Genomic DNA, 224,369 nt, shown 5'->3' with positions numbered 1-224,369 from the left:
CGTCCCGACCACGACTCCGGTCGCGCCGCCACGCCCGCTCACCGCAGGCGTCCGTCAGCCCCTGCAGATTTCGGGGATGCGCCCGGTCACCGCCACCACGACGCCGCCGGCGATGCGCTGGTCGATCGGTGCCCCTGCAGCCGACGGCAAGATCCTGCGCCCGCCGGCCAATGTCGACGTCACATCCTCGATCGCGAAGGTCGCCGAGCCGGCCGAAGTCCCGGCCGCGCCGGTCGCCGTCGCCGCGGCTCCCGCCGAGAAGGCTCACGAGGCCGGCGTGACCGCCATCGCAAAGGCCGTGGACAAGACGGTCGAAAAGGCGCCCGAGCCCGTCCGCACGGCCGAGGCTCGCCCTGCCGCGGCGACCGGCAAATGGCTGATTCAGCTCGGCGCCACGGACGACGAGGCGAAGGCTCGCGAGATCCTGGTCCGCGCTCGCGCCAAGGCCGCCGGACCGCTGGCCGAGGTCACCGCCGTGACCGAGAAGGTCGAGAAGGGCGGAGCCACGCTGTTTCGGGCCCGCTTCGCCGGCTTCGACGATTCCAAGGATGCCCAGAACGCCTGCGCCCGGCTGAAGCGCGACGGCTTCGCCTGCTTCGCCACCCGCGGTTGACGGACAAGGACAAGGAAAAGGAACGCTGGCATGTCGTACTCAACCTCCTCCCTCTTCCCGGCTGGCTCCTCACTTCAGAAGGACGTCCTTGGCCTGGTTGACGCGAGCGGCAAGACCGCTGGTGCCCCCGGCATCCGGGTGGATGCGCTTCATCAGGGCGCGATGGGCTTCGCGGATCGCCTCCTCGCCCGACCCCGGCTGAAGCCCCAGGATCTCGTAGGCCTCCTGATGCGACATCGCGCCCGTGCCCGGCGCGCGGCCCTGCCCCGCGTCGCGGTGACGATCAGCGTCTTCACGCCAGCCGGGCGACCGGCGGTCGAGATAAGCCTCTAGCAGCCGGGCGCCCTCGGGATCCTGCGCCAGGCAGTCGCCCATCAGCAGGCCGATCTCGGCCAGCGACAGATCGTCGAGGCTGCGGCCGGCGAAGCGCCCGGCGCTGACCGTCCCGGTCATGCCGCCGCTGTCATGATCGAGTTCCATCGCCAGAAGCGGCGAGGCGACCCGCGAACGCGCTCCCGGCGTCTCGGTGGACGACGCCTCCCAGGGAAAGCGGATGCCGCCGGGCCCGGTCGCGCTCCAGCCGAGCAGCCAGGCGCCGATGCCGCCGACGAAGATCGCCATGTCGAGCCGGCCGCGCATCATCAGCAGAGCGGCGATGCCGAGCGACAGCAAGCCGCCGCCGCCCTTGACCGCCTTGGCCAGCATTCGCGGATTGGTGCTCGCGAAGAGCTTCGACAGCCACCAGATCAGCAGGACGGCGCCGATCCCGTAAAGCAGCGTCACCGGCGTCCTCCTTCCATCGATCCCAGGAGCCCGCGCACGGCCGGGCTGCCGGCGGCGAGCTTCAGCATCGCCTCGCGCCCGCCCGCCGCATAGGCCGCGGCCCCCCGCAGGAGATCGAGCAGCGAATCGGGCGCGGCGGCGTCGAAGCGGGCATGGGCACCGCCGGTCAGCCGCGCCAGGGTGGCGAAGGCCGCGCTCGCGGCGGGGTCGTGCCCCTCCTGGAACAGGAAGCCGCGGATGCCGCGCAGGCCGAGCTCGCCCGCAAGCCCGGCGAGCGCATCGACCTCCTCCTCCATCGCATCGCCGACGAAGACGAAGGCCCGGATCGGGACGCTGCGCGCCTCGTCGCGGACATGCTTCAGGACGCGGGCGATCTGCGTCTGGCCGCCCTGGCAGGCGATGCCCGACATCAGCCCGTTCAGCCGGCGTGGCTCACCGACCCAGCCCGAGGCGCGGCATTCGGCCAGCCCGCGGAAATAGACCAGTTGCACGGCGAGCCCGCCGCTCGTCGCCGCGACCTCGAACATCTTCGCCTGCAGCGAGCAGGCGAGGTCCCAGGTCGGCTGGCGGCTCATCGTGGCGTCGAGCGCGAAGACGAGCCGTCCCGCCTGGCCCGTCGCCAGCGGCGCGAGCTGCTTCGCCGCGCCGAGGAAGCGGTCGATCTCGCCGGGCGCCGAACGGCCCGCCGCCACGTTCGCGCCCGCCCGCTTCTCCAACGCCTTGTCGCTCTTGTCCGTCATGGCCCTGATATTGGCGGTTTACCGGACATTTGCTACCCGTCCCCCGGCGACAGTTCACCCGCTGCACAGCCCATTGACGAAAGAGGCGCCATGACCGGGATCGCGATCTTCGAGACCGTCTCCGCGATGCGGCAGGCCGTGGCCGGCTGGCATGCCACCGGCGAGACGGTCGGCCTCGTGCCGACGATGGGCGCGCTGCATGAAGGCCATATCGCGCTCGTCCGGGAAGCGCAGCGGCGGGCGAAGCGCGTCATCGTCACGATCTTCGTCAATCCGACGCAGTTCGCCCCGCATGAGGACTTCAAGAAATATCCGCGCACCTTCGACGACGACTGCGCCAAACTGGTCGCCGCCGGCGCCGATGCGGTGTTCTTTCCCGCCGTCGAGGCGATGTACCCGCCCGGATTCGCCACCCGCGTGCTGCTGCTCGGCCCGGCCGCCGTCGGCCTCGACGACCGCTTCCGGCCGACACATTTCGAGGGCGTCGCGACAATCTGCTGCAAGCTCTTCACCCAGTCGCGCGCCGATCTCGCGGTCTTCGGCGAAAAGGACTACCAGCAGCTCAAGGTCGTCACCCGCATGGCGGCCGATCTTGACCTCGGCATCGAGATCGTGCCGCTGCCGACCTTCCGCGAGGCGGACGGCCTCGCCATGTCCTCGCGCAACCGCTACCTCTCGCCGCAGGACCGCGCGCTCGCGCCCTTGCTGCACACGGTGATGCAGGCGCTGGCCGTCCGCATCCGCAACCGCGAGGACCTCTTCCGCGCCGTCGGCGAGGCCCAGACCGAGATCATCTCGGCCGGCTTCGAACTCGATTATCTCGAGGCCCGCCATGCCGACACGCTGGCCCCGGTGACCTCGCTCGCCGACGGGCCGATCCGGATTCTGGTCGCGGCGCGGCTCGGCGCGACGCGGCTGATCGACAACATCGCCGTGTGAAGTAGGCAGCGGCGCGGGCCTGAGCCATCAGGCGCTGTTTCATCCGATCCTCTTCACGAGCCGCAGCATGGCGGTTATCCCTGACGGAGGCTCGCCTGGACGCAGGCTCGCCTTGGACTGGCTCGACACGGAGTTCGTGATGCGGATCTGGATGATGGCCCTGGGCCTGCTGCTGGCGGTCGCGACCCCGGTACGGGCCGAGCAGTCCCTGATCGTGCTCGACGCCTCGGGCTCGATGTGGGGCCGGATCGACGGCAAGCCCAAGCTCGAGATCGCCCGCGAGGCGCTGAAAACCGTCCTGAGCGGGATGGCGCCTGACAAAGAGATCGGCCTGCTCGCCTATGGCCACCGCGAAAAGGGCAATTGCTCCGACATCGAGCTGGTGGTGCCGCCGGGCCGGAACAAGGCAGGAGCCATCAATGAGACGGCTGCCAAACTGCGCTTCCTAGGCAAGACGCCGCTGACCGAAGCCGTCCGGCAGGCCGCCGTCGCACTGCGCTACACGGAGGAAAAGGCGACCGTCATCCTGATCACCGACGGGATCGAGACCTGCCAGGCCGACCCCTGTGCGCTGGGAGCCGAACTCGCCAAGGCGGGCGTCGGCTTCACCGCGCATGTCGTGGGCTTCGACCTGTCGCGCGAGGACGGCCGCAAGGTCGCCTGCCTCGCCGAGCAGACCGGGGGCCGCTACATCGCGGCCGGCAACGCCGCGCAGCTGCAGGATGCGCTGAAGACCACCGTCGGCGGCACGGTCCGCCCCGCCGCGGCGCAGGCGGTCAAACGGCCGGCGGCGACGGTCCGGACCAGCGCGAAGCCGAGCATTGGCCAGAGCTTCGCCGCGGACTGGACCGGCCCAGGCGGCGCTAGCGACTATCTCGACATCGTCCCGGCCGGGAGCAAGGGCTTCGATGCCGAGCTGTCTTATGTCTATGTCGAGGCCGGCAAGGCCGCCACCCTGCGCGCCCCCGGCCGGCCCGGGAGCTACGAGCTGCGCTATGTCTGGTCGGGCCCCGACGGCCGGCATGCGCTCGCGTCGGCGCGCCTCGAGGTGGCCGATGCCCCCTATGCGCTCGAGGCCCCCGCCAGCGTCGCGGCCGGCACGGGCTTCGACGTGTCCTGGAAGGGTCCCGGCCAGCCGGGCGACTATGTCGACCTCGTCCGCCGCGGACATACGGCCGCCGATGGGGAGATCGCCTATGCCTATCTCGACAGCGGCAATCCCGTCCGTCTGAAGGCTCCCGGCGAGGCCGGCTCCTACCAGCTGCGCTACATCCTCGCCGCGCCGGACGGGCGCAAGGCGCTGGTCGCCATCCCGCTGGAGGTCACGCCCTCCGTGGCGACGCTCGCCTTCCCACCCGATGCGGTCGCCGGCTCGACGATCTCGGTCCATTGGCGCGGTCCCGGCGCCGCGGGAGACTATGTCGACCTGGTGCGGCAGGGGCATCGCGACACCTCCGGCGAGCTCGCCTATGCCTATGTCGAACAATCCGAGGATCAGGAAACCGTGGCACTGCGGGCGCCCGGCGCGCCCGGCGCCTACCGCATCCGCTATGTCCTCGCGGCGGCCGGAGGGCACAAGATCCTGGCCGAGGTGCCGCTGACAGTCCGGGCCGCCACGGCCAGCCTCGAGGCCCCCGCGAGTGTTCGGCGCGGCGAAGACTTTGCCGTGTCCTGGCAGGGTCCCAATGGCGAGGGCGATTATGTCGATCTCGTCCCGGCCGGCTCCCGCGAGACTAGCGGCGAACTCGCCTATGTCTATACCGAAAGGGGTTCGGACGGCCGGCTTGCAGCGCCCGACAAGCCGGGGCGCTACGACATCCGCTACATCCTGAAGGCAGGCGACGGCGTCAGCGTGCTGGCGAGGCGGAGCATCGAGGTCCGCTGAGCGGCCAGGGTCCACCCCCGTCCTGATCTGCACGGCATCGCCGGGATCGAGCGGCGCCTAGAGCAGCCCCAGCTCCGCCAGTTCCCGCCGCAGCGCCTCCGGCATCGCACCGAGATCGCCGCTGCGGCCATCGATGTCGCGCGGCGCGTCCTTGGCGGCGAGGTAGCGCCAGCCCTGGAACGGCCGGCACGGGCGTGGCTCCAGCGGCACGACGACCGGCTCCAGCACGAGATGGCAGCGGCCGATGCCGTCGCCATCGGTGAAGGGCCGCACCGCCAGCAGCTTCTGCCGCGCGCTGATCTGGCCCTTGATCACCCAGTAGAGCGAGCCGCCATCGAGCAGTTCGTCGAGGCGCTTGGGCACCATGCGGGTGGTGTGGATCTGCTCGGCCGTCCGGCCCAGCCGCCGCTCCAGCGTCAGCCGCTCCTCGATCCAGTCCTCGAGATCGCCGATCGAGTCGGCGCCGACGCAGAGTTTGAGGAGATGGAGAGCCATGGCCGGCAATCTAGTCCGGCCGCCGCAACCGGACCAGCGCAAGCGGCGTTGCTCTCCACAGCTGCGCTGGGCCAGACTGCCGACGCGACCTCGGGCCGCAGGGCACACGGAACTGAACGGAGCATGTCATGCGTGGGTTGTCGGACAAGGCCTTTCTCGTCACCGGCTCCTCGAACGGAATCGGTCGCGCCATGGCGGAGCGGCTCATCGCCGAGGGCGCCAAGGTCCTGGTTCACGGCCTTGACCAGGCAGAGGTCGACGCCACCTGCCGCGAACTGGGACCGGCCACGCGAGGCGCCTCGGGCGACCTCGCCGATCCCGCGACGGCGCAGGCGCTCGTCGATGCGACCATGGCGGCCTTTGGCCGCATCGACGGCCTCGTCAACAATGCCGGCATCTATCCGCGCGGCGTGATCGGCGAGACCACGGCCGCGTTCTTCGACCACATGTTCGCCGTCAACACGCGTGCCCCGCTGCTTTGCGCCGAGGCGGCGATCCGCGCCTTCCGCGCGCAGGGCTCGGCCGGCACGATCGTCACCGTCGGCTCGCTCAACGCCTGGTGCGGGCTTTCCAACCTGACCGTCTATTCGATGTCCAAGGGCGCGCTGATGACGATGACGCGCAACCTCGCCGACGCGCTGGGGCCCGAGCGCATCCGGGTCAACCAGCTCAATGTCGGCTGGACCTTCACCGCCAATGAGGACGCGACCCAGCAGCGCGAGGGCCGCAAGCCCGGTTGGGAGAACGAGGTCCCGCTAAGGCAGGCGCCGAGCGGCCGCATCATGCAGCCCGACGAGATCGCGGCGCATACGGCCTTCTGGCTGTCGGAGGAGAGCGCACCGGTCTCCGGCCAGATCTACGAGGTCGAGCAGTTCCCGGTCGTCGGGCGGCTGGGGTAGCGCAGGAACAGCGCCATGCTCGGGCTTGACCCGAGGATCTCTGGGACGAGATTCTCGGGTCTGTGCTTCGCACCGCCCGAGAATGACGCCACCTCTCAATCCCCGAGCACCACGACCTTCGCGCCTTCCGCCACCTGCGCGCCCGGCGCGGCGCCGATCTCGCTGACCGTGCCGTCGCGCGGGGCGGTCAGGACATGCTCCATCTTCATCGCCTCGACGATGGCGAGCCGCTGGCCCTTCACAACCGCGTCGCCAGCGGCGACGAACAGCGCGATCAGCTTGCCGTGCATCGGCGCCTTGATGACACCGCCCGAACCCGCCGCCGCATCGAGATCGACGCTGAACGGATCGAACAGGGACACGGCCGTCTGCCGGCCGCGATGCAGCGCCAGCCAGGTGCCGCGCTCGCCCTCGGCCAAGGAGATTTCGTGTTCGCCCTCGCCCATCTCATGCCCGGGCAGGCTGACGCGGGCGCCGTCCTCATGCCACTCGATCTGCGCCTCGACCCGCTCGCCATCGACCAGCAGCGGCAGCCCGAGCGCCGGCCGTGGCATCAGCGAGAAGGCATCCGCCACGAGCCAGGGCGAGCGCGCCTCGCCATCGGCCCGCTCGGCCGCCTGCATCACCACCGTGACCTCCCGCTCCTCCTCGAGCTGGAGCGCCGCCGCCGCGACCGCCGCCGCATCGAGCGGCTGCGGCTCGGCCCCGAGCGCCGACATGTTGCGCTCGATGAAGCCGGTGTCGAAGGGCCCCTCGCGGAAGCCGGGAGCCTCCGTCAGCGCCTTGAGGAAGGCAAGATTGGTCCGCGGCCCGGCGACGACGGTGTCGGCCAGCGCAGCCCCCAGCCGGTCCAGCGCCTCACTCCGCGTCGCGCCATGGGCGATGACCTTGGCGATCATCGGATCATAGAACGGCGTCACCGTGTCGCCGGCCTCGACGCCGGTGTCGATGCGGATGCCCTCGGCCTCCGGGAACTGCAGCGCCCAGAGCTTGCCGGTGGACGGCAGGAAGCCCTTCTCCGGATCCTCGGCATAAAGCCGCGCCTCGACGGCATGGCCTGTCGCGGTGACATCCGCCTGGGAGAAGCCGAGCGGCTCGCCGGCGGCGACCTTCAATTGCAGTTCGACCAGATCGAGCCCCGTGATCGCTTCCGTCACCGGGTGCTCGACCTGCAGCCGGGTGTTCATTTCCATGAAATAGAAGCGGTCGGCGCGCAGGCCCTCGCGCCCGTCGGCGATGAACTCGACCGTGCCAGCCCCGACATAGCCGACCGCTTTCGCCGCTTCGGTGGCGGCCTTGCCCATGGCCGCGCGGACCTCGTCGGTCATGCCCGGCGCCGGCGCCTCCTCGATCACCTTCTGGTGGCGGCGCTGGAGCGAGCAGTCGCGCTCGAAGAGGTGGACGACGTTGCCATGGCTGTCTCCGAAGACCTGGATTTCGACATGGCGCGGCGAGAGCACATATTTCTCAACCAGCACGCGCCCGTCGCCGAAGGCGCTCTGGCCCTCGCGCTGGGCGCTTGTCAGCGCGTCCGCGAAATCCTCCGGGCGCTCAACCTTCTTCATGCCCTTGCCGCCGCCACCGGCGACCGCCTTGATCAGCACGGGATAGCCGATCCGCTGCGCCTCCATGGCCAGGAAGTCGACGCCCTGCTCGGCGCCGTGATAGCCCGGCACCACCGGCACATTGGCCTTCTCGACCAGCGCCTTGGCGGCATCCTTCAATCCCATGGCGCGGATCGCGGAGGCCGGGGGCCCGACGAAGACGATGCCGGCCTGTGCGCAGGCCTCGGCGAAGTCAGCATTCTCGGAAAGAAAACCGTAGCCCGGATGGATGCAGGCCGCGCCCACCTTCTTGGCGACGGCGAGGATCGTGCCTGCGTCGAGATAGCTCTCGCGGGCCGGTGCCGGGCCGATCCGGTAGGCCTCGTCGGCCATCTGCACGAAGAGCGCCTCCGCATCGGCGTCGGAGTAAACCGCAATGGTGCGCAGACCCAGGCGCCTGGCCGTGCGAATGACGCGGCAGGCGATCTCGCCGCGATTGGCGATCAGGATGGAGGGCAGCTTCTCGGCGATCGACATCGGCAACGTCCCGGACGGCATGGCGCGGCAGCGTGCCGCCTTTATAGCCCGGCTGCCGGGGCTGTCGCCGCCTTGTTCTGCACAGGCGCCTCGGCAGGCTTCGGGCGGAGCGACCGCCAGATCGCCCAGCTCGCCTGGAAGCATAAGCCCGCGACGAAGAGGTCGAACAGATATTCCGGCCAGCGCACGGGGGCGACGCGGGCCGCGAGCCCGAGCAGGGCGAAGCCCGTCGTCGAAATCACGTCGTTGCGCGAGGACAGCCAGGTCGCCTTGATCACCGGGTTGGCCTCGCCCCGGAAACGCCACAGCACCGCGACGATCAGCACGGCGATGACCACCGCGCTGCCGGCGGAGAAGCCGAGCGCCCAGACCTCGATCGGCCGCGGCGTCATGATCTTGGCGGCGAGGTCGTAGAGCGTGTGCAGGCCGGCCAGCGCCATGACTGCGCCGATCGCCATGGCCGCCAGCCGCTCGGCCCGGGCATCGCGGCCGAAGACGATGGCGGCGATGCCGTAGAGCGCGACATCGTAGACCCAGTCGACGCCGTCTTTGAACAGCTGGGCATTGCCGACCGCCAGCGCCCAGGCGACGACGCCGGTGGCGAAGACGAGGATGCCGAGCGCGATGCCCCAGATGGTCAGGGTATAGGCGCGTGCGGTTTTGGCCTCGACCGGGAGATGCTCACTCATGCGTCAAAAAACCACCGCGTCATCCTGGACAAGCCGCGGCACGCGGCGCAGCTCCGGGATCCATCATAGAGCGCTGAGCCCTACGATGGATCCCGGGACTTCGCTGCGCGAAGCCCAGGATGACGATGCGGATTCGGCAACCGGGTGCAAACGGCCTGCCCTCTCACCCGCGCCCGACGAAGGGCGCGGTCGTCGCCATCACCGTGACGAAGAGCACATTCGCTTCCGGCGGCAGGCTCGCCATGTGCAGGACGGTCGTGGCGACATTGTCGACGTCCATGACGGCCTCGACCTTGATCGAGCCATCCGCCTGCGGCACGCCCGTGGTCATCTTGCGGGCCATCTCGGTCAGCGCGTTGCCGATGTCGACCTGGCCGACGGCGATGCCGTATTTTCGCCCGTCGAGCGAGGCGGTCTTGGTCAGGCCGGTGATGGCGTGCTTGGTCGCGGTGTAGGCGACCGAGTTCGGCCGCGGCGCATGGGCCGAGATCGAGCCGTTGTTGATGATGCGGCCGCCCTGGGGCACCTGGTCGCGCATCGCCTTGAAAGCCTCCTGCGTGCACAGGAAGGGGCCGGTCAGGTTGGTGTCGACGACCTTCTGCCAGTCCTCCAGCGAGAGGTCTTCCAGCATGATGCCGCCCGGCGCGTTGACACCGGCATTGTTGAACAGCACATCGACGCGGCCGAAGGCGGCGGTCGTCTTGGCGAAGAGCGCCTGAACCGAGGCCTTGTCGGTGACATCGGTCGGCACCGCCAGCGCCCGCTCCGACGCGACGCCCGACAGCGCGATCGTTTCCTCGAGCGCATCGGCCCGGCGACCGGCCAGCACGGTGCGGTAGCCGTCCTTCAGGAAGGCGAGCGCCACCGCCCGCCCGACGCCCGATCCGGCTCCGGTGATGATGGCGACCTTGTCATGGGCGGGCGTGCTGGCGGCGGGCATGGCGAATCCTCTGGTTTCTTGCCGGTTCAACCGTTTCAAATCCGGTGACCGCCAGCATAGCAGCGTGCTGCATACAGGGAACTGCGATTCGCGCAGGCGCCTTGCGCGGCCAGGGCGCGGGGGTCGCTCCGGCCTATCCCGCGATCGCCTGCTTGGGGTCGATCCAGGGGCAGTTCACGGCGGTCTGCGGCTGCTCGACGGGGCGGCCGACGAGATAGCCCTGGAAGGAATCGATGCCGAGCGACAAAAGCGCCGCCGCTTGCGCCTCGGTTTCCACCCCCTCGGCCACAATCTGCAGGTCGAAGCGCCTGGCGATCAGCGCGGCGCCCTCGATCACCGAGCGCGAGCGGCCGTCGATGTCGGCGATGAAGGACTTGTCGATCTTGATCTGCCGCATCGGGAAATCGCGCAGCCGCGCCAGCGACGAATAGCCCGTGCCGAAATCATCGACGGCGAGGCAGATCCCGAGCGCGTCGAGCTGTGTCAGCACCGCGAGGATCTGCGCGTCGTCGGCGGGCAGGAACACCGATTCGGTGACCTCGAGATGCAGCCATTTGGCCGCGAGCTGATGGCGATCGAGCGCATGGCGGACGATGTCGACGAATTCGGGCTGCGAGAGCTGCCGCACCGAGCAATTGACCGCGACGGCGGCGCGAACGCCGCCCCCCTGCCAGCGCGCCGCCGCGGCACAGGCCCGGTCCAGGACCCAGGCCCCGAGCATCGCGATCTGGTTGCTCTCCTCCGCGATCGGGATGAACTCGTCGGGCGCCAGGGTGCCCAGCGTCGGGTGGTTCCAGCGCAGCAGCGCCTCGAACCCATGCAGGTCTCCGGTCGCGGCCGCGACGATGGGCTGGAAGGCCAGCCAGAACTGATCCTGCTTCAGCCCCGGCGCGATGTCGTCGGCGATGCGCTCGCGGCGCTGCAGGGCGACCGCGAGCGAGTGATCGTAGCGCAGCGGCGAGGCGCAGTTCTGCCGCTTGGCCTCGGCCGCCGCGAGATCGGCCGCCCAGATCAGCTCCTCGAGGCTTTGCCCGTCGGCCGGGCGACTGGCGACGCCGATGCTGGCACCGACGTCGAGCGTCTGCCCGTAGAAGACGAAAGCCGTGCGGAACAGGCTCTCCAGCCCGTCGACGACCGGGACCTCGCCGAGCGAAGCCGGCATCACCACCACGAGTTCGTCACCGCCCCAGCGCGCGATCATCGCCTCCTTGGGCAGACGGGTCAGGAGGCGCGTCGCGACCTCCCGCAGCACATAGTCGCCCGCCTCGTGGCCGAGCGTGTCGTTGATCCGCTTGAAGCGGTTCAGATCGAGGAAATAGGCCCGCATGGGCTCGCCGGCGGCGATCCGCTCGAACTGTTCGGTCAGGCCGCGGCGGTTGAGGAGGCCCGTGAGCAGATCGTGAGAGGCCTGGTGCTCAAGCGTCTCGGTGCGCTCGCGCACCTTGTTCTCCAGCGTCTGGTTGGCGTCCAGGATCTCCGCCATCAGCTCGTTGTTGCGCTGCCCGAGCTGGACCGACTGCAGCAGCAGCACGCGATTGGCGCGATGCCCGACGATCATCACGCCCGCGAAGATCAGCCCGAGGACGCCGATCACCGATTCCTGCCCCGGCAGCGTCATCAGGCGCACGGATCCGGGAACCATCAGGAGGGCGATGTAGAGTGGCCCGATCCGGCCGAAGGGCGCCAGGATGCCGACGGCACCGGCCGCCATGCCGGCGAAGACGATACTGGCACTGTAGCGGACCAGCGGGTCCGGCGTGGTGAGCAGCAGCCAGGCCAGGACGGCCCAGCAGCCTGCCGAGGCCAGCATACCGAGCCCTGCGGTCAGGATCTGGCGTTGCGGCGGGATCGTGTCCCGCGGCGCGGTCCCCACCATGTGATGGATGGCGATCCGCACGAGCGACACGGCCGCCACGAAGGCGAGCCACCACCACACCCACGAGATGCCGGCGGACCACGCCAGCAGGGTCACCGCCAGCGCCGCCGCGAAATTGACGAACAGCGCCGGCAGATAGTTGCGGCGCACGATCGGGAGAAGCGCGGCGGCGACCTGACCCGACGGTTGCGAGGGCGCGGGAGGATACGAAGTCAACCGGCTCGTCCAGTCTGAGAGACTCACACGTGTAAGTCACTCATACACGACAATCGGCCTCCAAACGCAAACATCGCGCACAGAATGGTCCGGAGGCTGCGATCCTACTGCGCCGGGGTCCAGTTCACGGTCTTGCAGAGCACGCCGATGATGCAGCCGCGCGTCGAGAGACCGTCGGGCTTGACCGTCAGCGTCATCGCAAAGCGGCGGTTGCGCTTGGGATCGAAGGCTTCGCCCTTCAGGCTGTCGGCACCCTCGGGCTTCAGCGTCAGCACCAGCCGGTCGCCGACCTCCTCGCCGCCGCTCGTGTCCTTGATCCAGACATTGGTCGCGCAGATGTTGCTGCCGCAGGGCGCGATGCGCACGCGCGCATTGCCGTCGTCGCGCAACCAGACGCCGCTCGGATCGGCACTGTTGGCCAGCGCCGGCAGCACCGGGGCGATCGACAGGCCAAGGGCGATCAGCATCGTCTTCCGCATCATGGCGTCCTCTCCAATCGTTTCGGTCCCTGAATACGCGGCAGGAGCGCCGCCGGTTTCACGATCACGCGCAATGTGATCCCGCCGGCATCTGGGGGCGTAACCGTCACACAGCAACTCGGAGAGCCACCTTGAAAACCCTCCTGACGGCCTATGCAGCCGCCGCCCTCGCCTTTCTCGCGGTCGATGCGGTCTGGCTCTCGACCATGGCCGATCTGATGTACCGCCCGCTGCTGGGCGATCTTCTGGCCCCGAGCTTCCGGCTCGCGCCCGCCATCCTGTTTTATGTGATCTACATCGCCGGCATCGTCTTCTTCGCGATCCGCCCCGCTTTGGCGACCGGCCGGCTGGCGACGGCGGCGCTGCACGGCGCAGCGCTGGGTTTCGTCGCCTACGGCACCTATGACCTGACCAATCATGCGACGCTGCGTGACTGGCCGGCGATCATCACCGTCGCCGACATGATCTGGGGCACGGTGCTGACGGCGAGCGCCTCAGTCGCGGGCTTTGCCGCTGCCCGGCGCTTTGGCTGAGGCGGCGGTCTCCGCTTCCGCCAGAAGGGTCGAGAAGGAGAGCGCGGTGAAGGCGGTCAGCCCTCCCGCGCTCATCATGTTGAGGCGCAGCAGGGCGGCGTATTGCGCTTCGCTGTAGCGATGGAATGGCGCACCGTAAGCGCCGTGCAGAACGAAATAGGCGAGGAAACACACCCCCACCAGCGGGAAGGCAGCGATCCAGCGCTCATGCGGCCGGAAGATCAGCAGCGCCAGGACCGCACACGGCACGAGGAAGATTTCGACACCCGAGGCGACGCCGAAGACCTTGGCCGAGAGCAGCGTGTTGGCAATCCCGGCGATCGGCAGCATCGCCCGCCCGATCAGCGTGTTCCAGCGCGACAATGCCGGCACCGCCAGGAAGAACGGCGTCGACAGGAAGGTCCAGGCGGTCGGGCCGATCTCGGGCCCGACCGTCCAGTAGACATAGAGCGGATAGAAGGGCTGGTTGGAGGCGACCAGCAGGGCGAAGAAATTCGCCGTGGCGACGCGCGGATCGGGATGATGCGCATAGGCCTTGAGCGCGGCCATGACGTCCTGGAACCGGGCGATGAGGGACATGTTCTGCAGCTTCGTGCGAGGGGCGATGCCGCATCTACGCCCCCCGCGGCGGCTTGGGTCACAGCCTCGGGCGTTGCCTACATCCGGAAGACGCCGAACTTCGTCTCCGGCACCGGCGCGTTGAGGCAGGCCGAGAAGGCCAGCGCCAGCACGCGGCGCGTCTCGGAGGGCAGGATGATGCCGTCGTCCCAGAGCCGCGCCGTCGCATAATAGGGCGAGCCCTCGGCCTCGATCTTGTCGCGGATCGGCTTCTTGAACGCCTCCTCCTCCTCGGCGCTCCAGCTCTTGACGTCCGCCTCGATATTGTCGCGGCGTACCGTCGCCAGCACGCTGGAGGCCTGCTCGTGCCCCATCACCGAGACGCGGGAATTGGGCCAGGAGAACAGGAAGCGCGGCGAATAGGCCCGCCCGCACATGCCGTAATTGCCCGCGCCGAACGAGCCGCCGACCAGCACGGTGATCTTGGGCACCCGTGCCGAGGCGACCGCCGTGACGAGCTTGGCCCCGTCCTTGGCGATGCCGCGGGTCTCGACATCGCGGCCGACCATGAAGCCCGTGATGTTCTGCAGGAACAGCAGCGGGATGCGCCGCTGGCAGCACAGCTCGATGAAATGCGCGCCCTTCAGCGCGCTCTCCGAGAACAGGATGCCGTTGTTGCCGATGATGCCGACGGGGATGCCATGGATGCGGGCGAAGCCGGTGACCAGCGTCGTGCCGTAGAGCTTCTTGAACTCGTCGAATTCCGAGCCATCGACGAGCCGGGCGATGACCTCGCGCATGTCGTACTGCTTCTTGAGATCGGTCGGCACGACGGCCTCGAGCTCGGCGGGATCGTAGAGCGGCTCGACGGCCTCCGCGATGTCGATGTCGGGCCGCTTCACGCTGTTGAGGTTGCCGGCGATGCGCCGCGCGATGGCGAGCGCATGAGTGTCGTCGCCGGCATAATGGTCGGCGACGCCCGAGAGTCGCGCATGGACGTCGGCGCCGCCGAGATCCTCGGCGCTCACCACCTCGCCGGTGGCCGCCTTCACCAGCGGCGGGCCGCCCAGGAAGATCGTGCCCTGCTGCTTGACGATCACCGTTTCGTCCGACATCGCCGGCACATAGGCGCCGCCCGCGGTGCAGGAGCCCATCACCACGGCAATCTGGGGGATCCCCTCCGCCGAGAGCGTCGCCTGGTTGTAGAAGATTCGGCCGAAATGCTCGCGGTCGGGAAAGACCTCGGTCTGGTGCGGCAGGTTCGCTCCCCCTGAATCGACCAGATAGAGGCAGGGCAGCCGGTTCTCGCGCGCGATTTCCTGCGCCCGCAGATGCTTTTTCACCGTCATCGGGTAGTAGGTGCCGCCCTTGATGGTGGCGTCGTTGCACACGACCATCACCTCGCGCCCGGCGACGCGGCCGATGCCGGCGATCATGCCGGCGCCATGCACGTCGCCCTCATACATGCCGAAGGCGGCGAGCGAGCCGATCTCGAGGAAGGGCGAGCCGGGGTCGAGCAGGCGCAGCACGCGCTCCCGCGGCAACAGCTTGCCGCGCGCGACATGGCGCTCGCGCGAGCGCTCGTTGCCCCCGAGCGCCGCGGTGGCGCGCCGCTCCATCAACTCGCCCCGCAGGCCGGACCAGGCTTCGGCATTGGCCCGCGCATCGGCCGAAGCCAGATCGACCTTGCTCTCGATGACCGGCACGGCGCGCTCTCCCAGGCGAAGACATCCTCGCCGGGTTATGGCGCGGACCGCCGCAAACGCCAACCGCCGGGATGCTCACAGGGGATGGTCGGAATCCCCCATGCCCGGCAGCGCCCTAGTCGGCGCTGCGGTTGATCGAGCCCGTCACCGTCGGACCGGCGACGGCGCCGATCGCGCCGCCGGCCACCGCGCCGATCGGACCCAGAACGATGGCGCCCGCGCCCGCCCCTGCGGCGGCGCCGGCAATACGCTTGTCGGTGGTGGTGCAGGCCGCAAGGCTGGCCGCGAGCGCAGCCGCGAGCATGAATCGCGTCATGGCCGTCCGTCTCCTTCGTCCGTTTCCGAAGGGGCAGGATCGCCGGGGATGGTCAACGCGGGGTAAACGCCCCCGGGCGCCACCAGCGGCCTCAGACCGTCGGCCCGAAAATCCGCTCGAACGACGCCCGCAGCGAAACGTCGACATCGTCCATCGTCACGGGGAGCCCGAGATCGACCAGCGAGGTGACGCCGTGCCGGGTGACGCCGCAGGGCACGATCCCGTCGAAATGGCCGAGCTGCGGCTCGACATTGAGCGAGATGCCGTGGAACGAGACCCAGCGGCGCACGCGGATGCCGATGGCGGCGATCTTGTCCTCGGCATCGGCCGCCTTCTCGGGCCGCCGCACCCAGACGCCGACGCGGTCCTCCCGACGCTCGCCCCGGACGTTGAAGGCGTCGAGCGTGGCGATCAGCCAGGCCTCGAGCGCCGCGACGAAGCGCCGGAGATCCGGCTCGCGCCGCTTCAGGTCGAGCATGACATAGGCCACGCGCTGGCCGGGGCCGTGATAGGTGTACTGACCACCGCGCCCGCTGCGATGCACCGGGAATCGCTCCGGCGCGATCAGGTCCTCGTCCTTGGCCGAGGTACCCGCCGTGTAGAGCGGCGGGTGCTCCACGAGCCAGACCCGCTCGGGGGCGAGACCGTCGGCGATCAGCGCGGCGCGATGCTCCATCTCGGCCACGGCCTCGTCATAGCCGACGAGCCCCTCCGCCACGAGCCATTCGACCGGCGGCGAGCCGGCGGCGGGCCAGAACATTTCGGGGAGCGCCTCGCGCGTCTTCACTGCGCATTAACCCTGTTGCGACCAACTTCGGAAGGAAGCGGCGGCGAGCCTCATGCTCCCTGCCGGAGCAACAGGCAAGTTTGGTTGTTCGTATTCTGAAGTAGGGTTCCGGAGGCACGACTTGAAGGCCGATCTCGATCTCGTCCCCGTCGAACTGACGGTCGTGCTGGGTTCCGCGCGGATGCCGATCTACAAGCTGCTGCGGATGGGCCGCGGCGCCATCATCGAGCTCAACGCCAGTGAGACCGACGAGGTCCAGATCCTCGCCAACAACCATCCCTTCGCCAAGGGCATCGTCGTGGTCAGCGGCCAGAAGATCTCCGTCGAGATCACCCAGATGCTGAAGCGCCCGACGGTCTACACGCTCCAGACCGTGGCGGCGGCCTGATCGCCTTTTCCTGCGCATGGCCCTTGTGGCGACGGATTCGATTTGCTAGACCCGCGCCGCTCCGGAGTTCACCGCCACGGCGGGACGCTTCGACGCCGCGGTCATGGCGGAATTGGTAGACGCACTACCTTGAGGTGGTAGCGGGGAGACCCGTGGAGGTTCGAGTCCTCTTGACCGCACCAGATTGGGGCCCAGGCCCGGCGAACGGCGATCCGCGAGGATCGCCGTTCGCGTTTCGGGTCCCGCTCGCCCTTTTCGCCGCAATCGCGCCCTGTTGCATTGCAACGACGCCGGGCCGCTGACACAAGGACGGCAGGCGCCGCGCCGAGTCCGGTTGGGCCGAACCTGTTTCCCGCAGCACGGAGCGCCCCATGACGGACACCGAGAACGCTGCCGTCGAATCGCCCGAGCGCCCGATCCGCGACGAGGACGGCGCGATCGATTCCCGCCTCGTCGAGCAGGTCTCGCAGGCGCTGCTGCTCTCCGACCTGACGACGCTGCGTGCCGTCGTCGCCGACATGCACGAGGCCGATCTCGGCGCGCTGCTCGAGGCGCTCGACGCCGAGGAGCGGACGCGGCTGATCTCGCTGCTCGGCCGCGACTTCGACTTCACCGCGCTGACCGAGGTCGACGATGCGGTCCGCGAGGAAATCCTCGAGACGCTTTCGGCCGAAACGGTCGCAGAAGGCGTGCGCGACCTCGACACCGACGACGCGGTCTACATCCTCGAGGACCTCGACGAGGCCGACAAGCAGGAGGTGCTCGACCGGCTCACCCCGGCCGAGCGCATCGTCCTGCAGCAGGGCCTCGATTATCCCGAAGGCAGCGCCGGCCGGCGCATGCAGAGCGAGATCCTCGCCGTTCCCGCCTTCTGGACGGTCGGCCAGACGATCGACCATCTGCGCCAGACCGAGGATCTGCCCGAGCGCTTCTTCGAGATTCTCGTCGCGGACCCGGCGCATCACTTCGTCGGCTCGGTGCCGCTCGACCGGCTGCTGCGGACGCGGCGCCCGGTCGAAATCGCGACCCTGGTCGAGGAAGACAGCCGGGTGGTCAAGGCGACCGACGACATCGAGGACGTGGCGCGCCTGTTCCAGCGCTACAACCTGATCGCCGTTCCGGTCATCGACGAGGCCTCGCGGCTGGTCGGCGTCATCACCGTCGACGACATCGTCGACGTGATCGAGGAGGCGGCCGACGACGACGTCAAGCAGCTCGGCGGCGTCAACGCCGACGAGGAACTCTCGGACCCGGTGCGCCAGATCGCGCGCAGCCGCTTCAGCTGGCTTTTCGTCAACCTCTTCACATCCTTCCTCGCGGCGGCGGTGATGAGCCTGTTCGAGGCACAGCTCTCCCAGGTCGTGGCGCTCGCCATCCTGGCGCCGGTGGTTGCGAGCCAGGGCGGCAATGCCGCGACGCAGACGATGACGGTCGCCGTGCGCGCGCTGGCGACGCAGCAGCTCGGCGGCTGGAACCTGCGCCGCTTCTTCACCCGCGAGATGATCGTCGGGCTGATCAACGGCGTCGGCTTCGCGCTGATCACCGGCCTCGTCGCGGCGCTCTGGTTCGGCAGCCAGGGGCTCGGCGTCGTCATCGCCATCGCCATGGTGGTCAACCTGCTGGCGGCGGCCATGGCCGGGGTCCTGATCCCCGTCCTGCTCAACCGCTACGCGATCGACCCCGCCGTCGCCTCCGGAACTTTCGTCACGACGGTGACCGATGTGGTCGGCTTCTTCTCGTTCCTGGGCATCGCGGCGATCTGGCTCGCCCATGCCTGAGCGCGACCCGGATCGTTAGCGTAAACGGCCCGTCAAGCTTTCTCCTCAATCTTGCGGCACATGGATCCTCGCCGCATGACCCCATTCAAGCCCGCATTCCTCCTCGCCACCGCCGCGCTGGTCGTGCTCGGCGGCTGCGTCGCCATGGAGGGGCATTATCCGGCCAAGGGCGATGCGCGCCCCCATCCGGGCGTCGCGGCAGCCCATCGCTACCCGATCCACGGCATCGACATCTCGCGCTGGCAGGGCGACATCGACTGGACGGCCGTGAAGGGCGCCGGTACCCGCTTCGTCTTCATGAAAGCGACGGAAGGCGGCGACCACATCGACCCCGCCTTCCAGCGCAACTGGGAGGGCGCGCGCCGCGCCGGCATTCCCCGCGGCGCCTACCACTTCGTCTACTGGTGCCGCCCGGCGCATGAGCAGGCGCTCTGGTTCAAGCAGCACATCCCCAACGATCCCGACGCGCTGCCGCCTGTGCTCGACGTCGAATGGAACGGGCATTCGAGAAGCTGCCCGAAGAAGATCGACCGCAACCTGGCGCTGGAGAAGATCCAGCTGATGCTGACCGAGCTCGAGCAGCTCACCGGCAAGAAGCCGATCATCTACACCGACATCACCTTCCACAAGGACGTGCTGGAAGGCCAGTTCGACGACTATCCCTACTGGATCCGCTCGACCGCGGCCCTGCCCGAGACGCGCTACGTCAACCGGCCCTGGGAGTTCTGGCAGTTCACCACGACGGGCCGCGTCCCCGGCATCAAGGGCGACGTCGACCGCAACGCCTTCTTCGGCAACGAGGACGAATTCGTCGGCTGGCGGACCGGCGCGTACGACATCGGCACGCGCCAGTGGAAGCGGCAGCGCCCGGTCCCGCCGCAGCCGAGCCCGGGCCCCGAGCGGCCACCCGCGCCCTCGCCCGCCATCGCCGCGATCCCGGGTGCCGTCTCGCCCGTCTCCTCGGCCTTCGAGCCGGTCGACGACGGAGTCGCCGACGACGAGTGACCTGCCGCGCCCCTCGCCGGTTAACCAAAGCTGAAACAAGCGCAGCGCATTCGATCCAGTTCTAACCGGCCCTTAACCACGGCCTCGCCATCTCGGAGGGCGAGCCAGGAGAAGGAGCAGCCGGTGCGATCGACGATGTGGAAGCGGGTGGCCCTCCCGGCCGTCCTTGCCGGCCTGTTCGCCGTCCTCACCGGGCCCGCCGAGGCTCTCTATCCCAAGAAGGGCGATGCCTCCCCGCATCACGGCGTCCGCGACGCCCGCCGCCAGTCGATCCAGGGCATCGACGTCTCGCGCTGGCAGGGCGAGATCGACTGGGAGAAGGTCAAGGACGCCGGCACCCGCTTCGTCTTCATGAAGGCGACCGAAGGCGGCGACCATCTCGATCCGAACTTCCGGCGGAACTGGGCCGGCGCCAGGAAGGCCGGCATCGCGCGCAGCGCCTATCACTTCGTCTGGTGGTGCCGCCCGGCCCGCGAGCAAGTGCGCTGGTTCAAGCGCCACATTCCGCGCGATCCCGACGCCCTGCCCCCCGTCCTCGACGTCGAGTGGCAGCACGGCTCGCAATGCAATCGCAAGGTCTCACGCGATGACGCGCTGGACAAGATCCGCATCATGCTCGCCGCCCTGCACGAGCACACCGGCAAGAAGCCGATCATCTACACCGACATCAACTTCCACGAGGACATCCTCGAGGGCGAGTTCAACGACTACCCCTATTGGCTGCGCTCGACGGCGGCGCCGCTGAAGCATCGCTACAAGCGCGAGCAATGGGAGTTCTGGCAGTTCACCACCACGGGCCGCGTCCCTGGCATCACCGGCGACGTCGACCGCAACGCCTTCTTCGGCAGCGAGCGCGAATTCGCCGCCTGGCGCGAAGGCCGCTTCGACATCGGGACGCGGCGCTGGCGCGGCGGAGAGCCGAAGGTCGCCGGCCGCAAGCCGCCCGCGGCCGCGGCCGGCTCGCGCGCCCCGCAGGCCGCCGGTGGTACGCCGCTGCGACTGCCACCCGCCCGCATCCCGCAGCGCACGGCCAGCGTCGACTGATCCGGCAACCCGGCGTCGCACCGTCATCGAACCGTCATCGAGCGGGCGCAGGCCTCGTGCTGTCCCTCGCACGCAATGTCCCGTTTCGATCATGAGCCTCAACGCCGCCCGCCCCGACGCGCAGTCCAGCCTCGGCATCATCTGGGCCTACCGCTTCGATCCCGAGGGCGTGCCGACCCTGATCGAGCGGAGCTCCGTCCCGGAGGTGACCCCGGACACCGGCTTCGTCTGGATCCATCTCGATCTCGTCCACAGCCGCGCCAAGGACTGGATCACCCAGCAGCCCTGGCTGCCGGCGGCAGCCGAGGACATGTTCGTCTCGCCCGAGAGTCATCAGCGGCTGGACCACTCCTCCGGTCTCGTATGGGGCGTCTCCCACGACCTCGTCCGCGACGTCGCCGCCGATTCCGACATGGTCGGGCCGCTCTACTGGATCGTCGGCGAGCGCCTGCTGCTGACCGGCCGGCGCGAAGCCCTGCAGTCGATCCGCCTCGCCGCCGACGCGCTCAGCCGCGGTGAGACCGTGGAGAGCCCGGTTCTGCTCTTCGAACTGATCATCGAATACATCATCGACGACGTCGCCCGGGCGGTGGTGCGGCTGATGGACGAGACCGACGATGTCGAGGACCATGTTCTGGCGGATCGCTTCGACGACGCGCCCGCCCGCGTCGGTGCGGTCCGGCGCATGGCGGTGCGCCTGCACCGCCAGCTCGGCGGCCTGCACCTGCTGTTCCGCCGCTTCTCGGAGACCAATTCGGGACGCAAATCGCCCGACGAGGTCAAGGCCGCCGCCGCGCGCCTGCTCCAGCGCATCGACGGGCTGCACCACGACGTCCAGTCGGTGCAGGACCGCGCCCGCCTGCTGCAGGACGAGATGTCCGCCCGCACGGCCAGCCAGACCAACCGCCAGCTCTACGTCCTGTCGATCCTGACGGCGCTGTTCATGCCGGCGACCTTCATCACCGGCCTGTTCGGCATCAATGTGAAGGGCCTGCCCTGGATGGAGAACGATCTCGGCGCGCTCTTCGTGGCGCTGACCTGCCTGTCCGCCGCCGGGCTCACGCTGATCCTGCTGCGCCGCCGGGGGGTGATCGGCGGCTGACGGGCACCCACGCCCCCCGCATCGATGCCCAACCCGCTACGCGCGCCCGCGCGCTGACTTGGGCGCCAGCCGCGCTATAAGTCGGGAAACGCCGGGCGCCGTCGCCGCGCCGGCCCCTCGGGAGGTCCACCATGCTCGCCAATGCGCCCCGCCCCTTCAATTTCGACCTCGGCGAGACCGCCGACGCTATCCGCGACACCGTCCACGCCTTCGCGCAGGAGAAGATCGCCCCACGCGCCCAGGAGATCGACCAGACGAACCAGTTCCCGCGCGATCTCTGGCCGCAGATGGGCGCGCTCGGCCTGCACGGCATCACGGTGAAGGAGGAGGATGGCGGCGCGGGGCTGGGCTATCTCGAGCATGTCGTGGCGATCGAGGAGGTCTCGCGCGCCTCGGCCTCGGTCGGCTTGTCCTACGGTGCCCACAGCAATCTCTGCGTCAACCAGATCGCCCGCAACGGCAACGCCGCGCAGAAGGCGAAATACCTGCCCAAGCTGATCTCGGGCGAGCATGTCGGGGCGCTCGCCATGTCCGAGCCCGGCGCCGGCTCCGACGTCGTCTCGATGAAGACCAGGGCGGTGAAGCAAGGCGACCGCTACGTCATCACCGGCAACAAGATGTGGATCACCAACGGGCCGATCGCCGAGACGCTGGTGGTCTACGCCAAGACCGATCCCGAGGCCGGATCGAAGGGCATCACCGCCTTCCTGATCGAGAAGGGCATGAAGGGCTTCTCGACCCATCAGAAGCTCGACAAGCTCGGCATGCGCGGCTCCGACACCTGCGAACTCGTCTTCGAGGATTGCGAGGTGCCCGAGGAGAACGTGCTGGGCAGCGTCGGGCGTGGCGTCAACGTGCTGATGTCGGGGCTCGACTATGAGCGTGTCGTGCTGGCGGCCGGGCCGCTCGGCATCATGCAGGCGGCGCTCGACGTGGTCATGCCCTATGTCCATGAGCGCAAGCAGTTCGGCCAGGCCATCGGCGAGTTCCAGCTCGTCCAGGGCAAGATCGCCGACATGTATGTGATGATGAACGCCTGCAAGGCTTATGTGTATTCCGTCGCCAAGGCCTGCGACCGCGGCGAGACGACCCGCGAGGACGCCGCCGGCGCCATCCTGATCGCGGCCGAGAAGGCGACCCAGATCGCGCTCGACGCCATCCAGCTGCTCGGCGGCAATGGCTACATCAACGACTACCCGACCGGGCGCCTGCTGCGTGACGCCAAGCTCTACGAGATCGGCGCCGGCACGAGCGAGATTCGGCGGATGCTGATCGGGCGGGAGCTGTTCCAGAAGACGAAGTAGGGACGAAGCCGCGAGGAAGGCGAAAGGCGCGGGGAACCCCTCTCCTGTAAGGAGAGGGGCAGGGGTGAGGTGTCGGCCCCTGGACACCGCTGCCGTAACCTCACCGCGGCCTGCCCCGCGCCTGACTGGTCCTACGGCCTACACCTCACCCTGCCCTCTCCTTACAGGAGAGGGTTCCGCGTCGCGGTTCCGGAGCGCGTCTGAATGCCCCTCTACTTCGCATACGGCCTCAACATGGACCCTGCCGGCATGGCGCAGCGCTGCCCGCGCTCGAAGCCGCTCGGGCTGGCCCGCCTGCCGCGCCACCGCTTCCTCGTGACCACGGATGGCTACGCGTCCGTCGTCCGCGACCCGCGCGAGGAGGTGCATGGCGTGCTCTGGGATTGCGCGCTCGGCGACATCCGCACGCTCGACAAGTTCGAGGACCTCGCCAGCGGGCTCTATGTCAAGATCAGCCAGCCGGTGATCGTGCCCGGCGGGGCCAAGCGCGCTCTGGTCTATATCGGCCGCTCGGGCGATCCCGGCCGGCCCAAGCCGGGCTATATGGAAACCGTCATCGCCGCGGCGAAACACTGGGCCTTGCCAGAGAGTTATGTAGCCGGCTTGAATCGCTTTCTGAGCAAGCCGAATCTGGATGTGAAGACGCTGGTTCCGGATGCGAGCGAACTGCCGCCGGGCCCGGTCGCTGGTGTCAGGCCGCGCGCGCTGGCGCCGAAATAGAGCCTCGCCCTATTTCCACAGCAGCGCCGCGAGCCGGACCGCGATCACCAGCAGGAAGCCGGCGATGATCGTCCCGACGATGCGGTGACGCTTCGCCCGGTCGGGAAACTGCCGGTTGAACAGGCGGCCCAGCGGCTTGCGGAACAGGAAGGCGACGACCAGCAGGACGACGACGACATTGACCGGGCTCACGGGGTCGCCTTCGCAGCCGGATCGCCGGGCTCGGCGGCGTCGAAGGGCGCGCCGGCCTTCTTCCAGGCGCCGAAGCCGCCCGCGACATGCGCCACGGGCTTCAGCCCCATCTCCTGAGCCGCCTTGGCCGCCAGCGCCGAGCGCCAGCCGCCGGCGCAGAAGAAGACGAAGCGCTTGTCCTGCTGGAAGACCGGCTTGGCATAGGGGCTCTCGGGATCGATCCAGAACTCGAGCATGCCGCGCGGGCAGTGGAAGGCGCCGGGCATCCGCCCTTCCCGCTCCAGTTCGCGCGGATCGCGCAGATCGACGAAGACGACGTCGTCGCGCCCGAGCAGCGCCTGTGCGTCGGCAACGCCCAGCGTCTCGATCACGGCCTCGGCTTCCGCCAGCAGCGCCTTGTAGCCCTTGGTGATGGTCTGCGGCACGGCCGGCCTCCCTCTCGAACGGGCGGCACCGTGGCCATTGCCGCCGCCGGCGTCAATCGCGCCTTGCCGCGCCAGCGCCCGCGCCGCACTGTGCGCGCCGGAGATGGCCATGATCGGATTCGGAACCCTCGACATCATCGGTGCCGCCTTCTTCGCGGCGGCGTGGATCGGCTACCATTTCGCCGTGGAGATGGGCCCGCATGCCGGCAAGAGCCTGAACATGCGGATGAACCTGCGCCGCGCCCGCTGGATTCGCGAATCGATGGGGCGCGACAACCGCATCGTCGACACGCAGATCATGAACGGCCTGCAGAACGGCACGGCCTTCTTCGCCTCGACCTCGCTGATCGCAATCGGCGGCACGCTGACCCTGCTGCAATCGACCGACCGCGTCGTCGCGCTGTTCTCGGACCTGCCCTTCGGCGGGGTGCCGACGCGCGCCGTCTGGGAGCTGAAGGTCATCGGGCTCGCCCTGATCTTCGGCTACGCCTTCTTCAAGTTCGCGTGGAGCTACCGGCTGTTCAACTACTGCGTCATCCTGCTGGGCTCGCTGCCTCCGGCCAAGAACCATGATCCGGAGGATGCGCAGCGCGCCGTCCACGAGACGATCGAGATGAACATCGCCGGTGGGCGCCACTTCAACCGCGGCCAGCGCGCCTTCTTCTTCGCGCTCGCCTATATGGGCTGGTTCCTCGGGCCCACGACCTTCATCCTCTTCACCGGCGCCGTGCTGATCGCGATGTACCGGCGCCAATTCGCCTCCGATGCCGCCCGCGTCTTCCGCTATCCCGATATGACGCAGGCCAAGTCCGAGCCATGAAGAAACCCGAACCATGACGAAACCCGACGAGAGCGAGCTGGAAGCCACGCTGCTGGCGCTGACGGCGCAGCGCGGCGAAGGCCGCACGATCTGCCCCTCGGAAGCCGCGCGCGCGCTCGGCGGCGACCATCCCGACGGCTGGGGCCCGCTGATGCAGCCGATCCGCCGCACCGCGGTGCGGCTGATGAAGGAGGGCAAGCTCGTCATCACCCGCAAGGGCCGCCCGGTCGATCCCGACGATTTCCGCGGCGTCTACCGGCTTCGGCTCCCGGAGGGCGAGTAGCCCCTCACGGCCCCGGAAACAGCGCGTCGGTATAGCCGGCAAGGCGATAGGCGACGAGCCCGACCCACTCCTTGAAGCCGTCATCGGCGATCATCAGCCCGCGCGGCGCGCGCCCCGAGACGCGCACGAATTCTGAGGCCTGCTCCTCGGTCAGGTAGTCGACCGGAAAGGCCTCCACCGCGAAGCCCGCCTTTCTGAACACGCCCATCGAGCGCGGCATGTGCCAGGCCGAGGTCACCAAGAGCCAGCGCTCGCCGGGCTTCGGATCGACCAGCTGCCTGGTGAAGAGCGCATTCTCTCTTGTGTTGCGGGACTTGTCCTCGAGCAGGATCCGCTCGCGCGGCAGGCCGAGCCCCTCGAACAGCACGCTCGCGCCGTCCGATTCGGTCTTGGTCACCGGCGAGATCAGATTGGCGGCGCCGCCGGTGAAGACGATCTTCGCCTGCGGATGCAGGCGCGCGAGCTCGACCGCCTTGGTCATCCGCGCCGCGGCGCTGGTCAGCACCACGTCGCCGCGGGCGACGCCGATCGCCCCGCCCAGGATGATGATCCCTGTGACGGGCCCCTTCTCGGCCGGCTGCTGCGGGAAGCGGTTCTCCAGCGGCCACATCACCAGCCGCGGCAGCGGGCTGAATGCCATCAGCGCCAGAAAGCACAGCGACACCACGCCGAGCCAGCGCGCCGCCCTCGCGAAGCGGGTGAAGGCGAGCAGCGCCGCCAGCAGCGCCAGCAGAATGGAGAGGTTCACCGGCGACAGGACGAACCAGACCACCTTGGAGAGAACGAAGAACATGGGCGGCCTTCGGGCTGCGGCGTTGACGTGCTTCTAGCCGGCGAAAGCTGACGGCGCGTGAACGCCGCTCAGCGGATGATCTGCGGCGGCTGGGAGGGGCGGCGCGCCGGCGCCTGCGGACGGGAGGCGCGCTCCAGTTCCAGCACCCGGGCCGCCACCTCGCGCAGCTCGCAGCCGGCCTGCCGACCGGGCTGGAGGGCCTCGCGCTGGGTCGCGGCATAGAAGGCGCATTTCTGCGCGACATAGCCTTCCCAGGACATCTGCAGCGCTACGAGGCGGCTGCGCTGGCCGGCATCGAGCGGCCGCCCGCTCTGCTGCACGGCCAGGACCAGCTTCTCGCGCCAGACCGCTTCCTCGCGCCGGGCACAGCCGGCCTCCGCCGCCCGCCGGTCGCCCGTTGCCGTAACGACGCAAGCCACAGCGATGGAGCCGATGCAGGCGGGCGCGGCCCCGCTATTGGTCCGCAGGCAGGAGGCGAGCCGGGCCCGGTCGGCCGCCAGCGTGGGGCCGGTCTGGGCGGCGGCGGGCGCGGCCGCGCAGAGGATGAGGCCGAGGGCGAGACCAATCGAGCGCATGGCGGCCATTGTGCCCGCGACCGCGCCGCGATCAAGCCACCCGCCGGTCACCTTCATGCGACCGGCAGCACGAGCGCCGGCGCGGCCGCCGGGCGCGCGGCCAGTATCTTGTACCAGCGCTCGACCTGCGGCCGCGCGATCCGCTCGACCGGCATGTTCAGCCAGCGATGTGCCCCGCAGCCGACGACGATATCGGCCATGCCGAAGCGCTCGCCGCCGAGGAAGCTGCGGTCCGTGAGATGCTGGTCGAGGATCGACATCAGCGCCTCGGCCTTGGCGACGCCGGCCGCGACCGTTTCGGGAGCGGTGTATTCGGGCACCTTGCGCACCAGCCCCCACAGCACCGGCATCAGCGCCGGCTGCAGGGCGGACTGCATCCAGTCGAGCCAGCGATCGGCATCGGCCCGGCGCGCCGGGTCCTCCTCCCAGATCCAGCCCGCGCCGTAGCGCGCGGCGAGATAGCGCACGATGCTGTTGGACTCCCAGATGCAGACGTCGCCGTCTTCCAGCACCGGGATCTGGGCATTGGGGTTCTTCGCCAGGAACATCGGCTCGCGCAGCCCGCCGAACGGCCCGCCGCAATCGATCCGCTCGAAGCTCTGCCCGACCTCGCCGGCCGCCCAGACGACCTTCTGGACATTGATGGAGCTGATCCGCCCCCAGATCGTCAGCATGTCAGATGGTCTCCGTCTCGCGTGTGGCCGCAGCTTGCTCACACAGCGTCATTCCGGACAAGCCGCGCCAGCGGCGCTGCTCCGGCATCCACCGGCGGGCTTGTCTGGGACGGCAGCGCTCTGCGACGGATTCCGGGTCTTCGCTGCGCTCGCCCGGAATGACGGCGCCGGAGCGCACGGACGCGAGCGTCGCTGCGACCCGCCTCAGGCGAATTCCATGATCACCGCGTCGACCGCCAGCGAATCGCCCTCCTTCGCCAGGATCTTGGCGACGGTGGCGTCCTTCTCGGCGCGCAGCACATTCTCCATCTTCATGGCCTCGACCATGCACAGCGCCTCGCCGGCCTTGACCTCCTGGCCCACAGTGACCGAGATCGCCTTGACCACGCCCGGCATCGGGCAGAGCAGCACCTTGCCGGTATCGGCCGCGACCTTCACCGGCATCAGCGCGGCGAGTTCCGCCTCGCGCGGCGTGCGCACCACGGCATCCGCATAGGCGCCGGCATGGCCGAGCGCGAAACCGTTCGCAATCGGGCGGATCTGCGCGGCGATGGCGATGCCGTCGAGCGTTCCCTGCCAGACCGGCTGACCCGGCCGCCACTCGCTCGCGACCGTGACGCTGCGGGCACCGAAATCGATGACGACCGCCCCGCCCTGCTCGCCGACCTGCCCCTCGAAGCGCTCAGCCCCGATCAGCACGACGCGCGTCCGGTCGAAGGCGACGCGGCGCCAGCCCTCCATCTGCGCGCTGACCGCGCGCTTGCGCTGGTTGAGCTTGTGGTCGCAGGCGATCGCGATCGCCGCCAGGCGCAGCGCGATCTCGCCCTCGGGCGCCGGCAGGGAAAAGCCCTCGGGAAACTCCTCGGCGATGAAGCCGGTCGAGAGATTGCCGGCGATCCAGCGCGGATGGTGCATCAGCGCCGAGACGAAGGGGATGTTGTGACGGATGCCGTCGATGGCGAAGGCATCGAGCGCGCGCCCCTGCGCCGCGATCGCTGCCTCGCGCGTCGGCGCATGGGTGACGAGCTTGGCGATCATCGGGTCGTAATAGATCGAGATCTCGCCGCCCTCGTAGACGCCGGTGTCGTTGCGCACGACCGCGTCGCCGTCGGGCCCCTCGACCGGCGGGCGATAGGTCACCAGCCGTCCCGTCGAGGGCAGGAAGTTGCGCGTCGGATCCTCGGCATAGACGCGGCTCTCGACTGCCCAGCCGTTCAGCTTCACCTCGGCCTGGCTGAGCCGCAGCTTCTCGCCATAGGCGACGCGGATCATCTCCTCGACGAGGTCGATCCCGGTGATCATCTCCGTCACCGGGTGCTCGACCTGAAGCCGGGTGTTCATCTCGAGGAAGAAGAAGGACCTGTCCTGGCCGGCGACGAACTCGACCGTGCCGGCGGAATCGTAGTTCACCGCCTTGGCGAGCGCGACCGCTTGCTCGCCCATCTTGCGGCGCGTCGCCTCGTCCAGCAGCGGCGACGGCGCCTCCTCGACGACCTTCTGGTTGCGCCGCTGGATCGAGCATTCGCGCTCGCCGAGATAGATGACGTTGCCGTGCTTGTCGCCCAGCACCTGGATCTCGATATGGCGGGGATCGACGATGAACTTCTCGACGAAGACGCGGTCGTCGCCGAAGGAGGACGCGGCTTCCGACTTGGCGCGGGCGAAGCCCTCCGCCACCTCTCCGGCCGAATGGGCGATGCGCATGCCCTTGCCGCCGCCGCCGGCGGACGCCTTGATCATCACGGGATAGCCGATCTCGTCGGCAATGGTGACGGCATGCTCGGGGCTCTCGATGATGCCGAGAAAGCCCGGCACCGTCGAAACATTCGCCGCGGCCGCCGCCTTCTTGGATTCGATCTTGTCGCCCATCGCCGCGATCGCGCCGGGATTGGGGCCGATGAAGACGAGGCCGTTATCCTTCAACGCCTGAGCGAAGGCCTCGCGCTCGGACAGGAAACCATAGCCGGGATGGACGGCTTCAGCACCGGTCTGCTTGCAGGCCGCGATGATCTTCTCGATCACGAGATAGGACTGGGCGGCGGGGGCCGAGCCGATATGCACGGCCTCGTCGGCGATCTCGACATGAAGCGCGTCGCGGTCCGCATCCGAATAGACCGCGACCGTCTTGATGCCCATGCGCCGCGCCGTCTTGATGACTCGGCAGGCGATCTCGCCGCGGTTCGCGATCAGGATCTTCGAGAACATGCGTGGCGCCTCCCCCGGCCGTCGACGAGTCCAGGGCATGCCGGGGTCCGATGCTCCGAACCGGTTTCCTGCAGCATGCCCTCGCGCCCAGTTAGAGCATGTCCGGCAAAACCGGCTACCGGTTTTTCGCACAGCCCCGAAGCACGAAACCCGGACCGGTGAGCCATGCGGCACGCCGATCCGGGTCTCGGATGTAGGGGACACCGCCCCCGCCGTCCACCAATGCGAAAGTCGGTGTCGGGCGGGTGTGAAGCGACGGGCTCAGCTCGCCAGCAGCACGCGCTCGGGCCAGGCCGGCATCGCCTTGGCATGGCCCTTGTCGAGGGCGAAGCCGATCAGGGCCTCGTCGCAGCGCTCGGCCTCGCGCACGATCTCGAAGGCGATGCGCCGGGCGGTGGCGGTCGGACCCTCGCCGGCCGAGAGCGTCGTCACCAGCCAATGCGCCTTGTCGCGGTCGATCACGCCGGTCGGGCGGTTCTGCCAGACGGCGAAGTCGACGACGACCGCGATCAGAACGTCCCCGAAGGCCTCGCAGCGCTGGGGCACCGCCCGATCCAGCGCCACGAGGACATCGATGACGTCGCGGGTCAGGATGCAGTCCGCCAAGATGTCACGCTGAAGAACAGCGACGTCCTCGTCAGTGATCGTCAGACGATCCATCACCTGGTCGACGAATTCGCGAAGCTCATGACCCATCATTGTTCGACCCCTGTCCGGCGTTGTTTTTTGCCGGTCCGTTCCTGTTGTAGGAACACCATGGATCGATACCCGCCAGCAGGTGGTTAACAGCCAAACCTGAACGTGCGTTCAGGTTAAACGGCTCTGAGCGGATGTGGTTGCGGGGATGTTACTGGACGGTGGCGCATCCGGCACTGACGGCCATGTAGAGCCGTCAGTCTCGGGCGAGGCGAAGCGCAGATCCGGGACTCTCGCGGTGGGAACGCGGGTTTCCGAGGTGCTCGGGTCAAGCCCGAGCATGGCGGCCTAAGTCAGACCGGCTCACCGACAGCCGCGGCTTCTGGAAGCCCCAGCACGCCCGGCAGGTCGGTCGAGCGGTCGAGCACATGCCGCGCGCCGAGCGCGACCAGCGTCGCCACCGGCTGGAAGCCCCAGGACACCGCAACGGGGATCACGCCGGCCGCCACAGCCATCTCGATGTCGAACGAGGCGTCGCCGACCATCGCAGTGCGCGAGGGCTGCGCACCGGTCTCCTGCATCGCCCGCAGGATCATGCCCGGATGCGGCTTGGAGGGCGCATCATCGGCGGTCTGGATCGTGGCGAAAAGGCCCTGCCAGCCATGCCGCTCGACGATGTACTCGGCGCCGCGCCGGGATTTGCCGGTGGCGATGCCGAGCTGGACGCCCGGCATCCCCGCCAGCGCGGCCAGCGTCTCGGAGACCCCGGGGAAGAGCGGCTCGTCGAGCGCGGCATCGGCCTGCGCCTGCAGCCGCATCGCCCCGAACACCTCCTTGTAGGTCGCCGCCAGCGCCGCATCGGGGGCGTGCAGCCCGCCCAGCCGCATCAGCGCGATGTCGAGCGTCAGCCCGACCACGCCGAGCCCCGCCTCGCGGCCGGGATGGGCGAGCCCGTGCCGCGCGAAGGTCTCGTGCTGCGCGGCGAGCAGGATCGCCTCGGAGTTGATCAGAGTGCCGTCGAGGTCGAAGAGGATGAGGTCCATGGCGGCGCTGTAGCCCGGATCGCGCGCGCGATCCACCGGCGCCGACGCCGCCCTGCCCCGCAGCGACCGCTCAGGAACGCGCCTCGCGCGCGCAGGCATCCACCGCCTTGCGCAGCTCGTCGCCGTCGAGCCCCTTGCCGCGCGCATCCTTGCGGCATTCGGCGCGCTGGGCGAGGTCCGGGCGCTTCTCGTTGAAGCAGGCGACGAGCGCGGCGGTGCGCGTCGAGCCGGTCAACCCGCGCGCATCGACATCCGTCTTGCAGGCCGCCCGCGCCGCCACCGCGGTCGGCTTGCCGTCGCGGGTGACGCCGTCGCGCGCATAGAGCTGCACGCCGGGAAACTTCGCCTGGATGCAGTCGCGCATCGCCGCGCGCAGATCCTCGCCCGACAGCGCGACATGTTCGGCGAGACAATCCTGCCGCGCCCTGGCGCGCTCGGCGCGTGGCACCGGCTCGTCGGCGGGGGCGGCCGCGACGCGGGCCGGCGCGGGAGCCGGGCTCTGCGCCAGCGCAGGAACGGACAGGGATACGGAAGCGGTGAAAGCGAGGCCAGCCAGCAGGAACGCGCAACGGATCATCGGAGCACCAGCGTCGGAGGGATGGGAACAAAAAGAAAACACATTTCGTTTTGTTCCGCAATCGTTCTCTTTCGCCCTGCAGCGCTCACTCGTCCGGCGCGTCCACGATCGGGTCGTAGGGCGCGTCGTCGAAGCCGAGCAGGTTCCAGGACTGGCGCATATGCGGGGGCAGCGGCGCGCTGACGTCGATCGTGCCCTTGCCGCGCGGATGCGGCACGACGATGCGCCGCGCCAGCAGATGCAGCTTGTTCTGAATGCCGCCGGGCAGCTCCCAGTTCTGGATGTTGAAATATTTCGGGTCGCCCACGATCGGGTGGCCGATATGGGCGGCATGCGCGCGCAGCTGGTGCGTGCGCCCGGTCACCGGCTTGAGCGAGAGCCAGCCGAGCTTCTGCGCCGCGGTCTCGACCACGGCGTAATAGGTGACGGCATGCATCGCGCCGTCCTCGCCATGCTTGGCCACGGCCATGCGCTGGTCGCCGTCATAGGCCTCCTCGCGGGCGAGATAGGTCGAGATCCGGCCCTGGCGCACGCGCGGCACGCCCGCCACCAGCGCCCAGTAGACCTTGCGGGCCGAGCGCGAGCGGAAGGTCTTGGCCAGGGTCGCCGCCGCGAAGCGCGACTTGGCGATGACGAGGCAGCCCGCCGTGTCCTTGTCGAGCCGGTGGACCAGGCGCGGCTTCTGCCCGCTCTTGTCGGTCAGCACGTCGAGCATCTGGTCGACATGGCGTGTCGTGCCCGAGCCGCCCTGAACGGCGAGCCCCGCCGGCTTGTTGAGGACGATCACGTCCTCGTCCTCGTAGAGCGTGATCGAGCGCAAGAACTCCAGCGTGTCGCCATCGGCCTTGGCCGAGCGCGGGCGGCTCTCCTGCGGCTCGAGCTTGAGTGGCGGGATCCGGACCGTCTGCCCCTCCTCCAGCCGGTCCTTGCTGTCGGCGCGCTTGCCGTTGACGCGCAACTCGCCCTTCCGGACGATGCGCTGGATGTGGCTGAACGAGAGCTGCGGGAAACGGCTTTCGAGGAAGCGGTCGATCCGCATCTCGTTCTCGTCGGCGGTGACCATGAGCTGCTGCACGCCGGTGGCGAGCACCTGCGCCGTCTCCGCCTTCACCTCGGCGCGCGTCGGCGTGTCGCTCACCGGCGCGCGGCGGGCGGCGGCGGGCTTGCCGGCCGGCCGCGGGGCGGTCGGTGCGGCAGGCTGCCGCGGCCCGGCCGCGCGGGGCGCGGGATGATGCGGCTTGGGGTTGCGCGTCGGCGTGGTGTTGACCTCCGCCTCCTCGCGCTCGGGCCGGGCGCGGGCCGAGGCCTGCGCCGAGCGGCGGGCGTCATGGCTCGGGCGCTTGGCCTTGGCCCCGAGCCCGCGGGGGGCGCCTGACGCCGGCGGCCGTCCGCCGCGCCTGGGACCCACCCCCGCGCCCTTGCCGCCGCCTGCTTTGCCGCCACCCGCTTTGCCACCGGTTCTCATGACAGGCTCCGGACGAGTGCGAGGCCGGCGAGCAGAGCCGCCAGCGAGAGGATGACGGAGCCGAGCACATAGGCCACTGCCAGCCCGGTCTCGCCGCGCTCCCAGAGCAGCACGGCGTCGAGCGAGAAGGCCGAGAAGGTGGTGAAGCCGCCGAGGATGCCGGTCGTCAGGAACAGCCTGGCATGCTGCGACCAGCCGGCCTGCGTCCTGAAAGCGAGCCAGCCCGCGATCAGCCCCATCAGCGCCGAGCCGAGGATGTTGATCAGCAGGGTGCCGCCGGGAAAGCCGGTGCCGAACCAGCGCGGCGAGACGAGGTTGATGCCGTGCCGCATCACGCCGCCGAGGCCGGCGCCGAAAAAGACGAGGAGCGTGGAGGTCATCGCCCTGCAATAGCCAGCGCATCGCCTGCGCACAAACGAAATCGGGCTCTTGCCGGGTGGCCGCCAAGCTGAAAGGTGTAGCGGCGGCGTCTTGACGCTGGGGCCGGGGGGGCGACGTAACGACATGCGCGAGGGGGCCGGGGCAACGGCTTGTGGCGGCGGCTTCGCGGCTGGACGCAGGGGGCGCGCCTTCCTGCTGGCGCTTGCCGTCTCCTGTATCGCGCTCGCGGCCGCGCAGGCCGCCCCGCCCCGCCCGCTCCCGGCCAGCGCCCCGCAATTCGCCCGCAGCTGCATCATCAAGCCGCCCGACATCGCCCCGCTCTTCCCAGCCGCCGAGGAGGCCAGCGCCGCTGCCGCGCCGGACGCCGAGGACGACACCGATGACGACGCGGACGACGATGACGACGACGATGACGCGGACGACGATGCTGACGATGACGACGACGTCCCCGGCCTGATCCTGCCGGGCTCGAGCACCTGCCTCGCCGTCTCCGGCAGCGTCACCGCCGGGCTGCAATATGACAGCTACCGCATTCCCCGCGCCGGCAATGCGGCCCCCCCGCCCGCCTATTCCTGGCCGACCAGCACCTCGCTGCGGATCGAGACCGCCCATGACCTCGCCTCGGGCCTGCGCATCGGCTCGGCCGTCGAGATGTCAATGCGGCCGGGCACCGACCAGCCCGACAGCATGACGCTCGACGAGGCCATCGTCACGGTCGGGACGATGACCTTCGGCCTGACCGGCACGTTCTTCAGCTTCTGGACCGGCGACGAATTCGCCTTCAGCGCCCGGCTGCCGGGCCGCAATGTCGGGCTGATCGGCTGGCAGCGCGACCTGACCGAACGCTGGAACCTCGCGCTCTCGGTCGAGGACCCGACGCTGGCGACGACCGCGACCATCCCCGTGGTCAAGGGCCGCGTGCCCGACGGCGTCGCGCGCCTGACCTACACCCAGGGCGGGCTGACGCTGCACATGGCCGGCGCGCTGCGCGACGTGCCGGGCTCGGTGCCCAAGCTCGGCCGCGCCGGCATCATCGGCGCGACCTATGAGCTGCCGATCCTGGGCCGCCCCGGCGAGATCACGGCGCAGCTCGCCGGCGCGGTCGACGCCCCCGCCTATATCGGCTCCTCGCTCGATGCGACCATCGTCAGCCAGGTCCTGACCAGCGCCGATTCCAGCCGCGGCTTCTCGGGCGTGCTGGCGGCGCGGCGCGAATGGACCGACGAACTCGCCAGCAACCTCTTCGTCAGCCGCTACCAGCTCACCCTGCCGCTGACCAATGCCGCCAAGGGCAAGCTGAAGATCGACCGCGCCAGCGCCAATCTGGTCTGGACCCCGGTGGAGGGCCTCAAGGCCGGGATCGAGGGCTCGGTCGCCTGGACCCGCGTCGCCATCGCCGACCGCGTCCTGCCGCTGACGCTGGGCGGCCGCCAGCTCTCGGCCCAGCTCTTCATCGAGCGCTCGTTCTGAGGGGCGGCAAAGTCTCTGCGGAACCGTGCCGCTTGGAGACGCCAGCCCTCATCCTGAGGAGCCGCCAAGCGGCGTCTCGAAGGAGGCTCCAGGAGGCTCCGGAACCCTCAGCACCATCCTTCGAGACGCGCTTCTGACGAAGCGCTCCTCAGGATGAGGGCTGAGGCTGGCTTGGCCCCGCCCCTACCCCTTCGACCCGCGCCGCAGCAGCGGATGCACATCGAGCTCGAAGGCGATGGTCAGGAGGATGAAGACCAGCCCGATCGCGAAGGCGACGACCCAATAGGCGACATCATCCTCCGAGACGAACCAGCCCGCGATCAGCGAGGGCACGATCAGGAGAGCGCGGGCGATGAGCGAGATCATAAGCGAGGCACCGGCACGGCCCGGGGATGGGCGCGCGGGTGAGGATAGGCCGGCAGGGGCGCGCGGCTTTGTTCTCGATCAAGGTATCCGAGCCGCTTCTCAGCCCTCCCCCCGCTCCAGCCTCAGCTTCTCCCAATACTCCAGCCTTTTCCGGATATCGCGCTCGAAGCCGCGCTCCGGCGGGTCGTAGAACATCTGCCGGCCCAGCGCGTCGGGCCAGTAGTCCTGGCCGGAGAAGGCGTCGGGTGCGTCGTGGTCGTAGGCGTAGTCCGCACCGTAGCCTTCCTGCTTCATCAGCTTGGTCGGCGCGTTCAGGATCGTCTTGGGCGGCATCAGCGAACCGCGCTCGGCAGCGACGCGGCGGGCGGCCTTGTAGGCCTTGTAGGCGGCGTTCGATTTCGGCGCGGTCGCCAGATAGATCACCGTGTTGGCGAGCGCGAGCTCCCCCTCCGGCGAGCCGAGCTGCTCATAGGTCTCGGCGGCGGCGCGGGCATGGACCAGCGCCTGGGGATCGGCGAGCCCGATATCCTCGACCGCCATCCGCACCAGCCGCCGGGCCAGGAAGCGCGGGTCCTCGCCGGCATCGAGCATGCGGGCGAAATAATAGAGCGCGGCATCCGGGTCCGAGCCGCGGATCGTCTTGTGCAGGGCCGAGATCAGGTTGTAGTGGCCGTCCTGCGCCTTGTCGTAGATCGGCGCCCGGCGCTGGATCACCTCGGCCAGCCCCGCCTCGTCGAAGATCTCGCCCGGCCGTGCCGCGCGCCAGAGCTCCTCGGCCAGCGTCAGCACGGCGCGCCCGTCGCCATCGGCGAAGCGGGCGAGTGCGAGCTTCGCCTCCGGCGTCAGCGGCAGCTCGCGCTTTTCCAGCAGCTCGGCGCGGCCGAGCAGGAACAGGAGCGAGCCCTCGTCGAGCGACTTGAAGGTCAGCACCCGGGCGCGCGACAAAAGCGCGGCGTTCAGCGCAAAGGATGGGTTCTCGGTCGTCGCACCAACCAGCGTGATCGTGCCGTCCTCCATCACGGGGAGGAAGGCGTCGAGCTGGGCCCGGTTGAAGCGGTGGATTTCGTCGACGAAGAGCAGGGTGCCCTTACCGCCGAGCCGGTGGCCCCGCGCCTGCTCGAAGACCTTCTTGAGGTCGGCGATGCCGGAGAAGATCGCGCTGATCTGCTCGAAGCCGAGATCGACCTGCCCCGCCAGCAGCCGCGCGACCGTGGTCTTGCCGGTGCCGGGCGGCCCCCAGAAGATCAGGCTGCCGAGCGAGCCCGACTGCACCAGCCGCGTCAGCGCGCCCTCGGGCCCGGTGAGATGCTCCTGGCCGGCGACCTCGCCGAGCGTCGTCGGCCGCAGCCGGTCGGCGAGCGGGCGCGGCCCGGCCTTGTCGAGCCCCGAGGCAGCGAAGAGATCGCTCATACCCGCCTCATCCTGTCATTCCGGGGCGCCGCAGAGCGGCGAACCCGGAACCCACGACCGGGCTGAGCCCCACCGATGCTCATGGGAACGCTCACCCGGTCGTGGGTTCCGGGTTCAGGCCTTCGGCCTGCCCCGGAATGACAGAGATTGTAGCTCACTCCGGGGGGAGCTTCGCTCATCCCGGAAACACCGAGGTCACGCTCTGGCCGCCGCGCGAGATCGTCACCTCCCAGGCGCGCTGGCGCTCCCTCAGCGCCGCCTCGACATCGCGCGAGCGCGTCATCGCCTCGCCGTTCAGCGCCTGGATGATGTCGCCCTTGCGGAATCCGACGCGGGCCGCCGTGCTGCCCTCCTCGATTTCGGCGACGACGACGCCCTCGGTGCCGGCGTCGATCGCGAGTTCCTCGGCCAGCGCCGGCGAGAGGTTCATCACGGTGATGCCCGACAGCGGCGTGCGCCCCGCCAGCGTCACCGGCTCGCGCGGCCGCAGCTCGGGCGCCGGCACCAGCTTCACCGGCAGCACGAGGCGCTTGCCGGAGCGCAGCACGGTCAGCGTCGCCACACCGCCGAGCGGGCGCGTCGCGAAGCGGTAGCCGAAGGATTCGGGATCGTCGACGGCAAAGCCGTCGACCGCGAGGATCACGTCGGAGCGGCGCAGCCCCCCCTCCGCCGCCGGGCCCTTGTCGACGACACCCGCCACGACCGAGCCGGCCGGCCGGTCGAGACCGAGCCCGTCGGCGACATCGGGCGTCAGCGCCTGCAGCCTTGCGCCGAACCAGGGCCGGCGTACCGTCGTGGCACCCGTCCGGGCGCTCTCGACGACGACGCGCACCATCGCGGCGGGAATGGCGAAGCCGATGCCGTGGCTGCCGCCGGAGCGCGAGAAGATCGCCGTGTTGATGCCGATGACGCGACCCTGCATGTCGACCAGCGCGCCGCCGGAATTGCCGGGGTTGATCGCGGCGTCGGTCTGGATGAAGGACTGCGCGTCGCCGACGCCGATCTGCGTGCGCGCCAGCGCCGAGACGATGCCCTGCGTCACGGTCTGGCCGACGCCGAACGGGTTGCCGATCGCCAGCACGATGTCGCCGATCTCGACCCTGTCGGAATCGGCGAGTTCGATCGCGACGAGATCCCTGGCGTTCTTGAGCTTGAGCACGGCGAGATCGGTGCGCGGATCGCGCAGCAGGATCGTCGCCTCGACCTCGCGCTTGTCGGCGAAGGCGACCTTAACCTCGCTCATGCCCTCGATGACGTGGTTGTTGGTGACGACGAGCCCGCTCGCATCGACCACGACGCCCGAGCCGAGCGAGCGCTGCACCCGCTCCTGCGGCACGCCGAAGCCCCGGTCGCCGAAGAAGCGCCGGAAGAAGGGATCGTCCATGAACGGGTTGCGCGGCTGCTTCTCGACCCGCGCGCCATAGACGTTGACGACCGCAGCCGCGCTCTTCTTGACCACCCCGGCGAAGGACAGGGAGATCTCCTGACGCGACTCCGGCACCTGCCGGAGCGGCGTCTGCGCCAGCGCAGGCGCAGAGGCCAGCGACGATGCCGTCAGCGCCGCCGCGAGGAGTGCCCCGCGGGTGATGGTGGCCTTGCGCTGCATCTGGCGTCTCCTCTGCGACCGGCACGACTCACCTCGAGAGATAGGCCGATGGCGGGGCGATTTCCAGCAGGACGGCCGGCAGCGCCATCAACGCCCGGAAACCTGGATTGCCCTCGCCAACGAAAAAAGGGCGACCCGAAGGCCGCCCTTTCAAATCGACTGGACTAAGGAAAACCCTCAGGCCGCCTCGTCTTCCGCCGTGAAGACCGGGCCGGAATCCTTGCCCTTGGCCTCGACGTCGCGATCGACGAACTCGATCACGGCGAGCGGAGCGTTGTCGCCGAAGCGGAAGCCCGCCTTCATGATGCGCAGATAGCCGCCATTGCGCTCCTTGTAGCGGGGCCCGAGCACCGCGAAGAGCTTGCCGACCAGGGCGACGTCCTTGATCTGCGCGATCGCCTGGCGGCGGGCATGCAGGTCGCCGCGCTTGGCGAGCGTGATCAGCTTCTCGACGACCGGACGCAGGTCCTTGGCCTTCGGCAGCGTGGTCGTGATCTGCTCGTGCTTGATCAGGGCCTGGGACATGTTGGCGAACATCGCCTTGCGGTGCTCGACCGAGCGGTTGAAACGACGACCGCGAAAACCGTGACGCATTGTTTGGCTCCTTGGTTGATTTACGGCCGCCGTGCCACGGTACGGCCGTTCTTTATGCTCCGGCGCTCAGGGCCGGGCGGGGAAACGGCGCGGAAGCGAGCCCGCGCCGGTGGGATCAGTAGTGCTCCTCGAAGCGCTTTGCGAGCTCTTCGATGTTCTCCGGCGGCCAGCCGGTGACGTCCATGCCGAGATGCAGGCCCATGGTGGCGAGGACCTCCTTGATCTCGTTCAGCGACTTGCGGCCGAAGTTCGGGGTGCGCAGCATCTCGCCCTCCGACTTCTGGATGAGGTCGCCGATATAGACGATGTTGTCGTTCTTCAGGCAGTTCGCCGAACGCACCGACAGCTCGAGCTCGTCGACCTTCTTGAGCAGCGCCGGGTTGAAGGGCAGCTGCGGCGCGGTCGAGACGGCCTCTTCCTTGCGCGGCTCCTCGAAGGTGATGAAGACGGCGAGCTGGTCCTGCAGGATGCGGGCGGCGAGCGCCAGCGCGTCCTCAGGGGTCACCGAGCCATTGGTCTCGATGTTCAGGGTCAGCATGTCACGGTCGAGGTTCTGGCCCTCGCGGGTGTTCTCGACGCGGTAGGAGACCTTCTTGACCGGCGAGTACAGGCTGTCGACCGGAATCAGGCCGATCGGCGCGTCCTCGGGGCGGTTCTGCTCGGAGGGGACGTAGCCCTTGCCGGTGTTGACCGTGAACTCCATGCGAATCTCGGAGCCTTCGTCCAGCGTGCAGAGCACGAGGTCGGGGTTCAGGATCGAGACGTCGCCGACGGTGTTGATGTCGCCGGCGGTGACGGTGCCCGGGCCGGTCTTGCGCAGGGTCATGCGCTTGGGGCCCTCGCCCTGCATCTTGACCGCGATCGCCTTGATGTTGAGGACGATGTCGGTGACGTCCTCACGCACGCCGGGGATCGAGGAGAATTCGTGCAGCACGCCGTCGATCTGGACGGCGGTCACGGCCGCGCCCTGCAGCGAGGAGAGCAGCACGCGACGCAGCGCGTTGCCGAGCGTCATGCCGAAGCCGCGCTCCAGCGGACGCGCGACGACGGTGGCCTGACGCTTCGGATCGTCGCCGACCTTGATTTCGAGCTTGTTGGGCTTTGACAGATCCTGCCAGTTCTTGCTGATCACGACCGCACTCCTGGTGCTTGAATTCAATGGCGGCGGCGGGCCGCCCCGGACAGGCGCCCGCCGGTGCGGGCGCCTCGAAGCACGAACGTCAGACGCGACGACGCTTGCGCGGACGGCAGCCGTTATGCGGGATCGGCGTCACGTCGCGGATCGAGGTCACGGTGAAGCCCGCGGCCTGCAGCGCGCGGAGGGCGGACTCACGACCCGAACCCGGGCCGGTGACCTCGACCTCGAGGGTGCGCATGCCGTGCTCGGCGGCCTTGCGGGCGGCGTCCTCGGCGGCGACCTGCGCGGCGTAGGGGGTCGACTTGCGCGAGCCCTTGAAGCCCATCGTGCCGGCCGACGACCACGAGATCGTGTTGCCCTGCGCGTCGGTGATGGTGATCATGGTGTTGTTGAACGAGGCGTTCACATGGGCGACGCCGGAGACGATGTTCTTGCGTTCGCGGCGGCGAACGCGCTGGGCTTCCTTGGCCATAGTCTTTTCTCTTGTCCTTCAGGCGCGCCCGTGATGCCAGGCGCTGGGGATGCCGCCCGCCCCGAGGGGGTCAGGCGGCGCAAAGCAGCGGGTCGGTCACCCGGCCCGCCGAAATCACTTCTTCTTGCCGGCGATCGGCTTCGCCTTGCCCTTGCGGGTGCGGGCGTTGGTGTGGGTGCGCTGGCCGCGGACCGGCAGCGAGCGGCGATGGCGCAGGCCGCGATAGCAGCCCAGATCCATCAGGCGCTTGATGTTCATCGAGACTTCGCGGCGCAGGTCGCCCTCGACGAGATAGTCGCGGTCGATCGTCTCGCGGATCTGGAGAACCTCGGCGTCGGTCAGCTGGTTGACGCGACGCTCGGCGACGATGCCGACCTTGTCGCAGATTTCCTGGGCCTTGGCGGCGCCGATGCCGTGGATGTACTGCAGGCCGATGACGACGCGCTTGTTGGTCGGAATGTTGACGCCGGCAATACGTGCCATGACGATCTCTCCATGTCGGCCGGCAGACGCCCAGTGGCGCGCCAGCGGTTTAAAGATGCCTCGCGCCGGTGGAGGCCGGCCCCTGCGAAGCGTTGAACCCGTTCCATGCGGGAATGCGACGTCGCCCCTTCTCGCGAAGGTAACGGCATCGCTGTCATGAAACCGGAAGTCGGGTCGTTAGTCGTTCGGCCACGCCGAGTCAACCCGGCGAAGCCAAGATTCATGCCAGCGGCGAAACAGCCGGGATCAGTGTCCCACCAGCGCCTTCTCGATCGCAGCCGTCACATCGTCGACAGACTGCATGCCGTCGATCTCGATGACCTGGCCGCGCTTCGCGTAATAGGGCGAGACGACCGCCGTGTCGCGGTTATAGGCCTCGAGCCGGGTCTTGAAGACCTCCGGGTCGTCGTCCTTGCGGACCGGTTGCCCGGCCGCCCTCGCCTCTTCGGCGCGCTTGACGATGCGGTCGACGAGCTTGCTCTGGTCGACTTTGAGCTCCAGCACCGTATCGAGTTCGAGATGCTTGGAGGCGAGCATGGCGTCGAGCGCCTCGGCCTGGGCGAGCGTGCGCGGAAAGCCGTCGAGGATGAAGCCCTTCTTGCAGTCGGGCTCCTCGATCCGGTCGGAGACGATCCCGATGACGATCTCGTCCGAGACGAGGCCGCCGGCATCCATCACCGTCTTGGCCTTGACGCCGACCGGCGTCTGGGCCGCGACGGCGGCGCGCAGCATGTCGCCCGTCGACAGTTGCGGAATGCCGTGCTTCGCGACGATGCGCGCAGCCTGAGTGCCCTTCCCCGCCCCCGGCGGCCCCAGGAAGATCAGTCGCATCAGCGTTTCGCTCCTCGCAGCTTGGCCTTCTTGACCAGCCCCTCATACTGATGGGCCAGCAGGTGCCCGTGAACTTGCGCCACGGTATCCATCGTCGTCGTCACCACGATGAGCAGCGAGGTGCCGCCCAGGAGGATGATCGGTATCTGGGCATAGGTGATCATGAACTCCGGGATAAGGCAGACGATAGTCAAATAGCCGGCACCCAGCACGGTGATCCGCGTCAGCACCCGGTCGATATGCTCGGCCGTGCGCTCGCCGGGACGGATGCCCGGCATGAAGCCGCCATGCTTCTTGAGGTTGTCCGCCGTCTCCGTCGGGTTGAACACGATCGCGGTGTAGAAGAAGCAGAAGAAGATGATCAGCGCCGCATAGAGGATCATGAACAGCGGCCGGCCATGGGCGAGATAGGTCGCCATCGTCGCCATGAAGCCCGTGCCGCCGGCCGCCTGCGAGAAGCTCGCGATCGTCGTCGGCAGCAGCAGCAGCGAGGAGGCGAAGATCGGCGGGATCACGCCGGCGGTGTTCAGTTTCAGCGGCAGGAACGAGGTCTGACCCTCATACATCCGGTTGCCGACCTGGCGCTTGGGATAGTTGATCAGCAGCCGGCGCTGGGCGCGCTCCATGAACACGCAGAACGCGATGACGCAGATCGCCATCACCAGGATCAGCAGCAGCAGGCCGGTGGAGATCGCGCCCTGGCGGCCGAGCTCCAGCGTCTGCGCGAGCTGGGACGGGAACTCCGCGATGATGCCGGCGAAGATGATCATCGACGTGCCGTTGCCGATGCCGCGGCTGGTGATCTGCTCGCCGAGCCAGAGCAGGAACATCGTGCCGCCGACGAGCGTGATCGTGGTCGACAGCAGGAAGAACGGCCCGGGCTCCAGCACGAGATTGCCCGAACCCTGCAGGCCGACGCCGATGCCATAGGCCTGGAACACGGCGAGCACGAGGGTGAGGTAGCGCGTGTACTGGTTGAGGACCTTGCGGCCCTGCTCGCCCTCCTTCTTCAGCGCCTCGAAGGTCGGGACGACGCTGGAGAGGAGCTGGATGATGATCGAGGCCGAGATATACGGCATGATCGCCAGCGCAAAGATGGCGAGACGGCCGACCGCGCCGCCCGAAAACATGTTGAACAGGCCGAGAACGCCCGTCTGGGTCTGCTTGAACAGATCCGCAACCGCATCGGGGTTCATGCCCGGCAGCGGGATATAGGTGCCGATCCGGTAGATGATCAGCGCACCGAGCGTGAACCAGATCCGCTTCTTCAGCTCGTCCGCCTTTGCGAACGCGCCGAAGTTCAGGTTTGAAGCCAGCTGTTCAGCTGCCGATGCCATGCGTTCGGTCCTTGGTCTTCAGATCCATGGGCACGATGGACTGCGCCCGGTCAAACAGTCGAACGGCGGCCAGGGCTTCTGGCCCGGCCGCCGTTCGCGAGTTGTCATGTAAGCGCTCGGCTCACGCCTGTGAAGCGGCAGCCAGGATCTTGATCGAACCGCCGGCCTTCTCGATCGCGGCGACGGCCGATTTCGACGCGCCGGCGACCTCGAAGGCGAGCTTCGTGGTGAGCTCGCCGACGCCGAGGATCTTCACGCCGTCCTTGGCCTGGTGCGTGATCACGCCCGCGGCGACCAGCGCCTCGACAGTGACGGCGCCCTTGGCGTCGAGCTTGCCCGCTTCCACCGCCTGCTGGATGCGACCGAGATTGACCTCGTTCAGCTCCTTGGCGAACAGGTTGGTGAAGCCGCGCTTGGGCAGGCGACGATACAGCGGCATCTGGCCGCCCTCGAAGCCCTTCACGGCGACGCCGGCACGGGCCTTCTGACCCTTGACGCCACGGCCACCGGTCTTGCCCTTGCCCGAGCCGATGCCACGGCCGACGCGGATGCGCGACTTGTGCGCGCCTTCGTTGTCACGGATCTCGTTGAGTTTCATCGAACGATCTCCCTCACTTCGCATCGACGACGCGCACGAGGTGCCTGACCTTGTCGATCATGCCCCGCACGGCCGGCGTGTCGACCAGGGTCGACTGACGGCGGATCTTGTTGAGGCCGAGACCGATCAGGGTCTGGCGCTGAGACGCCTCGCGGCGGATCGGGCTACCGATCTGCTCGATGACGACGGTCTTGGTGTCGGACTTTGCCATGGTCGCCCCCTCACGCTTCAGCGGCGGCGTCGGCACCCGCATCGCGGCGACGCGTCTGCAGGGCGGAAACCTTGAGGTTGCGGCGAGCGGCGACGCCGCGCGGGCTGTCCTCGTTCTTCAGCGCATCGAAGGTCGCGCGGACGAGGTTGTACGGGTTCGAGGAGCCGAGCGACTTCGACACCACGTCCTGCATGCCGACCGCCTCGAAGACGGCGCGCATCGGGCCACCGGCGATGATGCCGGTACCGGCCGGGGCAGCGCGCAGCACGACCTTGCCGGCGCCATGACGGCCCTGGACATCGTGATGGAGCGTGCGACCCTCGCGCAGCGGGATGCGGACCAGTCCGCGCTTGGCGGCTTCCGTCGCCTTGCGGATGGCCTCGGGCACTTCGCGGGCCTTGCCGTGGCCGAAGCCGACGCGGCCCTTCTGGTCGCCGACGACGACGAGCGCGGCGAAGCCGAAGCGACGCCCGCCCTTCACCACCTTGGCGACGCGGTTGATGTGGACCAGACGGTCCACGAATTCCGAATCGCGCTCTTCGCGATCGCGGTCACGAGGCTCTCTCGCCATTGTCTTTCCTCTTACTTGCGCGGCCGCCGGATCCAAGTCCCGCGCCGCTCGCTCGAGCGTTCCTGGTGGAACGACGTCTCAGAAAATGAAGGCCCGGCGCCCCGCCACGCCGCAAAGCGTGGTCGAGCGCCGGAAATCCGAACTCAGAAGTTCAGGCCGCCCTCGCGGGCCGCATCGGCCAGCGCCTTGACGCGGCCATGATACATGTAGGAGCCGCGGTCGAAGACCACGTCCTTCACGCCGGCCTTGACCGCACGCTCTGCGACGAGCTTGCCGATCGTGGCGGCGGCCTCGACATTCGCGCCCGACTTGAGGTCGGTGCGGATGTCCTTGTCCAGGCTCGAGGCCGAAGCGAGGGTGACCCCCTTCACGTCGTCGATGACCTGGGCATAGATCTGCTTGCCGGTGCGGTGCACCGACAGGCGGGCGCGGCCATTGGCGACGGCCTTGATCGCGCGGCGGACGCGGGCCTTGCGGCGCGCAGTGTTCTCTGTCTGCTTGCTCATGGCCCTTACTTCTTCTTCCCTTCCTTGCGGAAGATGAATTCGCCCGCGTACTTCACGCCCTTGCCCTTATAGGGCTCGGGGCCGCGATAGTCGCGGATCTCGGCGGCGGTCTGGCCGACCACCTGCTTGTCGATGCCGGTGATGACGATTTCGGTCGGCTTCGGCGTGACGATCGCGACCCCTTCCGGGATCGGATAGTCGATGTCGTGGCTGTAGCCGAGCGACAGCTTGAGCACCTTGCCGGTGACGGCGGCCTTGTAGCCGACGCCGTTGATCTCGAGCTTCTTCTCGAAGCCGGCGGTCGTGCCGACGACGAGATTGGCGATGCGGGCGCGCGAGGTGCCCCAGAGCGAGCGCGCGCGCTTGCTCTGCGAACGCGGCTGAACCGCGATCTCGCCATTCTCCATGGCGACCGAAACGTCGTCGGGAACCAGGAAGGAGAGTTCCCCCTTGGCGCCCTTGACCTTGACGAGCTGCCCGGCGACGTTGGCGGTGACGCCAGCGGGAACCGGAACAGGCTTCTTACCGATACGAGACATTGGATTTCTCCTGAAAACGAGCGGCGCGAAAGGTCAGAAGACCTTGCAAAGCACTTCGCCGCCCACGTTCTGCTCGCGGGCAAGGTGATCGGGCATCACACCCTTCGGGGTCGAGATGATGGTCACGCCAAGGCCGTCGGCCACGCGGGGCATCGTCTCCACCGAAGAATAGACGCGGCGGCCGGGCTTCGACACGCGCGAGATCGACCGGATGACCGGCTGTCCCTCGTGGTACTTCAGCTCGATGTCGAACTCGGTCCGGCCGTTGCCGAACTCGGTCTGGGTGTAGCCGCGGATGTAGCCTTCGGCCTGAAGCACGTCGAGCACGCGGGCCCGCAGCTTCGAGCCCGGCGTCGAAACGCGGGACTTGCGCCGCATCTGCGCATTGCGGATGCGGGTCAGCATATCGCCGAGCGGATCAATGATCGCCATGATGCGTCCTCCTCACCAGCTCGACTTGACGAGGCCGGGAACCAGCCCCTTGTTGCCGAGCTCGCGCAGCGCAACGCGCGACATCTTCAGCTTGCGGTAGAAGGCGCGCGGACGGCCCGTTACCTCGCAGCGGTTGCGCACCCGGTTCGGAGCCGAGTTGCGCGGCAGTTCGGCCAGCTTCAGGCGAGCGAGGAAACGCTCGTCCATGGACTGGCTGTCGTCATTGGCGATCTCAAGCAACCGGGCGCGGCGGCCGGCGAACTTCTTCACCAGTTCCTTGCGGCGGTTGTTGTTCTCGACGGAGCTCTTCTTAGCCATCGATCTCTCCTGGTTTCCGCGTATGAACGCTTGAGTTCACTGCCGGAACGGGAAGTTGAAGTGCTTGAGCAGGGCGCGTGCCTCGTCGTCCGACTTCGCAGTCGTGCAGACGATCACGTCCATGCCCCAGACCTGGTCGACCTTGTCGTAGTTGATCTCGGGGAACACGATGTGCTCCTTGATCCCGAGCGCAAAATTGCCGCGCCCGTCGAACGACTTCGGGTTCAGGCCGCGGAAGTCACGCACGCGCGGGAGGGCGATGGTGACCAGACGGTCGACGAACTCGAACATCTTGGTCTTGCGCAGCGTGACCTTGCAGCCCACCGCCATGTTCTCGCGCAGCTTGAAGCCGGCGATCGCGAGGCGGGACTTGGTGATGACCGGCTTCTGGCCGGCGATCAGCGCGAGGTCGCCGGCGGCGTTGTCGACCTTCTTGCGGTCGGCGGTCGCTTCGCCAACGCCCATGTTGATAACGACCTTCTCGATGGTCGGCACTTCCATGGCGTTCTTGTAGCCGAACTCGGCGATCATCGCCGGACGGACGACGTCCTCGTAATGCTTCTTCATGCGCGGCGTGAGAGCCGCCTGCTGGTTCTCAGCCATCGATCAGATCCCCCGAACGCTTGGCGAAACGGACCTTGCGGCCATCGTCCAGAACCTTGAAGCCGACGCGGGTCGGCTTGCCGTCCTTGGGATCGGCCACGGCGAGATTCGACAGGTCGATGGTGGCCTCCTTGGAGATGATGCCGCCCTCGGACTGAGCCGATGCCTTGGTGTGCTTCTTGACGAGCATGACGCCACGCACCACGGCGCGCGCATCCTTCGGCATGACCTGGAGCACTTCGCCGGCCTTGCCCTTGTCACGGCCGGCCAGCACGACGACCTTGTCGCCCTTCTTGATCTTCGCAGCCATCACAGCACCTCAGGCGCAAGCGAGATGATCTTCATGTGGTTCTTCGCGCGCAGCTCGCGCGGGACCGGTCCGAAGATGCGGGTGCCCACGGGCTCTTTCTGGTTGTTGATCAGAACGGCCGCGTTGCGGTCGAACCGGATCACGGAGCCGTCCGGGCGCTTGACGTCCTTGGCGGTGCGAACGACGACCGCCTTCATGACGTCGCCCTTCTTCACGCGACCGCGCGGGATGGCTTCCTTGATCGAAACAACGATGATGTCGCCGATGCGCGCATAGCGCCGCTTCGACCCGCCGAGAACCTTGATGCACATCACGCGACGGGCGCCGGAATTATCCGCGACCTCGAGATTAGTCTGCACCTGGATCATGGCCTTGATCCTTCCAGTGTATCAGCGCGGTTTCCCGGATGCACCAGCGCGTCCGGGACTACGACTGACGGGGGTCGATCGCCCCCTGGCCTCAAAACAAAGCATGATCCGCAAAAGTGGAGCCCACCTTTGCGGCGAAACATGCCCGACTACCTATTCCGCCGCCCCGCCCCCGATATGATTCGGGCAGCGGCAGCCGCGTTGACCTACGCCTTGGGAGCGTTGTCGAGCACAACCCAGCTTTTCAGCTTGGAAATCGGCTTGGACTCCTCGATCCAGACCTGATCCCCGACCTTGGCCACCTCCGCCTCATCATGGGCGTGATAGTTTTTGGTGCGGCGAACCGTCTTCTTGAGGAGAGGGTGCGTATAGCGCCGCTCGACCTTGACCACAACAGTTTTGTTCTGCTTGTCGCTGACGACGACGCCCTGCAGCACGCGCTTCGGCATTGTCTAACTCCTCAGGCGCTCGCCGCCACGGTCTTCGACCGCTGCAGCGTCTTAATGCGGGCGATGTCCTTGCGGACCTCGGTCACCCGGGCGGTGTTCTCGAGCTGGCCGGTGGCCTTCTGGAAGCGCAGGTTGAACTGCTCCTTCTTCAGCTTGAGCAGCTCGTCCTGAAGCAGGTCGGTGCTCATGGCCTTCAGGTCGGACAGGCGTTGCGAAGCTTTCATCTCGTCCTCCCTTCTTACTCGGCGATGCGCTGGATGAAGCGCGTCTTGATCGGCAGCTTGGCGGCGCCCAGGCGCATGGCCTCGCGGGCCGTCTCTTCCGGCACGCCGTCGATCTCGAACATGATCCGGCCCGGCTTGACCTTGGCTGCCCAGAATTCAGGCGCGCCCTTGCCCTTGCCCATGCGGACTTCGGTCGGCTTCTTCGACACCGGCACGTCCGGGAAGATCCGGATCCAGACACGGCCGGCGCGCTTCATGGCACGGGTGATCGCGCGGCGGGCCGCCTCGATCTGCCGGGCGGTGACCCGCTCCGGCTCCTGGGCCTTGAGGCCGAACTGGCCGAAGTTCAAATCCGTGCCGCCCTTGGCGACGCCGGAGATGCGTCCCTTGAACTGCTTGCGGAATTTCGTCTTCTTAGGTTGCAACATGGCTCTTCTCGATCAGCCTTATGCATGCTCGCGACGATGGCCACCGCCGGAACGGCCGCCCTCGTCTGCCATGCGCTTGTCCTGGGCCATCGGGTCGTGTTCGAGGATCTCGCCCTTGAAGATCCAGACCTTGATGCCGCACGTGCCGTAGGTGGTGAAGGCGGTACCGACACCATAGTCCACATCGGCGCGCAGCGTGTGCAGCGGCACCCGCCCCTCGCGATACCACTCGAGGCGCGCGATTTCGGCGCCGCCGAGACGGCCCGAGCAGTTGATGCGGATGCCCTCGGCGCCCAGGCGCATGGCCGACTGCACGGCGCGCTTCATGGCGCGACGGAAGGCGACGCGGCGCTCGAGCTGCTGCGCGATCGAGTCGGCGACCAGCGTGGCGTCGATCTCGGGCTTGCGCACCTCGACGATGTTGATCGTCACGTCGGCCTTGGTGAGCTTCATCACCGACTTGCGCAGCTTCTCGATATCGGCGCCCTTCTTGCCGATCACCACGCCCGGACGCGCCGAGTGAATGGTGACGCGGCACTTCTTGTGCGGGCGCTCGATGATGATCTTGGAGATCGCGGCCTGCTTCAGCATCTTCATGAGGGAGGCGCGGATCGCCATGTCCTCATGCAGAAGCTTGCCGTACTCGCCCTTCTGCGCGAACCAGCGGGAATCCCAGGTCCGGTTGATGCCGAGGCGAAGCCCGATCGGATTGATTTTCTGACCCATCGTTCTCTCCTCAGGCCTTCGCAGCCTGGACTTCGCGCACCACGATCGTGATGTTGGCGAACGGCTTCAGGATGCGGGCGCCACGACCGCGGGCGCGGGCATGGAAGCGCTTCATCACGAGCGCCTTGCCGACGAAGGCCTGGGCCACGACGAGGTCGTCGACGTCGAGATCATGATTGTTCTCGGCGTTGGCGATCGCGCTCTGCAGGCACTTGCGCACGTCCAGCGAAATCCGCTTGCGCGAAAACTCGAGGTCGGCGAGCGCCGTAGCGACCTTCTTGCCTCGGATCAGCTGGGCGACGAGGTTGAGCTTCTGCGGCGAGACGCGAAGGTTGCGGGCGACCGCGACGGCTTCGTTCTCGGGCAGCGCACGGGGGGCGGATGCTTTACCCATGGCTTACTTCCTCTTCGCCTTCTTGTCGGCGGCATGGCCGTGGAAGGTGCGCGTCGGCGAGAACTCGCCGAACTTGTGGCCCACCATTTCCTCGGACACGTTCACCGGCACATGCTTGTGGCCGTTGTAGACGCCGAACGTCAGACCGACGAACTGCGGAAGGATCGTGGAGCGACGGCTCCAGATCTTGATGACCTCGGACCGGGCCGCCGAACGGGCGACCTCGGCCTTTTTCAGAAGGTATCCGTCGACAAACGGACCTTTCCAAAGCGAACGCGCCATGACGGACCTCAGTTCTTCTTCTTGCGGGCGTGACGGCTCGACACGATGAACGTATCGGTCCGCTTGTTCGAGCGGGTCTTCTTGCCCTTGGTCGGGAGACCCCAGGGCGTGACCGGATGACGGCCACCCGAGGTGCGGCCTTCGCCGCCGCCATGGGGATGGTCGACCGGGTTCATCGAGACACCGCGGTTATGCGGGCGACGGCCGAGCCAGCGCGAGCGACCCGCCTTGCCGTCGTTCCGGTTCATGTGGTCGGGGTTCGAGACCGCGCCCACGGTAGCATAGCACAGGCCGCTGATCAGGCGCTGCTCGCCCGAGTTCAGGCGGACGATGACGTAGCCCTGGTCGCGACCGACGATCTGGGCGTAGTTGCCGGCCGAACGGGCCAGCTGACCACCCTTGCCGATCTTCAGCTCGACATTGTGGACGATCGTGCCGATCGGCAGCGAGCCCATCGGGGCGGCATTGCCGGGCTTCACGTCGACCGACGGGCCGGACACGACGCTGTCGCCGACGGCGAGGCGCTGCGGGGCCAGGATGTAGGCCTGCTCGCCGTCGCTGTACTTGATCAGCGCGATGAACGCCGTGCGGTTGGGATCATACTCCAGCCGCTCGACGACGGCCGGAATGCCGTCCTTGCCGCGACGCTTGAAGTCGATCAGGCGCAGCGTCCGCTTGTGTCCACCGCCGCGGAAGCGGACGGTGATGCGGCCGAGATTGTTGCGGCCGCCGGAGGACGACTTGCCCTCCGTCAGCACCTTCAGCGGCTTGCCCTTGTAGAGCTCGCTGCGGTCGACGATCACGAGCTGGCGAAGGCTCGGCGTGACCGGCTTGAAATGCTTCAAAGCCATGTTTGCGATCCTTCCTTAAAGGCCCGTGGTCACGTCGATGGAGTGACCTTCCTCGAGGGTCACGACCGCCTTCTTGACGTCGGCGCGCTGGCCGAGACGGCCGCGGAAGACCTTCATCTTGCCCTCGGTGACGAGCGTGTTGACGCTCTTCACCTTGACATCGAACAGCTTCTCGATCGCCGCCTTGATCTGCGGCTTCGTCGCGGTCTTGGCGACCTTGAAGACGACCTTGTTGTGCTCGGAGAGCATCGTCGCCTTCTCGGTGATCACCGGCCCACGAATGACGTCGTAATGGCGCGGGTCCATGGTCTTGGCCTGGCTCATGTGAAGCGCGCCTCCAGCGCATCGACAGCCGCGCGCGTCAGGACGAGCTTGTCGCGGCGCAGGATGTCATAAACGTTGATGCCCTGGATCGGCAGGACGTCGACATTCGGGATCGAACGCGCCGCCAGGCCGAAATTCACGTCGATCTCGGCACCGCCGATCACGAGCGCGCTGGACAGCTCCATCTTGCCGAAATGGCCGAGCAGGAGCTTGGTCTTCGGCTCGGAGAGCTTGGCGTCATCGAGGATGATGATGCCGCCATCCTTGGCCTTGGCCGAGAGCGCGTGGCGAAGGGCCAGCGCACGGACCTTCTTGGGCAGGTCGTGGGCATGGTCGCGCACGACCGGACCGAAGGCCTTGCCGCCGCCGCGGAACTGCGGAGCGGACGCCGCGCCGTGACGGGCGCCACCGGTGCCCTTCTGCTTGTAGATCTTCTTGCGGGTGCGGTCGACTTCCGACCGGCCCTTCGACTTGTGCGTGCCGGCGCGGCGCTTGGCGAGCTGATAGCGCACCATGCGGGCCAGGATGTCGGCGCGCGGCTCGAGGCCGAAGATCGCGTCCGAGAGCTCGACCGAACCGGCCGAGCCACCTTCGAGGGTGGTGATATCGAGCTTCATCACGCGTTCTCCTCAACCGTCTCGGCTGCGGGAGCCGGCGCATCGCCGCCATTCAGCTTGAACTTGCCCGGAAGCGGAGCATCCTTGGGCAGAGCGCGCTTGATCGCGTCGCGGACATGGATCCAGCCGCCGGCATGACCGGGAACGGCGCCCTCGACCAGGATCAGGCCGCGCTCGACATCCGTCTGGACGACGCGCAGGTTCTGAGTGGTGACGCGCTCGGTGCCGAGATGGCCGGGCATCTTCTTGTTCTTGAAGGTCTTGCCAGGGTCCTGACGACCGCCGGTCGAACCGATCGAGCGGTGAGAGACCGAGACGCCGTGGGTGGCGCGCAGACCGCCGAAGTTCCAGCGCTTCATGCCGCCGGCGAAGCCCTTGCCGAGCGTCGTGCCGCTGACATCGACGAACTGGCCGACGACGAAGTGGTCGGCCGTCAGTTCGGCGCCGACCGGGATCAGCGCATCGTCGCTGACGCGGAATTCGACGACCTTGCGCTTGGGCTCGACCTTGGCGACGGCGAAATGGCCGCGCTCGGCCTTCGAGACATTCTTGACCTTGGCCGTGCCCGTGCCGAGCTGAACGGCGACATAGCCGTTCTTCTCGATCGTGCGGTGAGCGACGACCTGGCAGTTATCGAGCTTCAGCACGGTGACCGGGATATGTTCGCCGGCATCGGTGAAGATGCGGGTCATCCCGACTTTCTGTGCAATCACACCGGAACGCATCGGTGCATACCTTCCCTTGGGGTCATACTCATCCAGCCAAAACGCTGGAGGCAGAGGACCCGGCTAAAACGGATCAGAGCTTGATTTCGACGTCGACGCCGGCGGCGAGATCGAGCTTCATGAGGGCGTCGACCGTCTGCGGGGTCGGGTCGACGATGTCGAGAACCCGCTTGTGGGTCCGCATTTCGAACTGCTCGCGCGACTTCTTGTCGATGTGCGGCGAGCGGTTGACCGTGAACTTCTCGATGAGCGTGGGCAGCGGGATGGGGCCGCGGACCTGGGCGCCCGTCCTCTTCGCGGTCGACACGATCTCGCGCGTCGAGGCGTCGAGAATGCGATGGTCGAACGCCTTGAGGCGGATCCGGATGTTCTGACCGTTCATGGTCTTATCTTCCTCGTGACGTGAAAGGGCGGAGGCCCGGCAGGGCCTGCGCCCTCACGAAAACGCTGTTCAAGCGATGATGCTGGCGACGACGCCGGCGCCGACGGTGCGGCCGCCTTCGCGGATGGCGAAGCGCAGCTTCTCCTCCATCGCGATCGGCACGATCAGGTGCACTTCCATGGCGATGTTGTCGCCCGGCATCACCATCTCCGTGCCTTCCGGCAGATGCACCACGCCCGTCACGTCCGTCGTGCGGAAGTAGAACTGCGGGCGGTAGTTGGTGAAGAACGGCGTGTGGCGACCGCCCTCCTCCTTGGTCAGGATGTAGGCCTCGGCCTTGAACTTCGTGTGCGGCTTCACGGAACCCGGCTTGCACAGGATCTGCCCGCGCTCGACGTCCTCACGCTTCGTGCCGCGCAGCAGCGCGCCGATGTTGTCGCCCGCCTGGCCCTGGTCCAGCAGCTTGCGGAACATCTCGACGCCCGTGACCGTCGTCTTGACCGTGTCCTTCAGGCCGACGATCTCGATTTCCTCGCCGACCTTGACGATGCCGCGCTCGACGCGACCCGTCACCACCGTGCCGCGACCCGAGATCGAGAACACGTCCTCGACCGGCATCAGGAACGGCAGGTCCAGCGGACGCGCCGGCTGCGGGATGTAGTCGTCCACCGTCTTCATCAGCGCGATGATCGCGTCATGGCCGATCGCCTTGTCGCCATTGTCCAGCGCAACCTTCGCCGAACCCTTGGTGATCGGGATGTCGTCGCCGGGGAAGTCGTACTTCGACAGAAGCTCGCGGATCTCCATCTCGACCAGCTCGAGAAGCTCCGCGTCGTCGACGAGATCGACCTTGTTCATGAACACCACCAGCGCGGGAACGCCGACCTGGCGCGCCAGCAGGATGTGCTCGCGGGTCTGCGGCATCGGGCCGTCGGCCGCCGACACAACCAGGATCGCGCCGTCCATCTGCGCCGCGCCCGTGATCATGTTCTTCACATAGTCGGCGTGGCCGGGGCAGTCGACGTGAGCATAGTGACGCGCAGCCGTCTCGTACTCCACATGCGCCGTCGAGATCGTGATCCCGCGCGCCTTCTCCTCCGGAGCCTTGTCGATCTGGTCATACGCCGTGAACGACGCCCCACCCGACTCCGCCAGAACCTTCGTGATCGCAGCCGTCAAAGACGTCTTGCCATGGTCAACGTGACCAATCGTTCCAATGTTGCAATGCGGCTTCGTGCGAGCGAATTTCTCTTTGGCCATCGTAGCCTCCGTCAGTCAAATCGTTGTTGCGTTAAAGCAGGTCGGGCTCGTGATCAGGCGTATTTGGCCTGAACCTCGGCGGCGACCGCCGACGGAACCTGCTCGTAATGGTCGAACTGCATGGTGTAGTTGGCTCGCCCCTGGCTGAAGGAGCGCAGCTGGTTGACGTAGCCGAACATGTTGGCCAGCGGCACCATCGCATTGATGACGACCGCGTTGCCGCGCATGTCCTGGCCCTGGATCTGGCCGCGGCGGGAGTTCAGGTCGCCGATGACCGAGCCGGTGTAGTCTTCCGGGGTCACGACCTCGACCTTCATGATCGGCTCGAGCAGCACGGAGCCGCCCTTCTGCAGACCTTCGCGAAGGCCGGCCCGCGAGGCAATTTCGAAGGCCAGAGCCGACGAGTCGACCTCGTGGAAGGCGCCGTCGACCAGCGAGACCTTGACGTCAACGACCGGGAAGCCGGCGAGCACGCCCGACGAGATGACCGAGTTCAGGCCCTTCTCGACGCCCGGGATGTATTCCTTCGGAACCGTGCCGCCGACGACCTTCGACTCGAACTCGAAGCCCTTGCCGGTCTCGTTGGGCTCAATCACCAGCTTGACGCGGGCGAACTGGCCCGTACCGCCGGTCTGCTTCTTGTGGGTGTAGTCGACCTCGACCTTCTTGGTCAGCGTCTCGCGATAGGCCACCTGGGGCGCGCCGATGTTGGCGTCAACCTTGTAGGTCCGGCGCAGGATGTCGACCTTGATGTCGAGATGCAGCTCGCCCATGCCCTTGAGAATGGTCTGGCCGCTCTCCTGGTCGGTCGAGACGCGGAAAGACGGATCCTCGTTGGCGAGCTTGGCAAGCGCGAGGCCGAGCTTCTCCTGGTCGGCCTTGGACTTCGGCTCGATCGCGATCGTGATGACCGGCTCGGGGAATTCCATGCGCTCGAGGATGACCGCCTTCAGGGGGTCGCACAGCGTGTCGCCGGTGCGGACATCCTTGAGGCCGGCCAGGGCGACGATGTCACCGGCAAAAGCCTCCTTGATGTCCTCGCGGTTGTTCGCGTGCATCAGCAGCATGCGGCCGACACGCTCTTTCTTGTCGCGGGTCGAGTTGACCACGCCCTGGCCGGTCTCGACCTTGCCGGAATAGACGCGGCAGAAGGTGATCGTGCCGACGAAGGGGTCGTCCATGATCTTGAAGGCGAGCATGGCGAACGGAGCTTCGTCCGTCGGCTCGCGGGTGATCGGCTCCTCGGTCTTGAAATCGAGGCCTTCAACCGCGCCGCGATCGACCGGCGACGGCAGGAAGTCGACGACCGCGTCGAGAAGCGGCTGAACGCCCTTGTTCTTGAAGGCCGAACCGCAGAGCACGGGGTGGAAGGCGCGACGCTGCACAGCGGTGCGGACGAGACGACGAAGCGTCTCGGCATCCGGCTCCACGCCATCGAGATAGGCTTCCATCGCCGCATCGTCCATGTCGACGGCGGCTTCGATCAGCTTGCCACGATACTCGGTCGCCTTGGCGAGGAGATCGGCAGGAATGTCCTTCTCTTCGAAGGACGCACCCAGCGCTTCGCCGTTCCAGACGATCGCCTTCATCTTGATCAGGTCGATGACGCCGGCGAAATCCGACTCAGCGCCGATCGGGATCTGCAGGCAGACGGGCTTGCCGGCGACGCGATCGATGATGTCCTGGACGCAGCGATAGAAATCGGCTCCGGTCTTGTCCATCTTGTTGACGAACACGACGCGCGGCACGTCATACTTGTCGGCCTGGCGCCAGACGGTCTCGGTCTGGGGCTCGACGCCCTGGTTGCCGTCGAGCACGCAGACGGCACCGTCCAGCACGCGCAGCGAACGCTCAACCTCGATGGTGAAGTCGACGTGGCCGGGCGTGTCGATGATGTTCAGGCGATGGTCGCGCCACAGGCAGGTCGTTGCGGCAGAGGTGATCGTGATGCCACGCTCCTGCTCCTGCGTCATCCAGTCCATGGTCGCAGCGCCGTCATGGACTTCGCCGATCTTGTGCGACTTGCCCGTGTAGAACAGGATGCGCTCGGTCGTCGTCGTCTTGCCGGCATCGATGTGGGCCATGATGCCGAAGTTGCGATAACGGTCGATGGGATGGGAGCGGGCCATGGGAATGCTCTCGTCTTTCCAGAGGGTCGCGGACGATTACCAGCGATAATGCGAGAAGGCGCGGTTGGCTTCCGCCATCCGGTGCGTGTCTTCACGCTTCTTGACCGCGTTGCCACGGTTGCTGGCCGCATCCATCAGCTCCGAAGAGAGACGCTCGACCATGGTCTTGTCGTTGCGGCCGCGGGCGGCCGTGATCAGCCAGCGGATCGCCAGCGCCTGACGGCGCTCGGTGCGAACCTCGACCGGAACCTGATAGGTGGCGCCGCCGACGCGACGCGAACGCACCTCGATCGCCGGAGCGACGTTTTCCAACGCGCTCTTGAAGACGGCGAGCGGGTCGCTCTTCATCTTGGCCTCGATGATGTCGAAGGCGCCGTAGACGATCCGCTCGGCGGTCGACTTCTTGCCCTCGTACATGACCGAGTTCATGAACTTGGTCACGATCACGTCGTGGAACTTCGGATCGGGAATGATCTCGCGCTTTTCGGCGCTATGGCGGCGGGACATCGTCTAGTCTCCGGTCAAATCTTCAACGCTGCGAACCGGCTGGGCTTTCGCCCCGCCGATCGGGCAGAACTCACTTCGGACGCTTGGCGCCGTACTTCGAACGGCGCTGCTTGCGGTTCTTGACGCCCTGGGTGTCGAGCACGCCGCGCAGGATGTGGTAGCGCACGCCGGGAAGGTCCTTGACGCGGCCGCCGCGGATCATGACCACGGAGTGCTCCTGGAGGTTGTGCCCCTCGCCCGGGATGTAGCCGATCACTTCGAAGCCGTTGGTCAGGCGCACCTTGGCGACCTTGCGGAGCGCCGAGTTCGGCTTCTTCGGGGTCGTCGTATAGACGCGGGTGCACACGCCACGCTTCTGCGGGCAGGACTCCAGCGCCGGAGCGGTGTTGCGCGCCTTGACGGGCGAACGCGGCTTGCGAATGAGCTGGCTGATTGTCGGCATTCTGGCCTCTCGCTCCCATTGAGCGTTTGGAAATCGCTAAATCCGTGGCCCAGTCCGACTGTAGCCATGACACGAACGAAGCCGCGCCATCGGCTCCCGGTAAAGGAGGCCTCAGGCGCGTTCGCCAGCAGAGGAACACGGATCGCTCCGCGTTCATGCAACCTGCCATGTCGTCAATCGACGCTGGAATTCCGGTGGAGTTTCGGTCGCGAAATTCGCCAGCAACAAAGGCTTAAGGCGACATACGTGTCCGACAACCACCGACAGTGGCGCGCTTATGACTCGGGGACAGATTCGCGTCAAGCCCGAATATCGCGAAAGCCCCCGCCCGGGCGGCCTTCGCCGGCGGTCGGCGCGCGAACGCGCAGCAAGGCGCCCCGATCCGGCGCCACCACGGAGGCTATTCCCTCCCATGCGGGCCCGACAAGCCCGCGGGCGGGCTGTGTCCACACCGGCGCACGGGTGACCGCCCATGAAAAAGGGCCGCCCCGAAGGACGGCCCTGATCCGATGACCGTTGGTCGGCCGGCTTACTCGGCGGCAGGCAGCGCCGCCTCGACAGCCTTGGCGGCGCTGGCCGCGGCCTTGGCCGCCGCATCCGCCTTCTGGCCGACGATCAGATCGTCGCGACGCGTGGCCACCTGCTTGATGCGGGCAACCTGGGCGCCGGTGCCGGCCGGGATCAGCGAGCCGACGATGACGTTCTCCTTGAGGCCTTCCAGCGTGTCGTACTTGCCGTTGACCGCCGCCTCGGTGAGGACGCGTGTGGTCTCCTGGAACGACGCCGCCGAGATGAAGGAGCGGGTCTGCAAGCTCGCCTTGGTGATGCCCAGCAGCACGGGGACGCCGGATGCGGGCTTCTTGCCCTCCTCCGCCATCTTCGCATTGATCTCCTGCAGCTCGATCCGGTCGACCTGGTCGCCGGTCAGGATGTCGGTGTCGCCACCATCCGTGATCTCGACCTTCTGCAGCATCTGCCGGACGATGACCTCGATGTGCTTGTCGTTGATGCCGACGCCCTGGAGGCGATAGACCTCCTGGATCTCGTTCACCAGATAAGCCGCCAGCTCCTCGACGCCCTTGATCGCCAGGATGTCGTGCGGGGCCGGGTTGCCGTCGAGGATGTAGTCGCCCGTCTCCACGACGTCGCCGTCCTGAAGATGGATGTGCTTGCCCTTCGGGATCAGATACTCGAGCCCCTCGGAGCCGTCATGCGGGGTGAGCGTGACGCGACGCTTGTTCTTGTAGTCCTTGCCGAAGCCGATCACGCCCGACTTCTCGGCGATGATCGCGGCGTCCTTCGGACGCCGGGCCTCGAACAGCTCCGCCACCCGCGGCAGACCGCCGGTGATGTCGCGGGTCTTGGCCGAGTCGGTCGAGACACGGGCCAGCACGTCGCCGGCCTTGATCGAGGCGCCGGGCTCCATCGAGATGATGCCCTCCACCGGCAGGATGTAGCGGGCCTCGCCACCACGGGCGAGCTTGGCCACCTTGCCGTCCGGGCCGTGCACGGTCAGAGCCGGACGCAGGTCCGAAGTCCGCGCCGAGCCGCGCCAGTCGATGACGACGCGCTTGGAGATGCCCGTCGCCTCGTCGGTCGTCTCGGTGATCGACATGCCGTCGACCAGGTCCTCGTAACCGACGGTGCCGTCGACCTCGGCCAGGATCGGGCGGGAATAGGGGTCCCACTCGATCAGGCGCTGGCCGCGCTTGACCTTGTCGCCTTCGTCGACCCGCAGCTTCGAGCCGAACTGGACGCGATGGACCGCGCGCTCGGCGCCGTCCGGCCCGACGATGACGATGGCGATGTTGCGCGCCATCGCGATCAGGTCGCCGTCGGAGTTGCGGGCGAGGTTGCGGTTGCGGATCTTGACCGTGCCTTCGAAGTTCGACTCCGTGAAGGACTGGTCGGCGATCGTGGCCGCGCCGCCGATGTGGAAGGTGCGCATGGTGAGCTGCGTACCCGGCTCGCCGATCGACTGCGCCGCGATGACGCCGACGGCCTCGCCCATGTTGACGGGCGTGCCGCGGGCCAGATCGCGGCCATAGCAGGTCGCGCAGACGCCGTTCTTGGTGGCGCAGGTCAGCACCGAGCGGATCTTCACCTCCTGGACCCCGGCGGCGTTGATCTTCTCGATATGGCTTTCCTCGATCATGGTGCCCTTCGGCACGAGGATGTTGCCGTCGATATCCGTCACGTCCTCGGCCGCGGAGCGACCCAGGATGCGGATGCCGAGCGAAGCCACGACCTGGCCGGCGTCGATGATGGCGCGCATCTTGATGCCGCTCTCCGAACCGCAATCGGTCTCGGAGATGATGGCATCCTGCGCCACGTCGACGAGGCGGCGGGTCAGATAGCCGGAGTTGGCCGTCTTCAGCGCCGTATCGGCCAGGCCCTTGCGGGCGCCGTGGGTCGAGTTGAAGTACTCGAGAACGTCGAGGCCTTCCTTGAAGTTCGAGATGATGGGCAATTCAATGATCTCGCCCGAGGGCTTGGCCATCAGGCCGCGCATCGCCGCGAGCTGCTTCATCTGCGCCGGCGAACCGCGCGCACCCGAATGGCTCATCATGTAGATCGAGTTGATCGGCAGATCGCGACCGTCCTTGTCCTTCTTCACGGTCGAGATGCGCAGCATCATCTCCTGCGCGAGCTTGTCGGAGCACTTCGCCCAGGCGTCGACGACCTTGTTGTACTTCTCACCCTGGGTGATCAGGCCGTCCTGGTACTGCTGCTCGTAATCCTTGGCGAGCGCACGCGTGGTGTCGACGATCTCCCACTTGTTCTCCGGCACGACCATGTCGTCCTTGCCGAAGGAGATGCCGGCCTTGAAGGCGTGGGTGAAGCCCAGCGACATGATGCGGTCGCAGAAGATCACCGACTCCTTCTGACCGCAGCCGCGATAGACGGCGTCGATCATCCCGGAAATCTCCTTCTTCGTCATCAGGCGGTTGCTGACGTCGAAGGTCATGGCCGGGTGCTTGGGCAGGGCGGTCGAGAGGATCACGCGGCCCGGCGTGGTGTCGTAGATCTTGGTGTAGTCCTTGCCGTCGGCGCCGACGCCGGTCCAGCGGTATTTGATCTTCGAATGCAGCGTCACGACCTTCTCGTGCAGCGCGTATTCGAGTTCGCCGAAGTCACCGAAGATCTTGCCCTGGCCCGGCTCGCCGTCCGAGACGATCGAGAGGTAGTACAGGCCCAGCACGATGTCCTGCGACGGCACGATGATCGGCAGGCCGTTCGCCGGGTGCAGGATGTTGTTGGTCGACATCATCAGCACGCGCGCTTCCAGCTGCGCTTCCAGCGACAGCGGGACGTGCACGGCCATCTGGTCGCCGTCGAAGTCGGCGTTGAACGCGGCGCAGACCAGCGGATGCAGCTGGATCGCCTTGCCCTCGATCAGCGTCGGCTCGAAGGCCTGGATGCCCAGGCGGTGCAGCGTCGGCGCGCGGTTCAGCATCACCGGATGCTCGCGGATGACCTCGTCCAGGATGTCCCAGACCTCGGGCTTCTCCTTCTCGACGAGCTTCTTGGCCTGCTTGACCGTGGTCGAGTAGCCCTTGGCGTCGAGGCGCGCATAGATGAACGGCTTGAACAGCTCGAGCGCCATCTTCTTGGGCAGGCCGCACTGGTGCAGCTTGAGCTCCGGACCGACGACGATGACCGAGCGGCCCGAATAGTCGACGCGCTTGCCGAGCAGGTTCTGGCGGAAGCGGCCCTGCTTGCCCTTCAGCATGTCGGCGAGCGACTTCAGCGGGCGCTTGTTGGCACCCGTGATGACGCGGCCGCGACGGCCGTTGTCGAACAGCGCATCGACCAATTCCTGCAGCATCCGCTTTTCGTTGCGGATGATGATGTCGGGCGCGCGCAGCTCGATCAGCCGCTTCAGGCGGTTGTTGCGGTTGATGACGCGGCGATAGAGATCGTTCAGGTCGGAGGTCGCGAAGCGGCCGCCGTCGAGCGGAACGAGCGGGCGCAGATCGGGCGGGATCACCGGGATGATGGTCATGACCATCCATTCCGGCTTGTTGCCCGACTGCTGGAACGCCTCGATGATCTTGAGGCGCTTCATCAGCTTCTTGGGCTTCAGCTCCGACGTCGTCGTCGCGATCTCATGCTTGAGATCGGCGTTGATCTGGTCGAGGTCGAGCGCGCGCAGCATCTCGCGGATCGCTTCCGCGCCGATCATGGCGGTGAAGGTGTCGGCGCCATACTCTTCCTGGCAGCGGACATACTCTTCTTCCGAGAGCAGCTGGCGATCCTTGAGCGGGGTCAGGCCCGGCTCGATGACCACATACGACTCGAAATAGAGGATGCGCTCGAGGTCCTTGAGCGGCATGTCCATGAGCAGGCCGATGCGCGAGGGCAGCGACTTCAGGAACCAGATATGCGCAACCGGGGCGGCGAGCTCGATATGGCCCATGCGCTCGCGCCGGACGCGCGCCAGCGTCACCTCGACGCCGCACTTCTCGCAGATGACGCCCTTGAACTTCATGCGCTTGTACTTGCCGCACAGGCACTCGTAGTCCTTGATCGGCCCGAAGATGCGGGCACAGAACAGGCCGTCGCGCTCGGGCTTGAACGTCCGGTAATTGATGGTCTCAGGCTTTTTGATCTCGCCATAGGACCAGGACAGGATCTTTTCCGGTGACGCGATCGAGATCTTGATCGCGTCGAAAGCCTGCTGCACCGGCTGCTGGCCGAAAAGGTTCATGACCTCTTGCTTCATCGCCCATCTCCTGCCGCCGGCGGGGGTGAAAACCGCCCTGCCCGGCCTGTATCGTCATCCGCCTGCGGCGTGAGTGCCGCAGGCCCTGTCTGTTCGAACCGGCGCAGCGTGAGGCTGCGCCGCGCGGCTTACTCGGCCGCTTCGGCCGGCGGCAACTCGCCCGGCTTGACCTTGTTGCTGACCAGCTCGACGTTGAGGCCGAGCGAGCGCATCTCCTTGACAAGAACGTTGAAGCTCTCGGGGATGCCCGCCTCGAAGTTGTCCTCGCCGCGCACGATCGACTCGTAGACCTTGGTGCGGCCCGCGACGTCGTCCGACTTCACCGTCAGCATTTCCTGCAGCGTGTAGGCGGCGCCATAGGCTTCGAGCGCCCACACCTCCATCTCGCCGAAGCGCTGACCGCCGAACTGCGCCTTGCCGCCCAGCGGCTGCTGGGTGACGAGCGAGTACGGGCCGATCGAGCGCGCATGGATCTTGTCATCGACCAGGTGATGCAGCTTCAGCATGTAGATGTAGCCCATCGTCACCTTGCGGTCGAAAGGCTCACCGGTGCGCCCGTCATAGAGCGTCGACTGGCCCGAGGAATGCAGACCCGCCTGCTCCAGCAGCCGCTCGATATCGGCCTCCTTGGCGCCGTTGAACACCGGTGTCGCCATCGGCACGCCGCGGCGCAGGTTCTGCCCCATCTCCACGAGCTCGGCCTCGTCCATCGAGGCGATGATCTCGTTGTCCTCGTAGACGGCTTCGAACGAAGCGCGCAGCGCCTTGTAGTCGCTCGACTTCTTGTAGGCGTCGAGCGCCGCGCCGATCTGCTTGCCGAGACCGGCGGCAGCCCAGCCCAGATGGGTCTCGAGGATCTGCCCGACATTCATGCGCGACGGCACACCGAGCGGGTTGAGCACGATGTCGGCATGAGTGCCGTCCTCGAGGAACGGCATGTCCTCGGCAGCTACGATGCGCGAGACCACGCCCTTGTTGCCGTGACGGCCGGCCATCTTGTCACCCGGCTGGATCTTGCGCTTCACCGCGACGAAGACCTTGACCATCTTCATCACGCCCGGAGGCAGCTCGTCACCGCGCTGCAGCTTCTCGACCTTGTCGAGGAAGCGCTGCTCGAGGCGCTTCTTCGACTCGTCGTACTGCTTCCGCATCGCCTCGATCTCGGTCATCAGGGCGTCGTCGCCGGTGGCGAACAGCCACCACTGCGAGCGCGGGAACTCGGTCATGCCCTCGCGGGTGATGACCGTGTCCTTCTTGAAGCCCTTGGGGCCGGCGAGGCCGGTCTTGCCGGTCAGGATATCGGCCAGACGCGCGAAGGTGTTGCGGTCCAGGATCGCCTGCTCGTCGTCGCGGTCCTTGGCGAGACGCTCGATCTCCTCGCGCTCGATAGCCTGGGCGCGCTCGTCCTTGTCGACGCCGTGGCGGTTGAACACCCGCACCTCGACGATCGTCCCCTGAACGCCCGGGGGCACCCGCAGCGAGGTGTCGCGGACGTCGGAGGCCTTCTCGCCGAAGATGGCGCGCAGCAGCTTCTCTTCCGGCGTCATCGGGCTTTCGCCCTTCGGCGTGATCTTGCCGACGAGGATGTCGCCAGCCGCCACTTCCGCACCGATATAAACGATGCCGGCTTCGTCGAGATTCTTCAGCGCCTCTTCCGAGACGTTGGGAATGTCGCGCGTGATTTCCTCGGGCCCGAGCTTGGTGTCGCGGGCCATGACCTCGAATTCCTCGATATGGATCGAGGTGAAGACGTCTTCCGAGACGATCTTCTCCGAGAGCAGGATCGAGTCCTCGAAGTTGTAGCCGTTCCACGGCATGAACGCGACGAGCACGTTGCGGCCGAGCGCGAGCTCGCCGAACTCTGTCGACGGGCCGTCGGCGACGATGTCACCCTTCTTGATGATATCGCCGACGCGCACCAGCGGCCGCTGCGTGATGCAGGTCGACTGGTTCGAGCGCTGGAACTTCTGCAGCCGGTAGATGTCGACGCCCGGCTTCGTCGGGTCCATCTCGTCCGAAGCGCGGATGACGATACGCGTGGCGTCGACCTGGTCGACGATGCCGGCGCGGCGGGCCGCGATCGCGGCGCCCGAGTCACGGGCGACGACGGCTTCCATGCCGGTGCCGACGAAGGGCGCGTCGGCACGAACCAGCGGCACCGCCTGGCGCTGCATGTTCGAGCCCATCAGCGCGCGGTTGGCGTCGTCGTTCTCGAGGAACGGGATCAGCGCCGCGGCGACCGAAACCAGCTGCTTGGGCGAGACGTCCTGGAAGTCGACCTTGTCGACCGGCGTGACGATCACTTCACCGGCGCGGCGGCAGACGATCAGGTCGTCGGTCAGACGGCCCTCCTTGTCGACGGCGGCATTGGCCTGGGCGACATTGTACTTCGCCTCCTCCATGGCCGAGAGATAGATGATCTCGTCGGTCTGCTTGCCGTCACGGATGCGGCGATAGGGGCTCTCGATGAAGCCGTACTTGTTCACCCGCGCGAAGGTGGCGAGCGAGTTGATCAGGCCGATATTCGGGCCTTCCGGCGTCTCAATGGGGCAGATGCGGCCGTAATGGGTCGGGTGCACGTCGCGCACCTCGAAGCCGGCGCGCTCACGGGTCAGACCACCCGGGCCAAGCGCCGAAAGACGACGCTTGTGCGTGACTTCCGAGAGCGGGTTCGTCTGGTCCATGAACTGCGACAGCTGCGACGAGCCGAAGAATTCGCGCACGGCGGCAGCCGCGGGCTTCGCGTTGATCAGGTCCTGCGGCATCACCGTGTCGATATCGACCGACGACATGCGCTCCTTGATGGCGCGCTCCATGCGCAGCAGGCCCAGGCGGTACTGGTTCTCCATCAGCTCGCCGACCGAGCGGACGCGGCGGTTGCCGAGATGGTCGATGTCGTCGATCTCGCCCTTGCCGTCGCGCAGGTCGACCAGCGCCTTGACGACCGCGAAGATGTCCTCCTTGCGGAGAATCCGGACGGTGTCCTCGGCGTCGAGGTCGAGACGCATGTTCATCTTGACGCGGCCGACGGCCGAGAGGTCGTAGCGCTCCGAGTCGAAGAAGAGCGACTGGAACATGTTCTCCGCGGTCTCGAGCGTCGGCGGCTCGCCGGGACGCATGACGCGGTAAATGTCGAACAGCGCCTCTTCGCGGCGCGAGTTCTTGTCCACGGTCAGCGTGTTGCGGATATAGGGACCGACCGTGATGTGGTCGATGTCGAGCACCGTGAGCTCGGTGTAGCCCTTGGCGATCAGGTCGACGAGGTTGCCCTTCATCTCGCCGGTCTTGGCCTCAGCGGCCATGGTCAGCTCTTCGCCGGCCTCGGCATGCACTTCGCCGGTCTCGGGATCGACGATGTCCTCGGCGATGTACTGGCCGACGAGATCCTCGTCGGTCGCGCGCAGGAACTTCAGGCCCTTCTCGGCGAGCTGGCGGGCGGTCCGGGCGACGAGCTTCTTGCCGGCCTCGACCACGACCTCGCCGGTGTCGGCGTCGATCAGGTCGACGGTCGCCTTGAAGCCCTTCATGCGCTCGGCGTCGTAGGGAACGCGCCAGCCCTTGTCGTCGCGGACATAGGTGATGTGGTTGTAGAAGCGGCTGAGGATCTCCTCGCCGTCCATGCCGAGCGCAAACAGCAGCGACGTGACGGGGATCTTACGCTTCCGGTCGATGCGCGCGTAGACGATGTCCTTCGCGTCGAACTCGATGTCGAGCCACGAGCCACGATAGGGAATGATGCGGGCGGCGAACAGCAGCTTGCCCGAGGAATGGGTCTTGCCCTTGTCGTGGTCGAAGAACACACCCGGCGAACGGTGCATCTGCGAGACGATGACGCGCTCGGTGCCGTTGACGATGAAGGTGCCGTTGTCCGTCATGAGCGGCATGTCGCCCATGTAGACATCCTGCTCCTTGATGTCCTTGACCGACTTCGCCTGCGTGTCGGGATCGATATCGAACACGATCAGGCGCAGCGTCACCTTGAGCGGCGCCGAGAAGGTCATGCCGCGCTGACGGCACTCGTCGACGTCGTATTTCGGCGGCTCGAAGGTGTACTTGACGAATTCGAGCAGCGAGGCGCCCGAGAAATCGCCGATCGGGAAGACCGACTTGAAGACCGACTGCAGGCCCTCGTCGCCACGACCGCCCTTCGGCTCGTCGATCATCAGGAACTGGTCGTAGGACGCCTTCTGAACCTCGATGAGGTTCGGCATCTGCGCCACTTCCTTGAGTTTCCCGAAGAACTTGCGGACGCGCCTGCGGCCCTGGAGCGAATTGACCATCTTGTTCCTCGCAATCTCTACGGACGGCTCACCCGGAGGTCCGGGGGGTGGCGGCCGGGCCGCCGGGTGAGCCGTTCGGCGCATCATCGCGCCGACATCATCCGAAACACGCCATCCGCAACCAAGGGTTGCTTTAAGCGCCTGACTCATCGTTTTCGCATCGACTTGCGGAAACGACGCGACAGCCCCGGAGGCGGATGCCCGCCCCGGGACTGTCTGGTGTTGACTACGGTCGGACCGGCATCATGCCGGCCCTGCTCACTTGAGCTCGACCTTGGCGCCGACGGCCTCGAGCTGCTTCTTGAGCTTCTCGGCCTCGTCCTTGCCGACCGACTCCTTGACGGGCTTCGGCGCGGCTTCGACCAGGTCCTTGGCTTCCTTGAGGCCCAGGCCGGTGATGGCGCGGACTTCCTTGATCACCTCGATCTTCTTGTCGCCGGCGGCGGCAAGAACGACGGTGAACTCGGTCTGCTCTTCGGCAGCGGCGGCCGGAGCGGCGCCGGCGGGGCCAGCGGCCACGGCGACGGCGGCAGCGGCGGAGACGCCCCACTTCTCTTCGAGCATCTTGGCGAGGTCGGCCGCCTCGAGGACGGTCAGCGAGGAGAGCTCGTCGACGAGCTTGGTCAGATCAGCCATTGTAGGCTCCTATATAGGTAAGAGGTTCGAACGATATCAGGGGTAACTGGCCTGGATCAGGCCGCATCCTTGTCGGCATATGCCTGGAACACGCGCGCCAGCTTGGCAGCCGGTGCGGTCGAGAGCTGGGCGATCTTCGTTGCCGGGGCCTGCAGGAGGCCGAGCAGCTTGGCGCGCAGTTCGTCGAGCGAGGGCATCGTGGCCAGAGCCTTGACGCCATCGGGGTTCAGGGCGGTCTTGCCCATCGCGCCGCCGAGGATGACGAGCTTGTCGTTCTCCTTGGCGAAAGCGGTGGCGACCTTCGGCGCCGCGACCGGATCGTTGGAATAGGCGATCAGGGTGGGACCCGTCAGCAGGTTGCTGATGGACGCGACGTCGGTGCCTTCAAGAGCGATCTTGGCCAGCCGGTTCTTTGCGACCTTCACGGTGGCGCCATTGGCCTTCATCTCGCGACGAAGCTTCTGGAACTGGGCCACCGTCAAACCCGCATAGTGGGCCACGACGACGACCGAGGTGTTCGCAAACACCGCGTTCAGCGTCGCGACGGCATCTGTCTTTGCCGCTTTATCCACTGGGCTCTCTCCGGTAGGCGGCAGGCCTGTAAGGGCTCGCCGCCGGTTGCACTGCCGCTCCTTCGAAGCCCCGGTTGACACCGGTGCATCGTCGGAGCGACGCTCAGTGCCCTGTCCCCTCTCCGGCGCGAGGCCGTGATCGGGCGAGATGGTTCGAACCGTCTTCGGGGTCTCGCGACCCCCTTCGAGCTCTTGCACCGTCTATGCAGGCCTCTTGGCGAAATTATGCCCTCGGGCGGAAGCCCTCGACGCACCTGCAGTCTCAGACAGGACTGGGCGATTCGGGTCCGACGATCGCTCGCCGCACCCCAAACACCCATCTTTCGGCGGCGAACCGCCGAAAAACGCGAAACAGACCCCTGCGCGACGAGCACGCCGGAGCCCACATCACTTATGGAAACAGGCGGGCGTCATAGCGCCTTCGTCTGCCTCTGCCAAGTGGCATCCTGCGGAACTCCGCAAGGGAGACTCCGCGTCCGGCCGCCGTCTCCGGGGCCGGGACGCTTCGGACGGCGCGGGGCCGGCCGAAGCGCGCAGCGGCATCAGCCGCCGAGAACCGTGTTCGGCTCGATCTTGACGCCCGGACCCATCGTCGAGGAGATCGCGACGCGCTGGATATAGGTGCCCTTGGCGCCGGCCGGCTTCGCCTTGGCGACGGAGTCGGCGAAGGCCTTGATGTTCTCTGCCAGCTTCTCGGCCGAGAACGAGACCTTGCCGACGGCGGCATGCACGATGCCGGCCTTCTCGACGCGGAACTCGACCGAACCGCCCTTGGACGCCGCGACCGCGGTCGTCAGGTCCATGGTGACCGTGCCGACCTTCGGGTTCGGCATCAGGCCGCGCGGGCCCAGCACCTTACCGAGACGGCCGACCAGCGGCATCATGTCCGGGGTCGCGATGCAGCGATCGAAGTCGATCGTGCCCTTCTGGACGATCTCGACCAGGTCCTCCGCACCGACGATGTCGGCGCCGGCCTTCTTGGCCTCCTCGGCCTTGGCGCCGCGGGCGAACACGGCGACACGCAGGACGCGGCCCGAGCCGTTCGGCAGGTTGCAGACGCCGCGAACCATCTGGTCGGCGTGACGCGGATCGACGCCCAGATTCATCGAGACCTCGACGGTCTCGTCGAACTTGGCGGTCGCCCGCTCCTTCACCAGGCCGACGGCCTCGGTCAGGGGGTACAGCTTGGTGCGGTCGATGCCTTCACGGCCCTTGACCACGCGCTTTCCGATATGTGCCATCTTCGCCCCCTCAGCCCACGACTTCCAGGCCCATCGACCGGGCGGAGCCCTTGATCATGGACGCTGCGGATTCGACGCTGTCGCAGTTGAGATCGGCCATCTTCTTCTCGGCGATCTCGTTGATCTGCGCGGCGGTGACCTTGCCGACATTGCCGCCGCGGCCCGGGGTCTTGGAACCCGAGGTCAGGCCGGCGGCCTTCTTCAGCCAGTACGAGACCGGCGGCTGCTTCATCTCGAAGGTGAAGGAGCGGTCCTGATACGCGGTGATGATCACCGGGATCGGCATGCCCTTCTCCATCTGCGCGGTCTTCGCATTGAAGGCCTTGCAGAATTCCATGATGTTGAGGCCGCGTTGACCCAGCGCCGGACCGATCGGCGGCGACGGATTGGCCGCGCCCGCCGGAACCTGAAGCTTCACGTAGCCCGTGATCTTCTTCGCCATGATGGCTGCTCCTGCCGCCTGCCCCGATGCCGATCGGAACGACGACGTCCCGCCCGCGGATCAGATCCGCCCGGGGTCGGGATGTTGCAGAGCGTGGTGCGGCAGGGTGATCCGGCTGGCGACCGGCATGCCTCCCACGCAAGTGAGGTGGGGCCTATGGCACAGAAGGCCGCGGAGGGGAAGCCCCGTTCATGCCTTCAGGCGCACCGCGCCTGGTTCGCGCGCCGGTACCACCGCGCTCGATATAGGCACCGAGCGCGATCCCGAGATGGATGGCGACGCAGCCCAGCAGCAGGAAGGCCAGGATGGCGTGGCTGCGGAACAGCCATGCCGCATGGCCGGCCCCCTCCGGCCAGATCGCCGGCAGCGACCAGCCGGCATAGATCCCCAGCGCCCCGAAATCGGAGATGCCCGCCCAGCCCAGCAGCGGCACGCCCAGCAGGCCGAGATAGAGCAGCCCATGGACCCAGTGGCTGCCGGCACCGCGGCTCCAGCGCCCCTGCCACTGCGCGATGGCCCGATAGCCGAGCCTGAGCAGCACCAGCGCCAGCGCGCAGACGCCCGCCGTCTTGTGGAAGGTGTAGAGCGCGTCGGCAATCGCGCCCTCGCCGAACTGCTTCATCAGGACCCCGGTGATGAACATCATCAGGACCAGGATGGCCATCAGCCAGTGCAGCGCCCGTGAGATGGGCGGCAAGGGGCGCCGTGGCGAGGCGGGAGGGGCAAGGCGCTGGTCCTGCCCGTCGATGCCGGCGGTGATGGTCATGCGATGGCCTGTCGGGTTTGAGCGATGTAGCCGGCCACGGCTTCGCGCAGCGCTGCTGCCTGATGATCCAAATCGGCGGAGGCGAGCGTCACCGTCTCGCCCGTCTGCCGCCAGTTCTCGACCATCGCCGCCACCTGGCGCACCTGATCGGCGGCGGAGCGGACATCCTCGGCCGTCTGCGCCGTGCTGGCGCGGATCTCCTGTGAACTGTGCTGCTGACGCATCGCAAGCCCCGCGATCGCCGCGGCGGCACGGTCGACCTCGGCCACCGACGCGACCAGCGACCCGACGCGCGTCGCCATGCCGTCGGCCGCCGAGCGGACCGCGGCAAGCCCCTGGCGGACCTCGTCCGTGGCGCTCGCGGTGCGGCAGGCCAGCTGCTTCACCTCGGTGGCCACAACGGCGAAGCCGCGGCCCGATTCGCCGGCATGGGCGGCCTCGATCGCCGCGTTGAGGGCGAGCAGGTTCGTCTGGCCCGCGACGAGGCTGATGATGTCCATGACGCGGTCGATGCCCTGGACGGCCTCGGCGAGCGCGACGCTGTCTTCGGACGCGGCGGCCACGCTCGCTTTGGCAACCTCCACCACGCGCGACGTCGACTGGGCCTCCGAGGCCGTATGGGCCAGGAGCGACGATACCTCCGAGATCGAATGGGCGACGACATCGACATGGGACGAGGCGCGGGCGGACGACTGAGCCGCGGCGCCGGCATGCTCGTCGACGAAACGCGAGAGCCCGGCCAGATCGCCGGACGCATGCGACATCCGCGCGGCATGGGTCTCCAGGGCGACGGCGATCTCGGCGATGCGCGCCTGGAACGTCGCGGCCTGGGCCTGCAATTGCTCCTGACGCTGGACCTCGGCCGACAGTGAGGACAGCTTGACCTGCGATTCCTCCTGCTGGCTGCGCTCATGGCGCAGATGGGCCAGTAGCGCCCGGCCTAGCATTCCGACCTCGTCGCGGCGCAGCGCCACGCGTTGCAGCCAGATCCGACCGTCCTCCCCTGGCGTCAGCACCCGGGCCATGCCCACGATCGGGCGCACCAGCCAGCGGTACTCGAACGAAACCGCCAGGATGCCCACGAACAGACCGAGGAGCGAGAGCAGGATCGCGTTCTGCCGGGCGTTGCCGAGATGATAGGCGAGGCGTCCGCTCGTGGCGGCAAGGCTGTCGGCGATGGCTTGGCTCAGAGCTTCCCGGGCGGCAGCGACCCGATCGATGGCCGGTTGCAGATGGCCATCGCCACCCGCCTGCAGACGCAGGAATCCCGCTAGCGCCTCGGCGGCCTCTTCCGCCTTGCGCCCCACCTGACCATTGACCGACGATGCGATCTGCCGGGAGACGGCCAGCAATTCCTGGGGAGCGGCCGGGTCAGCGCCGCTACCCGCTGCGCCTGTCAGCAGAAATCGCCGATAGGCCCCTTCGCTGCGCGCGATCTGGCCGGCGGCATCGGTATGCTGCGCGATCTCACGCGAGAATCCGTCCAGCCGCAGCGAGCCGATGACTTCGGAGGCGGCAAAAAGGCTGGCCAGAAGTCCAAGCAGGAGGCCCCACAAGGCTAGGCGCTGATCGACGGTGGCCTTGAAGCTCTTGGGAAACATGCGTCCATGCCAGATGATGGGCATGGACGCTGCGTCAATCAGATTTCAGGACAGTTAACGTCTCGTCACTTGAACGACGAGACTGGATCGTCGCAGCCCCAGCCGGGCTGCCTCAGAGCTTCTCCACCTGGCCGTATTCGAGCTCGACCGGTGTGGCGCGGCCGAAGATCGAGACCGCGACCTTGAGGCGGGCGCGGCCATGGTCGACGTCCTCGACGACGCCATTGAACGAGGCGAACGGACCGTCCGCGACCTTCACCTGCTCGCCGATCTCGAAGACGATCGTCGGCTTCGGCCGCTCGACGCCTTCCGCGACCTGGCCCTTGATGCGCATCGCCTCGCTCTCGGGGATCGGCATCGGCTTGGCCTTGTCGGCCCCGAGGAAGCCGGTGACCTTCGGCGTGTTCTTGATGAGGTGGTAGACCTCATCGGTCATTTCGCATTTCACCAGCACATAGCCGGGGAAGAACTTGCGCTCGGCTTCGACCTTGCGGCCGCGGCGGACCTCGACGACCTTCTCGGTCGGGACCAGCACCTCGTCGAACTTGTCGGCGAGATTGCGCTGCGCCGCCTGGTCGCGGATCGACTGCGCGACCTTGTTCTCGAAGTTCGAATAGGCGTGGACGATGTACCAGCGGGTGCTCACGTGTCTGATTCCGTTCAACGGGCGCCGAGGATGAGGCCGAGCGACCAGCGGATGATGGTGTCGGTGAAGAAGAAGAACAGGCTGGAGACGACCACCATCAGCAGCACGAGGCCGGTGGTGATCAGCGTCTCGCGCCGCGACGGCCACGTCACCTTGGACGCTTCGTTGCGCACGTCCTGCAGGAAGCTGAAGGGGCTGCTCTTGGCCATGGGTCACCTCGGGTTCCGCGCCGGCACCCGGCTCTCGCCCGCGCCGATTCGGCCGTCCTGAAACATTCGCGGCGCGGGGCTCAGGGAGCCGCGCGCCGTCGTGAGAAGGCTTCTACAACGCCCCGCGGCGTTCGCCAAGAGGTTTTGCCGGCTGCCTGAGGGCGGGCCCCGAACCTGGTCACGACCCGGCGCGGCCGCGACACGCGAGTGCGCCACACCGGTTTGTTCCAAGACAGGAAGCCGACCGAGGGCGCGCTGGGCGCCGAATTGTCCCCACCCCGGTCGATGGAAGGGAACTGGCAGGGGCGGTAGGGCTCGAACCTACGACAACCGGTTTTGGAGACCGGTACTCTACCAACTGAGCTACACCCCTGTAGTCGCGGTTCCTTTGCCCCAACCGGCTTGGCTTTTCAAGTCGAAAAACAACGCGGACGGTGAGGCCGTCACAGAAAAGGGCGGCGTTTCCGCCGCCCCCTCAAAGCTTTGCAGCGATCGCTTGAATCAAGCGATGATGCTGGCGACGACGCCGGCGCCGACGGTGCGGCCGCCTTCGCGGATGGCGAAGCGCAGCTTCTCCTCCATCGCGATCGGCACGATCAGGTGCACTTCCATGGCGATGTTGTCGCCCGGCATCACCATCTCCGTGCCTTCCGGCAGATGCACCACGCCCGTCACGTCCGTCGTGCGGAAGTAGAACTGCGGGCGGTAGTTGGTGAAGAACGGCGTGTGGCGACCGCCCTCCTCCTTGGTCAGGATGTAGGCCTCGGCCTTGAACTTCGTGTGCGGCTTCACGGAACCCGGCTTGCACAGGATCTGCCCGCGCTCGACGTCCTCGCGCTTCGTGCCGCGCAGCAGCGCGCCGATGTTGTCGCCCGCCTGGCCCTGGTCCAGCAGCTTGCGGAACATCTCGACGCCCGTGACCGTCGTCTTGACCGTGTCCTTCAGGCCGACGATCTCGATTTCCTCGCCGACCTTGACGATGCCGCGCTCGACGCGACCCGTCACCACCGTGCCGCGGCCCGAGATCGAGAACACGTCCTCGACCGGCATCAGGAACGGCAGGTCCAGCGGACGCGCCGGCTGCGGGATGTAGTCGTCGACCGTCTTCATCAGCGCGATGATCGCGTCATGGCCGATCGCCTTGTCGCCATTGTCCAGCGCAACCTTCGCCGAACCCTTGGTGATCGGGATGTCGTCGCCGGGGAAGTCGTACTTCGACAGAAGCTCGCGGATCTCCATCTCGACCAGCTCGAGAAGCTCGGCGTCGTCGACGAGATCGACCTTGTTCATGAACACCACCAGCGCGGGAACGCCGACCTGGCGCGCCAGCAGGATGTGCTCGCGGGTCTGCGGCATCGGGCCGTCGGCCGCCGACACCACCAGGATCGCGCCGTCCATCTGCGCCGCGCCCGTGATCATGTTCTTCACATAGTCGGCGTGGCCGGGGCAGTCGACGTGAGCATAGTGACGCGCAGCCGTCTCGTACTCCACATGCGCCGTCGAGATCGTGATCCCGCGCGCCTTCTCCTCCGGAGCCTTGTCGATCTGGTCATACGCCGTGAACGACGCGCCGCCCGACTCCGCCAGAACCTTCGTGATCGCAGCCGTCAAAGACGTCTTGCCATGGTCAACGTGACCAATCGTTCCAATGTTGCAATGCGGCTTCGTGCGAGCGAATTTCTCTTTGGCCATGACACCCTGTTTCCTGACACCGGCCCTGCGAGGCCTTCCGAAAGCGCGGTCGCATTAGGGTGTTTTGACGCGCGATGCAAGGTTGGCTGCGTGGCGGGGCCGTTCAGGCGCCCGCGACACCGAACACCCGGCGATAGCGCGCCACCGCCTCGCCCTCGCCGGAGACCTTCTCGGGGTTGTCGGAGAGCTTCACCGCCGGTCGGCCATTCGCCTTCGTGACCTTGCAGACCAGCGACATCGGGTCGAGCGCGCGCGAACCGTCGGGCAGGCAGCCGACGAGATCATTGGTGAGGTCCGTGCCCCAGCCGAAGGCCATGCGGACCTTGCCGTCGAAGTGCCGGTAGACCCGTTCGATCGCATCCACGTCGAGCCCGTCCGAGAAGACCAGCAGCTTCTCGCGCGGATCGCGCCCCCGCGCCCTCCACCAGGCCATGATCGCCTCGCCCGCCTCGATCGGCGGCGCCGAATCCGGGCGAAAGCCGGTCCAGTCCGCGACCCAGTCGGGCGCATGGCGCAGGAAACCGCTTGTCCCGAAGGCGTCCGGCAGGGCGATCAGCAGATTGCCGCCATAGACCTGGCGCCATTCGTCGAGCACGCGATAGGGTGCGCGCAACAGCTCCGCGTCGCTCTCGGCCAGCGCCGCCAGCACCATCGGCAGCTCATGGGCGTTGGTGCCGATCGCCTCGAGATCGCCGTCCATCGCCAGCAGCACGTTCGATGTGCCGCTGAACTTCGGCCCCAGCCCCTCCTTCAGCGCCTCGACGCACCAGCGCTGCCAGAGATGGCCATGGCGCCGGCGCGTGCCGAAATCGGAGAGCCTGAGGTTGGGCAGCGCCTGCAGCCGCTCGACCTTGTCCCACATCTTCGCCTTGGCGCGGGCATAGAGCACATCGAGCGCGAAGCGCTTCTGCCCGACCATGACGCGCCGCGCCCGCAGCTCGTTGATGATCGCCAGCGCCGGCACCTCCCACATCGTCGTGTGCGTCCAGGGCCCCTCGAAATGCAGCTCGTACTGCCCGTCGACCCGGCGCAGCTCGTAGTCCGGCAGCTGGAAATCGGCGAGCCAGGCGAGGAACTCCGGCGAGAACATCTGGCGCTTGCCGTAGAACGAGTTGCCGGCGAGCCAGATCAGCTCCTTCTTGGAGAAGCGCACCGAGCGCGCATGGTTGAGCTGCGCGCGCAGTTCCGCCTCGTCGACGATGTCGGCGAGGCGGATGTGCTTGGAACGGTTGATCAGCGAGAAGGTGACCTCCACCTGCGGATGGAAGGCGCGGATCATCTGCAGCATCAGCAGCTTGTAGAAATCCGTGTCGAGCAGGCTGCGGATGATCGGATCGAGCCGCCAGCCATGATTGTAGGTCCGCGTCGCGATATCGGTGACGGTCATGGCGGCGTGGAATCCAGAGCGTTTTCGGCCGGAGCCGGTGGGAACAAGACGTGACCTGGCCATCTGAGGGCTCTCCGGTCTCCCGCGCAAGCCGGGACGGCGGGCCGCAGTCTCGTCGCGTTGACACATCAGGTGATCTCGGCAAGGAGCAGCCTGTGCCGACGGCGGCATTCGGGGCCAGCCAGCCCGCCGAATGGAGCGGAGTCGAGAGCAACAAGGCCTGATCTGCGCATGAGCGAGACGGAAACCACCTACGACCTTGCCGTCATCGGCGGCGGCATCAATGGCTGCGGCATCGCCCGCGACGCGGCGGGGCGCGGCGCCTCCGTCGTCCTCTTCGAGAAGGACGACCTCGCCGGCGCCACCTCCTCCGCCTCGACCAAGCTGATCCATGGCGGGCTGCGCTATCTCGAGCATTACGAGTTCCGGCTGGTGCGCGAGGCGCTGATGGAGCGCGAACGGCTCTGGGCGATGGCCCCGCACATCATCTGGCCGCTGCGCTTCGTCTTGCCGCATCACAAGGGGCTGCGCCCGGCCTGGCTGTTGCGGCTCGGCCTGTTCCTCTACGACCATATCGGCGGCCGCAAGAAACTGCCGGCGACTCGCACGCTCAACCTCTCCCGCGACGCCGCCGGCCGACCGCTCAAGGACGATGGCGCCACCGCCTTCGAGTATTCCGATTGCTGGGTCGAGGATTCACGCCTCGTCGTGCTCAACGCCATGGACGCCGCAGCCAAGGGCGCCGCGATCCACACCCGCAGCCGCGTCGTCTCGGCCGACCGCGAGGGCGGCTTCTGGCGCATCACCGCGGAGACCAACGACGCCCGCCGCAGCGTGCTGGCAAAGGCGCTGGTCAATGCGGCCGGCCCCTGGGTCGGCGACGTGCTCGGCGGCGTCGTCCGCTCCAACACGAAGGCCGCCGTCCGCATGGTCCAGGGCAGCCATATCGTCGTGCCCCGGCTCTACGAGCACGACCGCTGCTACATCTTCCAGAACGCCGACGGGCGCATCATTTTCGCGATCCCCTATGAGCGCGACTTCACCCTGATCGGCACGACCGACCGCGACTATCGCGGCAATCCCGCCGACGCGAAGGCGACGCCCGAGGAGATCGACTATCTCTGCGCCGCCGCGAGCGAGTATTTCCGCGAGCCGGTGACCCCGGCTTCCGTCGTCTGGACCTACTCCGGCGTGCGGCCGCTCTATGACGACGGCGCCAGCAAGGCGCAGGAGGCGACGCGCGACTATGTGCTGACCCTCGACGCGCCGCAGGGCCAGGCGCCGCTGCTCTCCGTCTTCGGCGGCAAGATCACGACCTATCGCCGCCTCGCCGAATCCGCGCTGGAGAAGCTCGGCCCCCATGCCGCCTGGGCGGCGCGCCCGAGCTGGACGGTCACCGGCACGCTGCCGGGCGGCGATTTCCCGGTCGAGGGCTATGGAGCGCAGGTCGATGCGCTGGCTGCCGCCCATCCCTGGCTCGCCCGCCCGACGCTGGCGCGGCTGGTCCGCGCCTATGGCACCAGGGCGCGCGAGATCCTCCAGGGCGCTGGCAGCGAGGCCGATCTCGGCCGCCATTTTGGTGCCGATCTCTATGAGCGCGAGGTCCGCTACCTGATGCGGGCGGAATGGGCGAAGCAGGCGGCCGACGTGCTCTGGCGCCGCAGCAAGCTGGGCCTGCGCCTCTCGACGGCCGAGCACGAGGCGCTGGAGGCCTTCATGGCGGAGGCGGCGGCCGCCTGAGCCGTTGCGAGCCACGCCAACCCGTCATCCTGGACAAGCGGCGAAGCCGCGCAGGCCGGGATCCATCATCGGGCGACGTCCTGCCCGATGATGGATCCCGGTCGACCTTCGGTCGCCCAGGATGACGGCACAAGGTCAACGGCAGGATTGTCAGCCCTCACCGCACCCCCGCCGGCAGCGAGGGCTGTGACAGGCGGTTGCCCACTTCGATGAACTTCAGCGGGTTGGTCGCTTCGCCCGCCAGCCGCGTCTCGTAATGCAGATGCGGCCCGGTCGAACGCCCGGTCGAGCCCAGCCGGCCGATGATGGCGCCGGGCGGGACGATCTGGTCCGGTTTCACGTCGAAGGCGCTGAGATGCGCGTAGCGGGTGGTGAGCCCGTTGCCATGGTCGAGCTCGACGAGATTCCCGTAGCCGCCTGCCACCTCGGCCCGCAGCACCTTGCCGGCACCCGTGGCACGGATGGGCGTGCCCGTCTCGCCGCGAAAATCCATGCCGGAATGCATCGCCGCCGCGCCCGTGAAGGGGTCGGTGCGCATGCCGAAATTGCTGGTCGTGCTGTCGTCGCCCTCGAGCGGGCGGCGCAGCGGTACGATCTGCGCCAGTTCGCGCCAGCGTCCGAAAGTCGCCTGCGCCTCGCCGAGTTGCAGCACACGATGCTCGAAGCTGCCGGCGCGCATCGTCACCGAGAGCGGGATCAGCGGCCCGCCCATCGCCTGTCGCGCGGGGGGCAGCCGGACCTTGCCGACATCGAGCCCGAGATCGGCGAGTGCTGCCCTCACCTCCTGCACCCGGCCGGCGAGCCGCAGGCCCAGTGCCGAAACCTGCTGCCCTTGAGCCTGGTCGATCCGGTCGAGTGATTGCTGGAACAGCGCGATGCGTTCGATCAGTGGCAAGGTCTCCTCCGCCCGCAGCGCCACGGCCACCAAGCGCTTCTGCGGGGCGACGACTGCGGGGTTGATGCGATCGAGAATGTTGCCCTGAAAGGGGTCGACCGCCGCGAGCCCGCCGGCCCCGCCCGGCGCCTGGGCGCCGCTGTTGGGCAGGACGGGCGCGACCGCCTGGCCGGTCAGCGTGCCCAAAAGGTTCTGCCGCGCCTCGAGCTCGATCTGCCGCGCGATCAGATCGGCGAGCTGGTCGTCGGCACCGCCCTCGCGCGGAGCAGTGCCCGGCGCGCGTTGCGTCGCGATCGAACTGACCAGCCGCCGCGTCAGCACCCGCATGCGCTCGTCATAGCTCGCCTTCAGCACCTGCTGTTCCTGCTGGAGCGCCGCCACCACCGCCTTCTCCTGGTGGAGCAGCCAGGTCGCGACGCCACCCCAGGCGATGCCGAGGATGGCCGCCAGCAGCACCAGGATGCGGCCGAGCCGCCCCACGCGCGAGGGTCTACGGCGCCGGGGCGCCGAGCCATCCGACGCATCGTGCTGCCGCTCGGCCCTGCCTTCGGAGCCCGACCGGCTCTTCAGCCGCGCTGGTTGCAACATCCGCCGCCCTCTCCCTGCCGATGCTCTGCCACCAGGGACGATAGCGCACTTTCACGGTCGGTCGCGACCAGGCCGGAGCGGGCCCGGAAACCGCTCACGACACGGCGTAGGCGAAGGCGCCGTTCTCGACCGAAACCTTCGCCTCCGTCAGCGGCTTCTTCTCGAGCTGGAGGCCGAGGATCGCGCGAGAGAGCGCCGGCAGCATCGAGTTGGTGACGATATTGTCGATCATGCGCCCGCCGGAATCGGGGTCATTGCACTGGGCGACGATGTGGGCGACCACCGCGTCATCATAGACGAAAGCGGCCTCGTGATTGTCGCGGATCCGCTTGCCGATGCGGCCGAGCTGCAGCCGCACGATGCCGCCGAGCATCTCGGGCGAGAGCGGGTAATAAGGGATCGTCACCAGGCGCCCGATCAGGGCCGGCGGGAACACCTTGAGCAGCGCCGGCCGCAGCGCCACCGCGATCGACTCCGGGTCGGCGCGCTGCGCCGGGTCGGAGGCCATCGCCATGATCTCGTCGGTGCCGACATTCGAGGTCAGGATGATCAGCGTGTTCTTGAAGTCGATGCGCCGACCCGTGCCGTCCTCCATCACGCCCTTGTCGAAGACCTGGAAGAACAGCTCGTGGACGTCCGGATGCGCCTTCTCGATCTCGTCGAGCAGGACGACCGAATAGGGCTTGCGCCGCACGGCCTCCGTCAGCCGCCCGCCCTCGCCATAGCCAACATAGCCGGGAGGCGCGCCCTTCAGCGTCGAGACGGTGTGCGCCTCCTGGAACTCGGACATGTTGATGGTGATGACGTTCTGCTCGCCGCCATAGAGCTGCTCGGCCAGCGCCAGCGCCGTCTCGGTCTTGCCGACGCCCGACGGGCCGCAGAGCATGAAGACGCCGATCGGCTTGTTGGGATTGTCGAGCTTGGCGCGGTTGGTTTCGATGCGGCGCGCGATCATCGCCAGTCCGTGATCCTGGCCGACGACGCGCTTGTTCAGCGTCTCCGCCAGCTTCAGCACGGTCTCGATCTCGTCGGCGACCATGCGGCCGACGGGAATCCCGGTCCAGTCGGAGACCACCGAGGCGACCGACTGCTCGTCGACATGGGCGTAGATCATGCGCTGCGCCGGGTCGATCTCCGACAGCGCCGCGAACTTCGCCGCCAGCGCCTCGCGCGCCGCGGCCGGGTCCGGCGTCTCGGCCGGGGGCGGTGCTTCCGCGCCCGCCGCCTCGGCCGCGACCTGCTGGGCGACGTCGGCCTTGGGATCGGCGGCCGCGGCAGCCGTCTCGGCGAGCTTCGCCCGCAGCGCCTTGATCTCCTCGACGATGGCGAGCTCGCTCGCCCAGGCCGCTTCGAGCCCAGCGAGCTTGCTCTCGCCTTCGGCGGTCTCGACCTCGATCTCGGCCAGGCGCTTGGCGGTGTCGCCGCCGAGATCCTGGTCGGCCGTCAGCGCCGCCTTCTCCTGCGCCAGCGCGGCGATGGCGACGCGCGCATCCTCGATCGCGGCCGGCGTCGCGCTCTGGCTGATTGCGACGCGGGCGCAGGCGGTGTCGAGCAGGCTGACCGCCTTGTCGGGCAGCTGGCGGGCCGGGATGTAGCGATGCGACAGCGTCACCGCGGCGACTATCGCGGCGTCCGAGATGCGCACCTTGTGGTGCTTCTCCATCGGGGCAATCAGCCCGCGCAGCATGGTGCAGCAGCGCGCCACATCCGGCTCGTCGACATTGACCGGCTGGAAGCGCCGGGTCAGCGCCGGGTCCTTCTCGAAATACTGCCGGTATTCCGACCAGGTCGTCGCGGCGATGGTCCGCAGCGTGCCGCGCGCCAGCGCGGGCTTGAGCAGATTGGCGGCATCGCCCGTGCCGGCCGCCCCGCCCGCGCCGATCAGCGTATGCGCCTCGTCGATGAACAGGATCACCGGCGTCGGTGAGGACTGCACCTCGTCGATGACGGAGCGCAGGCGCTGCTCGAACTCGCCCTTCATCGAGGCACCCGCCTGCATCAGGCCGATGTCGAGCGCGCAGACGCGCACGCCCTTGAGCGGCGGCGGCACGTCACCGGAGGCGACGCGCTGAGCGAAGCCCTCGGCGATCGCGGTCTTGCCCACGCCGGCCTCGCCGGTGAGGATCGGGTTGTTCTGGCGCCTGCGCATCAGCACGTCGATGACCTGGCGGATCTCGTCGTCGCGGCCGAGGATCGGGTCCATCGTGCCCGTGCGGGCCTTGGCTGTCAGATCCTGCGAGAAGCGGTCGAGCGCGGTCGTCCCCTTGGCGCCCTCGGCCTGTTCGGCGCCGGGCGTGCCGGCCGCGCGCAGACCAGAGCCGTCCATCGGCCGCAGGTTCTCCTCCTCCGAGGCCTCCCAGATCTTGGCGTGGCCGGCGGCGAGTTCGTCGACCGGAATCTTGCCGAACTCCTTGGAGATGCCCGTCAGGACGCGGCGCAGGTCGTTCGACTTCAGGATCGCCACCAGCACATGGCCGGTGCGGATCTGTGTCTCGCCGAAGAACAGGGTCGCGTAGTGCCAGCCGCGGTCGAGCCCGTCGACGATGCTGTTGGCGACGCCCGGCATCTCCGTCTCGTTCTTGCGGAAGCCCTCCATGACACCGCCGATGTCCGTGGCGAGCCTGCCCATGTCGAGCCCGTAATGCTGCGCCGTCAGGCCGATATCGGTCGCCGGCCGCAGCAGGATCTGGGCGAGCCAATGGGCCAGCTCGACATTGCGGTTGCCGGCGCTTTTGGCCCGCCGCAACGCCTGGATGAAGGCTTCATAGCCGACCCGGTTGAGCTTGCCTGTGACGGCTTCGAGACTGATGTCGGCCATGATGGTCTCCTCGGACGTCAGGATGTTCGGGTGTTGGGTTGTGAACGCGCCCGGCTGCGTTGCTCGCGCAGGCGCTCGGCGGGGTGGAAACGGGCATCGCGCCGCAGGGCGCCGGGCGGGGCATCCCAGTTCGGCGACATCCAGCTCGTCCAGCCGAGCTGGCCGAACTGCCCCAGCCGTGCCGGCTTGACATGCCCGACCGGGAGCGCCAGCTCGACATCCCACTCGAAGGGCTCGCCCAGATGAAAAAAGACGGCGTCCGCCAGCTTCTCGCAGCGGTCGCCGCTGGGCAGGAAGCGCGAGAACTCATCGAGATCGCGCGCGACGATGCAGATCCGGAACTTGTCCTCGACGCTGTAGACGCTGGCGCCGAGCAGCGCGTCGCCGCCGAGCGTGCAATGCCGACTGCCGAGCCGCGTCCGGTCGGCCGGATCGAAGACCAGCCGCATGCCGACAAACTGCTCGATCTCGACCTGCGCCTTGAACAGCCCGGCCAGCAGCCCGCGCAGCCGCGAGGCCGACTTCGCCTGGGCGCCGATCAGCCCGGCATGGGCGAGCTTCTCCGCATCGGGCACGCTGTCGCGGTTGAGATAGGGCGCCGAGCCCAGCCCGATCTGGCTGCCGACATAGGCCGCAAAACGGTCCCGCTCCGGCCGGTCGTGCTGCGCCACGGGCCGCGAATCCGCCCAGGCCCGGAAGAAGAGCTGCAGGAAGCGGTGGTTGAAGATGTCGAGGAAGCGCGGAAAGGCATCGTCGCGCGCGAGCTGCCAGTGATAGCTCTCCTCGGTCGTGGCCAGCGGCAGCGCACCCTGCGGCCCGAGCAGGCCGAGGAACTTGACGAGGAGGCGCAGGCGCCCCTGCCCGTCCCGGTCGGCCTGGGCGATGGTCGAGGCCGCGAAATCAAGATAGGCCGGCTCGCCGAGCGCGACATATTCGTCCCGCCGCGCTGCGACCGCGCCGATCCGCCCGCGCTCCGGAAAGCTGCGTTCCAGCCGGCGCATGACCGCATAGAAATCGAAGCGCCAGGGCTCGTCCTGGAGCTGCTCCGCATAGCTCGGCTCGCGCTGCAGGGAGGCGCTGTCGGTCACAGGATCCGCCTCGATCCGGCGCGCGGCGGCCAGCGCATCACCTCGCCGCGCTCGACGGTGCGGATCACCGTCTGGGTGAAATGGTTCATCGCCGCATATTCGGCGAAGAAGCGGTCGAGGACAGCCCCGAGCAGGAAGACGCCCGAACCCTCGAAGGCCTTCTCGTCGAGCACGACGGTGATCTCGAGTCCGCGCGCCGCGCCCGTGCCCGCGCGCTGCGGAAAGCGCCGCACGACCGGGCGGCTGTCGACGCTCTTGATGCCGCGAATGCGCCGCTCGGTGGCGCTGTCGGCGAGGTCGGCAAAGAGCGAGAGCAGCTCGCGCAGCGCCTCCGCATTCGCGCCGGCCCCGCGCTGGACGAGGCCGAGATGGTTGAGGCTGAGCAGGTTGATCAGCCGCCAGGTGACGACGCCCGTGCTCGCCGTTTCCGAGCGCAGCCGCAACTGCGAGACGATCGGCTCGCGCGGCGGCGTCGGCCCCGACAGGCAGGCGACGTCGAGCGCGACATTGTCGATCAGCCGGAAATCGGCGCCGCCCTCGCCGGTGGGCAGATGTTCCGGCAGATGCCGGTTCGAGCAGAGCGCCCGCACGCTGAGTTCCGCCACCGAGGTCGCGTCGGTCACGCCCGCCGGCTCGACCAGCGAGATGAACATGTCCGTGCCGGTGTAGTCCGATGACCGGCCGAGCCGCCGCTCGGCGGCGGAGCGGCGCCGTGACAGCCGGCGCTGGGTGTAGAGCAGCCCATGCGTCGGCGAGGCGCCCTCCGGCGAGGAATAGAGCGGATGCACCGGCTGCTTCTCCCGCCCGCCGACATAATGGGCGTGAACGGAGAGAATGCTGTGCGGTTCGTAGTCGAGCTGCCGGCTGCGGTCGGGCACGACATGGAACTCGTGCTGATTGGTCTTGACCGGCATGCGGTCGAGCGTCTTTTCGAACAGGTTGATCGCCGGCGCCGCGTAGAGCCCGAACATCGGCTTCTGCACCGCCGCGGCCAGCCGGATGTTCACCTCGTCGAAGACGAAGATCACGTCGACGGCCTTCGCCGTCAGCTTCGGCATGATCCGCGCCAGCCCGTCGAGCCGGAAGCCGAGGAACTTGCGCGGGAACCAGAACATCTCGCGCAGCAAATCGAAGCCGCGGAAGACCCGCGTGTCGCCGGGCAGCAGCGCCTCGTCCTCGCCGAAGCCCAGCTGCTCCAGCGAAACCCCGTCGGCCGGCGTGATCACGGGATCGCCGAACTCGTCGAGATGGCGGAAATAGATGCCGACGCAATCGGAGAAGAGCTGCTCGTAGAGTGCCACAGCATCGGCCTCGGCCCCGAGCAGATGGACGGTCAGGTCCTTGCAGCGGCAGCCGGAAAACCAGCTCGTCGGCGTCTTCAGCGCCTGCGCCGCCGTCGGCTCCTGCTCGGGATCGCTCATGGTCCGGTGGACCAGCGACAGCCGCAGCCCCGACAGCGCGCGCCGGTCGGTTGAGAGTCCCAGCGCCTGCAACGGGCCCGGCGCGGGAATGTACTCGGCCGCCGCGATGTCGAAGGGCCAGAGCGTCACCGCCGCCCCGAGCCGGTAGCGGCAGGCGACGCGGCGCTCGCGTTCGAGATAGGTCGCGTCGAGATAGGCGCCGCGCGGGATCGTCATCCCCTCGCGCAGGCCCGGATCCGAAAAGGGCGGGCGGATGCCGGCGAGCAGCGCCGACGGCGTCGGCGCGAGATAGTTCGGCAGCAGCTGCTCGATCAGATTGTTGGTGAACTCGGGAAACTCGTGCTTCAGCTTGAGCTGGACACGCGCCGCCAGGAAGGCCGCGCCCTCCAGCAGGCCCCCCACCATCGGGTCCATCCGGTCGCCGACGAGCCCGCCCAGCCTTTCGGCAATGCCCGGATACTCTTCCGCGAACTCCTTCGAGTGCTCCATGAAGAGGCGGAGCTCTTGATTGTAGAGATCGAGAAACTCCTGGTGCATCGCCCTATCGGCTCCTGATCGCCATCTTGCCCGTGTCGAGCTCGAGATCGGCGACGAACTCGACGGGCACGTTGAGCGGCTCGCAGTTGAGATCGGCCTGGACCAGGAAGCGGACCTTGAGCTCGGCGCTGTCGAGCGAATGATCGCGCTCGACCGAGATCGAGTTGCGGATCAACCGCGGCTCATAGCCGAGCAGTGCAGCGACCATATCCTCCGCGATCAGATCGACCCGGTGCTCGTCGATCGAGCGGCTCGTCAGATCGGGGAAGCCATGGTTCAGGATCGACTTGCGGACATGCTCGTGGCGCGACAGATCGACTGAGGAGCCCAGATTGATCGTGTTGACGAGGGCGTCGAGATCAACCGCGATCTCGCGGCGCAGCTTCGGCTCGGTGATCGCGGCTCGGGGCGCGGCCCGACGCTGGGCGATCACCCGCTCGCCGCCGGCATCGCGCAGATCGAGCGACACCTTCGCATCCTTTTCCAGATGCGCCTCGCGGAAGGCGAACATCAGGGGCGGGCGCAGTCGCTTCTTCGTCAGCGTGCCGTTCATGGTACCCCGTGCAGCATGACGCTCGCACACCCTGTCGATGCCCTGGACACGCACGATGGCCGTTGCGGAACGCGTCCGCAACGGCCACCGCGACACGGCAAACCGGGAGCCCGGTCCACCGCCGTTTTCACACGGCGTTCTTCTTCAGGTCCCAGGTCATGGTGACCGGAGCGTCGAGCGAGCCGTCCTTCTTCTGCGGCTTGTACTCGTACTTGACCTTGGCGTAGTTCAGCGAGAACTGATCCGTCGGCACACTGGCGCCGCCGGCCGCGTCACCGGACTGATAGCTCGACACCAGCAGGTCCTCGAGGGTGATCGTGTAGTATTCCTGCTGCTGCTCGCCCTGCTTGCGGACATGCAGCACCGCCTTCTTGATGTGCTTGCCGTTGGCGCAGGAGAGCGCGAGGTTCGGCGAGGCCTTGCTGACGGCCGCGGTGAAGTGGATGTCCTGGAAGCTGGCCTTGGCGGCGCCGCCGCCGGCGCCGGCCGCATGCGAGCCCGCATTGCTGACGCCCCACGAGAACGAGTCGACCTCGATCATGTTCTCGAGTTTCTTGTCCTGGCTTTCGCCCTTGATGCCGTCGATTTCGAGAATGAAGTCGGTAGCCATGGTGATCTCCTTTGGTTGAGAATGAGGGGAAACACGGTCGGAAAACCCGGATACTGGACAAAGTTCTCCTGTGCGCCCGGTCGCAAAGGACACGGGCGCCTGGGACTTTCTCGGCTGACGTCACCGGCTGGTCAGGTGACGGTCAGGTCTTGGGAGCTGGCAGGCGCGAGACCAGGCTCAGGCCGATATCCATGCCCTCGAGCTGGAAATGCGGCCGGAGATAGAACTTGGCCGAGTAGTAGCCGGGGTTCTCCTCGTCCTCGAAGACATCGATGCGCGCATCGGAGAGCGGGCGCCGCGCCTTCGTCTCTTCGCTGGAATTGACCGGATCGCCGTCGACATAGTCGGTGATCCATTCCTGCAGCCAGCGCCGCAGCGGCTCCTTTTCCTTGTAGGAGCCGACCTTGTCGCGGACCATGCACTTCAGGTAGTGCGCAAACCGCGAAACCGCGAACATATAGGGCAGCCGTGCCGACAGGTTGTCCGACGCTGTCGCCGCCACCCCGTCCGGGCCCGAGAACGCCTTGGGCTTGTACAGCGACTGGGCGCCGATGAAGGCGGCCTTGTCGGTGTTCTTGCGGTGGATCAGCGGGATCAGGCCGGACTTGGCCAGTTCCGCCTCGCGCCGGTCGCTGATGGCGATCTCGGTCGGGCATTTCAGGTCGACGCCGCCGTCATCGGTCGGGAAGGTATGGGTCGGCAGGTTGACAACCTCACCGCCGGACTGGACGCCCCGGATGCGCGTGCACCAGCCATATTCCTTGTAGGCCCGGTTGATGTTGACGGCCATCGCATAGGCCGCGTTCATCCAGGCGTATTTCTCGCCCGTGTGACCGTCGGTCTCCTCCTCAAAGGCGAATTCCTCGACCGGCTCCGACTTGGCGCCGTAGGGAACCCGCGACAGCACCCGCGGCAGGCACAGGCCGACATAGCGGGAGTCGGCCGCGTCGCGCAGGCCCTTCCAGGCCGCGTAGTCGGGCGTGTCGAAGACCTTGCTCAGATCGCGCGGGTTCGACAGTTCCGTCCAGGTATCCATGCCCATCAGCGTCGGGTCCGCCCCGGCGAAGAAGGGGGCATGGGCCGCCGCCGCCACCTTGGACAGGTCGCGCAGCAGCTGCACGTCCGTGGCCACATGGCTGAAGTGATAGTCGCCGATCAGGCAGCCGAAGGGCTGGCCGCCGAGCTGGCCGAACTCCTGCTCATAGACCTGCTTGAACAGCGGGCTCTGGTCCCAGCGCGCGCCGGGATAGGTCTTCAGGTTCCGATACAGCTCGTTCTTCGAGACGTTCATCACCTTGATCTTTAGCTGCGCGTCGGTCTCCGAATTGAAGACCAGATAGTTCAGCCCGCGCCAGGCGCTCTCGATCTTCTGGAACTCCGGTGCGTGCAGCACCTCGTTCATCTGCTCGGTCAGCTTGGCGTCGAGCCGCGCGATCATCTCCTCGATCGTGTCGAGCACGTCGTTCTTGATCAGCGTCGAGTCCGCCAGCGCCTGGTTGACCAGGGTCGCGATGCCGGCCTCGACCTCGGTCGCGGCACGTTCGGTCTTCGGCTTGAAGCTCTGCTTCAGGACCGAGGCGAAATCCTCGACGTCGCGCGTCTCGGCGACTGAGCCGGGCTGCTGGGATTGTGTTTCCGCTGCCATTGCCGCCTCGCTCACTTGGTCTCTTCGGCCGGGGTGCCGTCGGCAGGCTTGTCGCCAAGCTTGTCCTTCAGCGCGGCCATCAGCTGCGGATCGGCCAGCAGCGCCTTGATCTGGTCGCTCGCGGCCATTTTGCCGTCCATGAAGCGCACCAGATTGGCAAGCTGTTCGCGCGCCTCCAGCAGCTTGGCCATCGCCGGAATCTGCCGGGCGACGGAGGCCGGGTTGAAGTCGTCGAACTTGGAGAACTTCAGCGCGACCGAGAGCTTGTCGCCGCCGTCACCGAGCTTGTTGGGAACCGCGAAGGCGACGCCCGGCTCGATCGCAGCCATGCGCTGGTCGAAATTGTCCATGTCGAAATCGAGGAACTTGCGCTGCGAGATCTCCGCCTTCTCGATGCCGGAGGCATTGCCCGAGAGATCGGCCATCACCCCCATGACGAAGGGCAGCTCGACCTTCTGCTCGGCATTGTAGGGGTCCTCATAGGTGATGTGGACCCGCGGCGGCCTGTTGCGGCGAATGAACTTTTGACCTGAATCTCCGGCCATGTTGTCAGCCCCTCTGCAGTTGCGTCACGCCGATGTAACGCGACACCGTAACCGTTCTTGCCGTCTATCGATATAGTCGCGTGAGCCCCGCGGAGGGTTCAAGCGAATAAAACAGAAAGCGCTAATTCTCCGCCTCAGGCATCGTCGCCACCTCCGGCAGGATGCTGCCGAGCAGAGCCAAGAAGTCCTGCTGCGCCAGCGCACAGGCCTTGTCCATCAGCAGGGGCGTCGGATGCGACGGCTCGACCTGGCGGTAGAAGGCCGCCACCGCCCGCATCCCAGCCACCGCGTCGGCGCGGCTGGCGACAGAAAGGGCCGGCGGCTCGGCCGGCGAGGTCGCCCCGGCCACCTCACCGTCGTCCTCACCGTCGCCGAGTGCCTCGGTTTCCTCGAAGGTCTCCTCCTCCGACGTGTCGTAGGAGGTCTCTTCGGAGCCGCCGTCTTCCGCAGGCCCCTCCGGGGCGCCCAGGCGTTCGAGCGGCAGCCGGAACCGGGTCCGGTCGCCGACTTCGAGCACGGCCTGGCCGACATGCTCCGGAAACATGATCTGAATGACCTCGATCAAGGACTTGCCGATCAGTTGCTGCGCCTGGCCGATCAGGAGGACCGCCGGGCTGGAAGGTTCCATGCGGCGAAAGTAGCCGAGGCAGGCCGCCAGCGTATCCTTCACTTGAAGGATGTTGCCGCAGGCCCCTGGCGCGACAGTGGAATGGCCTGCCGGAGCGGCCTCGCCCGGCGCCGGACCCGCCACCGCCTGGTGGTCGGGGACGCGCCGCGCCACCGCCGCATCGAGGAAGGCGACGATCTGATCGACGAGCGCAGACAGGCGCGGAAAGCTGAGCGCATGATCGGCCCCCACCTTTTCCAGCCAGATCGCACGGATGCCCGCGAGCGCTTCCTTGATCGCGCCAACCCGCGCCAGCGCGGCGGTCAGGTCGTCGATGTCGAGATCGCCCAGCGCCGCCTGGATCATGCCCTGGTCGGGATGCTGCTCGCCCTCGACCAGCTTGGTCTCGCCCGTGGCGACGAGCTGGCTGCGGAAGGCGAAGGGGCCGAGCCGCCGGCTTGTGAAAAGCGGCGCATGCTGCAGCGGCAGAACCACGGTCGGCAGTTCGTCGAGGCTCTGCAGCGCGACCTCGCGCATGACGAAATCGCCGTCCATGGCGCGCGGATGCACCGCCTCCCAGTGCTGCGCGAGGAGCGCTGCGATGGTCGATAGGCAGTCCGCGAAACCCGGCACGTCGCGGTTGAGGATCGCGAGCTTGCCGCCCAGCACCAGCGCCCTGAGGTCGCGCGAGCGGTTCAGCAGCTTGCCGAGATCGGAAAAGGCGGCGGGAAACTCGATGCTGCTGCGGTCGAACGCGACCTGCCGCCCGTCATCGTCGCGGCGGAAATACTGCGCCGGCAGCGCGACCTCGAGCCGCGCCGTGACGTTCATGAAGTCGGTATCGTCCTCGAGGTCCGGCCCGCAGGGATCGTCGTCGGAGATCGCCTTCGCGAACTCAGCGAAATTCAAAGACGCCATCGCCCTCACCGGTTACGCAGGTGGCGGCTCGGCCGCCGGGTGGCTTGCGGGAGGGGCTCCCCAGCCCCGCTCATTCCGTCCGCAGCCGGGTCTCGACCCGGCGGTTCTCGCCGGCGAAGGGATCGGCCACGACAGGTTTGGTCTGGCCGTAACCGCGCGCCTCGAGCTTGGCCGTGTCGACGCCGCGTTCGCGCAGATAGCGCACCACCGCCTGGGCCCGTCGCTCCGAGAGGTCGAGATTGTAGGAGGGCGTGCCGGTCGCATCCGTATGGCCCTCGACGACGAAGCGGCTGGCGCCGAGCTGCGGCGTCTTCAGCGCCTTGGCGAACTCGTCGAGATTGACGCGCGCATCGGGCTCCAGAACGTCGGAATTGTACTTGAAGCGCACGACGAGATCGAAGGCCGCCGCCGCGGCGGGTTTCACCGCATGGCCCGCCTTGTTGCAGTCGGCCTCGGTTCCGATGCACAGCCCGCGGGTCGCGCTGACGGGCGGCGGCGCCGGATTGAAATGCTTGACGATGTCGTCCGCCTTGTAGGTCTGCGCCTGCGCGACCGGCGAATGAACGCCGTAAAGACAGGCGGCGAGGACGGCGATGGCTGTAATCGCGGGTTGCTTGCGCATGGTCCCCCTCCCGTTTAGCTTCGCGCGTGCGATCGAAGATTGACGGCGCACACCATGACTCGCGCCATCCGCCACGTCAATAATAAAATAGCATCTAGAACCACGGGGTTTCGTTGATGAACGCCGATCTTCGACAGCTGAAAAGAACCGCGTCGTTTACGACGCCTTTGGGTCAAGATGTTTTAACACTGACACAATTCGAAGCCTCTGAGGGCTTGAGCGAACTCTTTACTTTTCAGGTTGAGGCCAGAAGCACGACTGAAAATGCCGATCTGCAGAGCATCATGAGCCAGAAATGCTCCATCACGATGACGCTCAAGAACGGCAGCGAGCGGATCTTCAACGGCACGCTGGTCGACGCGCAATGGGTCGGCAAGGAGCACGATCTGCATCAGTATCGGTTCACGCTGCGGCCATGGCTCTGGCTCCTGTCCCAGCGGGCCGACTGCCGCATCTTCAAGAACAAGACGGCGATCGAGATCATCAAGCAGATCTTCGCCAAGGAGGAGAGCGCGAGCTTCGAGGACCGCACCAGCGATCGGCTCGCCCCGATCGACTACTGCGTCCAGTACCGGGAGACCGATCTCGACTTCGTCCTGCGGCTGATGGAGCAGTATGGAATCTACTATTATTTCAAGCATGTCGACGGCGACCACAAGCTGGTGCTCGCGGATTCGCGCTCCTCGCACGACCCCGTCCAGGCCACCGCCCAGCCGACCTTCGCGGGGGCCGGGACGTCCTATCCGGTGATGCCGCCGAGCAGCCGGATGCCGCGCCATATCGAGCACATGACGCATTGGTCGACGATGCGCCGGCTGCGCACCGGCAAGATCGAGCTGAAGGATTACGACTTCCAGCAATCGGGTTCCGATCTGACGGCGCGCGCCGAGGCCGGCTTCGACAAGGCCAAGTCCTATGAGGCCTATGACTACCCGCGCAGCTACATCAAGCGCGACGAGGGCGAGCATTTCGCCCGCGTCAGGGCCCAGGCCGAGCAGGCGCCGGACGACAGGCGCCACGCCGCCGGCGATGCGCCGAGCCTGTTCCCCGGCGCCCTGATGACGCTTTCGGACCATGCCACGGCGTCCGAGAACATCGAATATCTCGTCGTGCGCTGCAGCCATGCCTTCGGCGGCCAGAGCTACCGCTCCGGCAGCGGCGACGAGACGTTCTACAGCGGCTCCTACGAGTTCCAGAAGAGCGACCGCCGCTTCCGCGCCCCGCTCCTGACCCCGCGGCCCACCGTCTACGGACCGCACACCGCCAAGGTGGTCGGCGAGCGGAACGAAGGCGAGGAAGGCGACATCGACGTCGACGAGTTCGGCCGGATCTATCTGCGCTTCCACTGGGATCGCGAGGACGGCTCGACCTCCTGCCGCACCCGCGTCGCGCAGATGTGGTCGGGCAAGAACTGGGGCGGACAGGTCATCCCGCGCATCGGCCAGGAGGTCGTGGTCGAGTTCCTCGAGGGCAATCCCGACCTGCCGCTGGTCACCGGCACAGTCGTCAACGACCAGCACAAGCCGCCCTACAGCCTGCCCGACAACAAGACGCAGTCCGGCCTGAAGTCGGAGTCGACCGACGGCGCCGGCTTCGCCGACTGCTACAACGAGATCAAGTTCGAGGACCGCAAGGGCCAGGAAGTCTTCAGCATGCAGGCCGAGAAGGACCATGAGGTCCTGGTCAAGAACAAGGAGACGCGCGAGATCGGCCCCAACTACGGCGACGGCGGCTATTCCCGCGAGACGACGCTGAAGAACGGCAACGACAAGCTCCATGTCCAGAACGGCAAGCTCGACATCGAAGCCCAGACCGAGATCAACCTCAAGGTGGGCCAGAGCACGATCAAGATGCTGCCCACGAGCATCGAGATCTCCTCGCCCACGATCACCATCAAGAGCGTGGCCAAGACCGAGGTGCTGAGCGACGCCATGGTCATCGTCAACGGCGCCCTCGTGAAGATCAACTGAGAGTCGATGACGCGTCTGCGCTTCAGCACCGCCCGGGAGGTGTTCGAGACCTTCCCCTCCGCCGGCAAGGTCATCGCGACCAGGCCGGCGGTGGAGCATCCGCTGGCCTTTCTCAGGCGCCTCGCGCAGGGGCCGGCCCCGGCCGAGGCGATCTCCTACTGTGCCTATGTGCTGCCCCGCCGCGAGGCCGTCTGGTGGGCGGCACAGTCCCTGCGCGCGATGCTTGCCCCCGGCACCGCACCCGATGACGGGCTCGCGGCGGCCGAGGCCTGGGTTCGCGATCCGCGCGACGAGACCCGGCGCGCGGCTCTCGCCGTGGCCGATACCGCCGATCCGGCGCAGCCCGGCACCTGGGTCGCCTTCGCGGCCGGCTACTCCGGCGGCAGCATGGTCGAGGGGCACGCCGTGCCCTGCCCGCCGGACCTCACCGCCAAGATGGCGCGCATCGCCGTCCTGACCGCGCTCGGCCAAAAGAGCGGCCGCGATCACAAGGCCGCATTGCGCAATTGTGTCGAAGCATGCATTCGATTGGCCGATGACGACGGCAAGCCCGCCTCCTGAGCACCGCCCGCGCGAGACGGCGGCCGCCTCCGCGCCGCGCCCGGATTCCCCGCCATGCCCCTGACGCTGACGATCGAGAACGAGACCGCCCTGCCCGATGGCGGCCCGCTGACTGTCACCCTCACCGGCAGCCGAGGGCTCGACATCGGGCGCGACCAGCATCTCGACTGGTGCCTGCCGGACCCGACGCGCGCCATTTCGGGCCGCCACTGCGAGGTGCGCTTCCGCGATGGTGACTACTGGCTGCGCGACGTCTCGACCAACGGCACCTATGCCAACGGCTCCAGCCAGCGCGTGCAGTCGCCTTACCGCCTCCAGCATGGCGACCGGCTCGAGATCGGCCATTATGTCATCGCCGTCGCCATCGACGAGGGCACCCGCGCCGAACCCGAGGACACCCCGGTGCAGGCGCCCGCTCCCGATCCGGACTCGCTCTGGTCGGCCAGCGGCGACGTCGCGCCGCCGATCCCGCGCCGGGACCTGCTGCCGCCGAGCCGGCACCGCCCCGTCCATGACGGCTTCATCGACTGGGCCACCGACATTCCGACGCCCACCGCCCCCGCCGCGCCCGCAGCGCCGCCCCCGGTCGCATCCCTTCCGTCGGCGGACGACTTCGCCTGGGCGCCCTATCAGGCGCCGCCGGTCGCCCCCGAGATGCCGCCGGCGCCGATTCCGACGCCGCGCCGACCCCTGACGGCCGACCTGCCGCCCGGCGACGCCTGGAGCGATACCCCGGCCATGCCGGCAGCGCCGATCGCGCCGCCGCCGCCGCTCGAGCCTCCGCCCGCCGCCGCGCCCTTCGCGGCGTCCCCCCCGCCCGCCATGGCGCCCGCCGGCATGCCCGCCATCTCGCCGGCCGAATTCGTGCAGCGCTTCGCCAAGGGGGCGGGCCTGTCGACGAACGACCTCGGCTGGCAGGACCCCGGCGCCTTCGCCGAGCAACTCGGCGGGCTGATGCGCCTCGTCGCGGTCGAGCTGAAGCAGTTGCTCGCGGCCCGCGCCGAGAGCAAGCGAATCGCGCGCAGCGCCAACCAGACCATGATCCAGGCGCAGGACAACAACCCGCTGAAATTCTCGCCGACGGTGGACGACGCCCTGCAGCTCATCTTCGGCCGGCCCAAGAGCGGTTATCTCAGCGCGCAGAAGGCCTTCGACGAGAGCTTCAAGGACCTCAAGGCCCATCAGATCAAGACCTACTCGGCCATGCAGCACGCGCTGCGCATGCTGGTCGAGGATCTCGATCCCCAGGCCATCGCCGAGAGCATGGCGCAGGAGCGCGGTCTCGATTCCCTGCTCGGCTCGCGCAAGGCCAAGATGTGGGACGCCTATGTCGCCCGCTGGGACGCCAAGACCGCCCCCTACGAGGACGGACTGGTCGACGCCTTCATGCTCTATTTTGCCGAGTGCTACGACCGCGGCGGGAAGTAGCTGCGGCCTCTCTCGTCATTGCGAGCGAAGCGAAGCAATCCAGAGGACGTCGAACTCGACGGCTCCTGGATGGCTTCGTCGCTCCGCTCCTCGCAATGACGGCAGAGCAAACACGAATCAGGCGGCTTTCTTCGCCGCCACCGCCGTGATCTCGATGTCGTGGCCGGGCGAGGCGAGCTTCGCCTCGACGGTGGCGCGCGCCGGCGCGGTGCCCTTCGGCACCCAGGCGTCCCAAACCTCGTTCATCTCGGCGATCTTCGCGATGTCGGTGAGGAAGATCTGGACGCTCAGGATGCGGCTCTTGTCGCTGCCGGCGGCCTCGAGCGTCTCCTCCAGCAGCGCCAGGACCTCGGTGGTCTGCTCGCCGAGCGATCGGCCTTCGGTCTTTTCGGCGACATGGCCGGCGAGGAAGACGATGCCGTTGAAGATCGCGGCATCGCACCAGCGCTGCGTCACTCCGATGCGGTCGATGGTCATGGTTGGTGTCCTGGGCTGGAGTGGGGCGCGACGAGCCGCGCGCCGCCCCTCCTAGCCGAGGCGCAGCCGCCCGTCAGCCGCCGATGATCACCGTCGTCATCCCCATCGTGATCTTGTTGGGCGGCCCGACCGCCTCGATGATCGTATCGCCCACCCGGCAGGCCGCGAGCGCGTTGATCAGCACGGTCTTCGACCCGTCGACCACAACGCCGGGACCATGCGGCGGTGCCGGCAGCAGCGTCAGGCAGTTGTGGATGTCGGCCCCGGCCGCAGCCCCCGTGATCATCGACCCCATGCCGGCCGCAGCGGTCGCCTTGGCGGTTTCCTCGGCCGTCTTCGCGGCCGGCGCACCCGGTGTGCCCGAAGCCGCCGCTGAAGCCGCTTCCGCCGTGGCGATGGCGGCGTCGGAGACTTTTCGCGCCGCCTGGATCGCTGCGGCCGCTGCCGCCGAGACGCCGCGCCAGGCCGGCATTCCGCCGATCAGGACATTGGGGCTTCCCGGCCCCGGCTGGAGCACGCCCGGCAGGGGATGGGCCACCATATCGAGAACGCGGGCAGCGGGACCTTTCGGCATCGGGGGCTCCTCTCGGCCTTCATGTCAGCGACTCTGCTGGACTGCCGGGAAACGCGCAACCGCGCATCCTTCAAGTCAATGACGGCAGGGCCTTCGCGCCGCCCTAGCATTCGCTTGGTGACGCTTGTCGGCGACCTGTATAAGGTCCCCGGCATGCCCTTGAGTGAGCGAGAGCCGGATGTCGTGGTACAGCAAGGTCGTCTGGTCGGAAGGGCTGTTCCTCAGGCCGCACCACTTCCAGCAGAGCGACCGGTATCTTGAGAATCTGCTGGAAAACCGCGTCCGGCACGTCACCCCTTATCCGTGGGGATTCTCGGTGCTGGAGATCGACCGCGACCTCGCCCAGCAGAGCCGCATCGGGCTGCGCCGCGCCGTCGGCGTGATGCCGGACGGCACGCCTTTCGCGATGCCCGACAACAGCCCCCTGCCCGCCGCCATCGAGGTGCCGGAGAACGCCGCCGGCCAGATCGTCTGGCTCTCGCTGCCGCTGGCCTCCCCCAATACCCGCGAGGTCGAGGACGCGCTGAGCGGCAGCGCCAGCCGCTATGTCCCGGCCACCGAGATGCTGATCGATTCCACCGCCTCGCTGCGCATCGAGGAGGAGATCGACGTCGCCCATCCGCGCCTGAGCCTGGAGCTGCGCAAGACGGCGAAGGCCGGCTATGTCGGCCTGGCGCTCGGTCGCGTCCTCGAGGTGCGCGACCGCGCCATCCTGTTCGACGAGAAATTCGCCCCGCCCGTCCTCGTCTGCTCGGCCTATCCGGTGATCGAGGGCTGGCTCGACCGGGTCATCGGCTGGATCGACAACAAGCTCGAGGAACTCGCCCGCTATGCCGCCGACCCGACGGCCGGAGGCGGCCTGCAGAGCGCCGACTATTTCATGCTGCAGCTCTTGAACCGGCAGATCCCGCAGCTGCGCCATCTGCGCCAGTCGCGCTACGTCCATCCCGAGCGGCTGTTCGAGAGCTTCCTGGGGCTGGCCGGCGAACTCGCGACCTTCACCACCGCCGAGCGCCGCGCCCGCGACTACCCGGCCTATGACCATGACGATCTCGAGGCCTGCTTCACGCCATTGGTGCGCGATATCCAGGACTTCCTCTCCGCCAATCTCGGCCGCCGGGCGATCCGGCTCGAGATCACCGAGCGCGCACCCAACGCCTTCATGTCGACGATTCGCGACCGCAGCTTGGTCCGCAACGCGACGCTGGTTCTGGAGGTCGCGGCGCGCCGGCCGCTGACCGAGATCCAGGCCCAGTTCCCGCAGCTCTTCAAGGTCGGCCCCAACACCAAGATGAACGAGATCGTCCATGCCCATCTGCCGGGCATCAGCCTCGTCCATCTGCCGACGCCGCCGCCGCAGATCCGCGCGCTGACCGACCATGTCTATTTCTATCTCGACCGGACCTCGCCGCTCTGGCCGGAATTCTCGACCGCGAGTTCGATCGGGATGCATTTCTCCGGTGACTGGCCCGATCTCGAACTCGAACTCTGGGCCGTGCTCGAGGGACGGCGATGAGCGATCCCGGTTCGCCGTCCGATCCGTTCGGCCGTTCCGATCGGACCATCATCAGGCCCAACCCGGCCGGACGCCGCGCGCCCCTGCCCTCCCGCCCGGCCACGCCGGCGGCGCCAACCCCCTATGCCCCGCCCGCCGCTGCCTCGCCCGGCGTTCCTGGCGGCGGTGACGACTGGATCTCGGCCTCCCAGCCGGCCCCGCCGCGCCCGGCGCCGCCGCCCGGACCTGCCGCCGGACCGCTGCCGGGCCGCGACCAGCTCCTGACGCCCAACGCCAACCCGCTGCTGCGCGCCGCCTCGCCCCTGCTGCTGCTGCTCGGCCGCTTGCGCTCGCAGCTCAGCAGCGCCCCGCTCGCGCAGTTGCTCGGGCAGGTCACCGAAACGATCGAGGCCTTCGAGCACGAGGTCCGCGCCGCGGGCGCCTCCGCCGAGCAGACGCGAACCGCCAAATACGTCCTCTGCGCAGCGGCCGACGACATCGTCCAGAACATCCCCGGCGAGGACCGGCATGTCTGGACCCAGTACAGCATGCTCTCGAAGTTCTTCGGCGAGCGTGTCGGCGGCGTGCGCTTCTTCGAGGAGCTCGACCGCGCCAAGGCCGACCCGTCCGTCAATTACGACCTGCTCGAACTGATGCATGCCTGCCTGGCGCTGGGCTTCCAGGGCATCCACCGCACCTCGGCCGGTGGCGCCGCCAATCTCCAGATGATCCAGCGCAACCTGTTCGAGACGCTGCGTCGGGTGAAGCAGCCCGACCCCGAGCTCTCGCCGCGCTGGCGCGGGCAGGCCGTCGCCTCGCAGGTGGCGCGCTTCAGGGTTCCGGTCTGGTCGGTGGCGGCGCTCGCCGGCGTCGCCGTGCTCGGTCTCTATTTCGTGTTCCGCTTCCTGCTCTCGGGGAATGCGGAGGCGGCCGCGACCGCCATGCTCTCGGTCCATCCCAAGGGCGAGCTCGGCCTCGTCCGCAAGGTCTTCTCGGCCCCGCCCCCGCCCCTCCCGCCGCCACCCGTGCCGCCCAAGGTCTGCGGCGCGGTGCAGCCGCCGATCGTCTGCCAGGTCACGCCGAACGTCATCATCGTCCGGCTCGTCGACATCACCCTGTTCGAGCCGGGCCAGGCGGCCGTGCGCGCCGAGTTCAAGCCGCTGATCGAGCGGATCGCGAGCGTGCTGGAAAGCGAGGGCGGCGCCGTCAAGGTCATCGGCCATACCGACAATGTGCCGATCCGCACCGCCCGCTTCGCCTCCAACCTGCTGCTCTCCCAGGCGCGCGCCAAGGCCGTGGGCGACCTGCTGCAGACCAAGCTGAGCAAGCCGGACCGCATCAGCGTCGAGGGCAAGGGCGCCGACGTGCCGATCGCGCCCAACACCACCCGCGAAGGACGTGCCAAGAACCGGCGCGTCGAAATCCTGATCCAGCGGCAAGGCTGAGGAGGGCGCCAGCTCATGAACCTCGCCACCTGGCTCCGGATCGCCGCCATCACGCTCGGAGCGCTGGCTCTCGGCCTGCTCGTCTGGTTCGGCGCGCCGTTCCTTGCCGTCGGCGAGGTCCGCCCGTTCGACTCGGTCTGGGTGCGGCTGCCGATCGTTCTGCTGCTGGCGCTCGGCGCGCTGGCCTGGATCGCGCTGATCGTGATCCGCCGGCGTCGCGCCACCGCCGCGCTCACCGAGGCGCTGGAACAGCAGCAGGAGGCGACCGGCGACGGCGCCGCGCTCTCCGCCTCGATGCGCGACGCGCTGGCGACGCTGCGGCGTGCGCGCGGTAAGGATGGCGGCGACTATCTCTACGACCTGCCCTGGTACGTCATCATCGGCCCGCCCGGCGCCGGCAAGACCACAGCGCTGGTCAATTCCGGGCTGAAGTTCCCGCTCGCCCGCGGCGGCGCGGCGCCCGCCGCGATCGCCGGCGTCGGCGGCACCCGCTATTGCGACTGGTGGTTTGCCGAGGAGGCCGTGCTGATCGACACGGCCGGCCGCTACACCACGCAGGATACCGACGCGAAGGCCGAGAAGGCGAGCTGGCTTGCCTTCCTCGATCTGCTCAAGACCCACCGCCCCCGCCAGCCGATCAACGGTGTCATGGTGGCGATCAGCGTCGAGGATCTGCTGACGTCGAGCCCCGAGGAGATCGCCGCCCACGCCGACGCGATCCGCAACCGGCTGCTGGAGCTGAACGAGCGGCTGAAGGTCGACTTCCCGGTCTATGCCGTCTTCACCAAGGCCGACCTGATCGCCGGCTTCAACGAGTATTTCGGCGGGCTCTCCGAGCCGCAGCGCCGGATGGTCTGGGGACACACCTTCCAGACCGGCGACAAGACCCGCAACATGATCGGCGATGTCGCGCCCGAATATGATGCGCTCATCGAGCGGCTGAACGAGCGCCTCCCCGACCGACTGCAGGACGAGGCCAACCCGACCGCGCGCGCCCAGATCTTCGGCTTCCCGAGCCAGATGGCAACGCTGAAGCGCTCGATCACCGATTTCCTCGGCCGCGTCTTCGAGCCGACGCGCTATCACGCCAATGCGACGCTGCGCGGCTTCTACTTCACCTCCGGCACGCAGGAGGGGACGCCGATCGACCAGCTGATCGGCGCACTCTCGCGCAATTTCGGCAGCAGCCACGCCAGCGCCGGCGCCTATTCCGGCCGCGGCAAGAGCTATTTCCTGACCGACCTGATCCAGAAGGTCATCATCGGCGAGGCCGGCTGGGTCTCGACCGATCTCGGCGCCGCTCGTCGCTCGACCCTGCTGCGGGCCGCCGGCTTCGCCACGGTGGCACTGGTCTCGCTCGCCGCGCTCGGCCTGTGGTGGACGAGCTTCTCGCGCAACAGCGACCTGATCACCGCGACCAATTACGGCCTCTCCGACTACCGCTCCAGCGCCGCCCCTGTGCTGCAGGAGACGACGATCTCCGAGCGCAATTTCAGCCGCATCCTGCCGCTGCTGCACAAGCTGCGTCACCTGCCGACCGGTTATGCGACCCGCGAGGAGCCGACGCCGGCCGCCGCCACCTTCGGGCTGAGCCAGCGCGCGCGCCTTCAGAATGCAGCCGAGCTCACCTATCAGCAGGCGCTGGAGCGGATGCTGCGCTCGCGCATCATCTTCCGGCTCGAGGAGCAGCTCGAGGCGAACCAGGCCAATCCCGGCTTCGTCTACGAGGCGCTCAAGGTCTACATGATGGTCGGCGGCCAGGCGAAGCTCGATCGCGACCTCGTCATCGCCTGGATGCGTCTGGACTGGGCCGAGAACCTCTTTCCCGGCGCCGCCAACGCCAAGGGCCGCGAGGCGCTCGAGGAGCATCTCGTCGCGATGCTCGATCTCGACGACGGCGAGGCCGAGCCGCTGGTCAAGCTCAACCAGTCGCTGATCGAGAACAGCCAGCGCACGCTGCGGCGCCTCAGCATCGCGGAGCGCGCCTATGAGCTCTTGCGCACCCAGGCCCGCGCGCAGAGCCAGAAGGACTGGGTCGCGGCCCGGCGTGGCGGCTCGGACGTGCGCCTGGCCTTCGAAGGCGTTGGCGGCGAGGATCTCGACGCGGTCCGCGTGCCCTATTTCTACACCTATGACGGCTTCCAGAACGCCTTCGTCGACCGCCTCGGCGACATCGGCGACCGGATCGAGAAGGAGCGCTGGGTACTGGGCGAGAATGTCGACCAGCAGGCGATCATCTCGCAATACGCCACGCTCTTCCAGGACCTGCTCAAGCTCTACAGCCGCGATTTCGTCGCCTCCTGGCAGCGCACCCTGGCGCGGCTGAAGCTGCGCCCGCTCAATGCCGACAAGCCGCAATATGTCGCGCTCAGTGCCATGGCGGCACCGACCTCGCCCTTCAAGCAGATCCTCGAATCCGTGCGCGACGAGACGCAACTCACCAAGGAGCGCGCCTCCCCCCGCAAGGCGGCTGCAGCAGCCGCGACCGATGTTCTGGAGAAGCGCGCGAGCGAGGCGCTGAGCCGGCTCGGTACCAATCTCCCGCTCAGCGCGCCGGGTGTCGAGCGCGTCCTCGGCGGCGGCGGCAACGAGGCGCTCGGCGCCGATATCGAGGCGCAGTTCAAGCCCTTCCATGTCCTCGTCGAGGGCGATCTCGGGCGCCGCCCGGTCGACCAGCTCCTGCAGGTCTTGTCCGAGATCAACCAGAACCTCGCCACCGCCGCGACCAACCCCGCCCAGGCCGCGGCTGCGAACGCAGCGCTCGTGCCCCTGATCGCGACGCTGCGCGCCAATTCATCGCGCTATCCCGCTCCTTTCGGCGCGATGGTCGTCTCGGCCGTCAACGATTTCGAAGGCGATGCCACCGGCGCCACCGTCGCCCTGCTGCGCCAGGCGCTGGGCGATCAGGTCAGCCGTGTCTGCACGGAGATCCTGACCAACCGCTATCCCTTCGTGAAGGGCAGCGCGCGCGAGGTGCCGCTGGCCGATTTCGCCCGCCTCTTCGCGCCCGGCGGCATCATGGACAAGTTCTACAAGGAGCGGCTCGAACCCTATGTCGACAGCTCCAAGGCGCAGTGGAGCTGGCGCGCAGACAGTCGCGTCGCCCGCTCGCTCTCGGCGACGACTTTGCGCGAGTTCCAGCGCGCCAGCGAGATCCGGGAGGCCTTCTTCCCAACGGGGGGCAACCTGCCCTCCTTCCAGATGATCGTGGTGCCGACCGCGCTCTCGGCCGACGCCGCCAGCGCCAAACTCGAGATCAACGGCTTCACCGTGGCGAGCCAGCAGGGCGTCAACACGCCCGCCCCCGTGATGTGGCCCGGCGCCGGCATCGGCCGCACCGCAATCACGCTGACGCTGGGCGGCGCCAGCGGCGGCGGCGTCTTCGGCGGCGGCTTCTTCTCGTCCGGACCGAGCGCGCCCTCCGGCGAGGTCAAGCTGTTCGAGCGCGACGGCGTCTGGTCCTTCTTCCGCCTGCTCGACACCGGCTCGGTCCTGCGCCAGGGCGACAATGTCGGGCTGACGCTGGCGGCGGGCGGGCGCCAGGTCGGCTACCAGTTCGGCGTCGGCTCGCTGAAGAACCCGCTGATCCTGCCCGCTTTGCGGGAGATCCGCTGCCCGTCGGGGATCTGAGGCGATGAGCTGCGGCCTGTTCGGGAAGCTGCCGGCCAAGCGCGACTTCATCGCGGTCAATGCGCCGGCCGCCTTCCTCAAGGTTTACGAGACCTGGCTTCAGGGCGGCCTGACCGCGAGCCGGCTCGCGCTGGCCGGCCGCTGGCAGGAGGCCTTCCTCAACGTACCGATCTGGCGCTTCTGGCTCGGACAGGGGCTGTGCGGGCAGGCCGTCGCGGGCGCGTTCATGCCTTCCGTCGACGGCGTCGGCCGCTATTTCCCGCTGACGGTCTTCGCCCTGGCCCAGCCCGGCGGCGCGATCCCGCATCCGGAGCTCGATCCGCAGGATGCCTGGTATGCCGGCATCGAGGACTTCCTGCTGCGGGCTCTCGATCCGGAGGCGAGCTTCGAGGCCGTCTCGGAGCGCCTGTCGCGGCTGGCCATCCCCAACGACGCGCTGCTCGCGCCGCCGCCGCAGGACATGGTACGCCTCTCGGACGGGACCATCGTCACCGCGCTGGACGCGGCGGGCTTCCCCGCCCGGCTCGCCGCCCTGCGCGTCGAGAATCATGCCCGCGCCTATGCCCATTCGACCTGTTTCTGGACCGTCGGCGGCGACAACTTCGAGCCGCTCGCCCTGGTCGGGCACGGACTGCCCGATCCCTATCTCTTCGCCGGCCTGCTAACCGGCCATTTCGATGCGTTCCTCGAACCGGGGCGGGCCGTGTCATGAGCGATCTCAGCCAGAATCCCAGCCAGACCGCAGCGGCCTTCGAGACCGGCGCCGTCAGCCACGTCGGGCGCATCCGCAGCGCCAACGAGGACAATCTCGTCGTCCGGCCCGAATTCGGCATCTGGGCGGTCGCCGACGGCATGGGCGGCCATGAGAACGGCGCGCTCGCCAGCGCCACGGTGGCCGCCGCGATCGAGAGCATCGGCCAGACCCGGTCGGCGCCCGATCTGCTGGCCCGGCTGGAGAGCGGCGTGCTGCAGGCCAATGCTGAACTGCGCCGCCACATCGCGGAGGGCAACGGCGCGGCAATGGGCTCGACACTCGCCGTCCTGCTCGTCCACGAGCGTCACTTCGCCTGCGTCTGGTGTGGCGACAGCCGCATCTACCTCATCCGTGCCGGCCAGATCCTGCAGATCTCGCGCGACCACACCGAGGTCCAGGATCTGGTCGAGCGTGGCGTCATGACGGCTGCGGAGGCCCGGCTCTCGCCGCGCCGCCATGTCATCACCCGCGCCATCGGCGTCCACGACGTGCCCGAACTCGACCTCGACAGCGGCGAGATCGAGGATGGCGACGTCTTCGTCCTCTGCTCCGACGGCCTGACCGAGCATGTCGCGGAGCCCGAGATCCTGGAAGCGGTCGAGGAGGCCGGGGCGCAGCAGGCTTGCAACGCCCTGCTGGCGCTGACCCTGCAGCGCGGTGCGCGCGACAACGTTACGGTGATCATCATGCGCTATAGCCGCAGGGACGACCGGACGACCCGGTGGATGCCGAACCGGCGCATGCAGGAGACCGACACGCCATGAGCGACTCCGAGCGCACCGTCTTCGCGCCCCGCGCCGGCGCCGTCTCCGTCGGGACCACCCTGAACGGCATCTACGAGGTCGAGCGGCTGATCGCCGTCGGCGGCATGGGCGAGGTCTACAAGGGCCGCGCCATCCAGACAGGCGACGCGGTGGCGATCAAGATGATCCGCCCCGAACTGGCGCGCGACGAGGCGGCGCTCGCCCTGTTCCGGCGCGAGGCCGCCGCTCTGCACAACCTCTACAACGAGGCCATCGTCCGCTATTACGTCTTCACCATCGATCCGGGGACGCAGTCGCCCTATCTGGCGATGGAGTTCGTCGACGGCCAGCCGCTGTCGGAGCGCATCAAGGAGGCGCCGCTGAGCCTCGACGAGGTGGACGTGCTGCGCCGGCGCATCGGACCGGGCCTCCACGCCGCCCATCTTCTCGGCATCGTCCACCGCGACGTCTCGCCGGACAACATCATCCTTCCGGGCGGCAGCGTCGCCCGTGCCAAGATCATCGATTTCGGCATCGCCCGCTCCAGCATCCTCGGCGAAGGCACGGTCATCGGCTCGGGCTTCGCCGGCAAGTACAACTATGTCTCGCCCGAGCAGCTCGGCCTCTATGGTGGCGACGTCACCGGGCGCTCCGACATGTACAGCTTCGGCCTCGTCCTGGCCGAGGCGCTGACCGGCAAACCGCTCGACATGGGTGGCAGCCAGGTCCAGATCCTCGAGAAGCGCCGTCGCCTGCCCGATCTCTCGGGCATCGACGCCCGCATGCGCCCGCTCTTGGCCCGCATGCTCGCCGCCGACCCGGCCGAGCGCTTCGCCGACATGTCGGAGGTCGCCGCCTGGCAACCGCCGGCGCCGACCGCCAAGGCCGTTTCCGGCAAATCCCCGCTGCGCGCCGTCGCCGGCATCGCAGCGCTCGCCCTGCTGGCGGGCGGCGGCTTCTATGGCTGGACCCTGCTGAACGACGAGCCGCCGCGCGGCAGCACCCAGCCACCGGTTCTCAACGAAACCCGCAGCGATCCGCCGGCCCAGGCCCAGGCCCAGACACCGAACCCGGCCCAGGCCCAGAACCGGGTGCCGGAACTGGTCGAGCCGCCCGCCGTACCGACCCCCGCCGTGGTGGCCCAGCCGCCGGCGACCCAGACGCCCGCCATCGCCGCGCCTGCGCTGACCGAGCCTCCGGCCGCACCACCCCAGCCGCAGCCACAACCGCAGCCCACGCAGCCCTCCCCGCCGCGTCCCGAACCGCAGATCGCCGTCGTCGCCCCGCCACCGATTACGCCCCCGGCACGGCCCGATCCGCGCATGCCGCAGCCCACGGTGACCGAGCCGGTGCGGCCACCGGCGACACCGGCCGTGCCGCCGGCCGCGCAACCGCGCCCGGAGACACCGGCGGCCGCGACGGGGCGCAGCGACCCGGCTCAGGTCGCGGTCGCACAGCCGCCCCGCCCGCCGCTCGAACGCATCCAGCGCTATATCGCGACCTATGACGGCGGCCCGTGCTTTTTCCTCTGGCCGACGGAGCTGACCGCGACGCGCGCGGTTCTGGAAGGCTTCGGAAACCGCACCGAGCCCTTCGTCGCCTTCGACAGCGCCTTCAAGGCGGCGCAGGGCTTCGAGGCGCAGATCCATCTGCGGCCGATCACGGCCGCACAATGCCCGATGGCGGATTTCCTGCGCACCCTCGGCGACAATATCGACCGCACGCCGCGGCTCCAGATCAACGCCTTCAACATGAAGAGCGGCGACGTGCTGAGCGGGACCATCGACAATGACGGCGGCCGCAATGTCGCTGTGGTGCTGATCGGCGACGACGGGCTGGTGTACAATCTCGGCAGCTATCTGCGCCGTGACGGCCGCCGCGCCACCTTCAACCTGAAGCTGGAATCGGCGGGGGGCGGGCCGCGGCCCCAGACTGTGCTGACCTTCGTCAGCACGGCGCCGCTGCCGGCGCTGTCGGGCCCCAACCCCACCCCCTCGACGGACTTTTTCGCCAGCCTCCAGCAGGATGTCCTGCGCCTGGGCGAGCCGCTCGGGTTGGGCGTGCGCTATTTCCGGATCGACTGAGCGGAGGCGCCGAGCCTCCTCAGTCGGCCTCGCGGTAGAGCACGCCCCATTCGTCCTGCCAGAGCCCCTGCGGATCCGCGACGACGATCGGCGCGCGGATCTCGTTGGCGAGCCGCACCGCGGCCCGGAAGGCATCGACCGGCGGCATCGGGTCGCTCAGGAAGTCGTTGACGAGATGCCCGCCGGCCAGTTCGGCCGGGCAGGAAATCTGGCCATGGGTCTCGCCGTCGCCGGCGCTCAGGCTGAGCGTGATCGCATCCGGCTGCGGTTCGTCCACCTGCTCGAAACGGTTGGCCGCCATCGGTCTAGTCTCCTCTGCGGTTCGGGCGGGCCGGCGGCCGCGCCCGTCTACTTCTTCGCGCGCCCGGCCTGCTGAGGAGCGGCGGGACGCACCGTCTTGTAGCGGTCGAGCCTGACCTTGATCATCTCGTTGAACTTGCGATGGACCTCGGAGACCGAGAGCGTCTTGGTTTCGCCCCCGGCCTCGGCATAGAAGATCGGCCGGTTGGCCTGGGCCGGCCGCGGCAGCAGATCGGCCGCCTTGACATCCGGCTTTTCCTCCATCGTCTCGATGAAGGTCTGGGCGGCGTCGGGCCCGAGGAAGTGGATCAGGTAGATCTCGCCGCCGGTGAGGTGGCGGCCCATCGCCTTCTCCAGCCGCAGCGTGTCACGCTTCAGCATCTCGCCGGCCAGCAGGGCCGAGAGATAGGGCTCGCGCCTGAGATCGAGAATGCGCTGGCGCTCGGCCGCATCCGCGACGAAGAACTGCCGCCCGTTGCGGCCGATCAGCTTCGCCTCGGCCGCCAGCCCGTGCTTCGCCCCGAATTCGCTGACGACGCCGAGCCAGGTCTGCTCGATGAACTGGTAGAGCCCCGTGGCCGACGACGTCTTGGCCTGGACCGACGTCGAGAACGACGATTCCTTGTCGGCGACGGCCATCAGCAGCGTCGGGTCGGCGCCCACCACCTTGCCGGCGCGCACGATCGTCTCGACCAGATGCCGCCGGATCCGGATCGGCCCGAAGGTCAGCAACTGCTCGGGATCGCCGCCGGTCGTGATCGGCGCCTGCGGAATCCGCGAACGCTGGCCCGGCGTGGCCTGGCCCGGAGACAGCTTCGGCGGCACCAGCAGGATGTTGGCCGGCGGCAGCGTCAGCGGCACGACAGGGATCTCCGGCGGGCTGTACGCCTGTTCCTTGATCGCCGCCAGGCTGGGATCGGCCTTGAGCGCGAACTCGGTCGCCTCGCGCGCCGCCTCCAGATCGCTTTCGACCGAGGACAGGATCAGCGAGGGCCGGGCCGCCGTCTGGAGCGCCGGAGCGCTCATGATCGCGACCATCTCGGGGTCGGGTGGCGCCTCCGGCTGCCGCAGCTTGACGAGCGCGATGCCGAGCACCGCCGCGGCGAGGCAGGTGACCCCCGCCACGAGCGCAATCATCGTCGCCCGGCCCGAACCTCCCGCACCGGGCACAGGCGCCACGGCTGCACGGGATGGCGATGCGCCCTCTGCTCCGGCAGTGATCGAAGCCGGCCCGGGCGGAACCGGAGCCGCCGGCGCGGCGTCGCCGACCACACGCCGGCGCAGCGCCATGAACCAGTCCGCGCCCTGGGTTTCCAGCGTCGCGAGGTCGCTGATCAGCCGGCGCGCGGTCAGCCCCGGCACGCCCGCCTCGCGCTCGACCGCAGTGGCCGCTCCCTTCGGACCCTGCTCGGCACTCATCCGCAGCGCAAAAAACCAGAGCTGCAGCGGCGTGCGGCGGTTGTCGAGCGCGGTGCTGGCTCCGGGCTGGACCAGGTAGTTGCAATGCTCGCAGGCGAACGCGCGCAGCTTGACCCGGGGCTGAAAATGGCTCGGACGGCCGCAGGCGGCGCAGGTCAGCTGCGTGCCGCCATGACGCGCGCGCATCAGCGCGTCGAGGCAGGCCTCCTCGGGAAACACGGCCTGGAACTGCTTGAAGCGTTCACCCATCGGCCCTCACCCGGCCGGCCCTCCGCCTCGGCCGCAGCGCCGGCGAAAGGCTGCCGACCCATTCTGCCGCTGCGTCAGCATAGGCAACGGTGCTGGCGGCGACAATCGCCGTCGCGCCGCTCAAGGATGAAGCAGGCCGAGCCGCGCCACATCCTTCAGATGCGTGGCCACCTGCTCCGCCGTCGCGCACCGCGGCACATCCGCGACCTCGGCTCCCGCGGCATGGATTTCGTCGAGGAACGCGTTGAGATCCGCCAGCAGCATCTCGGGCGTCCGCGAACCGTCCAGCAGACTGACGAATTTGCGCCCGACAATCCCATCCAGGGCCACCGTGCGATGGCGCAGATTGGCGACCTCCCGCGAGGTCTGTGCCTGCCAGCGCGCCACCACGCTGGCGCGCGGCCGCTCGGCCACCGCCGTCGTCAGCGGCGGCGGCTCCAGTTTGATGTCGAGCAGTCCGGCCTTGAAGATGGCGATCAGCGCATCCTCGAGGCGGGCGAGCTGCCCGGCCAGATCCGGCTCGAGCGCCGCGCCGACATCGGCCACCGCCTGGCTGACGAGCGTGTCGAAGGCGATGCTGCCCGGCCAGGCCTGGCTCAGGCGCCGCAGCGCCGCCTTGCACAGATGAAGATCGACGGAGAGCCGCACGCCACCCTCGAACTCGAACCGGTCGATGCCCGGCCTGGCCTCCTCGTCCCCGCCCGGCTCGACCAGCGTCGCATGCGCGGCAACATGGTAGGGCGCGAGCGAACCCCGGCCGATGGTGCGCCGCAGCGGGATTCCCTCGCGGCACAGCAGCGTCTCGCGGAAGGCGCGGCCGATCAGCAGGTCGAGCGTCTGTTCCCTCAACGCCCCCTGTTCGGCGGGAATGGCCGCGAGCATCGCCTGGGCCGGGCCCTTCGCCGCTGCGAACATGTTGGGAAAGGAGGCTTCGGCCAGGAACTGCAACCCGTGCCGTTGCGCCGCGTCGAGCACCTCATGCAGCGCGAAGGGCCGCGCAATCGGGTTGAGATCGTCGTGGTAGAGGACATTGTCGGGCGTATCTGCCAACTGGGTCAGGCGCTGCCGCAGAGCCGCCCCATGGAAGGTCTCGCCATCGCTCGCCGCGGCGAAGGCCGCGAGCGCGGCGCGCGCCACGCGCACCCGCTCGGTCGGCTCGGTGATGTCGCGCGTGGCGTAGAGCATCACGTCGCGGGCGAGATCGCGCAGGCGGCAGCCCGGCAGCGCGTTGTAGCTGATATAGGCGATGCCCTGCGGCGCCAGCAATCCGCCGATGAGGGCCATGATCGCCTCGCGCACCGCATCCGGCACCCAGGAATAGACCCCGTGGACGAGGATGTAGTCGAAGCTGCCGAGCTCCGGCCCGACCGCGAGAATATCGCGGTGGTGGAAGACGATGTTCTCCAGGCCGATCTCCGCCGTCGCCCGCTTCGCCTCCGCGATCGCGCTGCCGCTGAGATCGATGCCGACGAAGCGGCTCTCGCGGTGCTGCGCGGCCATCGGGATCAGGTTGCCGCCGCGGCCGCAGCCCAGCTCCAAAACCCGCATCGCATGCGAAGGCGCCGCCTGCATGCCGTGGAAATGCGCAATCGTCGCAAGTCTGGCCGGATACGTCTGCTCGAAGGCGTGGCCTGGATAGGCGACCGCGTCATAGGGATTGGTCGCCATGTCGTTCATGCCCGCCGCCTGTTCCCGGACGTCGCCTAGCCCGGAGCCGCATCGGACCCCGGACAGCGGCGAAGCGCCTCATCCATTCGAAGGAGCCGACGCCCGCCCGGACCTGAAAAGACCGCGGCGCCGGATGGATGGCGCCAGCGGGCCTGGATCCGTGCGCTCAGCAGCCGATGACCTTGAACTCCACCCGCCGGTCGAGCGCGTCGCTCGCATCGTCCTTGCCGGTGCCGACCAGATTGTCGCGGAAGCCGCGCCCGCTCGCAATCATCCGGCTGCGGCCATCGGGCATTCCGGTCAGCAGCAGGTCCATGATGAACTGCGCCCGCAGCACCGAGAGCCGTTCGTTCAGGGATGGCGGCCCCGTGCGCGAGGTGTGCCCGACGATCTCGAGGCAGGCGTTCTTCTGGCGCACGCGCGTCGCGATCTGGCTCAGCCACATCGGATAGGGCTCGGTGGTCTGCGGATTGTCGATGAACTGCGTCGAGCCCGGCCGGAACAGCAGCCGGACCGACAGTTGTTCGGTGCTCAGCCCATAATCGACCAGATCGCCGAAGGCATCGACCGCGTCGTCACGGCGCCCCAGTTTCGCATTGGCGAGGTAGGTGCCGATGCGCACGCGATGCTGGTCGCCACCGGGCAGCTTGCGCGCCGTGCGGTAGAAGGCGAGTGCCTCGCGAAAGCGCTGCGCCTCATATTCGGCAATGCCGTCCTGGATCAGCGCATTCGCCGGCAGCCGGTCGACATAGGCCGGATCCAGCCGACCGCCCATCGGCGTGCCCTGGCAGGTCTTCACATAGGCATCCGTGGCCTGGTCCTTCGCCCAGACCGGGACGTCGCGGAAATAGGGCGTCGGCGTGACGTCGACATCGTCGGGCGTCGCACGGGCCACGCCCTTGCCGACCACGCTGCGCGAGGCGAGATCGGCCAGGCTCAGGCAGATTCGGAACGCGTCGGGCGGGCTCTCGTTGCCGGCCTGGCTGATCGCGGTGAAGGTCCCGACGAGCACGACCGGATTGCGCGCCAGCACCTCGGGCGTGAAGGGCTGCACGACGAAGCGCGGATGGGCGGTCCGGACGATTTCGACGAGCCTCTGCTGCATCGCGCGCGTCGCGACCGATTGCGAGCCCGACGCGGCGTCGATGAGCGGGTCGATCACCAGCTCGATGCGGTCGCCCGTGATCGCAGCCTTGCCGAAGAGTTCGGTCGCGGCCCGCTGCAGCGCCTCGGGGAACGGCACGGGCACCGGTGCCGCAGCCTGGGCCCAGGCCGGCGTCGGAAGGACGGCCAGGGGCGCCATCGCCAGGACGATCCGCGCCAGGACGAGCCGAGCCAGTCGCAGCAGCACGGCTCGACTACGGGAGTGGGCGCGGACGGGCGATCTCACCGGCACAATTGCAATTGCTCCTTGGCCTGCGCCGTCAGCTCGCCGAGTTGCGCCCGCAGCAGGATCTCGCTGCAGGTCGAGGCACTCGGCCGCGTCGTCGGGGCCCGGGCCGCCTGCGGCCGCGCGACAGGTGCGATCGTGCTCGCGGCCGGCTCCGCTGCGGGGCGCCCGGTCAGCGAGCGCTCGGGCCCCGGCGTCGGCGCGTCCAGCGAGAGGCTCGGCTGCACCGGGACCGACATGGTCAGCGTGCCCATCCGCGCCGCCATCGCCTGCTCCATCAGCAGCCGCTCATCGGCAAGCCGCTTCTTCTCGGTTTCGAGCGAGGCCAGTTCGCGGTCCCGCCGCGAGACCTCCTCGGCGAGGCGCTCGCGCTCGGCCTGCTCGCGCGCCGGCGGGATCGCGACCGGCCGCACCGTCCCTGCTGAGGGAGAGGCAGGCGACCGCGCCGCGGGTGGCGGGGCAATCGTCGGCGAGGCCTCGCTCTGGCGCTTGGCGAGGTCGGTCGCGGCCTGCTGGCGCACCCGCTCGGCCCGCTCGACACGCTCCAGCAGGGCGCGCTCGCGCGCGGCGAATTCGCGGGCGAGTTGGTCGCGCTCCTTCACCTCGTCGGCGCGGCGCTCCAGAAGGTCGAGCCGCGTACGGGCGTCGATGGTGAAGAAGCTGGTCGGATAGCGGCGAATGAAGTCGTGATAGACCGCCGAATCCTCGCTCGTCCGGATCCGCCCCCAGACGTCGCTGTCGGTCTCGGCGCGGTTCAGGTAGAAATCGCCCAGCAGCGACAAAGACAGCTCCGGTGTCTGGCGCCCGTTGGTCGCGTCGTAGACGCTCTTCTGGACCCGTCGGAACACGGTCGCGACCTCGACGCCCGGCTGGTCGATCTCGCGCACCAGCGCAGCCGTAAAGGGGCTGTTGCGGCCGGTCCCGTCGGCAGCGACGTCGTTGGCCTGGGTGGCATAGGCGATCACCATGCCCTGCGCCCGCGCGACGGGGGCGAGGCCAGTGCCGACGGAGAAGCTGCGCGTGCCCTGGCGCTTGGCGAGTTGCGTCACGAACGGGTTGTTGCGGCAGGCGTCGAGCACCATGATCTTGACGCCGCGCGAGAAGTTCAGCGCCGTCACCACGTCGTTCAGCCGCGTCGTCTCGTACTGGACGCCGATCTCGTCCTCGACCCGCGCCTCGACCGGCACGAGATAATTCTCGCCGTTGAACTGCAGCCCGTGCCCGGCATAGTAGAACATCGCGGCATCGGCATCCTGCGCCAGACGCGCGAACCGGGTTACCGCCTGGTCCATGCCGCGCTTGTCGAGATCGACGCCATCCACCACCTCGAAGCCGACCTTGCGCAGCGCGGCCACCATGTCGCGCGCGTCATTGACCGTGTTGGGCAGGACGGGCGCATTGGCATAGCTCGAATTGCCGATCACCAGCGCGACACGACGCTCCGTCGTCGCAGCAGCAGGCAGCGCCAGCCACAGCAATGCGAGACCCATCAGCAAAGGCAGCCGGGTGATCGGGAGCATGAGGTCCTTCAGGTCCTTCGTCCGAGCAATCTAGCGGAGCGGCCGCCGGAAATCCAGACGCCGAGGCCGTGCGGCCGCAGATCTGGTACATGCAAACCGTTGAGGAAAAGGCTATTTGGCTTGCCCGAAGACGCCGCCGCTGGTAGATTTTTGACGCTGGGGAGCGAGGGAGAACAGGGCCGGTGCACAGGTTTCGGCTCGGCATGATATCGGCGCTCCTGACGCTGGCCGTCGTCGCTGCGGCATTTGTTCCTGCCGCGTCCGCCCAGGAGGCGGCCCGGCCGCGAAGCAAGGCCCCGGCCGATGCCCGGCTCGATTTCGTCGATATCGCCGATGGAGCGCGCCTGCCGGGCAAATTCCTGGTCCGTTTCGCACTGTCGGGCATGGAGGTCGTCCCCGCCGGGCAACCGCAACCCAATGCCGGGCATCACCATATCCTGATCGACACCGAACTGCCGCCGCTCGACCAGCCGATCCCGAGTGATTTCAACCACCTCCATCTCGGCAGCGGTCAGACCGAGATCGAGGTCGTGCTGCCGGCGGGCCGCCATACGCTGCAGTTGCTCTTCGCCGATCACGATCACGTGCCCCATGACCCGCCCGTGATGTCGCAGCGGATCACCATCGATGTCGGCGAGGGACCTGACGAGAAGGCGCGGACCGCTTCCTCGCCCGGCGCCCGGGTCTTTTTCGTCGACCTCGTCGACGGGGCGACGATCCCGACACGCTCGATCATCCGCTTCGGCGCCGACGGCGTGGCACTGTCGCCGGCCGGGACGCCGCATCCCAATGGCGGCCATCACCATTTGCTGATCGACACCGCACTGCCGCCGCTCAACCACGAGATCCCGAGCGACTTCAACCATGTCCATTTCGGGCGCGGTCAGACCGAGGCCGAGATCACGCTGCCGCCGGGCGAGCATACCTTGCAGTTGCTGCTCGGCGACCACGACCATGTCCCCCATGACCCGCCGCTGATGTCTCCGCGCATCCGGGTGCGCGTCGTCGAGGGTGACCAGCTGGCCTCGGTGACGCAGCCGACGGCCCGGCCGGACGGAAAGCCCGCGCTGACCCCCGCCCCGCCGGACGCCGCCGTCTATTTCATCTACCCGCGCAACGGCGACGTGATCTTCCCGACCACCACGGTCCGCTTCGGGCTGCGCAACATGGGCGTGGCGCCCGCCGGCGTCGCCAAGCCCAACACCGGGCACCACCACCTGATCGTCAACGCGCCGACGCCGCCGCTCGACGAGGCGATTCCGGCCGATCTCAATCACATCCATCTCGGCGGTGGACAGACCGAGCGACGCATCACCCTGCCCCGCGGCGAACACACGCTGCAGCTGATCTTCACCGACGAGAACCATGTGCCGCATGATCCGCCGATTCTGTCGGAGCGCATCCGGGTGACGGTGGCGCCCGGTGGCAAACGCCCGGAGAAGCGGCGATGACCCCCTGCCGCCGATCCCGCCGGAGCCTCGCCGCCCTGCTGGCCGCGAGTGCCGTGATCGCCGCGCTGCCGGCCCTCGCGCAGTCGGGCTCCGGCCGGCAGCCCGCGCCGAAGGGGGCGGAGGTCTATTTTCACTATCCCCTGGACGGGTTGCGGGTGCCCGAGCGCTTCACCGTTCGCATGGGGTTGAAGGAGATGGGCCTCGCGCCCGCCGGCACGGACTGGTCCAACACCGGCCATCACCATCTCCTGATCGACACGGAGCCCGGTCCGCCCGACCAGCCCATTCCCTCCGATTACAACAACATCCATCTCGGCAACGGGCAGAGCGAAGTGGTGGTGACGCTGCCCAAGGGCCGGCACACCTTGCAGCTCCTGCTGGGAGACCATAACCACGTCCCGCATGATCCTCCCGTGATGTCGCGCAAGATCACGGTCTATGTGCGCTGAGGCGGCGCGATGCGGTCGGGAGGATTTGGGAGGCAGATGAGGAACGGCATGTTCTGGTTGCGCGGCCTGGCTCTGGCGGTCTGCGTCTCGCTGCTGTCGGCCGCGCCGGGCTTCGCCCAGTCGGGCGAGCCCGAGCCTGCGCGCGTCGGCCTCGTCATCGGCAACGGCGCCTACCCGCTTTCGCCCGTGGCCGGCGCCACCGCCGATGCCCGCGCCGTGGCCCAGGCGCTGCGCGAGGGCGGCTTCGACGTCGTCACCGCGGAGGACGCGAGCGGCCCCGCCCTGCAGGACGCGATCGCCGCCTTCTCCGCCAGGCTGCGCCGCGGCGCCCAGGCGGTGGTGTTCTATGCTGGCCATGCGGTGCAGCAGCGCGGGCGCAACTTCCTCGTTCCGGTTGATCCGCGGCTGCGCTCCCCGGCCGAGATCGGCCAGGCGGCGATCGATCTGGACCTGCTCCTCGACGCGCTGATCGTGGCGCGGCCGGCCAGCGCCCTCGTCGTCCTCGATGCCAGCCGCGACAATCCCTGGCAGGCCGATCTCGCCGGCCCGTCCAAGGGCCTGCTCGCCATCGACCGGATGGAGGCGATCAGCGTCATGTTCACCACGGCGCCGGGCCGCACCGTCGCCGACCGCGGCAACCCGGCCGTGGACGAATGGGTCAAGGCGATCCGCACGCCCGGCCTCGACATGCAGGCCGCGCTCGCCCGCACCCGCGACGCCGTCGCCCGGCAGACCCGCCGCGCCCAGCAGATCTGGATCTCTTCCGAGCCGCCGACCGGCCTGATCGTTACGCCGGTGGCCCGCCCGGCGCAGATCGCGCAGACCAACCGCGCCGTCATCCCGCTGCCGCCGCCGGAATCCCCCGCGGCCCGGCAGGACGCCTATGAACTCTCCTTCTGGGAATCGATCCGCTCCAGCGAGAACCCGGCCGAGTACCGCGCCTATCTCGACGCCTATCCCGACGGGCGCTTCGCCGCGCTGGCCCGCACCCGCGAGCAGCAATTCGCGGCGCGGCAGAATGCCTCCGCCACGCTGCCCGCGCCGACGCCCCGGCCGCCGCCGCCTGTAGCGTCTCTGCGCGAGCCACCGCGCACCCCCGCCCCGCCGCCCGCCGCCGCCACGGCCCGCACGCTGCGCGATTGCGACGACTGCCCGGAACTGGTGGCGATTCGCCCCGGCAGCTTCGAGATGGGCGCCAACGAGCTCTACGAATTCGAGAAGCCGGTTCATACCGTAACGATCCGTACCGGCTTCCACATCGGCGTGCGCGAGGTCACCTTCGACGAGTGGGACGCCTGCGTCGACCAGGGCGGCTGCAGCCACCGGCCCAACGATCGCGGGCTGGGCCGCGGCAAGCGCCCGGTGACGGACATCCACTGGAACGACGCCAACGCCTATCTCGCCTGGCTCTCGGCCCGGACCGGCAAGCGCTACCGCCTGCCGAGCGAGGCGGAATGGGAATATGCCGCGCGCGGCGGCACGACCACGACCTATCCCTGGGGCGCGACCCTGGTGAAGGAGCGCGCCAACTGCGTCGGCTGCAACGAGCCGACGCGCCGGCAGGCGGTCGAGACCGGGCAGTTCCCGGCCAACGGCTTCGGGCTCTACGACATGGCCGGCAACGCCGCCGAATGGGTCGCCGATTGCTGGAGCGACAGCTACCGCGCCACCCCGCGCGACGGCAGCGCCTTCACCGCGCCGGGCTGCCGCGAGCGCGTGCTGCGCGGCGGTTCCTTCAACAACGATCCGCGCTATCTGCGCTCGGCCGCCCGCTTCAAATACGAGGCCGATGTGCGCTTCTTCACCAACGGCTTCCGGGTCGTCAGGGAGCCCTAGAACCGGCGTCGCGGAACCACAGGCGCAGCGGAATGGGCTGCTCGCCGCCGCAGGCGACGAAGCTGTGGCGCTCCTGCGAGAGCGTGCCGGAGAAGCGGCAGGAGGCGCCGGCCAGCGTCATCTCGGCGCTGTAGCGCTGGCCGCTCAGGGTCAGGCGGATCTGGCCGCTCTTCTCCGGCGTCTCGCCGGGCCCGCAGACGGCGTTGTGCTTCATCAGCAGCGGGCCTGACAGGACCGGTGTCCCCGAACGCCCTGCCCGCTCCTGCGCGAGCGTCGCGGTCACATCCCATTCGCCGAGATAGCCGAACTTTCCGACGAGGTCGCGCGCCGGGGCCTCGACCCCGAAACCGATCAGGCACAGCACCGCCAGACAACCCCGGATCAAGCGCGTCATGCTCCTCTTGCTGGGGCAAAGCCTAGCATGGCGACGCGATGCGACAAGGCTTGCGCGAGGCAGCGGCGGCATCGGACGGATAATGGGAAAGAAGCTGGAGCGGGTACCGGGAATCGAACCCGGGTATTCAGCTTGGAAGGCTGCTGCTCTACCATTGAGCTACACCCGCGCTGCCCTCGAAATTCCCCAGCGGCGGCCAGAAGTCAACCCGTCGCGAGTGCCGGTCTGCCGCTTTCCGACGAGGGTGTGGAGGGCGCCTGCGCCTCCCCGCGGAAATAGCCGAGCAGCCGCAGCGCGTTGAGCGTGACCAGCACGGTTCCGCCGGTGTCGGCGAGGATCGCGACCCACAGGCCCGTCGCGCCGATGACGGTGGTGACGAGGAACAGCGCCTTCAGGCCGAGCGCCAGCGCGATGTTCTGGCGGATATTGGCCATCGTTACTCGCGCCAGCCCGATCAGCGCCGGCACGTCGCCGACGCGGTCATGCAGCAGCGCCGCATCGGCGGCCTCGATCGCGACGCGCGTGCCCGAGCCCATGGCGATGCCGACCTGCGCGCTGGCCAGCGCCGGCGCGTCGTTGATGCCGTCACCGACCATGGCGACTCGTCCGCCGCGAGCGAGCTCGGCCACCGCCTTCGCCTTGTCGGCCGGCAGCATCCCGGCGGTGACCGCGACGCCGAGCGCCTCCCCGACCGCTGCCGCCGCGCGCGGATTGTCGCCGGTCAGCATCAGCGGGCGGATGCCCATGGCATTGAGCCGACCCATCGCCGCCGCAGCATCCGGCCGCGGCTCGTCGCGCAGCGCGAGCAGCCCCACGGCCCGCGCCGCGCTGACCACGACGACGACGGTCTTGCCCTCGCCTTCGAGCCGGTCGATCGCCGCCAGGGCCACTTCCGGCAGGGGCGCCCAGGCGGCGGCGTGGCGCGGCGCACCGACGAAGACGGCCGCCTCCCCGATCGTCCCGGCCATGCCCTTGCCCGGCACGGCCGCGACATCTTCTGCCGCGACGAGGGTCACCGCCTCCGCCTCGGCCCGCGCAACGATGGCCGCCGCCAGCGGATGGCTCGAGCGCCGCTCGACCGCCGCCGCCAGCGCCAGGACCTGAGACTCGGCCGCTTCCAGCGCCACGACATCGGTGACGACGGGGCGGCCGATCGTCAGCGTGCCCGTCTTGTCGAAGGCGACGGTGTCGACACCCGCCAGCGCCTCGATCACCGCCCCGCCCTTGATCAGGAGCCCGCGCCGCGCCGCCGTGGCGAGGCTGGAGGCGATCGCGGCGGGAACCGAGATCACCAGCGCACAGGGGCAGCCGATCAGCAGCAGGGCGAGCCCGCGATAGATCCACTCGCCCCAGGCACCGCCCGCGACCAGCGGCGGCAGCACCGCCACCAGCAGCGACAGCCCGACGATGAAGGGCATGTAAATCCGCGAGAAGCGGTCGATGAAGCGCTCCGTCGGCGCCTTGGCGTCCTGCGCCTCGGCGACCAGCGCGACGATGCGCGCGATCATCGTGTCCTGCGCCGCCCGGCCGACACGGACAGTCAATGCGGCCTCATGATTGACCGTGCCGGCGAAAACCTCCGAACCCGGCTCCTTCGCCTTGGGCATCGATTCACCGGTGATCGGCGCCTCGTCGACGCTGGAGCTGCCCGTCAGCACGGTGCCGTCGGCCGGGATGCGGTCGCCCGGCCGCACCAGCACGGTCTGGCCGATGCGCAGGGTCTCGGCCGCCACCTCGCGGACGGTGCCTCCCTCCTCGAGCCAGGCGGTCTGCGGCACCAGGGCGGCGAGCGAACGGATGCCGGAGCGCGCCTTCTCGGCAGCGACACCCTCCAGAACCTCGCCGACGGCAAACAGGAAGACGACGATCGCCGCCTCCTCCGCAGCGCCGATGACGAGCGCGCCGGCCACCGCGATCGTCATCAGCATCTCGATCGTGAAAGGCGCGCCGGCCCGTGCCGAGACGATGGCCCGGCGCGCCACCGGAGCCGCCGCGATCAGGCCCGCCGTGATGAAGAGCGGGTCGTGCCAGCCCGGCGCGAGCACGCTGACGAGATAGGCCAGCGCGACCAGCGCGCCCGAGGCGATGGCCAGCCGCCCCTTGGCCTGGCGCCACCAGGCGGCCGGCGCCTCGCGCCGCAGCGATGGGACTTGCGACGCCACGAGCCGGCTCGGCTTGTAGCCCAGCGTCGCGATGCGGCTCTCGATCGCGTCGGGCCGGGTCAGGCCCTCGTCGAGGCGCAGCGCCAGGGTTTCCTTGGTGACGGAAATGCGGATGTCGGAGACGCCCGGCAGCCGCTCCAGCGCCGCGCGGAGGGTCTGGGCGCAGTTGCCGCAATCCATGCCGTGCACCTGCCAGAGCAGCGCGCCCGGCTCATGCTCCGGCAATGCTTCGGCCGCTCGCCCGGTCTCCGCATGCGCGTGGTCGTGATCGTGATCATGGCCGCAGCCCGGGACGTGGCGATGCGGGGCGATCGCGGCAGCGGCGGTGGGCGGCGCATGGTCATGGCCGCCGCAGCAGGCGGACCCGCAGGAGACCGGCGCCGCAGCAACGGCGTCAGGGACCTTCGGGGCGAGAGCGGAATCGGTTTGGGACATGGGGCACCGGGCGTCGTGAATCGCGAACCGGCGAGACCATAGTTCCTGTAGCCACTAGAGGTTCAAGCGCCTTTTTCAACCGCGCTCAGGCGGCGGCCGCAGCCCGGCCATGCGCCGCAAGCGGCGGCCGGAAACCGCGCAGCCGCAGCGCATTGGCGACGACGCTGACGCTGGAGAGCGCCATGGCGAGGCCGGCCACCATCGGCGACATCAGGATGCCGAAGGCCGGATAGAGCACCCCGGCCGCGACCGGGATCAGCACCGCATTGTAGCCGAAGGCCCAGAACAGGTTCTCGGCGATGTTGCGCAGCGTCGCCCGCGACAGCGCCACCGCATTCGCCACATTGCGCAGATCGCCCGACATCAGCACGACGTCGGCGCTCTCGATCGCGATGTCCGTGCCAGTGCCGATGGCGAGCCCGACATCGGCCTTGGCCAGCGCCGGCGCATCGTTGATCCCGTCGCCGACGAAGGCGACGCGGGCGCCCTGCGCCTGCAGCCGCTCGATCACCGCGACCTTGCCGGCGGGCAGCACCTCGGCCACGACCTCGTCGACCGGGAGACCGCGCGCGATCGCCTCGGCGGTGCGCCGGTTGTCGCCGGTGATCATCACGATCCGCAGGCCCTGCGCCCGCAGCGCCTCGAGCGCTTCGCGGCTGGTCTCCTTGACCGGGTCGGAGACGGCGAGGATGGCGGCAAGCCGCCCGTCGATCGCGGCATAGAGCGGCGACTTGCCTTCGCCTCCGAGCCGCGCCGCCGTGGCGGCGAAGGGAGACAGGTCGATGCCCGCCCTGGCCAGCAGCCGGTCGGCCCCGACCAGCAGCGCCCGCCCCTCGACGGTGGCCGTGACGCCATAACCCGGCTCGGCGGCGAAGGCGGCAGGCTCGGGCAGGATTTCGCCGCCCTCCCCGGCCGCCGCGACGATGGCCTGCGCGATCGGATGCTCCGAGCGCGTCTCGACCGCCGCCACCAGCCGCAGAACCTCGTCACGCGCGAAGCCCTCGGTGACCTCGACATCGGTCAGCTCGGGCTTGCCCCGCGTGATCGTCCCGGTCTTGTCGAGCGCCACGACCGTGACGTCGCGCAGGGCCTGCAGCGCCTCGCCGCGCCGGAACAGCACGCCCATCTGCGCGGCCTTGCCGGTGCCGACCATGATCGAGGTCGGCGTCGCTAGCCCCATCGCGCAGGGGCAGGCGATGATCAGCACGGCGACCGCATTGACGATCGCCAGCGACAGCGCCGGGCTCGGCCCGAAGACCAGCCAGACCCCGAAGGTCAGCAGCGCGGCGGCCATGACGGCGGGCACGAACCACATCGTCACCTTGTCGACCAGCGCCTGGATCGGCAGCTTCGAGGCCTGAGCCGCCTCCATGGTCCGGACGATTCCCGCCAGAAGCGTGTCCGCGCCGATGCGCGTCGCGCGGAAGCGGAAGGCGCCGGTCCCGTTGACCGTGCCGCCGATCACCGTGGCGCCGACCTCCTTCTCCACCGGGATCGGCTCGCCGGTCAGCATGGATTCGTCGACGAAGGAGGAGCCCTCCAGCACCTCGCCATCGACCGGCAGCCGCTCGCCGGGGCGCATCAGCACGATGTCGCCGGGCCGCACCTGCGCGACGGCCACCTCCTGCTCGCGGCCCTCGCGCAGCACCAGAGCCGTCTTCGCCTGCAGCTTCAAAAGCTGGCGGATCGCATCCCCGGTCTGGCCCTTGGCCCGGGCCTCGGCATAGCGGCCGAGCAGGATCAGCGTGACGATGACCGCGCCGGCCTCGAAATAGGTGTGGTCGAGCCCGGCCGGCAGCAGCGCGGGCGCAAAGGTTGAGACGACCGAATAGAGATAGGCCGTCGTCGTGCCCAGCATGACGAGCGAGTTCATGTCGGGCGCGCCACGCAGCAGCGCCGGCCCACCCTTCCGGTAGAACTGCAGCCCCGGCCCGAACTGCACCAGGCTCGCCAGCAGGAACGACAGGATGCGCAGATTGCCCGCGCCAAAACTCTCCGCCAGCGCGTGATGCAGCGTGTCGGAGAGATGCGAGCCCATCTCGATCAAGACGATCGGCAGCGTCGCCAGCGCGGCCAGGGTCAGGTCGCGGCGCAGCCCCGCCAGTTCGGCCTCGCGCCGCGCGCTGTCGCGATCGGCCTGGACGCCGGCCTCCCGTACAAGCTCGGCCGGATAGCCGGCCTTAGCCAGAGCCGCCGTGATCGCCGCCACCGTGCCCTGCCCTCCGACATGGCGCGCATGGGCGCGGCCCGTAGCGAGGTTGACGTTGCCCTCCAGCACGCCGGGCACGGAAAGCAGCGCCCGCTCGACCCGCCCGACGCATGAGGCGCAGCTCATCCCCACGACGGAAAAATCGGTCTCGTCCTCCTGCGGCGTGTAGCCGGCCGCCCGGATCGCCGCCAGGACGGGCGCCGCCTCGGCGTTCGCGTCGAGCCCGACGCTCGCCCGCTGCGTCGCCAGATTGACGGACGCCTCGCGGACGCCCGGCACGGCTATGATCGCCTTCTCGACGCGCCCGACGCAGGAGGCGCAGCTCATCCCCTCGACGGGGATCGCAAGCGTCGTCGCGCCGTCCGGCTTGCGGAGATCGGTCAGGGTCATCGGCTCAGGCTCCGGCTGTCGCGTCAGAGCCGGAGATGGGGCTTCCCATCATGGGAAGGTCAAGGGGCGAGCGACGGATAATCCGTCAGGTGATGCGGCGCACGCTGGCGGCGATCTCCTCCGGCTCGAACAGCCGCTTCCAATCCGGCTTCAGGATCGTGTCCTTGCCGAAGACGATCGCCTTGTTGCAGGCGTCCGAGAACACGCCCTGCACCTGCTGGAAGGTTACGGCGGCGAGGATGTTCATATGACCGAGCAGGAAGTCGCGCGCCGCCTCGCGCGGGACGCCGCGGGCGATCGCCTCCTCCATGGCCTCGCGCATCGCGTCGAGCAGCGTGGCGCAGACGGTCTCCGACAGGCCTGGCTCCAGGATCGCCATCTGCTCGACCGTGACGCGGTGCGAGCGCATCACCGGCGCCCAGATCGCCCGCGCGACCTCCTCGCCCAGCGCGTAATGCTCTTCCGGACCCTGCATCAGCGCGTTGACGATGTGCTGCTTCGCCGCGATCCCGCCGAAATGGTCGGCCTTGGCGGCCGGGTCGGTCTCGTCGTTGAAGATCGGCGGGTGGCAGGGATGGGTGACGAAATAGGTGATGTCGGCCCGCTCCGGCAGATGCCCGGCATGCGGGGCGGCCGCGTCGAGGATCACCACGATCGTGCCCGAGGCCAGCTTAGGCAGCAGCGTCGTCGCCACCGCGCCGACATGGGTGTCCGGAACGGCCAGCACCACCACCTCCGCCCCTGCGATCGCCTCCTCGGCCTCGAGGCAATCGAGCCCGAAGGCGGCGTGCACCCGCTCCTGCCCGGCCGGGCTGACCTCGACCGGCCGCATGGTGAAACGCGAGGCCGCGAGATTGCGGCCGAGCCGCATCCCCATCTTGCCGCCGGCACCGAATAGAGCCACCACCGTCATCGTTACCTCCCCAAACTGGTATGATGAGTTCGTCCCATACCGAAGGCTGGTGGTCAATCTGGTCGGATGACATGATGATAATGTCCCGTTCCCCAGCGAAGCAGGCCCCGTGACGACCGAACCGATCCCCCGCCGCAAGCTGCATCAAGAGGTCCTCGACCGGCTGATCGCCCGCATCAGCTCGGGTGAGTTCCCGCCGGGCGCACAATTGCCCTCCGAACGCGAGCTGATGGACGCCTATGGCGTCGGCCGGCCTTCGATCCGCGAGGCGCTGCAGCAGCTGGAGCGCTCCGGCATCATCGGCATCAGCCATGGCGAGCGCGCCCGCGTGCTGCTGCCGACCGCCGAAGCGGTCGTCGCGCAGATGACCGAACCCGCACGCTTCCTGTTGAGCGTCGATCCCGATGCGCTGGACCACCTCAAGGAGGCGCGCATCCTGCTCGAAGCCGGCGTGGCAAGACTAGCGGCCGAGCGCGCCGACCCGGCCGACCTCGTCTTGCTGCGCCAGCGGCTCGACGAGCACCGGGCCGCCGGGCTCGACGACTTCCTCAGCCGCGACATCGCCTTTCATCGCCAGATCGCGGTGATGAGCGGCAACCCGGTCTTTCCCGCCGCGGTCGAGGCGATGCTGACCTGGCTCGGCGCGTCCTATGTCACGCTGGTGCGCGCTCCGGGCGCCGAACGCCTGACGCTGGCGGAGCACCAGCGCATCCATGACGCGATCGCGGCGGGAGACGGCGACGCCGCGGCACGGGCGATGACGGACCATCTCAGCCGGGCGAATGCGCTGTATCGCAGCCTCGCCGCGCCCGCCGCGGCGGCAGATCACAGCTGAGGCGCATCTCGGGCGATCAGCACCGCCCGTTCAGCCTTGGGTTTCAGCGGAGCGGCGGCGCATAGAGCACGCCGCCCATGCTCCAGAGTTGGTTGAGCCCGCGCGGGATGGCGAGCTTGGAGCCGGTCCCGAGATTGCGCTCATAGATCTCGGCGTAATTGCCGCCCGCCCGCACGGCCTTGACCGCCCAGTCGGGATCGAGCCCCAGCGCCTTGCCGAACCCACCCTCGGCGCCGGTGAAGCGGCGCACATCGGGCTTCTGCGAGGCCAGCGCGGCCGGAAGGGTGCTGGAGGAGATGCCCAGTTCCTCGGCGTTGATCAGGGCGAAGTTGACCCATTTCACCACCGTGAACCAGGCGAAATCGTCGCTGCGCACCACCGGCCCGAGCGGCTCCTTGGAGATCACGTCCGGCAGGACGATCGCGTCGCTTGGCTTGGCCAGCCTGAGCCTCTCGCCATAGAGCGCCGACTGGTCGCGGGTGAGGACGTCGCACTGCCCGGTCTCAAAGGCCTTGAAGGCCTCGGCTGAACTGCCGAAGGGCTTTTCCTCATAGGTCAGCGAGTTCGCCCGGAAGAAATCGGCGAGATTGGCCTGCGAGGTCGTGCCCGTCTCGACGCAGATCTTCGCCTTGTCGAGGGCCAGCGCCCCGTCGACGCCGAGCGCCCGCTTCGCCAGGAAGCCCTGCCCGTCATGATAGGTGATGCCGGCGAAGGCGAGGCCGAGTTCCGCCTCGCGCCCGAGCGTCCAGGTCGAGTTGCGCGAGAGCAGGTCGACCTTCGCCGCCTTGAGCGCGTCGAAGCGCTCGCTGGCCGAGAGCGGCGTGAAGCTGACCTTCTGCGGATCGCCCAGCACGGCGGCCGCCAGCGCCCGGCAGAAATCGACGTCGAAGCCCGACCACGTCCCCTGCGCGTCCTTGGCGGAAAAGCCGTTCAGCCCCTCGCTGACGCCGCAATGGAGGACCCCGCGCTGCTTGACCGTCGCCAGCGTGTTGGCCGCAGCCGGCAGTGCGAGCGCCGCTGTGGACGCGACCGCGGCGACAATCCCGAGCGTGAACCGGCGAAGCGATGAGACCTGCGACATGACGTTCCCCCTGGGCCTGTAGTCTCGGCGCACCCGCGCGCTACAGCGTCGCCTGATGACGGATGATCACCTTGGTCCCGAGCGGCACCCGCTCGTAGAGATCCGCGATGTCGCCATTGGCGAGACGGAAGCAGCCGGAGGAAATCGCCTCGCCGATCGTCTCGGGCTGGTTGGTGCCGTGGATGCGAAACACCGTCGAGCCGAGATAGAGCGCGCGTGCGCCCATCGGATTGCCGGGGCCGCCCGCCATGAAACGCGGCAGATAGGGCTGCCGCTGCAGCATCTCCGGCGGCGGCCGCCAGTCCGGCCATTCCGCCTTGCGGCTGACCTGCACCAGGCCCGACCACTGGAAGCCCTCGCGGCCGACACCGATGCCGTAGCGCAGCGCCCGGCCATTGCCCTGGACGACATAGAGGAAGCGCTCGGCCGAATGGATGACGACGGTGCCGGGCGCCTCGTTCGATCGGAACAGCACCATCTGGCGGGCGTAGGGCCCTTCCGTGATGCTGACCTCCTCGGTGGAGACCCGGCCCGGCTCGTCGCCGATATCCATCGTCTGCTGGACGGCGGCGGGCGGGCGCGGCTGGGCCAGGCCCGGCTGCGACAAGGCGAACAAGGCCGCCAACACCGCGGCGCTGCGCAGCAGGCGGACCGAAAGCGTGGTCGATGTCGTCATGAGCGGCCTCCTTCCGTCAGCGGCAGCGTACATAGATGAAGGTGCCGTAGCGGCGATGCGCGTCGGGATCGACGAAGCGCATCACCAGCATCGAGTCGGTCGCGGACAGGATCTCGCGGTCCTGGAGATCGCCGGGCGGCGCCTCGAAGCCGAGGAAGTTGCGCCCGCCGGGCCCGCCCTTGAGCTTGAGTTCGTAGAGCTTCGCGTCGTCGGCGACATGCATCATCACGCCGTCGCGCGGCCCCTTGCTGATGACATAGGGCTGGTTGCAGGCGGCCTTGGCCTGTGCCTCCGTGCGCTGGCGATCCTTCTCGTTGTGGAAGGAGGCGATGCCCCATCGCCCGATCACCGTGTCGACGCTGATCGTGCTCGGCGCCGCCGCCGAGGCGACGACCTGCGCCTGCGGCGCCCGAGGCTCGTCGGCACCCGACAGGCAGCCGCCGAGCCCTGCGGCGAGCACCAGGGCGGCGCTGGTGGACAGGGGCGAAAGCCGCCATCTGTTCTTGACGTTGCTGGTCACCATCCCCCGCTCCGCTCTGATCCCGACACTGTGCCGGCCCGGCCGTTACGGAAGTAGGACATGGTTTCGGCACGAGGGCAATCGCCCTCTGCACGCCAGGGCGACCGGCTACGGTCTCGCGACTCACGCCAACCGCACCGAGCGCCCCTCGTCGCAACGGTCTCTTCGTCCTCTCACGGACGGCGCGGCAGGAACCGGTGGCCGGCCGAAGCGAAACGGGTCACCCGGCAGAATCTGCCTGGTCCATAGGAAGAATTTTACCACATAAGTCCATGAAAATAATCAATTATTGTTGATTTTACCGCGCCTGGTTCCGCGCCCTCGCCCGTTTCAGTCAAAGACGCCGCGCCCAGGCACTCCGGCCTGAATGTGGTTTCTGGAGGTTTCCAAGCGATGAGCAGCCAGGCATCCCGTCTCGATTTCGTGCCAGACACGAGGGGCGCGCCCATCACCCTGCTGCTCAGCCACGAGGCGGCACGGCCAAAGGTGCTGGAAAGGCTGGAAGGCCGCAGGCCGATGGACCGCGACGACGAACTGCTGGAACTGATCACGCAGGGCGACGAGGGCGCCTTCCGCGAACTGGTCGAGCGGCATGTCGACCGCGCCTATGCTCTGGCGCTGCGCATCCTGCGCAACGGCGCCGATGCCGAGGACGTCGTCCAGGACACGCTGCTGAAGGCAGCTTTGCCGATTACGCCGCGAAGATCGTCGCAGGCGTGGCCGCTGCTGCGGAGAGCAGCACCACGGCGCTGGAGACCGGCGAGAGCGCGCAACAGTCGCTCGCGGACTCGCTGGCCTCCCTGTCCGGCGTCAATCTCGACGAGGAAACCGCGAAGCTCTCCGAACTGGAGCAGCAATATGCGGTCGCCGCCCAGCTTCTGGAAACGCTCAACACCATGTTCGACACGCTGCTGCAGGTCGCGGCGTCGGCCTGACGCAGCGGCGGCGCGAGGAGACGGACCCGATGATCACCCGCGTCGCGACCTTCGCCATGAGCGAACGCATGCTGGAAGCCTCGCTGCGCACCCAGTCCAGGATGAGCGAGGCCCAGCTCCAGCAGGCCTCCGGCTCCGTCTCGACCGATTATGGCGGGCTGGGCCGCTCGGCCGGCACGCTGGTCAGCCTCGAAGTCTCGCTGGCGCGCTCGAAGAGCCAGGCGAGCGCCGCCGAGGAGGCGGGCAGCCGCGTCCAGGTGATGTCCGATGCCGTCGGCGCGATGAGCGAGCTGTTGTCGAGCTTCCGCTCCAGCCTGTCTTCGGCGATCAGCGCAGGCGGCGACGACACGACGCTGGCGGCCACCGCCCAGAGTCTGCTGGAGGAGTTCGCGGGCCTGCTCAACACCCGGTTCGAGGGGCGCTATCTCTTCGCCGGTAGCGACACCGGCACCGCCCCCGTCGACCTCTCGGCCTATGCGGCGACCGACGTGGCGACGCAGGACACGACCTATTACCAGGGCAACGCCGTGAAGGGCTCGGTCGTGCTCTCCCCGGAGCGCACGCTGACCTATGGCGTCACGGGAGACGCCACCGCCTTCGAGCAGGCGATGCGCGCGCTCGGCGCCGTCGCCAACGCCACCACCCCGCCAGACACGGCGGCGCTGCAGGCGATCTCGGAGCTGACGGTGGACGCGATCGACGCGCTCGCCGCGGTGCAGGGCAAACTCTCGGTCGACGCGGCCAGGCTCGAACGCAGTGTGGCCGCGCAAGCCGACCACCAGGATACGACCACGAGCCTGATCGCCGCCACCAACGGCGCCGACGTGACCGCGCTCGCCGTCGCGCTTTCGTCCTACGAGACGCAGTTGCAGGCCTCCTACGCCGCGCTGGCGAAGGTGCAGTCGCTCAACCTCATGGATTATCTGAACTGAGGCCGGGTCGGCCGGTTCCCGCGACCGGCTCGGTGCCGCTTCGGGCCGTCATGGTCGCTCGGCTCGGGCAACCGGCCGATCCCCTGCGGCGCCGCGCGACAGCACCAACGGAAGCGGGAACGGCGACATAGCGGCAGGAAGCGGCTTCGAATTTGGCCCTTGTCAGGCTCCCGTCACACGAGCGCCTGGACCTGGATCTCGACGAGGATGTTCTCGGCGGCCAGACGCGACTCGACGGTCGCGCGCGCCGGCGGCTGCGACGGGTCGACCCAGGCTTCCCAGGCTGCGTTCATCTCGGCGAAGGTCGCGATGTCCTTGAGCCAGATATTGGCGACGACGATGCGGGTCTTGTCGGTCCCGGCGAGCGCCAGATAGCCGTCGATCTGCGCGAGGATGTCGGCCGTCTGCTCCTTGACCCCGCCGCTGCGGTCCTTGGCGGTCAGGCCGGACAGAAAGGCGAAGCCGTTGGCGACGAGGACCTTGCTCAGCCGTCCGGTGATTTCATGGCGCGTGATCATGCGGGCTCCTCGGGGAAAAGCGGGGGGTGGCGAAGGTCCGGCGCCTGTGTCCGCGATCCGGGCGCCAATGGCAATGCGCAACCGTCAGCGCGCGCCCATGAGGTCGGCCGCACGCTCGCCCACCATCATCGCGGGCGCATTGGTGTTGCCTGAGGGAATCGTCGGGAAGATCGAGGCATCGGCGACGCGCAGGCCTTCCAGTCCGTGGACCCGCAATTGCGGATCGACGACGGAGTCGGCGGGGTCGGGACCCATGCGGCAGGTTCCGCAGGGGTGGAAGACCGAATAGGCCTGCTGGCGGATCGACTGGAGCAGAGCCGCATCGTCTGCGCAGTGCGGTCCAGGCTTGATCTCGCTCTCGATCAGGGCGGCGAAACTCGGCGTCGCCGCGAGCCGGCGCAGGAAGCGGGCGCCGGCGAGGATGTCGACGACGTCGCGCGGGTCGGACAGATAGTTCGGCGCGATCTCGGGGGCGACGCGGGGGTCGGGCGAGCGGATCGCGACATGGCCGCGGCTGTGGGGCCGGCAGGGCGAGACGCTGGTGCTGAAGCCGGGAAAGGGATCGGGCTTCATCAGCGCCCGCACGCCGGGCAGAGCGCGTTCATAGCTCAGCGGCGAGAAATAGAGCTGCATGTCGGGCCGGTCGAGGTCTGACCGGGTTTTCAGATAGCCGCCGCCCTGGTTGACGCTCAGCGAGAGCGGGCCACGCCGCTGCAGGAGATAGGTCAGCGCCATGCCGATGCGGCCGGGCCAGGACAGAAGATCCTCGTTCAGGCTCGGACGTCGGGACCGGTAGACATGGTCGTAGCAGAGATGATCCTGCAGATGCCGGCCGACGGCCGGCAGCGCCTGCACGGTCGCAATGCCGTGCCGGGCGAGCGCGTCCGGCGCGCCGATGCCCGAGAGTTGCAGGAGTTGGGGTGAGTTGATCGCACCGGCGGCGACGACGATCTCGCTCTGGGCCCGGTATCTCACGCGCTCCGCGCCGCGCCAGCCCTCGACCGCCACGGCGCGCTTCCCCTCGAACAGGATCCGCGAAACGAGGATGCCGGTGTCGACCTTGACGCGCCCGCTCCGGCGAGCCGGGTGCAGATAGGCGCGGGCCGCGGATTCGCGCAGGCCGCCGCGTGTGGTGATCTGGTAGATGCCGGCGCCTTCACTGGTTTCGCCGTTCAGGTCCGGGTTGAAGGGCAGCCCCGCCTCCTGCGCCGCCTGGACGAAGAGCGGCGTCAGGGGATGCACGGCCTTCGAGATGTCTTCCACATGCAGCGGGCCGCCGGCGCCATGCCAGGCCGAGGCGCCAAGCGCGTGGTCCTCCATGCGGCGATAGGTGGCGAGCACGTCGGGCCAGCCCCAGCCGGGATTGCCCATGCGCTCCCAGCCGTCGAAATCTTCGGCCTGGCCGCGCATATAGACCATGGCGTTGATGGCGCTCGACCCTCCGACGACCTTGCCACGTGGCTGGTAGATTTCCCGCTCGGCCAGGCCGGGCTGGGGTTCCGTCCGGTACATCCAGTTGAGGCGCGGGTGGTAGAAGGTTTTGCCGTAGCCGATCGGCAGGTGGAGCCAGGGGTTCAGGTCGCGCGGGCCGGCCTCCAGCACGAGGATGCGGTCGCGGCCGGACAGAGCCAGACGCCCGGCCAGCGCACAACCGGCCGAACCGGCGCCGATGACGATGACGTCCCACTCCTCCAAGGCAAACTCCCTGCCGGCTTCGATCGGTTGCGGCGTACAGGCTGTAGGGTGAATTGGGCTCGTCACGAAGGGCCGTTCTGTGCGGCTCACCAGTCCAATTTCCGTCGGGGTTCAGCGCGCCGCGAGATCGTCGACCGCCTGCCGCAGGCCGGCGACACCGGCCAGGATCTGCGCTTGCGTGAAGCCGCTGAAGCCGAGGACGAGGCCGTCGCGCGCAACCGGCTCCAGGCCGAAGCGGCTGATCGGCGCGACCGTGATGCCCCGTTCCGCGGCGGCTCGGGTCAACGCGACGGCGTCGAGCCCCTCGCGCAGATAGGCGATGGTGTGCATGCCCGTATGGGTCGGAACCACCTCGAGAATTCCGCGCAGATGCGTGGCGGCCGCCTCCAGCAGCGCCTGGTGGCGCTCCTGGTAGAGCTTGCGCATGCGCCGGACATGGGTGGCGAAATGGCCCTCGACGATGAAGTCGGCGACGATGCCCTGCAGCGCGGTCGGCACGCCCGGCGAATAGGCGTCGAGGCAGATGCCGATCTGCCCGGCGAGTTGCGGAGGCGCCACCAGGAAGCCAAGGCGCAGCGACGGGAACAATGTCTTCGAGAAGGTGCCGACATAGATCACCCGACCGGTGAGGTCGATGCTGGTCAGCGTCGCCATCGGCGCGCCCTGAAAGCAGAATTCGCCGTCCCAATCGTCCTCGATGATCCAGGCCGCGCTCGCCTGGGCCGCTTCGAGCAAAGCGAGGCGACGCTCGAGGCTCATCTTGGCGCCGAGCGGCTGCTGATGGGCGGGCGTGACGAAGGCGAGCTTGAAATCCGGCGCGCGGCGCAGCCCTTCCTCGACGACGAGCCCGGACTCGTCGACCGGCACCGGCACGATGTCAGCCCCCGACAGGATCAGGCTGTTTCGGGCGCCGATGGCGCCGGGGTTCTCAAACCAGACCTTGTCGCCCGGGTTGATCAGCGTCGCCGCGAGGAGCTGGAAGGCCTGCTGGGCGCCTGCGACGATGAAGATCTGCTGCCATTCGCAGGCGATGCCCCGGTTGAGGCGCAGATGGGCGGCGATCGCCTGCCGTAGCACCGCCTCGCCATGGGGGTCGGGATAGCCCAGCACCTGCTGGCGCGCCCTGCGCCAGTGCCGGCCGGACAGCTTGGCCCATTGCGCCATCGGGAAGGCATCGAAGGCCGGCATCGCCGTGGTGAAGGCGCGCGGCTGGTGCGGCAGGCGCGCGCCGAACAGCTTCGAGGCGGAGTCCATCGCCTGGGCCAGCCGCACCTTCGCCGTCGGCACGGCCACCGCGGCGGCGGCCGGCGCCGGCCGCTCGCTCGCCAGCGCCTGGCTGACATAGGTGCCGGCGCCGACACGCGTCTCGACCAGCCCCTCAGCCGCGAGCCGCTCGAAGCTCTCGACGATCGTGGTGCGCGCGACACCGAACTCGTGCGCCAGCGTGCGTGTCGCCGGCAGGCGCTCGCCGACCTTGAGCGCGCCGCTCAGGATAAGCTCGCGCAGGCCCACGCAGATCTGCACGCTCAGCCCATGCGTCCCCTCCCGGTCCAGCACGATCGACTGCAGCAGGACGCCTTCCTCACGCTTGACCATGCCGGCTCCGGTGGGCGCGCCCTGAGGATTGGACTGCCGCTTTGATCAGAATGGACCTTGGGTTCAGTCCAATTCAAGCCCCCTCTCCGGACATGCCGGAGGCCGCAATCGCGCGGCATCGCGGCGTCAGCATTGGCAGTGGCTATGAAGATCACGCGGCTCGAAAGCTTCACCACGGTGGATGTCGGCTTCGTCCGCGTGACCTGCGAGGATGGCAGCCAGGGCTGGGGGCAGCTCTCGCCCTATAATGCGGACATCACCGCCACCGTCTTCCACCGCCAGGTCGCGCGCTGGGCGATCGGTGAGGATGCGCTCGCCATCGACGAACTCGTTGCCACCATCGGCGAGCGCGAACACAAGTTCCCAGGCTCCTATCTCTGCCGCGCCCTGACCGGGCTCGACACGGCCTTGTGGGACTGGCGCGGGCGGCGGGAGCGCAAAAGCGTCTGCGAGTTGCTCGGCGGCACGCCGCGGCCCTTCCCGGTCTACGCCTCCAGCATGAAGCGCGGCGAGATCACGCCGGAGGCGGAGGCGCAGCGTCTCGCCCGCCTGCGCGACGCCCATGGCTTCCGCGCCTTCAAGTTCCGGGTCGGGCGCGAATGCGGCCGCGACCGGGACGAATGGCCGGGCCGCACCGACGCCATCGTCCCGCAGGTGCGCGCGGCGCTGGGGGCGGATGCGACGCTGCTGGTCGACGCCAACAGCGGCTATTCGCCGGCCAGGGCGATCGCGGTCGGCCGCATGCTGCAGGACCATGGCGTCGTGCATTTCGAGGAGCCCTGCCCCTATTGGGAACATGGCTGGACGCGCGAGGTCCGCGAGGCGCTCGATCTCGACGTCACCGGCGGCGAGCAGGACTGCGACCTCGCGGTGTGGCGGGCGATGATCGAGGGCCGCGTCGTCGACGTGGTGCAACCCGACATCTGCTATATCGGCGGCGTCGGGCGCATGCTGACCGTGGCGCGCTGGGCGGCAGAGGCCGGACTGCCGGTGACGCCGCATTCGGCCAACCAGTCGATGGTGACGGTCTTCACGCTGCATGTCATGGGTGCGCTCGCCAATGCGGGGCCCTATGTCGAGTTCTCGATCGAGGGGCCCGACTATTATCCCTGGGAGCAGGGCCTGCTGCGAAACCCGCCCACGGCCAGGGACGGCATGGTCGCAATTCCCTCCGAGCCCGGCTGGGGCGTCGAGATCGAGCCGTCCTGGCTCGAGCGGGCCGACTACCAAGTGACCGAGGTCGCAACGTGAGCTTCGACCGGGCGGAACTGGTCGCGGAGGCGCGGCGGAGCGGCACGCTGGCGGGGCTGCCGTCCGAGCATTTCATCGACGGGCGCTTCGTGGCCTCGATCTCGGGCGCGAAGATGGAGAGCTTCGACCCCGGCCGCGGGGTGCCGTTTGCGACTTTCGCTGCCGGTTCTGCCGAGGATGTCGCGCGGGCGGTGGCGGCGGCGCGGGCGGCCTTGTCGGGGCCCTGGTCACGCCTGACACCGGCGGCGCGGGGTGAGATCCTGATGCGGGCGAGCCATCTGCTGCGCGAGCGGGCCGCGCGCTTCGCCGTCGTGGAGACGCTCGATTCCGGCAAGCTTCTGGCCGAATCCGAGGGCGATGTCGGGGGCGTCGTCCGCTGCCTCGCCTATTACGCCGGGGCCGCCGACAAGCTGCAGGGCGACAGCGTGCCGCTCGGGCCGGACCATCTGGGCGTGACGTTCGAGGAGCCGGTCGGCGTGGTCGCGCAGATCGTGCCCTGGAACTATCCGCTTTCGACTGCGGCCCGCGGCATCGCGCCGGCGCTGGCCGCCGGCTGCACGCTCGTCGTCAAGCCGGCCGAGCAGACGCCGTTCACGACGCTGATGCTGGCGGAGCTGCTGCACGAGGCGGGGCTACCGGCGGGCGTTCTCAACGTCGTCGCCGGAACGGGTTCGGAGGCCGGCACCGCGCTCGTCGGCCATCCGGGCATTGACCACATCACCTTCACCGGCTCGGTCGCGACCGGCCAGCGCGTGATGCGGGCGGCGGCCGAGCATGTGACGCGGCTGCAGCTCGAACTCGGCGGCAAGTCCCCGGTCGTCCTGATGGCCGACTGCGAGATCGAGGCGGCCATCGAGGGCGTGATCGGCGCGATCTACGAGAATGCCGGCCAGATCTGCTCGGCCGGCTCCCGGCTGATCGTGGAACAGACGATCGCGCAGGAGGTGCTGGACCGGCTCGTCGCACGCGTCGAAACCATGACGCTCGGGCATGGCCTGAGCGAGGCGCAGATCGGGCCGATCAATTCGCCCCTGCAGTTGGCGCGCATCGACGCCCATGTCGAACGGGCGCGCGCCGTCGGCAACCGCATCCTGACCGGCGGCGGCATCGTTCCCGACGCCGAGTGCGGCGGAGGCTGGTTCTACCGGCCGACCATCATCCTCGCTGATGGCCTCGACGATCCGCCGGTACAGGAGGAGATCTTCGGGCCGGTCCTGACCGTCCAGATCGTCAGAGGGCTGGACGAGGCGATCGTCGCCGCCAATGCGACGGCCTATGCCCTCGTCGCCGGCATCTACACGCGCGACCATGCCAGCGCCTGGCGCTTCGCCCGGGCGGTCGATGCGGGCCAGGTCTACATCAACGAGTTCTTCGCCGGCGGTGTCGCCATGCCCTTCGGCGGCAACCGGAAATCGGGTTTCGGCCGGGCCAAGGGCATGGCGGGCTTGCGCAGCTACTGCAAGCTCAAGAGTGTGGTGGCGCGGCTCTGATGCGGCCGGGAGGATACGACCGTATGTCGAGCGATCTGTTCAGCGCCGATTTCAAGGCGGCGCCCTATTGGTGGGATGGCGTGCCGCGCCCCGATTTGCCGGCTTCGGACCCGCCAAAGCAGGTCGATGTCGTCATCGTCGGCTCGGGCTACACCGGTCTCCAGGCGGCGCTCCAGATCGCGCGCGGCGGCCGCAGCACGGTGGTGCTCGACGCCGAGGCTGCCGGCTTCGGCTGCAGCACGCGCAATGGCGGCCAGATCTCGACGAGCATCAAGCCGGGCCTGGCGGAGCTGACCCGCCGCCATGGCGAGGCCAAGGCGGTCGCGATCCTCCAGGAGGGCCGGCGCTCGCTGACATGGCTCGGCGAATTCGTTCGCGACGAGGGCATCGACTGCGATTTCGGCGTGGTCGGGCGGTTTCACGCCGCCCATTCGCCGGGGCAGTACGAGGAACTGGCGCGTACCGTCGCGAACCAGCCGAAGGGTCTCGAGGTCGCCTGCCACGTCGTGCCGCGGGCCGAGCAGCACAGCGAGATCGGCTCGGACCTCTATCATGGCGGTGCGATCTTCGCCGAGCACGCCTCGATCGACCCGGCTCGCTACCATCAGGGGCTGCTGGAGCGCGTCCTGGCCGCCGGGGCGCAGCTGGTGCCGTTCTGCCCGGCAACCGCCATTGCGCGCACGGGTCAGGGCTTTCGGGTCGAGACGCCGCGCGGGACCATCGCCGCGCGCGACGTCGTCATCGCCACCAACGGCTACACCGGCCCGCTCACCGGCTGGATGCGCCGCCGTGTCATCCCGATCGGCAGCTATGTGATCGCGACCGAGGCGCTCGACCCGGCCCTCGTGGACAGGCTCATTCCGCGCAACCGCATCGTCAGCGACACCCGCAAGGTCGTGTATTACTACCGCGCCTCGCCCGATCGCCGCCGCATCCTGTTCGGCGGGCGTGTCTCGCTGAGCGAGACCGATCCGCGCCGCAGCGGGCCGAAACTCCATGCCGATCTCGCCGGGATCTTTCCCGAACTGGCGAGGACGCGCATCAGCCATTCCTGGTGCGGCTTCGTCGCCTACACCTTCGACGAACTGGCGCATATCGGCCGCCATGACGGCATGAACTACGCGATGGGCTATTGCGGCTCGGGGGTGGGCATGGCGAGCTATCTCGGCATGCGGCTGGGCCAGCAGGTGCTCGGCTTGGCGGAGGGAGCGACCGCCTTCGACGATCTGCCGTTCCAGACGCGGCCTTTCTACGGCGGCAACCCCTGGTTTCTGGCGCCGTCCGTGCTGTTCTACCGCTGGCGCGACCGGCTGGCGCGCTGATCGCGGCGGATTGGCCTTCCCGAATTCTCAGAATGGACCTTATGGGCAGACCAATTCCAACAAACTCTCCAGCGTGACAGAGGTGGGACGGGGCGCTGCGGCGACCTTCCGACTGCCGATGCAAACTGTGTCGTTCAGATCAGGAGACATGACATGCCCCAGCCGATCCTGCCGTCGCGATCGACCCTCGTCCTTCTCCTCAGCCTGGCCGGCGCGATGCCGGCCTTCGCACAGGAACTCACCGTCGTCTCCTTCGGCGGTTCCTATCAGGAAGCGCAGAGCAAGGCGCTGTTCGTGCCCGCCGCCAAGAAGCTCGGCATCAAGCTCAAGGAAGAGACCTATAGCGGCATCGCCGATCTGCGCCTCAAGGTGAAGGCCGGCGCCGTGACCTGGGACATCGTCGCCAGCGGCTCGGGCAGCGCGGCGCGCGCCGGTTCCGAGGGTATCCTCGAGAAACTGGACTACAAGGTCATCGACACCTCGAACTTCATTCCCGGCACGGCGCAGGATTACTGTGTCGGTGGCGATGTGTTCTCGACGGTGCTGGCCTGGAACACCAAGACCTACGGCCAGAACGGGCCGCAGAGCTGGGCCGATTTCTGGGATGTGAAGAAGTTTCCCGGCAAGCGCTCTTACCGCAAGGGCGTTGCCGGCGCGCTGGAGCCGGCCCTGATGGCCGACGGCGTCCCGCCGGAGAAGGTCTATGAGGTTCTGTCGCAGCCCGGCGGCATCGACCGCGCGATCAAGAAGATCCGCGAGCTGAAGCCGCATGTCGCGGTGTGGTGGGCATCCGGCGCCCAGCACGCCCAGCTCATGAAGGACGGCGAGGTCGACATGGTCACCGGCTGGAACGGGCGCTTCGACGTCGCCGCCAAGGACGGGGCGAAAGTCGCCTACACCTTCAACCAGGGCCTGCTCGACTATGACTGCTACGGCATCGCCAAGGGCGCACCGAACAAGGATCTGGCGATGAAGTTCCTCGCCGAGATCAGCAAGCCGGAATATCAGGCCGAGTTCACCAAATACATCACCTACGGCCCGACCAACAAGAAAGCCTACGATCTCGGCCTGATCGAGGCGGCCTATGCCAAGACCCTGCCGTCCCATCCCGACAATGCCGCCAAGCAGCTGCCGGTTGACCTCGCCTGGTACACCAAGTTCGAGGCGCAGGCTTCGGCCGCCTACCAGAACATGCTGACCGAATGAGGCAGGCGGCCGATCAAGGGGAGCCGATGGCGATGTCCGCCGCGGCTTCCCCCGCTCCCGCGATGGGCAATGCTCTGCCCATCGCCGTCCGGCGCCTGAGCAAGGCCTATGGCGCCGTAACCGTGCTCGACGAGGTCGATCTCGACGTCCGGCCCGGCGAGTTCCTGACCCTTTTGGGGCCCTCGGGCTCGGGCAAGACCACCCTGCTGATGGCGATCGCCGGCTTCCTGCGCCCCGACAGGGGCAGCATCCGCTTCGGCGAGCGCGAAGTCGTCCGGCTGGCGCCGCACAAGCGCGAAATCGGCATGGTCTTCCAGAACTATGCGCTGTTCCCGCATATGAGCGTGGCCCGCAATATCGGCTTTCCGTTGCGGCTGCGACGCGTGCCGGCTTCCGAGATCACAAGGCGCGTCGAGGCCGCGCTGGAGATGTTCCAGCTCGGCGGCTATGGCGAGCGCAGCATCACCCAGCTTTCGGGCGGCCAGCGCCAGCGCGTCGCGCTGGCCCGCGCCATCGTCTTCGAGCCGCGCATCATCCTGATGGACGAGCCGCTGTCGGCGCTCGACAAGCAGTTGCGCGAGCGCATGCAGATCGAGCTGCGGCAGCTCCATGACCGGCTTGGCACCACCACCGTCTACGTCACGCATGACCAGCGCGAGGCGCTGACCATGTCGGACCGCATCGCCGTGCTCGACCGCGGCAAGATCGCCCGGATTGATGCACCGCGGGCGATCTATGACCATCCGGGCAGCCGCTTCGTGGCGGAGTTCATCGGGGAATCCTCGTTCCTCGACGTCGATGTCGCGGACGGCATCTGCCGTGCGGCGGGGTCCGTCATCCGGGCGCCGCAGGTTCCGGTGGCGCAGGGACGCTGCGTGATGATGCTGCGGCCCGAGCGGCTGCGCATTCTGGACGGCAGCGAGAGCGAGGCGATGAACCGCTTCGACGGCAAGGTCCTGAGCGCGATCTATCAGGGCGACACGCTGCTGCTGCAGATCGTGCTGACCGATGGCAGCCCGGTGACCCTGCGCATGGCGACGCGCGGCGACGACGCGCCCCCGCCCGCCCGCGGCTCGCCCATCGCGGTCGGCATTGCGGTCGGCGACACGGTCCTGCTCGCCGATGAAGCGAAGGCAAAGGCGTGATGGCGGCCTCGCTCGACCTCGCCCGGGACCAGGGAGGCGACTTCCACGCCGCGGCGCTTCGGCGGGACCATTGGCGCGAAAGGCTGGGGCTGGCGGCGCTGGCGGCGCCGGCGCTGCTGCTCGTCGGCGTCATGGTGCTGCTGCCTGTGGGCTGGCTGTTCGGCCTGTCCTTCCAGGATGATGCGGGCGCGCCAAGCCTCGAGCATTACCGGCGCATGCTGGCCGAACCCTCCTATGGCCGGACCTTCCGCACCACCTTCGAGATCAGCCTCGCGACCACGCTCATCTGCATCCTGCTCGGCTATCCCCTCGCCTATTTCCTGTCGCAGCTGCCGCGGCGCGCGGCCAATCTCTGCATGATCGCGGTGCTGCTGCCGTTCTGGACCTCGCTTCTGGTGCGCACCTATGCCTGGCTGGTGCTGCTGCAGCGCAGCGGGCTGATCAACAGCTGGGGGATGCAGCTCGGCCTCTGGAGCGAGCCGCTGCAACTCGTCCACAATGTCGGCGGCACGCTGATCGGCATGGTCCACATCATGCTGCCCTTCCTCGTCCTGCCGCTCTACAGCACGATGCGGGCGATCGACCGCGACCTGCTGCGCGCCGCCTCCAGCCTCGGCTCGACGCCGGCCCACGGCTTCTGGACCGTGTTCTTTCCGCTGTCGCTGCCGGGGCTCGCCGCCGGCTCGGCGCTAGTCTTCGTGTTGTCGCTGGGCTTCTACGTGACGCCGGCCATGCTCGGGGGCGGCAAGGTGACGATGGTCTCGAACCGCATCGCCAACGACATCGAGCTGTTCTTCAACTGGGGCGCGGCGAGCGCGCTCGGCGTCGTGCTGCTGGTGATCACGCTCATCGTCCTCATGCTGGCGGCGCGGCTCTCGCGCGGCGCCGGCCTGTTCGGCGGAGGGCATTGAGCATGGGCTGGCTCGACCGTGCCGCCAGCGACACGCAGATCACGCATCGCTCGCGGCTCTGGCTCTACGCCGTCGGCGTTCTGGTCCTGGCGTTCCTCGCCCTGCCGACGCTGATCGTGATCCCGATGTCGTTCTCCCACTCGCAGTATCTCGAGTTTCCGCCACGGCAATGGTCGCTGCGCTGGTACGACGCCTATTTCTCCTCGCGAAGCTGGATGGCGGCGACGGCGACCTCGCTCAAGGCGGGAATCTGCACGGCCCTGCTGGCGACGCCGGTCGGCACGCTCGCCGCCTATGGCCTGCACGTCTCGCGGCTGCGTTTCGCCGGCGTCGCGATCCTGGCGCTGCTGACGCCGACCATCGTCCCGGTCATCCTCGTCGGCATCGCGCTCTTCTACGCCTTCGTGCAGTTGAAGATGGTCAACTCCTTCCTCGGGATCGTGCTCGCGCATACGATCCTGGCGGTGCCGATCGTGATGATGATCGTGGGCTCCGCCCTGAAGAGCTTCGATCTCGACCAGGAGCGCGTCGCGCGCAGCCTCGGCGCGACGCGGACGCAGGCCTTCGTCCAGGTGACGATGCCGCAGATCCGCTTCGCCATCGTGACCTCGGCGCTGCTGTCGTTCCTCACCTCCTTCGACGAGGTGGTGGTCTCGCTCTTCGTCTCGGGCGGGGACAACTCGACGCTGACGCGCGCGATGTTCATGGCCCTGCGCGACCAGATCGACCCGACCATCGCGGCGATCTCGACGATCATGATCGTGATCACCTCGCTGCTGCTGGCGGCGTCACAATGGCTCGGAAAGGGCGGTGATTCCGCGCGCGGCTGATGGAGGCCGGCTGTAGAGCCTGCCCGAAGCGTCGGCATCTTCGACCTGCCGGGGGGCAGGCGCCCGATCGAGGCGCCTGCGGCTGCCGGCCTCGCGGCCTCCCCGGACAAGCCCGTGCGCGTCTCGGGCAGCGGAGATGAGGTACCGCGCCACCGTCGCCGGCCGACCGGCTGCGGAGCATGTGCGTCGCGTTCAGGCGCCCCCTGCACCTTCCGCCGCAGCCCCCTGCCATCCCTGCAAAGCGCGCCAGTCCGGCTCGAGTTGCGCGAAGCGCTTCAGGCTGAACGACGTGATGTCGGCGAAGCCGCAGGCGCCCTCCACCACCAGATCCCGGATCGCGCGCCCGCTCGCGGGCGAGAGGCCGAAGCCGACGCTCGACAGCGTCGCCACGACGACGTTCGCCTGCGTATCGAGCCGGTCGATCACGGGCCGCCCGTCGGGCGTGTTCTCGATGACGCCGGCCCAGGAGCGGATGACGCGCGCATGCGCCGCCTTGGGGAACAGCTCCGCCAGTCGCCGCGCCATGGGGCCCATCAGCGGCGTCGTCGGCTTGGCGGGGGTGGCGTTGCCCTCGATCTCCAGCCATTCATGCGGTCCGCCGCCATAGGCGAGGTTGCCCCGCAGCGTCTGGCGGCCATAGAGCCCGTTCCCGTCGACGCCACCATAGGGCATCAGCGGAAGCGGCTCGGTGACGATCATCTCGCAGCGTGCGGACGCGACCGGCACGGCCTGGCCGAGCAGGCCTGAGAGAACGCCCGTCTGGGGCCCGGCGGCGAGCACGAGATGGTCGCAGGCGATGAAGCCACGCTGCGTTTCCACACCGGTGACGCGGCCCCCTTCCGTCCGGAAGCCCGAGACGGCGCAATGCTGCATCAGGCGACCGCCATGGTCCTGCAGCGCCCAGGCATAGGCCTGGAGCGTGCGATGGGGATTGGCGTGGCCGCCGAAACGGTAGAAATAGCCGCCGATCATCGTGTCGCCGGCCAGCGGCACCAGCTCCTTGATCTGTCGGACGTCCAGCACGTCGGATTGGAAGCCCTGGCGCGCGGCGTTGCGCAGGGCCCGGCCATAGAGGGCCATCTGCGCCTCGCTGGCGGCGAGCCGGATCCGGCCGGCGCTGAACTCGGTCGGATAGCCCAGCAACTCGTCCATCTGCGGCCAGAGCCGCTGCTCTTCGACGAACAGCGGCGAATGGTGGTGCGAGCAGCCGCCGCCATTGCGGCCGGACGCTTCCCAGCCGATCATGCCCTTGTCGATGACGAGGACATCGATGCCCTCGCGCGCCAGCCACCAGCCGGCCGACAGCCCCGTCACGCCACCGCCGACGATGACGACCGAGGCTCCCTTGGGCCGCTCCTGCGATGTTTCAGTCATCTGCTTCACGGCCCGCCTCACTCGCTCGCGACCGGCCCGGCGGCATCGTTGCCCGCAACCGTGTAGAGCGCCGGCACTTCCCAGAACGGGCGCCATTGCGCGTGCATGCCGAACCAGGTGTCCCAATGCTCGGCCTGCTCGGGTGCCTCGGGGATCTGGCCCGCGACCGAAAGCGGCAAGGGCCGGACGGGAGCCCGGTAGCTTGCCAGCGGGATCGACGACAGCGGCACCGCGGCGCTCAGGGCCAGCAGGGCCGCAACCTGTTCCCGGCAACGGCGGCCCTGGCAGGGGCCCATCCCGGCCCGGGTGAGCCGCTTGACCTGATCGGGGTTGGGCGGCTCGGCACCCAGCAGGGCCGACAGCGAACGGTCATTGCGGCGCTCGTCCTGCCAGCCGAGATAGCGCGGCGGCCGGACCTCCAGGATCTCGCGCGCCGTGACCTCCTCGCACTGGCAGACGACGACCTCTCCCCGCGCCTCGAGAACGCTCGCCCGCACCCAGGCGAGCCGGTAGGCGCCGACGTCGCATTCGGGAACACCGGGAAGCGCGCCTGCAGCAACGGCACCGCCATCGTCGATCCCGCAATCACGGACGATGGCCGCAGCCGCGCGCCGGCCCTCGGCCTCGGCCACGCCGCGATCGCGCGACTTGCCCGGCCAGAGGCCGGCGCTGTCGCCGACGGCAAAAATGTTGCGCAGGCTGGTGCGCTGGTCGCCATCGACGAACGGCGCATAGCCGCCCCGTTCCGGCTGGAAAGCGATACGGCAGCCGAGCGCGTCGAGCAGATCGACGACCGGCGTTGCCCCCACCGCCAGCACGATACCGTCGCAGGCGAGGCTGCGTTCGGGTCCAAACGCCCTGCCCTGCGCATCGATCCCGACGACCATCGCCGCCTCGACCCGATCGCGCCCGCCGGCCTCGCGGACGACATGGCGCGTCAGCATCTCCGTGCCACCCGATCTCAGATCCTCGGCAAGTTCGGGGGAGCCCATCATCTCATTGGCCTGCTCGACGACCGCCGCGATGACATGGCCGGCCTCGCGCAGCGCCAGTGCCGCTGTCAGCGCCTCGGTCGAGGAGCCGAGCATCACGATGCGGCGCGGTTCCAGCGCTCCATAACGGCCGGCCAGCGCGAGGGCTGCTGTGGCCCCGAGGACGCCCGGCTTCTCCCACCCCGGAAAGGCGAGGCCCATGTCGCGGCGGCCGGCAGCGACGATCACATGCTGCGCGGCGAGCATCCAGCAGCGCTCATCGTCGTTGAGGCCGGCGACCGTGCCCGGCAACCAGCCGAGGCTCGGACCATTGCTGTAGAGGCCCCAGCAGGCCGTGCCGAGCCTCAGATCGACCCCGGCCTCGAAAGCGGCCTCGATCAGCGGTTCGGAGGCGATGAAGGCTTCCATCATGGCGTTGCGGTTGCGCGCCTGCGCCGACATGGCCTGGCCGAAATGCAGCGGCACCTCGTCGCCCATCGTCTTGAACGAAATCGGGTTTTCATCGACGAGGACGACCGACAGGCCCCGCTCGGCCGCCTCGATCGCCGCAGCGAGCCCCGCAGGCCCGGCCCCGATGACGAGGATCTGGGTGCGCTCCGCGACGGGGAGGTCCTTGCCGGCGACGGATTTCGGATCCTGCGGTGCCATGGCGTCTCGCGTTGCTCCAGGGTGACGAAAGTGTTTCGCGTCGTGGCTCGCGCCGTTTGCCGGTCCGCGACAGCCTCATGCCGATCTGCGACAGGCGCGGGCCCGTCAGAGAACCTTGTCGAGAAAAGCCCGCGTGCGCTCTTCGCGGGCCGCACCGAACAGATCGGCGGGCGGGCCGTGCTCGACGATCACCCCGCCATCGGTGAAATAGACATGGTCGGCGACCTCCCGGGCGAAGCCCATCTCGTGGGTGACGAGGATGCAGGTCATGCCCTCGGCCGCGAGATGCTGGATCGTCACCAGAACCTCCTTCTTCGTTTCGGGATCGAGCGCGGCGGTGACCTCGTCGAAGAGCATGACCTTCGGGTTCATGGCGAGCGACCGGGCGATGGCGACCCGCTGCTGCTGCCCGCCCGACAATTCGCCCGGATAGGTCGCCAGCTTGTCCGAAAGCCCGACCTTGGCGAGCAGCATGCGCGCCCGCGCCTCGACTTCCGCCTTGTCCTGCTTCAGCACGTGCAGCGGCGCCATCATGACGTTCTGCAGCGCGTTCTTGTGGGGGAAGAGATTATACTGCTGGAAGACGATCCCGACATCGCGTCGTAGCGCGAGTTTGTCGAGGGCGGGATCGTTGACCTCCCGGCCAGCGACGCTGATCGAGCCGCGGCTGATCGGCACCAGCGCGTTGATGCAGCGCAGCAGCGTCGATTTTCCCGAGCCGGACGGGCCGATGATGCAGACCGTCTCGCCACGTCTGACCGTCAGCGCGACGTCCTTCAGCACCTTCAGCGCGCCGAAGGACTTCTCGACACCCTCGACGATGACGACGGGCTCGCCCAGTTGATGCCGGCTTGCCATGGTCTTTAGGCCTTCACGTTGAAGCGGCGCTCGAGGGACAGCGTCGCCCGCGCGATCGGATAGCAATAGGCGAAGAACATCAGCAGCAGCAGCAGATACATCGGGATCATCAGTTCCGGCCGGCTCTCGGCGACCAGGGCCGCCCGGGTGATCGTCAGGCCGTCCTGGATGCCGACGACCGAGATCAGCGTCGTGGCCATGGTCAGGATGGCGTAGAGGTTCATCCAGGGCGGGATCATCCGCTTGAACGCCTGCGGCAGGATGATCATCCACATCGTCTGGCGGCGGGTGAACGCGAGCGATTCCGCCGATTCCCACTGGCCCGACGGAATCGAGCGGATGCCGCCACGGACGATCTCGGAGACATTGGCGGCGACCGGCAGCGCCAGGCCGATGATCGCCTTGATCCAGGCGGGGAAGGCGATGGTCAGGCCGAGGACGCTGAACTCGAACGGCAGCAGGAACATCGCGTAGAAGAGCAGCACGAGCCAGGGCGCGTTGCGGAAGAACTGCGTCAGCCCCCAGGCGGCGCCGCGAACCGGCGCGACGACGGACACCTGCGCGATGCCGACGAGGACGCCGACCACCGTGCCCAGCGCCATGGAGAGGAAGCTGATCAGGATGTTGAACAGGAAGCCCTGGAAGATCAGCGGCGCCCAGCGCATGAGCACGGCCGCTGCGCTTTCGCCGGCGGGCCGCGCCGTCACCTGCGCCAACGCGAGCGACGCCCCGAACAGAAGGGCGAAACAGGCCAGGGTCGCGCCGCCCAGCAGGATGGGGGCGGCCAGCCCCGACGGCGCGATGCCCGCCGGGCTCCGATAGGGCAGCAGCACAGGCAGATCGGTCGAGGACGCCCTCATGTCGAGTAGCCCGGAATGCGCATGGCCCTCTCCCAGCGCCCCATCACGAAGACCAGGATCGCCACCAGCAGCACATAGGTGATGAGCAGCACGTTCATCATCTCGCGGACGTTGAAGCTCTCGGACCAGATCTGCGAGGCGGCGTAGAGCAACTCCGGCACCCCGATGGCGTAGGCCAGCGTCGTCGTCTTCACCAGGTTGATCAGGTTGTTGTTCAGCGCCGGCAGGCAGATGCGAAAGGCCAGCGGCATCACGACGTGAATGTAGAGTTGCAGCCGCGTGTAGCCGAGCGACTCGGCCGCCTCGACCGTCGTCGATGGCACGGCCTCGATGCCGGCCCTGAAGATCTCGACGTTGAAGGCGCCCGCGAAGAGCGAAAAGGCGATGATCGCCCAGCCGGTGCCCGAGACCAGCGGCGAGCGCCCGCCGAACCCGTCCGAGACGGTCGGCAGCAGGGTCGCGACCGCAAAATAGAAGAACGACAGCTGCACCAGAGGCGGCGTGTTGCGGAAGAACTGGACATAGCCGCGCACCAGCAGTCGCGCGAGGCGCGACCGGCTGCCTGCCAGCCAGACGCCGAGCAGGCCCAGCGCCAGCGAGGCGGCAATCGCGACGACGCAGATATAGCTCGTCGTCCACAGCCCGGTCAGGAACCGGCCCCGGTCGAAGGCGTCGTAGAAGACCGAGAAGTTCAGTCCCTGCGTTTCGTTCAGGCGCTCGAAATAGGCAGCGATCATCGTGAGGAATCCTGAAGACGAGCCGTCATGGTCGGGCTTGACCCGACCATCTCGTTAACCAGCGCCTTTTCCGTCCCCAGATTCTCGGATCTCCGCTGCGCTGCGTCCGAGAATGACGTGTAAACTACGACGCTGACTTCAGTTTCTTGTTGGTCTCGATCAGGTAAGGGCTCTGCTTGATCCCCCATTTCTTCTCGAGTTCGAGCAGCTTGCCGCTCTTGTGCCAATCGACCGACATCTCCTTGAGCAGCTTGCCGAAGGGGCCCGCCATATCCTCCAGCCGGATGCCGATGGCCCAGAGCTGCGGATCCTCCGACACCAGCGGCATCTCGTAATTGGCCCATTTCGGGTCGCCACCCGACAACGTCGAGACGATCAGCGTGTCGTCGAACAGAAAGGCGACGCAGTTGTTGCCAGCCAGCGCGTTCAGAGCGTCGGGGACGGACGGAAATACGACCAGTTCGGGCGCATACATCTGTGTCACGCGGCGATTGTAATAGGCGCCCTGCACGCCGCAGACCTTGCGCCCCTTCAGATCGGTCCAGGACTTCAGCCCAGCGCTCTTGGGCGCCAGAACATTGGTCGCGCCGGCATAGTAGTTCGGCTCGACCATGCCGACGATCTTGCGGCGCTCCGCCGTGTCGCCCATCGTCGCCAGCACCATGTCGATCCGGCCCTGGCGGAGAAATTCCATGCGGTTGGCGGCGATGACCGGCAGCATCTCCAGCTTCACGCCGAGCTTGTCGGCGACAGCCTGAGCGAGGTCGATCTCCAGCCCGACGATTTTGCCGGACGGCTCGAGGAAGCCCCAGGGCTTGTAGTCGTTCTTGACGCCAACGGTCAGGACGCCCTTCTCCTTGATCTTGGCGACGGTGTCCTGAGCGAGAGCCGGCAGAGCGGAGAGACCGGCTGCGCAGGCCAGTGCGATAGCAAGCAGGCGTTTCATGGCTGTTCGTTCCCCGTTTTCGTTGATCCCTTAAGGTTCGCGGGCGGGCCGGGGACGAATTGTCGCAGAGCGACGGTTTTTTGACGTTCAGCGCCAAACCGGGTCGGCCGACGGCGTGCGTTCGGTGCGCGGTGCATGGCCGAAGCGGGTGCGGTAGGCGCGGGAAAAATGGCTGGCACTGGCGAAACCGCAAGCCAAAGCGATCTCCAGCACCGAGAGTGTCGTCTGACGCAAGAGATCCCGCGACCGATCGAGCCTCAGCCCGAGATAATGCTCGCCGAGCGAGCGACCGAGATGCAGCCGGAACAACCGTTCGAGCTGACGCAGGGAGACGCCGGCCGTGCGCGCCAGTTCCTCCCGGCCGACCGGATTCTCCAGGCTCTGTTCCATCCGGCCGACGACGCGCAGCAGCGGCGCGTGACTGATGCCCAGCCGCTCGCGCAAGGGCATGCGCTGGGGGCCGGCGCCCTCGCGTACATGAGTCTGGAGGAACCACTCGCTCACCGCGAGCGCCAGCTCGCTGCCATGATCGCGGGCAATGACCGCATGCATCATGTCGAGCGGCGCGGTGCCGCCGCTACAGGTCAGGCGGTCGCGGTCGATCTCGTAGAGCGAGCGACGCAGGTCGAGCTCGGGATAGTCCTCCAGGAAGGCCGGAGCATGTTCCCAGTGAATGGTGAAGCGATAGCCCGACAGCACATTGGCCCGCGCCAGGACATAGGGCCCGCCCGAGACGCCGCCGAGCCGGACGCCGCGCCGGGCCAGTTGCCGCAGCCAGGAAAAAGTCGGGCCATGCTGGAAGGCGGCGGGATTGCCCCCGGCGCAGACGACGACATAGTCGAAGCGGGCCTCCTCCCCCAGGCCGCAATCGGCCTGGATGCTGACGCCGTTCGAAGCCGGAGCGGGGCGGCCGTCTATCGAGACATGGCTCCAGCGGTAGAGGTCGCGGCCCGAGAGCCGGTTGGCGGCCCGCAAGGGTTCGATCGCCGAGGCATAGGCCAGAAGGGCAAAATCCGGGATCAACAGAAAGCCGACATGGGTCGGCCGCTCACTGTCGCTCACGATCAATCGGGCGTCGCTGTCGGTCATGTTGACGAGCCTATGTCCGGCAATCTCGGCGACACAAGGCTCATCTCGCAACAGGCCCGCGAGGGAGCGATGTCCGCCTTGATCACTCTGGATGTCGACCGGATCGCCGATGCGCTATTCCATCTTTTCCCTGGCCGCGCAGACGCTGAGAGGCCATCGCGGCTGGACGCCCGCCTGGCGCGACGCCGCGCCCAAGCCCGCCTATGATGTCCTGGTCATCGGCGGCGGCGGTCACGGCCTCGCGACAGCCTATTACCTGGCCAGCCAGCACGGCATCACCAATGTCGCGGTGATCGAGAAAGGCTATATCGGCTCGGGCAATGTCGGGCGAAACACCACGATCATCCGCTCGAACTACCTGCTGCCCGGCAACACGCCCTTCTACGAATTGTCGCTCAAGCTCTGGGAGGGGCTGGAGCAGGACATCAATTACAACGCCATGGTCAGCCAGCGTGGCGTGCTGAACCTCTATCATTCCGACGCCCAGCGCGACGCCTTCGCCCGTCGCGGCAATGCGATGCGGCTGGCGGGCGTCGATGCCGAACTGCTCGACCGCGAGCAGGTCCGGGCGATGGTGCCCTTCCTCGACTACGGCAATGGCCGCTTCCCGATCCAGGGCGGGCTCCTGCAGAAGCGCGGCGGCTCGGTGCGCCACGACGCCGTCGCCTGGGGCTATGCCCGCGCCGCCGACCGGCGCGGCGTCGACATCATCCAGAACTGCGAGGTCACCGGGCTGTCGATCGAGAACGGCCGCATCACCGGCGTCGAGACCACGCGCGGCCCGATCCGCGCCGGAAAGGTGGCGCTCGCCGTCGCCGGCAACTCGTCGCGCCTGGCCGCCATGGCCGGGATGCGCCTGCCGATCGAGAGCCATGTGCTGCAGGCCTTTGTCTCCGAGGGCCTCAAGCCACTGATCGACACGGTCGTCACCTATGGCGCGGGCCATTTCTACATCAGCCAGTCCGACAAGGGCGGGCTGGTCTTCGGCGGCGACATCGACGGCTACAACTCCTACGCCCAGCGCGGCAACCTGCCGGTGATCGAGGACGTGATGGAATCGGCCATGGCGCTGTGGCCCGGCCTCGGTCGCGTCCGGATGCTGCGGCACTGGGGCGGCGTCATGGACATGTCGATGGACGGCTCGCCGATCATCGATCACACCCCGGTCGAAGGGCTCTATCTCAACGCCGGCTGGTGCTATGGCGGCTTCAAGGCGACGCCGGCCTCAGGCTTCTGCTTCGCGCATCTGATCGCCCGCGACACGCCGCATGAGGTCGCGACCGCCTACCGGCTCGATCGCTTCGCGACAGGGCATGTGATCGACGAAAAGGGCGCCGGCGCCCAGCCCAACCTGCATTGACCGGGCACAGGACTCATCCATGCGCATCGCCTGCCCCCATTGCGGCTCCCGCGACGTCCAGGAATTCGCTTATCTTGGAGACGCCGCACCGCGTCGCCCCGACGGGATGGAGGCAACCGCAGCCGCCATGGTCGACTATGTCCACCAGCGCGACAATCCGGCCGGCTCGCATCGCGAACTCTGGTATCACGCAGCCGGCTGCCATGCCTGGCTGGTCGTGACCCGCGACACGCGCACGCACGCCATCGACGCCGTCGAGACGATGGCTCAGGCCAGAGCCGGAGCTTCGGCATGAGCGCCTCGACGCAGCCCTTCCGCCGGGGCGATGGCGGTCTGATCGACCGTAGCCGGCCGCTTTCGTTCCGCTTCGACGGCCGCAGCCATCAGGGCTTCGAGGGCGATACGCTGGCGTCGGCGCTGCTGGCCAACGGCGTCAGGCTTGTCGGCCGGTCGTTCAAATATCACCGTCCGCGCGGCATCCTCTCGGCTGGACCCGAGGAGCCCAACGCGCTGGTCGAGCTGAGATCGGGCGCGCGGCGCGAGCCCAACACCCGCGCCACCGTGGTGGAGCTCTTCCACGGCCTCGAAGCCCGCAGCCAGAACCGCTGGCCCTCGCTCGCCTTCGACCTGCTCTCGGTGAATTCGCTGCTGGGCCCGGCCCTGCAGGCGGGGTTCTACTACAAGACCTTCATGTGGCCGGCCTCCTTCTGGGAGAGGCTGTACGAGCCGCTGATCCGCCGCGCCGCCGGGCTCGGCCGCGCGGCCGGGCTGGAGGACCCCGACCATTACGAGAAGGCCTTCGCCTTCTGCGACGTCCTGATCATCGGCGGCGGGCCGGCGGGCATCGCTGCGGCCCTGGAGGCTGGTCGCAGTGGCGCCCGCGTCATCATCTGCGACGAGGACAGCCGCCTCGGCGGCAGGCTCCTGGCCGAGCGGCGCGAGATCGACGGGCAGCCGGCGGTGGACTGGCTGAGAGACGCGCTGGCGGAGCTTGCGAGCCTGCCGGATGTCACGATCATGCCGCGCAGCACGGTCTTCGGCGTCTACGACCACGGCGTCTACGGCGTCGTCGAGCGGGTGTCAGACCATCTCGCGGTGCCGCTTCCGCATCAGGCCCGGCAGCGCAGCTGGCGCATCACGGCGCGACGCGCCGTTCTGGCGGCAGGCGCGATCGAGCGGCCGATCGTCTTTGCCGGCAACGATACGCCGGGCGTCATGCTGGCCGGTGCCGTGAGGAGCTATCTCAACCGCTTCGGCGTGCTGCCGGGGCGTGAGGCCGTCGTCTTCACCACAGGCGACGATGGCTGGGCGACGGCGCGCGATCTCGCGGCCGCGGGCGCACGCGTGGCGGCGGTCGTCGATCCCCGCACCGACCCGGATCCCGGCTTGATTGCGCTCGCCGCGCAGATCGGCGCCCGTGTTTTCGCGGGCAGCGTCGTCTGCCGCGCATCGGACGGACGGTCGCTGAGCTCCATTGACATCCGCGACGCCTCCGGACGCGAGCAGACGATCGCCTGCGATCTGGTCGCCGTCTCGAACGGCTGGAACCCGACGCTGCACCTGACCTCCCACCAGAATACACGACCTGTCTGGGACGAGGCGATCCAGGCCTTCGTGCCAGGCACGATGCCCGTCGGACTGAGCGTCGCCGGCAGCGCGGCCGGGCGGTTCTCGCTGGCCGAGGCCTTGGTGGACGGTGCGAGGTTGGGCCGCGAGGCCGCTGCCGACATTGGCTTCGACAGCGCTGCGGAGCCGGCGACGCCCATAACCGATCCCGAGGGTTTCGCTTTGTCGCCGGTCTGGCGGGTCAAGGGTGGAAAGGGCAAGGCCTTCGTCGATTTCCAGAACGACGTCACCGACGCGGACATCGAACTCGCCGCCCGCGAGGGTTTCCGGCCGGTGGAGCATCTCAAGCGCTACACCACGCTCGGGATGGCGACGGACCAGGGCAAGACCTCCAACATCGCCGGGCTGGCGATCATGGCCGAGCAGACCGGCCAGACGATCCCGCAGACCGGCACGACCATCTTCCGTCCGCCCTATACGCCGGTCGCCATCGGGGCCCTCGCGGGCCATCATCGCGGCCGCGACTTCAGGCCGACCCGGCTGAGCCCCACCCATTCCTGGTCGCAGAAGCAGGGGGCAGTCTTCATCGAGGCCGGCGCCTGGATGCGGGCGCAGTATTATCCCCACCCAGGCGAAACCGACTGGCTGACCAGCGTCAACCGCGAGGTGCTTGCCGTCCGCAACGGGGTGGGACTCTGCGACGTCTCCACCCTCGGCAAGATCGACATCCAGGGGGCGGATGCCGCCGACTTCCTCGAGCGCGTCTACTGCAACGGCTTCAAGGCCTTGCCGGTCGGCAAGGCGCGCTACGGGCTGATGCTGCGCGAAGACGGCTTCGTCATGGATGACGGTACGACGTCGCGGCTGGCGCAGACGCATTTCCTGATGACCACCACCACCGCCAATGCCGGCAAGGTGATGCAGCATCTCGAATTCTGCCATCAGGTCCTGTGGCCCGATCTCGATGTGCACATGGTGTCGGTCTCCGAGCAGTGGGCGCAGGCCGCCATCGCCGGCCCCAAGGCGCGTCTGGTTCTGCAGGGCGTCGTCGACGCCGAACACGACCTCTCGAACGAGGCCTTCCCCTATCTGGCGGCGCGGGCGCTCACGGTCGGCGGCGGCCTGCCAGCGCGGCTGTTCCGGATCTCGTTTTCGGGCGAGCTCGCCTATGAGCTCGCGGTCCCCGCCGGCTATGGCGAGGCGATGATGGGGGCCCTGATGGCAGCCGGCACCGCCCATGGCATCACGCCCTATGGTACCGAGGCGCTCGGCGTGATGCGGATCGAGAAGGGCCATGTCGCCGGCAACGAACTCAGCGGCCAGACCACGGCGCGCGACCTCGGGCTCGGCAAGATGATGTCGTCGAAGAAGGACTATCTCGGGCGGCTGATGGCCCAGCGCCCGGCGCTCATCGAGGCCGATCGCCCTCGCCTCGTCGGGTTCAAGCCGGTGGATCCGACACAGCGCCTGCGGGCCGGCGCCCATTTCATCGGGACGGGAAAACCGGCGACGATGCACCATGACGAAGGCTACATAACCTCGGTCGCCTATTCGCCCGTGCTCGGGCACTGGATCGGCCTCGGCCTGCTCAGGAACGGGCCTGAGCGCCTGGGTGAACGCGTCCGCGCCGTCGACCCGGTGCGCAATGGCGATGTCGAGATCGAGATCTGCTCGCCCGTCTTCGTCGACCCGGAAGGAACGCGTCTCCATGGCTGAGATCGGCATGGCATGGACAGCGCGCGGCGCCTGGACGGGAATCGCCGCGGCGGGTGCGTTCGGCGCCCTCCAAGACGGCGTCAGGGTGCAACTGCGTGAAGGACTGGGCATCGCCAGCCTGATCGCCGGCCGGGAGCAGGAGCCCGCGCTCGAACGCGCGCTGGAGAGCCGCTATGGCCTCAGCCTGCCGACAGGTCCCGCGGCCGTCTCGTCGGCGAGCCACACACTGCTCTGGTCGGGGCCCGGACAATGGCTTCTGCTGGCAGCCTCCGGCGCGGGCTTTGCCGAAGACTGCGCCGGCTTGGCGGGGCTGGCCGCCGTGGCGGAGCAGAGCGACGGACGCGCTGTGCTGTCGCTCTCCGGAACCATGGTTCGCCAGACCCTGGCCAAGGGCTGCATGGTCGATCTGCACCCCCGGGCCTTTCCCGTCGGAATGACGGCTCTGACCAGCATCGCCTATGTCAATATCCAGCTCTGGCGCGCCGAGGACGGGCCGGAGGGCGCCGTCTACGAGGTCATGGTTCCCCGGAGCATGGCGGGAAGCTTCTGGTCGTGGTTTTCGGCCTCGGCCGCAGAGTTCGGCTGCGCGATCACGGTCAGCCGAGACTGACCGACACGCGTCTTCCCGCAGCGCCGCAGGTTCGGGATTTCGTCGGCCATCGGGGTCCCCCGCCGATCCGCCGACGCCGAGACACCTCGGCCCTACCGCAGGGCTCACGACCGCGGTCCACGTCACCGATGCGAAGCGGCCCCATGACACGTCCCGGCTTCGACAACCGCAAATGCCATCCTCGTCGAACCGCGCGGGTTTCGGCAGGAAGGTTGGGAAAGGCAGTTTCGGGAGCGTATCGCGGGTCGCCGACACCGGCCGAGGGCGGTTCGCCGTTCGGATAGGGGGTGGTGGAGCAAGGAGGATAAATCTGCGAACACATATGTTATTGAAATCTCTATTTAATTGCCGCTGGATTTTTTCATTCCTCTACGGGCGCGGCTACACATTCAGTCGAGGCAGCGCGGACGTCGAGCTCAGGGTAGAATCGCGGTGATACGATTTTCGATACGCATCGTCGGCACTCCGAGCGCTGCGACCCCGATCTCTGTCTAGATCGGCGCGTGGTTGGGCATGTCTTTACGATAGAGTTTGGAAATCGTCTCATTCACGAGCTGAGGAAAGCCTCCGTTATGATAGGAATTGACGCGCCCGACGTGCTCCCAACCAATACCTGCGGCAGCCAGCGTCCGTTCGACTTTTTGAAATCACTACGCTATCTAGTCTTCGATCGATTCGGGAGTTTAACAGTCGTAATCCCAACCACCCTGCCCGGAGGTCCATGACCGACGCGCGGCTTCCCGGCGTCCTAACATCTAAAGATTTCCTCGTCGCAGAGGCGATCCAAGCGCGGGCGTGGATCGCGCCAAAGCTAAGCTAGGGGATAACACGCGTTTTCGCCTTGGGCTTAGGGGGCGCAGCCGCTGCGGTTTCGTGATCGATCGCTTCTTTATTTAGGCGCTGTTCCTTCAGCTTCGCGGTATTGTCGTCGCGCTCCTGCGCCGCGGTATTCGGCTTCAGACACATTGCGGTTTCGGGACAGCGACCGCGTCTGCGTCCTGAGGAAGGCTTTATCGGCGCTTCTACGAGGTCCGCAAGCCGAAATACAGCGATCACCCTCGCATCTGATGTTTAGCGTCCCTCAGGCGACGTACGACCCCGTGCTGCAAGCCCCGTGGGACGACGCCGTGCGCGAGGCGCTGGACGCGATCCCCGAGAGGATGGCGCCGGAGCTCCAGTCCGCGCTGGCCTACATGGCCGCGACGGGGAGGCGCTGACCATGCACGAGGTCAACGCGCACGACAGTTCACATGTGAACGATCCAATTAAAGGCGATCGGAAGCCCCTCTGGAATTCGGATGGGGTAATTGCTCATGGCGATCTCAACGTGGCTGTTATCGCGTCTATGGCAATCGAGGATCGTTCGCATGTGAACGAACCCGAATGCCAACCTATGAGTGCCATGATCGCACAGTGCGTATCGGTGATCGACCCCACCCCTTTGAGGGCATCAAAGGTCGGTCGAGGTGCAATAGAAGCCCTATGGGGACCCCACGGCCCCCCTATGACGTGCGAGGAGGCATTTGCACCCGGTTCGTCGCTACTTACAAGAAGTTTTCCGGACCCCCACATTTGAAATCCAGACAAGCCATTGTTTCAACGGCGTATTCCCGCTGAACGGATGCGACTTTCGGAGCCCTCAGCCATGAATTAACCCCGCATCTCGATACCCGAATACCACGGTATGATTACGTTAAGGGCCTCGTCGTGGACGTGTCGACGCTCGCGAAGCTCACCGGTTTCGACCGTGGGACCATCGCGGATTGGATCGCGAAGATCGACATGCCGACGCTCGCCGGCGGGTCGGCGGGTCGGCGGGTCGGCGGGCGAGTCGTATGTCATCTCATTGCGCGCCTTCCTCTTAACAGCGGTATGAAGCAGATAGCCACTTACCCCTCGGCTGCTGCCCTGACGCCGAATGTGTTCACGCGACCGTCAGGGTAGCAAGAAATACCGGCAGCTCTACTCAATCCTCAGTTTGCGAACTGTTGAATCGGTATGGATGTGGTATGGGACGACAATCCTCCCTGTAGCGGCGATCCATCCAGAAAGCGTAGAATGTCGCGCGCCGCCGCGAGTGCAATATCTCGCCTCACCAAGTCAACAGCCGAGCCAAGATGCGGCGTCAAGATTGTATGCGGATGCTCAAGTAGCCGTTGCTCAATTCGATTCGGGCGATCCGCTCGCGCCCAATCTTCCAGTTCAAATACGTCCGCTGCATATCCGCCGAGGTGGCCGGCTTCGAGAGCGTCGGCGACTGCAGTTTCATCGACGAGTGAGCCTCGGGCTGGGTTGATAAGCAGTGCGCCCGGTTTCATCCGCGCAATTGCTTCCCCGTTGATTATGTGGAAGGAATTTTCGACGAGTGGCAGAGCAAGAACCACATAGTCACTCTCGGAGAGCAGTTGTAGAAGATTCCGCCGCAAAAGTCCGGCCGTATCTTCTTTTGCAGGTGAAAGCGGTCGCACATCGCTGTACAAGAGGCGGCAGCGGAAGGCACGGAGTCGGTGGGCGATGGCTTGCCCGACGGCTCCGATGCCGATGATTCCGACTGAAGCTCCGTCAAGGCCAGAGCCGTAAAGGATCGGGCGCCATCCCGCGAAGGTGCCCTCACGGATTTTTCGATCGCCTTGAAGCAAATTGCGGCCGAGTGAGATCATAAGTCCAATCGTCAGTTCGGCAGTCGGTGCGGTCAACAAGTCAGGGACGATGCTCACCGCGACACCGCTGCGGCGACATGCGACAAGATCGAAGTTGTCGGCTCCCTTAAGAGCGCATGCGATGACGCGCAACTCGGGGCATTGCGCGAGAAACGCTTCGTCGACATGGTCAGTCATAAACGCGACCATTGCATCCGCCTCCCTGGCACGCGAAACAAGCTCGTGTCGCGTCCAAGGTTCGCGTGCGCTGTTAAATTCGACTGGGCCTCGTGTTCGCAGCAGGTCCAGCACTTCCGGATGTACCCAATTGGTAACTACTGTTTTACGTGCCATATATTTTTCTTCCAATGTCTTGGTGGTCGGCCACATGTGTAGCAGTCGTAAGGCTTCGATCGATTCGTTTGGATGAAGGACCGACGAAAGCCGTTCGATCGCGGCGTGTCGGAGTCCGATTTGGTATTGGTCGACTCACCTAGACTAGTCGGCGCTTCCCATGCAGAATGTGGCAAAGAGGCGCGACAGCGATGACTGCGGACTGTCTTTCGAAATGCCTATGAACAGGCTTTTGAAGACGTTTGCTTCCTCGAAGTCGATAGCCACAAGGGTTCCGAGCTTCACTTCGTCGGCGATCGCACATGCGAGCACAATGGAAACGCCCAGATTGGCCTTGACTGCTTCCTTGACGGCTGCAGTGCTGCCTAGCTGACGCCGAACCTTGAGCTTGTCGAGGTCGTTGCCGAAGAGCGTACGCAGAATTCGTCCGGTACCGGAGCCTGGCTCGCCGCCAATTATGGGAAACTTCAGTAGTTCTTCCTTGCGGATCAGTGGGCGCTGCGCGAGTGGATGCTCTGGAGGTGCTATGATGACGAGTTTCTCACGGCGCCAGCTATGCCATTCCACAGATGGTTGATCTTCTGACCATTCGGTCATGATCATATCGGCTTCACCGGACAGGAGTGCATCCACAGCTTGCCGATTGCTGGCGATCATCAAGTCGACAGAGCCGTCGCGACCACGTTGTTTCTCAAAGCCGGCAATGGCGCGCGGAGCCAGGAAGACGCCGACATTGCCGCTTGCCCAGACCACAATTTGACGCTCTTCGATTACCTCCCGCACGCGCTCGGAAGTGGCAACCAGGGAGCGAGCCTGAGGTAGAAATAGTGCTCCGTGCCGGGTTGGAAATGCACGAGCCCTGTTCCTTACGATAAGGGGAACGCCAAAAAACTCCTCAAGCTTGCGCAACTGCTGCGAAACAGCGGGCTGCGAACAGGATAAGCGCATCGCGGCTGATTGGATGCCGCCTTCGTCAACGATGGCGAGAAAGGTCTGGACCTGAGCCAGATTAAACATGCTGCAGCACCCATCATGTGTTGGTTTGTTATCTTTTCGGCGCGTTTGCCGGCGTTTCGGGCGACGCAAACAGACTGAGACAGGTCGCCGTGCGCCAACCATTAGGATAATTGGTACATGGAATGAAACGCAAGTAGCAATTGTAGATCCAATGGCTTTAACGCCTCTGAATAAGCGCATATCTCCAAATATCTTTTGTATTTCAGATACTTATGGATTTAGCTAATAATTCTTCATCATCACAAAATATGATCGTCATCATGATGTCATTTAAGAATGTGATTTAGATAGCGGTGCAGGTTCGATCTCAAAAGGCATGTGCCCGGATGAGGCGGAAAGAGCCTACCGCTTCGACACAACTTATTTCAGGAGGACTATATGGTTACTCGTCGCCGTTTCGCGGCTCTCGCCGCCACTTCAGTTGCTGCTGCTACTCTCGGTCTTTCTTCGGGTAGAGCGTTTGGTCAGGAGAAGCGCAATGGCAAGCTTCACTTGCGGTTTGCAATTGCTCCGTTGCGTCCAACGCCGGCGATCACCATCAAGGAATTCGAGCCGATGTTCCGCTATATTGCGGAGCAGCTTGATGCCACCTACGAGCTGGTGAGTCCCGAAAGCTGGGCTGCCATCTCCGTCGCAATGATGAATGGCCATGTGGATGTTGGCTGGCTTGGACCATGGGGCTACGTCTTGGCCCATCACCGCGGCGGTACGGAAGTGATCGCCACTGCCAAGTATCGGGGCAAGCCGTTCTACCGCGCCATCATCGAAGGCCGTCCAGGCCTGCCGATCAAAGATTTCCCGAATGACGCGAAGGGCATGAAGCTGTCGCTGAGCGATCAGGGTAATACGTCCGGCTGGCTTATCCCCTACGCGCACATGGTGAAGAGCGGGATCGATCCGAAGGAATTCTTCCAGCTTCGCGAAGGCGCAACGTTCGGCAACAATGTGTCCATGATCCAGCAGGGGCTGATCGACCTCGGCTCGAACATGGATCGCGGTCGCAATGGTATGATCGAAGCCGGCGAGATGGATCCGAGCAAGGTTTCCGTCTACTGGACATCCAGCGACTTGCCGAACGACGCCATCTGCGTCCAAAAGGGCTTTGACCCAGTGTTGAAACAGAAAATCAGCGACATTCTCGTGGGCCTTTCGGAAGAGAAGGCGCAGTCGCTCATGGGCAGCGGATATAACGGCTTCGTCCGCGCAACGAACAAGGACTACGCGATCATCGAGGAGGCTGGTCGCCTGACCGGTAAGCTTCGTACCTGATTGAAGCAGGATGGGCGGACCATACGGGTCCGCCGATCTCCTCCACGCGCGCACGCGGCGACGGCGCGTAGCCCTATCTACAATCGTTAAGCCGACGAACAAGCGCACATGCTCGTGAGTGCTTGGTGCTATCTGGCTTATGGAGATGTCGATGATCATCGAAAGCTTCACGAACAAACGCTATACTGAGCCGGGCAACATCATACTCTCCTGGCGCAATGGCTGCCGTGCACTTATTTTTGTAATCGTGTCGTTGTTTTTTGCGGTATGTTTTTCCGTCGTCAATATTGATTTCTACAAGCTTTCGACCGGACTACCCAAGTTGGCTTCATGGTTCGTGCAGATGTTTCCGCCGGATCTGCGGGACATCAATCACGTGTTGCGTGATGCGTTCCAAACGCTCGCGATGGCGACTGTTGGCACCTTCGCTGCTCTCTTGATTTGCATCCCGCTCACACCGCTTGCTGCACGCAATACGACGCCAAACATGGTCGTCTATCGGTTTGTGCGAGCTGTGCTTGGGTGTTTGCGTGGAACTGAGATCCTTGTTTTTGCTTTGATCTTTGTTGCCGCCGTTGGCTTCGGTCCGTTCACGGGCGTACTTGCCATCACGTTTAATATGATCGGCGCACTCGGCAAACTGCTCACTGAAGCCATCGAGCCGGCCGATCCCGGTCCGATTGAAGCGATCCAGCTGACTGGAGCAGGTCCTGTGAAGACGTTCCGCTACGCGCTGTTACCTGACGTCTGGCCGAACATGATCTCGGCTACACTCTACATTTGGGAATTCAATGTCCGCGCCTCGACTGTTCTAGGTATCGTTGGCGCAGGCGGCATCGGCCAGACCCTGAAAGACTCGATCGATCTGCTCGACTTCCCAAAAATGCTGACCGTCCTCGGCGTGATCCTAGCGATGGTGATCGTGATCGACACCCTGAGCTCCTGGCTTCGCCGCCTGGTTCTCAGCCCTCACCCCGGGAGTAATTCCCGGTTGCGCGCTCCTGAGCGCATCGCCAACACATGATGATTATCCAAGGACTACGATCATGAAGGCTGTCGCGCCCGTAACTCTCGCTGACTGTCGAGAGGTCGATACGAAAGGTTCGGAATTTATTATCTTGAAGGACCTCTGCAAGTCCTTCAATGGACGCACGGTGCTTGATAATATACGCTGCTCGATCCCGAAGGGGCAGTTCGTTGTGCTGCTTGGCCCAAGTGGCGGCGGAAAGTCGACACTGTTCCGCTGCCTTACCCGGTTGATCGAGCCGGATAGCGGGTCAATCACGGTAGACGGGACCGACGTAACTTCGCTTAGTCCGCGTAATCTGAATCTGTTTCGTCGCAAAATCGGCTTCGTATTCCAGCAGTTCAATCTCGTAAAGCGGTTTAATGCGATCGATAACGTTCTTGCGGCTCGGCTTAGCTATAATTCGCTCGCAAGAGTTATTCTACGATGCTTCAAGCAGAAGGACCGGCAACTCGCGCTCGCCTGCCTCGATAGCGTGGGGCTGCTTGAGCAGGCGTATCAGCGCGCTGAGGAACTTTCCGGCGGGCAGCAGCAGCGTGTAGCCATTGCACGCGCATTCGCTCAGCAAGGCGATCTAATACTCGCTGACGAACCTATCTCCAGCCTTGATCCGCAATCGTCCGAGAATGTACTTCAGATCCTGCAGCGTGCTGCAAGGGATCGTGGCTTATCAGTGCTGTGCAGTCTACATCAAGTGGATCTTGCTGTGCGATATGCTGATAGCATTGTTGCGCTGAAAGACGGACGTGTGTTGTTCAATGGTCGATCCCAGGACTTTACGCTCGAAATACGTGAGGAACTCTATCGTGCATCGCAAGCTTGAACGTCGTAAAGATTTTTCAGGGCGGCCAGCTGGTGGAGATGTGGCGGAAATCGGCTTGATCGATAGTGCGCTCGTTAGATTGGGCGTTTCACGCGATTGCCTGCTAGAAGTCATGCTCGATATTCGCGACAAAAGAGGAAGTGTGACTGAAGCCGGGCTTCTGCATCTGGCCGGCCGACTTCGGCTAAACGTTGCTGAGGTCTATGAAGTTGCGACATCCTATCCTGCTGTAAATTACGGCAGCACCGAGTCATATCGGACTGAGGCAGATAGCTGCGGTGATTTGGTTTGCGCGTTGCTCAGGGATGTTACGAACAGTCAAAGTTACGCTAGACCCGGCGTCTGCCGCGGGCGGTGTGACCGAGCGAGTCGCGGAGATTCGGGACGAGTGTTTGACGAGTTTCGCGCTGCGGGTGGTTATTCGATTGTCGAGCAGCTGCGTCAGGAACCGTTGCTGAAAGATCGAATTCTTCAAGATATAGGCCGCGGCCATGCTGTTGGACGAGCGGGTAATTTTTTTCCCGTCGGGCGTAAATGGCAAAGTACTATCGCGGCAAGCGGCAAACCGGTTGTTATTGTCAATGCTAATGAGGGCGAGCTCGCGACTTTCAAGGATCGCTACATTCTTGAGAGCGATCCGCATGGCGTGCTGGAGGCGGCGTTAGTCGCTGCACTAGTTATCGGGGCCAACCAGATCTTCGTCTATTTAAGAGATGATTATGTGCATCTGCACACAGTTTTGCGCCGGGCTATTGACGACGTAGTCGCCTCAGGGCTCGCAGATGGACGTCAGATCGATCTGCGGCGCAGCGGCGGTGCCTATATATGCGGTGAGGAAACAGCGTTGATTGCCAGCCTTGAGGGACGCCCACCGCGGCCACGAGAGCGACCGCCCTATCCGACAGAGCACGGATATCATAACCGGCCGACACTAGTTCACAACGTCGAGACATTCTATCGGCTTCGCGGAATATGGGGTGCTGCTTTTGAACCGACAGTACCTGTTACGGGACTGCTGGCTCCAGATGCGGCGCTTTTTAGCGTGTCAGGTCGGGTCAGACAGCCTGGACCGAAGCTCGTCCATGGATTGCCGACGCTCGCCGCACTGATCGATGAGGCAGGCGGCATTTGCGATGGTGACGAACTCGGCGGCATCGTCATTGGCGGCGCTGCCGGGACGATTGTATCTGCCGAACTTTGCCATGCTTCGTTGCAGGATCTCCTTGCGTCAGGTCTGCGTCTGGGCACCGGCAGCGCCATTGTCTTCAATCGGAATGATGACACCGGTTGGATCGCAGCGCGGATGGCGGGCTTCCTGGCACGTGAAAGTTGTGGGCAATGCAGCCCGTGCCGGGTCGGGACGACCAAAATGGCGCGGGCCCTTTCGGATGGTTCACTTGATAACGCGGCGCTTGACGATCTCTCCGTTGCGATGAGTGAGGCATCTATCTGCGGCCTCGGCCGCAGCGCAGGAAAATTCCTTGCACGGGTGATCCATACGGCGCCGGAGAGGCAGCGATGAGTGTGTTCGAAATTGAAGTTGACGGCAGGACGATTACAGCCAAGTTCGGCCAGAGCGTTCTCGAAGCTGCGCTTGCGGCGGGGGTGGATATGCCGCATCTATGCGCCTGCACACGCGAAGGCTACCAGCCGATTGGCACATGTCGGACCTGCCTCGTCGAACTGGACGGGGATGATGAACTGGTGCCGGCGTGTCGACAGAGCGCTGCGCCGGGACTGAAGGTCAATTCGGATAGTGTCCGCGCGCGACGCACCAGACGGGCTGTCGTCGAGTTGCTGGCGTCGGAAATGAGCAAGGAGGCGACGCAGCGGCATCCGGACGGTTTGTTCCATCGCCTCGTGCAACGCGTCGAGGCAGATGCATCGCGGTTTGGCCACCGTCCGGCAAGTGCGGATGTCGATCGCAAGCATCCAGCGATCACGGTCGATTCGGACGCGTGCATCCGTTGCGGCAAGTGCCGCGCGGCCTGTCAGGATGTGCAAGTCAATGGCGTGATCGCGCTCGCCGGTCGCGGAGACGGCATTCACGTTGCGTTCGATACTGGCCTGCCGATGGGAGACAGCAGTTGCGTATCATGCGGAGAATGCGCGCAGGTGTGTCCGACCGGCGCCCTTTCATATTCCGTGCTTTCTACAATTAATGCTCCGCCGCCGATCGAACATGTGGGGGAGACGGTATGCCCTTTCTGCAGTGTCGGATGTCGTGTCGATCTTCATGTTGCAGAAGATCGAATTGTCTATGCCGAGGGTGCGGATGGCCCGGCAAATCATGGTCGGCTTTGCGTGAAGGGCCGATTTGGCTTCAGTTACCTACGTCATCCTGACCGGCTAACGACCCCTCTCATCAGGCGCGATGACGCCCCTAAGGTGGCGTCTCACAATCTGAGGGGCAGGGAGGTGCTCGATCTGTTCCGGCCGGCTTCGTGGGACGAGGCGCTTGACCATGCTGCGCGAGGATTCAGATCATTGCGCGAAAGTCGCGGCGGTGACGTCCTCGCGGTCCTGGGATCGGCGAAGGGAACGAACGAAGCCGCTTATGTCCTGCAGAAGCTGGCGCGTACCGGCTTCGGGACCAACCACGTCGATCATTGCACCCGGCTATGCGCTTCGGTGCCGCCGCTTGCGGAGGCAACTGGCTTCTCGGCCGTCACAATTCCAATCGAACAGATAGCACAGGCTAATGTCGCGCTGATTGTGGGGTCTAACCCGGAGACCAATCACCCCGTCGCAGCTTCGTATATGAAAAATGCGATCCGGCGCGGCACAAAGCTGATCTTGATCGATCCATACTGTCAATCGATGGTGCGCCTTGCGACCCTGCACCTCCAACTGCGGCCGGGGACCGACGTGGCCCTGCTCTCGGCCATGACGCGGCTGGTCATTACTGAAGGTCTGTATGATAGGCAGTTTGTGAATGAGCGCCTGGAGGGCTTTGACGAACTGGTTCAGCGCGTCGTGCCTTACACGCCGGACGTGGCCGAGCGCATCTGCGGTGTCCCCGCAGCGATGATCGCTGAGGCGGCGCGGATGTTCGCGAATGCTCCAGCCGCGATGACGTTCTGGGGCATGGGCGCATCGCAACACGTGCATGGTGCCGATAATATCCGCGCGACCATCGCGTTTGCAATGGTGTGCGGGCAGGTTGGGCGGCCAGGCGCGGGGCTCCATCCGCTGCGTGGGCAGAATAATGTGCAGGGATCCTGTGACGCCGGGCTGATGCCGAATTATTTCCCGGGTTATCGATCGCTTAAGGATACGACCCAGCGAAACGACTTCAGTAATCGGTGGTCAGCCGAGCTTCCCGAAGAGAAGGGGCTCACGGTTGTCGAAATCGTTGACGCGATCCGCTGCGACAGGATCAAGGGGCTGTATGTCGTCGGCGGCAATCCTGCGATGGCCAACCCCGATCTCGCTGCTACGAGAGAGGCGCTTGCCCGGCTTGATCATCTCGTGGTTCAAGATATTTTTACAACCGAAACGACAGCCTTCGCGGATGTTATTCTTCCGGCAGCAGCTCTCGCGGAAAGCGCGGGAACGGTCACCAATACGGATCGCATCATTCAGGTAATTGAACCTGCGCTTCCGCCGCCGGGCGACGCACGCGAGGACTGGGCTATTGTGTGTGGCATGGCGTCCCAGCTAGGGCTACCCTGGGCTAGGATGTCCCTGGAAGCCACCTTTAACGAGATGGCTGCGATGGTGCCGATGCTCAATGGTTTCAACTGGCGATGGCTCAAAAACGAGCGCTGCGCACGCTATCCAATCAAAGCAAAGGATCCGGGCCAGGGAATCCAGCCGGCTTCCGCTCTTACGACGTCGCATGACAGTCTCTTTGCCACAGACTTTCCTCGCGGAAATCGGGCGCAACTGGCAGCACTGGACGGCAACCGAACGAGCGAATTGCCAGATGGTCGATTTCCGCTCACGCTCGTGACTGGTCGACTTCGAGAGCACTGGCATACGGGGTCGATGACACGGCGTGCAGCGATACTTGACGCTTTAAGTCCCGAAGCCCTGGTGCACATAAACCCGAAGGACTTTGAGCGCTTTGATCTTGCCTCGGATCGCTTCATCCGCGTCGAGACACGCCGCGGCTCTGTTTCGGTTCGTCCGTTGTCCGACAGGCGGATTCAGGAGGGCGTAATCTGGCTACCAATGTCGTTCTTCGAAGCAGCCGCTAACGAACTGACAATCAGCAAGCTGGACGACTATACCCGCGTCCCGGCGTATAAATTCTGCGCGGCCAGGGTGGTGGATAGCAGATGACTAATACCAACGGCCGCTGAGGCTGACTCACTAGGGTCAGGACCCATTGATATGGGAGGCGCGATCTGATTCAGGTTCCGTGAGGAGACTGAGGATGAGCGACCTTTACTGGCTGACGGATGAGCAGATGGAGCGTCTGCGGCCGTATTTCCCCAAGAGCCACGGCAAGCCGCGCGTTGATGATCGGCGGGTGTTGAGCGGTATCGTTTTCGTCAATCGCAATGGGTTGCGCTGGCGGGACGCGCCCAGGGAGTATGGTCCAGCCAAAACGCTCTACAACCGGTGGAAGCGGTGGGGCGAGATGGTAACCATGCGGCGTAGGCCGCAGTGCGTCTACGTCGGGTCGTTGGATCGCGAGAGCAGGTCGGGATTGGCCTTGTAGATTTCGACGAGGCCCTTGAGCGTTTCGATGCCGAAGTCAGTGAACGCCATGACGCTGTCGTCACCTGGTCCGTAGACCCAGATTACGCCGCCCTCCGGGTCCATTTCATTGGCGACGTCCCACAGCCAGTCCTCGTCCTCGCCGAGCATTTCGGCGACCCGGGTGATGATATGGACATGGTGGACCTTGTTGACCTGCAAGGTCAGGCTGCCGCGGCCGACAACGCGGATGGCTGGCGCATCCAGTTCCACGGCAACAACTCGTCGATCCGATGAGCCGGGTGCGTCGCGATCCTGGCGAGCACATCGGCGAGCCAGGCCTGGGGATCGACATCGTTCATCTTGGCGGTGACGATGAGGCTATACATGGCGGCAGCGCGTTGACCGCCCCGGTCCGACCCGCAGAACAGCCATGATTTTCGTCCCAAAGCGATGCCGCGCAGCGCGCGTTCGGCGGCATTGTTCGACAAGCACACCCGCCCGTCGTCCAAGAACAGCGTGAAGGCCGCCCAACGCTTGAGGATATAGTCGATGGCCCTGGCGAGATCATGGCCGCGGGAGAGCTTGGCTCGCTGCTCGCGCATGTAGACCGCAAGCGCATCGACCAGCGGCTTGCTCAGCTCCTGGCGTACCGTCTGGCGCTCCTGCGCAGTCCTGCCGTTGATCGGCCGCTCGATCTCGAACAGGGCATCGATGCGGCGCACGACCTCGATCGCGATGGGAGAGAGCGCGATCGTCTTCTTGCCCGATGCCTGCCGCCGGGCATTCTCCGCGAGATCGGCCATGGCGAAGAACGGGCGCCTGGCGTGATGGCATGGATGCCCCCGCTCGCCCGACGTCGCGCTTCATGCGACGCTGGTAAAGGGGGCTCCGAGCAGAGGAGAGCGCCATGCCGAACAAAATCGCCCGCATTGGGCTCGATATCGCCAAGTCCGTGTTCCAGGTCCATGCCGCCGATCAAGAAGGACGGGTTGTGTTACGCCGTCGGCTCAAACGTGACGAGGTCGAGCCCTTTTTCCGCAGCTTGCCGCCCTGTCAGGTTGGCCTCGAGGCCTGTCCAGGCGCACATCACTGGGGTCGCCTCCTCGCCGCGATGGGCCATGATGCGAGGCTGCTGCCGGCGCAATATGTGCGACCGTTCGTCAAAACCAACAAGAACGACGCCGCCGATGCCGAGGCAATCTGTGAGGCGATGACACGACCGACCATGCGCTTCGTGCCGATCAAGAGCGTGGCGCAGCAGGAGGTCCTCATGCTCCACCGGGTTCGCGATCAGCTCATGCGGCAGCGCACCCAGCTCATCAATGCCATCCGCGGTCATCTTGCTGAGCTCGGACTGGTTGGACCGGAGCGCGCCCACAATATCGGCGTGCTGACGGTGATCATCGAAGACGAAGCCGACGAGCGCGTGCCGTCGCTGGCGCGCCGGGCGCTGCGTCACCTCGTGGCCGAGTTGCGATCGGTCGGCGAGAAGCTGGCACGTATTGATGAGGATCTCGGACATGTTGCGCGCAACGTCGAGGCCTGCCGCCGGCTCACCGCCATTCCGGGGGTGGGCGTCATCACCGCCACGGCGGTCGTCGCCTCGATCGGCGATCCGGCGCAGTTCAAGTCGGGGCGCCATTTCTCTGCCTGGCTCGGACTCGTGCCCAGGCAAAACTCGAACCGGTGGTGTCGATAAGCTCGGCGGCATCAGTAAACGGGGCGACGGCTACCTGCGGCGCCTGCTGATCCACGGCAGCCGATCCGTCATGCGCTGGCGAGGCAAACGCTGGCAGTGGCTGGCGAAGCTGAGGGCGCGACGGCCCGCGAACGTGGCGGCGGTGGCAATCGCCAACAAGACCGCGCGCACGATCTGGGCCATGCTGCGCTACGACGAGGCGTACGGCGCGCCGCAACCGCGACGGGCCTGACCGCGGTCCGGCGATCTTCGCCGGGCGGCGGCCTGCGGACGCGAGGGTAGACTCGCGCATGATGGCAAGACCGGGCGCACCGGAGCCAGACGAACCCGCTGGGTGCATCGAGCTTTGAGCTCGCGGCGCGTGATTGGGAACTGGCTTGCGGATGAACCATCAAGGCCGGCGACGCAGGGTGCGCCGCCAAGACAGGCCGGATAGATGACCGCAGCCGCAGGTTTACGCCAAAGTGCACGAAAAACCCTTGCCAGAGCGGGGGCATCCATAGATGAACCCAGCACCCTGCTTCCAAAATCCGCCCCGGACTTCGCCCAGTGTCCAGCGACATTCGGAACTGACCCCTTTCCGTCATGAAGAACTGACCCCCATGCCGTTTGCCCTTCAGGCGGTTGCGGGTTGATGCGTCGCAGTGGCCTTTTGCAAAAGGCCACTGCGACGCTTTTCGCGGAGCCGATAGCTGTCTCCGCGGATGGTGATGACGTGGCTGTGGTGGAGCAGCCGATCGAGGATGGCAGTCGCGACGACGGGATCGCCGAAGACCGAGCCCCATTCTCCGACGGCCCGGTTGGAGGTCACGAGCATGGCGCCGCGCTCGTAGCGGCGGCTGACGAGCTGGAAGAACAGATGCGCGGCGTCGGGCTCGAACGGCAGATAGCCGAGCTCGTCAACAATCAGCAGTTTCGGCTTGGCGTAGTGGGTGAGCTTTTCCTCGAGCCGCCCTTCGCCGTGGGCCTTGGCCAGTTGCGCGACCAGCGTCGTCGCCGGCGTGAACAGGACCGAGTAGCCGGTGACGATGGCTTCGCGCCCGAGCGCGACAGCCAGATGGGTCTTGCCCACGCCGGGCGGGCCCAGGAGCAGCACCGCCTCGCCATTGGCGATGAAGCGACCCGTCGCGATCTCGCGGATCTGTGCCTTGTCGAGGGAAGGCTGGGCCCCGAAGTCGAAGCCGGTGAGGTCGCGCACGAAGGGGAAGCGCGCCAGGCCGAAGGACATGTCGATCCGGCGCTGGTCGCGGCGCGCGACCTCGCGCTCGCAGAACAGCGTCAGCGCCTCCCGGATCGTGAGTTCGCGGCGGCCGGCCTCGTCGATCAGGCTGTCGAGTTGATCGCGCAGCGCCGTCAGCTTCAACCGGCCGAGCAAGGCGGTCAGGTGATCATGGTCGTTCATCAGAAGCCTCCCCCGACAACCGCCTCATACTCCGCCAGCGGACGCAGCAACGCAGCCGGCGCTGGCGGCGATCTCGGCGGGGCCAGATGAGCCGGCCGCTCGCGCGTTCCCACGAGCCCGGCCAGATGGGCATCATCGACAATCCGGCCATGGCGCCCCTTCAACTCGGCATGGACGGCCACCTCGCGTCCGCCATGGTGGATACGCACGATCTCGTTGCCGACGGTGACCCGGACGCGCTCGCCGATCAGCCGCCACGGCACCGAATAGGCATTGCCGTCGATCGCCACCGCGCAATCGGCGCCGACGCTGCGCATCAGATCGCGATGCGTCGTGAACGGCGGAACGCCCCTCACGGGCTTGAGGGCCCCGGCCTCCTCGCGCAGGAAGCGATCGATCGGTGCCTCGCCGGTCGTGCCATGAACACGCAGATCGGCGATGTCGCGCGTCCAGGCGTCCAGATGCGCCTCCATCGCGGCCCAGCTGGCGAAGCGTCGGCCGGCAATGGCGTTCCTCTTCACATAGCCGACACCACGCTCGTCCTTACCCTTTGTGCGCGCCCGATACGGCGCACAGGCTCTGATGCGAAAACCCCAATGCTTCGCGAAGGCATGCAGCCTGGGATGAAGAACGACCTCCCGGCTCGATGGATCATGGTGCAAAACGAGCGCGCGGGCATTGTCGAGCAGCACTTCGCGCGCAATGCCGCCGAAGGCCTGGAATGTGCTCTCCATCCCGGTAAACCAACTCTCCTGCTTCTCGTGTCCGAAGGCGCGGACATGAAGCCGGCGCGAATAACCCAGCGTCGCGACAAAGAAGAAAACCTTGGTCGCGACACCGGCGATCTCGACGCGACGCTCACCGAAGTCGATCTGCAGCTGCTCGCCGGGCGGCGTCTCGAACCGAACCGTCGCCCGCGCCTCGGCGACCAACTCCCGGCGCAGCGGCGCCACCGTGCGCTCGACCGTGCGCAGGCTGACATGGATGTCCTTCTCCTGCGCCAGTTCCTGGCGGATCACATCGGCGTTCCCGCGGTGGCGCCGGAATCGCTCGGCCAACCAATCCGACAGACCATCCAGCTTCTTCGAGCGCGACGGCGTCACACAAGCTCGCCAATCGCCGTATCTCAGCCAGCGCTTCACCGTGTTCTTCGAGCAGCCAAGCTCGGCCGCGATCCGCTTCGCGCCCCACCCCAACCCCTTCAGACGCACCATCGCCGACACGTCGTCCGGCGTCTTCATCTCGTCCCTCCGCGGCAAACCCAACCGCGGCGAACTCTGAACCTCTTGCTCTTCCATGCCGACCTCCTCTCCAGAGGGGTCAGTTCCTCATGGCGTCAGGGGGGCAGTTTGTCGTGTCGCCTGACACCCAGGCAGATAGAGCTGCCGATAGCCATCGGAGGCGTCGGCTTGGAACAGCCCGGCATAGCCGGCGAGATGGGTCTGTGGATGCTCGCCCCTGCGGTCGCGGGAGTAATAGAACGCCGCCGCCGGCGGCGATGTCCCACCAAACGGCCTGTCATCGCGGACGTAGACCCAACATCGTCCCGTATCGGTCTTGCCTTTGGCCAGAACCGGCACGGTCGTGTCGTCGCCATGCAGGCGTTCGGCCGCCATGACATGCGCTTCGACCCGCCTCAAAATCGGATCGAGGGCCGCGCAGCCCGACCCCACGGCGTCGGCCATGGTCGAGAGGCTGACCGGAACGCCTTCCAGGGCATAGCGCTCGGCCTGTCGGTTCAAGGGCTGATACTGGCCGAACTTCTCGAACAGGATCATCGCCAGCAGGTTGGCGCCGGCCCATCCACGGGGGATCACGTGGAAGGGCGCCGGCGCCTGGCTGACCTTCTCGCAATCCCGGCAGGTGAACTTCTCCCGCACGGTTTCGATCACCTTCCATTGGCGCGGGATCGCTTCCAGGGTCCGGGTGACATCCTCGCCCAGCTTGCGCAGCCGATTGCCGCCACAGCAGTCGCAGGCCGTCGGTGGGTCGATGACCACGCGCTCGCGCGGCAGGTGATCGGGGAAGGTATTCCGCTCGGGGCGCTTGCGGGTGAACCCCGCCACAAGCGTCGCCTTGGCAACGGCCAGCTCCGCAGCCAGCTCATCTTCCGTGGCACTCGCTTCCAGTTCCTCGAACTGCAGCGCCAGCTGGTCGATGAGGCGCTCCGAGCGCTCGGAGCGAGGGCCGTAGATCTGCCGCTCCAGCTTGGCGATCCGCAGCTTCTGATGGGCGATCAGGGCCAGGTCTTCGGACGCCTTCGCACGCGCCACCGCCAGTTCGGCGGCCACGTCGCGCATCCTCGCGCGCTCGATCGTCAACGCCGCCTTCAGCGCGTCGATATCGTCGGGCAGGTCGGCAAAAGCGGCGGCCATGACCATGAGTGAATCATGAATCGCGCCCGCTGACTCCTAAAAAATGAAGCGTCCCGACCTTACCCGGCGCTGCTTGGTCGCCATGTGTACCGAGGGTTTCGCCAGTCGATGCCGTCGAGCATATAGGCCAGCTGCGCCGCCGAGATCGCGACCACGCCCTCCGTCGGCGACGGCCAGATGAAGCGGCCCTTTTCCAGCCGCTTCGCATAAAGCGACATGCCCAGGCCGTCATTCCAAAGGATCTTGACCAGGTCGCCACGGGCGCCTCTGAAGACGTACAAGTCGCCAGCGTGCGGGTCGCGACCCAGTGCTTCCTGAACCTGAAGGGCCAGCCCTGTCATACCGCGGCGCATGTCCGTCCGGCCCATGGACAGCCACACCCGGACGCCAGACGGAACCGGGATCATCGGCGCTCCAGGGCGTCAACGATGCGACGCAGCGCCTTGCCATCAATACCGGCGTCGACCCGGATGCGGTAGCCACGCGGCAGCTCGATTTCCACCCGACCGGCATCAGACGCAACCGAGCTGGGCTTCTCGTGCTTCTCAGCCTGCTCACCGGTGATCGTGATCGGCAGCAGAGAAGGCCCGCCCGCCCCGGGCTCGGCCAACAATCCATCGCGATACAGCCGGCGCCAGATGAAAAGAAGGTTCGTGTTGACGTCATAGCGCCGCGCAATCACCGACACCGACGCTCCGGGTTCCAAAGAAGCCGCGACGATCTCCCGCTTCTGCGCGTCGCTCGCATTGCCTCGCCCGAAATGCTCCTTGATGGTCGATCGTTGCCTCATCTGATCTGCTCCCTATCGGGCACGGCTGTCGGGGGCGACGATGAGGCGGGTGAGCATGGCGACGCGCGATGAATTGCTGACGGCGCTGACGGGTCGCTATCAAAGTAGCAGGCGTCAGGAGAAGGGCCGCATCCTCGACGAGTTCGCAGCCATGACGGGCCACCATCGCAAGCACGCTATGCGACTTCTGCGGGCGGGAGCGTGCGATCGTCGGAACGGTCCGCGACCGCATCGGCGGCTTTACGACGACGCGGTACGCGAGGCGCTGATCGTGCTTTGGGAAGCGTCCGATCGCATCTGCGGCAAGCGGTTGAAGGCGCTGATTCCGACGCTCGTGCCGGCGATGGAGCGTCATGGTCATCTCGATCTGTCGCCTGCGATCCGTGCCGCGCTTCTCGCTGTCAGTGCGGCGACGATCGACCGCGCGCTTCGCCTGCAGCGTGAGCGAGCCGGCGCCAGCCCACGTCGGCGCTCCTCGCCTTCGGCGCTTCGCCGCTCCATTCCGGTTCGTACTTTCGCTGACTGGGGCGATCCGCCGCCGGGATACATCGAGGCCGACCTCGTGGCCCATTCTGGCCCCACCGCGGCGGGCTCCTTCGTGCAGACGCTGGTGCTGACGGACATCGCTACGGGCTGGACCGAATGCGCGCCGTTAATCGTGCGCGAGCAGATGGTGCTCATCGGCGTGCTCGACCAATTGCGGGCGATGATGCCGTTCCCGCTTCTGGGGTTCGACGTCGACAACGACACCGTATTCATGAACGAGACCGTGCGGGATTATTGCCGTGACGCAGGCATCACGCTCACCCGCTGCCGGCCGTATCGAAAAAACGATCAGGCCCATATCGAGCAGAAGAACGGCGCTGTGGTGCGTCGCATTGTGGGTTATCGTCGCCTGGAGGGGATGGAAGCCGCGCGCGAGCTGGCGCGCCTTTACGCGACGACACGGCTGTTCGTGAACGCCTTCCAGCCCTCGTTCAAGCTGATAGAGAAGGACCGGGACGGCGCCAGGGTACGCAAGCGCTACCATCCGCCGATGACGCCTTGCGATCGACTTCTACGGGATCCGCACACAAGCGAGGAGACCCGCCGCCAAGTCGAAATATTGCGCGCTGATCTCGATCCCGTGCGGCTGCTGGCCGAAATACGGGAACAGCAGAGGACGTTGGTGGCGATCGCCGATGGTACCGCCGCCAGCGGGGTGAGGGCGGCACCCGTTCCGATCGATGCATTCCTTGCGGGGTTGCGCGTAGCCTGGCAAACGGGCGAGGTTCGCCCGACAGCTCAGAACAAGCCGAAGCAGAAACGCGGTCGACGCCGTCCTGACCCTCTCGCTGCCGTCAGCAATGAGCTGCAAGCATGGTTCGAGGCCGATCCATCACGCTCGGGCGGCGAACTTCTGGCGAGGCTCCAGACCGTCCATCCCGGCCGTTATCCTGACGCCCTGCTTCGGACCGTTCAGCGTCGATTAAAAAGCTGGCGCAGCGCGATGGCCACCGCGCTGGTCTTCGGGATGCCCGTAGCCGAGGGCCAGGCCGGCACACCCTCGGGAGTATTTAGGTGAGGCAAACGCCGCCGAGTTCGGGAACAAAACCGAATGAGGCTATACGTAGTCCCATCCTGATTGTCGCGCGGCAACAAGCGCCGATACAGAAGCCGCAACCGCATCGAGATCATGTTCGGCCGCCTCAAGGACTGGCGCAGCGTCGCAACCCGATACGACCGATGCCCAACGGTCTTCTTCTCCGCCATCGCACTCGCAGCCACCGTAATTTTCTGGCTCTGATCAACGAGTCCTGACCCTAGCTCGCCGACACTTGGTGGCCCTGACCGCGCAATCTATCGTATTCGGTCCCGGCATATCATCACAATACACAGCGTGCGCGAGGCTAAAATCTATCTTGATGGGACTCGCGCAAATCAAACCTATCGCCTCAGTTCGACCGACGAGGAGTGGCCGAAGAGGCCCTTATCTCTGCTTCGAGTTCCATCTCGAGACGGCTGCGGTCGGCATCTGCAACCTCTTTGGCGACACGCTTCGACAGCTCGGCCAACATCTCCTTCAACGATTCATCTCCTTCCAGGACATCATCGTAAAGATCCAACATCTCCTCGCTGGTCGCGACGGCGGTCAGGTAGGTCGAGACCATCACGGCTTCCGACACTGCGATGTGTCCAACGCCGCGGTGATAGCCCAGCCGCAGAATGGCATGGGCGCCCGCGCTGACCATTTCCCGAACTTGCGCGTTTGTCAGCTGGCCATGCGGCTCCCTGCTCTCCTGAGCGTCCTGGATTTTCCTACAACGAACACTCTGTTGGGATCTCGCCGGCCGCTGAAAGCGATTTAGCCTGGTCATTTTTCACCTCTTGCTATCATTGGTTGCCGAAGTCATCGCACCGCTGGGCGGCCAGACGCTTGCCGATGCCCCGTTGCTCGTGTTGAAAGTGGCGACGATCGTCCGCGATCAGGCCACTTGCACTCGAAAGTTCGATGTCCACTCTCCCCGACGTAGCGACAATCGACTGGTTCGAGCTGGGCCAGATTGTCCGCGAAGCGCTGAAAACGACACGTTTCGGTGCCAAGCGGAGTGTGTACGCGGCGTTTGCCGAAGGCCGGAACGTGGGCATTCAAGCCGTACAGCGTTCGGTCAGCTCGGCCGAGTTCCTGACCGACTTCGTCGAGGATATCGATCCCAAGCTCGCCTTGGACCTGCGGGCGCAGCCGCTTCAGGCTGTCCTGACGCTGGCGAAGTGGTCCAACTACGGCCCGGATGATGCCATCAAGGCTGGAAGGCGATTGATCGACAGGAAGCTCACGGTTCAAGAGCTCGAAAGCGAGGAGCGAACTGCCAGGCTGTCGGGTGAGCATGTCGTCGGCGCTTCGCCGGCGGACCGGCGGAAGTTCCACACCGGTCAGATCGCAAAGCTTGTTCGATCCGAATATGGTCCTGACTGGACGCTGGCCTGGGCCGCTCGCGGCTGGTCCCCAGTCGGCTTCAAGAGCTTGCGCCTGCCCGGCCCTCTCGGCGTATTCACCAGCATACCGGGACTGCAACTGGGTTTCGTGTCGAATTCGACCCAGCTGCCCCTCCTCGCCGCAGTCGAGATCCGCCTCGACGACCCGGCTAGGCAGCAATACGTCTCGCTGTCGAACCTGTTTGCTTTGATCGGCTATGCCGCGATCGGCTACCATGTCGCCTGCTTCGCCTCTTCCGCCACGACCGTCGAGATCATGGAAGACGCCTTGCGGAAGATCGAGGCTCCCAATGGGACCGTCCTCGAGCGGATCAGGATCTTTCTTTACGCCTGAAAGCGACCGCAGATCACAATCCAATCGTGTGTCTGCGCTCCCGGTCTGAGCGGGCACGATCAGCGACTTGTCGGGCTGACAGCGGCCGTAGAGCACAATCACTTCTCCGCCTGATCCAGCCGAGAGCCCATCTGGCCCGCGTGACTGGCCATCACCTTGTCGAAGTCGTCCAGGCTCACATCCATCTGAACAACGTCCATGCCTTCAGGCAGAGGGCTCGCCGAAGTGCGGCGGTCAGGTTGTTCGGAGCTGCCAACCCATGCGGCTCCAGCTTCCCAGACCGCGTCTGCCGAGGCGTTCTCTTCAACCGCCACGCCCTTCCCCTCGTCTCCCTCGTCATCGGCGTGGTGGTCATTCGGACCGCCACCGCTTTTGTCACCCGCTTTAGCACGGGGACGAGAGGCCTTCAGCGCGCCACTATCGCACTCGGTCTTGAGGCGCGTGTACACGGCCTCGGCGTTCGCACGCTCCTCGGAGGTGCACGCCCCCGCCCTGGCCTTGACATACTCCTCGACGAAATCCCGCGGCTGCCAGCCGGAGGAGTATGCCCTCGCGATCGCACGGCCCTGCTGGCGCCGGACTGTGTCGAGGTTGAGCCAGGGCGGCTCGGCTGCGAGGATCGCGGCCAACGCGGCTGCGCTCGCCTTCTTGTCGATGCTGACGTTCTGCGTGTCGATCGGCTTGGCCATTCTGGCAACTCCAACTGATGAGACGACAGCCTAGCAAATTCGACGCGGGAAGTCGACTCATCCTGTCGAGGCGTGCTAAAAGAAGTGAAGGAATACCAAACGCATTACGCACCGCGGTGCTGACGAATTACTGGCGCGCTTCGGCGCCCCCCTATCTAAATCACTGAAATCATTAGCAGCCCTGGAGGCAAACGACATGGCCAGCAAGCGCGAATTCAGGGTCAAGCTCGAAAGCGACGTCGCCGATCTGGTCGAGGAGATCGCTCGCCGCAAGCGCAGTTCTGTATCGGACGTGATCGGTGACTCGCTGCGGCGGGAGCTGCTGGACAAGCCGCGTCTGGGAGCCCTGATTGCCTCCCTGGAGGATCGCACCGGCCAGTTTGCGGCGATCGAGCGCTCGCTCGGCATCATCGCCGATTTCGTTGTCGATCAGGCCAGCGCGTCCGGGGCTGCCTGAGCCATGCCGAAAAGCGGAGCCACAATGTATTTCGAGACGGCTTCCTGTCTCGCCAAGCTGGCGACGCCTGGCAGCGCAGACGTGCGGATACCGCTGGCCACGAGCAGCTTCGCCACCACCAACGCCGCGGTTCGAAATGGCTTTCCCAAAACGGCGGCTCTGCCATGAGCTGCGTAGCCATTGCGTCGGTAGGGTACTATCAGCGCCAGGCCGATCAGACCGCGCGCGAATTGGCGGCCTTCGCCTCGGGTGTGGATGCCGATCTGCTGCGGACGGCACGGTCAAACTACTACGACAATGGTACCGCAGGCGCGACTGAGCTCTCGATCGACGGGGCGTTCGGCACCTTCGCGGTCCTACAAAGAGACCTTGAGCTGGTCACCGCCAGCGGCAAGACGGGGGTCGATCCGTTCCGCGACCTCATCGACGGCGCGCCCGCGCACCCCGATGTCGTGCGCGCTCTCGCTGCCGGGCGCGACCCAGGCACACGGAAAATTCTCGTCGAAACCACCCATCACAGCCGGGTCGCTGGCTATGATCTGCAGCTCTCGGCGCCAAAATCTGTCAGCATCCTTGCTTTACTCGGCTCTGAGGAGATCCGCCGTTCGATCATCCGAGCCCATGACCGGGCAATCCGCGCAGTCCTCGACTACATCGCGCGCGAGGGACTGTTTCAGTGTCGCACCGGTAAGGGCGGAGCGCACCGGAGCGGCGCGCGGAAACTCGTCGCCACTCTCTATCGACACTACACCTCGCGGAAAAACGACCCGCAGCTGCACACCCACTGCGTCCTTTTCAACGTCGCAATACGCGAGGACGGCACGATCGGCGGGATAGACAACCTCCAGATCAAGCGGTTCGGCGGCGCCATTGAGGCGCTATATCGATGCGAACTGGCAGCAGGGCTTCGCCAGAGCCTCCATATCGAAGTGGTCCACCACGAGCGCAACTTCGAGATTGCCGGGTTCGACAGGGCGTTGGTCGAAGCATTCTCCAAGCGCCGGCTAGATATCCTGGCGGTTGCAGCTGCCGAGCAGTTCTCAACCGCTATGGATCGTGGCGCCGCGCAACGCGCTTCCTATAAGACACGACCCCGGAAGGATGACAGTCTGGACTTGGCGACGCTGCAACGACACTGGATTGCAGAGCTTGCGGCATTCGGCCTGACACCGGACAGCCTCGTGGACCGGGTACGCGCGAGTTCGGAAGCCGTCAGGTTGATGCGTTCAAGGGCCGAATTCGACCGTGATGCCGATCGTCGCACGCGCATGGCCGAGCTGATTCAGAAGAATGTTATCGTGACGCAACCACACCTGTTGCGCATCTGCGCCGAGGCAGGCCAGATCGACATGACGCTCGAACAGGCCCTTTCGTCGGCGCAAACGGTCGCAGATTCACTCGTTAGACTGCCAACCACTACAGACAGCCCGCCGCTTTACCTCGATTCCATCGCCATCAAGTTAGAGCACGCGATGCTGAAGTCGGCGCATTCGTGCGTTGGCCGGTGGCAGCCACCTCCCGACATCGCCATCCAGGCAGCAATCGAGGCGGCCAAAAGTCTGTCACAGGAACAGGCTGACGCCGTTCGCTGGGTGCTCCGCGGAGACGGCATCGTCTGCCTGGAGGGTTCGGCGGGATCCGGAAAGAGCCGATCCTGTAGCGTCGTCGTCGATGCCTTGGAGGCGTCCGGCTTCGAGGTGACGGTGCTATCTCCGAGCTGGCGCGCCACTGATGTCGTGCGTCGCGAGACCGGTGTGCTCTCGGAACGCGCCATGGCGCTACAGGGTTTCTCACTGGCTTTGGCGAACGGGAGCCAGAAACTGACGTCCCAGTCAGTCATCCTGATCGATGAGGCAGGGATGGCCGGCCTCGTCGACGTCTCCATCCTCGTCGAGGCAGTCGCACAAGCTGGCGCCAAAGCCATTTTCGTGGGCGACACGCGTCAACTCCAGCCTGTCTCGGCAGGCGCGCCGATGTCGGCACTGGCGAAATTGCTTGGATCTCAACGCATCAACACGATCAAACGCCAACGCGAACCCTGGATGCAGGAAGCCTCGATGGCCATGGCGGCCGGTGATGGCGCGCGCGGAATTGAAGCTTATTTCGAACGGGGCGCGATCCGACCCCATGCGTCGCGCGCCCACACGCTCGTTGCCGCCATGCTCGACTATGTCGAAGGCCTGCCACAGGACGAGCCCGAACGGCTGATACGTGCAGGCGAACCGTCCCGGATCCTCCTCGCCGACTGGAACAAGGATGTCGCCGATCTGAACATGTTGGTGCGCGGGACGATGGTGGCGAGAGGGCTGATCGCGCCGGACGGTGTCACGTTTGACGCCATTCCCCGCGGCGGCCGCAACGATCGTAAGCCGGTCCCACTCACGCTGGCCGCCCATGACCGGATTATCTTCGGCGAGCGGATTAGGGTCGATGACATCACCGTATTCAATTCTGATCTGGCTACCGTGACCGACGTTCGACACGGTAGCAAAGAGCCGATCCTTTCCATCCGTCTCGATCGCCGTGCGGACGATGGTAGCATCATCGCCTTCAGCGCGCCGATCAGTCGGCTCGTAAGGCCGCGTAGAGAACCCGGCTCGGCGCCGGCACCCAGGATCCAGCACGCTCACTGCCTTACATGCCACGCGGCACAGGGCATGACGGTCGACAGCGTCGTCATCGCGAACCTGCGCGGGATGGCTGCGGAGGACACCTATGTCGCAATGACACGGCACCGGGACACCGTGACAATGCATCTCGATGAGCAGCGGATCATCGACAACACGACGCCGGCGAGGATCGACTTGTCTCGAGCCGGGACGCTACGGACCGCCGAGGATAGTGACATCGGGGTCCCACCGAACGATCCTGAACTGCATGACGCGGTCCACGCGCGCAGGCGAGATGCCCTCGTCTTGCAGTCACTGAAGCGCGAAGCAAGCCGCCGCAACAGCAAGACATCCCCATCCGACTATGTTCCGGATCTCGATCACTGGTTGAAAAGCTCCGATCCTGTCAGATCCCTTCAGCTTGGACTCAAGCCCGCGGCGATGGACGTCCAGATCCGTGAACGTATGGTCGTTCGGCAGACAAGACCTCAATCTCGAACATATTCCTTTGCCGATCCTCTCGCATTCACGCCGGAAGAGGCGGCGATAGTCTCGCGCCAATCCGTTCCCGACCTGCTCCTTGGCAAGCTCGACTGCCGCGAAATCCCGGTCCCAGCCGAAACTGGGAACAGCACAACGCGCATGTTCGAGCATAGCAAAACCGGTGTTAGGGTGGCACTGGGCAAGGCAGACGCGATCGTCTGGGCCTCTGAAGCGCCAACTACAGAGGCTCTGCCAACCTCGGAACCGCAGTTGGTCAAGATCGTCATGGCTCTGGCCAAGGCGACGATCACCCAGGCCCGGCGCCTCATCCGCACCGTGTGCGCCATCTGGCAAGACAACCCGCTCGCCGCCGCCGCCCGTCGCGCAGCGGCACGACGTGCGGCGTCGACATCACCTTACCCGTCCGCGCCTTCCATTGTAGCGGCTCGCATGACGGCAACCGGCGCCAGCGTGACGGAGGAGGAGCTGATCGCCGAGCAAGCGCTGGAGGATGACGAACGGTCCATTGCAAGGCACCGTTCAGTCCGACACAGGCTACGCCAATCCCTGCAATCGGTCGCTCCCGTGCGAACCAACACTATGGTCATCGCGATTTCGGAAGAGGAGATTCTCGCCGAGCAGGCGCAGCGGGACAACGAACGCACGGTTGCCAGACACCGTTCGGCTCGGCACAGGTTGCGCCAATCCCTGCGATCGGCCCTTCCAGCTCGAACGATGGGCTCACTAATCACGGCTTCGGAAGAGGAGGTTCTCGCCGAACAGGCGCGGCAGGATGACGAGCGGACGGTGATACGCCACCGGTCGGCCAGGCAGGGGCTGCGCCAAACCCTGCGAGCTCCCGAGGTCGAAGGAGCGAGACGTGTCGCGCCAATCGCCATGGATGAGCCGGACCGACTGCCCTCCCCTGCAATCCAACCTGAGCAAGTCGAGGCCAAGCAAGCTCCGTCCACAGGCGCAGATACCACTCGCCTCGATCACCTTGGCCAGAACGAAATGGCGCAAGACCGCTCGAGCGCGGTGCCCGACGACCCGGCGGATAGACATCGGATTGCGGGGCGGCCGGTCGCGACCGCATCCGACAAGCAGCCGGCACCAATATCCCCCGCCACCACGGCACCCGCTCCGCCACCGCTGGGAAATCCCGCCACTCAAAACCGGGGTTCATGGGCTCACCGGAGTAAGAAGCTGGTTCAGCCGGTCACGAGGTTGCTCATCGGACTTCTCGACAAGCCCATTCCCGATACAGCACCGGAATCAACGAAAGATAGCCCGCCCACATTGACAGCGGAGAACGCTGCCAACCAACGCGTACGATCACAGGCCGCTGTCGACGCAACCGTCGGCTCTCATGGCATGGCCGATAGTGGCGCGCTCGTGCAAAAGCCCGAGCCCCCGCCCCGCGCTGCACCGGCGCGCGGACCGGGTGTTGGCGCTGCTGCGAAGCAGCCCCTTCCCAACGATGGCGTCTCCCCTTCAGGCCTGACTGCGCCGGCAAACCCCGGTGCATCGGCCACCAAAAGCCGTAGCCATCCTCAACGTCGATCACCATTTCCAGGACTCGACCCAGACAAAATGGTTATTCGGGAGTACGATGGATTCTTAAATGAAATCAGAAGGAGCGACACCAAAGCATCGACATCGGGCGCCGCTTCGGCCGCAATTGCCACGAAGCCCGGTATTTCCAAGAGCAATCTTGAGCAGTCCGCGGCGGAGGAAAACCAGCCTGCCACTCACGACGTCAATTCAAAGCGCGAGGGGCCAGATTTCGTCTAGAGGCACTATCGCATGAACTGCGGCGGCGACGCTTCCGAGTTCATCGCCTCCTGGGGCGAATTTACGCGGTCGCAATCCTCGTCTTGGGAATCGGGGCCTTCTGGCTGGCGATCACTACACAGTCGGGACCTGCCGCCGCACTGGGCTTCGCCACGCTTGCGATCGCCTGGGTCGGCAAGACGTCGGTCGGAGTTTTCCGTGTTTTGCGTTGGCGATATCGAACTGTTTGCGGGACAAACTCATCGTCAGCATAGATAACGTCGCGTCTAAAGCGGTCTGCCGCTCGGTGCTATCCGGCAAGCCGGAAGCCTTCACAGACGCGCCGGCGGGCGAGAAGGCCCTTCAGTACCTGTGCAGGGTCAAGACGGTTCGCTAGTGATGACCACACCGCCTCGCGGGGCGACGCTTGAAACATTCAGAGATCGTGTCGCGAGCCACGTCCGGCAGGGTGTCCAGCCCGGCCAAACGGGCGGCGTCGTCGTCCCTAAGCTCGCGGCCCACCCGATCAATGCGGGGATCGGAGCCGTTGTGAGTGTCAAAGAAGTACAGGGGCATGTTTGCCCTCCCGCCCGCGCGTTTTAGACGGACTACAGATTCACGCGCGCAAGTTCGCGCCGATGTCGTTCTGGAGGTCGGGAACGGGCCAAAATCGCTGGCAGGTCGTCCGGGCGAGATGCGCCATTGGACTAAGCCGCTCTCGCGGCAGGCGCTGCGGCGCGGTCATCGCTGAGATTTCGCCTGTGAGGCGCTGCAGCCGAGGATTTGGGGGTCGTTTCCCCTGATCTTCGGAGGCCTCCATGATCGATCCCGTCACCGTCACTCCTCTCCGCCAGCGGATGATCGAGGACATGACCATCCGCCGGTTCGGCGAGCATACGCAGCGCGACTATGTCCGGCAGGTGCGAGAGTTCACGGCCTTCCTTGGGTTGCCGCCGGACCGGGCCGAGCCCGAGGATCTACGGCGCTATCAGCTACACATGGCTTCGCTCGGCGCCAGCTACGCGCGGATGAACCTGGCCTGCACGGCCCTGCGCTTCTTCTTCCACGTCACGCTGGGCCGGACCGGCTTTGGTGACCGCATGGCGCGGATCCCAACGCCCGATCGCCTGCCGGTGGTTCTGGACACGCAGGAGGTGGCGCTGCTGTTGGCGCATGCGCGGAGCCTGAAGGACCACGCCGCGCCATCGCCTATGGCTGCGGCCTGCGCGTCTCGGAGATCGCCAACCTCAAGGTCACCGACATCGACAGCGCCCGCATGCTGATCCGGGTCGAGCAGGGCAAGGGCCGCAAGGACCGCTATGTCATGCTCGCGCCCGACCTGCTCGATCTGCTGCGGCAGTGGTGGCGGGTGAAGCGGCCGCGCGGCTGGCTCTTCCCCGGCCAGCAGCCGGGCCAGCCGATCACGACGCGCCAGCTAAACCGGGCCTGCCATGCTGCAGCCGAGGCAGCCAAGCTCGGCAAGCGGGTGTCAATGCACACGCTCAGGCACAGCTTCGCCTGTGTTTCGGCGTGCAAGTTTGACCCCGTAAGGCGGGGGATCGGCATCCAACTTTGACCCCCTTGAGCCGGTTTCGGTGAGACTGCCCGTTTTGGTTTCAGACGGGCGGGCGGGGGATGAAGGGCGTGGATACGATTGCGCGGATCCGGCGCGAGTTTTCGGTCCGAGGGAAGACGATCAAGGAGATTGTCCGCGAGCTTCACGTCTCGCGGAACACGGTGCGCAAGGTGCTGCGCTCGGGCGCAACGTCGTTCGAGTACGAGCGGACGGTTCAGCCGCAGCCGAAGATTGGGCCCTGGCGTCCGGATCTGGACCGGCTGCTGATGATCAACAAAGGCAAGCCGGCGCGTGAGCGGCTGACGCTGATCCGGATCTTCGAGGAGCTGCGGGGCCGCGGTTACGAGGGCAGCTATGACGCCGTTCGCCGCTACGCGCGGGGTTGGCGCCGCGAGCAGTCGGCGGTCACCGCCGATGCCTATGTCCCGCTGAGCTTCGCGCCCGGTGAAGCCTACCAGTTCGACTGGAGCCACGAGATCGTCGTCGTCAACGGCGCGACGACCAAGGTGAAGGTCGCCCATCTGCGGCTCTGTCATTCGCGCATGCTGTTCGTGCGGGCCTACCCCCGCGAGAGCCAGGAGATGGTCTTCGACGCCCACGACCGGGGCTTCGCCTTCTTCAAGGGCGCCTGCACGCGCGGCATCTACGACAACATGAAGACGGCGGTGGAGACCATCTTCGTCGGCAAGGAGCGGGCCTATAACCGGCGCTTCCTGCAGATGTGCAGCCACTACCTGGTCGACCCCGTCGCCTGCACGCCGGCCTCTGGCTGGGAGAAGGGTCAGGTCGAGAACCAGGTCGGCCTCGTGCGCGAGCGCTTCTTCGCGCCCAGGCTCAGGGTCAAGAACTATGACGAGCTGAACGCCTGGCTGATGGATCAGGCGATCAGCTATGCCAAGGCGCATCGCCATCCCGAGCGACGCGACGTGACGATCTGGGAGGCCTTCGAAGCCGAGCGGCCGAGTCTCGTTCCCTATGTCGGGCGCTTCGACGGCTTCCATGCGTTGCCGGCAGCGGTGTCGAAGACCTGCCTGGTCCGCTTCGACAACAACAGGTACTCGGTCGCAGCCAGCGCGATCGGCCGGCCCGTCGAGATCCGCGCCTATGCCGATCGGATCGAGCTGCGTCAGGACGGTCGCATCGTCGGAGAGCACGCCCGTTCCTACGGCCGCGATCAGACGACCTTCGATCCCTGGCACTATGTTCCGGTGCTGGCCCGCAAGCCGGGCGCCCTGCGCAATGGAGCGCCCTTCAAGGACTGGATCCTTCCGGCTGCACTCAACCGGGTGCGTCGGAAGTTGGCGGCGGCGCAGGATGGTGACCGGCAGATGGTCGATATCCTGACCACGGTGCTGAGCGACGGCTTGCCGGCGGTCGAAGCCGCCTGCGCCGAGGCATTGAAGCAGGGCGTGCATTCGGCCGACGTCATTCTCAACATCCTGGCCCGGCGCCGGGAGCCGGCAGCCGCGATCACCATCATGACGCCCGATGCGCTGCGCCTGCGCCATGAGCCCGCCGCCGATTGCGCCCGATACGACAGCCTCAGGAGAGCCGTGTGATGGAACGCTCGGAGATTCTCGCCACCATGGGCGAGCTCAAGCTGTATGGCATGAAGGCCGCCTTCGACGAGATCATCACCACGGCGGTGAAGCGCCAGCACGAGCCCCAGCGCATCGTCGGCGACCTGCTCTCAGCCGAGATCGCCGAGAAGCAGGCGCGCTCGATCAAGTACCAGATCACCATCGCCAAGCTGCCGCTCGCCAAGGATGTCGGCGACTTCGTCTTCGACGGCACGCCGCTCAACGAGACGCTCGTCCGCGACCTGGCCGGCGGCAACTTCATCGCCCATCAGCGCAATGTCGTCCTCGTCGGCGGCACGGGGACCGGCAAGACTCATCTCGCCATCGCGATCGCCCGCGCTTGCATCCGTGCCGGCGCACGGGGGCGCTTCTTCAACGTCGTCGATCTCGTCAACAAGCTCGAGGCCGAGGCTCGCGCCGGCCGGCAGGGTCGCATGGCCGACTATCTCTCGCGGATGGACTTCATCGTCCTCGACGAACTCGGCTACCTGCCCTTCGCCCAGTCCGGCGGCCAGCTGCTGTTCCACCTGATCAGCAAGCTCTACGAACAGAGCTCCGTCATCGTCACCACCAACCTCGCCTTCGGCGAATGGCCTTCCGTCTTCGGCGACGCCAAGATGACCACCGCGCTCCTCGACCGGCTGACCCATCACTGCGACATCGTCGAGACCGGCAACGAGAGCTGGCGCTTCAAGAACAGGCTCTGAGCCACGCGCCGCCTGCGATCCGGAGCCGGCGCGGCTGCGCAACCCAAACCAGCTCCGCCGCGCCGCCTCCTCACCGTCTCAACCCTCAAGGGGTCAAGATTGGACGCCGATCGGGGGGCAATATTGCGCGCCGTTTGACAGGCGATCGTCACGGCGCAGATTCGCCGTTCGATCAGGTCGGTCATCAATCGGCGGAGCCGCTGCGGCATTTGCCCATGGTTGGTGGCTATGCCGCTCCCAAGAAGGCGGAGTTCGTAGGCCTCAGGCCCGCAGTAGTCGAGGCAAGCGGCAACCGCCTCCCGGTACCGACGTTGAGCGTCCGGTTCCTCCGGCTCCACGAACCTTGCTAGGTCGGTCCATCCGGGTCGCTCTAGCCCCTCGGCAAACCACTTCATGGTCTGCTCTGGTTCTTGTGCCACGGAGATCAGAATACGCCGGCCGGTGCTGCGCAGGTTCAGCGCCGTCCAAAGGATGTTAAGTTGGTTGAAACGGTCCAGGCTGTGTCGGACCACGGCCGGAAGCTGAGGCATCGCGGGAATGCGCAGGGGAAGATAGACCGCGGCATCACGACCGCGCACGTACAGCGGAACGCCGTTCATGAGGTCCAGCTGAATGCGCGGTGGCTGGTTCGCTGTCGCTTCGAGGCTACCAATTAACTGCCGCGTGCTGCGGTAGTTGACTCCCACGGCCGACGCGTCGGCGCGACCTTCCATCCATCGCGCGACCGGTGCGGCTGCGCTGCCAGCGACTGCTGTGAGAGCGATGCGGGTGACCTCGGGTTTCAGCGCCAACATGCGAGAAACTAACGATTCGAGTCGCATTGACCGGCTGCCATGCTCGGCGAGCCGGGCAAGGCTTTGGGCGTCGACGTCGGCGACAACTTGGTGGGCCTCATCGATGATCAATAGTTTCAGGCGCCCGATGAGGATCGGTCCGAGGTAGCGCATCAGCGCGTCGGCCTTTTCCACCGTGGCGATTAGGACGGTGGGTTCGCCTGCGGTCAGCCAGTAGTCGGTGATGCCCCAGTCGGCACCGCCATAGAGTCCTGTGATAGCCAAGTCACGGCCAAGTTCCGCCGTCAGCTTGGCTTCAACCTCGCCAGCGAGGGCGCGGGAAGGCACCAGATACAACGCCAGTGGCGCAGGATCGACAATGTCTCGCTCCGCGAGCAGCAGTTCCTTGATTAGTGCAAGGTTGGCCACGAGCGTCTTGCCCGAACCAGTCGGGGTGCAGAGTGCGAAGGACGAGGCCTGAGCCAGCTTTTCGAGCCCGTGGATCTGAGAAGTCCAAAGCACGCCACGGCCTCGGGCAAACTGTTCCCTGGCAAAAGCCCGCAGGCGAGGCGCCATCGCGGGCGCCGCCAGCGATAGTCGTTCGACGCGTGGATACAGGCTGGCCGACGAAAAGCGCTCAACCGTGGCCTGCAGTAATGAAAGGAGCGTCCAGACGTCTTCGCAGACCGATCGAACGGCGAGGTCTTTGAGGCCAGCGAACTTCCGGCGGGCGAGCGTCAGTCTCTCGTCGTTGCCGCACCGCAGGGCATCGGAAGCCAGGCCGATAGCCCGAACCAGCTCTACGACGAGATACCATGCTACGCGATCCTCTGCGTCTTCGCCCAAAAGAAACGTGGAGCCGTGACGTGTCGTCAGCTCCGGATGGCGGGCCCAAAAATCGGACGCCTGTCGAAGAGTCTCGTCGAAGTCGGCCTGGAAGAACGCAGCGTAGAGACGGCCCTGCCCACCCTCCGGCAACACCTCGACGCCCTCGAGATCGCCCGCATCCCGCTCGGGATCAGCCTCCCGCTTCCCCTCATCATCGTCGCGCGGCTCCGGTTGGTTAGCCACCAAGCCGAAATCCAGGTCGCCGGCTTGACCCCGCGTAACGGCCTGGCGGAGGACGCTTGCGGCCATCGCCGGCAGCTCGCCTAGCTGGTAGGCGCCGGCCGCCAGCAATGCTACCGGCAGCAGTCCCTTGAGCGGGTCATCCGCCCGGGCCAGCCATTCGAACAACTCGCCAGCCCGGCGATAGCATTCGATGGCAGACGCCGACTTCTCGCCTTCGATCTCGTTGAACAGCTCTGCGGCATGAAGCAAGCGGCGGGCATCCGCCAGCTGTTCGCGGGACTCTAAATCCGACCAGCGGATGGGCGGCACTTGCCAGGAATGCTGCAAGCATCGGACGAACAGGCGGGCCTGTTCGGGCGTCAGCGCATTGGCTTGCCCCAGCTCACGCCGGATGCTCTCGGCCACTTCAAGTCGCTCGGTTTCCAGCGCCATTAGATACCAGCCCAGAGGCTGTCGTAGAGCTGGTCGATGAGGGTGTCTCCATCCTGAAGAATTACTTCGACCACCTGCAGAGGGTTGCCGGCGGTGTAGTCGGCCGGGGCGGCATCGGCCGGCAGTAACGAAGTGCCGGGCTGGTGTTTTTTGGCCGCATTGCCGCTGATCATCACCAGATCGGTGCGCGGGATGACAATCGGGCCGCGCAGGATGAGGGCCCGATCCAAGGACAAGATGGCAGCCGCGTATCCTTGAGGGTCGCGCTCCTTCAGGATCGATTGGAGTTGGCGCAGTCCATCGGGCGCGGCGAGTTCACGATTGAGGCCGTACCAGATGCCCAATCCTGACCGCTTTTTACCGCCAGCGCCATCATCTTCCCATTGGCCATGCATCAGCGTTTCAACTTCGCCGGGCGTTAGCGACTTGCGCCACTTCGCCTCCCCCGCCAAGAAACGTACGACGAGGCCATTTCCATCAAGGCAGATCGCAATGAAGTCGTTGCCGTGGCGACCGTGAAGCTGCCGCTGGCGTGCCGGATCCCGCGCGAGTGCGAACACGTACTTTCGGGCATCTGCGTGATGTCGGAAGAGGAAGACGGGGATGGTCCAATTCTGGTCCCCCAAGAAGGAATATCGCTCCGTGACAAGACCGCATAGGACTTCGCCAAAGAGCCCTCGTCGGGCGGTTAGAGGCAGACATGCCGGATACTGGGCGTGAGCGCCGGGATCGCCAGCGTCGGGGTGAAGGTCGAGGCCTGCGTCTCCGTGAAAGGCCTCCCGGGCATCGAGGTGCGCGGACTCAAAATATGGGCGAAGCTGGGCAGGATCAATCGGCGCCTGCTGCTCGAGGAGCAAATGGCCGTAGTTGCCATCGACTTGGTTGGTTTCGTTGAGCCAGGCGGCCATGGCGGCGCTTGGAGGCGGGCAAGTGTGCATGGATCGCTCTTAGTCAACCGCTGCGGCCGTTCGAATGCGGCTAGGCGGGCGACTGATCTTTCTTCAGCTACGCCTAGAAAAGCCTTAGGTGTTGGCGGAAAGGGTCGTCGTCGCCAAGCGTTACGTCCATCAAAATCTGCATCATTTGCGTGAAGGGATCTGCACCGCTCCGCTTCATGGCGAGTTCCTATAGCGAGGGGCCGCCAAATTGAACCAATCCACCGCTGCGGTGTAGAGGCTTTCGAGCAAGGCCTAGCCGCAGAGGAGCCCGTCAGCCAATCGGATTTTTCTGCATAGAGTGTCAGGAAAAACTGGCGCCATGGTTAAGTCTGATCAGTGGTGACGAAGGACCTTCCCAACGTCCAGGACAAGGCCAGCTACGGCTGACTGGCGTCTTCATCGCACCGCCCAGGAGCAGACCTTCAACAGGTCAGCAATGGGCCAATTTGTCCGTTTGCTACGGAAGATCGGTGCGCTCGATCTCAAGGGCGGAGGTCCGAAGTATCGATCGTCGTGAGCGGGAGAAGCGAGGAAGCGGAACCCATTAGGGGTCACCCCCGGAAAAAGTGCCCATGGAGCGGGCCCCCGGGTCCGCGCTCTTATGGACTAAAAGATGATGAACAAGAATTTTGCCGGCGGCGACGAGGCGCTGCCGGAGGACAGCGAGATGAGGTTGTACGCGAGGGCCTATGCGTCCCCGCAGAGTGCCGATGCCCTCTTCCTCAAATGGGAAACCGCCCATGCGCATGCGATGCTGTTGGGCAAGGTGCCCGAGCGCATCTTCAGCGACCATGGCCTCAACGGCCGGCAGCTGGCCGAAGGCGCGAGGATCGCGGCGCGCCGGATGGCGCTGCTGATGGCTGAGGCCCCCACGCAGCTGCGCGAGGTACTAGCCCTGAAGGTCCATGCTTATGAAGCCATGGGTCAGCTCGAGGGCGAGATCGTACGCTCGCACGCCGTCGTCATGATCGAGAGGGCGATGAAGGCCGACGCCGAGCACCTGAACATCGTGCTCATGCCGCTCAACCAGCCCTTCGGCCGGACGCAGTGATCGCCATGGGATTCCTGTACTTCGATTTGGAGGCGTCCGGACTCGGTCCCTGCGTCGATATGCCGCTGCAAGCGGCGTTCGTCCAGACCGACGCCGATCACCGTGTCCGGCGCGAGCTGACGCTGCGCTGCCGCTTGCCCGTGCATGTCGTGCCGTCGCCGGATGCGCTGCTCATCACCGGCATCACACCGGCGATGCTGGAACACCAGCCGCTGAGCCATCTCGAGATGATGGCGCAGATCGCCCGCCTCCTCGCCGATTGCAAGCCTACTATGTTAGTCGGCTACAATAATATTCGGTTCGACGATGAGATGGTTCGGCAGTCGTTCTTCCAGACGCTGCTTCCGCCTTACGCCGCCTCGATGACAGGTCACGGCCGACTGGACGTGCTGACGAGCCTGCGCGCGATCGTGATGGTCGAACCGGAGGCCGTCGTGATCCCGCGCGATGCCGCCGGCAAGGCCGTGCTCAAGCTCGGCGAGGTGTGTAGGGCGAATGGAATCGCGCTCAGCCAGGACGACGCCCATGACGCCCTCGCCGATGTCAGGGCAACCCGCGAGCTGTTCATGCTCTTGCTCGACCGGGCGCCGACGACAATGGCGACGATGCTCGGTCATGCCAAGAAATCAGGCCCGATCGCCCTGATGGAACCGGGAGAGCCGCTGATCCTGGGCGGAACCTCCCGCCTGACGCCGGTGCTGCCCACGATTGGCTCTCCGACCAATCCCAATGCCCGGGTCTGCATCGACCTCAGTCTGGACCCGGTCGGGTTCATCGACCTGGCCGCCCCGGACCTGCTCGTCCGGATCCGGTCGAACCGCTCGCCGATCCGGCAGGTGAAGACGAACGCCATGCCCATCCTGTTCGCCTGGCACCAGGCCGCCCATGCCCTTGTCGATCCCGAACCCGGTGATGTCTATCGCGATCGGGCCAGGGCGGTGTGGGCGCACCCGACATTCCTTCGTCAGCTCGCCCTCGCGCTCGAGGTCCAGTACGCCGATCGCGAGGCATCGCCCTGGCCCGAAGCGCAGCTTTATTCGGGCGGCTTCGTCTTGGACGCCGATGTCGCCGCCTGCCGGCGCTTCCACGAGATCGAGTGGAAGTTCCGGGAGCATCACGCCACTTGGCATATCCGCGACCCGAGGCTGCGAAGCCTGGCGCTCCGGCAGATTTTCCTGAACGCGCCGGAGGCACTCTCGCCCGAGGCTTGGCGCCGGGGCCAGGACTGGATGCGGCACCGCCTCACGACGGAGGACGAGGTGCCATGGCTGACCATCCCCAAGGCGCTGACGCGCTGCGACGAACTGGCCGCGACGATCGAGCCTGGCTCGCTGGCCGCCCTCGATGAGATCAGGGCCTGGCTCCTGCAGCGCCGCGATGCGCTGCCACAAGGGGTGGAGGACATACCCGTCCTGGCGGCCTCCTGAGGATCTTCCGCAGACGATGAAGACAGGAAGGGCGCGGCCGCGAGGTTTGCGCCCTTTTCTCATGACGGGGCACGGGAACGGCTCGAGAAGGGCGAGACGAGGAATTGGCGAGGCGAAGGGGAACACACCCCCGGGAACTCAGGCCGACAATCCAGGACGATCATATCATGACCAAATCTCATCGCGAGCGGGCGCCAGCGACCCTACGCGACCTCAGGATCGACAGGACCCTGCGTCCCGTCATCGACGAACTCGCCGCAGTGACGTTGAGCGCGCCGACTCTGCGCGACTATGCCGGATTCCTCTCCCATCTGCCGGCCATCGTCGCGATGACCACGCGCGCATTCCAGCACGCCCAGGAGCACGAGCGCTTCATCGCGCTGACCGACGGCAGCGACCCCGACATCTTCTTCCGGCATGTCGGCCAGCTCCACGCTGTCGTCCGCCTCAACTCCGTCGCAAGCATTGCTGTGGCGCTGATCCCTGCCCGGAGCGGCGCAGACCGCCATGCCCGGCGCGAGCAGGGCCACGCCATGCTTCGCAGGCTCGAGCAACCGGAAACCAACGAACTTCGTGAGGTCATCGAGATCGCCTTCGAGCTCGGCGACATCGACGCCGAAGAGGTCACTTCGGACATTCTCTCCTACATCAGCCGGCTGCTCGGGACGGGCGCCAAGAGCAAAGCCACCATCCACCAGCTGGAGGAGCGCGGAACGCTGCTGGCCTATCTCGAGGCCCAGCCGGATATCGACACGCTGGTTCGCGAAGCGCAGCATCATGACGCGATGGCCGGCCGCTTCAGGACCAGCCTGCGTCGCCGCGACCTCTCGCCGGAGGACAGGGGGCTGACGGGTGCGGCGGCTGAGGGTGCGACCCTGCAGCGCCACATCGCGCTCGCGCGGCTGGCGCTTGCGACGCACCTGCCCGACCGCGATGCCGCCCTCGAGCACGTCTACGCGGCGATCAACGAGGCGCCGCCGCAGGCTGCGGCAACGCTGATCCTGGCGATCTCCGTTGGCGACCGGCTCCGCGATATGGCGGCAGCCCATCCACCTCGCGGCTAGATCGGGTTCTCACCGAGCCTTGAGACCGACAGGCGGCGCCGCGAGGCGTCGCCTGTCTTCCGTTCGAGCCGCGCGCGTGGAGGGCCGGACCGGCTACCCCGCGACAGGACGCTCCCGTCGCGGAACGTAGGACGCAACCAGACATGACCACCCATCGACGCAAGGGCTCGCCAGAACGCCGTGTTTATAAACCGGCTGACGTGGAGAACCTGGTGCTCGCAACGGAAGAGTCGCCTTTTGCAATGGAGCCGCCAGCCGAGGCTTCCATCCCCGAGCCCGCTGTCGACATCGTCTCTTCCATCCCTGTCTTCGACCACGCGGCTGTCATCCGGCAGATCGAGCTGATGATCGGGCGCCGTTGGTATGGCGACCGCGAAGAGTATCTCGGCTCGCCGCTGCCGAGCTTCTCGGAGTCCGACCAGCTCCGCTTCGACCGCTTGGTCGCGCTCTACCATGATTCTCAGGAGGGTCGCCGACCCCAACTGTTCGGCACCGACGGGATAGTTGCCGCCCTGACGCAGACGCGCCGGCTTTGCCCGGGCTTCGAGGCGGTGATCGACCTCGTCATCCGCGCCACGCTCCTGTCCAAACGCACGGGCACGCCGCTCTTCGTCCCGCCGATCCTGCTGTTGGGCCCGCCCGGCACAGGCAAGACGCATGCAAGCCAGCTGATCGCCCGCGCGCTTGGGACCGAGATCCACGCGATCAGCTGCGCCACAAACAGCGACGCACAGGCGTTGGTCGTCGGTCACCCGACGTCGTGGAAGGCAGCGCACATGGGGCAGCTGACCGAGGCCATGGCCATGGGATCGACGGCCCAGCCGGTCGTCCTGCTCGATGAGGTCGACAAGCTCTCTACCCACTCCTCGGAGAAGCCCTACCATACCCTCCTGACCGTCCTCGAAGGCGAGACCAGCCGCGCGCTGATGGACGAATTTGTCAGGGTGCCGTTCGATCTGTCGGGCGTGGTCTTCGTCGCCACGGCCAATGATGTCGATGCGCTGCCGGACTTCATCATCGACCGGCTGACGGTGTTCACCATCGCCCAGCCGCGTGACGAGGCGCTTCTTGCCGTCGCCGGGCTGATCGCCGCCAACATCGTCGCCGAGCTGCGCGGCTGCGTCGCCAAGCCCACGCAGGACGTGCTGCGTCGGGCCGCGAGGCAAAATCCGCGCCGCCTCGGCAAGCTGTTGCGTGTGGCGTTCGGCTTCGCCGCCGCTGACGGGCGCGACGCGCTCACTCTCGGCGACATCGTCGCGGCCGAGACGCTTGTCGCCGGCGCGGCGCAGGCGCGGCCGATCGGCTTCCTCGCCGCGAGGGGCGAACGGGACCGAGCCGGTCAGTAGCCGGCTGCATCACAGTCCCGGTGAAGAGACCCAAGACCGACGAACCAGGGGAAATCGAAGGACGCAGGCTCTGGGAAAAGAACCCCCAGGGACCTGTGCACGACCAGAAGCAAAGAAAGCTCAAGACCATGTCGACCAAGAAGACCTCGGACCGGATCGGCCGCCCGATCCAGCCTGCCCATTCCGCCGCCGCTGTCACGAAGTGGTACCCGACCGACTGGGAGCACATCGGCGGCGATGGCATCGCCGCCCTTCCGGCCGATGCCTTCAGCCAGTCGCGCTTCGCCGAAGCCTACCAGGCGGGGTACCGCGTCAACGTCTACGTTGGCGCCTGCGGCCAGAGCTACGCGACGCCGGGCGTCCGCACCGGTCTCCTCGGCGTCGCCCGGGATCTCCAGTTGCCGATCTACAAAGTGTCCTCGACACAGTGCGCCGATCCCCGTGATCGCCTCAGGGCGATGAATGCGGACCGCTACGGATCGTACCGCCAGACGTCCGCGGGGCCGATCAACGACCTCGGCTTCAACGCGTGGATGCTGCAGCAGATCCTTCCAACCCGAGCACCCAAGGCTGGTGCGCCGATCGAGCTGCAGCCGCGCGCGATCTCTGTCGTTCTCCCGCACGACCTCCCGGCCCGCGAGTTCGACAAGCGGCTCCACGCCGCGATGGAGAACGCCTCCCTCAACGGGTGGCTGGTCTCGCCAGCGGGAACGGCGCACTGCGCGCTGCTCGGCCTTGCGCCGAAGGATGCGCAGCGCGCCACGGTATATCGCTTCGGGCGCGCGACGCGGATCTCGCCCGCCGACGAGCTCTACCTCTTCCGCCCTCGTGGCGAGGACGCCGATCGGTTGCTCACCATCATCGAGCAGATCCTCTTCCAGCACGTCACCGGCATCGCGCCCGCCGCCTGCCAGAGCTGGGCGAGCCCGAGCCAGCATGCGCTGCGGCATCAGACCAAATCCGTAAGCCCGCAGACGGCCGTGGCCTGATCGCTCGCGCCGGGCGCCACCGCCGCGCCCGGCTCCTCCTCGCATCCTCATCCATCATCGATCCAGAGACAGACATGACCACCGCCAGCAGCCATTCCAGCCCGATCTCCCTGCACCACATCGCCTTCGACAACACGATCCGTCCCGTGGTCGGCGAGCTCGCCGCGTTGAGCCTCACGAGCCCGAGCGACCACGACTATGCCGGGTTCATCCGCAACAGCCCCTCGCTCGTCGCCATCGCCGCGCGCTGCACCCAGCGCACCGCCGAGCTCGAGCGCTTCATCGAGCTGGCGCAGGTGTCCGCCCCTTACCTCGTCCGCGATCACGTCGCGACGCCGCATGCCCTGGCCATCCTGAACGAGGAGGCGACGCTCGCGCTCGCGCTGCTGCCGGCCCGTACGGCTGCTGATCGGCACGCGCAGCGCGAGCATGGCTTTGCCCTCCTCCGGGCGGTCAAGGAACTCGATGACTCGACGCTCGAACCGATCGCCCGGGCGGCGTTCGGGATCGAAACCCTCTCGGCGATCGCAGCCGGGGCCGTCGCTACGAACGCGCTCGCCCACGCCGTGTCGCGTTCTCGCGAGTTGGCCTCGGCTCAGAGCGCTGCGACCGCTCATCGCCTCGAGGACGCGTCATCTCTGCGCGCCTTCGTCGTGCAGGTCCCGGACTTCGAGGCCCTTTACCGCGACGTCGGGCTTCACTCCCGGGCCGCCACGCGGCTGGCGGCGATGCTCGTGGACGGCGACCTCGCACGCCAGCCGCATGACGACATCGCCATGGCGCTCGAGGGCGCGCAGCTCCAGACCCGGATCGCGCTCCTTCGCATCGCGGTCGCTCCGGCTCACGCCGAAATCGAGTGCTGGTCCAGGCTTGCCGGTGACGTCATCCCGCACCCGACGCCGCGTCTTGCAGCAACGCTGACGCTGGCCCGGAAAATGGGCGAATCCCTGCGCGAGATGCTCGCGGCGCATCCTCTCGCCTGAGCACCCGATAGAACCACGACAGGAAGGGGCGCCCTGCTGCGGGGCGCCCTTTTGGCTTGAGAGGCAGGAGATGCAGCCGACTGGTTGTCACCCCCAAAACAGGACTTTTTTTCAAATGACCAACAAACTCGAGTTCCAGGCCGTACCGCAGGATGATCGCGAGATCCGCGAGCACGCCGATCCGATCACGGCGATCCTCGCCCGGCTTCATGACGACCCCGCGATCGCCGACATGGTAGCGCTGCGTCAGTCGAGGCCGGACCTGCGCGATGCCGCCGTCAAGGCAGAGGCCCATCGCAGCGCCTATGGCTGGAGCGCCAGCCAGGACGGCGTCGGCGCGCTCGAACGCATCGCCCTGCTCACCATCGCCGGCGCGCATGCGATGATCGTCGCGATCTTCCCTGTCGAGAGCATTGACGACGTCGACGCCAAGGTCGCCATGGAGCCGACCCGGAAATGGCTTGAAAGCTGGCAGGGCACTGGTGACTTCCTGCGCGGTCGCATCGCTCAGGCCGCCTTCAGTCCGGGTCAGCTCGCCGTGCCGCGCCAGCCCGACGTCTCCGACCGGGAGAGTGCCCTCTACCCCTGGCCCGTCAGTGGGTTCGACCTCGAGGCCGAAGTCGCGAGCCTTCCCAACCGTGAAATCTACACGCCCGCGCAGCTGCCCGTGCTGGCTGCCTTCGCGGCTGAGGGGCTCGACATGAGGGCCGTGCTGGAGAAAGCGCGCGACTACTTCGCCGCGGCTGATCGCCTCTTCGCGGAAGCGCTTCGTCCCAGCCCGTCCATGCATCGGACGCGGCTCGCGGCCGAGGGCGCACTCATCGCTGGCTACCTTGCATGTGCCCAGATCGCGGTCTGGCCGGCGCGGCGCGGGACCGGGGATCGCGACGCCAAGCTCGCGGTGCAGGAACTCATCAATGGGCGGGCCAGGACGGCCGATCCGCTGCATATGCAAGCCGCGATCCGGCATGGGTTCACCTTCACGTCGATCGTTTCGCGGGGCGCCCCGGATCTGTTCTTCGGCGTCAAGCTCGGCGAGTGGGTCGGAAACGTTTAATTCCGGACCTGCCCAATTGCCATGGGCGCCCACTTGGCACGCCATGACTGGATATTGCCCTCGATCGGCTCAAGAGCCGACAGGGGGCAACAGCGTTCTCGATCTTCACTGTATCGGTTGGCCGCCTTGTCGGCATCGTCGAGCGCATCATCCACGACGCCGTCATGCCGGGCCGGTGCGGCAGTCAGCATGGCTGGCGCTGCCGCAGCCAGCGGTGACGGCTGCGACGAATAAGGTGGGCGTGGGCCCCGTAGACCGCGCCCACTTCAAACAGAGACCCTCGCCGCATATGTCGGCCGCGAACACGTCGCAATCGATACCGGCGTGGCAGATGTTACTGATGTTGCCAGTGTTACACCCTCAACGGCATAGCGCAGCTCAAGCGGCCCTCGCGATTGCTGTGTATCGCCCGCGACCAGCCTTCTGTATCTCGCCACGCTCGTTCATCCGGGAAAGCATCGTTCGAATAGACGATGATGTCTGCCCGAGCGCTATGGCGATGGCGGACGGAGACATAGGATCGCCGCTTCCCTGGAGCAACGAGATAATGCGGTCCCTCTCCTGATAAAGGCTAACGGGCTCGGCATGTTTCACGACGCGCCAACACATCGCGCCCGTGTCGAAGGCGACGGACTCGCTGACATCTTCGATGTCCCTCCCGCGCGCATACAAGCGGGTTCCGGCTCGTCCTCGATCGAGCATCACGATCGTGTCGGCGGAGCCGGTAAAACCTGTCGAGCCGGTGATGCGTTCGAAAGGATCGCCACCCGATCCTGTCTTTCGGAGATGATGCACGAGAACGATGGCAATCCCGCGGTTGCGCGCCAGAGCCTGCAGCGGCGCGAGATCCTGGTAATCACGCTGGTAGCTGTTGCCCTGACGGCCTGCTTGGCTCCTGAATTTTTCGAAGACGTCGATGATCACGAGGCGGGGGTTGGTGGCCTCGGCGACCCAACATCTCAACAGATCGACCCCGCCTTCGTCGGCACGTGGCCAATCGGTCTTGAAGAATAGCCCTCGTGGCCAAGCAGGCCCCCTGCCCAGCATCTGCTCCAGGCGCATCTGCAAGCGACGATCGCTATCCTCAAGGCCGAGGTAAAGCACTTCTCCCTTCGGGCACATGCGCTCGCCAAGGCAACCCACGCCTCGTGAGACAGACAAAGCCATGTCGAGGCTGAGCCAAGATTTGCCCGCTTTGGGTAAGCCTGCAAGAATTGTCAACCCCGTTGGAACGAGGCCCTGCACGACGAAATCGAGCGGCTCGAATACGATTTTCTTGAGCTGATGGGCGCTGAACGGTGAGCTCGGCGCGGCTGCTTGCGGCGAGCTCAGATCACGATCTCCGCGGGCCGTCGTGCCCCTCGCCGGAATGGATAAGTTGTCATTGCCTTCCAACTGAGCAGAGGGAGGCGATCCGGCGCCCTGCCCGCTAGCGTTATCCTGCAAACCGCTCATTCGACCGCTCCAACGACGTTCAGATCGTGGATGGCAGGAGTAAAGTCCGCATCCGGGAGTTCATTAAAATGGGAAACAAAATGGTGATCCAGATATCCACAGTGATCAGCGGTCAATGATATCTAGTGAGAGGCTTGCGTTCTGACGAATGCGACTACCATGACCATAAATCGTAAAATTTTATAGAATAAAGTATCTTTCCATTAATATTATTACCAACAACCGATCCTTTATTGCTTTCAAGGGCGAGGGCGAACGGGGGGCGTAGCCGCAAAATCGTATATGGTTTGTTCTCTGATTCGGCCTGATTTCGCCTTGAAAGGACACGTCATGACCAAATTCTGGAAGCGGCATCCCTACCTCGCGCCCAAGGAAATCCGCAGCAGAGCTCCGGCCGGTGACTTCATCAAAGTTCAGATCAATCCATCTGATCCCGGCCCCACCAATCCTTTCAAAGGCGGAGTAGCGGGCGCACCTCACCACACCGACCTTGAAAATGAGCTGCGCGCCGTCCAAGCGATCCAGATCGCCGACCTCGACGTTCTGGCCCAGGCCAGGGCCGATGCCATAGCCGTGCGCAATGAGATAAAAAAAAATCGTCCGGAGGCCTCGCCTTCCACAGTCGAGCTTTTGAAGGGGATCTACGTGGGTCCTGCGAATGAAGACACGCTGCTCCCCGATGGCCGCTCCCTATCGAAGAAGCGCGAGGCTAAAGTTCCTCCGACCCATCAAGGCTATCTTCTGACGAACCAGGCTCGATGCCTGGCCTCTAATAACGATATCGAAGGGCTTGACCGGCTCATCCAGCGCCAAAAAGCCAATATCGCCCTGGTCGGACGGGCTCGAGTTGCTGCAGCGGCAGGGCCGAGCGGGCTCCGTGCTATCATGAAGCAGGTGAATAATGGTAGCCGTCCCAGCGACGAGAACATGTCGAAGAGGATAATCGACAGTCCACCTGTCATGCGGATCACCGAAATGGCCAAGCTGTCTCGCATCACCGGCATCGTGGCATCCCGTATCTGGGTCCAGTATCATGGCGAACCCGGCAAGATCGACTATTATCGGCTTTTCGAACTCGCCGTTTTTGCTGGCCAGCTGGAGCGAGGCGAGCCTGCGCACCTACGCTGGGAGGTCGCGCGCTATCTCCTTCAAGAGCTGTATAGCCCCAGCGCCGGCAACATCCTGAAGGTGATCTGCTTTCCCAACGTCAGGAAAGTGAAATTCGCGCTCAGGTCGATCTACGATAGCATCGACGCATCCTACGGGCTCGCCGGACTCACGGGCGAGTTGATCCTCTGCCATCAGCAAGGCCAGAGCAAAACATTCCAAGCGCCGTGAACTAAAGCAGAATCCAACAATTTTGACCTCTTCCGATTAGATCCGTGGCGGCCTCGGGTCTCGCCAGTCAGCCTCTCCCTGGATCGGGGAGAGCGACGTGGTTACGGGTCGAAAACATCAACACCAGCGAGCGGAACTGGCGCCACGGCGCCTGGACCAGCCTGGCGTTGCTTCGACCTCCACCTACTCGAGCCCGCCGGTCGCGAAGGGATCTTCGCGAGCTGACGACCAACTTCGGGAGGTCATCCTCGAGAAGATCGATCCGGCTGACATCTCGACAGCTGAGCTCGATGTCCTGGAGCGATATTTCGACGACGTGATCGATGCGATCCTTCGTCGCGCTTCCAGCAAGTCCCTTTCGCATGACGGTTCAAGCAAAAACCCGACGAAAGGAAACGATAATGACCGAAGATGAGCTCAAGCGCACCTGGTATGTGTCGCGTCATGGCTACGAACGCGACTTCCTGACTTTCGTCTGGTGGGGCCGCGCCTTCAACGGGGAGGACGCCATCGCGCGGGGCGCGGCCCTCATGTCGGCTATCTGGAAGCTGCTGCGCCGGACGCTCAAAGCGCCCGAGATACCGATCCCCGACGGGTACCTCTATCAGTACCATCAGGACGAGATCGACTGCTTCGATGGCCGCGGCTATCGCATGCTGATCGACCCCAGCGTGATGTCGTCGATTGCGAAGGGAAGCGAGGCGGGCAGCGCCGACAGGCTCGACGTCAACTTGCTGGAGGTCCTGATCAAGCAGTTGGCCTGGTCAGATGAGACCGTTAGGCACCATGCGCTCAACATCGGCTCCGTGAAGATCCACGCCGAGTGGGTGCGTCAGGACGGTGAGGTCACGCTCGAGTTCTGGATGGTTGACCATAACAGCCGGATCTTCCTCGACGTCTCCGAGTTCACGGCCACGACGTTCCTTCTGATGCTGGCCCACGCCTGCGGTGCGCGGGGCCGCAAGAACTATTTCAAGTCGGTTGATTTCGTGCTCGACAGGTCGGACTTTATGATGCCGCAGGCGCGCCCTCCTCAGCACGCGGGGTGCATGCCCGACTTGCTGCCGGGCTATTTCGACCGGGCTGACCTGCCGGAGCTCAAGCTGCAGTACCAAGCTATCATTTCCAGGTAGAGAGGACAGATCAGGCGGCGAGCCGCGCTCGCCGCCTTTTGACCCAAGGACTGAAGATGCCTCGTAGGATCCGACGCCCCAGCAATGTCCCAATCGCGCCACCGGCAGCCTGCCGTGTGGTTTTGTACATTCGCGTATCCACTGACCGGCAAGCGGAAAACCGCCTATCTCTAGAGGAACAGCGGTCGCAAATGCTGGACTACTGCGCACGACACGGCTGGAATATTGTTGAGACGTACTGCGACGCTGGCGAGAGCGCGAGTTCTCTCAATCGCCCCGAGCTTCAGAAGATGCTCGCGCGCTGTCAGGACGGCACGCGCTCGGTAGACGCTGTTCTCGTGCACTCAATCTCGCGCGGCTTCCGCAAGGTCTTTGACCAGGAAAAGACGGTTCTTGAACTGGCAGCACATGGCGTCGCCGTTAGGAGCATGTCTGAAAACATCACCGATCCCCAAAGCGGTGAATTCGTCCGGCTGATGCTCGGCATCGCCAATCAGATGAAATCCAATGACGCGAAGATCGGCACGATGCGCGGCATGACAGCCACGGCCAAACTAGGCTTCTCGAATGGTGGCGTAGCCCCGCTCGGCTATCGTTCAGCCGATGCCGAGCAGATCGGGCGGGCGGTCAAGCGCAAGCTCGTCATCGATCCTGTCGAGGCTGAGATCGTGCGCCTCGTCTTCCAGCTCGCCACGTCGGGCGATGGAACGTCCGGCCGATTGGGCGTGCGCTCCATCGCTGAGCACCTCAACATGTCTGGGTACCGGACGCGGCGCGGTAACGAGTTCTATTCCAGCACCATCCATGAGATGCTGACGCGCGAGGCCTACACCGGCACGCGGCCGTGGAATACCTTCGACAAGAATGGCGTTCAGAAGGCGGACGACCAGATCGTTGAATACGCTGTCCCTCAGATCATAGCACCTGAGGTTTTCGACGCGGCGCAGCTTCTCCTGGCAGAGCGCCAGCCCTCGATCCGCGGTCCCCGCCTCGATGCGGCCCCGTCGCTCTTTGGCGGCCTGATCCGCTGCGGTTGTTGCGGCAAAGCGATGACGCCATCGAGCGGCACTTCTCAGAATGGAGGCCGTTACGGCTATTACCGATGCGCACGCGCCATCAACAAGGGCGCTGCTGCCTGCCAGCTGGGCAAACCAGTGCGCCGCGAGGAATCGGAACAGCGCGTGATGGCAGCCGTCGTTGCTTGGCTTGTCACGCCTGATCGCATCGCCAGCATCTTGACTGCACTTCAAGCCCGCCAGGCTGGACGGCAGACGTCAGTCCATCGGCGGGTCTCTGAGCTTCAACAGGAAGCCGCAGACGCGGAGAAAGCCCTCAGCAATCTCTATCGTGGCATTGAGAGTGGCATCCTCGACGCCGCCGAGCTCTCTCTGCAAAGTCGGTTCCGCGATCTTCGCAACCGACGAGATTTATCCAAGGCCGCGCTCGAACGCCTTCAGGCCAGCCTTGCCACGCAACCGGTATTTGACGCCGCCGTCATCCAAGAGTTCGTCGCTGCTCTGTCCGAGCGGCTCACCAACGGGCCGATCGAGGCCCGCAAGGCATGGCTCGGAGCCATCGTCGACGTCATCATCGTCGAGCCGAAAAAAATCCGCGTTGTTGGCAAGAACGACAACTTCGAAAAGACCTTGCGCAACCACGCCGCTGGTCGCGGCGTGGTTCGCAGTTCTGTTCGGGAATGGTGGGGGAAGCAGGACTCGAACCTGCGAAGGCATAGCCAGCGGATTTACAGTCCGCCCCCTTTGCCGCTCGGGACATTCCCCCGCCCGCGCCGCTTGCGGCGAGGCCGCAGGCGTCTCTCTCGTGTCACTGCTGTGACGGCGACAGGCGCGGCCGGACTTATGGTGACCGGGCCGCCCCCTGTCAACGCCAAAAAGCCGCCTGCCGCTCGGGCATGGCGAACAGCCCCCTCGATTTCCCGGCTGGTCAAGCCGTTGATGTCATGTCAGGGCATGCGGCAGCACCGCAGGAGAACCGTCATGCCAGCCCCGTTCCGCCCCAAACCGGATCGCGATCGGCCGCGCCGCGAGGGTCCGCGCGGCGACGGCCCGCGCCAGACCAGTCCGCGGCGTGCCGACGGCACCCTGCACCACCGCCCCGGTGATATCGACGAGGCGGTGCTCTACGGCGTGCACCCGGTGATCGAGGCCCTGCGCAATCCCGAGCGCCGCCACCGCCGCCTGCTCGCCACGGAGAACGGCCTCAAGCGCCTGCAGGAGGAGGTCGGCGACCTGCCGCTCGAACCCGAGATCGTGCGCCCGTCCGAGATCGACCGGCTGCTCACCCCCGATTCGGTGCATCAGGGGCTCTACCTGGTTTGCGATCCCCTGCCCTCGCTTGATCTCGACAGCCTGCCCGACGACGCCATCGTGCTGGCGCTCGACCAGATCACCGATCCGCACAATGTCGGCGCCATCCTGCGCTCGGCCGCGGCCTTCGGCGCCGCGGCGGTGATCGTCACCATCCGCCACTCTCCGGCGGCGACGGGCGTGCTCGCCAAGTCGGCCTCCGGCGCGCTCGAGCATGTCCCGCTGATCGCCGTGCGCAATCTCGGCGACGCGCTCGCCGAACTCGGCAAGCGCGGCTTCCAGCGCATCGGCTTCGATTCGGATGGCGAGGCCGCTTTCGAGGACGTCGCCCTGACGCGCCCGCTCGTCATGGTGATGGGCGCCGAGGGCAAGGGGCTGCGCCAGCGCTCGCGCGAACTCTGCGATCAGGTCGCGCGGCTGGAGGTGCCGGGCGCCATCACCAGCCTCAACGTCTCCAACGCCACCGCGATCGCGCTCTACGCAGCCAGCCGGCGCCGCTGAGCCGGCCCGGCCTCAGCGGCCGGGCACGATCAGCAGCAGCGCGCCCGTCTCGGCATGGGCGAAGCGCGTGCGCCGGCCCTGCCGCGGCTCGGGATCGCTGATCCGGATCACGCGGGTCGCCGGGCGGTCGCGCCGCCCCTCCAGCCGGTAGAGCGTCGGTTCCGGCGTCGGCGCGCGGGCAATGCCCATCCGCACCGGCATATGCTCGAAGGACTGGCGGTCGACAGGGCGCGGCGCATCGAGGGCGTGGGAGGAGATGCCGCCGGACGGGCCGCCCCAGGCACCCGGATAGCCCACCGCGGCCAGCGGGCCGCGTCCGAAGCGGCGGCCATGGCCATCGCGGAAACGTCCGGCATCGGTGCGGACCCAGCGCTCGCGGGTCAGGCGCTGGTGCACGGCTGCACCGCGTTGGACGTTCGGAGCGGCGGTCGCGAGAGGTTTGGTCGCCGGCCCTGCGGCCTGGGCCGAACCCCACCCACCGGGCAGGCAAAGGCCCATCATCATCAGGCCGAGACAGATCGTCGTGGCGCGCATCATGGCGCTCCTCCTCATCCGCATCCTCAGGCCTCCGCCACCGACTATAGGCAGATCGTCCTGTGGCGAAAGCGGATTCGTCGCCTCTGCGTCCCCCCTTGGGACGCGCCGCCCCCACGCGCGATGCCTTTCCACGACGCGCCGGCCGCCCCCTGAGACGATCGTCGTACGACGAACTGTGCAAGACCAAGTGCTTGATTGAACTTGAAATTTTCCGCGCGCATTGCTGTCGCCGACGGACTGCCGAGCCTCTGGTTTCGCCTCCGCCGAAGCCGAAATCACGTCGAACAAGGACGGTGGGCAGTCAGGCAGCGCGGAATCGTCCCGCTGCCCTGGACCTCGCAGGGAGAATCGCCATGAGCATGGCAGCGAACGTATCGGGGGCGAAGACGGCGCCACGCCCCATGACGAAGGAAGAGAAGCGCGTCATTCTCGCATCGTCGCTCGGCACCGTCTTCGAATGGTACGATTTCTACCTCTACGGCTCGCTCGCCGTGATGATCGGCGCGCATTTCTTCTCGGCCTTCGACCCCAACACCCGCGCCATCTTCGCGCTGCTCGCCTTCGCCGCCGGCTTCCTGGTCCGCCCCTTCGGCGCGCTGTTCTTCGGTCGCCTGGGTGACCTGATCGGCCGCAAATACACCTTCCTCGTCACCATCGTGATCATGGGCGCCTCGACCTTCCTGGTCGGCCTGCTGCCCAGCTACGCCACGATCGGCTGGGCGGCTCCCGTCATCCTGATCGCGCTGCGCATGCTGCAGGGCCTGGCGCTCGGCGGCGAGTATGGCGGTGCGGCGGTCTATGTCGCCGAGCATGCCCCTCCCGGCCGCCGCGGCTTCTACACCTCCTGGATCCAGACCACCGCGACGCTCGGGCTGCTTCTGTCGCTGCTCGTCATCCTGGTCATCCGCGTCAACATGGGCGAGGCCGATTTCGCCGCCTGGGGCTGGCGCATTCCGTTCCTGCTCTCGATCTTCCTGCTCGCCATCTCGGTCTGGATCCGGCTCCAGATGCAGGAATCCCCCGCCTTCAAGAAGATGAAGGAAGAGGGCACGGGCTCGAAGGCACCGCTCACCGAGGCCTTTGGCCAGTGGAAGAACGCCCGCATCGCGCTGATCGCGCTGTTCGGCCTGACCATGGGCCAGGCGGTCGTCTGGTACACCGGCCAGTTCTACGCTCTGTTCTTCATCCAGAGCATCCTGAAGGTCGATCTCTACTCGGCGAACGTGCTGATCGCCTGGGCCCTGATCGTCGGCACCGGCGGCTTCATCTTCTTCGGCTCGCTCTCGGACCGGATCGGCCGCAAGCCCGTCATCCTGGCCGGCTGCCTGATCGCGGCGCTGACCTATTTCCCGCTGTTCGGCGCCCTGACCAAGGCCGCCAATCCGGGCCTCGCCGCCGCGCATGAGAACGTCAAGGTCCAGGTCGTCGCCGACCCGGCCACCTGCGGCTCGGTGTTCGACCCGGTCGGCATCCGCACCTTCACCGCGCCCTGCGACGTCGCCCGCCGCACGCTGGCCACCCAGGCCATCGTCTACACCCAGGCTCCGGCGCCCGCGGGCACCCCGGCCAAGGTCACCATCAACGGCAAGGATCTCGCCATCGACGCGACCTTCGCCGCCACCATCGCCAAGGAAGCGGTCGCCGCCGGCTACCCGGCCCCGGGCGATGCGCGCATCGTCAGGACCGGCTTCTTCAGCGCCCTGTTCAGCGCGCAGTCGCTGACGGTCATCGGCATCCTGACCATCCTCATCATCTACGTGACGATGGTCTACGGCCCGGTCGCTGCGGCGCTGGTCGAGCTCTTCCCGACCCGCATCCGCTACACCGGCATGTCGCTGCCCTACCATATCGGCAATGGCTGGTTCGGCGGCCTGCTGCCGGCGACCGCCTTCGCCATGGTGGCCGGCACCGGCGACATCTATTACGGCCTCTGGTACCCGATCGTCTTCGCCCTCGCGACCTTCGTGATCGGCATGCTGCTCGTGCCCGAGACCAAGGACCGCGACATCACCACCCACGAGAATTGAGCGACGCTCGCCTCTCGACGACACCCGGGCCCCGCCTCACCCAGGCGGGGCCTTTTTGCCTGTAGCGGCTGAAGGCCTGCCGAGCTTCATGCGCCGGCCCAAGGCAGGGGCGCGCGCGCTGCAAAGGACGGTGTCTGATCTGCCCCGTCGGCGGAGCGACCAGGCGCGTTAAGACTGAGGCTTGCCGACCAAGGTGAACCGAACGCCGCCAGGGTCGAAATGGAGGCTGCCCTCACCCTCGAAATATGCGGCCACGATCCGCTCGATCAACCGGGAACCGAAGCCTCGATTGGCGGGCGCGGTCACAGCTGGCCCATCGCTCTCAAACCACTCGAAGACGAAGGCGCCGCTGGGCCTTGCCCATCTGATCCTGACGCGGCCATTCTCATTGGACAGGGCACCGTACTTGATGGCGTTGGTCGTCAGTTCATGGATCGCCAACGACAATCCGAGAGCTTCCTGAGGTCTCAGTGTGTCGGGAGCTCCGCCGACATCGATCCGGTGCCTGGCGTGCTGATGCGGCAAGATCGCCGCATCGACGACCTCTTGGACCTGAGCCTCCGTAAATTCGGTCTGCGTGAGGATATCCTGCGCCCTCGCCAACGCCTCCAGCCGTGCGCTGATGGCCCTCTGGCCTTCCTCAATGGAAGCAGCGTTGCGTAGGGTTTGGCTGACGATGGCCTGGACCATCGCCAACGTGTTCTTCATCCGGTGGGCGAGCTCCAAATTGAGCAACCGCTGTGCTTCCTCAGCGGTCTTCGCCAGCGTTATGTCGGATGCGGCCCCCATCCAGCTTGAGACGGCACCGGTCTCGTCGAACATCGGGACGGCTCTGGACTGTGCCCATCCGACCGTGCCGTCAACGCGGTTGACCTTGTGCTCGATATTGTAGGTATCCCGTTGCTCGATCGCGCGATTGATCTCGGCGCGAACGAGATCCTGATGCTCTTTGGGAATGTACTGCTCGAACCAGTTGCTGTTGCCGCTTTCCGTATCCGGGATGAATCCGCCGCCTTGGAGCTGATGCAGAACGCTCCAGTCCCCATTCAGCCGATAGCGAACTTCGGACGACGAACGGATCAGCGCGTCAAGCAGGGCGGTCGATTCCTTCAATTCCCGACGGCTTGACTCGCGCAGGGACTCCAACTGCGCATCCTGCTCAGCACAACGTGCAATGAGCTTGGCGATCTCTGCCAGATCGTTCTCAGGGGTCGTATTGTCTGGCAAGACGCCGTTGCTTTCACGCAAAAATCGATGTCTTGATCATACCTGCCTGGCATTCGGGTGTCGACATGCCGTGCAGTGTTTCGCTGTGCGCGCTGTCCGTCGCGTACTCAAGTTCTCGGCGTCGCTGTTAGCCGGCACATAACTGGATCGTCAGTGCGGAGTGTGCGGCGACGAGACCGGCACCACGCCAGGGAAATCGGCTGTTCAGGAAGAGAACCCAACGCTCTCGAGGCACCATTGGCTCCGTGCCTTTTCCAGGGTTGCCTCGGGGCCGCTTCGCTCCTAGAAGCGCCCCAGGGGCCGGCGTAGCACAGCGGTAGTGCAGCGGTTTTGTAAACCGAAGGTCGGGAGTTCGATCCTCTCCGCCGGCACCATTCGGGCCCGTTGCCCGCTCCGCGAAGCCTGGGCATGCACCCCACGCAGCGGATCGGCCTTGGTCGGGCCTCCATCTTGCGTAACGCAGACCCGACGGCTCGCAGCGACGATCGCTCCGACCTCCCCGCTCGAAACCAGGCCTGCATGCACCGCCCCGAACATCTGCTCGCTCTCGCCGATCGCTGCGAAGCCGCGCGCAAGCCCGACCGCACCCTCGACGCCGACATCTACGAGGCGCTGGGCTTCAATGTCCGGCGCAAGCCGAGCCATCTGGTCGGTCGCCGCACCCCGCCGGGCGGCATCTATCAGGAAGGCGCGCTGTGGAAGACGCTGGGCACGGTCAGCGCCAATATCGACGTCGCTGTTGGTCTGCTCCGGCAGAAGGCGCCCGACTGGCGCTGGAGCCTGCAATCCATGGCCGTCGACGAGACCGCGACGTTCCAGGCGCTGGTGGCCGAGTGCCAGGCGAGCGGGACCATCGGCGCGCTCACGCTCTGTGCCGCGATGCTGCGCGCCTTTGCCGGCCGCCGCGCCGTCGCCCCTGCGCGGGCCGAGGGTGAGCGCGGCTGACGGCGAACGCCGCCCTCACGAAAACTTGACCCCGTCGATGCCCTTGCGACAGCGCTCCGCCGTTGAACCGCGGCCGCCGCCCGCTAGGGTCCGACACCGGCTCCGCCCGAGCCGAGGGAGACAACAACCATGACCGACCTCCATCTGTCGCGCCGCGGCGTGATCGCCGGTGCGGGCGCCCTCGCCGCAGCCGCCACATTCGACCTGCCCGGGCTCGGCCCGGCCCATGCCCAAGGAGCTCCCGTGAACCAGGCCCCCGGATTCTATCGCTACAAGGTCGGCGACATCACGGTCACCGCCATCAATGACGGCTTCGCCCGCCGTCCGCTCGAGGGCTTCGTTCGCAACGCCGAGCTGGCCGACGTGAAGAAGGCGATGGAGCAGGCCTTCCTGCCCGCCGACGCCCTGCCGATCTCCTTCACCACCCTCGTCATCCAGAGCGGCGGCAAGACCACCCTGATCGACACCGGCAACGGCGATTCCGGCGCCCCGACCTCGGGCGCCTGGGGCGCCAATTTCAAGGCCGCCGGCTTCGACCCCAAGGATGTCTCGACCGTCGTGTTCAGCCATTTCCACGGCGACCACATCAACGGCTTCCGTCTCAAGAACGGGACCGCGATGTTCCCGAATGCCGAAGTCATGGTGCCTGCCGCCGAATGGGCGTTCTGGATGGACGACGCCAAGATGGGCGCCGCGCCCGAGGCCATGAAGGGCGCCTTCGGCAATGTTCGGCGCGTCTTCGCGCCCATCGCCAAGGATGTGAAGCAGTTCGAGGCCGGCAAGGAAATCCTGCCCGGAATCACCTCCGTCGCGGCCTATGGCCATACGCCGGGCCACACCACCTTCGCCGTCGCCTCGGGCGGCAAGTCGCTGATGGTGATGTCGGACACCACCAACCACCCCGCCCTGTTCGTGCGCAATCCCGACTGGTCGGCCGTGTTCGACATGGACGGGCCGCAGGCTGCGGCCACCCGCCGCAAGCTGCTCGACATGGTCGCCGCCGACAGGATGCAGGTCGCCTTCTACCATGCGCCCTTCCCCGCCACCGGCCACATCGCCAAGTCCGGCAACGGCTTCGAGATGGTGCCGGTGCAGTGGAGCACCGCGATCTGAGATCGCGACGACGAAGCGAGGCTAGCGAGGCCGGGGGAAACCCCGGCCTTTTTCGTGCCCGGCAATTCTGGACCTCGCCCGCTCGCGATCCGGACGCCGCCTGTGCTAAGGCGGGCCTGCGCCGCCGCGGCGCACTGCCTTCAGGACCCGTGATGCCCGAGCGCTTCCAGGCCATCTCCTTCGTCGCCAGCGACACGCCGGAGGCGCAGGCCGCATTGGCGAAACTGACAGGGCGTTACGGCAATGCCGATACCGCGGCCGCCGACGTGATCGTGGCGCTGGGTGGCGACGGGCTGATGCTGCAGACGCTCCACCGCTTCATCGGCACGGGCACGCCGATCTACGGCATGAACCGCGGCTCCGTCGGCTTCCTGATGAACGAGTTCCGCGAGCGCGGCCTGCGCAAGCGCCTGACCGAGGCGCAGCGCAGCGTCGTCCACCCGCTCTCGATGCGCGCCGTCGACGCCGACGGCACGGAGGTGCGGGCCGAGGCCATCAACGAGGTCTCGCTGCTGCGCCGCTCCTACCAGGCCGCCAAGCTCAGGATCTCGATCGACGGCCAGGTCCGGCTCGACGAGCTCGTCGCCGACGGCGTGCTGCTGGCGACGCCCGCCGGCTCCACCGCCTACAATCTCTCCGCCAACGGCCCGATCCTGCCGCTCGACGCCCCCCTGCTGGCGCTGACGCCGATCTCGGCCTTCCGCCCCCGCCGCTGGCGCGGCGCGCTGCTGCCGGACCATGCCAAGGTCACGATCGAAGTGCTGGAGGCCGCCAAGCGCCCGGTCAGCGCAGTAGCCGATCATGTCCAGATCGACAATGTCCTGCGCGTCGAGATCGAGATCGATCGCGATGTCGATCTCGTCATGCTCCACGACCCCGGCCACAGCCTCGACGAGCGGATCTTGCGGGAGCAGTTCGGGTATTGAGGGTCTCGGCCCGGGAAGCGATGGCCGCGGCGGCCGCGGCGGTCTAGCCTGCATCGACCCAGACAGCCCCGAGGACCTCTGCGCCATGAACCGAGACGGGATCACCGAGGCCGCGACCGACCTCGGCAAGGCCAGCTTCATGGCGACCTTCGGACGGCTGCCGGACAATTTCAGCCTTCTGTCCGAGCATGCGCCGGGCGCCTTCGCCGGCTACGGCCTGATCCGCGCCGCGATCATGCGCGACCGGGACGAGGGCGGCGCGCTCGACCTCAAGACCAAGGAACTGATCTTCGCCCTGCTCGACACGTTGATCGGCCAGAAGAACGGCGCCAGGAACCACGCGGCCGCCGCGATGAAACTCGGACTGACCCTGCCCGAACTGGCCGAGGGGCTGGTCCAGGTCATCATGGCCGGCGGCATCACCACCTGGAACGAGACCGGTGCCGACGTGATGCGCCACTGCGTTCAGCTCGAGGCACAGCGAACGGCGGAAACCGGCGAGACCTGATCCGCTCACAGAGAATGGCCCGCGCAGCGCCAGCATTGCCTAGGCCAGCCTGCAATGTTATATTCAGATATAACTGAAGGAAGCAGCCATGCACACGACCAATCTGCGCAAGGTCGGCGGCTCGATCATGCTCGCCGTCCCGCCGGCCCTGCTCGACGTCTTGCGCCTCTCCGCCGGCGCCAAGGTCGGACTGGCCGTCGACAATGGCCGCCTGGTCGTCGAGCCGCAGGCCAGACCCCGTTACACCATGGCCGAACTGCTCGCGGCCTCCGATTATTCGCGACAGCAGCCGTCCAGCGAGCGCGAATGGGTCGATGCGCCGGCCGCCGGTGAAGAGCTGCTGTGAAGCGCGGCGATGTCTACATGGTCGACCTCGAGCCGACCCACGGACGCGAACAGCGCGGGCATCGGCCGGTCGTCATCGTCTCGCCGAATGCGTTCAACCAGGCGACTCAACTGCCGGTCGTCGCGCCGATCACGAACGGCGGTGACTTCGCCCGTCGCATCGGCTTTGCGGTTCCGTTGGAGGGAACCAGCACCACTGGGGTAATCCGCTGTGACCAGCCCCGCGTGCTCGACCTCAAGGCCCGCAACGGCCGCAGGATCGAGACCCTGCCGCCAGAGATCATGGACGAGGTGCTGGCGCGCCTCGTGACGCTCTTCGAGTGAAAGCCCTGCATCCCTGACCCGCGCGCCGCGCGCCCCGTGTCGGGCGGGCTCAGGCCGCCTGGCGGATGTCGCCGATCTCGAGTTCGACCAGCAGCGCCGGGTCGGCCTCGACGAGATAGGCGAAGGCGGCGTCGTCGGCGAGGCTGTCGGCCATGGCTCTGGCTTCCTCGCGCGCCGCCTCGGCATCCATGCGGCGCAGCAGGCCCATCAGCGCATGGGCTTCCGATCCATCGAGCGCCTCGCAGGCGATCAGCACCTCGCGCAGCAGGGGGCGGTCGATGCCACGCCCGCTGCCCCCGGCATCGAAGCCGCGCGCATTCAGCGCCATGATCGCCGCCGTGAAGGCCGGCTGCAGCGAGTCGGGCAAGCCCGCCTTGCGATAGAGCGCCTTCAGCCCGGCGCCGCGCCGGTCACGCAGGAGAGCGCCGACACGGCCCGTCGGCAGGCCCGACAGCGCCACGAAGGCGGCCTCCGCCAGCGCCGGCTCGCCCGACAGCAGCGAACGCAGCATCAGGCCGGGCGTCAGGCGGCCATGGGCGCGCAGAACCTCGACGATGGCCGGTGCATCGCTGTCCTCGCCGCCGGCCGCGAGCGCGACCGCGACGCGCTCGGTCGATTCCCGCGCCAGCCGGGCGCTGCGCTCCGGCGTCAGCCAGCCGCAGCCGGTGACGAAGCTCGCCAGCGCGTCGGAGACCCGGGCGACGATCGCCTGGCGCAGCCCGGCCGGCAGATCGGCACGGGCCAGCAGCGCCTCGCGCAGAGGCCCGCAATCGCCGGCGCGCTCGACCATGCGCTCCAGCGAGAAATCGGGAATGTCGGCCGTGCGGTTGCCGGCGAGCGTCACCAGCGCCTCCTCGCAGCCGACCTCGGCCAGCGCGGCGCAGACCCCCGCGGAGAGCTGTGGGCGCAGCGCGATCGCCTTCTGCGCGAGCATGTCGCCGATCGCGGCCGCATCGACCAGATCGGCTTCGCTCAACACTGGCGAATGCGCCAGCACCAGCGCGGCGACATCGCTCTGATCGGCGATCAGCCCGAGCACGAGATTGCGCGGCGCACGCGGCGAGGACGCCATTTCCTCCGCGATGGCACGGCGCACCCGGGGCGAGGGATCGTCGATGAGCGAGATCAGCGCGGTCTCGGCTTCGGCCCGATCCTCCTCGGCCATGCCGGAGCGCAGATAGGCCCCGGCCAGGGCAGCGGCGCCGCTGGCGCGCTCCTCGGCATTGGCGGTGCGGGCCCAGAGCAGGAAGCGACGGACGATCATCGGGCGTTCCGCTGGATCATGAAGGCGGAGAGATCGAGCGGCGCCCGGCGGGTTCGCACGGCACTGCGCTCCTGGACGGCCGGCGTCGGCTGCGTCAGCTCAACCGGTCGCGACGGCGGCAGCGGCGCCTGGACGGCCCGTGCCGAGGCCGCCGCATTGGCGGCGGCCGCATCGGCCGCCGTCGGCGCGACGGCGGTGGCGTCCGACTTCGTCTGCCGCGGGAAGAAGCGGTCGGCGGCATCGAGCGACGCGGTTCGCCCGGCATCGCCACGCGGGGTCGACCAGAGATTGGCGACAGCCTGCGACACCGGCGCCCGCGAGCCCTCCGTCGAGAACAGCCCAATCAGCCCCTTGGCGCGGCCCGGCGCGAGCGCGGCGGCGATCTCGGCGGGCTTGTCGCCGCCCTGGGTCGCAGGCGTCTGGGTGACGGTCGCAGAAGCGGCGAGCTGGGTGTTGGCATGGCTGGCCGCCAGCACGCCATAGACCTCCTGGGCGCTGCGCGCCCGGCCGGCCTTGTCGAAGAAGATGCCGCGATTGGCGGCGGCCGCCTCGGGGAAATCCCTGGCGGCGGCGCGGGTCGGATCGGCTGCGGCGGTCTTGATCAGGTCGGAGGCGCCGCGCGCGCCCAGAACATGGGCCATGTAGAGCTCGCCCGCATGCGGCTGGCGGCCGAGGGCCCCGGCGAGTTGCTCGCGGTTCTTCTGGGTCAGCGCGCCGGCCATCACGGCGGCGACCTGCGGGTCCTTGCGCAGCTCCAGGATTTTCTCGCGCGCCACCGGATCGGCGACGGTCAGCCGCCCGCCGCCCGTCTCGCTGATCGCGTCGGCATAGCCGGAGAGCCCCTGCTTGGGCCCCTCCTGCTTGACCATCGAGAGCCAGGTCTGCTCGATGAACTGGAACAGACCCGTCGCGCTCGAGGTCTTCGCCTTGGCGTCGGGCTCGAGTGAGGATTCGCGCTGGGCGGTCTTCAGCAGATAGTCGAACCCCGCCCCGGTCTTGGCCGCGCCGTCGCGGATGGCGCTCACCACCGGGTTCGCCGGCTGGGTCTCGCGCGTCTGCGGAGTGGTGAACAGGAACATCGGAACTCTCGGGCGCACCCGCCGCCGGCGGCCGCCGCAGGACGCTGCGGCGCGGTCTGGAGAGTGGCCCGGTTATGGTAAGCGAAGCGTTAATCGCGACGCATCGCCACCGCGTCGCGGTGCGGGATCGGGGGCGCCCCTTCGCCAGCGTGATGCGCTAGAGTACCGGAATCGACCGGGGCATGGAGACGCCAGGATGCCAGAGCTGAAGCGCCACAAGCGCGGCGGAATCTATTTCGAGGATTTCGAGGTCGGCGCCGTCATCGAGCACGGCCTGACGCGCACCGTCACGCAGATGGACAACATGCTGTTCTCCAACATGACGCTGAACCCGCAACCCCTTCACATCGATGCGCATTTCTGTGCGACCGAGACGGAATGGGGCCAGCCGCTGATGAACTCCCTGTTCACGCTCGGGCTGATGATCGGCATCTCCGTGAACGACACCACGGTGGGCACCACCATCGGCAATCTCGGCATGACCGACGTCACCTTCCCGGCGCCACTCTTCGAGGGCGACACGATCAACGTCACGACCGAGATCGTGGCCAAGCGCGAATCGCGCTCGCGGCCGGACGCCGGCATCGTCGAGTTCCACCACCGCGCCTACAAGCAGGACGGCACGCTGGTGGCGCAATGCCGCCGCCAGGCCTTCATGCGCCGGCACCCCGCCCCCGTCGCTCTGGACGTCTGACCCCGATGCGCTCGCTTCTCTTTGTTCCAGGCGACAGCCCCCGCAAGCAGCAGAAGGGCCTCGCCAGCGGCACCGATGCGCTGATCCTCGACCTCGAGGATTCGGTCGCACTCGACGCCAAGCCGCAGGCGCGCGAGGTCACCCGCGCCTTCCTCGCCGAGGCGCGCGCCTTGCCCCGCCGTCCGCGGCTGATCGTCCGTGTCAACGCGCTGACGACAGGCCTGACCGAGGCCGATCTCGACGCGGTCATGCCGGGCGCGCCGGATGCGATCATGTTGCCCAAATCCGAGAGCGGCAGCGATGCCGGGCATCTCGCCGCCAAGATCGCGGTGCGCGAGGCGGAATGCGACCTGCCCGACGGCGGCACCCGGATCATCCCGATCGCCACCGAAACCGGCAAGGGCATCTTCGGCCTCGGCAGCTATGCCGGCGCGACCCACCGGCTCGAAGCCCTGACCTGGGGCGCGGAGGATCTGTCGGCCGATCTCGGCGCCGAGACCAATCGTCTGCGGAATGGCCACTACACCGATCCCTACCGGCTCGCCCGCTCGCTGACGCTGTTTGCGGCGGCCTCCGCCCAGGTCGATGCGATCGACACCGTCTTCACCGCCTTCCGCGATGCCGAGGGCTTCCGGACCGAGTGCCTGGCGGCGCGGCGCGACGGCTTCACCGGCAAGATGGCAATCCATCCCGACCAGGTCTCGACGATCAACGAGGTCTTCTCGCCCTCGCCCGAGGCTCTCGCCCGGGCGCAGGCGATCATCGCGCTGTTCGAGGCCAATCCCGGCGTCGGCGTGATCGGGCTGGATGGCGAAATGCTCGATCGTCCCCATCTGATCAGGGCGCAGCGCCTCGCCGCACGCGCTCGCAAAGCAGATCAATGAACCGCTGGAGGCGATTCGAATGACTCAGGTTTTCGAGGTTTCGGGCATGCATTGCGGCGGCTGCCTGTCGCGTGTGCAAACGGCCGCCGAGAAGCTCGCCCCCGGCACCACCGTGACGCTGGAACCGCCCCGGCTGACCCTGCCGCAGGGCTCTGCACTCGATGCCGCGGCCATCAACGCAGCGCTGGCCCCGCTCGGCGATTATCGCGTGAAACCGGCGGCCTGATTGGGCGTCACGCTAGCCCGACACGTCATTGCGAGCGCCGCGAAGCAATCCAGGGGGGACGTCGAGCGCTGCCGCCCCTGGATTGCTTCGTCGCTGTCGCTCCTCGCAATGACGATGAGCGGCGTCGCCGCCCCTCAGCCGCCCGGCGGGCGCTGGATCGAGAACAGGTGGTCGACCTCGGCATAGTCGGCATAGCCGCAGCGCGCCACCGGGTGCGCCGCGGCGGTGTCGAAGCGGCCGTCGCGGATGAAGGCGTCGTCCATGAAGATGCCGACGACCTGGCCCAGCACCATCCAGCGCTCGACGCTGACGCCATCGAGATCGACCAGTTGCTGCACCGAGAGCAACTTGCATTCGAGCGCGGCCGGGCTGCCGGCCACGCGCGGCGGCTTCACGAAGCGCGACGGCGCCATTTCCAGCCCGGCATGGCCGTATTCGCTGGTGCCGCGCGGCAGCGGCGCCGAGGTCAGGTTCATCGCGCCGACCAGCGCCTTGGTCACCATCGAGCAGGTGAACTCGCCCGTCTCCTCGATGAAGGCGATCGCATCCTTCTTGCCCTCGGATGAGAACATCACGATGTGGGGCCGTGTCGAGACGGCGTTGAAATAGCTGTAGGGCGAGAGATTGACCTCGCCCTTGGCGCTCAGCGCCGTGATCCAGCCGATCGGGCGCGGCGTCACGATCGCCTTGAACGGGTCGTGCGGCAGGCCGTGATCCTGCGCGGCGGGCGAGTAGATCATGGCATCACGCTCCGTAATGGCTGACGATGTCGGCCAGCACCGGCCGCTCGCGATCGGCCGGCACCGAGGCCGCCGTGCCCAGATGGATGAAGCCGGCAATGCGCTCCTCCGCCTCAAGCCCGAAGGCGGTCAGCACGCTGCGGTCGAAGGCAAACCAGTTGGTCAGCCAGCAGCCGCCGAAGCCCATCGCCTGTGCGGCGACGAGCATCGACATGCAGACGGCGCCGGCCGTCAGTTCCTGTTCCCATTGCGGAATCTTCACATGGGGCGCGGCCCGCGACACCACGGCGACGATCACCGGCGCCTGCAGCAGGCGGTTGCGCTCGAAGGCGACCTGCTCCGGCTTGGCGTCGGGATTGCGGTTCTGGAAGGCCTGCGCCACCACCTCGGCCGCCTTCTCGCGGGCACCGCCCGAGAAGACGATGAAGCGCCAGGGCACCAGCTTGCCATGGTCGGGCACGCGCGAGGCGATGGTGAGCAGTTGCTCGAGCTGCCCGCCGTCGGGGCCGGGCGCGGCGAGGAATTGCGGAGGCACCGATCGGCGCAGCTTGAGCAGGGAGAGCGTATCGGTCATGAAGCATCCGGAATGCGAGGAACCCGACCAGACCTAGTCGCTCGCCATGATCGCGACAAGCGAGCCTGCTGAGACATGGGCGCAAGGGTACCGAGGGCTGGGATCATGTTTGAATTCGAGGGGTTCGAGAGACGCCGCCGCCTGGCCATCGGCCTGCTCGCGGCCGCGCTGACGCTGCCGCTCGGCGCCGTCCGCGCGCAGGCCCCCGCGACGCCCGACCCTCTTCCGGTGCCAGCTCCCGCGCCGGCTCCGACGATCGGCGGGACGCTCGATCCGACCCCTGTCCAGCCCGGCCCGGCTCCGTCAACCCGGCAGGCCGCCCTGCGCGTCACCGCGCAGTTCGCCGGCGACCGCAGGCCGATCGGCTCCGGGCTGGTCTGGCGCGTTCTCAGCGAGTCGGCCGACGGCTCGCCGCCACGCATCGTTGCGCGCTCATCCGAGCCCGAGCCCGCCTTCTCGCTCGATCCCGGCACCTATCTGCTGCATGCGGCCTATGGCTTCGCCAGCGGCACCAAGCGGGTGACGCTCGGCCCGCTGGGGCTGCGCGAACAGGTGCCGATCAGCGCCGGCGGCCTGTCGCTCGCGGGCTCGATCGGCGATGCACCGATTCCCCCGGCCCAGCTCGCCTTCCAGGTCTTCGTGCCGCTCCAGGGCAATTCGGAGGGACGGCTCGTCACCAATGCGCGCGGTGGCGAGCTGATCCGGCTGCCGGAGGGCACCTATCACGTCGTCTCGACCTATGGTGATTCCAACGCCATCCAGCGGGCGGATGTGAAGGTCGAATCCGGCAAGATCACCGATGCCACGCTGCATCACCGGGCCGCACGCGTGACGCTGAAGCTCGTCGCGGCGGCAGGCGGCGAGGCCTTCGCCGGGACCGCCTTCAGCGTGCTGACGCCGGGCGGCGACGTCATCCGAGAGGCGATCGGCGCCTTTCCGCAGGTGATCCTGGCCGAGGGCGACTATGTCCTGATCGCGCGGCAGGAGGGCCAGGTCTTCTCGCGGGACTTCAAGGTTGAGTCCGGTCTCGACCGCGACATCGAGGTGCTGGCGCGCTGACGCCGGCCGGCGGCCCCGATCAGTTGGTGGGTCGCGGCGCCGCCGGGCGCTCGAGGCGCAGGCCGGTCAGCGCGGCCGCCACGCCGTCGGCGATGCGGATGGCAAGGCAGCGATAGCCGGCCTCGACCAGTTCCGTGCCGTCCATCCCGATCAGCTCTTCCGAGGTGAAGCGGCGCGACTGCGCCCATTCCCGCATCATGGCGTAGCGCGGGAAGACCGGAACCGAAAACTCCGCCGCGACCGTCTTCAGCACGCCGCGGTAATCGTCGTAGTGCGGATAGCGGCCCGCGCGCGTCAGCCAGGGCAGATCCATCATGACGAGATCGATGCCGGCCGCCTGCACCTTCCTGATCCCCTTCTTGAGGATCTTGGCGAGCTTGTCCTCGCCGATATGGTTCACCACGTCGGCCGCCACCGTCTGCCAGATCACCAGAGCCGGTGCCTGGTCGAACACGTCGGTCTCCATCCGGGACACCATGTCGTAGGCGCTCTGTCCGCCGACCCCCCGGTTGATGACGCGGATCTCGGCCTGCGGCAGGCGCCGGCGCAACTCGTCCTGCAGCACCGCCGGATAGCTCTTCTCGTCGGTCGAGGCCCCGGCCCCCGCCGTCGTCGACGAGCCGATCGTGACGATGGTGAGCTGCCCGGTCTCCCGCAGGGACTGCGCCGCGCGCGGCAGTGAGGGCTGGAACCGCTGCGACGCCGCTCCCGCACGGCAGCGCTGGTCGGCGGCATGGGCCAGGGCCATGGGCCCCGCCGATGCCGGTGCGAGCGACGCGAACAGGCTCAGTGCGACTGCGGCGAAACCTGTCGCGCGGGCGCGGCCGAAGAACCGCCGGAGAGCGTGAGCGACTGGTACCACGTCAGGAACATCCCCAACCCGACGAGAAGTGTAACGCCGGCCAGGCAGACCAGCAACTGCGGGCCGACAGCGAACCCGGTCTCGGCCATGACGATCTGCCCCGCGATCGACAGCACCGTCCCGGCACAGAAGACATCGAGCGAATGCTTGCCGACGATCGCCAGCGTCCGCCCCGCCGCGAAGCGCAGCAGACCCGCCCCCGCCGGCAGCCAGCGCATCGCCAGCCAGGCCAGCGCCGCGACATGCAGCAGGCGGCTCCAGGCGAGATGGGTCTTGTCGGAGCCGAGCTGGACCGAGTCGAACCAGTCGTTGAACAGGGCGAGGCCGGTCGGGTTGCCGGACGCGCTCTTGGCCAGATAGGCGAAGACGAGAAAGCCGACCGCGAGCGCGTCGACGCTGCGCAGGCGCGGCAGGGCGACGCCCCTCAGCATCGCGAGGCCGACGATGATGCCGAGCAGGAAGGTGACCTGCCAGGCGAAGGGGTTGAAGAACCAGCCCGCCGCATGGACGTTCGGGAAGTTCAGCCCGAATGCGAGCGCCGTCTGCCAGACCGCCAGCGAGACCAGAAGCGCGCCCAGCGGGCTGAGCCGGACCGCGCGATACAGCAGCGGGAACAGCCCCAGCAGCACGATGTAGAGCGGCAGGATGTCGAGATAGGAGGGCTGGTAGCGCAGCGTCAGCACGTCGATCAGCGCCGCCAGCGTATCGCTGAAGAAGGGCTGGATGTTGATGGCTTCGATGTAGAGCGGGTTCTGCGTCCGCGTCACGGCCGCCGCCACGACGCCGCAGACGACGATGAACAGCGCGATATGGGCGATGTAGAGCGTCCACAGCCGCGCCCCGATCTTGAGCGCACCGACGGCCAGCCCGCGCCGCTCGATCAGGCTGCCATAGGCCAGCGTGGCCGAGATGCCGGCCAGCAGCACGAAGGCGTCCGCCCCGTCCGAGAAGCCGAAATTATGCGGCATCCAGGCCGCGACGACATTGCCCGGCATGTGGTTGATGAAGATGACCAGCAGCGCCAGTCCGCGGATCACGTCGATCCGCGCATCCCGCCCCGCCGTCGCGGGCAAACCGCCCGGGCCTTGGCCCAGGAGCAGAAAGCGCGAGAGGGCAGAAGACGGCTGCACCGGCGAGATCCGACCATCGACGAGGGAACAGGGCGAACGCGCGGCCGGCGCTGCGGGTTCCCCCGACATGAACAAGCGCGCCGACTTCGTTCATGTGGCGTTCATAAAACTCGCAGGGTTAAGGGTCACTAAACATCGCATCACAACCCTGTGTGAGCGATGCGAGCGCGCGTGTGCGGCGGTGTCTGCGAGAGCGCTGCGCCACCATAAAGCGCCTCAGTAGGGCGCCTCGGCATGGACCAGTTGGCCGTCGATCAGCAGGCGCTTGATCGCGGCCGTTCCGTCGGCCGCGATGGCGGCGACGACCTCGATGCGGGCGCGCGACGTCGTCTCGATCCGGCGGCCCTGGCCCTGCGGCACGAAATAACTCTCCAGCCCGTAGGCGACGCGCAGGCGCCCCACGCCGGCGGCGCAGTCGGTCTGCCCCGCCTCGTTCAGCGCGCAGGCGCCGGTGGAGAGAACACGCCCGGCGATCACGACCTCGCCGTCGCCTGCAGCGGGACGGGTCGTCGCCACGGCCTTCGCCTGAGCGAAGCCCTCCGCGTCGCGCGTCAGCGTCACGAAGACGGTGTCGTCCCGCCGCACCCCCGTCGCGCCGCCAGGACCCGGTGTCACGGTGCTGATCGGATAGGCGAGCACGACATAGTCGCCCCGGAACAGGTCGCGCGGATCGACCGGCACCGTCCGCAGCCGCACTTCCGTGCCATGGCGCAGGATCGAGGCCCGGCTCTCGACCAGCGCCAACAGCCCGCCGCAGAGCAGGAGCATCGCGGCCAGCACCCGCCCGATGAGCGGGACCCGCCCCAGCAGTGCGTCCGCGTTGACCAGCCTCATGACGCGCCCTCCCCGGTCGGACGGACGAGCCGCGCGAACAGCCGCCGCGCGCCGCTGGCGAGGCCGAGCAACACGCCACCCGCCACCAGGAAGAACAGCGACTGGTTGAGCAGCGTGCCGATCGTCTGCCAGAGCAGGATGAGGATGGCGAGGCCGAACATACCCGAACCCGCCAGCGTCAGCCGCCTGACCCCGCCGGTCACGCCCGCCACGACCAGCGCGATCGCCGATGCCAGCACGAGGCTCGCCACCATGACCTTGCCCGGCAGACCGACGGCCAGCCCGCTCCAGAACACCAGCGGCACGACGAGGCCGAGGATCAGCGACAGCGCCAGCGGCCAGGCGAAACGCCGGTCGCGGGCGAGCCCGGCGCAGGCGGCGATCGCGGCCAGCGCCACGGCATAGGCCGCATAATTCGCCCACAGGGCCCGCCCCCCACGCGAGCCATGTGCATCGAGGATGCGGATCAGTTCGAGATCGAGCATCAGCACGAAGCCGAACAGACCCCAGGGCAGGCAGCAACCCAGCAGCGCAGGACCGCCGCGGTCAAGCGCGATGGCCCCCAGCGCGACGAAGGCGGCCGCGACGGCAAGCCCATAGGCGAGCAGTCCGTAATCGAAGCCGCGGGCGATCCAGTCTCCCGGCAGCACCGCCAGCCACAAGCCCAGCGCCAGCACGGCGAGGTGGTGAACCAGCCGGTTGCTGCGGTTCACGGCAAGCCAAAGCGCCGGCAGGTAGATCAGGAAGAACGGCAGGTGGATGGCGCCCTGGTTCCCCTGCCAGCGCCCGCCGCTCCAGGCGCAGAGCGCGACGAAGGTCACGACCAGCGCCCCGTTCGAGCCCATCAGGAAGGCGACGGAAAGCCCGCCGAGCGCCACCATCAGGGCCCCCGCCGGCCAGTCGGCGGGCAGATGGTACATCTGGCCGATCAGCGCGATGCCGGCGGCAAAGATCAGCACGCCGCAGGTCGCCGCCGCGTCGGCCCCGGAGGCGGAACCCCGGCGCTCCAGCCGCGCCGCGATCCCCAGCGCACCGACGACGCCGGCCAGGATCAGCGCGAGCTTCACCAGCCGCGGCATCGCCTCCCAGTTGGCGGCGACGAAGGCGGAAACGCTGGCGGCGATCAGCAAGCCACCAAACAGGCCGAGCAGCGCCGGCAGCCGGAAGCCGCCCTCCGTGGCGAGCGAGCGGCGAATGGTACCGGCGGCTTCCGCCGTCACCAGCCCCTCGCCGACCCAGCGAGTCAGATCGGCCTCGAGCCGCTTGTGATAGGACCCCGTCAGCATGGGCGGCAATCTGGCATGGGAGGGTGACGTCTGGCGATAGGGCGCCAGCCGTCATTGCGAGCGCAGCGAAGCAATCCAGCGCCGCGCGGGCCTCTGGATTGCTTCGTCGCGACGCTCCTCGCAATGACGATCAGCCGGCAGCTTTCGCCGCCCGCACCGCCTTCACCCGCTTCAGATCCGGCGGCGTCGCCTCGTCGAGCATCGCCTCCAGCATCGCGTCGAGGCTCATCACCGTCTGCGCCTGGCTGCCGAGGCGGCGCACGGTCACGGTCCGCTCCTCGGCCTCGCGCTTGCCGACAGCCAGGATCACCGGGACCTTGGCCAGCGAGTGCTCGCGCACCTTGTAGGAGATCTTCTCGTTGCGCAGGTCGGCGCGGGCCCGCAGGCCGGCCGAGAGACAGGCCATGGTCACGTCCTCGGCATAGGCATCCGCCTCGGAGGTGATCGGGCAGACCAGGATCTGCTCGGGCGCCAGCCAGAGCGGGAAATGCCCGGCGAAGTTCTCGATCAGGATGCCGGTGAAGCGCTCCAGCGAACCGCAGATGGCGCGGTGAACCATCACCGGCTGCTTCTTCTCGCCATCGGCGCCGATATAGAAGGCCCCGAACCGCTCCGGCAGGTTGAAGTCGACCTGCGTCGTGCCGCACTGCCAGTCGCGGCCGATGGCGTCTCGAAGCACATATTCGAACTTCGGACCGTAGAAGGCGCCCTCGCCCAGATTGATCTCGGTCTTGATCCGCCCGCCCGACTGCGCCGCGATCTCGATCAGGACGCGGTTCATCACATCCTCGGCGTGGTCCCAGAGCGCGTCCGAGCCGACGCGCTTCTCGGGCCGCGTCGAGAGCTTGATGACGAGATCGTCGGTGAAGCCGAAATCCTCGTAGACCGACAGGATCAGGTCATTGATCTTCAGGCACTCGGCCGCGAGCTGGTCCTCGGTGCAGAAGATATGCGCGTCGTCCTGAGTGAAGCCGCGCACGCGCATCAGCCCGTGCAGCGCACCCGAGGGCTCGTAGCGATGCACAGCGCCGAATTCCGCCAGCCGGATCGGCAGATCGCGGTAACTCTTCAGACCGTGCTTGAAGATCTGCACATGGCCGGGGCAGTTCATCGGCTTCAGCGCGAAGACCTTCTGGTCCTTCGTCGCATCGTTGGGGTTCTCGAAGGCCGAGGCCGACTTCACCGCGAACATGTTGTCCTGGTACCAGCCCCAGTGGCCCGACGTCTCCCAGAGCGACTTGTCGAGAATCTGCGGCGCGTTGACCTCCTCGTAGTCGGCGGCCAGCCGGCGGCGCATATAGGTCAGGATCTCCTGGAACAGCCGCCAGCCCTTGGAGTGCCAGAACACGACGCCCGGCCCCTCCTCCTGGAAGTGGAACAGGTTCATCTCGCGGCCGAGCTTGCGGTGGTCGCGCTTCTCCGCCTCCTCGATCTGCTTGAGATGGGCGTCGAGCTCTTCCTGCTTGGCGAAGGCCGTGCCGTAGATGCGCGTCAGCATGGCGTTGTTGCTGTCGCCACGCCAATAGGCACCGGCCACCTTCATCAGCTTGAAGGCGGTGCCGACCTTGCCGACCGAGGTCATGTGCGGACCGCGGCAGAGGTCGATCCACTCGCCCTGCCTGTACATCTTCAGCGTCTGGTCTGCCGGAATCGCATCGACGAGCTCGACCTTGTAGGCCTCGCCCTTCTCCGCGAAGAACGCTTTCGCCTTGTCGCGGCTCCACTCGTCCTTGGTGAAGGGCGCATCCCTGGCAATGATTTCCCGCATCTTCTTCTCGATGACCGGCAGGTCGTCGGGCGTAAAGGGCTCGTTGCGAGCGAAATCATAGAAGAAGCCGCCCTCGATCACCGGGCCGATCGTCACCTGCGTGCCGGGCCAGAGCGCCTGCACGGCTTCCGCGAGCACATGGGCGCAGTCGTGCCGGATCAACTCGAGCGCGCGCGGATCCTCGCGCGTCAGGAACTCGATCTTCGAGTCCTTCGCGATCGGATCGGCGAGATCGACGACCACGCCGTCGATGGCCATGGCGACGGTGCGCTTCAGCAGGGAGGGGGAAATGCCGCCGGCAATCTCCTTTCCGGTGATGCCGGAGGGAAATTCGCGCTGTGCGCCATCGGGAAAGGTCAGGGAGATCGTCATCGATCGTCGCTCCTGCTCACTCGGGGATACGAACCCCGTAAGACAAGGCCGGATACTGGGAAGAGCTGGACCAGGGCTGGACCGGCGCGGCGCTGTCCGTATCCGGGGGAGGACAGCGCCGGGAACGCCCCGCCTATACGAGCGCGCAGTGGCAGGCAATCGGGACGGCCACCGAAAACGCCGCAGCTGCGCGAGTGGCACCTGTCCGTTTCGTCATGATCCTCTCATCGGCCGGCAAAGCGCGATCCGCACAATCGCCAAGGTTGCGCCACCGCTTCGCCACAGGAGATCCCGCCATGCCGCCCATCCGTGCCGCCCTCTGCGCCGCCCTCGCCAGCCTCGTCCTCGCCACCGCCGCCGCGCCATCGCAGGCGCAGGACCGCAACGCGATGCGTGAGGCCTGCGGGCCGGACGCCGCCCGCCTCTGCCCCGGCGTGAAGCCGGGCGGCGGCCGCATCCTCGCCTGCTTCAAGGAGAAGGCGGCCGATCTGTCGCCGGGCTGCCGGAGCGCCCTGCAGCAGGCCCAGGCCCAGCGCTGACCGTGGCCTCATCATCCTCGGCCGGCGGCGCGTTCACCCCGCGCCAGCGGCCATAGGACCAGGGCCGGTACCAGGCGGCATCGGGCGGCAACTCCTCGCAGACGAGGTCGATACCGTTCGTGCCGAGCGGGGTGCAGCGGCAGATTCGCGCCACGCCGATCCAGCCGCCGCGCCAGAGCCCGAAACGCTGGATCGCCTCGTCGGTATAGGCCGAGCAGCTCGGCCAGTGCCGGCAGTGGCGCCCGACCAGCAGCGAGAGGCTCAGCTGGTAGCCGCGGATCGCCCAGTGCGCGGCGCGCCGCGGCGCCCGCTTGACAGAGGCGGCCTGCGCGAAAAGACGTGACAAGCGCTGCTGCGATGCCATTTCATCCCGCTCGTCACCCAAGCCGAGATTCGCCATGTATCGCCCCGTTTCGCGACCCCGTTCCAATCGCCTGGGAGCCGCCGCGCTGGGGCTCGCGCTGGCGCTTTTGCTGATGCCGGCCCCGGCGGACGCCCAGCAGCGCACCAGCCTGCTCTGGCTCGAACCCGGCAAGGTCGACCTCGCGACGCTGATCGGCCTGCCGCCGGCGATGAACTCGCCCGAGCAGAAGCGGGAATTCGACGAGGTGCTGCAGATCACGCTGAACCGCACGGCCGAGCGCGAGCAGGCGGCGATCGCCGACCAGTACCAGACGCTCGCGCGCTTCCTCGAGGGCGCCGACATCCCCTTCGCCGGCAACGAGCACCGCGAGGTCCGCCTGCTCTACCGCGAAGCGCAGATCGAGATGGGCATCGTGCTCCTCGGCGTCCGCCGCCTGACCAACCGGCAACGACCCTTCACGGTCTGGAACAAGGTGCGGGTCAAGCCCTGCCCGGGCGGACGCCCGGAAGGAACCTCCTTCCCCGCCGGCCATGCCGCGACCGCGGCCCTCTATGCCGAACTCCTGAGCGTCGCGGTGCCGGAAATGGCCGCCCGTCTCGAGGAGCGCGTCAAGGACTATGGCGAGAGCCGTCTCGTCTGTGGCTTCCATTACCGCAGCGACCTCGCGGCGGGGGACAAGGCCGGCCGCGCCGTCGCCAAGGCGCTGCTCGCCGACCGCGCCTTCAGGGCGCGCTTCGACGAGACCAGCGCCGAGACCCGGCTGGCGCTCGGCCTGAAGTGAGCCGGCGCGCAGCCGCTCACGCGACCGCGGCGGCCTGGCGCCGCTGCTCGATCTGGCCGATCGCCTCCACCACCGCGTCGAAGGTCAGCAGCGTCGAGGCGTGGCGCGCCTTGTAGTCGCGCACCGGCACCAGCACCGAGAGATCGGCCCATTTGCCCTCGGGCGGCTCGGCCTGGTCCTTCAGGATGGCGCGGGCCTGCTCGCGGACCCGGCGCAACTCCTCCGCCGTCGAACCCACCACATGCCGCGCCATGATCGAGGACGAGGCCTGGCCCAGCGCGCAGGCCTTCACCTCATGGCCGAAGCCGGTGACGACGTCGCCCTCCATGGTGAGATCGACGGTCACGGTCGACCCGCAGAGGCGCGAATGCGCCTTGGCCGTCGCGTCCGGCTGCGGCAGCCGGTCCAGCAGCGGGATGTTCGCGGCGAGTTCGAGGATGCGCTTGTTGTAGACGTCGCTCAACATATCGTGCTCTCCACCGGCTCTGGAGTGACCGGCGCCCGACGCCAATATAGGGTTGATGCTCGCTCAGGGGGAGAGCATCCGCAGTCGCGCCAAGCCTCAGCGA

General features: G+C 67.0%; 210 protein-coding genes, 5 tRNA genes and 8 pseudogenes (1 of these 223 running past the window's edge). 87 read left to right on the top strand and 136 right to left on the bottom strand.

Annotated elements, in window-relative coordinates; all coding sequences use genetic code 11:
• Window positions 1-613, top strand: the 3' portion of a protein-coding gene (locus SJY11_RS13540) for an SPOR domain-containing protein (RefSeq protein WP_376987119.1). Its footprint begins 1,058 nt before the window's first position; 613 of the gene's 1,671 nt are visible here — the last part of the coding sequence; the start codon falls outside the window, past its left edge; the stop codon is at window positions 611-613.
• Window positions 614-682: 69 nt separating this feature from the next.
• On the opposite strand, the gene SJY11_RS13535 is transcribed toward SJY11_RS13540, so the two are convergent.
• Window positions 683-1,396, bottom strand: coding sequence for a DnaJ domain-containing protein (locus SJY11_RS13535; protein WP_376987118.1), 714 nt, complete (start codon window positions 1,394-1,396; stop codon window positions 683-685).
• On the bottom strand, window positions 1,393-2,136 hold the full coding sequence (locus SJY11_RS13530; protein ID WP_376987117.1) for a VWA domain-containing protein: 744 nt from the start codon (window positions 2,134-2,136) through the stop codon (window positions 1,393-1,395). Before SJY11_RS13530 ends, SJY11_RS13535 begins: the two co-directional genes overlap by 4 nt.
• A gap of 90 nt (window positions 2,137-2,226) precedes the next feature.
• Between SJY11_RS13530 and panC the strand changes: the two genes are divergently transcribed.
• On the top strand, window positions 2,227-3,075 hold the full coding sequence (panC, locus tag SJY11_RS13525) for a pantoate--beta-alanine ligase (RefSeq protein ID WP_376987116.1): 849 nt from the start codon (window positions 2,227-2,229) through the stop codon (window positions 3,073-3,075).
• 67 nt (window positions 3,076-3,142) lie between these two features.
• On the top strand, window positions 3,143-4,960 hold the full coding sequence (locus tag SJY11_RS13520; protein ID WP_376987114.1) for a VWA domain-containing protein: 1,818 nt from the start codon (window positions 3,143-3,145) through the stop codon (window positions 4,958-4,960).
• Between the two features lie 57 nt (window positions 4,961-5,017).
• Here the strand turns inward: SJY11_RS13520 and SJY11_RS13515 are convergent, their stop codons facing one another.
• On the bottom strand, window positions 5,018-5,455 hold the full coding sequence (locus tag SJY11_RS13515; RefSeq protein ID WP_376987113.1) for a DUF1489 family protein: 438 nt from the start codon (window positions 5,453-5,455) through the stop codon (window positions 5,018-5,020).
• Window positions 5,456-5,583: 128 nt separating this feature from the next.
• Between SJY11_RS13515 and SJY11_RS13510 the strand changes: the two genes are divergently transcribed.
• Window positions 5,584-6,354, top strand: coding sequence for an SDR family NAD(P)-dependent oxidoreductase (locus SJY11_RS13510; protein ID WP_376987111.1), 771 nt, complete (start codon window positions 5,584-5,586; stop codon window positions 6,352-6,354).
• Window positions 6,355-6,449: 95 nt separating this feature from the next.
• Here the strand turns inward: SJY11_RS13510 and SJY11_RS13505 are convergent, their stop codons facing one another.
• From SJY11_RS13505 to SJY11_RS13485, 5 genes are all read right to left on the bottom strand, one after another.
• Window positions 6,450-8,435 (bottom strand): acetyl-CoA carboxylase biotin carboxylase subunit, encoded by a 1,986-nt coding sequence (locus tag SJY11_RS13505; RefSeq protein ID WP_376987110.1) that lies wholly within the window; start codon window positions 8,433-8,435, stop codon window positions 6,450-6,452.
• 41 nt (window positions 8,436-8,476) lie between these two features.
• Complete coding sequence (locus tag SJY11_RS13500; RefSeq protein ID WP_376987109.1) at window positions 8,477-9,124, bottom strand: cation efflux transmembrane domain-containing protein; 648 nt, start codon at window positions 9,122-9,124, stop codon at window positions 8,477-8,479.
• Window positions 9,125-9,287: 163 nt separating this feature from the next.
• Window positions 9,288-10,064, bottom strand: a complete 777-nt coding sequence (locus tag SJY11_RS13495; RefSeq protein ID WP_326905515.1) for an SDR family oxidoreductase — start codon at window positions 10,062-10,064, stop codon at window positions 9,288-9,290.
• Between the two features lie 133 nt (window positions 10,065-10,197).
• Window positions 10,198-12,156, bottom strand: coding sequence for a putative bifunctional diguanylate cyclase/phosphodiesterase (locus SJY11_RS13490; RefSeq protein WP_376987108.1), 1,959 nt, complete (start codon window positions 12,154-12,156; stop codon window positions 10,198-10,200).
• A gap of 104 nt (window positions 12,157-12,260) precedes the next feature.
• Window positions 12,261-12,638, bottom strand: a complete 378-nt coding sequence (locus tag SJY11_RS13485) for a DUF2147 domain-containing protein (RefSeq protein ID WP_267522350.1) — start codon at window positions 12,636-12,638, stop codon at window positions 12,261-12,263.
• Between the two features lie 128 nt (window positions 12,639-12,766).
• On the opposite strand from SJY11_RS13485, the gene SJY11_RS13480 reads away from it, so the two are divergent.
• Window positions 12,767-13,168, top strand: a complete 402-nt coding sequence (locus tag SJY11_RS13480; protein ID WP_376987107.1) for a DUF2177 family protein — start codon at window positions 12,767-12,769, stop codon at window positions 13,166-13,168.
• Here the strand turns inward: SJY11_RS13480 and SJY11_RS13475 are convergent.
• From SJY11_RS13475 to lipB, 4 genes are all read right to left on the bottom strand, one after another.
• Window positions 13,130-13,747 (bottom strand): hypothetical protein, encoded by a 618-nt coding sequence (locus SJY11_RS13475; RefSeq protein ID WP_376987106.1) that lies wholly within the window; start codon window positions 13,745-13,747, stop codon window positions 13,130-13,132. The two genes, SJY11_RS13480 and SJY11_RS13475, sit on opposite strands and share 39 nt — an antisense overlap.
• A 77-nt stretch (window positions 13,748-13,824) precedes the next feature.
• Window positions 13,825-15,432 carry a carboxyl transferase domain-containing protein gene (locus SJY11_RS13470; RefSeq protein WP_376987105.1) on the bottom strand — a complete coding sequence of 536 codons (1,608 nt, stop codon included), beginning with the start codon at window positions 15,430-15,432 and terminating at the stop codon, window positions 13,825-13,827.
• Between the two features lie 115 nt (window positions 15,433-15,547).
• Window positions 15,548-15,748, bottom strand: coding sequence for a hypothetical protein (locus SJY11_RS13465; RefSeq protein ID WP_069055499.1), 201 nt, complete (start codon window positions 15,746-15,748; stop codon window positions 15,548-15,550).
• A gap of 91 nt (window positions 15,749-15,839) precedes the next feature.
• Entirely contained in the window at window positions 15,840-16,508 is a 669-nt protein-coding gene (gene lipB / locus SJY11_RS13460) for a lipoyl(octanoyl) transferase LipB (RefSeq protein ID WP_376987104.1), read from the bottom strand.
• Window positions 16,509-16,656: 148 nt separating this feature from the next.
• Between lipB and SJY11_RS13455 the strand changes: the two genes are divergently transcribed.
• The 8 genes from SJY11_RS13455 (at window position 16,657) to SJY11_RS13420 (ending at window position 23,876) form a co-directional block, all read left to right on the top strand.
• Window positions 16,657-16,923, top strand: coding sequence for a FliM/FliN family flagellar motor switch protein (locus SJY11_RS13455; protein ID WP_069055500.1), 267 nt, complete (start codon window positions 16,657-16,659; stop codon window positions 16,921-16,923).
• Window positions 16,924-17,020: 97 nt separating this feature from the next.
• A tRNA-Leu gene (locus SJY11_RS13450) sits at window positions 17,021-17,105 on the top strand.
• Window positions 17,106-17,294: 189 nt separating this feature from the next.
• Window positions 17,295-18,701: a magnesium transporter gene (mgtE, locus tag SJY11_RS13445; protein WP_376987103.1), complete on the top strand. Its 1,407-nt coding sequence runs from the start codon at window positions 17,295-17,297 to the stop codon at window positions 18,699-18,701.
• A gap of 75 nt (window positions 18,702-18,776) precedes the next feature.
• Window positions 18,777-19,706 (top strand): glycoside hydrolase family 25 protein, encoded by a 930-nt coding sequence (locus tag SJY11_RS13440; protein ID WP_376987102.1) that lies wholly within the window; start codon window positions 18,777-18,779, stop codon window positions 19,704-19,706.
• A gap of 123 nt (window positions 19,707-19,829) precedes the next feature.
• Window positions 19,830-20,750, top strand: a complete 921-nt coding sequence (locus SJY11_RS13435) for a glycoside hydrolase family 25 protein (RefSeq protein WP_376987101.1) — start codon at window positions 19,830-19,832, stop codon at window positions 20,748-20,750.
• A 91-nt stretch (window positions 20,751-20,841) separates the two neighbouring features.
• Window positions 20,842-21,852, top strand: coding sequence for a CorA family divalent cation transporter (locus tag SJY11_RS13430; RefSeq protein ID WP_376987100.1), 1,011 nt, complete (start codon window positions 20,842-20,844; stop codon window positions 21,850-21,852).
• 131 nt (window positions 21,853-21,983) lie between these two features.
• Window positions 21,984-23,156: an isovaleryl-CoA dehydrogenase gene (locus tag SJY11_RS13425; protein ID WP_376987099.1), complete on the top strand. Its 1,173-nt coding sequence runs from the start codon at window positions 21,984-21,986 to the stop codon at window positions 23,154-23,156.
• A gap of 204 nt (window positions 23,157-23,360) precedes the next feature.
• Window positions 23,361-23,876 carry a gamma-glutamylcyclotransferase family protein gene (locus tag SJY11_RS13420; RefSeq protein WP_376987098.1) on the top strand — a complete coding sequence of 172 codons (516 nt, stop codon included), beginning with the start codon at window positions 23,361-23,363 and terminating at the stop codon, window positions 23,874-23,876.
• 9 nt (window positions 23,877-23,885) lie between these two features.
• Here SJY11_RS13420 and SJY11_RS13415 read toward each other — a convergent pair whose 3' ends face one another.
• Both SJY11_RS13415 and SJY11_RS13410 read right to left on the bottom strand, forming a co-directional pair.
• On the bottom strand, window positions 23,886-24,068 hold the full coding sequence (locus tag SJY11_RS13415; protein WP_376987097.1) for a hypothetical protein: 183 nt from the start codon (window positions 24,066-24,068) through the stop codon (window positions 23,886-23,888).
• Entirely contained in the window at window positions 24,065-24,493 is a 429-nt protein-coding gene (locus SJY11_RS13410; protein ID WP_376987096.1) for a rhodanese-like domain-containing protein, read from the bottom strand. The genes SJY11_RS13415 and SJY11_RS13410 overlap by 4 nt, the downstream gene beginning before the upstream one ends.
• 109 nt (window positions 24,494-24,602) lie before the next feature.
• Between SJY11_RS13410 and SJY11_RS13405 the strand changes: the two genes are divergently transcribed.
• Both SJY11_RS13405 and SJY11_RS13400 read left to right on the top strand, forming a co-directional pair.
• Window positions 24,603-25,313 (top strand): DUF599 domain-containing protein, encoded by a 711-nt coding sequence (locus SJY11_RS13405; RefSeq protein ID WP_376987095.1) that lies wholly within the window; start codon window positions 24,603-24,605, stop codon window positions 25,311-25,313.
• Between the two features lie 13 nt (window positions 25,314-25,326).
• Window positions 25,327-25,596, top strand: a complete 270-nt coding sequence (locus SJY11_RS13400) for a DUF3253 domain-containing protein (protein ID WP_326905530.1) — start codon at window positions 25,327-25,329, stop codon at window positions 25,594-25,596.
• A 4-nt stretch (window positions 25,597-25,600) separates the two neighbouring features.
• Here SJY11_RS13400 and SJY11_RS13395 read toward each other — a convergent pair whose 3' ends face one another.
• The 9 genes from SJY11_RS13395 to crcB form a co-directional block, all read right to left on the bottom strand.
• Window positions 25,601-26,389 carry a YdcF family protein gene (locus SJY11_RS13395; RefSeq protein ID WP_376987094.1) on the bottom strand — a complete coding sequence of 263 codons (789 nt, stop codon included), beginning with the start codon at window positions 26,387-26,389 and terminating at the stop codon, window positions 25,601-25,603.
• A 68-nt stretch (window positions 26,390-26,457) separates the two neighbouring features.
• Window positions 26,458-26,964 (bottom strand): hypothetical protein, encoded by a 507-nt coding sequence (locus SJY11_RS13390; RefSeq protein WP_376987093.1) that lies wholly within the window; start codon window positions 26,962-26,964, stop codon window positions 26,458-26,460.
• A gap of 53 nt (window positions 26,965-27,017) precedes the next feature.
• Entirely contained in the window at window positions 27,018-27,638 is a 621-nt protein-coding gene (locus SJY11_RS13385) for a glutathione S-transferase family protein (RefSeq protein ID WP_376987091.1), read from the bottom strand.
• 204 nt (window positions 27,639-27,842) lie between these two features.
• Window positions 27,843-29,843 carry an acetyl-CoA carboxylase biotin carboxylase subunit gene (locus SJY11_RS13380; RefSeq protein WP_376987090.1) on the bottom strand — a complete coding sequence of 667 codons (2,001 nt, stop codon included), beginning with the start codon at window positions 29,841-29,843 and terminating at the stop codon, window positions 27,843-27,845.
• Window positions 29,844-30,104: 261 nt separating this feature from the next.
• Window positions 30,105-30,542, bottom strand: a complete 438-nt coding sequence (locus SJY11_RS13375; RefSeq protein ID WP_376987089.1) for a hypothetical protein — start codon at window positions 30,540-30,542, stop codon at window positions 30,105-30,107.
• A 290-nt stretch (window positions 30,543-30,832) separates the two neighbouring features.
• Window positions 30,833-31,558 (bottom strand): HAD-IA family hydrolase, encoded by a 726-nt coding sequence (locus SJY11_RS13370; RefSeq protein ID WP_376987087.1) that lies wholly within the window; start codon window positions 31,556-31,558, stop codon window positions 30,833-30,835.
• Window positions 31,559-31,592: 34 nt separating this feature from the next.
• Window positions 31,593-32,099: a hypothetical protein gene (locus tag SJY11_RS13365; RefSeq protein ID WP_376987086.1), complete on the bottom strand. Its 507-nt coding sequence runs from the start codon at window positions 32,097-32,099 to the stop codon at window positions 31,593-31,595.
• A gap of 85 nt (window positions 32,100-32,184) precedes the next feature.
• The gene (locus SJY11_RS13360; RefSeq protein WP_376987085.1) at window positions 32,185-33,564 is read right to left on the bottom strand and encodes an RluA family pseudouridine synthase; all 1,380 of its coding nucleotides are present in this window, start codon (window positions 33,562-33,564) and stop codon (window positions 32,185-32,187) included.
• The gene (gene crcB, locus SJY11_RS13355; protein ID WP_326905540.1) at window positions 33,561-33,944 is read right to left on the bottom strand and encodes a fluoride efflux transporter CrcB; all 384 of its coding nucleotides are present in this window, start codon (window positions 33,942-33,944) and stop codon (window positions 33,561-33,563) included. Before crcB ends, SJY11_RS13360 begins: the two co-directional genes overlap by 4 nt.
• 124 nt (window positions 33,945-34,068) lie before the next feature.
• Here crcB and SJY11_RS13350 point away from each other — a divergent pair, with 124 nt between their 5' ends.
• Window positions 34,069-35,415 (top strand): hypothetical protein, encoded by a 1,347-nt coding sequence (locus tag SJY11_RS13350; RefSeq protein WP_376987084.1) that lies wholly within the window; start codon window positions 34,069-34,071, stop codon window positions 35,413-35,415.
• A 183-nt stretch (window positions 35,416-35,598) separates the two neighbouring features.
• Here SJY11_RS13350 and SJY11_RS13345 read toward each other — a convergent pair whose 3' ends face one another.
• The 47 genes from SJY11_RS13345 to pncB all read right to left on the bottom strand — a co-directional run bounded on the left by SJY11_RS13345 (window position 35,599) and on the right by pncB (window position 76,046).
• Entirely contained in the window at window positions 35,599-35,781 is a 183-nt protein-coding gene (locus tag SJY11_RS13345) for a hypothetical protein (protein ID WP_376987083.1), read from the bottom strand.
• Between the two features lie 99 nt (window positions 35,782-35,880).
• Window positions 35,881-37,191, bottom strand: a complete 1,311-nt coding sequence (locus SJY11_RS13340; RefSeq protein ID WP_376987082.1) for a replication-associated recombination protein A — start codon at window positions 37,189-37,191, stop codon at window positions 35,881-35,883.
• A 175-nt stretch (window positions 37,192-37,366) separates the two neighbouring features.
• Entirely contained in the window at window positions 37,367-38,797 is a 1,431-nt protein-coding gene (locus SJY11_RS13335) for a Do family serine endopeptidase (protein ID WP_376987081.1), read from the bottom strand.
• A 177-nt stretch (window positions 38,798-38,974) separates the two neighbouring features.
• The gene (rplQ, locus tag SJY11_RS13330; RefSeq protein WP_069692132.1) at window positions 38,975-39,391 is read right to left on the bottom strand and encodes a 50S ribosomal protein L17; all 417 of its coding nucleotides are present in this window, start codon (window positions 39,389-39,391) and stop codon (window positions 38,975-38,977) included.
• Window positions 39,392-39,506: 115 nt separating this feature from the next.
• Window positions 39,507-40,523, bottom strand: coding sequence for a DNA-directed RNA polymerase subunit alpha (locus tag SJY11_RS13325; protein ID WP_376987079.1), 1,017 nt, complete (start codon window positions 40,521-40,523; stop codon window positions 39,507-39,509).
• A gap of 88 nt (window positions 40,524-40,611) precedes the next feature.
• Entirely contained in the window at window positions 40,612-41,001 is a 390-nt protein-coding gene (gene rpsK / locus SJY11_RS13320; protein ID WP_043237079.1) for a 30S ribosomal protein S11, read from the bottom strand.
• A gap of 114 nt (window positions 41,002-41,115) precedes the next feature.
• On the bottom strand, window positions 41,116-41,484 hold the full coding sequence (rpsM, locus tag SJY11_RS13315) for a 30S ribosomal protein S13 (RefSeq protein ID WP_066722374.1): 369 nt from the start codon (window positions 41,482-41,484) through the stop codon (window positions 41,116-41,118).
• A gap of 246 nt (window positions 41,485-41,730) precedes the next feature.
• On the bottom strand, window positions 41,731-42,315 hold the full coding sequence (locus SJY11_RS13310) for an adenylate kinase (RefSeq protein WP_376987076.1): 585 nt from the start codon (window positions 42,313-42,315) through the stop codon (window positions 41,731-41,733).
• Window positions 42,315-43,652 carry a preprotein translocase subunit SecY gene (gene secY, locus SJY11_RS13305; RefSeq protein WP_376987074.1) on the bottom strand — a complete coding sequence of 446 codons (1,338 nt, stop codon included), beginning with the start codon at window positions 43,650-43,652 and terminating at the stop codon, window positions 42,315-42,317. Before secY ends, SJY11_RS13310 begins: the two co-directional genes overlap by 1 nt.
• Before the next feature lie 121 nt (window positions 43,653-43,773).
• Window positions 43,774-44,250 carry a 50S ribosomal protein L15 gene (gene rplO / locus SJY11_RS13300; protein WP_376987072.1) on the bottom strand — a complete coding sequence of 159 codons (477 nt, stop codon included), beginning with the start codon at window positions 44,248-44,250 and terminating at the stop codon, window positions 43,774-43,776.
• Between the two features lie 13 nt (window positions 44,251-44,263).
• Window positions 44,264-44,461, bottom strand: a complete 198-nt coding sequence (rpmD, locus tag SJY11_RS13295; protein ID WP_326905548.1) for a 50S ribosomal protein L30 — start codon at window positions 44,459-44,461, stop codon at window positions 44,264-44,266.
• A 10-nt stretch (window positions 44,462-44,471) separates the two neighbouring features.
• Window positions 44,472-45,032 (bottom strand): 30S ribosomal protein S5, encoded by a 561-nt coding sequence (gene rpsE / locus SJY11_RS13290; protein WP_066722386.1) that lies wholly within the window; start codon window positions 45,030-45,032, stop codon window positions 44,472-44,474.
• Window positions 45,033-45,175: 143 nt separating this feature from the next.
• A complete protein-coding gene (gene rplR, locus SJY11_RS13285) occupies window positions 45,176-45,538 on the bottom strand; it encodes a 50S ribosomal protein L18 (protein WP_376987070.1) in 363 nt (120 codons plus the stop codon).
• A 5-nt stretch (window positions 45,539-45,543) separates the two neighbouring features.
• Complete coding sequence (gene rplF / locus SJY11_RS13280) at window positions 45,544-46,077, bottom strand: 50S ribosomal protein L6 (RefSeq protein WP_326905550.1); 534 nt, start codon at window positions 46,075-46,077, stop codon at window positions 45,544-45,546.
• A gap of 33 nt (window positions 46,078-46,110) precedes the next feature.
• Window positions 46,111-46,509 carry a 30S ribosomal protein S8 gene (rpsH, locus tag SJY11_RS13275; protein ID WP_066480047.1) on the bottom strand — a complete coding sequence of 133 codons (399 nt, stop codon included), beginning with the start codon at window positions 46,507-46,509 and terminating at the stop codon, window positions 46,111-46,113.
• A gap of 12 nt (window positions 46,510-46,521) precedes the next feature.
• Window positions 46,522-46,827, bottom strand: coding sequence for a 30S ribosomal protein S14 (rpsN, locus tag SJY11_RS13270; RefSeq protein ID WP_192641094.1), 306 nt, complete (start codon window positions 46,825-46,827; stop codon window positions 46,522-46,524).
• Between the two features lie 36 nt (window positions 46,828-46,863).
• Entirely contained in the window at window positions 46,864-47,430 is a 567-nt protein-coding gene (gene rplE, locus SJY11_RS13265; RefSeq protein WP_056799015.1) for a 50S ribosomal protein L5, read from the bottom strand.
• A complete protein-coding gene (gene rplX / locus SJY11_RS13260; protein WP_326905552.1) occupies window positions 47,423-47,740 on the bottom strand; it encodes a 50S ribosomal protein L24 in 318 nt (105 codons plus the stop codon). The genes rplE and rplX overlap by 8 nt, the downstream gene beginning before the upstream one ends.
• Window positions 47,740-48,108, bottom strand: a complete 369-nt coding sequence (gene rplN / locus SJY11_RS13255; RefSeq protein WP_066480057.1) for a 50S ribosomal protein L14 — start codon at window positions 48,106-48,108, stop codon at window positions 47,740-47,742. Before rplN ends, rplX begins: the two co-directional genes overlap by 1 nt.
• A 206-nt stretch (window positions 48,109-48,314) precedes the next feature.
• A complete protein-coding gene (gene rpsQ / locus SJY11_RS13250; RefSeq protein ID WP_066722393.1) occupies window positions 48,315-48,557 on the bottom strand; it encodes a 30S ribosomal protein S17 in 243 nt (80 codons plus the stop codon).
• A gap of 11 nt (window positions 48,558-48,568) precedes the next feature.
• Complete coding sequence (rpmC, locus tag SJY11_RS13245; RefSeq protein WP_069055532.1) at window positions 48,569-48,781, bottom strand: 50S ribosomal protein L29; 213 nt, start codon at window positions 48,779-48,781, stop codon at window positions 48,569-48,571.
• A 14-nt stretch (window positions 48,782-48,795) separates the two neighbouring features.
• Window positions 48,796-49,209, bottom strand: a complete 414-nt coding sequence (gene rplP, locus SJY11_RS13240) for a 50S ribosomal protein L16 (RefSeq protein ID WP_069055533.1) — start codon at window positions 49,207-49,209, stop codon at window positions 48,796-48,798.
• Window positions 49,210-49,227: 18 nt separating this feature from the next.
• The gene (gene rpsC, locus SJY11_RS13235; RefSeq protein WP_326905554.1) at window positions 49,228-49,935 is read right to left on the bottom strand and encodes a 30S ribosomal protein S3; all 708 of its coding nucleotides are present in this window, start codon (window positions 49,933-49,935) and stop codon (window positions 49,228-49,230) included.
• Window positions 49,936-49,945: 10 nt separating this feature from the next.
• Window positions 49,946-50,329: a 50S ribosomal protein L22 gene (rplV, locus tag SJY11_RS13230; protein WP_305692724.1), complete on the bottom strand. Its 384-nt coding sequence runs from the start codon at window positions 50,327-50,329 to the stop codon at window positions 49,946-49,948.
• Between the two features lie 3 nt (window positions 50,330-50,332).
• The gene (gene rpsS, locus SJY11_RS13225; protein ID WP_054144265.1) at window positions 50,333-50,611 is read right to left on the bottom strand and encodes a 30S ribosomal protein S19; all 279 of its coding nucleotides are present in this window, start codon (window positions 50,609-50,611) and stop codon (window positions 50,333-50,335) included.
• A gap of 8 nt (window positions 50,612-50,619) precedes the next feature.
• A complete protein-coding gene (gene rplB / locus SJY11_RS13220) occupies window positions 50,620-51,462 on the bottom strand; it encodes a 50S ribosomal protein L2 (protein ID WP_305692725.1) in 843 nt (280 codons plus the stop codon).
• A gap of 15 nt (window positions 51,463-51,477) precedes the next feature.
• The gene (locus SJY11_RS13215; protein ID WP_056714531.1) at window positions 51,478-51,786 is read right to left on the bottom strand and encodes a 50S ribosomal protein L23; all 309 of its coding nucleotides are present in this window, start codon (window positions 51,784-51,786) and stop codon (window positions 51,478-51,480) included.
• Complete coding sequence (rplD, locus tag SJY11_RS13210; RefSeq protein WP_326905555.1) at window positions 51,783-52,403, bottom strand: 50S ribosomal protein L4; 621 nt, start codon at window positions 52,401-52,403, stop codon at window positions 51,783-51,785. The genes SJY11_RS13215 and rplD overlap by 4 nt, the downstream gene beginning before the upstream one ends.
• A complete protein-coding gene (gene rplC / locus SJY11_RS13205) occupies window positions 52,403-53,128 on the bottom strand; it encodes a 50S ribosomal protein L3 (RefSeq protein WP_267522800.1) in 726 nt (241 codons plus the stop codon). Before rplC ends, rplD begins: the two co-directional genes overlap by 1 nt.
• A gap of 73 nt (window positions 53,129-53,201) precedes the next feature.
• The gene (gene rpsJ, locus SJY11_RS13200; protein WP_043237115.1) at window positions 53,202-53,510 is read right to left on the bottom strand and encodes a 30S ribosomal protein S10; all 309 of its coding nucleotides are present in this window, start codon (window positions 53,508-53,510) and stop codon (window positions 53,202-53,204) included.
• Window positions 53,511-53,579: 69 nt separating this feature from the next.
• Entirely contained in the window at window positions 53,580-54,770 is a 1,191-nt protein-coding gene (gene tuf / locus SJY11_RS13195; protein ID WP_069055549.1) for an elongation factor Tu, read from the bottom strand.
• A 53-nt stretch (window positions 54,771-54,823) separates the two neighbouring features.
• Window positions 54,824-56,899 carry an elongation factor G gene (gene fusA / locus SJY11_RS13190; RefSeq protein WP_376987065.1) on the bottom strand — a complete coding sequence of 692 codons (2,076 nt, stop codon included), beginning with the start codon at window positions 56,897-56,899 and terminating at the stop codon, window positions 54,824-54,826.
• A 36-nt stretch (window positions 56,900-56,935) separates the two neighbouring features.
• Window positions 56,936-57,406: a 30S ribosomal protein S7 gene (gene rpsG / locus SJY11_RS13185; RefSeq protein ID WP_069055540.1), complete on the bottom strand. Its 471-nt coding sequence runs from the start codon at window positions 57,404-57,406 to the stop codon at window positions 56,936-56,938.
• Window positions 57,407-57,476: 70 nt separating this feature from the next.
• A complete protein-coding gene (gene rpsL / locus SJY11_RS13180; RefSeq protein ID WP_038358286.1) occupies window positions 57,477-57,848 on the bottom strand; it encodes a 30S ribosomal protein S12 in 372 nt (123 codons plus the stop codon).
• 529 nt (window positions 57,849-58,377) lie between these two features.
• Window positions 58,378-62,574, bottom strand: a complete 4,197-nt coding sequence (gene rpoC, locus SJY11_RS13175; protein ID WP_376987063.1) for a DNA-directed RNA polymerase subunit beta' — start codon at window positions 62,572-62,574, stop codon at window positions 58,378-58,380.
• A 128-nt stretch (window positions 62,575-62,702) separates the two neighbouring features.
• Window positions 62,703-66,854, bottom strand: coding sequence for a DNA-directed RNA polymerase subunit beta (gene rpoB, locus SJY11_RS13170; protein WP_376987062.1), 4,152 nt, complete (start codon window positions 66,852-66,854; stop codon window positions 62,703-62,705).
• Window positions 66,855-67,112: 258 nt separating this feature from the next.
• Complete coding sequence (rplL, locus tag SJY11_RS13165; RefSeq protein ID WP_069055543.1) at window positions 67,113-67,490, bottom strand: 50S ribosomal protein L7/L12; 378 nt, start codon at window positions 67,488-67,490, stop codon at window positions 67,113-67,115.
• 56 nt (window positions 67,491-67,546) lie between these two features.
• Complete coding sequence (gene rplJ, locus SJY11_RS13160) at window positions 67,547-68,062, bottom strand: 50S ribosomal protein L10 (protein ID WP_326910176.1); 516 nt, start codon at window positions 68,060-68,062, stop codon at window positions 67,547-67,549.
• A 542-nt stretch (window positions 68,063-68,604) separates the two neighbouring features.
• The gene (rplA, locus tag SJY11_RS13155; RefSeq protein ID WP_068074935.1) at window positions 68,605-69,303 is read right to left on the bottom strand and encodes a 50S ribosomal protein L1; all 699 of its coding nucleotides are present in this window, start codon (window positions 69,301-69,303) and stop codon (window positions 68,605-68,607) included.
• A gap of 10 nt (window positions 69,304-69,313) precedes the next feature.
• On the bottom strand, window positions 69,314-69,745 hold the full coding sequence (gene rplK, locus SJY11_RS13150) for a 50S ribosomal protein L11 (RefSeq protein WP_067987269.1): 432 nt from the start codon (window positions 69,743-69,745) through the stop codon (window positions 69,314-69,316).
• A 154-nt stretch (window positions 69,746-69,899) separates the two neighbouring features.
• The gene (locus SJY11_RS13145) at window positions 69,900-70,511 is read right to left on the bottom strand and encodes a cytochrome b (protein ID WP_376987061.1); all 612 of its coding nucleotides are present in this window, start codon (window positions 70,509-70,511) and stop codon (window positions 69,900-69,902) included.
• Window positions 70,508-72,136: a methyl-accepting chemotaxis protein gene (locus SJY11_RS13140; RefSeq protein WP_376987060.1), complete on the bottom strand. Its 1,629-nt coding sequence runs from the start codon at window positions 72,134-72,136 to the stop codon at window positions 70,508-70,510. The genes SJY11_RS13145 and SJY11_RS13140 overlap by 4 nt, the downstream gene beginning before the upstream one ends.
• An 88-nt stretch (window positions 72,137-72,224) precedes the next feature.
• Window positions 72,225-72,758 (bottom strand): transcription termination/antitermination protein NusG, encoded by a 534-nt coding sequence (gene nusG, locus SJY11_RS13135; RefSeq protein ID WP_326910185.1) that lies wholly within the window; start codon window positions 72,756-72,758, stop codon window positions 72,225-72,227.
• A gap of 14 nt (window positions 72,759-72,772) precedes the next feature.
• Window positions 72,773-72,967 (bottom strand): preprotein translocase subunit SecE, encoded by a 195-nt coding sequence (gene secE / locus SJY11_RS13130; RefSeq protein ID WP_069055547.1) that lies wholly within the window; start codon window positions 72,965-72,967, stop codon window positions 72,773-72,775.
• A gap of 297 nt (window positions 72,968-73,264) precedes the next feature.
• A tRNA-Trp gene (locus SJY11_RS13125) sits at window positions 73,265-73,340 on the bottom strand.
• A 128-nt stretch (window positions 73,341-73,468) separates the two neighbouring features.
• Complete coding sequence (gene tuf, locus SJY11_RS13120; protein ID WP_069055549.1) at window positions 73,469-74,659, bottom strand: elongation factor Tu; 1,191 nt, start codon at window positions 74,657-74,659, stop codon at window positions 73,469-73,471.
• A 103-nt stretch (window positions 74,660-74,762) separates the two neighbouring features.
• The gene (gene pncB, locus SJY11_RS13115; protein WP_376987058.1) at window positions 74,763-76,046 is read right to left on the bottom strand and encodes a nicotinate phosphoribosyltransferase; all 1,284 of its coding nucleotides are present in this window, start codon (window positions 76,044-76,046) and stop codon (window positions 74,763-74,765) included.
• 231 nt (window positions 76,047-76,277) lie between these two features.
• Between pncB and glpD the strand changes: the two genes are divergently transcribed.
• Window positions 76,278-77,786 carry a glycerol-3-phosphate dehydrogenase gene (gene glpD, locus SJY11_RS13110; RefSeq protein WP_376987057.1) on the top strand — a complete coding sequence of 503 codons (1,509 nt, stop codon included), beginning with the start codon at window positions 76,278-76,280 and terminating at the stop codon, window positions 77,784-77,786.
• Window positions 77,787-77,943: 157 nt separating this feature from the next.
• On the opposite strand, the gene SJY11_RS13105 is transcribed toward glpD, so the two are convergent.
• The 10 genes from SJY11_RS13105 to SJY11_RS13060 all read right to left on the bottom strand — a co-directional run bounded on the left by SJY11_RS13105 (window position 77,944) and on the right by SJY11_RS13060 (window position 90,633).
• On the bottom strand, window positions 77,944-79,161 hold the full coding sequence (locus SJY11_RS13105) for a M23 family metallopeptidase (protein ID WP_376987056.1): 1,218 nt from the start codon (window positions 79,159-79,161) through the stop codon (window positions 77,944-77,946).
• A gap of 202 nt (window positions 79,162-79,363) precedes the next feature.
• Complete coding sequence (gene tssH, locus SJY11_RS13100; protein WP_376987055.1) at window positions 79,364-82,087, bottom strand: type VI secretion system ATPase TssH; 2,724 nt, start codon at window positions 82,085-82,087, stop codon at window positions 79,364-79,366.
• A 17-nt stretch (window positions 82,088-82,104) separates the two neighbouring features.
• Entirely contained in the window at window positions 82,105-83,175 is a 1,071-nt protein-coding gene (gene tssG / locus SJY11_RS13095) for a type VI secretion system baseplate subunit TssG (RefSeq protein WP_376987054.1), read from the bottom strand.
• Entirely contained in the window at window positions 83,172-85,133 is a 1,962-nt protein-coding gene (gene tssF / locus SJY11_RS13090; protein ID WP_376987053.1) for a type VI secretion system baseplate subunit TssF, read from the bottom strand. Before tssF ends, tssG begins: the two co-directional genes overlap by 4 nt.
• Before the next feature lie 4 nt (window positions 85,134-85,137).
• A complete protein-coding gene (locus tag SJY11_RS13085) occupies window positions 85,138-85,686 on the bottom strand; it encodes a GPW/gp25 family protein (protein WP_291828320.1) in 549 nt (182 codons plus the stop codon).
• Window positions 85,687-85,813: 127 nt separating this feature from the next.
• Window positions 85,814-86,296 carry an Hcp family type VI secretion system effector gene (locus SJY11_RS13080; protein WP_376987052.1) on the bottom strand — a complete coding sequence of 161 codons (483 nt, stop codon included), beginning with the start codon at window positions 86,294-86,296 and terminating at the stop codon, window positions 85,814-85,816.
• 142 nt (window positions 86,297-86,438) lie between these two features.
• Window positions 86,439-87,941, bottom strand: coding sequence for a type VI secretion system contractile sheath large subunit (gene tssC / locus SJY11_RS13075; RefSeq protein ID WP_376987051.1), 1,503 nt, complete (start codon window positions 87,939-87,941; stop codon window positions 86,439-86,441).
• Window positions 87,942-87,952: 11 nt separating this feature from the next.
• Window positions 87,953-88,486, bottom strand: coding sequence for a type VI secretion system contractile sheath small subunit (gene tssB, locus SJY11_RS13070; RefSeq protein WP_376987050.1), 534 nt, complete (start codon window positions 88,484-88,486; stop codon window positions 87,953-87,955).
• A gap of 121 nt (window positions 88,487-88,607) precedes the next feature.
• Window positions 88,608-90,011: a type VI secretion system protein TssA gene (locus SJY11_RS13065; RefSeq protein ID WP_376987049.1), complete on the bottom strand. Its 1,404-nt coding sequence runs from the start codon at window positions 90,009-90,011 to the stop codon at window positions 88,608-88,610.
• Between the two features lie 70 nt (window positions 90,012-90,081).
• Entirely contained in the window at window positions 90,082-90,633 is a 552-nt protein-coding gene (locus tag SJY11_RS13060) for an OmpA family protein (protein ID WP_324134307.1), read from the bottom strand.
• A gap of 116 nt (window positions 90,634-90,749) precedes the next feature.
• On the opposite strand from SJY11_RS13060, the gene SJY11_RS13055 reads away from it, so the two are divergent.
• From SJY11_RS13055 to tagH, 3 genes are read left to right on the top strand one after another with little or no spacing between them, the layout of a single operon-like run.
• Window positions 90,750-92,603 carry a type VI secretion system Vgr family protein gene (locus SJY11_RS13055; RefSeq protein WP_376987048.1) on the top strand — a complete coding sequence of 618 codons (1,854 nt, stop codon included), beginning with the start codon at window positions 90,750-90,752 and terminating at the stop codon, window positions 92,601-92,603.
• A 6-nt stretch (window positions 92,604-92,609) separates the two neighbouring features.
• Entirely contained in the window at window positions 92,610-93,164 is a 555-nt protein-coding gene (locus SJY11_RS13050) for a DUF6931 family protein (RefSeq protein ID WP_376987047.1), read from the top strand.
• A 54-nt stretch (window positions 93,165-93,218) separates the two neighbouring features.
• Window positions 93,219-94,592, top strand: a complete 1,374-nt coding sequence (gene tagH / locus SJY11_RS13045; protein WP_376987046.1) for a type VI secretion system-associated FHA domain protein TagH — start codon at window positions 93,219-93,221, stop codon at window positions 94,590-94,592.
• A gap of 117 nt (window positions 94,593-94,709) precedes the next feature.
• On the opposite strand, the gene SJY11_RS13040 is transcribed toward tagH, so the two are convergent.
• Together SJY11_RS13040 and SJY11_RS13035 are read right to left on the bottom strand one after the other, a co-directional pair.
• Window positions 94,710-95,069 (bottom strand): RidA family protein, encoded by a 360-nt coding sequence (locus tag SJY11_RS13040; protein ID WP_069055568.1) that lies wholly within the window; start codon window positions 95,067-95,069, stop codon window positions 94,710-94,712.
• Between the two features lie 73 nt (window positions 95,070-95,142).
• Window positions 95,143-95,643, bottom strand: coding sequence for a PAAR domain-containing protein (locus SJY11_RS13035; RefSeq protein WP_267522237.1), 501 nt, complete (start codon window positions 95,641-95,643; stop codon window positions 95,143-95,145).
• A gap of 178 nt (window positions 95,644-95,821) precedes the next feature.
• On the opposite strand from SJY11_RS13035, the gene tssK reads away from it, so the two are divergent.
• Genes tssK through SJY11_RS13005 form a run of 6 tightly spaced genes read left to right on the top strand, consistent with a single transcriptional unit; the run spans window position 95,822 to window position 105,794 of the window.
• Window positions 95,822-97,159 carry a type VI secretion system baseplate subunit TssK gene (gene tssK / locus SJY11_RS13030; protein WP_376987044.1) on the top strand — a complete coding sequence of 446 codons (1,338 nt, stop codon included), beginning with the start codon at window positions 95,822-95,824 and terminating at the stop codon, window positions 97,157-97,159.
• Window positions 97,156-98,583 carry a type VI secretion system protein TssL, long form gene (tssL, locus tag SJY11_RS13025; RefSeq protein ID WP_376987043.1) on the top strand — a complete coding sequence of 476 codons (1,428 nt, stop codon included), beginning with the start codon at window positions 97,156-97,158 and terminating at the stop codon, window positions 98,581-98,583. The genes tssK and tssL overlap by 4 nt, the downstream gene beginning before the upstream one ends.
• Window positions 98,584-98,598: 15 nt before the next feature.
• A complete protein-coding gene (gene tssM, locus SJY11_RS13020) occupies window positions 98,599-102,213 on the top strand; it encodes a type VI secretion system membrane subunit TssM (RefSeq protein WP_376987041.1) in 3,615 nt (1,204 codons plus the stop codon).
• Between the two features lie 4 nt (window positions 102,214-102,217).
• Window positions 102,218-102,925, top strand: coding sequence for a type VI secretion system-associated protein TagF (gene tagF / locus SJY11_RS13015; protein WP_376987040.1), 708 nt, complete (start codon window positions 102,218-102,220; stop codon window positions 102,923-102,925).
• Window positions 102,922-103,731 (top strand): PP2C family protein-serine/threonine phosphatase, encoded by an 810-nt coding sequence (locus SJY11_RS13010; protein WP_376987038.1) that lies wholly within the window; start codon window positions 102,922-102,924, stop codon window positions 103,729-103,731. The genes tagF and SJY11_RS13010 overlap by 4 nt, the downstream gene beginning before the upstream one ends.
• Window positions 103,728-105,794, top strand: coding sequence for a protein kinase domain-containing protein (locus tag SJY11_RS13005; RefSeq protein WP_376987037.1), 2,067 nt, complete (start codon window positions 103,728-103,730; stop codon window positions 105,792-105,794). The genes SJY11_RS13010 and SJY11_RS13005 overlap by 4 nt, the downstream gene beginning before the upstream one ends.
• A 19-nt stretch (window positions 105,795-105,813) precedes the next feature.
• Here SJY11_RS13005 and SJY11_RS13000 read toward each other — a convergent pair whose 3' ends face one another.
• The 5 genes from SJY11_RS13000 to SJY11_RS12980 form a co-directional block, all read right to left on the bottom strand.
• Window positions 105,814-106,095: a hypothetical protein gene (locus tag SJY11_RS13000; RefSeq protein WP_326911368.1), complete on the bottom strand. Its 282-nt coding sequence runs from the start codon at window positions 106,093-106,095 to the stop codon at window positions 105,814-105,816.
• A 47-nt stretch (window positions 106,096-106,142) separates the two neighbouring features.
• Window positions 106,143-107,762: a transglycosylase SLT domain-containing protein gene (locus tag SJY11_RS12995; protein ID WP_376987035.1), complete on the bottom strand. Its 1,620-nt coding sequence runs from the start codon at window positions 107,760-107,762 to the stop codon at window positions 106,143-106,145.
• 120 nt (window positions 107,763-107,882) lie between these two features.
• A complete protein-coding gene (locus SJY11_RS12990) occupies window positions 107,883-109,439 on the bottom strand; it encodes a methyltransferase regulatory domain-containing protein (protein WP_376987034.1) in 1,557 nt (518 codons plus the stop codon).
• 157 nt (window positions 109,440-109,596) lie between these two features.
• The gene (locus tag SJY11_RS12985) at window positions 109,597-110,733 is read right to left on the bottom strand and encodes an OmpA family protein (protein ID WP_376987033.1); all 1,137 of its coding nucleotides are present in this window, start codon (window positions 110,731-110,733) and stop codon (window positions 109,597-109,599) included.
• Between the two features lie 83 nt (window positions 110,734-110,816).
• On the bottom strand, window positions 110,817-112,340 hold the full coding sequence (locus SJY11_RS12980) for a caspase family protein (protein WP_376987032.1): 1,524 nt from the start codon (window positions 112,338-112,340) through the stop codon (window positions 110,817-110,819).
• 203 nt (window positions 112,341-112,543) lie between these two features.
• Here SJY11_RS12980 and SJY11_RS12975 point away from each other — a divergent pair, with 203 nt between their 5' ends.
• Genes SJY11_RS12975 through SJY11_RS12965 form a run of 3 tightly spaced genes read left to right on the top strand, consistent with a single transcriptional unit; the run spans window position 112,544 to window position 116,076 of the window.
• Entirely contained in the window at window positions 112,544-113,791 is a 1,248-nt protein-coding gene (locus SJY11_RS12975; protein WP_376987030.1) for a DUF4399 domain-containing protein, read from the top strand.
• Window positions 113,788-114,240 carry a DUF4399 domain-containing protein gene (locus SJY11_RS12970; protein WP_376987029.1) on the top strand — a complete coding sequence of 151 codons (453 nt, stop codon included), beginning with the start codon at window positions 113,788-113,790 and terminating at the stop codon, window positions 114,238-114,240. The genes SJY11_RS12975 and SJY11_RS12970 overlap by 4 nt, the downstream gene beginning before the upstream one ends.
• A gap of 48 nt (window positions 114,241-114,288) precedes the next feature.
• Window positions 114,289-116,076: an SUMF1/EgtB/PvdO family nonheme iron enzyme gene (locus tag SJY11_RS12965; RefSeq protein ID WP_376987027.1), complete on the top strand. Its 1,788-nt coding sequence runs from the start codon at window positions 114,289-114,291 to the stop codon at window positions 116,074-116,076.
• On the opposite strand, the gene SJY11_RS12960 is transcribed toward SJY11_RS12965, so the two are convergent.
• The 5 genes from SJY11_RS12960 to SJY11_RS12940 form a co-directional block, all read right to left on the bottom strand.
• Entirely contained in the window at window positions 116,063-116,470 is a 408-nt protein-coding gene (locus tag SJY11_RS12960; protein WP_376987026.1) for a hypothetical protein, read from the bottom strand. The two genes, SJY11_RS12965 and SJY11_RS12960, sit on opposite strands and share 14 nt — an antisense overlap.
• A 95-nt stretch (window positions 116,471-116,565) precedes the next feature.
• A tRNA-Gly gene (locus SJY11_RS12955) sits at window positions 116,566-116,639 on the bottom strand.
• Between the two features lie 34 nt (window positions 116,640-116,673).
• Window positions 116,674-119,067 carry a heavy metal translocating P-type ATPase gene (locus SJY11_RS12950; protein ID WP_376987025.1) on the bottom strand — a complete coding sequence of 798 codons (2,394 nt, stop codon included), beginning with the start codon at window positions 119,065-119,067 and terminating at the stop codon, window positions 116,674-116,676.
• Window positions 119,068-119,152: 85 nt separating this feature from the next.
• On the bottom strand, window positions 119,153-121,666 hold the full coding sequence (locus tag SJY11_RS12945) for a heavy metal translocating P-type ATPase (RefSeq protein WP_376987024.1): 2,514 nt from the start codon (window positions 121,664-121,666) through the stop codon (window positions 119,153-119,155).
• A gap of 85 nt (window positions 121,667-121,751) precedes the next feature.
• On the bottom strand, window positions 121,752-122,579 hold the full coding sequence (locus SJY11_RS12940; RefSeq protein WP_376987023.1) for a phosphogluconate dehydrogenase C-terminal domain-containing protein: 828 nt from the start codon (window positions 122,577-122,579) through the stop codon (window positions 121,752-121,754).
• A gap of 109 nt (window positions 122,580-122,688) precedes the next feature.
• On the opposite strand from SJY11_RS12940, the gene nanR reads away from it, so the two are divergent.
• Window positions 122,689-123,414, top strand: coding sequence for a transcriptional regulator NanR (nanR, locus tag SJY11_RS12935; protein ID WP_376987022.1), 726 nt, complete (start codon window positions 122,689-122,691; stop codon window positions 123,412-123,414).
• A 43-nt stretch (window positions 123,415-123,457) separates the two neighbouring features.
• Here nanR and SJY11_RS12930 read toward each other — a convergent pair whose 3' ends face one another.
• The 4 genes from SJY11_RS12930 to SJY11_RS12915 form a co-directional block, all read right to left on the bottom strand.
• Window positions 123,458-124,495: an amino acid ABC transporter substrate-binding protein gene (locus tag SJY11_RS12930; protein ID WP_376987021.1), complete on the bottom strand. Its 1,038-nt coding sequence runs from the start codon at window positions 124,493-124,495 to the stop codon at window positions 123,458-123,460.
• A 40-nt stretch (window positions 124,496-124,535) separates the two neighbouring features.
• Entirely contained in the window at window positions 124,536-125,171 is a 636-nt protein-coding gene (locus SJY11_RS12925; RefSeq protein WP_376987020.1) for a L,D-transpeptidase, read from the bottom strand.
• Window positions 125,172-125,187: 16 nt separating this feature from the next.
• Complete coding sequence (locus tag SJY11_RS12920) at window positions 125,188-125,694, bottom strand: hypothetical protein (RefSeq protein WP_376987019.1); 507 nt, start codon at window positions 125,692-125,694, stop codon at window positions 125,188-125,190.
• A 327-nt stretch (window positions 125,695-126,021) separates the two neighbouring features.
• The gene (locus SJY11_RS12915; protein WP_376987018.1) at window positions 126,022-126,285 is read right to left on the bottom strand and encodes a hypothetical protein; all 264 of its coding nucleotides are present in this window, start codon (window positions 126,283-126,285) and stop codon (window positions 126,022-126,024) included.
• On the opposite strand from SJY11_RS12915, the pseudogene SJY11_RS12910 reads away from it, so the two are divergent.
• From SJY11_RS12910 to SJY11_RS12900, 3 genes and pseudogenes are all read left to right on the top strand, one after another.
• A pseudogene (locus SJY11_RS12910) lies at window positions 126,211-126,369 on the top strand (sigma factor); the annotation flags it as partial. The gene SJY11_RS12915 and the pseudogene SJY11_RS12910 sit on opposite strands and share 75 nt — an antisense overlap.
• Window positions 126,370-126,407: 38 nt before the next feature.
• Window positions 126,408-126,626, top strand: a complete 219-nt coding sequence (locus tag SJY11_RS12905) for a flagellar basal body rod C-terminal domain-containing protein (RefSeq protein ID WP_376987017.1) — start codon at window positions 126,408-126,410, stop codon at window positions 126,624-126,626.
• 29 nt (window positions 126,627-126,655) lie between these two features.
• Window positions 126,656-127,558, top strand: a complete 903-nt coding sequence (locus SJY11_RS12900) for a flagellin (RefSeq protein ID WP_376987016.1) — start codon at window positions 126,656-126,658, stop codon at window positions 127,556-127,558.
• Window positions 127,559-127,731: 173 nt separating this feature from the next.
• Here SJY11_RS12900 and SJY11_RS12895 read toward each other — a convergent pair whose 3' ends face one another.
• The 3 genes from SJY11_RS12895 to pdxR all read right to left on the bottom strand — a co-directional run bounded on the left by SJY11_RS12895 (window position 127,732) and on the right by pdxR (window position 131,367).
• Entirely contained in the window at window positions 127,732-128,076 is a 345-nt protein-coding gene (locus tag SJY11_RS12895; RefSeq protein ID WP_376987015.1) for a RidA family protein, read from the bottom strand.
• Window positions 128,077-128,160: 84 nt separating this feature from the next.
• Window positions 128,161-129,771, bottom strand: coding sequence for a GMC family oxidoreductase (locus SJY11_RS12890; protein ID WP_376987014.1), 1,611 nt, complete (start codon window positions 129,769-129,771; stop codon window positions 128,161-128,163).
• 111 nt (window positions 129,772-129,882) lie between these two features.
• Window positions 129,883-131,367, bottom strand: coding sequence for a MocR-like pyridoxine biosynthesis transcription factor PdxR (pdxR, locus tag SJY11_RS12885; RefSeq protein WP_376987013.1), 1,485 nt, complete (start codon window positions 131,365-131,367; stop codon window positions 129,883-129,885).
• A 144-nt stretch (window positions 131,368-131,511) separates the two neighbouring features.
• Here pdxR and SJY11_RS12880 point away from each other — a divergent pair, with 144 nt between their 5' ends.
• From SJY11_RS12880 to SJY11_RS12850, 7 genes are all read left to right on the top strand, one after another.
• On the top strand, window positions 131,512-132,618 hold the full coding sequence (locus tag SJY11_RS12880) for a mandelate racemase/muconate lactonizing enzyme family protein (protein ID WP_376987012.1): 1,107 nt from the start codon (window positions 131,512-131,514) through the stop codon (window positions 132,616-132,618).
• The gene (locus SJY11_RS12875) at window positions 132,615-134,108 is read left to right on the top strand and encodes an aldehyde dehydrogenase family protein (RefSeq protein WP_376987011.1); all 1,494 of its coding nucleotides are present in this window, start codon (window positions 132,615-132,617) and stop codon (window positions 134,106-134,108) included. The genes SJY11_RS12880 and SJY11_RS12875 overlap by 4 nt, the downstream gene beginning before the upstream one ends.
• A 23-nt stretch (window positions 134,109-134,131) precedes the next feature.
• A complete protein-coding gene (locus tag SJY11_RS12870) occupies window positions 134,132-135,430 on the top strand; it encodes an NAD(P)/FAD-dependent oxidoreductase (RefSeq protein ID WP_376987010.1) in 1,299 nt (432 codons plus the stop codon).
• 153 nt (window positions 135,431-135,583) lie between these two features.
• On the top strand, window positions 135,584-136,636 hold the full coding sequence (locus tag SJY11_RS12865) for an ABC transporter substrate-binding protein (protein ID WP_376987009.1): 1,053 nt from the start codon (window positions 135,584-135,586) through the stop codon (window positions 136,634-136,636).
• A 32-nt stretch (window positions 136,637-136,668) separates the two neighbouring features.
• Window positions 136,669-137,781 carry an ABC transporter ATP-binding protein gene (locus SJY11_RS12860; protein ID WP_376987008.1) on the top strand — a complete coding sequence of 371 codons (1,113 nt, stop codon included), beginning with the start codon at window positions 136,669-136,671 and terminating at the stop codon, window positions 137,779-137,781.
• Window positions 137,781-138,692 carry an ABC transporter permease gene (locus SJY11_RS12855; protein WP_376987007.1) on the top strand — a complete coding sequence of 304 codons (912 nt, stop codon included), beginning with the start codon at window positions 137,781-137,783 and terminating at the stop codon, window positions 138,690-138,692. The genes SJY11_RS12860 and SJY11_RS12855 overlap by 1 nt, the downstream gene beginning before the upstream one ends.
• Window positions 138,693-138,694: 2 nt before the next feature.
• Window positions 138,695-139,522, top strand: a complete 828-nt coding sequence (locus SJY11_RS12850) for an ABC transporter permease (RefSeq protein ID WP_376987006.1) — start codon at window positions 138,695-138,697, stop codon at window positions 139,520-139,522.
• Window positions 139,523-139,714: 192 nt separating this feature from the next.
• On the opposite strand, the gene SJY11_RS12845 is transcribed toward SJY11_RS12850, so the two are convergent.
• The 7 genes from SJY11_RS12845 to SJY11_RS12815 form a co-directional block, all read right to left on the bottom strand.
• Window positions 139,715-140,896: an NAD(P)/FAD-dependent oxidoreductase gene (locus SJY11_RS12845; RefSeq protein WP_376989319.1), complete on the bottom strand. Its 1,182-nt coding sequence runs from the start codon at window positions 140,894-140,896 to the stop codon at window positions 139,715-139,717.
• Between the two features lie 17 nt (window positions 140,897-140,913).
• Complete coding sequence (locus tag SJY11_RS12840; RefSeq protein WP_376987004.1) at window positions 140,914-142,536, bottom strand: FAD-dependent oxidoreductase; 1,623 nt, start codon at window positions 142,534-142,536, stop codon at window positions 140,914-140,916.
• A 105-nt stretch (window positions 142,537-142,641) separates the two neighbouring features.
• The gene (locus SJY11_RS12835; protein ID WP_376987003.1) at window positions 142,642-143,394 is read right to left on the bottom strand and encodes an amino acid ABC transporter ATP-binding protein; all 753 of its coding nucleotides are present in this window, start codon (window positions 143,392-143,394) and stop codon (window positions 142,642-142,644) included.
• Between the two features lie 5 nt (window positions 143,395-143,399).
• Window positions 143,400-144,254: an amino acid ABC transporter permease gene (locus tag SJY11_RS12830; RefSeq protein ID WP_376987002.1), complete on the bottom strand. Its 855-nt coding sequence runs from the start codon at window positions 144,252-144,254 to the stop codon at window positions 143,400-143,402.
• Window positions 144,251-144,991: an amino acid ABC transporter permease gene (locus SJY11_RS12825; protein WP_376987000.1), complete on the bottom strand. Its 741-nt coding sequence runs from the start codon at window positions 144,989-144,991 to the stop codon at window positions 144,251-144,253. The genes SJY11_RS12830 and SJY11_RS12825 overlap by 4 nt, the downstream gene beginning before the upstream one ends.
• A 124-nt stretch (window positions 144,992-145,115) precedes the next feature.
• A complete protein-coding gene (locus SJY11_RS12820) occupies window positions 145,116-145,937 on the bottom strand; it encodes a transporter substrate-binding domain-containing protein (protein ID WP_376986999.1) in 822 nt (273 codons plus the stop codon).
• Window positions 145,938-146,024: 87 nt separating this feature from the next.
• On the bottom strand, window positions 146,025-147,026 hold the full coding sequence (locus tag SJY11_RS12815; RefSeq protein ID WP_376986998.1) for a GlxA family transcriptional regulator: 1,002 nt from the start codon (window positions 147,024-147,026) through the stop codon (window positions 146,025-146,027).
• 109 nt (window positions 147,027-147,135) lie between these two features.
• Here SJY11_RS12815 and SJY11_RS12810 point away from each other — a divergent pair, with 109 nt between their 5' ends.
• From SJY11_RS12810 to SJY11_RS12795, 4 genes are read left to right on the top strand one after another with little or no spacing between them, the layout of a single operon-like run.
• Window positions 147,136-148,386, top strand: a complete 1,251-nt coding sequence (locus tag SJY11_RS12810; RefSeq protein ID WP_376986996.1) for a sarcosine oxidase subunit beta family protein — start codon at window positions 147,136-147,138, stop codon at window positions 148,384-148,386.
• Window positions 148,387-148,405: 19 nt separating this feature from the next.
• A complete protein-coding gene (locus tag SJY11_RS12805) occupies window positions 148,406-148,681 on the top strand; it encodes a sarcosine oxidase subunit delta (RefSeq protein WP_326911457.1) in 276 nt (91 codons plus the stop codon).
• Window positions 148,678-151,668 carry a sarcosine oxidase subunit alpha family protein gene (locus SJY11_RS12800; protein WP_376986995.1) on the top strand — a complete coding sequence of 997 codons (2,991 nt, stop codon included), beginning with the start codon at window positions 148,678-148,680 and terminating at the stop codon, window positions 151,666-151,668. The genes SJY11_RS12805 and SJY11_RS12800 overlap by 4 nt, the downstream gene beginning before the upstream one ends.
• A complete protein-coding gene (locus SJY11_RS12795) occupies window positions 151,661-152,278 on the top strand; it encodes a sarcosine oxidase subunit gamma (RefSeq protein ID WP_376986994.1) in 618 nt (205 codons plus the stop codon). The genes SJY11_RS12800 and SJY11_RS12795 overlap by 8 nt, the downstream gene beginning before the upstream one ends.
• A 1,973-nt stretch (window positions 152,279-154,251) precedes the next feature.
• Here SJY11_RS12795 and SJY11_RS12790 read toward each other — a convergent pair.
• Window positions 154,252-155,307 carry a phosphonate dehydrogenase gene (locus tag SJY11_RS12790; protein ID WP_465247437.1) on the bottom strand — a complete coding sequence of 352 codons (1,056 nt, stop codon included), beginning with the start codon at window positions 155,305-155,307 and terminating at the stop codon, window positions 154,252-154,254.
• A gap of 108 nt (window positions 155,308-155,415) precedes the next feature.
• Window positions 155,416-156,288, bottom strand: a complete 873-nt coding sequence (locus tag SJY11_RS12785; RefSeq protein ID WP_376986993.1) for a LysR family transcriptional regulator — start codon at window positions 156,286-156,288, stop codon at window positions 155,416-155,418.
• A 378-nt stretch (window positions 156,289-156,666) separates the two neighbouring features.
• Here SJY11_RS12785 and SJY11_RS12780 point away from each other — a divergent pair, with 378 nt between their 5' ends.
• The 6 genes and pseudogenes from SJY11_RS12780 to SJY11_RS12755 all read left to right on the top strand — a co-directional run.
• Entirely contained in the window at window positions 156,667-157,557 is an 891-nt protein-coding gene (locus SJY11_RS12780) for a phosphate/phosphite/phosphonate ABC transporter substrate-binding protein (protein ID WP_376986992.1), read from the top strand.
• Window positions 157,558-157,708: 151 nt separating this feature from the next.
• Window positions 157,709-158,581 (top strand): phosphonate ABC transporter, permease protein PhnE, encoded by an 873-nt coding sequence (gene phnE / locus SJY11_RS12775; protein WP_376986991.1) that lies wholly within the window; start codon window positions 157,709-157,711, stop codon window positions 158,579-158,581.
• A gap of 22 nt (window positions 158,582-158,603) precedes the next feature.
• Window positions 158,604-159,407 (top strand): phosphonate ABC transporter ATP-binding protein, encoded by an 804-nt coding sequence (gene phnC, locus SJY11_RS12770; protein ID WP_376986990.1) that lies wholly within the window; start codon window positions 158,604-158,606, stop codon window positions 159,405-159,407.
• Window positions 159,391-160,929 (top strand): NADH-ubiquinone oxidoreductase-F iron-sulfur binding region domain-containing protein, encoded by a 1,539-nt coding sequence (locus tag SJY11_RS12765; RefSeq protein ID WP_376986989.1) that lies wholly within the window; start codon window positions 159,391-159,393, stop codon window positions 160,927-160,929. The genes phnC and SJY11_RS12765 overlap by 17 nt, the downstream gene beginning before the upstream one ends.
• On the top strand, window positions 160,926-163,694 hold the full coding sequence (locus SJY11_RS12760; RefSeq protein ID WP_376986988.1) for a molybdopterin-dependent oxidoreductase: 2,769 nt from the start codon (window positions 160,926-160,928) through the stop codon (window positions 163,692-163,694). Before SJY11_RS12765 ends, SJY11_RS12760 begins: the two co-directional genes overlap by 4 nt.
• A 94-nt stretch (window positions 163,695-163,788) precedes the next feature.
• Window positions 163,789-163,995, top strand: a pseudogene (locus SJY11_RS12755) (transposase); the annotation flags it as partial.
• Window positions 163,996-164,027: 32 nt separating this feature from the next.
• On the opposite strand, the gene SJY11_RS12750 reads toward SJY11_RS12755, so the two are convergent.
• Both SJY11_RS12750 and tnpC (SJY11_RS12745) read right to left on the bottom strand, forming a co-directional pair.
• Complete coding sequence (locus SJY11_RS12750; protein WP_376986987.1) at window positions 164,028-164,327, bottom strand: hypothetical protein; 300 nt, start codon at window positions 164,325-164,327, stop codon at window positions 164,028-164,030.
• Window positions 164,279-164,884 (bottom strand): annotated as a pseudogene (gene tnpC / locus SJY11_RS12745) (IS66 family transposase); the annotation flags it as partial. The gene SJY11_RS12750 and the pseudogene tnpC (SJY11_RS12745), both read right to left, overlap by 49 nt.
• Window positions 164,885-164,964: 80 nt before the next feature.
• Between tnpC (SJY11_RS12745) and SJY11_RS12740 the strand changes: the two are divergent.
• Window positions 164,965-165,988 (top strand): annotated as a pseudogene (locus SJY11_RS12740) (IS110 family RNA-guided transposase).
• Window positions 165,989-166,372: 384 nt separating this feature from the next.
• On the opposite strand, the gene istB (SJY11_RS12735) reads toward SJY11_RS12740, so the two are convergent.
• The 5 genes and pseudogenes from istB (SJY11_RS12735) to tnpA form a co-directional block, all read right to left on the bottom strand.
• On the bottom strand, window positions 166,373-167,158 hold the full coding sequence (gene istB / locus SJY11_RS12735) for an IS21-like element helper ATPase IstB (RefSeq protein ID WP_100959046.1): 786 nt from the start codon (window positions 167,156-167,158) through the stop codon (window positions 166,373-166,375).
• Window positions 167,158-168,456: an IS21 family transposase gene (gene istA, locus SJY11_RS12730; protein ID WP_371126197.1), complete on the bottom strand. Its 1,299-nt coding sequence runs from the start codon at window positions 168,454-168,456 to the stop codon at window positions 167,158-167,160. The genes istB (SJY11_RS12735) and istA (SJY11_RS12730) overlap by 1 nt, the downstream gene beginning before the upstream one ends.
• 39 nt (window positions 168,457-168,495) lie before the next feature.
• Window positions 168,496-169,533: pseudogene (gene tnpC, locus SJY11_RS12725) on the bottom strand (IS66 family transposase); the annotation flags it as partial.
• Window positions 169,534-169,592: 59 nt separating this feature from the next.
• Window positions 169,593-169,940, bottom strand: a complete 348-nt coding sequence (gene tnpB / locus SJY11_RS12720) for an IS66 family insertion sequence element accessory protein TnpB (protein WP_376986986.1) — start codon at window positions 169,938-169,940, stop codon at window positions 169,593-169,595.
• On the bottom strand, window positions 169,937-170,323 hold the full coding sequence (tnpA, locus tag SJY11_RS12715) for an IS66-like element accessory protein TnpA (protein WP_376986984.1): 387 nt from the start codon (window positions 170,321-170,323) through the stop codon (window positions 169,937-169,939). The genes tnpB and tnpA overlap by 4 nt, the downstream gene beginning before the upstream one ends.
• Window positions 170,324-170,363: 40 nt before the next feature.
• Here tnpA and SJY11_RS12710 point away from each other — a divergent pair, with 40 nt between their 5' ends.
• Window positions 170,364-171,887, top strand: a complete 1,524-nt coding sequence (locus SJY11_RS12710; protein WP_376986983.1) for an integrase catalytic domain-containing protein — start codon at window positions 170,364-170,366, stop codon at window positions 171,885-171,887.
• 72 nt (window positions 171,888-171,959) lie between these two features.
• A pseudogene (locus tag SJY11_RS12705) lies at window positions 171,960-172,109 on the top strand (transposase); the annotation flags it as partial.
• A gap of 148 nt (window positions 172,110-172,257) precedes the next feature.
• Here the strand turns inward: SJY11_RS12705 and SJY11_RS12700 are convergent.
• Window positions 172,258-172,680, bottom strand: a complete 423-nt coding sequence (locus SJY11_RS12700) for a hypothetical protein (protein WP_376986982.1) — start codon at window positions 172,678-172,680, stop codon at window positions 172,258-172,260.
• A gap of 134 nt (window positions 172,681-172,814) precedes the next feature.
• On the opposite strand from SJY11_RS12700, the gene SJY11_RS12695 reads away from it, so the two are divergent.
• A complete protein-coding gene (locus SJY11_RS12695; protein WP_376986981.1) occupies window positions 172,815-173,633 on the top strand; it encodes a hypothetical protein in 819 nt (272 codons plus the stop codon).
• A gap of 98 nt (window positions 173,634-173,731) precedes the next feature.
• On the opposite strand, the gene SJY11_RS12690 is transcribed toward SJY11_RS12695, so the two are convergent.
• The gene (locus tag SJY11_RS12690) at window positions 173,732-174,322 is read right to left on the bottom strand and encodes a hypothetical protein (RefSeq protein WP_376986980.1); all 591 of its coding nucleotides are present in this window, start codon (window positions 174,320-174,322) and stop codon (window positions 173,732-173,734) included.
• Window positions 174,323-174,518: 196 nt separating this feature from the next.
• Here SJY11_RS12690 and SJY11_RS12685 point away from each other — a divergent pair, with 196 nt between their 5' ends.
• From SJY11_RS12685 to SJY11_RS12670, 4 genes and pseudogenes are all read left to right on the top strand, one after another.
• Entirely contained in the window at window positions 174,519-174,779 is a 261-nt protein-coding gene (locus SJY11_RS12685) for a hypothetical protein (RefSeq protein WP_376986979.1), read from the top strand.
• 24 nt (window positions 174,780-174,803) lie between these two features.
• Window positions 174,804-174,947, top strand: coding sequence for a hypothetical protein (locus tag SJY11_RS12680; RefSeq protein WP_376986978.1), 144 nt, complete (start codon window positions 174,804-174,806; stop codon window positions 174,945-174,947).
• Complete coding sequence (gene mobF / locus SJY11_RS12675; RefSeq protein ID WP_376986977.1) at window positions 174,944-179,665, top strand: MobF family relaxase; 4,722 nt, start codon at window positions 174,944-174,946, stop codon at window positions 179,663-179,665. Before SJY11_RS12680 ends, mobF begins: the two co-directional genes overlap by 4 nt.
• Window positions 179,666-179,679: 14 nt before the next feature.
• Window positions 179,680-179,919, top strand: a pseudogene (locus SJY11_RS12670) (DUF2306 domain-containing protein); the annotation flags it as partial.
• A 118-nt stretch (window positions 179,920-180,037) separates the two neighbouring features.
• Here SJY11_RS12670 and SJY11_RS12665 read toward each other — a convergent pair.
• Window positions 180,038-180,220: a DUF6894 family protein gene (locus SJY11_RS12665; RefSeq protein WP_376986976.1), complete on the bottom strand. Its 183-nt coding sequence runs from the start codon at window positions 180,218-180,220 to the stop codon at window positions 180,038-180,040.
• A gap of 242 nt (window positions 180,221-180,462) precedes the next feature.
• On the opposite strand from SJY11_RS12665, the gene SJY11_RS12660 reads away from it, so the two are divergent.
• From SJY11_RS12660 to istB (SJY11_RS12645), 4 genes are read left to right on the top strand one after another with little or no spacing between them, the layout of a single operon-like run.
• A complete protein-coding gene (locus SJY11_RS12660) occupies window positions 180,463-180,927 on the top strand; it encodes a phage integrase N-terminal SAM-like domain-containing protein (protein ID WP_376986975.1) in 465 nt (154 codons plus the stop codon).
• Window positions 180,849-181,220 (top strand): tyrosine-type recombinase/integrase, encoded by a 372-nt coding sequence (locus SJY11_RS12655; RefSeq protein WP_376989317.1) that lies wholly within the window; start codon window positions 180,849-180,851, stop codon window positions 181,218-181,220. Before SJY11_RS12660 ends, SJY11_RS12655 begins: the two co-directional genes overlap by 79 nt.
• A gap of 59 nt (window positions 181,221-181,279) precedes the next feature.
• A complete protein-coding gene (gene istA / locus SJY11_RS12650; RefSeq protein WP_376986974.1) occupies window positions 181,280-182,779 on the top strand; it encodes an IS21 family transposase in 1,500 nt (499 codons plus the stop codon).
• Complete coding sequence (istB, locus tag SJY11_RS12645) at window positions 182,779-183,507, top strand: IS21-like element helper ATPase IstB (RefSeq protein ID WP_291821204.1); 729 nt, start codon at window positions 182,779-182,781, stop codon at window positions 183,505-183,507. Before istA (SJY11_RS12650) ends, istB (SJY11_RS12645) begins: the two co-directional genes overlap by 1 nt.
• Here the strand turns inward: istB (SJY11_RS12645) and SJY11_RS12640 are convergent.
• Both SJY11_RS12640 and SJY11_RS12635 read right to left on the bottom strand, forming a co-directional pair.
• Window positions 183,450-185,783 carry a DEAD/DEAH box helicase gene (locus SJY11_RS12640; RefSeq protein WP_376986973.1) on the bottom strand — a complete coding sequence of 778 codons (2,334 nt, stop codon included), beginning with the start codon at window positions 185,781-185,783 and terminating at the stop codon, window positions 183,450-183,452. The two genes, istB (SJY11_RS12645) and SJY11_RS12640, sit on opposite strands and share 58 nt — an antisense overlap.
• Entirely contained in the window at window positions 185,783-186,691 is a 909-nt protein-coding gene (locus SJY11_RS12635; RefSeq protein WP_376986972.1) for an aminotransferase, read from the bottom strand. Before SJY11_RS12635 ends, SJY11_RS12640 begins: the two co-directional genes overlap by 1 nt.
• A gap of 643 nt (window positions 186,692-187,334) precedes the next feature.
• Here SJY11_RS12635 and SJY11_RS12630 point away from each other — a divergent pair.
• The 7 genes from SJY11_RS12630 to SJY11_RS12600 all read left to right on the top strand — a co-directional run bounded on the left by SJY11_RS12630 (window position 187,335) and on the right by SJY11_RS12600 (window position 194,638).
• A complete protein-coding gene (locus tag SJY11_RS12630; RefSeq protein WP_376986970.1) occupies window positions 187,335-187,772 on the top strand; it encodes a hypothetical protein in 438 nt (145 codons plus the stop codon).
• A 5-nt stretch (window positions 187,773-187,777) separates the two neighbouring features.
• A complete protein-coding gene (locus tag SJY11_RS12625) occupies window positions 187,778-189,199 on the top strand; it encodes an exonuclease domain-containing protein (RefSeq protein WP_376986969.1) in 1,422 nt (473 codons plus the stop codon).
• 167 nt (window positions 189,200-189,366) lie between these two features.
• Window positions 189,367-190,263: a hypothetical protein gene (locus tag SJY11_RS12620; protein WP_376986968.1), complete on the top strand. Its 897-nt coding sequence runs from the start codon at window positions 189,367-189,369 to the stop codon at window positions 190,261-190,263.
• Between the two features lie 143 nt (window positions 190,264-190,406).
• Complete coding sequence (locus tag SJY11_RS12615) at window positions 190,407-191,609, top strand: AAA family ATPase (protein ID WP_376986967.1); 1,203 nt, start codon at window positions 190,407-190,409, stop codon at window positions 191,607-191,609.
• Between the two features lie 128 nt (window positions 191,610-191,737).
• Window positions 191,738-192,598 (top strand): hypothetical protein, encoded by an 861-nt coding sequence (locus SJY11_RS12610; protein WP_376986966.1) that lies wholly within the window; start codon window positions 191,738-191,740, stop codon window positions 192,596-192,598.
• 74 nt (window positions 192,599-192,672) lie between these two features.
• Window positions 192,673-193,581: a hypothetical protein gene (locus SJY11_RS12605; protein ID WP_376986965.1), complete on the top strand. Its 909-nt coding sequence runs from the start codon at window positions 192,673-192,675 to the stop codon at window positions 193,579-193,581.
• 70 nt (window positions 193,582-193,651) lie between these two features.
• Window positions 193,652-194,638: a hypothetical protein gene (locus SJY11_RS12600; protein ID WP_376986964.1), complete on the top strand. Its 987-nt coding sequence runs from the start codon at window positions 193,652-193,654 to the stop codon at window positions 194,636-194,638.
• A 378-nt stretch (window positions 194,639-195,016) separates the two neighbouring features.
• Here SJY11_RS12600 and SJY11_RS12595 read toward each other — a convergent pair whose 3' ends face one another.
• A complete protein-coding gene (locus tag SJY11_RS12595; RefSeq protein ID WP_376986963.1) occupies window positions 195,017-196,093 on the bottom strand; it encodes an AAA family ATPase in 1,077 nt (358 codons plus the stop codon).
• Between the two features lie 330 nt (window positions 196,094-196,423).
• Here SJY11_RS12595 and SJY11_RS12590 point away from each other — a divergent pair, with 330 nt between their 5' ends.
• The 3 genes and pseudogenes from SJY11_RS12590 to SJY11_RS12580 all read left to right on the top strand — a co-directional run.
• On the top strand, window positions 196,424-197,431 hold the full coding sequence (locus tag SJY11_RS12590; RefSeq protein WP_376986961.1) for a hypothetical protein: 1,008 nt from the start codon (window positions 196,424-196,426) through the stop codon (window positions 197,429-197,431).
• 401 nt (window positions 197,432-197,832) lie between these two features.
• The gene (locus SJY11_RS12585) at window positions 197,833-198,564 is read left to right on the top strand and encodes a hypothetical protein (protein WP_376986960.1); all 732 of its coding nucleotides are present in this window, start codon (window positions 197,833-197,835) and stop codon (window positions 198,562-198,564) included.
• 56 nt (window positions 198,565-198,620) lie between these two features.
• Window positions 198,621-199,700: pseudogene (locus tag SJY11_RS12580) on the top strand (recombinase family protein); the annotation flags it as partial.
• A 291-nt stretch (window positions 199,701-199,991) separates the two neighbouring features.
• On the opposite strand, the gene SJY11_RS12575 reads toward SJY11_RS12580, so the two are convergent.
• Entirely contained in the window at window positions 199,992-200,297 is a 306-nt protein-coding gene (locus SJY11_RS12575; protein WP_376986959.1) for a hypothetical protein, read from the bottom strand.
• A tRNA-Tyr gene (locus SJY11_RS12570) sits at window positions 200,262-200,346 on the bottom strand. Before SJY11_RS12570 ends, SJY11_RS12575 begins: the two co-directional genes overlap by 36 nt.
• Window positions 200,347-200,561: 215 nt before the next feature.
• Here SJY11_RS12570 and rlmB point away from each other — a divergent pair.
• Window positions 200,562-201,392, top strand: a complete 831-nt coding sequence (gene rlmB / locus SJY11_RS12565; protein WP_376986958.1) for a 23S rRNA (guanosine(2251)-2'-O)-methyltransferase RlmB — start codon at window positions 200,562-200,564, stop codon at window positions 201,390-201,392.
• Window positions 201,393-201,404: 12 nt separating this feature from the next.
• Here rlmB and SJY11_RS12560 read toward each other — a convergent pair whose 3' ends face one another.
• Window positions 201,405-201,929, bottom strand: a complete 525-nt coding sequence (locus SJY11_RS12560) for a hypothetical protein (RefSeq protein ID WP_376986957.1) — start codon at window positions 201,927-201,929, stop codon at window positions 201,405-201,407.
• Window positions 201,930-202,282: 353 nt separating this feature from the next.
• Here SJY11_RS12560 and SJY11_RS12555 point away from each other — a divergent pair, with 353 nt between their 5' ends.
• Window positions 202,283-203,956, top strand: coding sequence for an MFS transporter (locus SJY11_RS12555; RefSeq protein ID WP_376986956.1), 1,674 nt, complete (start codon window positions 202,283-202,285; stop codon window positions 203,954-203,956).
• A 168-nt stretch (window positions 203,957-204,124) separates the two neighbouring features.
• Here SJY11_RS12555 and SJY11_RS12550 read toward each other — a convergent pair whose 3' ends face one another.
• Window positions 204,125-205,204 (bottom strand): sensor histidine kinase, encoded by a 1,080-nt coding sequence (locus SJY11_RS12550; protein ID WP_376986955.1) that lies wholly within the window; start codon window positions 205,202-205,204, stop codon window positions 204,125-204,127.
• A 278-nt stretch (window positions 205,205-205,482) separates the two neighbouring features.
• On the opposite strand from SJY11_RS12550, the gene SJY11_RS12545 reads away from it, so the two are divergent.
• From SJY11_RS12545 to SJY11_RS12515, 7 genes are all read left to right on the top strand, one after another.
• A tRNA-Thr gene (locus SJY11_RS12545) sits at window positions 205,483-205,557 on the top strand.
• Window positions 205,558-205,591: 34 nt separating this feature from the next.
• On the top strand, window positions 205,592-206,128 hold the full coding sequence (locus tag SJY11_RS12540; RefSeq protein WP_376986954.1) for a hypothetical protein: 537 nt from the start codon (window positions 205,592-205,594) through the stop codon (window positions 206,126-206,128).
• Window positions 206,129-206,257: 129 nt separating this feature from the next.
• Window positions 206,258-207,241, top strand: coding sequence for an MBL fold metallo-hydrolase (locus SJY11_RS12535; RefSeq protein ID WP_376986953.1), 984 nt, complete (start codon window positions 206,258-206,260; stop codon window positions 207,239-207,241).
• 152 nt (window positions 207,242-207,393) lie between these two features.
• On the top strand, window positions 207,394-208,167 hold the full coding sequence (locus SJY11_RS12530) for an NAD kinase (RefSeq protein WP_376986951.1): 774 nt from the start codon (window positions 207,394-207,396) through the stop codon (window positions 208,165-208,167).
• A gap of 85 nt (window positions 208,168-208,252) precedes the next feature.
• Window positions 208,253-208,675: a carboxymuconolactone decarboxylase family protein gene (locus SJY11_RS12525; RefSeq protein WP_376986950.1), complete on the top strand. Its 423-nt coding sequence runs from the start codon at window positions 208,253-208,255 to the stop codon at window positions 208,673-208,675.
• A gap of 88 nt (window positions 208,676-208,763) precedes the next feature.
• Complete coding sequence (locus SJY11_RS12520) at window positions 208,764-209,021, top strand: AbrB/MazE/SpoVT family DNA-binding domain-containing protein (protein ID WP_376986949.1); 258 nt, start codon at window positions 208,764-208,766, stop codon at window positions 209,019-209,021.
• A complete protein-coding gene (locus SJY11_RS12515; protein ID WP_376986948.1) occupies window positions 209,018-209,344 on the top strand; it encodes a type II toxin-antitoxin system PemK/MazF family toxin in 327 nt (108 codons plus the stop codon). Before SJY11_RS12520 ends, SJY11_RS12515 begins: the two co-directional genes overlap by 4 nt.
• A 49-nt stretch (window positions 209,345-209,393) precedes the next feature.
• Here the strand turns inward: SJY11_RS12515 and SJY11_RS12510 are convergent, their stop codons facing one another.
• Both SJY11_RS12510 and SJY11_RS12505 read right to left on the bottom strand, forming a co-directional pair.
• On the bottom strand, window positions 209,394-210,608 hold the full coding sequence (locus SJY11_RS12510; protein ID WP_376986946.1) for a DUF2336 domain-containing protein: 1,215 nt from the start codon (window positions 210,606-210,608) through the stop codon (window positions 209,394-209,396).
• A complete protein-coding gene (locus tag SJY11_RS12505) occupies window positions 210,605-211,687 on the bottom strand; it encodes a lytic transglycosylase domain-containing protein (RefSeq protein ID WP_376986945.1) in 1,083 nt (360 codons plus the stop codon). Before SJY11_RS12505 ends, SJY11_RS12510 begins: the two co-directional genes overlap by 4 nt.
• A 196-nt stretch (window positions 211,688-211,883) precedes the next feature.
• On the opposite strand from SJY11_RS12505, the gene SJY11_RS12500 reads away from it, so the two are divergent.
• The 3 genes from SJY11_RS12500 to SJY11_RS12490 are packed head-to-tail and all read left to right on the top strand — an operon-like array spanning window position 211,884 to window position 213,491.
• Window positions 211,884-212,381 (top strand): MaoC family dehydratase, encoded by a 498-nt coding sequence (locus tag SJY11_RS12500; protein WP_066725808.1) that lies wholly within the window; start codon window positions 211,884-211,886, stop codon window positions 212,379-212,381.
• 5 nt (window positions 212,382-212,386) lie between these two features.
• On the top strand, window positions 212,387-213,265 hold the full coding sequence (locus tag SJY11_RS12495; RefSeq protein WP_376986944.1) for an HpcH/HpaI aldolase/citrate lyase family protein: 879 nt from the start codon (window positions 212,387-212,389) through the stop codon (window positions 213,263-213,265).
• A 19-nt stretch (window positions 213,266-213,284) separates the two neighbouring features.
• Window positions 213,285-213,491: a heavy-metal-associated domain-containing protein gene (locus SJY11_RS12490; protein ID WP_376986943.1), complete on the top strand. Its 207-nt coding sequence runs from the start codon at window positions 213,285-213,287 to the stop codon at window positions 213,489-213,491.
• A 134-nt stretch (window positions 213,492-213,625) separates the two neighbouring features.
• On the opposite strand, the gene SJY11_RS12485 is transcribed toward SJY11_RS12490, so the two are convergent.
• Together SJY11_RS12485 and SJY11_RS12480 are read right to left on the bottom strand one after the other, a co-directional pair.
• Window positions 213,626-214,231 (bottom strand): flavin reductase family protein, encoded by a 606-nt coding sequence (locus SJY11_RS12485; protein ID WP_376986942.1) that lies wholly within the window; start codon window positions 214,229-214,231, stop codon window positions 213,626-213,628.
• A 4-nt stretch (window positions 214,232-214,235) separates the two neighbouring features.
• On the bottom strand, window positions 214,236-214,805 hold the full coding sequence (locus tag SJY11_RS12480) for a nitroreductase family protein (RefSeq protein WP_376986941.1): 570 nt from the start codon (window positions 214,803-214,805) through the stop codon (window positions 214,236-214,238).
• Between the two features lie 105 nt (window positions 214,806-214,910).
• Between SJY11_RS12480 and SJY11_RS12475 the strand changes: the two genes are divergently transcribed.
• Window positions 214,911-215,864 (top strand): hypothetical protein, encoded by a 954-nt coding sequence (locus SJY11_RS12475; RefSeq protein ID WP_376986940.1) that lies wholly within the window; start codon window positions 214,911-214,913, stop codon window positions 215,862-215,864.
• A gap of 19 nt (window positions 215,865-215,883) precedes the next feature.
• Here the strand turns inward: SJY11_RS12475 and SJY11_RS12470 are convergent, their stop codons facing one another.
• From SJY11_RS12470 to thrS, 5 genes are all read right to left on the bottom strand, one after another.
• Window positions 215,884-216,612: an SGNH/GDSL hydrolase family protein gene (locus SJY11_RS12470; RefSeq protein WP_376986939.1), complete on the bottom strand. Its 729-nt coding sequence runs from the start codon at window positions 216,610-216,612 to the stop codon at window positions 215,884-215,886.
• A 38-nt stretch (window positions 216,613-216,650) separates the two neighbouring features.
• The gene (locus SJY11_RS12465) at window positions 216,651-217,856 is read right to left on the bottom strand and encodes an OpgC family protein (RefSeq protein ID WP_376986938.1); all 1,206 of its coding nucleotides are present in this window, start codon (window positions 217,854-217,856) and stop codon (window positions 216,651-216,653) included.
• A 216-nt stretch (window positions 217,857-218,072) separates the two neighbouring features.
• Window positions 218,073-218,690, bottom strand: a complete 618-nt coding sequence (locus tag SJY11_RS12460; protein ID WP_376986937.1) for a GDYXXLXY domain-containing protein — start codon at window positions 218,688-218,690, stop codon at window positions 218,073-218,075.
• A complete protein-coding gene (locus SJY11_RS12455; protein WP_376986935.1) occupies window positions 218,687-219,976 on the bottom strand; it encodes a DUF2157 domain-containing protein in 1,290 nt (429 codons plus the stop codon). Before SJY11_RS12455 ends, SJY11_RS12460 begins: the two co-directional genes overlap by 4 nt.
• 130 nt (window positions 219,977-220,106) lie before the next feature.
• Window positions 220,107-222,116 carry a threonine--tRNA ligase gene (gene thrS, locus SJY11_RS12450; protein WP_376986934.1) on the bottom strand — a complete coding sequence of 670 codons (2,010 nt, stop codon included), beginning with the start codon at window positions 222,114-222,116 and terminating at the stop codon, window positions 220,107-220,109.
• A 296-nt stretch (window positions 222,117-222,412) separates the two neighbouring features.
• Between thrS and SJY11_RS12445 the strand changes: the two genes are divergently transcribed.
• Window positions 222,413-222,655, top strand: a complete 243-nt coding sequence (locus tag SJY11_RS12445; RefSeq protein WP_376986933.1) for a cysteine rich repeat-containing protein — start codon at window positions 222,413-222,415, stop codon at window positions 222,653-222,655.
• Here SJY11_RS12445 and yidD read toward each other — a convergent pair.
• Window positions 222,585-223,019: a membrane protein insertion efficiency factor YidD gene (gene yidD, locus SJY11_RS12440; protein ID WP_376986932.1), complete on the bottom strand. Its 435-nt coding sequence runs from the start codon at window positions 223,017-223,019 to the stop codon at window positions 222,585-222,587. The two genes, SJY11_RS12445 and yidD, sit on opposite strands and share 71 nt — an antisense overlap.
• A 34-nt stretch (window positions 223,020-223,053) precedes the next feature.
• On the opposite strand from yidD, the gene SJY11_RS12435 reads away from it, so the two are divergent.
• A complete protein-coding gene (locus tag SJY11_RS12435) occupies window positions 223,054-223,800 on the top strand; it encodes a phosphatase PAP2 family protein (RefSeq protein WP_376986931.1) in 747 nt (248 codons plus the stop codon).
• A gap of 16 nt (window positions 223,801-223,816) precedes the next feature.
• On the opposite strand, the gene SJY11_RS12430 is transcribed toward SJY11_RS12435, so the two are convergent.
• On the bottom strand, window positions 223,817-224,266 hold the full coding sequence (locus tag SJY11_RS12430) for an iron-sulfur cluster assembly scaffold protein (RefSeq protein ID WP_376986930.1): 450 nt from the start codon (window positions 224,264-224,266) through the stop codon (window positions 223,817-223,819).
• Between the last annotated feature and the right edge of the window lie 103 nt (window positions 224,267-224,369).

This window comes from Allobosea sp. R86505, assembly GCF_042466375.1.
Classification (GTDB): domain Bacteria; phylum Pseudomonadota; class Alphaproteobacteria; order Rhizobiales; family Beijerinckiaceae; genus Allobosea.
This window is presented reverse-complemented; position numbering and strand designations above follow the sequence as displayed.

What these genes read in the sequence shown, in the direction of transcription:
- SJY11_RS13530 (WP_376987117.1), bottom strand. Translation starts at nt 2,136, where the DNA reads ATGACGGACAAGAGCGACAAGGCGTTGGAGAAGCGGGCGGGCGCGAAC.
- panC (WP_376987116.1), top strand. Translation starts at nt 2,227, where the DNA reads ATGACCGGGATCGCGATCTTCGAGACCGTCTCCGCGATGCGGCAGGCC.
- SJY11_RS13520 (WP_376987114.1), top strand. Translation starts at nt 3,143, where the DNA reads ATGGCGGTTATCCCTGACGGAGGCTCGCCTGGACGCAGGCTCGCCTTG.
- SJY11_RS13515 (WP_376987113.1), bottom strand. Translation starts at nt 5,455, where the DNA reads ATGGCTCTCCATCTCCTCAAACTCTGCGTCGGCGCCGACTCGATCGGC.
- SJY11_RS13510 (WP_376987111.1), top strand. Translation starts at nt 5,584, where the DNA reads ATGCGTGGGTTGTCGGACAAGGCCTTTCTCGTCACCGGCTCCTCGAAC.
- SJY11_RS13505 (WP_376987110.1), bottom strand. Translation starts at nt 8,435, where the DNA reads ATGTCGATCGCCGAGAAGCTGCCCTCCATCCTGATCGCCAATCGCGGC.
- SJY11_RS13500 (WP_376987109.1), bottom strand. Translation starts at nt 9,124, where the DNA reads ATGAGTGAGCATCTCCCGGTCGAGGCCAAAACCGCACGCGCCTATACC.
- SJY11_RS13495 (WP_326905515.1), bottom strand. Translation starts at nt 10,064, where the DNA reads ATGCCCGCCGCCAGCACGCCCGCCCATGACAAGGTCGCCATCATCACC.
- SJY11_RS13485 (WP_267522350.1), bottom strand. Translation starts at nt 12,638, where the DNA reads ATGATGCGGAAGACGATGCTGATCGCCCTTGGCCTGTCGATCGCCCCG.
- SJY11_RS13475 (WP_376987106.1), bottom strand. Translation starts at nt 13,747, where the DNA reads ATGTCCCTCATCGCCCGGTTCCAGGACGTCATGGCCGCGCTCAAGGCC.
- SJY11_RS13465 (WP_069055499.1), bottom strand. Translation starts at nt 15,748, where the DNA reads ATGACGCGATTCATGCTCGCGGCTGCGCTCGCGGCCAGCCTTGCGGCC.
- lipB (WP_376987104.1), bottom strand. Translation starts at nt 16,508, where the DNA reads ATGTTCTGGCCCGCCGCCGGCTCGCCGCCGGTCGAATGGCTCGTGGCG.
- mgtE (WP_376987103.1), top strand. Translation starts at nt 17,295, where the DNA reads ATGACGGACACCGAGAACGCTGCCGTCGAATCGCCCGAGCGCCCGATC.
- SJY11_RS13440 (WP_376987102.1), top strand. Translation starts at nt 18,777, where the DNA reads ATGACCCCATTCAAGCCCGCATTCCTCCTCGCCACCGCCGCGCTGGTC.
- SJY11_RS13430 (WP_376987100.1), top strand. Translation starts at nt 20,842, where the DNA reads ATGAGCCTCAACGCCGCCCGCCCCGACGCGCAGTCCAGCCTCGGCATC.
- SJY11_RS13425 (WP_376987099.1), top strand. Translation starts at nt 21,984, where the DNA reads ATGCTCGCCAATGCGCCCCGCCCCTTCAATTTCGACCTCGGCGAGACC.
- SJY11_RS13420 (WP_376987098.1), top strand. Translation starts at nt 23,361, where the DNA reads ATGCCCCTCTACTTCGCATACGGCCTCAACATGGACCCTGCCGGCATG.
- SJY11_RS13405 (WP_376987095.1), top strand. Translation starts at nt 24,603, where the DNA reads ATGATCGGATTCGGAACCCTCGACATCATCGGTGCCGCCTTCTTCGCG.
- SJY11_RS13400 (WP_326905530.1), top strand. Translation starts at nt 25,327, where the DNA reads ATGACGAAACCCGACGAGAGCGAGCTGGAAGCCACGCTGCTGGCGCTG.
- SJY11_RS13395 (WP_376987094.1), bottom strand. Translation starts at nt 26,389, where the DNA reads ATGTTCTTCGTTCTCTCCAAGGTGGTCTGGTTCGTCCTGTCGCCGGTG.
- SJY11_RS13390 (WP_376987093.1), bottom strand. Translation starts at nt 26,964, where the DNA reads ATGCGCTCGATTGGTCTCGCCCTCGGCCTCATCCTCTGCGCGGCCGCG.
- SJY11_RS13385 (WP_376987091.1), bottom strand. Translation starts at nt 27,638, where the DNA reads ATGCTGACGATCTGGGGGCGGATCAGCTCCATCAATGTCCAGAAGGTC.
- SJY11_RS13380 (WP_376987090.1), bottom strand. Translation starts at nt 29,843, where the DNA reads ATGTTCTCGAAGATCCTGATCGCGAACCGCGGCGAGATCGCCTGCCGA.
- SJY11_RS13375 (WP_376987089.1), bottom strand. Translation starts at nt 30,542, where the DNA reads ATGATGGGTCATGAGCTTCGCGAATTCGTCGACCAGGTGATGGATCGT.
- SJY11_RS13365 (WP_376987086.1), bottom strand. Translation starts at nt 32,099, where the DNA reads ATGATCCGTTGCGCGTTCCTGCTGGCTGGCCTCGCTTTCACCGCTTCC.
- SJY11_RS13360 (WP_376987085.1), bottom strand. Translation starts at nt 33,564, where the DNA reads ATGAGAACCGGTGGCAAAGCGGGTGGCGGCAAAGCAGGCGGCGGCAAG.
- crcB (WP_326905540.1), bottom strand. Translation starts at nt 33,944, where the DNA reads ATGACCTCCACGCTCCTCGTCTTTTTCGGCGCCGGCCTCGGCGGCGTG.
- SJY11_RS13350 (WP_376987084.1), top strand. Translation starts at nt 34,069, where the DNA reads ATGCGCGAGGGGGCCGGGGCAACGGCTTGTGGCGGCGGCTTCGCGGCT.
- SJY11_RS13345 (WP_376987083.1), bottom strand. Translation starts at nt 35,781, where the DNA reads ATGATCTCGCTCATCGCCCGCGCTCTCCTGATCGTGCCCTCGCTGATC.
- SJY11_RS13340 (WP_376987082.1), bottom strand. Translation starts at nt 37,191, where the DNA reads ATGAGCGATCTCTTCGCTGCCTCGGGGCTCGACAAGGCCGGGCCGCGC.
- SJY11_RS13335 (WP_376987081.1), bottom strand. Translation starts at nt 38,797, where the DNA reads ATGCAGCGCAAGGCCACCATCACCCGCGGGGCACTCCTCGCGGCGGCG.
- rplQ (WP_069692132.1), bottom strand. Translation starts at nt 39,391, where the DNA reads ATGCGTCACGGTTTTCGCGGTCGTCGTTTCAACCGCTCGGTCGAGCAC.
- rpsK (WP_043237079.1), bottom strand. Translation starts at nt 41,001, where the DNA reads ATGGCCAAGGAAGCCCAGCGCGTTCGCCGCCGCGAACGCAAGAACATC.
- rpsM (WP_066722374.1), bottom strand. Translation starts at nt 41,484, where the DNA reads ATGGCACGTATTGCCGGCGTCAACATTCCGACCAACAAGCGCGTCGTC.
- SJY11_RS13310 (WP_376987076.1), bottom strand. Translation starts at nt 42,315, where the DNA reads ATGCGACTGATCTTCCTGGGGCCGCCGGGGGCGGGGAAGGGCACTCAG.
- secY (WP_376987074.1), bottom strand. Translation starts at nt 43,652, where the DNA reads ATGGCATCGGCAGCTGAACAGCTGGCTTCAAACCTGAACTTCGGCGCG.
- rplO (WP_376987072.1), bottom strand. Translation starts at nt 44,250, where the DNA reads ATGAAACTCAACGAGATCCGTGACAACGAAGGCGCGCACAAGTCGCGC.
- rpmD (WP_326905548.1), bottom strand. Translation starts at nt 44,461, where the DNA reads ATGGCAAAGTCCGACACCAAGACCGTCGTCATCGAGCAGATCGGTAGC.
- rpsE (WP_066722386.1), bottom strand. Translation starts at nt 45,032, where the DNA reads ATGGCGAGAGAGCCTCGTGACCGCGATCGCGAAGAGCGCGATTCGGAA.
- rplR (WP_376987070.1), bottom strand. Translation starts at nt 45,538, where the DNA reads ATGAGCAAGCAGACAGAGAACACTGCGCGCCGCAAGGCCCGCGTCCGC.
- rplF (WP_326905550.1), bottom strand. Translation starts at nt 46,077, where the DNA reads ATGTCTCGTATCGGTAAGAAGCCTGTTCCGGTTCCCGCTGGCGTCACC.
- rpsH (WP_066480047.1), bottom strand. Translation starts at nt 46,509, where the DNA reads ATGGCGATCATTGATCCGCTCGGCGATATGCTGACCCGCATCCGCAAT.
- rpsN (WP_192641094.1), bottom strand. Translation starts at nt 46,827, where the DNA reads ATGGCTAAGAAGAGCTCCGTCGAGAACAACAACCGCCGCAAGGAACTG.
- rplE (WP_056799015.1), bottom strand. Translation starts at nt 47,430, where the DNA reads ATGGCTGAGAACCAGCAGGCGGCTCTCACGCCGCGCATGAAGAAGCAT.
- rplX (WP_326905552.1), bottom strand. Translation starts at nt 47,740, where the DNA reads ATGGCTGCGAAGATCAAGAAGGGCGACAAGGTCGTCGTGCTGGCCGGC.
- rplN (WP_066480057.1), bottom strand. Translation starts at nt 48,108, where the DNA reads ATGATCCAGGTGCAGACTAATCTCGAGGTCGCGGATAATTCCGGCGCC.
- rpsQ (WP_066722393.1), bottom strand. Translation starts at nt 48,557, where the DNA reads ATGCCGAAGCGCGTGCTGCAGGGCGTCGTCGTCAGCGACAAGCAGAAC.
- rpmC (WP_069055532.1), bottom strand. Translation starts at nt 48,781, where the DNA reads ATGAAAGCTTCGCAACGCCTGTCCGACCTGAAGGCCATGAGCACCGAC.
- rplP (WP_069055533.1), bottom strand. Translation starts at nt 49,209, where the DNA reads ATGTTGCAACCTAAGAAGACGAAATTCCGCAAGCAGTTCAAGGGACGC.
- rpsC (WP_326905554.1), bottom strand. Translation starts at nt 49,935, where the DNA reads ATGGGTCAGAAAATCAATCCGATCGGGCTTCGCCTCGGCATCAACCGG.
- rplV (WP_305692724.1), bottom strand. Translation starts at nt 50,329, where the DNA reads ATGGGTAAAGCATCCGCCCCCCGTGCGCTGCCCGAGAACGAAGCCGTC.
- rpsS (WP_054144265.1), bottom strand. Translation starts at nt 50,611, where the DNA reads ATGGCGCGTTCGCTTTGGAAAGGTCCGTTTGTCGACGGATACCTTCTG.
- rplB (WP_305692725.1), bottom strand. Translation starts at nt 51,462, where the DNA reads ATGGCTTTGAAGCATTTCAAGCCGGTCACGCCGAGCCTTCGCCAGCTC.
- SJY11_RS13215 (WP_056714531.1), bottom strand. Translation starts at nt 51,786, where the DNA reads ATGAGCCAGGCCAAGACCATGGACCCGCGCCATTACGACGTCATTCGT.
- rplD (WP_326905555.1), bottom strand. Translation starts at nt 52,403, where the DNA reads ATGAAGCTCGATATCACCACCCTCGAAGGTGGCTCGGCCGGTTCGGTC.
- rplC (WP_267522800.1), bottom strand. Translation starts at nt 53,128, where the DNA reads ATGCGTTCCGGTGTGATTGCACAGAAAGTCGGGATGACCCGCATCTTC.
- rpsJ (WP_043237115.1), bottom strand. Translation starts at nt 53,510, where the DNA reads ATGAACGGTCAGAACATCCGGATCCGCCTCAAGGCGTTCGACCATCGC.
- tuf (WP_069055549.1), bottom strand. Translation starts at nt 54,770, where the DNA reads ATGGCCAAAGAGAAATTCGCTCGCACGAAGCCGCATTGCAACATTGGA.
- fusA (WP_376987065.1), bottom strand. Translation starts at nt 56,899, where the DNA reads ATGGCCCGCTCCCATCCCATCGACCGTTATCGCAACTTCGGCATCATG.
- rpsG (WP_069055540.1), bottom strand. Translation starts at nt 57,406, where the DNA reads ATGTCCCGCCGCCATAGCGCCGAAAAGCGCGAGATCATTCCCGATCCG.
- rpsL (WP_038358286.1), bottom strand. Translation starts at nt 57,848, where the DNA reads ATGCCGACAATCAGCCAGCTCATTCGCAAGCCGCGTTCGCCCGTCAAG.
- rpoC (WP_376987063.1), bottom strand. Translation starts at nt 62,574, where the DNA reads ATGAAGCAAGAGGTCATGAACCTTTTCGGCCAGCAGCCGGTGCAGCAG.
- rpoB (WP_376987062.1), bottom strand. Translation starts at nt 66,854, where the DNA reads ATGGTCAATTCGCTCCAGGGCCGCAGGCGCGTCCGCAAGTTCTTCGGG.
- rplL (WP_069055543.1), bottom strand. Translation starts at nt 67,490, where the DNA reads ATGGCTGATCTGACCAAGCTCGTCGACGAGCTCTCCTCGCTGACCGTC.
- rplA (WP_068074935.1), bottom strand. Translation starts at nt 69,303, where the DNA reads ATGGCACATATCGGAAAGCGCGTGGTCAAGGGCCGTGAAGGCATCGAC.
- rplK (WP_067987269.1), bottom strand. Translation starts at nt 69,745, where the DNA reads ATGGCGAAGAAGATCACGGGCTACGTGAAGCTTCAGGTTCCGGCGGGC.
- SJY11_RS13145 (WP_376987061.1), bottom strand. Translation starts at nt 70,511, where the DNA reads ATGACCATCACCGCCGGCATCGACGGGCAGGACCAGCGCCTTGCCCCT.
- SJY11_RS13140 (WP_376987060.1), bottom strand. Translation starts at nt 72,136, where the DNA reads ATGCCCATCATCTGGCATGGACGCATGTTTCCCAAGAGCTTCAAGGCC.
- secE (WP_069055547.1), bottom strand. Translation starts at nt 72,967, where the DNA reads ATGGCCAAGAGCAGCCCCTTCAGCTTCCTGCAGGACGTGCGCAACGAA.
- tuf (WP_069055549.1), bottom strand. Translation starts at nt 74,659, where the DNA reads ATGGCCAAAGAGAAATTCGCTCGCACGAAGCCGCATTGCAACATTGGA.
- pncB (WP_376987058.1), bottom strand. Translation starts at nt 76,046, where the DNA reads ATGACCGTCACCGATATCGCGACGCGGACCTACAATCATGGCTGGCGG.
- glpD (WP_376987057.1), top strand. Translation starts at nt 76,278, where the DNA reads ATGAGCGAGACGGAAACCACCTACGACCTTGCCGTCATCGGCGGCGGC.
- tssH (WP_376987055.1), bottom strand. Translation starts at nt 82,087, where the DNA reads ATGGCCGACATCAGTCTCGAAGCCGTCACAGGCAAGCTCAACCGGGTC.
- tssF (WP_376987053.1), bottom strand. Translation starts at nt 85,133, where the DNA reads ATGCACCAGGAGTTTCTCGATCTCTACAATCAAGAGCTCCGCCTCTTC.
- SJY11_RS13085 (WP_291828320.1), bottom strand. Translation starts at nt 85,686, where the DNA reads ATGAACGGCACGCTGACGAAGAAGCGACTGCGCCCGCCCCTGATGTTC.
- SJY11_RS13080 (WP_376987052.1), bottom strand. Translation starts at nt 86,296, where the DNA reads ATGGCTACCGACTTCATTCTCGAAATCGACGGCATCAAGGGCGAAAGC.
- tssC (WP_376987051.1), bottom strand. Translation starts at nt 87,941, where the DNA reads ATGGCAGCGGAAACACAATCCCAGCAGCCCGGCTCAGTCGCCGAGACG.
- tssB (WP_376987050.1), bottom strand. Translation starts at nt 88,486, where the DNA reads ATGGCCGGAGATTCAGGTCAAAAGTTCATTCGCCGCAACAGGCCGCCG.
- SJY11_RS13065 (WP_376987049.1), bottom strand. Translation starts at nt 90,011, where the DNA reads ATGGCGTCTTTGAATTTCGCTGAGTTCGCGAAGGCGATCTCCGACGAC.
- SJY11_RS13060 (WP_324134307.1), bottom strand. Translation starts at nt 90,633, where the DNA reads ATGCGCAAGCAACCCGCGATTACAGCCATCGCCGTCCTCGCCGCCTGT.
- SJY11_RS13055 (WP_376987048.1), top strand. Translation starts at nt 90,750, where the DNA reads ATGAACGCCGATCTTCGACAGCTGAAAAGAACCGCGTCGTTTACGACG.
- SJY11_RS13050 (WP_376987047.1), top strand. Translation starts at nt 92,610, where the DNA reads ATGACGCGTCTGCGCTTCAGCACCGCCCGGGAGGTGTTCGAGACCTTC.
- tagH (WP_376987046.1), top strand. Translation starts at nt 93,219, where the DNA reads ATGCCCCTGACGCTGACGATCGAGAACGAGACCGCCCTGCCCGATGGC.
- SJY11_RS13040 (WP_069055568.1), bottom strand. Translation starts at nt 95,069, where the DNA reads ATGACCATCGACCGCATCGGAGTGACGCAGCGCTGGTGCGATGCCGCG.
- SJY11_RS13035 (WP_267522237.1), bottom strand. Translation starts at nt 95,643, where the DNA reads ATGCCGAAAGGTCCCGCTGCCCGCGTTCTCGATATGGTGGCCCATCCC.
- tssK (WP_376987044.1), top strand. Translation starts at nt 95,822, where the DNA reads ATGTCGTGGTACAGCAAGGTCGTCTGGTCGGAAGGGCTGTTCCTCAGG.
- tssL (WP_376987043.1), top strand. Translation starts at nt 97,156, where the DNA reads ATGAGCGATCCCGGTTCGCCGTCCGATCCGTTCGGCCGTTCCGATCGG.
- tssM (WP_376987041.1), top strand. Translation starts at nt 98,599, where the DNA reads ATGAACCTCGCCACCTGGCTCCGGATCGCCGCCATCACGCTCGGAGCG.
- tagF (WP_376987040.1), top strand. Translation starts at nt 102,218, where the DNA reads ATGAGCTGCGGCCTGTTCGGGAAGCTGCCGGCCAAGCGCGACTTCATC.
- SJY11_RS13010 (WP_376987038.1), top strand. Translation starts at nt 102,922, where the DNA reads ATGAGCGATCTCAGCCAGAATCCCAGCCAGACCGCAGCGGCCTTCGAG.
- SJY11_RS13005 (WP_376987037.1), top strand. Translation starts at nt 103,728, where the DNA reads ATGAGCGACTCCGAGCGCACCGTCTTCGCGCCCCGCGCCGGCGCCGTC.
- SJY11_RS13000 (WP_326911368.1), bottom strand. Translation starts at nt 106,095, where the DNA reads ATGGCGGCCAACCGTTTCGAGCAGGTGGACGAACCGCAGCCGGATGCG.
- SJY11_RS12995 (WP_376987035.1), bottom strand. Translation starts at nt 107,762, where the DNA reads ATGGGTGAACGCTTCAAGCAGTTCCAGGCCGTGTTTCCCGAGGAGGCC.
- SJY11_RS12990 (WP_376987034.1), bottom strand. Translation starts at nt 109,439, where the DNA reads ATGAACGACATGGCGACCAATCCCTATGACGCGGTCGCCTATCCAGGC.
- SJY11_RS12985 (WP_376987033.1), bottom strand. Translation starts at nt 110,733, where the DNA reads ATGGCGCCCCTGGCCGTCCTTCCGACGCCGGCCTGGGCCCAGGCTGCG.
- SJY11_RS12980 (WP_376987032.1), bottom strand. Translation starts at nt 112,340, where the DNA reads ATGCTCCCGATCACCCGGCTGCCTTTGCTGATGGGTCTCGCATTGCTG.
- SJY11_RS12975 (WP_376987030.1), top strand. Translation starts at nt 112,544, where the DNA reads ATGATATCGGCGCTCCTGACGCTGGCCGTCGTCGCTGCGGCATTTGTT.
- SJY11_RS12970 (WP_376987029.1), top strand. Translation starts at nt 113,788, where the DNA reads ATGACCCCCTGCCGCCGATCCCGCCGGAGCCTCGCCGCCCTGCTGGCC.
- SJY11_RS12965 (WP_376987027.1), top strand. Translation starts at nt 114,289, where the DNA reads ATGTTCTGGTTGCGCGGCCTGGCTCTGGCGGTCTGCGTCTCGCTGCTG.
- SJY11_RS12960 (WP_376987026.1), bottom strand. Translation starts at nt 116,470, where the DNA reads ATGACGCGCTTGATCCGGGGTTGTCTGGCGGTGCTGTGCCTGATCGGT.
- SJY11_RS12950 (WP_376987025.1), bottom strand. Translation starts at nt 119,067, where the DNA reads ATGTCCCAAACCGATTCCGCTCTCGCCCCGAAGGTCCCTGACGCCGTT.
- SJY11_RS12945 (WP_376987024.1), bottom strand. Translation starts at nt 121,666, where the DNA reads ATGACCCTGACCGATCTCCGCAAGCCGGACGGCGCGACGACGCTTGCG.
- SJY11_RS12940 (WP_376987023.1), bottom strand. Translation starts at nt 122,579, where the DNA reads ATGACGGTGGTGGCTCTATTCGGTGCCGGCGGCAAGATGGGGATGCGG.
- SJY11_RS12930 (WP_376987021.1), bottom strand. Translation starts at nt 124,495, where the DNA reads ATGTCGCAGGTCTCATCGCTTCGCCGGTTCACGCTCGGGATTGTCGCC.
- SJY11_RS12925 (WP_376987020.1), bottom strand. Translation starts at nt 125,171, where the DNA reads ATGACGACATCGACCACGCTTTCGGTCCGCCTGCTGCGCAGCGCCGCG.
- SJY11_RS12920 (WP_376987019.1), bottom strand. Translation starts at nt 125,694, where the DNA reads ATGGTGACCAGCAACGTCAAGAACAGATGGCGGCTTTCGCCCCTGTCC.
- SJY11_RS12915 (WP_376987018.1), bottom strand. Translation starts at nt 126,285, where the DNA reads ATGCCGCTCGACCAGTTCGCGGAAGGCGCCCTCGTCGCCCTGCGTGAT.
- SJY11_RS12900 (WP_376987016.1), top strand. Translation starts at nt 126,656, where the DNA reads ATGATCACCCGCGTCGCGACCTTCGCCATGAGCGAACGCATGCTGGAA.
- SJY11_RS12895 (WP_376987015.1), bottom strand. Translation starts at nt 128,076, where the DNA reads ATGATCACGCGCCATGAAATCACCGGACGGCTGAGCAAGGTCCTCGTC.
- pdxR (WP_376987013.1), bottom strand. Translation starts at nt 131,367, where the DNA reads ATGGTCAAGCGTGAGGAAGGCGTCCTGCTGCAGTCGATCGTGCTGGAC.
- SJY11_RS12880 (WP_376987012.1), top strand. Translation starts at nt 131,512, where the DNA reads ATGAAGATCACGCGGCTCGAAAGCTTCACCACGGTGGATGTCGGCTTC.
- SJY11_RS12870 (WP_376987010.1), top strand. Translation starts at nt 134,132, where the DNA reads ATGTCGAGCGATCTGTTCAGCGCCGATTTCAAGGCGGCGCCCTATTGG.
- SJY11_RS12865 (WP_376987009.1), top strand. Translation starts at nt 135,584, where the DNA reads ATGCCCCAGCCGATCCTGCCGTCGCGATCGACCCTCGTCCTTCTCCTC.
- SJY11_RS12860 (WP_376987008.1), top strand. Translation starts at nt 136,669, where the DNA reads ATGTCCGCCGCGGCTTCCCCCGCTCCCGCGATGGGCAATGCTCTGCCC.
- SJY11_RS12855 (WP_376987007.1), top strand. Translation starts at nt 137,781, where the DNA reads ATGGCGGCCTCGCTCGACCTCGCCCGGGACCAGGGAGGCGACTTCCAC.
- SJY11_RS12850 (WP_376987006.1), top strand. Translation starts at nt 138,695, where the DNA reads ATGGGCTGGCTCGACCGTGCCGCCAGCGACACGCAGATCACGCATCGC.
- SJY11_RS12845 (WP_376989319.1), bottom strand. Translation starts at nt 140,896, where the DNA reads ATGACTGAAACATCGCAGGAGCGGCCCAAGGGAGCCTCGGTCGTCATC.
- SJY11_RS12840 (WP_376987004.1), bottom strand. Translation starts at nt 142,536, where the DNA reads ATGGCACCGCAGGATCCGAAATCCGTCGCCGGCAAGGACCTCCCCGTC.
- SJY11_RS12835 (WP_376987003.1), bottom strand. Translation starts at nt 143,394, where the DNA reads ATGGCAAGCCGGCATCAACTGGGCGAGCCCGTCGTCATCGTCGAGGGT.
- SJY11_RS12830 (WP_376987002.1), bottom strand. Translation starts at nt 144,254, where the DNA reads ATGAGGGCGTCCTCGACCGATCTGCCTGTGCTGCTGCCCTATCGGAGC.
- SJY11_RS12825 (WP_376987000.1), bottom strand. Translation starts at nt 144,991, where the DNA reads ATGATCGCTGCCTATTTCGAGCGCCTGAACGAAACGCAGGGACTGAAC.
- SJY11_RS12820 (WP_376986999.1), bottom strand. Translation starts at nt 145,937, where the DNA reads ATGAAACGCCTGCTTGCTATCGCACTGGCCTGCGCAGCCGGTCTCTCC.
- SJY11_RS12815 (WP_376986998.1), bottom strand. Translation starts at nt 147,026, where the DNA reads ATGACCGACAGCGACGCCCGATTGATCGTGAGCGACAGTGAGCGGCCG.
- SJY11_RS12810 (WP_376986996.1), top strand. Translation starts at nt 147,136, where the DNA reads ATGCGCTATTCCATCTTTTCCCTGGCCGCGCAGACGCTGAGAGGCCAT.
- SJY11_RS12805 (WP_326911457.1), top strand. Translation starts at nt 148,406, where the DNA reads ATGCGCATCGCCTGCCCCCATTGCGGCTCCCGCGACGTCCAGGAATTC.
- SJY11_RS12800 (WP_376986995.1), top strand. Translation starts at nt 148,678, where the DNA reads ATGAGCGCCTCGACGCAGCCCTTCCGCCGGGGCGATGGCGGTCTGATC.
- SJY11_RS12795 (WP_376986994.1), top strand. Translation starts at nt 151,661, where the DNA reads ATGGCTGAGATCGGCATGGCATGGACAGCGCGCGGCGCCTGGACGGGA.
- SJY11_RS12790 (WP_465247437.1), bottom strand. Translation starts at nt 155,307, where the DNA reads ATGTGGCCGACCACCAAGACATTGGAAGAAAAATATATGGCACGTAAA.
- SJY11_RS12785 (WP_376986993.1), bottom strand. Translation starts at nt 156,288, where the DNA reads ATGTTTAATCTGGCTCAGGTCCAGACCTTTCTCGCCATCGTTGACGAA.
- SJY11_RS12780 (WP_376986992.1), top strand. Translation starts at nt 156,667, where the DNA reads ATGGTTACTCGTCGCCGTTTCGCGGCTCTCGCCGCCACTTCAGTTGCT.
- phnE (WP_376986991.1), top strand. Translation starts at nt 157,709, where the DNA reads ATGATCATCGAAAGCTTCACGAACAAACGCTATACTGAGCCGGGCAAC.
- phnC (WP_376986990.1), top strand. Translation starts at nt 158,604, where the DNA reads ATGAAGGCTGTCGCGCCCGTAACTCTCGCTGACTGTCGAGAGGTCGAT.
- SJY11_RS12760 (WP_376986988.1), top strand. Translation starts at nt 160,926, where the DNA reads ATGAGTGTGTTCGAAATTGAAGTTGACGGCAGGACGATTACAGCCAAG.
- istB (WP_100959046.1), bottom strand. Translation starts at nt 167,158, where the DNA reads ATGAACGACCATGATCACCTGACCGCCTTGCTCGGCCGGTTGAAGCTG.
- istA (WP_371126197.1), bottom strand. Translation starts at nt 168,456, where the DNA reads ATGGAAGAGCAAGAGGTTCAGAGTTCGCCGCGGTTGGGTTTGCCGCGG.
- tnpB (WP_376986986.1), bottom strand. Translation starts at nt 169,940, where the DNA reads ATGATCCCGGTTCCGTCTGGCGTCCGGGTGTGGCTGTCCATGGGCCGG.
- tnpA (WP_376986984.1), bottom strand. Translation starts at nt 170,323, where the DNA reads ATGAGGCAACGATCGACCATCAAGGAGCATTTCGGGCGAGGCAATGCG.
- SJY11_RS12710 (WP_376986983.1), top strand. Translation starts at nt 170,364, where the DNA reads ATGAGGCGGGTGAGCATGGCGACGCGCGATGAATTGCTGACGGCGCTG.
- SJY11_RS12700 (WP_376986982.1), bottom strand. Translation starts at nt 172,680, where the DNA reads ATGACCAGGCTAAATCGCTTTCAGCGGCCGGCGAGATCCCAACAGAGT.
- SJY11_RS12695 (WP_376986981.1), top strand. Translation starts at nt 172,815, where the DNA reads ATGTCCACTCTCCCCGACGTAGCGACAATCGACTGGTTCGAGCTGGGC.
- SJY11_RS12690 (WP_376986980.1), bottom strand. Translation starts at nt 174,322, where the DNA reads ATGGCCAAGCCGATCGACACGCAGAACGTCAGCATCGACAAGAAGGCG.
- SJY11_RS12685 (WP_376986979.1), top strand. Translation starts at nt 174,519, where the DNA reads ATGGCCAGCAAGCGCGAATTCAGGGTCAAGCTCGAAAGCGACGTCGCC.
- SJY11_RS12680 (WP_376986978.1), top strand. Translation starts at nt 174,804, where the DNA reads ATGTATTTCGAGACGGCTTCCTGTCTCGCCAAGCTGGCGACGCCTGGC.
- mobF (WP_376986977.1), top strand. Translation starts at nt 174,944, where the DNA reads ATGAGCTGCGTAGCCATTGCGTCGGTAGGGTACTATCAGCGCCAGGCC.
- SJY11_RS12665 (WP_376986976.1), bottom strand. Translation starts at nt 180,220, where the DNA reads ATGCCCCTGTACTTCTTTGACACTCACAACGGCTCCGATCCCCGCATT.
- SJY11_RS12660 (WP_376986975.1), top strand. Translation starts at nt 180,463, where the DNA reads ATGATCGATCCCGTCACCGTCACTCCTCTCCGCCAGCGGATGATCGAG.
- istA (WP_376986974.1), top strand. Translation starts at nt 181,280, where the DNA reads ATGAAGGGCGTGGATACGATTGCGCGGATCCGGCGCGAGTTTTCGGTC.
- istB (WP_291821204.1), top strand. Translation starts at nt 182,779, where the DNA reads ATGGAACGCTCGGAGATTCTCGCCACCATGGGCGAGCTCAAGCTGTAT.
- SJY11_RS12640 (WP_376986973.1), bottom strand. Translation starts at nt 185,783, where the DNA reads ATGGCGCTGGAAACCGAGCGACTTGAAGTGGCCGAGAGCATCCGGCGT.
- SJY11_RS12635 (WP_376986972.1), bottom strand. Translation starts at nt 186,691, where the DNA reads ATGGCCGCCTGGCTCAACGAAACCAACCAAGTCGATGGCAACTACGGC.
- SJY11_RS12630 (WP_376986970.1), top strand. Translation starts at nt 187,335, where the DNA reads ATGATGAACAAGAATTTTGCCGGCGGCGACGAGGCGCTGCCGGAGGAC.
- SJY11_RS12625 (WP_376986969.1), top strand. Translation starts at nt 187,778, where the DNA reads ATGGGATTCCTGTACTTCGATTTGGAGGCGTCCGGACTCGGTCCCTGC.
- SJY11_RS12620 (WP_376986968.1), top strand. Translation starts at nt 189,367, where the DNA reads ATGACCAAATCTCATCGCGAGCGGGCGCCAGCGACCCTACGCGACCTC.
- SJY11_RS12615 (WP_376986967.1), top strand. Translation starts at nt 190,407, where the DNA reads ATGACCACCCATCGACGCAAGGGCTCGCCAGAACGCCGTGTTTATAAA.
- SJY11_RS12610 (WP_376986966.1), top strand. Translation starts at nt 191,738, where the DNA reads ATGTCGACCAAGAAGACCTCGGACCGGATCGGCCGCCCGATCCAGCCT.
- SJY11_RS12605 (WP_376986965.1), top strand. Translation starts at nt 192,673, where the DNA reads ATGACCACCGCCAGCAGCCATTCCAGCCCGATCTCCCTGCACCACATC.
- SJY11_RS12600 (WP_376986964.1), top strand. Translation starts at nt 193,652, where the DNA reads ATGCAGCCGACTGGTTGTCACCCCCAAAACAGGACTTTTTTTCAAATG.
- SJY11_RS12595 (WP_376986963.1), bottom strand. Translation starts at nt 196,093, where the DNA reads ATGAGCGGTTTGCAGGATAACGCTAGCGGGCAGGGCGCCGGATCGCCT.
- SJY11_RS12590 (WP_376986961.1), top strand. Translation starts at nt 196,424, where the DNA reads ATGACCAAATTCTGGAAGCGGCATCCCTACCTCGCGCCCAAGGAAATC.
- SJY11_RS12585 (WP_376986960.1), top strand. Translation starts at nt 197,833, where the DNA reads ATGACCGAAGATGAGCTCAAGCGCACCTGGTATGTGTCGCGTCATGGC.
- SJY11_RS12575 (WP_376986959.1), bottom strand. Translation starts at nt 200,297, where the DNA reads ATGCCTTCGCAGGTTCGAGTCCTGCTTCCCCCACCATTCCCGAACAGA.
- rlmB (WP_376986958.1), top strand. Translation starts at nt 200,562, where the DNA reads ATGCCAGCCCCGTTCCGCCCCAAACCGGATCGCGATCGGCCGCGCCGC.
- SJY11_RS12560 (WP_376986957.1), bottom strand. Translation starts at nt 201,929, where the DNA reads ATGATGCGCGCCACGACGATCTGTCTCGGCCTGATGATGATGGGCCTT.
- SJY11_RS12555 (WP_376986956.1), top strand. Translation starts at nt 202,283, where the DNA reads ATGAGCATGGCAGCGAACGTATCGGGGGCGAAGACGGCGCCACGCCCC.
- SJY11_RS12540 (WP_376986954.1), top strand. Translation starts at nt 205,592, where the DNA reads ATGCACCCCACGCAGCGGATCGGCCTTGGTCGGGCCTCCATCTTGCGT.
- SJY11_RS12535 (WP_376986953.1), top strand. Translation starts at nt 206,258, where the DNA reads ATGACCGACCTCCATCTGTCGCGCCGCGGCGTGATCGCCGGTGCGGGC.
- SJY11_RS12530 (WP_376986951.1), top strand. Translation starts at nt 207,394, where the DNA reads ATGCCCGAGCGCTTCCAGGCCATCTCCTTCGTCGCCAGCGACACGCCG.
- SJY11_RS12525 (WP_376986950.1), top strand. Translation starts at nt 208,253, where the DNA reads ATGAACCGAGACGGGATCACCGAGGCCGCGACCGACCTCGGCAAGGCC.
- SJY11_RS12520 (WP_376986949.1), top strand. Translation starts at nt 208,764, where the DNA reads ATGCACACGACCAATCTGCGCAAGGTCGGCGGCTCGATCATGCTCGCC.
- SJY11_RS12510 (WP_376986946.1), bottom strand. Translation starts at nt 210,608, where the DNA reads ATGATCGTCCGTCGCTTCCTGCTCTGGGCCCGCACCGCCAATGCCGAG.
- SJY11_RS12505 (WP_376986945.1), bottom strand. Translation starts at nt 211,687, where the DNA reads ATGTTCCTGTTCACCACTCCGCAGACGCGCGAGACCCAGCCGGCGAAC.
- SJY11_RS12500 (WP_066725808.1), top strand. Translation starts at nt 211,884, where the DNA reads ATGCCAGAGCTGAAGCGCCACAAGCGCGGCGGAATCTATTTCGAGGAT.
- SJY11_RS12495 (WP_376986944.1), top strand. Translation starts at nt 212,387, where the DNA reads ATGCGCTCGCTTCTCTTTGTTCCAGGCGACAGCCCCCGCAAGCAGCAG.
- SJY11_RS12490 (WP_376986943.1), top strand. Translation starts at nt 213,285, where the DNA reads ATGACTCAGGTTTTCGAGGTTTCGGGCATGCATTGCGGCGGCTGCCTG.
- SJY11_RS12485 (WP_376986942.1), bottom strand. Translation starts at nt 214,231, where the DNA reads ATGATCTACTCGCCCGCCGCGCAGGATCACGGCCTGCCGCACGACCCG.
- SJY11_RS12480 (WP_376986941.1), bottom strand. Translation starts at nt 214,805, where the DNA reads ATGACCGATACGCTCTCCCTGCTCAAGCTGCGCCGATCGGTGCCTCCG.
- SJY11_RS12475 (WP_376986940.1), top strand. Translation starts at nt 214,911, where the DNA reads ATGTTTGAATTCGAGGGGTTCGAGAGACGCCGCCGCCTGGCCATCGGC.
- SJY11_RS12470 (WP_376986939.1), bottom strand. Translation starts at nt 216,612, where the DNA reads ATGGCCCTGGCCCATGCCGCCGACCAGCGCTGCCGTGCGGGAGCGGCG.
- SJY11_RS12460 (WP_376986937.1), bottom strand. Translation starts at nt 218,690, where the DNA reads ATGAGGCTGGTCAACGCGGACGCACTGCTGGGGCGGGTCCCGCTCATC.
- SJY11_RS12455 (WP_376986935.1), bottom strand. Translation starts at nt 219,976, where the DNA reads ATGCTGACGGGGTCCTATCACAAGCGGCTCGAGGCCGATCTGACTCGC.
- thrS (WP_376986934.1), bottom strand. Translation starts at nt 222,116, where the DNA reads ATGACGATCTCCCTGACCTTTCCCGATGGCGCACAGCGCGAATTTCCC.
- SJY11_RS12445 (WP_376986933.1), top strand. Translation starts at nt 222,413, where the DNA reads ATGCCGCCCATCCGTGCCGCCCTCTGCGCCGCCCTCGCCAGCCTCGTC.
- yidD (WP_376986932.1), bottom strand. Translation starts at nt 223,019, where the DNA reads ATGGCATCGCAGCAGCGCTTGTCACGTCTTTTCGCGCAGGCCGCCTCT.
- SJY11_RS12435 (WP_376986931.1), top strand. Translation starts at nt 223,054, where the DNA reads ATGTATCGCCCCGTTTCGCGACCCCGTTCCAATCGCCTGGGAGCCGCC.
- SJY11_RS12430 (WP_376986930.1), bottom strand. Translation starts at nt 224,266, where the DNA reads ATGTTGAGCGACGTCTACAACAAGCGCATCCTCGAACTCGCCGCGAAC.